This window comes from Micrococcus sp. SL257 (assembly GCF_026625585.1).
Taxonomy (GTDB): Bacteria; Actinomycetota; Actinomycetes; order Actinomycetales; family Micrococcaceae; genus Micrococcus; species Micrococcus luteus.
Genome location: NZ_CP113053.1, coordinates 1124108 through 1354793 on the forward strand (window position 1 = coordinate 1124108; position 230686 = coordinate 1354793).

At 73.6% G+C, this 230686-nt stretch carries 187 protein-coding genes, 2 tRNA genes, 3 rRNA genes, 7 pseudogenes and 1 other annotated feature (2 of these 200 cut by a window edge); of the genes and pseudogenes, 121 read left to right on the plus strand and 78 right to left on the minus strand.

From position 1 onward, the window contains the following. Positions 1-147, minus strand: partial view of an MFS transporter gene (locus OVA32_RS05340; protein ID WP_230277997.1) — the beginning only. It extends 1299 nt beyond the left edge of the window; only the first 147 of its 1446 coding nucleotides appear in the window; it begins with the start codon at positions 145-147; its stop codon lies beyond the left edge, outside the window. Between the two features lie 238 nt (positions 148-385). On the opposite strand from OVA32_RS05340, the gene OVA32_RS05345 reads away from it, so the two are divergent. After that, positions 386-1636 carry a hypothetical protein gene (locus OVA32_RS05345; protein WP_020626295.1) on the plus strand — a complete coding sequence of 417 codons (1251 nt, stop codon included), beginning with the start codon at positions 386-388 and terminating at the stop codon, positions 1634-1636. 14 nt (positions 1637-1650) lie between these two features. Here the strand turns inward: OVA32_RS05345 and OVA32_RS05350 are convergent, their stop codons facing one another. Beyond that, a complete protein-coding gene (locus OVA32_RS05350) occupies positions 1651-3393 on the minus strand; it encodes a bifunctional 3'-5' exonuclease/DNA polymerase (RefSeq protein WP_020626294.1) in 1743 nt (580 codons plus the stop codon). 138 nt (positions 3394-3531) lie between these two features. Here OVA32_RS05350 and OVA32_RS05355 point away from each other — a divergent pair, with 138 nt between their 5' ends. Continuing rightward, positions 3532-5013 carry a sugar porter family MFS transporter gene (locus tag OVA32_RS05355; protein ID WP_163721262.1) on the plus strand — a complete coding sequence of 494 codons (1482 nt, stop codon included), beginning with the start codon at positions 3532-3534 and terminating at the stop codon, positions 5011-5013. Positions 5014-5086: 73 nt separating this feature from the next. Here the strand turns inward: OVA32_RS05355 and OVA32_RS05360 are convergent, their stop codons facing one another. Beyond that, on the minus strand, positions 5087-6388 hold the full coding sequence (locus OVA32_RS05360; RefSeq protein ID WP_163721264.1) for a dicarboxylate/amino acid:cation symporter: 1302 nt from the start codon (positions 6386-6388) through the stop codon (positions 5087-5089). Positions 6389-6616: 228 nt separating this feature from the next. On the opposite strand from OVA32_RS05360, the gene OVA32_RS05365 reads away from it, so the two are divergent. From OVA32_RS05365 to OVA32_RS05380, 4 genes are read left to right on the plus strand one after another with little or no spacing between them, the layout of a single operon-like run. Then, positions 6617-7258 carry an ABC transporter permease gene (locus OVA32_RS05365; RefSeq protein ID WP_049145926.1) on the plus strand — a complete coding sequence of 214 codons (642 nt, stop codon included), beginning with the start codon at positions 6617-6619 and terminating at the stop codon, positions 7256-7258. Next, positions 7255-8262: an ABC transporter ATP-binding protein gene (locus tag OVA32_RS05370; protein ID WP_098092236.1), complete on the plus strand. Its 1008-nt coding sequence runs from the start codon at positions 7255-7257 to the stop codon at positions 8260-8262. The genes OVA32_RS05365 and OVA32_RS05370 overlap by 4 nt, the downstream gene beginning before the upstream one ends. After that, positions 8259-9011, plus strand: a complete 753-nt coding sequence (locus OVA32_RS05375; RefSeq protein WP_044659379.1) for an ABC transporter permease — start codon at positions 8259-8261, stop codon at positions 9009-9011. The genes OVA32_RS05370 and OVA32_RS05375 overlap by 4 nt, the downstream gene beginning before the upstream one ends. Next, the gene (locus OVA32_RS05380) at positions 9008-10015 is read left to right on the plus strand and encodes a glycine betaine ABC transporter substrate-binding protein (protein ID WP_159833329.1); all 1008 of its coding nucleotides are present in this window, start codon (positions 9008-9010) and stop codon (positions 10013-10015) included. The genes OVA32_RS05375 and OVA32_RS05380 overlap by 4 nt, the downstream gene beginning before the upstream one ends. Positions 10016-10044: 29 nt before the next feature. Here the strand turns inward: OVA32_RS05380 and OVA32_RS05385 are convergent, their stop codons facing one another. From OVA32_RS05385 to OVA32_RS05405, 5 genes are all read right to left on the minus strand, one after another. Then, positions 10045-10515, minus strand: coding sequence for an alkaline phosphatase D family protein (locus OVA32_RS05385; protein ID WP_060973549.1), 471 nt, complete (start codon positions 10513-10515; stop codon positions 10045-10047). Between the two features lie 360 nt (positions 10516-10875). Continuing rightward, positions 10876-12048, minus strand: coding sequence for a cysteine desulfurase family protein (locus OVA32_RS05390; protein WP_159833327.1), 1173 nt, complete (start codon positions 12046-12048; stop codon positions 10876-10878). Continuing rightward, entirely contained in the window at positions 12045-12965 is a 921-nt protein-coding gene (gene nadC / locus OVA32_RS05395; protein ID WP_078025870.1) for a carboxylating nicotinate-nucleotide diphosphorylase, read from the minus strand. The genes OVA32_RS05390 and nadC overlap by 4 nt, the downstream gene beginning before the upstream one ends. Beyond that, positions 12962-14290: a quinolinate synthase NadA gene (nadA, locus tag OVA32_RS05400; protein WP_078025869.1), complete on the minus strand. Its 1329-nt coding sequence runs from the start codon at positions 14288-14290 to the stop codon at positions 12962-12964. The genes nadC and nadA overlap by 4 nt, the downstream gene beginning before the upstream one ends. A 27-nt stretch (positions 14291-14317) precedes the next feature. Then, positions 14318-15052, minus strand: coding sequence for an NUDIX hydrolase (locus OVA32_RS05405; RefSeq protein WP_069941600.1), 735 nt, complete (start codon positions 15050-15052; stop codon positions 14318-14320). Between the two features lie 128 nt (positions 15053-15180). Between OVA32_RS05405 and OVA32_RS05410 the strand changes: the two genes are divergently transcribed. Continuing rightward, entirely contained in the window at positions 15181-16017 is an 837-nt protein-coding gene (locus OVA32_RS05410) for an alpha/beta fold hydrolase (protein WP_078025868.1), read from the plus strand. A 126-nt stretch (positions 16018-16143) separates the two neighbouring features. Here the strand turns inward: OVA32_RS05410 and OVA32_RS05415 are convergent, their stop codons facing one another. Both OVA32_RS05415 and OVA32_RS05420 read right to left on the minus strand, forming a co-directional pair. After that, entirely contained in the window at positions 16144-17091 is a 948-nt protein-coding gene (locus OVA32_RS05415) for a DUF808 domain-containing protein (protein WP_041105414.1), read from the minus strand. A gap of 145 nt (positions 17092-17236) precedes the next feature. Continuing rightward, complete coding sequence (locus OVA32_RS05420) at positions 17237-17755, minus strand: ferritin (protein WP_020626453.1); 519 nt, start codon at positions 17753-17755, stop codon at positions 17237-17239. Between the two features lie 129 nt (positions 17756-17884). Here OVA32_RS05420 and OVA32_RS05425 point away from each other — a divergent pair, with 129 nt between their 5' ends. After that, on the plus strand, positions 17885-18424 hold the full coding sequence (locus tag OVA32_RS05425; protein ID WP_098092251.1) for a PACE efflux transporter: 540 nt from the start codon (positions 17885-17887) through the stop codon (positions 18422-18424). Between the two features lie 24 nt (positions 18425-18448). Here the strand turns inward: OVA32_RS05425 and OVA32_RS05430 are convergent, their stop codons facing one another. Then, positions 18449-19351 (minus strand): patatin-like phospholipase family protein, encoded by a 903-nt coding sequence (locus OVA32_RS05430; RefSeq protein WP_078025866.1) that lies wholly within the window; start codon positions 19349-19351, stop codon positions 18449-18451. An 81-nt stretch (positions 19352-19432) separates the two neighbouring features. Between OVA32_RS05430 and tpx the strand changes: the two genes are divergently transcribed. Both tpx and OVA32_RS05440 read left to right on the plus strand, forming a co-directional pair. Continuing rightward, complete coding sequence (gene tpx, locus OVA32_RS05435; RefSeq protein ID WP_044659388.1) at positions 19433-19933, plus strand: thiol peroxidase; 501 nt, start codon at positions 19433-19435, stop codon at positions 19931-19933. Positions 19934-19935: 2 nt separating this feature from the next. Beyond that, the gene (locus OVA32_RS05440; protein WP_044659389.1) at positions 19936-21117 is read left to right on the plus strand and encodes a S1C family serine protease; all 1182 of its coding nucleotides are present in this window, start codon (positions 19936-19938) and stop codon (positions 21115-21117) included. Positions 21118-21132: 15 nt separating this feature from the next. On the opposite strand, the gene zupT is transcribed toward OVA32_RS05440, so the two are convergent. Beyond that, positions 21133-21921 carry a zinc transporter ZupT gene (gene zupT, locus OVA32_RS05445; protein ID WP_044659390.1) on the minus strand — a complete coding sequence of 263 codons (789 nt, stop codon included), beginning with the start codon at positions 21919-21921 and terminating at the stop codon, positions 21133-21135. A gap of 65 nt (positions 21922-21986) precedes the next feature. Between zupT and OVA32_RS05450 the strand changes: the two genes are divergently transcribed. The 10 genes from OVA32_RS05450 to OVA32_RS05495 all read left to right on the plus strand — a co-directional run bounded on the left by OVA32_RS05450 (position 21987) and on the right by OVA32_RS05495 (position 35865). Then, positions 21987-23465 carry a phytoene desaturase family protein gene (locus OVA32_RS05450; RefSeq protein ID WP_095694779.1) on the plus strand — a complete coding sequence of 493 codons (1479 nt, stop codon included), beginning with the start codon at positions 21987-21989 and terminating at the stop codon, positions 23463-23465. A gap of 257 nt (positions 23466-23722) precedes the next feature. Further along, on the plus strand, positions 23723-25582 hold the full coding sequence (locus tag OVA32_RS05455; RefSeq protein ID WP_095353685.1) for an ABC transporter family substrate-binding protein: 1860 nt from the start codon (positions 23723-23725) through the stop codon (positions 25580-25582). Positions 25583-25744: 162 nt separating this feature from the next. Beyond that, positions 25745-27265 carry an ABC transporter permease gene (locus OVA32_RS05460; RefSeq protein ID WP_095353686.1) on the plus strand — a complete coding sequence of 507 codons (1521 nt, stop codon included), beginning with the start codon at positions 25745-25747 and terminating at the stop codon, positions 27263-27265. 5 nt (positions 27266-27270) lie between these two features. Beyond that, positions 27271-28461, plus strand: coding sequence for an ABC transporter permease (locus OVA32_RS05465; RefSeq protein ID WP_049147579.1), 1191 nt, complete (start codon positions 27271-27273; stop codon positions 28459-28461). Then, complete coding sequence (locus tag OVA32_RS05470; RefSeq protein WP_095353687.1) at positions 28458-30338, plus strand: ABC transporter ATP-binding protein; 1881 nt, start codon at positions 28458-28460, stop codon at positions 30336-30338. The genes OVA32_RS05465 and OVA32_RS05470 overlap by 4 nt, the downstream gene beginning before the upstream one ends. A 148-nt stretch (positions 30339-30486) precedes the next feature. Further along, positions 30487-32397, plus strand: a complete 1911-nt coding sequence (gene typA, locus OVA32_RS05475) for a translational GTPase TypA (RefSeq protein WP_036316461.1) — start codon at positions 30487-30489, stop codon at positions 32395-32397. Beyond that, complete coding sequence (locus tag OVA32_RS05480; RefSeq protein WP_060973537.1) at positions 32390-32956, plus strand: hypothetical protein; 567 nt, start codon at positions 32390-32392, stop codon at positions 32954-32956. The genes typA and OVA32_RS05480 overlap by 8 nt, the downstream gene beginning before the upstream one ends. Beyond that, the gene (fdxA, locus tag OVA32_RS05485; protein ID WP_002855160.1) at positions 32953-33279 is read left to right on the plus strand and encodes a ferredoxin; all 327 of its coding nucleotides are present in this window, start codon (positions 32953-32955) and stop codon (positions 33277-33279) included. Before OVA32_RS05480 ends, fdxA begins: the two co-directional genes overlap by 4 nt. 5 nt (positions 33280-33284) lie before the next feature. Next, positions 33285-34430, plus strand: a complete 1146-nt coding sequence (gene dapC, locus OVA32_RS05490; protein ID WP_060973536.1) for a succinyldiaminopimelate transaminase — start codon at positions 33285-33287, stop codon at positions 34428-34430. Between the two features lie 148 nt (positions 34431-34578). After that, on the plus strand, positions 34579-35865 hold the full coding sequence (locus tag OVA32_RS05495) for a citrate synthase (protein WP_073117070.1): 1287 nt from the start codon (positions 34579-34581) through the stop codon (positions 35863-35865). A 96-nt stretch (positions 35866-35961) separates the two neighbouring features. Here the strand turns inward: OVA32_RS05495 and OVA32_RS05500 are convergent, their stop codons facing one another. Together OVA32_RS05500 and dapD are read right to left on the minus strand one after the other, a co-directional pair. After that, on the minus strand, positions 35962-36969 hold the full coding sequence (locus tag OVA32_RS05500) for a hypothetical protein (protein ID WP_036316469.1): 1008 nt from the start codon (positions 36967-36969) through the stop codon (positions 35962-35964). 259 nt (positions 36970-37228) lie between these two features. Continuing rightward, positions 37229-38194 carry a 2,3,4,5-tetrahydropyridine-2,6-dicarboxylate N-succinyltransferase gene (gene dapD / locus OVA32_RS05505; protein ID WP_036382673.1) on the minus strand — a complete coding sequence of 322 codons (966 nt, stop codon included), beginning with the start codon at positions 38192-38194 and terminating at the stop codon, positions 37229-37231. A 69-nt stretch (positions 38195-38263) separates the two neighbouring features. Between dapD and dapE the strand changes: the two genes are divergently transcribed. Then, positions 38264-39400 (plus strand): succinyl-diaminopimelate desuccinylase, encoded by a 1137-nt coding sequence (dapE, locus tag OVA32_RS05510; RefSeq protein WP_267715699.1) that lies wholly within the window; start codon positions 38264-38266, stop codon positions 39398-39400. Between the two features lie 73 nt (positions 39401-39473). On the opposite strand, the gene OVA32_RS05515 is transcribed toward dapE, so the two are convergent. The 4 genes from OVA32_RS05515 to OVA32_RS05530 form a co-directional block, all read right to left on the minus strand. Then, positions 39474-40361: an amino acid ABC transporter permease gene (locus tag OVA32_RS05515; RefSeq protein ID WP_206451149.1), complete on the minus strand. Its 888-nt coding sequence runs from the start codon at positions 40359-40361 to the stop codon at positions 39474-39476. Continuing rightward, positions 40358-41038, minus strand: coding sequence for an amino acid ABC transporter permease (locus tag OVA32_RS05520; protein ID WP_036339190.1), 681 nt, complete (start codon positions 41036-41038; stop codon positions 40358-40360). Before OVA32_RS05520 ends, OVA32_RS05515 begins: the two co-directional genes overlap by 4 nt. A gap of 105 nt (positions 41039-41143) precedes the next feature. After that, positions 41144-42037, minus strand: a complete 894-nt coding sequence (locus OVA32_RS05525; protein WP_095694771.1) for a glutamate ABC transporter substrate-binding protein — start codon at positions 42035-42037, stop codon at positions 41144-41146. A gap of 48 nt (positions 42038-42085) precedes the next feature. Beyond that, on the minus strand, positions 42086-42820 hold the full coding sequence (locus tag OVA32_RS05530; protein WP_267715832.1) for an amino acid ABC transporter ATP-binding protein: 735 nt from the start codon (positions 42818-42820) through the stop codon (positions 42086-42088). Between the two features lie 178 nt (positions 42821-42998). On the opposite strand from OVA32_RS05530, the gene OVA32_RS05535 reads away from it, so the two are divergent. The 3 genes from OVA32_RS05535 (at position 42999) to OVA32_RS05545 (ending at position 44494) form a co-directional block, all read left to right on the plus strand. Then, a complete protein-coding gene (locus tag OVA32_RS05535) occupies positions 42999-43802 on the plus strand; it encodes a TIGR00730 family Rossman fold protein (RefSeq protein WP_095347505.1) in 804 nt (267 codons plus the stop codon). Continuing rightward, positions 43799-44143: a hypothetical protein gene (locus tag OVA32_RS05540; RefSeq protein ID WP_012751007.1), complete on the plus strand. Its 345-nt coding sequence runs from the start codon at positions 43799-43801 to the stop codon at positions 44141-44143. Before OVA32_RS05535 ends, OVA32_RS05540 begins: the two co-directional genes overlap by 4 nt. Before the next feature lie 180 nt (positions 44144-44323). After that, the gene (locus tag OVA32_RS05545) at positions 44324-44494 is read left to right on the plus strand and encodes a DUF3117 domain-containing protein (protein ID WP_002855133.1); all 171 of its coding nucleotides are present in this window, start codon (positions 44324-44326) and stop codon (positions 44492-44494) included. A gap of 78 nt (positions 44495-44572) precedes the next feature. Here OVA32_RS05545 and OVA32_RS05550 read toward each other — a convergent pair whose 3' ends face one another. Then, positions 44573-45223 (minus strand): O-methyltransferase, encoded by a 651-nt coding sequence (locus tag OVA32_RS05550; RefSeq protein ID WP_036339203.1) that lies wholly within the window; start codon positions 45221-45223, stop codon positions 44573-44575. A 196-nt stretch (positions 45224-45419) separates the two neighbouring features. On the opposite strand from OVA32_RS05550, the gene OVA32_RS05555 reads away from it, so the two are divergent. Together OVA32_RS05555 and OVA32_RS05560 are read left to right on the plus strand one after the other, a co-directional pair. Beyond that, positions 45420-46292 (plus strand): zf-HC2 domain-containing protein, encoded by an 873-nt coding sequence (locus OVA32_RS05555; RefSeq protein WP_036316484.1) that lies wholly within the window; start codon positions 45420-45422, stop codon positions 46290-46292. A gap of 60 nt (positions 46293-46352) precedes the next feature. Beyond that, the gene (locus tag OVA32_RS05560) at positions 46353-46961 is read left to right on the plus strand and encodes a Sec-independent protein translocase TatB (protein ID WP_145951353.1); all 609 of its coding nucleotides are present in this window, start codon (positions 46353-46355) and stop codon (positions 46959-46961) included. Between the two features lie 48 nt (positions 46962-47009). Here OVA32_RS05560 and OVA32_RS05565 read toward each other — a convergent pair whose 3' ends face one another. Genes OVA32_RS05565 through OVA32_RS05575 form a run of 3 tightly spaced genes read right to left on the minus strand, consistent with a single transcriptional unit; the run spans position 47010 to position 50242 of the window. Beyond that, entirely contained in the window at positions 47010-48158 is a 1149-nt protein-coding gene (locus OVA32_RS05565) for an Mrp/NBP35 family ATP-binding protein (RefSeq protein WP_063189570.1), read from the minus strand. Further along, complete coding sequence (locus OVA32_RS05570) at positions 48155-48934, minus strand: DUF1003 domain-containing protein (protein ID WP_145951354.1); 780 nt, start codon at positions 48932-48934, stop codon at positions 48155-48157. Before OVA32_RS05570 ends, OVA32_RS05565 begins: the two co-directional genes overlap by 4 nt. A 39-nt stretch (positions 48935-48973) precedes the next feature. Beyond that, positions 48974-50242 carry a magnesium transporter MgtE N-terminal domain-containing protein gene (locus OVA32_RS05575; RefSeq protein WP_036316492.1) on the minus strand — a complete coding sequence of 423 codons (1269 nt, stop codon included), beginning with the start codon at positions 50240-50242 and terminating at the stop codon, positions 48974-48976. A 92-nt stretch (positions 50243-50334) separates the two neighbouring features. Between OVA32_RS05575 and OVA32_RS05580 the strand changes: the two genes are divergently transcribed. Next, positions 50335-51111 (plus strand): general stress protein, encoded by a 777-nt coding sequence (locus tag OVA32_RS05580; protein ID WP_267715704.1) that lies wholly within the window; start codon positions 50335-50337, stop codon positions 51109-51111. A gap of 6 nt (positions 51112-51117) precedes the next feature. On the opposite strand, the gene OVA32_RS05585 is transcribed toward OVA32_RS05580, so the two are convergent. Further along, a complete protein-coding gene (locus tag OVA32_RS05585) occupies positions 51118-52923 on the minus strand; it encodes a pyruvate kinase (protein WP_267715705.1) in 1806 nt (601 codons plus the stop codon). Positions 52924-52956: 33 nt separating this feature from the next. Then, positions 52957-54555 carry an aminopeptidase P family protein gene (locus OVA32_RS05590; RefSeq protein ID WP_267715706.1) on the minus strand — a complete coding sequence of 533 codons (1599 nt, stop codon included), beginning with the start codon at positions 54553-54555 and terminating at the stop codon, positions 52957-52959. A gap of 64 nt (positions 54556-54619) precedes the next feature. On the opposite strand from OVA32_RS05590, the gene OVA32_RS05595 reads away from it, so the two are divergent. Continuing rightward, entirely contained in the window at positions 54620-55480 is an 861-nt protein-coding gene (locus OVA32_RS05595) for a PHP domain-containing protein (RefSeq protein ID WP_135101741.1), read from the plus strand. Between the two features lie 118 nt (positions 55481-55598). Here the strand turns inward: OVA32_RS05595 and OVA32_RS05600 are convergent, their stop codons facing one another. From OVA32_RS05600 to OVA32_RS05620, 5 genes are all read right to left on the minus strand, one after another. Then, on the minus strand, positions 55599-57440 hold the full coding sequence (locus OVA32_RS05600) for a DEAD/DEAH box helicase (RefSeq protein WP_095353688.1): 1842 nt from the start codon (positions 57438-57440) through the stop codon (positions 55599-55601). A gap of 250 nt (positions 57441-57690) precedes the next feature. Beyond that, a complete protein-coding gene (locus OVA32_RS05605) occupies positions 57691-59256 on the minus strand; it encodes an RNB domain-containing ribonuclease (RefSeq protein WP_267715713.1) in 1566 nt (521 codons plus the stop codon). 67 nt (positions 59257-59323) lie between these two features. After that, positions 59324-59548, minus strand: coding sequence for a DUF3107 domain-containing protein (locus OVA32_RS05610; RefSeq protein ID WP_002854967.1), 225 nt, complete (start codon positions 59546-59548; stop codon positions 59324-59326). 120 nt (positions 59549-59668) lie between these two features. Next, positions 59669-60325 carry a TetR/AcrR family transcriptional regulator gene (locus OVA32_RS05615; protein ID WP_036318026.1) on the minus strand — a complete coding sequence of 219 codons (657 nt, stop codon included), beginning with the start codon at positions 60323-60325 and terminating at the stop codon, positions 59669-59671. A gap of 25 nt (positions 60326-60350) precedes the next feature. After that, positions 60351-61703 (minus strand): glutamyl-tRNA reductase, encoded by a 1353-nt coding sequence (locus tag OVA32_RS05620; protein ID WP_267715715.1) that lies wholly within the window; start codon positions 61701-61703, stop codon positions 60351-60353. Between the two features lie 136 nt (positions 61704-61839). Between OVA32_RS05620 and hemE the strand changes: the two genes are divergently transcribed. From hemE to OVA32_RS05650, 6 genes are read left to right on the plus strand one after another with little or no spacing between them, the layout of a single operon-like run. Beyond that, complete coding sequence (hemE, locus tag OVA32_RS05625) at positions 61840-63063, plus strand: uroporphyrinogen decarboxylase (RefSeq protein ID WP_069941430.1); 1224 nt, start codon at positions 61840-61842, stop codon at positions 63061-63063. Then, positions 63060-64568 carry a protoporphyrinogen/coproporphyrinogen oxidase gene (locus OVA32_RS05630; protein ID WP_267715719.1) on the plus strand — a complete coding sequence of 503 codons (1509 nt, stop codon included), beginning with the start codon at positions 63060-63062 and terminating at the stop codon, positions 64566-64568. Before hemE ends, OVA32_RS05630 begins: the two co-directional genes overlap by 4 nt. 50 nt (positions 64569-64618) lie before the next feature. Continuing rightward, positions 64619-65335 carry a hydrogen peroxide-dependent heme synthase gene (gene hemQ / locus OVA32_RS05635; RefSeq protein WP_036314319.1) on the plus strand — a complete coding sequence of 239 codons (717 nt, stop codon included), beginning with the start codon at positions 64619-64621 and terminating at the stop codon, positions 65333-65335. After that, positions 65335-66684, plus strand: coding sequence for a ferrochelatase (locus tag OVA32_RS05640; protein WP_267715722.1), 1350 nt, complete (start codon positions 65335-65337; stop codon positions 66682-66684). The genes hemQ and OVA32_RS05640 overlap by 1 nt, the downstream gene beginning before the upstream one ends. A 4-nt stretch (positions 66685-66688) precedes the next feature. After that, positions 66689-67822: a hydroxymethylbilane synthase gene (gene hemC / locus OVA32_RS05645; protein WP_192593459.1), complete on the plus strand. Its 1134-nt coding sequence runs from the start codon at positions 66689-66691 to the stop codon at positions 67820-67822. A gap of 1 nt (position 67823) precedes the next feature. Continuing rightward, entirely contained in the window at positions 67824-68663 is an 840-nt protein-coding gene (locus OVA32_RS05650; RefSeq protein WP_267715727.1) for a uroporphyrinogen-III synthase, read from the plus strand. A gap of 27 nt (positions 68664-68690) precedes the next feature. Here the strand turns inward: OVA32_RS05650 and OVA32_RS05655 are convergent, their stop codons facing one another. The 4 genes from OVA32_RS05655 to OVA32_RS05670 form a co-directional block, all read right to left on the minus strand. Continuing rightward, positions 68691-68972 carry a hypothetical protein gene (locus OVA32_RS05655; protein WP_049147275.1) on the minus strand — a complete coding sequence of 94 codons (282 nt, stop codon included), beginning with the start codon at positions 68970-68972 and terminating at the stop codon, positions 68691-68693. A gap of 99 nt (positions 68973-69071) precedes the next feature. After that, positions 69072-70154 carry an NYN domain-containing protein gene (locus OVA32_RS05660; protein WP_267715730.1) on the minus strand — a complete coding sequence of 361 codons (1083 nt, stop codon included), beginning with the start codon at positions 70152-70154 and terminating at the stop codon, positions 69072-69074. A 10-nt stretch (positions 70155-70164) separates the two neighbouring features. Then, positions 70165-71559 carry a branched-chain amino acid transport system II carrier protein gene (gene brnQ, locus OVA32_RS05665; protein WP_267715733.1) on the minus strand — a complete coding sequence of 465 codons (1395 nt, stop codon included), beginning with the start codon at positions 71557-71559 and terminating at the stop codon, positions 70165-70167. A 64-nt stretch (positions 71560-71623) separates the two neighbouring features. Further along, on the minus strand, positions 71624-72631 hold the full coding sequence (locus OVA32_RS05670; protein WP_135019486.1) for an IS481 family transposase: 1008 nt from the start codon (positions 72629-72631) through the stop codon (positions 71624-71626). A gap of 156 nt (positions 72632-72787) precedes the next feature. Between OVA32_RS05670 and hemB the strand changes: the two genes are divergently transcribed. Both hemB and hemL read left to right on the plus strand, forming a co-directional pair. Further along, positions 72788-73774: a porphobilinogen synthase gene (gene hemB, locus OVA32_RS05675; RefSeq protein ID WP_144786707.1), complete on the plus strand. Its 987-nt coding sequence runs from the start codon at positions 72788-72790 to the stop codon at positions 73772-73774. Then, on the plus strand, positions 73771-75096 hold the full coding sequence (hemL, locus tag OVA32_RS05680) for a glutamate-1-semialdehyde 2,1-aminomutase (protein WP_036381097.1): 1326 nt from the start codon (positions 73771-73773) through the stop codon (positions 75094-75096). Before hemB ends, hemL begins: the two co-directional genes overlap by 4 nt. A gap of 28 nt (positions 75097-75124) precedes the next feature. Here hemL and OVA32_RS05685 read toward each other — a convergent pair whose 3' ends face one another. Continuing rightward, complete coding sequence (locus tag OVA32_RS05685) at positions 75125-75811, minus strand: 3'-5' exonuclease (RefSeq protein WP_036381094.1); 687 nt, start codon at positions 75809-75811, stop codon at positions 75125-75127. Between the two features lie 44 nt (positions 75812-75855). Here OVA32_RS05685 and OVA32_RS05690 point away from each other — a divergent pair, with 44 nt between their 5' ends. From OVA32_RS05690 to OVA32_RS05700, 3 genes are read left to right on the plus strand one after another with little or no spacing between them, the layout of a single operon-like run. After that, positions 75856-76266, plus strand: coding sequence for an MGMT family protein (locus OVA32_RS05690; RefSeq protein WP_098092311.1), 411 nt, complete (start codon positions 75856-75858; stop codon positions 76264-76266). Further along, a complete protein-coding gene (locus OVA32_RS05695) occupies positions 76263-79703 on the plus strand; it encodes an ATP-dependent helicase (RefSeq protein ID WP_144786705.1) in 3441 nt (1146 codons plus the stop codon). The genes OVA32_RS05690 and OVA32_RS05695 overlap by 4 nt, the downstream gene beginning before the upstream one ends. Continuing rightward, positions 79691-83215: an ATP-dependent helicase gene (locus OVA32_RS05700; protein WP_095353691.1), complete on the plus strand. Its 3525-nt coding sequence runs from the start codon at positions 79691-79693 to the stop codon at positions 83213-83215. The genes OVA32_RS05695 and OVA32_RS05700 overlap by 13 nt, the downstream gene beginning before the upstream one ends. Here the strand turns inward: OVA32_RS05700 and OVA32_RS05705 are convergent. Continuing rightward, on the minus strand, positions 83190-84296 hold the full coding sequence (locus tag OVA32_RS05705; RefSeq protein WP_036314344.1) for a phosphotransferase: 1107 nt from the start codon (positions 84294-84296) through the stop codon (positions 83190-83192). The two genes, OVA32_RS05700 and OVA32_RS05705, sit on opposite strands and share 26 nt — an antisense overlap. Before the next feature lie 9 nt (positions 84297-84305). Then, the gene (locus tag OVA32_RS05710; protein ID WP_267715745.1) at positions 84306-85313 is read right to left on the minus strand and encodes an IS481 family transposase; all 1008 of its coding nucleotides are present in this window, start codon (positions 85311-85313) and stop codon (positions 84306-84308) included. A gap of 176 nt (positions 85314-85489) precedes the next feature. Here OVA32_RS05710 and nudC point away from each other — a divergent pair, with 176 nt between their 5' ends. Next, positions 85490-86479, plus strand: coding sequence for an NAD(+) diphosphatase (nudC, locus tag OVA32_RS05715; protein ID WP_144786564.1), 990 nt, complete (start codon positions 85490-85492; stop codon positions 86477-86479). Positions 86480-86494: 15 nt separating this feature from the next. Further along, the gene (locus tag OVA32_RS05720; RefSeq protein ID WP_041105123.1) at positions 86495-88624 is read left to right on the plus strand and encodes an ATP-dependent DNA helicase UvrD2; all 2130 of its coding nucleotides are present in this window, start codon (positions 86495-86497) and stop codon (positions 88622-88624) included. Between the two features lie 42 nt (positions 88625-88666). Here OVA32_RS05720 and OVA32_RS05725 read toward each other — a convergent pair whose 3' ends face one another. Beyond that, positions 88667-89395, minus strand: a complete 729-nt coding sequence (locus OVA32_RS05725) for a ThiF family adenylyltransferase (RefSeq protein ID WP_041105125.1) — start codon at positions 89393-89395, stop codon at positions 88667-88669. 97 nt (positions 89396-89492) lie between these two features. Between OVA32_RS05725 and OVA32_RS05730 the strand changes: the two genes are divergently transcribed. Further along, a complete protein-coding gene (locus OVA32_RS05730) occupies positions 89493-90164 on the plus strand; it encodes a M48 family metallopeptidase (RefSeq protein WP_041105127.1) in 672 nt (223 codons plus the stop codon). A gap of 64 nt (positions 90165-90228) precedes the next feature. Here OVA32_RS05730 and OVA32_RS05735 read toward each other — a convergent pair whose 3' ends face one another. Continuing rightward, positions 90229-91629 (minus strand): zinc-dependent metalloprotease, encoded by a 1401-nt coding sequence (locus OVA32_RS05735; protein ID WP_041105129.1) that lies wholly within the window; start codon positions 91627-91629, stop codon positions 90229-90231. Between the two features lie 196 nt (positions 91630-91825). Between OVA32_RS05735 and OVA32_RS05740 the strand changes: the two genes are divergently transcribed. From OVA32_RS05740 to OVA32_RS05750, 3 genes are all read left to right on the plus strand, one after another. Then, on the plus strand, positions 91826-92896 hold the full coding sequence (locus tag OVA32_RS05740; RefSeq protein ID WP_230594532.1) for a PDZ domain-containing protein: 1071 nt from the start codon (positions 91826-91828) through the stop codon (positions 92894-92896). A gap of 110 nt (positions 92897-93006) precedes the next feature. Continuing rightward, positions 93007-96150: a UPF0182 family protein gene (locus OVA32_RS05745; RefSeq protein ID WP_061867014.1), complete on the plus strand. Its 3144-nt coding sequence runs from the start codon at positions 93007-93009 to the stop codon at positions 96148-96150. A gap of 175 nt (positions 96151-96325) precedes the next feature. Further along, positions 96326-96399 (plus strand) — tRNA-Met (locus tag OVA32_RS05750). Positions 96400-96532: 133 nt separating this feature from the next. Here the strand turns inward: OVA32_RS05750 and OVA32_RS05755 are convergent. From OVA32_RS05755 to OVA32_RS05765, 3 genes are all read right to left on the minus strand, one after another. After that, positions 96533-97933 carry a sodium/glutamate symporter gene (locus tag OVA32_RS05755; protein ID WP_036341163.1) on the minus strand — a complete coding sequence of 467 codons (1401 nt, stop codon included), beginning with the start codon at positions 97931-97933 and terminating at the stop codon, positions 96533-96535. A gap of 179 nt (positions 97934-98112) precedes the next feature. Next, positions 98113-98931, minus strand: a complete 819-nt coding sequence (locus OVA32_RS05760) for a PspA/IM30 family protein (RefSeq protein ID WP_002854906.1) — start codon at positions 98929-98931, stop codon at positions 98113-98115. Positions 98932-99047: 116 nt separating this feature from the next. Further along, positions 99048-101180: a TPM domain-containing protein gene (locus OVA32_RS05765; RefSeq protein WP_102708466.1), complete on the minus strand. Its 2133-nt coding sequence runs from the start codon at positions 101178-101180 to the stop codon at positions 99048-99050. A gap of 254 nt (positions 101181-101434) precedes the next feature. On the opposite strand from OVA32_RS05765, the gene OVA32_RS05770 reads away from it, so the two are divergent. Next, positions 101435-102715, plus strand: coding sequence for a S1C family serine protease (locus OVA32_RS05770; RefSeq protein WP_051995236.1), 1281 nt, complete (start codon positions 101435-101437; stop codon positions 102713-102715). Continuing rightward, entirely contained in the window at positions 102712-103491 is a 780-nt protein-coding gene (locus tag OVA32_RS05775) for a PIG-L deacetylase family protein (protein ID WP_036314367.1), read from the plus strand. Before OVA32_RS05770 ends, OVA32_RS05775 begins: the two co-directional genes overlap by 4 nt. A gap of 23 nt (positions 103492-103514) precedes the next feature. Here OVA32_RS05775 and OVA32_RS05780 read toward each other — a convergent pair whose 3' ends face one another. From OVA32_RS05780 to folP, 5 genes are read right to left on the minus strand one after another with little or no spacing between them, the layout of a single operon-like run. After that, positions 103515-104945, minus strand: coding sequence for an anti-sigma factor domain-containing protein (locus OVA32_RS05780; protein WP_041105211.1), 1431 nt, complete (start codon positions 104943-104945; stop codon positions 103515-103517). Positions 104946-104952: 7 nt separating this feature from the next. Beyond that, positions 104953-105513: a tRNA (cytidine(34)-2'-O)-methyltransferase gene (locus tag OVA32_RS05785; RefSeq protein WP_044659766.1), complete on the minus strand. Its 561-nt coding sequence runs from the start codon at positions 105511-105513 to the stop codon at positions 104953-104955. A gap of 40 nt (positions 105514-105553) precedes the next feature. Further along, positions 105554-106507, minus strand: coding sequence for a J domain-containing protein (locus tag OVA32_RS05790; RefSeq protein ID WP_061867010.1), 954 nt, complete (start codon positions 106505-106507; stop codon positions 105554-105556). Continuing rightward, positions 106504-107295 carry a dihydrofolate reductase family protein gene (locus tag OVA32_RS05795; RefSeq protein WP_061867009.1) on the minus strand — a complete coding sequence of 264 codons (792 nt, stop codon included), beginning with the start codon at positions 107293-107295 and terminating at the stop codon, positions 106504-106506. The genes OVA32_RS05790 and OVA32_RS05795 overlap by 4 nt, the downstream gene beginning before the upstream one ends. Next, positions 107292-108284: a dihydropteroate synthase gene (folP, locus tag OVA32_RS05800; RefSeq protein ID WP_061867008.1), complete on the minus strand. Its 993-nt coding sequence runs from the start codon at positions 108282-108284 to the stop codon at positions 107292-107294. The genes OVA32_RS05795 and folP overlap by 4 nt, the downstream gene beginning before the upstream one ends. 65 nt (positions 108285-108349) lie before the next feature. On the opposite strand from folP, the gene OVA32_RS05805 reads away from it, so the two are divergent. The 12 genes from OVA32_RS05805 to secA all read left to right on the plus strand — a co-directional run bounded on the left by OVA32_RS05805 (position 108350) and on the right by secA (position 123477). After that, a complete protein-coding gene (locus tag OVA32_RS05805) occupies positions 108350-109708 on the plus strand; it encodes a TrkH family potassium uptake protein (RefSeq protein ID WP_162833775.1) in 1359 nt (452 codons plus the stop codon). After that, positions 109701-110390, plus strand: coding sequence for a potassium channel family protein (locus tag OVA32_RS05810; protein ID WP_061867007.1), 690 nt, complete (start codon positions 109701-109703; stop codon positions 110388-110390). Before OVA32_RS05805 ends, OVA32_RS05810 begins: the two co-directional genes overlap by 8 nt. Positions 110391-110426: 36 nt before the next feature. Next, on the plus strand, positions 110427-111629 hold the full coding sequence (locus tag OVA32_RS05815; protein WP_073117103.1) for a cysteine desulfurase family protein: 1203 nt from the start codon (positions 110427-110429) through the stop codon (positions 111627-111629). A 55-nt stretch (positions 111630-111684) separates the two neighbouring features. Beyond that, positions 111685-112821 (plus strand): tRNA 2-thiouridine(34) synthase MnmA, encoded by a 1137-nt coding sequence (mnmA, locus tag OVA32_RS05820; protein ID WP_036315990.1) that lies wholly within the window; start codon positions 111685-111687, stop codon positions 112819-112821. 9 nt (positions 112822-112830) lie between these two features. Then, positions 112831-113220, plus strand: a complete 390-nt coding sequence (locus tag OVA32_RS05825) for a chorismate mutase (protein ID WP_060974202.1) — start codon at positions 112831-112833, stop codon at positions 113218-113220. Next, the gene (locus tag OVA32_RS05830) at positions 113213-114328 is read left to right on the plus strand and encodes a hypothetical protein (protein WP_101967790.1); all 1116 of its coding nucleotides are present in this window, start codon (positions 113213-113215) and stop codon (positions 114326-114328) included. The genes OVA32_RS05825 and OVA32_RS05830 overlap by 8 nt, the downstream gene beginning before the upstream one ends. A 152-nt stretch (positions 114329-114480) precedes the next feature. Further along, positions 114481-115161, plus strand: coding sequence for an MtrAB system response regulator MtrA (gene mtrA, locus OVA32_RS05835; RefSeq protein WP_060974204.1), 681 nt, complete (start codon positions 114481-114483; stop codon positions 115159-115161). A gap of 4 nt (positions 115162-115165) precedes the next feature. Then, entirely contained in the window at positions 115166-117091 is a 1926-nt protein-coding gene (gene mtrB / locus OVA32_RS05840; RefSeq protein WP_073117105.1) for an MtrAB system histidine kinase MtrB, read from the plus strand. Further along, on the plus strand, positions 117088-118833 hold the full coding sequence (locus tag OVA32_RS05845; RefSeq protein ID WP_073117107.1) for an LpqB family beta-propeller domain-containing protein: 1746 nt from the start codon (positions 117088-117090) through the stop codon (positions 118831-118833). The genes mtrB and OVA32_RS05845 overlap by 4 nt, the downstream gene beginning before the upstream one ends. Before the next feature lie 109 nt (positions 118834-118942). Continuing rightward, the gene (locus tag OVA32_RS05850) at positions 118943-119740 is read left to right on the plus strand and encodes a ComF family protein (protein ID WP_073117108.1); all 798 of its coding nucleotides are present in this window, start codon (positions 118943-118945) and stop codon (positions 119738-119740) included. 149 nt (positions 119741-119889) lie between these two features. Then, entirely contained in the window at positions 119890-120567 is a 678-nt protein-coding gene (hpf, locus tag OVA32_RS05855) for a ribosome hibernation-promoting factor, HPF/YfiA family (protein ID WP_060973936.1), read from the plus strand. Between the two features lie 174 nt (positions 120568-120741). Further along, positions 120742-123477, plus strand: coding sequence for a preprotein translocase subunit SecA (secA, locus tag OVA32_RS05860; RefSeq protein WP_069942064.1), 2736 nt, complete (start codon positions 120742-120744; stop codon positions 123475-123477). Between the two features lie 87 nt (positions 123478-123564). Here secA and OVA32_RS05865 read toward each other — a convergent pair whose 3' ends face one another. Then, entirely contained in the window at positions 123565-124077 is a 513-nt protein-coding gene (locus OVA32_RS05865) for an Rv3235 family protein (RefSeq protein ID WP_063189509.1), read from the minus strand. A gap of 50 nt (positions 124078-124127) precedes the next feature. Then, positions 124128-124880, minus strand: a complete 753-nt coding sequence (locus OVA32_RS05870; protein ID WP_063189507.1) for a LysM peptidoglycan-binding domain-containing protein — start codon at positions 124878-124880, stop codon at positions 124128-124130. Positions 124881-125036: 156 nt separating this feature from the next. On the opposite strand from OVA32_RS05870, the gene OVA32_RS05875 reads away from it, so the two are divergent. After that, positions 125037-125594 (plus strand): hypothetical protein, encoded by a 558-nt coding sequence (locus tag OVA32_RS05875; RefSeq protein ID WP_049147319.1) that lies wholly within the window; start codon positions 125037-125039, stop codon positions 125592-125594. Between the two features lie 15 nt (positions 125595-125609). On the opposite strand, the gene OVA32_RS05880 is transcribed toward OVA32_RS05875, so the two are convergent. Further along, positions 125610-125834, minus strand: a complete 225-nt coding sequence (locus OVA32_RS05880; protein ID WP_049147317.1) for a helix-turn-helix domain-containing protein — start codon at positions 125832-125834, stop codon at positions 125610-125612. Positions 125835-126059: 225 nt separating this feature from the next. Between OVA32_RS05880 and OVA32_RS05885 the strand changes: the two genes are divergently transcribed. The 3 genes from OVA32_RS05885 to OVA32_RS05895 are packed head-to-tail and all read left to right on the plus strand — an operon-like array spanning position 126060 to position 129771. Further along, a complete protein-coding gene (locus OVA32_RS05885) occupies positions 126060-126707 on the plus strand; it encodes an SAF domain-containing protein (protein ID WP_095353702.1) in 648 nt (215 codons plus the stop codon). Positions 126708-126709: 2 nt separating this feature from the next. Beyond that, positions 126710-128293, plus strand: a complete 1584-nt coding sequence (locus OVA32_RS05890) for a tyrosine-protein kinase family protein (protein ID WP_095353703.1) — start codon at positions 126710-126712, stop codon at positions 128291-128293. Beyond that, positions 128263-129771, plus strand: coding sequence for a sensor histidine kinase (locus OVA32_RS05895; protein ID WP_134415753.1), 1509 nt, complete (start codon positions 128263-128265; stop codon positions 129769-129771). Before OVA32_RS05890 ends, OVA32_RS05895 begins: the two co-directional genes overlap by 31 nt. 62 nt (positions 129772-129833) lie before the next feature. Here OVA32_RS05895 and OVA32_RS05900 read toward each other — a convergent pair whose 3' ends face one another. Then, on the minus strand, positions 129834-130082 hold the full coding sequence (locus OVA32_RS05900) for a WhiB family transcriptional regulator (RefSeq protein ID WP_002854852.1): 249 nt from the start codon (positions 130080-130082) through the stop codon (positions 129834-129836). A gap of 365 nt (positions 130083-130447) precedes the next feature. Between OVA32_RS05900 and OVA32_RS05905 the strand changes: the two genes are divergently transcribed. Beyond that, positions 130448-130924: a hypothetical protein gene (locus OVA32_RS05905; RefSeq protein ID WP_012750967.1), complete on the plus strand. Its 477-nt coding sequence runs from the start codon at positions 130448-130450 to the stop codon at positions 130922-130924. Between the two features lie 67 nt (positions 130925-130991). Here the strand turns inward: OVA32_RS05905 and OVA32_RS05910 are convergent, their stop codons facing one another. After that, the gene (locus tag OVA32_RS05910) at positions 130992-131363 is read right to left on the minus strand and encodes a DUF1844 domain-containing protein (protein WP_036313345.1); all 372 of its coding nucleotides are present in this window, start codon (positions 131361-131363) and stop codon (positions 130992-130994) included. A 376-nt stretch (positions 131364-131739) separates the two neighbouring features. Between OVA32_RS05910 and infC the strand changes: the two genes are divergently transcribed. The 4 genes from infC to OVA32_RS05930 all read left to right on the plus strand — a co-directional run bounded on the left by infC (position 131740) and on the right by OVA32_RS05930 (position 134523). After that, entirely contained in the window at positions 131740-132714 is a 975-nt protein-coding gene (infC, locus tag OVA32_RS05915; RefSeq protein WP_240335717.1) for a translation initiation factor IF-3, read from the plus strand. A 104-nt stretch (positions 132715-132818) separates the two neighbouring features. Continuing rightward, positions 132819-133013 (plus strand): 50S ribosomal protein L35, encoded by a 195-nt coding sequence (rpmI, locus tag OVA32_RS05920; protein ID WP_002853699.1) that lies wholly within the window; start codon positions 132819-132821, stop codon positions 133011-133013. Between the two features lie 89 nt (positions 133014-133102). Further along, a complete protein-coding gene (gene rplT / locus OVA32_RS05925; RefSeq protein WP_002853696.1) occupies positions 133103-133489 on the plus strand; it encodes a 50S ribosomal protein L20 in 387 nt (128 codons plus the stop codon). A 137-nt stretch (positions 133490-133626) separates the two neighbouring features. Then, a complete protein-coding gene (locus tag OVA32_RS05930) occupies positions 133627-134523 on the plus strand; it encodes a TrmH family RNA methyltransferase (RefSeq protein WP_134415757.1) in 897 nt (298 codons plus the stop codon). A 112-nt stretch (positions 134524-134635) separates the two neighbouring features. On the opposite strand, the gene OVA32_RS05935 is transcribed toward OVA32_RS05930, so the two are convergent. Together OVA32_RS05935 and OVA32_RS05940 are read right to left on the minus strand one after the other, a co-directional pair. Further along, on the minus strand, positions 134636-134908 hold the full coding sequence (locus OVA32_RS05935) for a GlsB/YeaQ/YmgE family stress response membrane protein (RefSeq protein WP_134415759.1): 273 nt from the start codon (positions 134906-134908) through the stop codon (positions 134636-134638). A gap of 142 nt (positions 134909-135050) precedes the next feature. After that, the gene (locus OVA32_RS05940) at positions 135051-136373 is read right to left on the minus strand and encodes an MFS transporter (RefSeq protein WP_115166093.1); all 1323 of its coding nucleotides are present in this window, start codon (positions 136371-136373) and stop codon (positions 135051-135053) included. A 56-nt stretch (positions 136374-136429) separates the two neighbouring features. Between OVA32_RS05940 and OVA32_RS05945 the strand changes: the two genes are divergently transcribed. Further along, positions 136430-136942 (plus strand): (deoxy)nucleoside triphosphate pyrophosphohydrolase, encoded by a 513-nt coding sequence (locus OVA32_RS05945; protein WP_159833273.1) that lies wholly within the window; start codon positions 136430-136432, stop codon positions 136940-136942. 34 nt (positions 136943-136976) lie between these two features. Here the strand turns inward: OVA32_RS05945 and OVA32_RS05950 are convergent, their stop codons facing one another. Next, complete coding sequence (locus OVA32_RS05950; RefSeq protein ID WP_020624690.1) at positions 136977-138050, minus strand: Rv2578c family radical SAM protein; 1074 nt, start codon at positions 138048-138050, stop codon at positions 136977-136979. 92 nt (positions 138051-138142) lie between these two features. Here OVA32_RS05950 and OVA32_RS05955 point away from each other — a divergent pair, with 92 nt between their 5' ends. Further along, the gene (locus tag OVA32_RS05955) at positions 138143-138805 is read left to right on the plus strand and encodes a pyroglutamyl-peptidase I (RefSeq protein ID WP_254184113.1); all 663 of its coding nucleotides are present in this window, start codon (positions 138143-138145) and stop codon (positions 138803-138805) included. A gap of 45 nt (positions 138806-138850) precedes the next feature. Here OVA32_RS05955 and OVA32_RS05960 read toward each other — a convergent pair whose 3' ends face one another. Next, a complete protein-coding gene (locus OVA32_RS05960) occupies positions 138851-139300 on the minus strand; it encodes a hypothetical protein (protein ID WP_049147952.1) in 450 nt (149 codons plus the stop codon). Continuing rightward, positions 139297-139704, minus strand: a complete 408-nt coding sequence (locus tag OVA32_RS05965) for a CHY zinc finger protein (protein WP_101967792.1) — start codon at positions 139702-139704, stop codon at positions 139297-139299. Before OVA32_RS05965 ends, OVA32_RS05960 begins: the two co-directional genes overlap by 4 nt. Positions 139705-139790: 86 nt before the next feature. Between OVA32_RS05965 and pheS the strand changes: the two genes are divergently transcribed. The 3 genes from pheS to OVA32_RS05980 are packed head-to-tail and all read left to right on the plus strand — an operon-like array spanning position 139791 to position 144079. Beyond that, positions 139791-140873, plus strand: a complete 1083-nt coding sequence (pheS, locus tag OVA32_RS05970; RefSeq protein ID WP_049147954.1) for a phenylalanine--tRNA ligase subunit alpha — start codon at positions 139791-139793, stop codon at positions 140871-140873. 3 nt (positions 140874-140876) lie between these two features. Beyond that, positions 140877-143456 (plus strand): phenylalanine--tRNA ligase subunit beta, encoded by a 2580-nt coding sequence (gene pheT / locus OVA32_RS05975; protein ID WP_267713573.1) that lies wholly within the window; start codon positions 140877-140879, stop codon positions 143454-143456. A 2-nt stretch (positions 143457-143458) separates the two neighbouring features. Further along, positions 143459-144079 (plus strand): 4'-phosphopantetheinyl transferase family protein, encoded by a 621-nt coding sequence (locus OVA32_RS05980; RefSeq protein WP_036337488.1) that lies wholly within the window; start codon positions 143459-143461, stop codon positions 144077-144079. 18 nt (positions 144080-144097) lie between these two features. Here OVA32_RS05980 and OVA32_RS05985 read toward each other — a convergent pair whose 3' ends face one another. From OVA32_RS05985 to OVA32_RS05995, 3 genes are all read right to left on the minus strand, one after another. Beyond that, on the minus strand, positions 144098-145438 hold the full coding sequence (locus tag OVA32_RS05985) for a M1 family metallopeptidase (protein WP_036337490.1): 1341 nt from the start codon (positions 145436-145438) through the stop codon (positions 144098-144100). Further along, positions 145435-149442 carry a Pls/PosA family non-ribosomal peptide synthetase gene (locus tag OVA32_RS05990; protein WP_041104187.1) on the minus strand — a complete coding sequence of 1336 codons (4008 nt, stop codon included), beginning with the start codon at positions 149440-149442 and terminating at the stop codon, positions 145435-145437. Before OVA32_RS05990 ends, OVA32_RS05985 begins: the two co-directional genes overlap by 4 nt. Positions 149443-149563: 121 nt before the next feature. After that, a complete protein-coding gene (locus tag OVA32_RS05995) occupies positions 149564-150565 on the minus strand; it encodes a quinone oxidoreductase family protein (protein ID WP_036315656.1) in 1002 nt (333 codons plus the stop codon). A 102-nt stretch (positions 150566-150667) separates the two neighbouring features. On the opposite strand from OVA32_RS05995, the gene argC reads away from it, so the two are divergent. Genes argC through argR form a run of 6 tightly spaced genes read left to right on the plus strand, consistent with a single transcriptional unit; the run spans position 150668 to position 156590 of the window. Continuing rightward, positions 150668-151708 (plus strand): N-acetyl-gamma-glutamyl-phosphate reductase, encoded by a 1041-nt coding sequence (gene argC, locus OVA32_RS06000; protein WP_267713579.1) that lies wholly within the window; start codon positions 150668-150670, stop codon positions 151706-151708. Next, positions 151705-152865 (plus strand): bifunctional glutamate N-acetyltransferase/amino-acid acetyltransferase ArgJ, encoded by a 1161-nt coding sequence (gene argJ / locus OVA32_RS06005; protein ID WP_041104181.1) that lies wholly within the window; start codon positions 151705-151707, stop codon positions 152863-152865. The genes argC and argJ overlap by 4 nt, the downstream gene beginning before the upstream one ends. Positions 152866-152876: 11 nt before the next feature. Continuing rightward, positions 152877-153863: an acetylglutamate kinase gene (argB, locus tag OVA32_RS06010; RefSeq protein WP_196296765.1), complete on the plus strand. Its 987-nt coding sequence runs from the start codon at positions 152877-152879 to the stop codon at positions 153861-153863. Continuing rightward, positions 153860-155146, plus strand: a complete 1287-nt coding sequence (locus tag OVA32_RS06015; protein WP_041104178.1) for an acetylornithine transaminase — start codon at positions 153860-153862, stop codon at positions 155144-155146. Before argB ends, OVA32_RS06015 begins: the two co-directional genes overlap by 4 nt. Further along, a complete protein-coding gene (gene argF / locus OVA32_RS06020) occupies positions 155143-156102 on the plus strand; it encodes an ornithine carbamoyltransferase (RefSeq protein ID WP_041104176.1) in 960 nt (319 codons plus the stop codon). Before OVA32_RS06015 ends, argF begins: the two co-directional genes overlap by 4 nt. After that, complete coding sequence (gene argR, locus OVA32_RS06025; RefSeq protein WP_036337506.1) at positions 156102-156590, plus strand: arginine repressor; 489 nt, start codon at positions 156102-156104, stop codon at positions 156588-156590. The genes argF and argR overlap by 1 nt, the downstream gene beginning before the upstream one ends. Before the next feature lie 114 nt (positions 156591-156704). Here the strand turns inward: argR and rpf are convergent, their stop codons facing one another. Further along, on the minus strand, positions 156705-157688 hold the full coding sequence (rpf, locus tag OVA32_RS06030) for a resuscitation-promoting factor Rpf (RefSeq protein WP_135019469.1): 984 nt from the start codon (positions 157686-157688) through the stop codon (positions 156705-156707). Between the two features lie 621 nt (positions 157689-158309). Between rpf and OVA32_RS06035 the strand changes: the two genes are divergently transcribed. The 15 genes and pseudogenes from OVA32_RS06035 to OVA32_RS06105 all read left to right on the plus strand — a co-directional run bounded on the left by OVA32_RS06035 (position 158310) and on the right by OVA32_RS06105 (position 180627). Continuing rightward, the gene (locus OVA32_RS06035; protein WP_041104698.1) at positions 158310-159551 is read left to right on the plus strand and encodes an argininosuccinate synthase; all 1242 of its coding nucleotides are present in this window, start codon (positions 158310-158312) and stop codon (positions 159549-159551) included. Between the two features lie 85 nt (positions 159552-159636). Then, positions 159637-161097 carry an argininosuccinate lyase gene (argH, locus tag OVA32_RS06040; protein WP_041104700.1) on the plus strand — a complete coding sequence of 487 codons (1461 nt, stop codon included), beginning with the start codon at positions 159637-159639 and terminating at the stop codon, positions 161095-161097. A gap of 168 nt (positions 161098-161265) precedes the next feature. Continuing rightward, a complete protein-coding gene (locus OVA32_RS06045; RefSeq protein ID WP_041104703.1) occupies positions 161266-163554 on the plus strand; it encodes a HelD family protein in 2289 nt (762 codons plus the stop codon). Between the two features lie 69 nt (positions 163555-163623). Beyond that, positions 163624-164967 carry a tyrosine--tRNA ligase gene (gene tyrS, locus OVA32_RS06050; RefSeq protein ID WP_041105139.1) on the plus strand — a complete coding sequence of 448 codons (1344 nt, stop codon included), beginning with the start codon at positions 163624-163626 and terminating at the stop codon, positions 164965-164967. Positions 164968-165749: 782 nt separating this feature from the next. Further along, positions 165750-167272: ribosomal RNA gene (locus tag OVA32_RS06055) — 16S ribosomal RNA — on the plus strand. A gap of 439 nt (positions 167273-167711) precedes the next feature. Then, positions 167712-170803, plus strand: a 23S ribosomal RNA gene (locus OVA32_RS06060). Positions 170804-170996: 193 nt separating this feature from the next. Next, positions 170997-171113, plus strand: a 5S ribosomal RNA gene (gene rrf / locus OVA32_RS06065). Together the 16S, 23S and 5S rRNA genes form the textbook arrangement of a ribosomal RNA operon. Positions 171114-171632: 519 nt before the next feature. After that, the gene (locus OVA32_RS06070) at positions 171633-172535 is read left to right on the plus strand and encodes a hypothetical protein (RefSeq protein WP_230594554.1); all 903 of its coding nucleotides are present in this window, start codon (positions 171633-171635) and stop codon (positions 172533-172535) included. Beyond that, positions 172532-173362 carry an HAD-IIA family hydrolase gene (locus OVA32_RS06075; protein WP_052520132.1) on the plus strand — a complete coding sequence of 277 codons (831 nt, stop codon included), beginning with the start codon at positions 172532-172534 and terminating at the stop codon, positions 173360-173362. The genes OVA32_RS06070 and OVA32_RS06075 overlap by 4 nt, the downstream gene beginning before the upstream one ends. After that, the gene (locus tag OVA32_RS06080; RefSeq protein WP_041105368.1) at positions 173355-174197 is read left to right on the plus strand and encodes a TlyA family RNA methyltransferase; all 843 of its coding nucleotides are present in this window, start codon (positions 173355-173357) and stop codon (positions 174195-174197) included. The genes OVA32_RS06075 and OVA32_RS06080 overlap by 8 nt, the downstream gene beginning before the upstream one ends. 122 nt (positions 174198-174319) lie before the next feature. Continuing rightward, positions 174320-175407, plus strand: a pseudogene (locus OVA32_RS06085) (NAD kinase). Then, positions 175404-177146: a DNA repair protein RecN gene (gene recN / locus OVA32_RS06090; protein ID WP_036383274.1), complete on the plus strand. Its 1743-nt coding sequence runs from the start codon at positions 175404-175406 to the stop codon at positions 177144-177146. The pseudogene OVA32_RS06085 and the gene recN overlap by 4 nt, the downstream one beginning before the upstream one ends. A gap of 41 nt (positions 177147-177187) precedes the next feature. Next, positions 177188-177895, plus strand: a complete 708-nt coding sequence (locus tag OVA32_RS06095) for an NUDIX domain-containing protein (RefSeq protein ID WP_041102685.1) — start codon at positions 177188-177190, stop codon at positions 177893-177895. Next, positions 177892-178908 carry a site-specific tyrosine recombinase XerD gene (gene xerD, locus OVA32_RS06100; protein ID WP_036315732.1) on the plus strand — a complete coding sequence of 339 codons (1017 nt, stop codon included), beginning with the start codon at positions 177892-177894 and terminating at the stop codon, positions 178906-178908. Before OVA32_RS06095 ends, xerD begins: the two co-directional genes overlap by 4 nt. Before the next feature lie 9 nt (positions 178909-178917). Next, a complete protein-coding gene (locus OVA32_RS06105) occupies positions 178918-180627 on the plus strand; it encodes a CTP synthase (protein ID WP_080695883.1) in 1710 nt (569 codons plus the stop codon). A 245-nt stretch (positions 180628-180872) separates the two neighbouring features. Here the strand turns inward: OVA32_RS06105 and OVA32_RS06110 are convergent, their stop codons facing one another. The 4 genes from OVA32_RS06110 to OVA32_RS06125 are packed head-to-tail and all read right to left on the minus strand — an operon-like array spanning position 180873 to position 185225. After that, complete coding sequence (locus OVA32_RS06110; RefSeq protein WP_036315727.1) at positions 180873-182018, minus strand: bifunctional 2-methylcitrate synthase/citrate synthase; 1146 nt, start codon at positions 182016-182018, stop codon at positions 180873-180875. Between the two features lie 56 nt (positions 182019-182074). Then, the gene (prpB, locus tag OVA32_RS06115; protein ID WP_036315724.1) at positions 182075-183013 is read right to left on the minus strand and encodes a methylisocitrate lyase; all 939 of its coding nucleotides are present in this window, start codon (positions 183011-183013) and stop codon (positions 182075-182077) included. Further along, a complete protein-coding gene (locus tag OVA32_RS06120) occupies positions 183013-184539 on the minus strand; it encodes an MmgE/PrpD family protein (protein WP_036315722.1) in 1527 nt (508 codons plus the stop codon). The genes prpB and OVA32_RS06120 overlap by 1 nt, the downstream gene beginning before the upstream one ends. Further along, positions 184536-185225 (minus strand): GntR family transcriptional regulator, encoded by a 690-nt coding sequence (locus OVA32_RS06125; protein ID WP_020628108.1) that lies wholly within the window; start codon positions 185223-185225, stop codon positions 184536-184538. The genes OVA32_RS06120 and OVA32_RS06125 overlap by 4 nt, the downstream gene beginning before the upstream one ends. A 216-nt stretch (positions 185226-185441) precedes the next feature. Here OVA32_RS06125 and OVA32_RS06130 point away from each other — a divergent pair, with 216 nt between their 5' ends. Continuing rightward, positions 185442-187397, plus strand: coding sequence for an AMP-binding protein (locus OVA32_RS06130; protein ID WP_036315720.1), 1956 nt, complete (start codon positions 185442-185444; stop codon positions 187395-187397). Between the two features lie 7 nt (positions 187398-187404). On the opposite strand, the gene OVA32_RS06135 is transcribed toward OVA32_RS06130, so the two are convergent. The 3 genes and pseudogenes from OVA32_RS06135 to OVA32_RS11645 form a co-directional block, all read right to left on the minus strand. Then, positions 187405-188121 carry a response regulator gene (locus tag OVA32_RS06135; RefSeq protein WP_036338133.1) on the minus strand — a complete coding sequence of 239 codons (717 nt, stop codon included), beginning with the start codon at positions 188119-188121 and terminating at the stop codon, positions 187405-187407. Between the two features lie 79 nt (positions 188122-188200). Next, positions 188201-188338 (minus strand): annotated as a pseudogene (locus OVA32_RS11640) (ATPase); the annotation flags it as partial. Between the two features lie 952 nt (positions 188339-189290). Next, positions 189291-190007: pseudogene (locus OVA32_RS11645) on the minus strand (hypothetical protein); the annotation flags it as partial. On the opposite strand from OVA32_RS11645, the gene OVA32_RS06145 reads away from it, so the two are divergent. The 8 genes from OVA32_RS06145 to OVA32_RS06180 all read left to right on the plus strand — a co-directional run bounded on the left by OVA32_RS06145 (position 189928) and on the right by OVA32_RS06180 (position 198090). Beyond that, entirely contained in the window at positions 189928-191343 is a 1416-nt protein-coding gene (locus tag OVA32_RS06145; RefSeq protein WP_041102684.1) for a cation:dicarboxylate symporter family transporter, read from the plus strand. The pseudogene OVA32_RS11645 and the gene OVA32_RS06145 overlap by 80 nt on opposite strands. 241 nt (positions 191344-191584) lie before the next feature. Next, complete coding sequence (locus OVA32_RS06150) at positions 191585-192445, plus strand: ParA family protein (protein WP_036315755.1); 861 nt, start codon at positions 191585-191587, stop codon at positions 192443-192445. Positions 192446-192667: 222 nt separating this feature from the next. After that, positions 192668-193624, plus strand: coding sequence for a pseudouridine synthase (locus OVA32_RS06155; protein WP_041102683.1), 957 nt, complete (start codon positions 192668-192670; stop codon positions 193622-193624). Beyond that, a complete protein-coding gene (locus OVA32_RS06160; RefSeq protein WP_267713617.1) occupies positions 193621-194781 on the plus strand; it encodes a prephenate dehydrogenase in 1161 nt (386 codons plus the stop codon). The genes OVA32_RS06155 and OVA32_RS06160 overlap by 4 nt, the downstream gene beginning before the upstream one ends. Before the next feature lies 1 nt (position 194782). Then, positions 194783-195514 carry a (d)CMP kinase gene (gene cmk / locus OVA32_RS06165; RefSeq protein ID WP_041102682.1) on the plus strand — a complete coding sequence of 244 codons (732 nt, stop codon included), beginning with the start codon at positions 194783-194785 and terminating at the stop codon, positions 195512-195514. Further along, complete coding sequence (gene der, locus OVA32_RS06170; protein WP_063189215.1) at positions 195511-197049, plus strand: ribosome biogenesis GTPase Der; 1539 nt, start codon at positions 195511-195513, stop codon at positions 197047-197049. Before cmk ends, der begins: the two co-directional genes overlap by 4 nt. A 105-nt stretch (positions 197050-197154) precedes the next feature. Continuing rightward, positions 197155-197634: a hypothetical protein gene (locus OVA32_RS06175; protein ID WP_044659889.1), complete on the plus strand. Its 480-nt coding sequence runs from the start codon at positions 197155-197157 to the stop codon at positions 197632-197634. A gap of 379 nt (positions 197635-198013) precedes the next feature. Continuing rightward, positions 198014-198090 (plus strand) — tRNA-Pro (locus tag OVA32_RS06180). 271 nt (positions 198091-198361) lie between these two features. Here the strand turns inward: OVA32_RS06180 and OVA32_RS06185 are convergent. The 4 genes from OVA32_RS06185 to OVA32_RS06200 all read right to left on the minus strand — a co-directional run bounded on the left by OVA32_RS06185 (position 198362) and on the right by OVA32_RS06200 (position 201606). Beyond that, a protein-coding gene (locus OVA32_RS06185) for an IS3 family transposase (protein WP_267713640.1) occupies positions 198362-199626 on the minus strand; the annotation gives its coding sequence in 2 pieces (ribosomal slippage) (positions 198362-199323 and positions 199323-199626; 1266 coding nt in all). Continuing rightward, positions 199193-199327: a sequence feature (AL1L pseudoknot), on the minus strand. It overlaps the preceding gene by 135 nt. 59 nt (positions 199627-199685) lie before the next feature. Further along, positions 199686-199883 carry a hypothetical protein gene (locus OVA32_RS06190; RefSeq protein ID WP_010078466.1) on the minus strand — a complete coding sequence of 66 codons (198 nt, stop codon included), beginning with the start codon at positions 199881-199883 and terminating at the stop codon, positions 199686-199688. A gap of 44 nt (positions 199884-199927) precedes the next feature. Beyond that, positions 199928-200260 carry a DUF3024 domain-containing protein gene (locus tag OVA32_RS06195; RefSeq protein WP_036315702.1) on the minus strand — a complete coding sequence of 111 codons (333 nt, stop codon included), beginning with the start codon at positions 200258-200260 and terminating at the stop codon, positions 199928-199930. Positions 200261-200322: 62 nt separating this feature from the next. Continuing rightward, positions 200323-201606: an IS256 family transposase gene (locus tag OVA32_RS06200; RefSeq protein WP_036337267.1), complete on the minus strand. Its 1284-nt coding sequence runs from the start codon at positions 201604-201606 to the stop codon at positions 200323-200325. 137 nt (positions 201607-201743) lie between these two features. On the opposite strand from OVA32_RS06200, the pseudogene OVA32_RS06205 reads away from it, so the two are divergent. Continuing rightward, positions 201744-202184: pseudogene (locus tag OVA32_RS06205) on the plus strand (ISL3 family transposase); the annotation flags it as partial. On the opposite strand, the pseudogene OVA32_RS06210 reads toward OVA32_RS06205, so the two are convergent. Beyond that, positions 202153-203525: pseudogene (locus OVA32_RS06210) on the minus strand (IS1380 family transposase). The pseudogenes OVA32_RS06205 and OVA32_RS06210 overlap by 32 nt on opposite strands. Before the next feature lie 172 nt (positions 203526-203697). Here OVA32_RS06210 and OVA32_RS06215 point away from each other — a divergent pair. From OVA32_RS06215 to OVA32_RS06230, 4 genes and pseudogenes are all read left to right on the plus strand, one after another. Beyond that, positions 203698-204840 (plus strand): calcium/sodium antiporter, encoded by a 1143-nt coding sequence (locus OVA32_RS06215; protein ID WP_043282823.1) that lies wholly within the window; start codon positions 203698-203700, stop codon positions 204838-204840. Positions 204841-204981: 141 nt separating this feature from the next. Then, positions 204982-205765: pseudogene (locus tag OVA32_RS06220) on the plus strand (IS30 family transposase); the annotation flags it as partial. Positions 205766-205850: 85 nt separating this feature from the next. Beyond that, positions 205851-207001 (plus strand): IS3 family transposase gene (locus tag OVA32_RS06225; RefSeq protein WP_098471310.1). Its coding sequence is split into 2 segments (ribosomal slippage): positions 205851-206121 and positions 206121-207001, totalling 1152 coding nucleotides; the frame shifts between segments, so codons are not numbered across the junction. Positions 207002-207015: 14 nt separating this feature from the next. Then, a pseudogene (locus OVA32_RS06230) lies at positions 207016-208323 on the plus strand (AAA family ATPase); the annotation flags it as partial. A gap of 174 nt (positions 208324-208497) precedes the next feature. Here OVA32_RS06230 and OVA32_RS06235 read toward each other — a convergent pair. Continuing rightward, positions 208498-209019 (minus strand): adenine phosphoribosyltransferase, encoded by a 522-nt coding sequence (locus OVA32_RS06235; protein ID WP_063189749.1) that lies wholly within the window; start codon positions 209017-209019, stop codon positions 208498-208500. A gap of 100 nt (positions 209020-209119) precedes the next feature. Here OVA32_RS06235 and OVA32_RS06240 point away from each other — a divergent pair, with 100 nt between their 5' ends. From OVA32_RS06240 to OVA32_RS06275, 8 genes are all read left to right on the plus strand, one after another. Continuing rightward, positions 209120-210655, plus strand: coding sequence for a peptide MFS transporter (locus OVA32_RS06240; protein WP_082836651.1), 1536 nt, complete (start codon positions 209120-209122; stop codon positions 210653-210655). A gap of 85 nt (positions 210656-210740) precedes the next feature. Further along, positions 210741-211127 carry a glycine cleavage system protein GcvH gene (gcvH, locus tag OVA32_RS06245; protein ID WP_002854607.1) on the plus strand — a complete coding sequence of 129 codons (387 nt, stop codon included), beginning with the start codon at positions 210741-210743 and terminating at the stop codon, positions 211125-211127. A gap of 101 nt (positions 211128-211228) precedes the next feature. Continuing rightward, positions 211229-211654 (plus strand): FHA domain-containing protein, encoded by a 426-nt coding sequence (locus tag OVA32_RS06250; protein ID WP_002854606.1) that lies wholly within the window; start codon positions 211229-211231, stop codon positions 211652-211654. Positions 211655-211666: 12 nt separating this feature from the next. Next, a complete protein-coding gene (locus OVA32_RS06255) occupies positions 211667-212410 on the plus strand; it encodes a MerR family transcriptional regulator (RefSeq protein ID WP_060974307.1) in 744 nt (247 codons plus the stop codon). Next, a complete protein-coding gene (locus tag OVA32_RS06260) occupies positions 212403-212918 on the plus strand; it encodes a bifunctional nuclease family protein (protein ID WP_073116584.1) in 516 nt (171 codons plus the stop codon). Before OVA32_RS06255 ends, OVA32_RS06260 begins: the two co-directional genes overlap by 8 nt. A 211-nt stretch (positions 212919-213129) precedes the next feature. Continuing rightward, entirely contained in the window at positions 213130-213693 is a 564-nt protein-coding gene (locus tag OVA32_RS06265) for a MerR family transcriptional regulator (RefSeq protein ID WP_036384587.1), read from the plus strand. A 158-nt stretch (positions 213694-213851) separates the two neighbouring features. Beyond that, positions 213852-217370: a pyruvate carboxylase gene (locus OVA32_RS06270; RefSeq protein WP_095353827.1), complete on the plus strand. Its 3519-nt coding sequence runs from the start codon at positions 213852-213854 to the stop codon at positions 217368-217370. 82 nt (positions 217371-217452) lie between these two features. Further along, positions 217453-218916, plus strand: coding sequence for a mycothione reductase (locus OVA32_RS06275; protein ID WP_036384583.1), 1464 nt, complete (start codon positions 217453-217455; stop codon positions 218914-218916). 61 nt (positions 218917-218977) lie between these two features. Here the strand turns inward: OVA32_RS06275 and OVA32_RS06280 are convergent, their stop codons facing one another. Together OVA32_RS06280 and OVA32_RS06285 are read right to left on the minus strand one after the other, a co-directional pair. After that, positions 218978-220816, minus strand: coding sequence for an AMP-dependent synthetase/ligase (locus OVA32_RS06280; protein WP_041104754.1), 1839 nt, complete (start codon positions 220814-220816; stop codon positions 218978-218980). A 114-nt stretch (positions 220817-220930) separates the two neighbouring features. Then, the gene (locus OVA32_RS06285) at positions 220931-221701 is read right to left on the minus strand and encodes an alpha/beta hydrolase (RefSeq protein WP_036316677.1); all 771 of its coding nucleotides are present in this window, start codon (positions 221699-221701) and stop codon (positions 220931-220933) included. Positions 221702-221769: 68 nt separating this feature from the next. Between OVA32_RS06285 and OVA32_RS06290 the strand changes: the two genes are divergently transcribed. Together OVA32_RS06290 and OVA32_RS06295 are read left to right on the plus strand one after the other, a co-directional pair. Continuing rightward, positions 221770-222477 (plus strand): lysophospholipid acyltransferase family protein, encoded by a 708-nt coding sequence (locus tag OVA32_RS06290; protein WP_036384573.1) that lies wholly within the window; start codon positions 221770-221772, stop codon positions 222475-222477. A 71-nt stretch (positions 222478-222548) separates the two neighbouring features. Further along, positions 222549-223961, plus strand: a complete 1413-nt coding sequence (locus tag OVA32_RS06295; RefSeq protein ID WP_036316682.1) for a class II 3-deoxy-7-phosphoheptulonate synthase — start codon at positions 222549-222551, stop codon at positions 223959-223961. 24 nt (positions 223962-223985) lie between these two features. On the opposite strand, the gene pknB is transcribed toward OVA32_RS06295, so the two are convergent. Together pknB and OVA32_RS06305 are read right to left on the minus strand one after the other, a co-directional pair. Continuing rightward, positions 223986-225923 carry a Stk1 family PASTA domain-containing Ser/Thr kinase gene (gene pknB, locus OVA32_RS06300; RefSeq protein ID WP_237069081.1) on the minus strand — a complete coding sequence of 646 codons (1938 nt, stop codon included), beginning with the start codon at positions 225921-225923 and terminating at the stop codon, positions 223986-223988. A gap of 55 nt (positions 225924-225978) precedes the next feature. Further along, positions 225979-227076: a LysM peptidoglycan-binding domain-containing protein gene (locus OVA32_RS06305; protein ID WP_230297513.1), complete on the minus strand. Its 1098-nt coding sequence runs from the start codon at positions 227074-227076 to the stop codon at positions 225979-225981. Positions 227077-227343: 267 nt separating this feature from the next. On the opposite strand from OVA32_RS06305, the gene OVA32_RS06310 reads away from it, so the two are divergent. Further along, entirely contained in the window at positions 227344-227742 is a 399-nt protein-coding gene (locus OVA32_RS06310; RefSeq protein ID WP_044659490.1) for an Rv2175c family DNA-binding protein, read from the plus strand. Positions 227743-227785: 43 nt separating this feature from the next. Here the strand turns inward: OVA32_RS06310 and OVA32_RS06315 are convergent, their stop codons facing one another. After that, positions 227786-228901 (minus strand): polyprenyl synthetase family protein, encoded by a 1116-nt coding sequence (locus OVA32_RS06315; protein WP_036384567.1) that lies wholly within the window; start codon positions 228899-228901, stop codon positions 227786-227788. 56 nt (positions 228902-228957) lie between these two features. Here OVA32_RS06315 and dinB point away from each other — a divergent pair, with 56 nt between their 5' ends. Both dinB and OVA32_RS06325 read left to right on the plus strand, forming a co-directional pair. After that, positions 228958-230253 (plus strand): DNA polymerase IV, encoded by a 1296-nt coding sequence (dinB, locus tag OVA32_RS06320; protein WP_036384565.1) that lies wholly within the window; start codon positions 228958-228960, stop codon positions 230251-230253. Between the two features lie 133 nt (positions 230254-230386). Beyond that, on the plus strand, positions 230387-230686 hold the 5' portion of the coding sequence (locus tag OVA32_RS06325) for a DUF3040 domain-containing protein (RefSeq protein WP_012750919.1). It continues 87 nt past the right edge of the window; only the first 300 of its 387 coding nucleotides appear in the window; the start codon lies at positions 230387-230389; its stop codon lies off the right edge, out of view.

Genomic DNA, 230686 nt, shown 5'->3' on the forward strand with positions numbered 1-230686 from the left:
CTGCAGGGCGGGCAGGGCCACGTTGATGCTGGACACGGCCAGCAGGGACATGAAGATCGGGATGAGGAGCACCGCGAGGATGCGCTGCTGGTGCGGGGTGAAGACCGAGGACGCGGCGTCGTCGGACGGACGCGGGGCGACGGGCATGCGGTCTCCTTCTCGGGGGTGTCTCGGGCGCTCTCCAGGATCGGCCCTCGTCCCGCATCGTGCCAGGTCCCAGGGTCCTCGGCCCGGTGCGGCGCACGGAGGCCATGACCGCGGTCGACGCCCTGCCGCCCCGTCCCGCCGGCGTCGGGTGCGGGACAGAGGCACCTCGGGTCCCCGGTGGTGGAGAAGGCGAACTGAGGGGGCCCGGAACTGCTCCGTCAGGCCGTAGTCTTCACGCATGAGCGAGACGCACGACGAGATGCAGGTGTTCGCGGCAGACCAGGGCCTGCTGGTCTGGGGCTCGTCCCGGGCCCTCGATCTGCTGGACCAGGCCGAGGACGTGTGGGCCAAGGTGGTCACGCCGTCGCTCGTGGCCAAGCTGAGCACGCTGGTGCAGGGGATCTCCCAGGCGCAGCTGGAGGGGGCACGCTATCTCCGGCTGGACGACAAGTCCTACGAGACGGTCAAAGCCCTGGGCGTGAAGAACCTGAGTTCGGGGGTGCTGCGGCGCAAGGACGTCGCCGGCGGTTCCGGAGGCCAGATCGTGAAGCACCTCTCGTTCACGGCGACCCCGCCGGCCAACCCCGCCGCCGTTGCCGCACTGGCGGCGGCCACCACCCAGCTGCAGATCATGGCCGCGCTCGACGACATCCAGGACTATCTGGCCCTCATCGACGAGAAGCTCGATCGCCTCCTGAAGCAGCGCAAGCTCGAGGTCGCGGGTCAGCTGGGCGGCATCGTCTTCGCGATCGAGGAGGCCGAAGCCGTCCACGGATCGACCGGACGGGTCTCCGCGGTCACCTGGTCCAAGGTTCAGCAGAACTCGCTGCTGCTGCAGCAGGTGCAGGCGGAAGCCGTCTCGCAGCTGGCCGCTGTCGCGGACCGCGTCATCGCGTCCAAGGCAGACGTGGACAAGCTGGCCAAGGTCGTCGGCGCGGCCGAGGAGGACGTCCAGTTCTGGCTCGGCATGCTCGCCCGCTCGATGGCCGTCCAGGACCGACAGCAGCTGCTCGAGCTGGCGCGTGTGGAGGAGGACGAACCCGAGCTGCTGGCCGAGCACCGCGAGGGCCTCGTGGCCGCGCGGGTGCACCGCACCGCGCGGATCGCTGAGGCACTCCGGCGGATCAACGAGTCCCTCGTCGAGGCAGGAACCCTGAAGAACCTCGGTTACGTCGCCAACCCGATCAGCTCGCGCCGCGTCACCCGGGGGTCGAATGCCGTGACCGATCAGGTGGTCGAGTTCGTGACGCACACGGACATCGAGCTCGACGCCCTCGGGCGCGTCGCCGGGAAGCGGTGGTTGGAGGCCGCGCAGGGGTTCGCGGGTGAGGTGAAGACGGCTGTCGAGACCAACGCCGTGGACGCCAAGCAGGGCGCCAGCCGATTGGGTCGGACCCTGCAGGCCAAGCGCGAGGAGCGCATGCTCGCCAAGGCCGAGGAGATCCGAGCCCGGCGGGCGGAGATTGAGCCAGCCGACGACGGCGCCTGACCCCCCAACGCCCCTCACTTCGCGTCCGCGTACGACCCCACGCTGGAGACGGTGAGCGGGAAGTCCACGGGGGCGGGACCGAACAGCAGGCGGCCGGCGGCGCTCGCGGACTCCGCCACGACCGTCCGCACGGCCTCGGCCTCCGTGGCCGGGCCGTGCAGGACGACCTCGTCGTGGACGAAGAACACGAGTTCCGTGCGCATGCCGGCCGAGCGCAGTCGACGGCGGATCTCGCCCATCCAGCACAGCGCCCACTCGGCCGCGGTGCCCTGCACCACGAAGTTCCGGGTGAAGCGGCCCTGGGAGCGCCGCCGTCGCCGGGCCGCGGACTCGGCGGCCTGGGTGCCGACGTCGGACACGGACTCCTGCCACTTCCGCCCCGGTGCGGGGGACCAGCGGCCCAGCCACGTGGACACCTGGCCGCCTCCCTCGCCGACGGTGGCCGCCCGCTCGAGCAGGCCGATCGCTCGGGGGTAGAGCCGGCGCAGGTGCGGCATGAGCGCCGCGGAGTCGCCCGTCGTCGAGCCGTACATCGCACCCAGCAGGGCGATCTTCGCGCGCCCGCGGTCGGCCAGCGCGGTGCCGGCCGCCCGGCCCTGCTCCGCGACCTCCCGGTACAGGTCGGGCGTGGTCCCGGCACGGGCCAGCGCCTCGTCGGCGGCCATCGCGGCGAGGATGCGCGGCTCCACCTGGGAGGCGTCGGCCACGGTCAGCGTCCACCCGGGGTCTGCGCGGACGGCGTCGCGTACCCCGGCTGGGATCTGCATGGCCCCACCGCCGTGGGCGGCCCACCGCCCGGTCACCACGCCGCCGACCAGGTAGGCGGCGTGGAACCGGCCGTCGTCGCCGATCCACTGGTCCAGCCAGTGCCAGCCGTTGGCCGTCCACAGCCGGGCCAGGGCCTTGTACTCCAGCAGAGGCGCGAGCAGCGCGGCCCGCGCCTCGCGTTCCGCGCCGCCGGCGTCGATCCAGTGCTTCAGGTCCCACTGCCGCGTGGACTCCACGGCCACGCCTGCCGTCTGCAGCGCCCGCAGCAGGCTGGGCTGCGAGTCGGGGCTCAGCCCGGGGGAGCCCAGGACGTCGGCGATGCGTTCGGCCAGGGCCTGCAGGCGGGCCGGACGCTCGCCCGGTGCAGGCCGGGGGCCGAGCTGCTCGGCGAGGAGCGCCTCGTGCACGCCCCGGTCCCACGGCAGACCCGCCGCCCGGATCTCCGCGGCCACGAGTGCGCCCTGCGACTCCGCCGCCGCGAGCAGCCGCAGCCGGTGGGGGTGGGCTGAGCCCTCGACGGCGGCCCGCTGCGCGGCCAGCTCGGCCGCGAGCACGGTGACGTCCGGAGCAGGGCCGGTCTCGTCCGGCAGGTCGAAGAAGGACTCCTGACCGGCGGGCACCCGCGCGGGGCGCTCGGGTTCCGTGGGGTCGGCGACCTCGAGCTGCGCCACGGGCGTGTAACGCACCCCGCTGCCCGGCGCCGTTGCCGCGTGCCGCAGGATCCGCTGGACGAGGGCCAGGTCCCAGCACCGATCCACCCGCACCCCCGCCACCAGCCAGGCGGCGTACTCCGTCCCGACGTCGGCGAGCACCCAGCGGACCGTGCTCGGGTCCACGCCCAGGCGGGCGGGCAGACCGGCCACGAGCCCGGCCACGGACCCGGCGGCGCAGGATCCCAGGGGAGAGGCGCCGTCGCCTTCCCCGTCCAGGGCCCACCAGGCGCCGGGGCTGCCGACGGAGGCGGGGGCGGGGCCCAGGACGACGAACATGGCCCTCATTCTGCCCCGCCGCCTCCTCTGCGCGGGGAGAGGGGCTGTGCGACTTGCACGCTCGCCGAGCGGAGAACACACTGTGCGGACGCACCGGCGCGCAGCGGGCCGTCGGGCGCCACCCAGAGAGGACCCACCATGACAGCGACCCGGTCCGGCGGCGCCGCGACGTCTCGCCTCAACGCCAAGGTGGTCGGCATCTCGGTCGCCGCCGCGCTCGGCGGTTTCCTGTTCGGCTTCGACACCTCTGTCATCAACGGCGCCGTGGACGCCCTCGCCGGGGAGTTCGGCCTCGGCGCCGGTCTCACGGGTTTCGCCGTCTCCTCGGCGCTGATCGGCTGCGCACTCGGCGCCTGGTTCGCCGGGCCGATCGCCAACCGCCGCGGCCGCGTGCCCGTGATGGTGATCGCCGCGATGCTGTTCCTGGTCTCCGCCATCGGCTCGGGTCTGGCGTTCGGCGTGGTCGACCTGATCGTCTGGCGCATGGTCGGCGGCCTGGGCGTGGGCGCCGCGTCCGTGATCGCTCCGGCGTACATCGCGGAGGTCAGCCCGGCCCATGTGCGCGGTCGCCTCGGCTCGCTCCAGCAGCTGGCGATCGTCCTGGGCATCTTCGCCGCGCTCCTCACGGGCGCGCTCTTCGCGACGATGGCCGGGGGAGCGGCGCAGCCGTTCTGGCTCGGCGTCGACGCCTGGCGCTGGATGTTCCTGGCCGAGGCCGTCCCGGCGGTGCTGTACGGCCTGTTCGCCCTGAAGCTGCCGGAGTCCCCGCGCTACCTGGTCGCCCGCGGCCGCACGGACGAGGCGGCCGAGGTCCTGCACGAGTTCACCGGTGTGGACCGGGTGAACCTGATGATCGAGGACATCCGGCGCTCGCTGGACTCGGAGCGCCGCGAGTCGCTGGCGGACCTGCGTGGACCGGCGGCGGGCCTGCAGCCGATCGTGTGGATCGGCATCCTGCTCTCCGTCTTCCAGCAGGCCGTGGGCATCAACGTGATCTTCTACTACTCCACCACCCTGTGGCGCTCGGTGGGCTTCGGGGAGTCGGACGCCCTCACGGTCACCGTGATCACCTCGGTCACGAACATCGCCGTCACCCTCATCGCGATCGCCCTGGTGGACCGCGTCGGCCGTCGCCCCATGCTGATCGCCGGCTCCGCCGGCATGACGGTCAGCCTCGGCCTGATGGCACTGGCCTTCTCCTTCGCGCAGACCGGCGGCGCCGAGTCCGTGTCCCTGCCGCAGCCGTGGTCCACCGTGGCGCTGGTGGCCGCGAACGCCTTCGTGGTGTTCTTCGGCGCCACCTGGGGGCCGCTGGTCTGGGTGCTGCTGGGCGAGATGTTCCCGAACCGCATCCGCGCCGGCGCGCTCGCCGTGGCCGCCGCCGCGCAGTGGGCGGCGAACTTCACCGTCTCCACCACGTTCCCGTGGCTGGCGGACATCGGCCTGACCCTCGCCTACGGCCTGTACGCGGTCATGGCGGCGCTGTCCCTGGCCTTCGTGGCGGCCTTCGTCCCCGAGACCAAGGGCAAGACGCTCGAGGAGATGAGCGACGTCGTCGTGCGCTCCCCGGGGCAGCGGCGCGCGGTGCGCGCCGAGGCCGAGCGGGGCCTGCGCGGCTGACACCGCCCGTCCCGACGACGGCCCCCTCCCAGAGCTTCTGACAGGGAGGGGGCCGTGGTGTGTGCGGGGCGGGTCAGCCGGCGTCGGCGCCGGTGGCGACCTCCTCGTCGTCGCGGTGATCCAGGCCCTCGTCCTCGGAGTCCTCGATGAGACGGTCCCCGGCGATCTTGTCGACGATCAGCGCGATGGCGGCGTCACCGGTCACGTTGGTGGCGGTGCCGAAGGAGTCGATGGCGATGTACGTGGCGACCATGAGCGCGACCTGCGGCTCGGTGAAGCCGAGCATCGAGGACAGCAGGCCCGAGGCCGCCACGATCGCGCCGCCGGGCACGCCGGGCGCCGCGACCATGGTAACGCCCAGCATGAAGATGAAGCCCACGAACACCGGGATGTCGATCGACTGGCCCGAGAGGAACAGCACTGCGATGGAGAACGAGACGATCTTCACCGTGGAGCCGGCCAGGTGGATCGTCGCGCACAGCGGCACGACGAACGAGGCGATCGGCCGGCGCACGCCGAGCAGTAGGGTCTGGCGCAGGGTCACCGGGATGGTCGCCGCCGAGGACGAGGTGCCCAGGGCCGTCGCGTAGGCCGGCAGCATCGTCTTCAGGGCCGTGAACGGGTTGCGGCCCGCGATCGCGCCCGCGACGACGTACTGGATGAGCAGCAGCACCACGGTGAGGCCGAAGACCAGCAGGATCACACCGAGGAACGTGGTGATGACCTTGAAGACCTCACCGGCGGCGGTCATGTTCAGGAACACGCCGAAGATGTAGACGGGCAGCAGCGGCACGATCAGGCCCATGACGACCCGCTCGATGATGGATCGCAGCTGGTCGAAGCCCTCGTGCAGGGCGCCGCGCGGCAGCGTCGTCAGGCCGATGCCGAGCACGAACGCGAGCAGCAGGGCCGTCATCACGCCGAAGGGCGGGTCCATCTGCACCTCGAACAGCGGGCCGAGCAGCGCGTCCTCGGGGTTGGCCATCGCCTCGAAGGACCCGGGGGTGAGGATCAGCGGGAAGACGAGCAGGCAGACCAGCAGGGCGCCGAAGCCGCCGAACAGGGTGGAGCCGTAGGCGATGCCACCGGTCAGGGCCAGGAGCTTCCCCGCGCCCCGGCCGATGTCGCCGATGGCGGGGGCGACGAGCGCCAGGATCAGCACCGGGACGACGAAGCCCAGGAAGTTCGAGAACAGCCCGTTGAAGGTGGCGAAGGCCTGCACGAGCCAGGTCGGCGCGACCAGGCCGACGAGGACGCCGGCCACGATCGCGAGGAGGATGCGGGGCAGCAGGCCGACGCGGCGGCGGGGCGCGGCGACGGCGCCCCCGGAGTCGGGGCCGGACGCGTCGAGGGCGTCGGAGTGGGAGCGAGACATGGCCGACACGCTAGCGCAGGCCGTCCTGCCCGTCGCCCGGGCGGCAGGCCATCCGTGGCGGTGCCGGTGACCCCTTTCGTGGTGTAGAACACAGGGAGTGCCACCGTCTCGGGTAGCGTGCAAGAGCACGCCCGCCCCACCCGGACCGAAGGAGACGACGATGACGGTCCTGCCCCACCCCGCAGACGCCCGGGCCGCCCAGGGGCGCGCTGTCGGCGTGGAGGCGGCATGAGCGAGTTCCTCGCCTCACGCTGGCCGGACATCCTCTTCCGCGCCTGGCAGCACGGGTGGCTCGTGCTGCAGGCGCTGGCCATCGCCACCGTGCTCGCCATCGCACTGGCCGTGATCGCCACGCGGATCAAGGCCCTGACCCCGATCGCGAACGCCTTCACCGCCGTCGGGCTGACCCTGCCCTCCTTCGCGCTCATCGGCGTCCTGATCCCCCTGGTGGGCATCGGGACCGTCCCCGCCGTCGTGGTGGTGGTCTTCTATGCCCTGCTGCCCATCCTCCGCAACGCGCTCGTGGGTCTGCGCGGCGTGGACCCGGAGGTGCTGGAGGCCGCCCGGGGGATGGGCATGGGGCCGGTGGCGCTGTTCACCCGGGTGCGTCTCCCGCTGGCCTGGCCCGTGATCCTCACCGGCATGCGGGTCGCAGGCCAGCTCGGCATGGGCGTGGCCGCGGTCGCGGCCTACGTCCTGGGGCCCGGACTGGGCTCGTACATCTTCACGGGGCTGGTCTCCCTGGGCGGCGCCAACGCGTTGAACTACGCCCTCGTGGGCACCCTCGGCATCGTCGTCGTCGCCCTCGTCCTGGACGGGCTGCTCGTGCTGCTCGGCCGCCTCACCATCTCGAAGGGACTGCGCGCATGAGCACCGACCGTGACGCCGGGGCCGAGATCCGTCTCGAGTCCCTGACGAAGCTCTATCCGGGGCAGGACCGTCCCGCCGTGGACGCCCTGGACCTCGTCATCCCCGCGGGGGAGACGGTGGTGTTCGTCGGTCCGTCCGGCTGCGGCAAGACCACCTCGCTGAAGATGATCAACCGCCTCATCGAACCCACCTCCGGGCGGATCCTGATCGGCGGGGAGGACATCACACGCCGTGACCCCACCCGGCTGCGCCGTCAGATCGGCTACGTCGTGCAGGGCGGCGGGATGATGCCCCACCTGTCCGTCGCCGAGAACGTCGGCCTGGTGCCGCGCCTGCTCAAGTGGGACCGCCGGCGCATCGCCGACCGTGTGGACGAGCTGCTCGAGCTCGTCGGCCTGGACCCGGCGATCTATCGGGACCGTTTCCCGCGCGAGCTGTCCGGCGGACAGCAGCAGCGCGTCGGCGTGGCCCGGGGCCTCGCGGCGGATCCTCCCGTGCTGCTCATGGACGAGCCCTTCGGCGCCGTGGACCCCCTCACCCGCCAGCGCCTGCAGCAGGAGATGCTCGACATCCAGGCCAGGGTGGGCAAGACCATCGTGATGGTCACCCACGACGTGGATGAGGCCGTGCTCCTGGGCGACCGGATCCTGGTGCTCGAACCCGGCGCGCACGTGGCCCAGTACGCCACCCCCGAAGAGGTCCTGGCTCGGCCGGCCACCGAGTTCGTGGCCGACTTCGTGGGGTCGGGGGCGGGGCTCAAGCGGCTGGGGCTGCGGTCGGTCGACTCGCTGCCGCTGCGCCCGATCGCACCGCACCCGACGGGCCCGCTGCCGGGCGGGCCCGTGCTCGACGCGGCCACCCCGATCAGCGAGGCCCTCGCGGCGCTGGTCACGGCCCCGGCGGAGGAGATCGCCGTGGTCCGTGATGGCACGGTCATCGGTCTGCTCGACTATCCGACACTGCGCGCGCACGCCCGCGCCGGCGACGAGCAGGCTCGGCCATGATCGCCCGGCTGCGTGCGGCCTCCGCCGAGGACCGCCTGCTCCTGATCGGCCTGCCGCTGCTGGTGGCCGCCCTGCTGATCGGGTGGACCGTCTGGGTGCGCGGGGCCGCCCTCGACGACGTCGAGGCCCGGCTGCTGACCTGGCCCACCGTCCTGCGCCTCACCGCCGAGCACCTGGCCCTCGTCGGCGTGTCCACCGTTCTGGTCGTGGCGACGGCCATCCCGCTCGGCGTGCTGCTCAGCCGCCCCGCCGCCCGGCGGTTCACCCCCGTCGCCATGGGGCTGGCCAACGCCGGTCAGGCCGCCCCGGTGATCGGTGTGATCGTCCTGCTCGCCATGGCGTGGGGGTTCGGCTTCCGGGTCGCCGTGCTGGCCCTGTCCCTCTACGCGTTCCTGCCCGTGCTGGCCAACACGCTGGCCGGGCTGCGGGGCGTCGACCCCACCGTCGTCGAGGCGGCCCGCGGCATGGGCATGTCGCCGGTGCAGACCCTGCTCCGGGTGGAGCTGCCCTTGGCCCTGCCCGTGATCATGGCGGGTCTGCGGACCGCCCTGGTGCTGCTGGTGGGCACCGGGGCGTTCGCGACGTTCATCGACGCCGGCGGCCTCGGCCTGCTCATCCAGACCGGGATCGTCCTGTTCCGTTTCCCGCTGCTCGTCTCGGGGGCGATCCTCGTGGCCGCCCTCGCCCTGATGATCGAGTGGATCGGCCGCCTCGTCGAGACGCTGGCCACCCCGAGGGGGCTCGCATGACCACCTCGCGCGCGACCATCCCATCCCGCCGCCGCGGCCGGACCCCCGCTCGTGCCGCGCTCGCCGCGCTCGGCCTGGCGGCCTCCCTGGTCCTGTCCGGGTGCGGGCTGAGCACCGCCGGCGGCTACCTGCCCTCGGGCACGCCCGCCGGCGAGGTCGCCGGGATCGACCTCGAGGGCGCCCACGTGGCGGTGGGCTCCAAGAACTTCAACGAGGGCGTCGTGCTCGGCAAGATCACCGCGATCCTGCTGCGCTCCGCGGGGGCCGACGTCGAGGATCTGACCAACATGCCGGGTTCGCTCAGTGCGCGCCAGGCCCAGGTCGCAGGCGTCGTGGACGTCGAGTGGGACTACACGGGGACGGCCTGGATCACGTACCTGGGCCACACCGATCCGATCCCGGACGCCCAGGCGCAGTGGGCCGCGGTCCGGGACGAGGACGCGCAGCAGGGCCTGGTGTGGCTGCCGCCGGCCGAACTCGACAACACCTACACCTTCTCCGTGCGCCAGGACCGGGCGGAGGAGCTCGGCCTGGAGACCCTGGCGGACATCAAGGACCTCCCCACGGAGGACCAGTCCTTCTGCGTGAGCGCCGAATTCGCCGCCCGCAACGACGGGTTCCTGCCCATGCTCGAGGCCTACGGGATCGAACGGCCCACCGGATCCCGGCTGCGCCAGATGGACATCGGGGCGGTGTTCGCCGCGGTGGCGGACGGGTCGTGCACCTTCGGGGAGGCGTACTCCACGGACGGGCGGATCGCCGCGCTGGACCTGACGACCCTGCAGGACCCGCTGAGCTTCTTCCCGAAGTACAACGCGGCCCCCATCGTGCGCGAGGAGGTCCTGGCCGAGCACCCCGAGATCGCCGACCTGCTGGCGCCCGTGACCGCGCGCCTGGACAACGCGACGGCCGCGCGCCTGAACGCCCGGGTGGACGTCGACGGCGAGGAGCCCACCCAGGTCGCGTGGGACTGGCTCCGCGAGGAGGGCCTGATCACCGACTGACGGTCCGCCGACGCCGCCGGCACGGCGGATCAGGCAGCCGTCAGCGTGCGCGAGTAGACCGTCCGGCCGACGGCGTTGATCAGACGCACCCGGAACTCGCGGCCGTCCTCGGGGATCTCGACGTGGCCGAAGTACTGGTGCTCGCCGGAGCGCGGCGAGCCCATGACCGGCCCGTGCGCCTCGAAGTCCAGGCGCGGGCCGAAGGTGCCGTCCAGCGTGTTCGGGCCGGACGATCCGGCGTTGATGGGGCCGGCCACGAACTCCCAGAACGGCTCGAAGTCGGTGAACGCCGCGCGCAGCCCGCGGATGAGCCACTGCAGCTGTTCCTCGCCCAGGATCGGGGTCTCGTGGGTCTCGAGACGCTGGGTGTTCTCGCCCTTGTGGGTGCGCATGTCCAGGGCGAACACGTCGAGCGTCGCGCCGCGGGGGATCCTGCGGTGGATGCGGGTGGGCGCGAGGCCGGAGCCGCGGTGCAGGGCCGTGGAGTCGGCGATCGGCATGTACTCCTGCCACGCTCGCCGGGCGCCGTCGTGAAGCGGGCCACGGCCGACTCGCCCAGGCGGCCGGCCTCGTCCTCGAACGCGTACGTCACCTCGAAGCGGGCGCCGGAGGGCAGCGTGTCCGCGAGGATCTTCGCGGTGTGGTCGGCGGCCCCGTCGACCCAGCCGGAGCGCAGGGTCAGCCCGCGAGCGAAGCGGCCGCGCAGCACCAGCCCGTCCTCGTCGACCGCGCGCAGCGTGGCGTGCAGGCGCGAACGGCCGGACTCGGCCAGGCCCCCGGGTGTGTGGCCTCGGGCTGACCCTCGGGTGAACTTCCGACGCCGGCCCCGGCGGCAGCGGGGTCGACCGGCCCGGGGCCGCTCAGCGCAGGGCGGCGACCGTCCGGACGGCGTCGACGATCGCGTCCGCCGCGGCCTCGAGCAGCGGGGCGTCGGCGTCCGGGCCGAACGTGCAGCGCAGGGCCGTGCGCGCCTCGTCCTCGCTGAGGCCCAGCGCGAGCAGGGCCGGGGACGGCTCGGCGTCGTGGGCCGAGCACGCGGACCCCGCCGAGGCCAGCACGCCCCGGCGGGCCGCCTCCTCCAGCACCGACTCGCCGTTCACACCGGGCAGCACGAACGAGGCGTGACGCGGCAGCCGCCGCGCGGGATGGCCGGTCAGCCGCGCGTCGGGCACGAGCGCCCGGACGCCGTCGAGCACGCGCGCCGCGAACCGGTCCCGCAGCCCGGACCACGCGTCCGCGGCCGCGGCGCGCTCCGCCTCGGCCTCCTCGAAGGCCGCCGCGAACCCGGCGGCACCGGCCACGTTCTGCGTCCCGGACCGCCGGCCCCGCTCCTGGCCGCCACCGGGCACGAGCGGTTCCAGGGCGTGACCCGGGCGCACCCACAGCGCGCCGACCCCCTTGGGCCCGCCGACCTTGTGCCCGGACAGCGCCACGAGATCCGCCCCGAGGGCGCGCACGTCCACCGGGATCTGCCCCGCGGCCTGCACCGCGTCCACGTGCAGCGGCACGCCCGCCTCCCGGGCGACGGCGGCCAGCTCGGCCACCGGCTGCACCGTGCCCACCTCGTTGTGGGCCAGGTGCACGCTGACCAGCGCGGTGTCCGGGCGCAGGCGGGCGGCGAGGTCGTCCGCCGAGGTCAGGCCGTCACGGTCCAGCGCGAGGTGCTCGACCTCGACGCCGTGCAGCCGGGCCAGCTGGTCACAGGACTGCCGCACCGCGCTGTGCTCGATCCCCGTGGTCAGCACGTGGCCCGCCGGGCGTCCGGCGAGGATCCGGGCGCGCACCGTGCCGAGCACGGCGAGCGCGTCGGCCTCCGTGCCGCCCGAGGTGAACACGACCTGCCCGGCCCGGGCGCCGATCGCGCGGGCCACCCGCGCGCGGGCGTCCTCGAGCAGGGCCGCCGCCGCCCGGCCGGCCTCGTGCGCCGAGGACGGGTTGCCGTAGACGCCGGTGAGGGCGGGCCACATCGCCTCCAGCGCGCTGCGCCGGACGGGCGCGGTGGCCGCGTGGTCCAGGTCGAGGGTGGTGCTCATCGGCGCGGCGAGACCTCCTCGACCACGGCGTCCAGGCCCAGGTCCAGGGACTGGACGGTATGGGTCAGCGCTCCCACCGAGATCACGTCCACGCCCGTGGCCGCGATCGCCCCGATCGTCTCGAGGCTCACCCCGCCGGAGGCCTCGACGACGGCGCGGCCCGCCACGCGCTCGACGCCGGCCCGCAGCTCGGCCGGCGAGAAGTTGTCCAGCATGATCGTGTCGACCCCGGCGGCGAGCACCGCCGGGATCTGCTCGAGCCGGTCGACCTCCACCTCCACGTGGGTGGTGTGCGGCAGGCGGGCCATCCCGGCGCGCAGGGCCGCGGTGAGGGCCTCGCCCGGGTCGCCGGCACTGCCGAACCCCAGCGCGGCCAGGTGGTTGTCCTTGAGCATCACGGCATCCGAGAGGCTGAAGCGGTGGTTGTGCCCGCCTCCGTCCCGCACCGCCTGCCGTTCGAGCACGCGCAGACCCGGGGTGGTCTTGCGGGTGTCCACCACCCGCGCGTGCCCGCCGCCGGCGCGCACGGCGGCCACGTGGGCGGCCGTCGTCGTGGCGATCCCGGACAGGCGCTGGACGAGGTTCAGCGCCACGCGCTCGGCGCGCAGCACCGAGCGGGCGGGGCCCGCGACCTCGGCGACGACGGCGCCGGGGGACAGGTCGGCGCCGTCGGCCAGGTGCAGGGTGACGGACACGGCCGGGTCGACGAGCCGGAAGGCGGCCTCGAGGGCGTTCGTGCCGGAGAGCACCCCGGGCTCGCGGGCCACCACGCGCGCGGTGATCCGGGCCTGCTCCGGGACGAAGGCCTCCGAGGAGACATCACCCCAGGGCGCGTCCTCGGCGAGCGCGGCGGCCACGATCCGCTCCACGTCCGGCTGCGGGGCCGGCGTCGCCGGGGCGCGGTCGGCCGGGGTCACGTCCCGGCCCCGGCGGACTGCGCGGCCGACTGCTTCGGCGCGACGGCCAGCATCCGCTCGAGCGCGGTGCGGGCCGGCTCGGCGACGGACGCAGGCACGGTGATCCGGTTGACCACGCGGCCGGCCACGAGCTCCTCGAGCACCCACGCGAGGTAGCCGGGGTGGATGCGGTACATGGTGGAGCACGGGCAGATCACGGGGTCGAGGCAGAAGATCGTGTGCTCGGGGTGCTGGGCGGCCAGGCGCTGCACGAGGTTGATCTCGGTGCCGATCGCGAAGGTCGAGCCGGCCGGCGCCGCTTGGATCGCCTTGACGATGAAGTCGGTGGACCCGGAGGAGTCCGCGGCCTCCACCACGGGCAGGGGGCACTCGGGGTGCACGATCACCTGGACGTCCGGGTGCTCGGCGCGGGCCTGTTCGATCTGCGCCACGGTGAAGCGGCGGTGCACCGAGCAGAAGCCGTGCCACAGCAGGACCTTCGCGTCCCGCAGGGCGTCCTCGGAGTTCCCGCCCAGCGGCAGGCGGGGGTTCCACGTCGGCATCTGCTCGAGTGGGATCCCCCTGGCGCGGCCCGTGTTCCGGCCCAGGTGCTGGTCCGGGAAGAACAGGACGCGTTGGGCACGCTCGAACGCCCAGTCCAGCACGGCCGAGGCGTTGGAGGACGTGCACACGATGCCGCCGCGCTCGCCGACGAAGCCCTTGAGGGCCGCGGAGGAGTTCATGTAGGTCACGGGCAGCAGGGGCACGCGCCCGTCGTCGTCCGGCTCGGTGCCGTAGACCGCCTCGAGCTGCTCCCACGCGTCCTCGACCGAGTCCAGGTCGGCCATGTCCGCCATGGAGCAGCCGGCGGCGAGGTTGGGCAGGATGACGGCCTGGTCCGGGGTGGAGAGAAGGTCCGCGGTCTCCGCCATGAAGTGCACGCCGCAGAACACGATCGCCTCCGCCTCGGGCCGGCCCTGGGAGGCCCGCGCGAGCTGGAAGGAGTCGCCCACGAAGTCGGCGTGCTGGACGACCTCGTCGCGCTGGTAGAAGTGGCCCAGCACGACGACGCGTTCGCCGAGCGTCTGCCGCGCGGCGCTGATCCGGGCGTGGAGCTCCTCGTCGGAGGCCCGCTGGTACTCCTCGGGGATGCGGCCCTGCACGGGGGCGTCGGCCGGGACGGCGTCGTCCTGCGATGCGCCGGGGCCGTAGGCGGGCAGGCCGGCGTCGAACGCCCAGGGGCCGCGGGTCAGGTCGGGGGAGCACGAGGAGCCGCGCGCGGCGTCCTTGTCGATCAGGGTCAGGGTGCGGGCCACCGAGGCGGTGGTCCCGGTCGGGGTGGTCATGGGTGACTCCTGGGTCGGGGCTGGTGGTCAGCGGCGGGCATCCGGCCCGGCGGGATCGGGGTCGGTCCCGGGCCCGGCGGGCCGGTACCGGTAGAGCTTGGGCGGGCGGTGCGGGGTGCCGCCGCGGACCTCGCCGGTCTCCTCGAGGGTCCCGGCGGCGAGGGTGGCGCGGCGGAAGTTGGCGGCGTCGAGGCCGCGGCCGAGGACGGCCTCGTGCACGGCGCGCAGCTCGGCAAGGGTGAAGGAGGGCCCCAGCAGCGCGTGCCCGACGCCGGCTCGCGGCAGGTCCGCGCGCAGACGCGCCACGGCCGCCGCCAGGATCTGGGCGTGGTCGAACGCCAGCGCGGGCGGCGCGTCGGCCCGGTGCCAGCGCACATGGACCCCGATGGGCAGCCCGGCCACGTCCGGGTCCGGGCGGGACGCCGGGGCGGCGCCGTCGTCGTCCAGGACGGGGCTGAGCGCCCAGTGGGCCACCGTGAGGACGCGTCCGGTGGGGGAACGGTCCACGGCGCCGAACGCCGCCAGCTGCTCGAGGCGACGGACGGGACCGGGCACGCACTCGGCGGCCACGCGTGCGGCGACGTCGGCCAGCTCCTCGTCCGCGCCGAGCCACGCGCCCGGCAGCGCCCACCGGTCCAGGAACGGCTCGCGCATCCGCGGGACGAGGGCGACACAGAGGCGGGGCACGCCGTGCGGGTCCGGGCGCACGCCGAAGACGGCCGTGGACACGGCCACGCTGACGCGGGCCTCAGCGACCGGCATGGGACCTCCCGGGGCGGACTGGCGGGGCTGTTCTGGTCAGTATGACACTGTTCGCGCCCATCTCAGAGGGTCGAGATGACTGTAAGGCGGGGGAGGCGCCGGCGCGGTCCCGCGCTAGCCTGAGTCGGGTGAACACGACCGCCGCCGCCTCCGACCCGTCCGACGCCCCCCTGGCCTCCACCCGCATCGGGGAGGGCCCGCGCGGCGTCGCGTTCCTGCACGGCCTCATGGGCCGGGGCCGGAACTTCACCGGCCCGGCCAAGGAGCTGGGCGACGACTTCACGGTGGAGCTGATCGATCTGCCGGACCACGGCGCCTCGCCCTGGACGGACCGGGTGGACTACCGCGAGATCGCGGACCGGGTGGCCGCCCACCTGCGCGCCGGCCTCGCCGCCGACGGGCCGGTCCACCTGCTGGGCCACTCGATGGGCGGCAAGGTCGCGATGGTGCTCGCCCTGCGGCACCCGGAGCTCGTGGACCGGCTGATCGTGGAGGACATCTCCCCGCGGCTCTCACCGCAGGCCACGGACGAGTTCGTGCACCTGCTGGGCACCATGCTGCGCATGGACCTGGACGCGTACGACTCGCGGGCCGAGGCCGACGCGGCCATGGCCGAGCACGTCCACGACGCGCGGGTGCGCGGCTTCCTGCTGCAGAACCTGCGGCGCACGGCCGGGCACTTCGCGTGGCAGCCCAACGTGGCCATGCTCTTCGAGCACCTGCGGGAGATCGGCTCGTTCCCGGACCCGGTGGTCCCCGAGGATCCGGAGCGCGTGTTCGACCATCCGGTCCTGTGGCTGGCCGGCGCCGAGTCGGACTACGTCCAGGATGAGGACGTGCCGCGGATGAAGGAGCTGTTCCCGCGCGTCGTGCGCGTGACCGTCCGTGACGCCGGCCACTGGCTGCACGCCGACCAGCCCGAGGCCTTCGTCTCCGCGGTGCGCACCTTCCTCACCGCCGACTGACGGGGCCCGTCGGGAGACGGAGACAGCGCCGAGGCCCGCAGACGCGCCGCTACGTTCCGTGCGTAGCGGCGCGTCTGCGGGCCTCGGCGTCGGGCGCGGGTGGGAGTGGACCCGTCGGCCGCCGCATCAGTGGGCGGGCGCGGCCTTCTTCCCGCGCAGGCGTCCGACGAGCAGGACCACCCCGAGCGCGACCGAGCCCCAGAGCAGGCCCCACACAGCCGACGTCGCGGTCTCCGTGAGCCAGCCGAGGAACGCGCCGGCGGCGTGTGTGACGGGCTCGACGATCCCGTGCTGCACGGCGTAGGGCCACGGCACGCCCAGTGCGTCCAGCTCCACGAGGGCGATGTGGCCGCCCACCCAGAGCATCGCCACGGTGCCGATGACGGTCACCACGCGCAGCACGTGCGGCATGGCCTTGACCAGCCCGGCGCCGAACGAGCGGCCGCCGGAGGTCGAGGCGTTCTGGTGCAGGTGCAGGCCGACGTCGTCCATCTTCACGATCAGCCCCACGGCCCCATACACGCCCACGGTGATGAGGACGGCCACCACCGCCAGGACCGCCGCCTGCATCCAGAAGCCCAGGTCGGCCACCTCGTTCATGGAGATGACCATGATCTCCAGGGACAGGATGAAGTCCGTGGTGATGGCCCCGCGCACCACGGTGTCCTCGGCCTCCGGACCCCGCTCGACGGCGGGCTCCTCGTCGTCGGCATGCCCGTGGCCGGTGAGCTTGCCCCACACCTTGTGCGCGCCCTCATAGGACAGGTAGGTGCCGCCGGCCAGCAGCAGCCACGGCAGGATCCAGGGGGCGAGCCAGTCGAGCAGCAGCAGGGCGGGCAGGATGAACACGAGCTTGTTGCGCAGGGAGCCCTTGGTGATCCGCCAGATCATCGGCAGCTCGCGGGCCGCGGCTGCGCCGGCCATGTACTGCGGGGTCACCGCGGCGTCGTCGACCACCACACCCGCCGCCTTGGCCGCGGCGCGTCCCGCCCCTGCGGCCACGTCGTCCACGCTCGCGGCGGCGAGGCGGGCGAGGGCGGCGACGTCGTCGAGCAGGGCTACGAGTCCGACCATGGTTCCTCCTGGGGTGGGGCCGACGGGCGCGCCGGTGCGCGGGCAGGGCGCAGGTCGAGCATAGCGGCGGGGACGGACACGCACCGGCCCGGTCCCGTGGGGGACCGGGCCGGTGCGTGCGCGGCCGACGAGGCCGCCGGTGGGCTCAGGCGTCGTTCTCGGTGGTCTCCACGGGACGGGAGCCCAGGCGGCCGTCGATGCGGAGCAGGCCCGAGCCGTCATCGCCGACGAGCTCGAGCTGGCCCACGATCTCGGAGACGGTGGCCTCCTCCTCGATCTGCTCGTCCAGGAACCAGTTCAGCAGCGGGCGCGAGTTGAGGTCGCCCGCGGACTCGGTGGCCCGGTACAGCTCGCGGATCGCCTCGGAGACCTTCTGCTCGTGCGCGAGCGCGGCCCGGAAGATCTCCAGGGCCGACAGGCCGGCCTGCACGGGCGGGGCCGGGATGGCGCCGATCGTCGGGAAGCTGTCCCGGTCGGCGACGTGGTCGATGAACTTGTTCGCGTGGACGATCTCCTCGTCCGCCTGGTGCCGCAGCCACGCGGCCATCCCGGACAGGTCCAGGTCGTCGGCGGCGATCGCGAGCTGGCGGTAGACCATGGACGCCTCGAACTCGAGGGTGATCTGGTCGTTGAACTTCTGCAGCAGGTCATCGGTGAGCTTCATGCCTCGAACTCTAGGCAGGCGGCCGGGGCGCGGTGAAGGCGCGCCCGCCCCTCATCGAGGAGCGACGACGGCGGGCGGCCGGTTCCGCCGGATTCGGCGCCCTGCGGTGCCAGCCCTAGGCTGGGCGCCGTGTCCGAGACCCGCCGCGCCCGCCCGGGCGTCGACCCCGCGTCGACGCCGCCCTCCGACGTGCCGCGGGGCCCGGGAGGCCGGGACGCGCTCGTGCGCCGCCGCGTGTTCCGGACGCCCCTGCTGCGCCGCGTGGTCTACGCGGTGGTCTTCGAGCTGCTCGCCATCCTCTTCACCACCGTGATCCTGGCGGCGCTCGGCAACGGCGGCGGGCCCTCACTCGCCGTGGCGGTCGTGTCCTCGACCGTGGCCCTGCTGTGGAACATCGTGTTCAACTCGGTGTTCGAGACCCTCGAACGCCGCCTCGGGATCACGGGCCGGCCCTGGTGGGTGCGCGTGGCCCACGCCGTCGGCTTCGAGGGCGGGCTGATCGTGTTCCTCGTGCCCGCGGTGGCGCTGATCCTCGGCATCGGGCTGGGGGAGGCGTTCCTCATCGAGGCCGGCCTGCTCGTGTTCTTCCTCGTCTACGCCGCGGTGTACGCCTACGCGTTCGACTCGGTGTTCGGCCTGCCGGACTCGGCCGCCCGCGCCGAGGCCTGACCCGCCGATCGGATCAGGCGCGGCTCAGCGGGACGCCGGCAGCCCCAGGAACGCGCGGATCGCCGGCATCTCGCGGCGCACCTGGTCCAGGCCGAGCTCGTGGGCGGCGGCCAGCTTGGCCACGGACCGCTCGCCGTTGGCGATGGGCATGGTCTCGGGCGCGAACAGATAGGCCCGTCCCTGCCGCTCCATCTCGAACAGGCGCTCGCGGGTCGCGTTGTACCGGCGCCAGCGCGTGAGCAGGGCGTCCGCGACGGCGGGGTAGCGCCGGAAGGTGCGCTGGTAGAACGAGGGGAACCGTTCGGGCCGTTTCACGTACCCGCGCTCCCGGGTCAGGACCACGAGGACCTTCTCGAACCCCGCGTCCTCCGCCGCGGTCAGCGGGATCCCACCGTCCACGCCGAGGGCGCCGTCCACGAACACGGTGCCCTCGGCGTGCACGGGGGGCATGAGGACCGGCATCGTGGACGACGCGCGGACGCGGACCATCAGGTCGGTCAGGGTGGTCATGTCGGAGCGGTCCCACCAGCGGGTCTCGCCGCTCGCGGCGTCGAACCCGCCCAGCACGAGCCGGGCGGGGTTCGCGCGGAACGTGGCGAAGTCGTAGGGCAGGTCCGCCTCGGGCAGGCCGGCGTGCTCGTAGATGTACTCGGCGTTGAACAGGCCCTTGCCGCGCACGAAGCTCAGCCAGTTGCCGAACCGAGGATCGTCGGCGAAGTCCACGAATGAGCGCCGCGCACGGGCCGGGTCGCGGGACAGGTAGTTCACGGCGTTGGACGAGCCCGCCGAGATGCCGGCCACGAAGTCCACGTGGATCCGCTCGCGCAGCAGCTCCGCCACCACGGCCGAGGTGAGCGCGGCGCGCATGCCCCCGCCCTCGAACAGCAGGGCCGTGTCGGTGACGTTGGACGTCATGGGCTCGGTCATGGTCGGTCCCTCCGTGTTCGCCGTCCGCCGAGCCGGGCGGGGAGTGCTCCCGTCCGGCCGCGCCCATCCTAGGCTGTCCCCATGGCGACGACCCACATGAAGAGCACCCCCGTCCACACCGTCGGTGAGCTGCCCCAGGTGGGTTCCCCCGCCCCCGACTTCACCCTCACCGGGGCGGACCTGTCCCCGGTGACCCTGCGGGAGCTGCGCGGCCGCCGCGTGATCCTGAACATCTTCCCGTCCCTGGACACCGGCGTGTGCGCCGCCTCCGTCCGCGAGTTCGACTCCCGCGTCGCGGACCTCGGGGACACCACCGTCGTGGCCGTGTCCGCGGACCTGCCGTTCGCCGCCGCGCGCTTCTGCTCGGTCGAGGGCATCGACCACGTCCGCAGCGGCTCTGTGTTCCGCTCGTCGTTCGGCGGCGACTACGGCGTGCGCATGACCGACGGTCCGCTCGAGGGCCTGCTGGCCCGCGCCGTCGTCGTGGTCGATGCCGACGGCGTGGTCCGTCATGCCCAGCTCGTCCCCGAGATCTCCGAGGAGCCGGACTACGAGGCCGCCCTGGCGGCCGCCCGGGGCTGAGCGTGACGCCGCCGGGCTGGCCGCCGCGCGCACGACGCTCGCCCCTGGCGTTCGTCATCGCGCTGTTCGGCGTGCTCGGGGCGCTGGTCCTGGCCGGGGGCCTCACCGCGCTCCTCGCCGGCCGGATGGTCGACGTCGCCGCGGACTCCGCCCCGACCGTGCCCGCCGCCGAGGCCCCCGCCCGGGAGGCGGGCGAGCTCGCGGCGGGCCTGACCCACGTCCACGACGGCGTGACGGTGGACTGGTCCGCATCGGCCCACGACGGCTCGTCCCTGGACCCGGGCCAGCCGGTCGCGGACGCCCCGGGCATCCTCCTCGTGGAGACCGCTCTCGGCGCCCGCACCGGCACGGGGACCGGCATGGTGCTCTCCCCGGACGGGCTGGCGGTGACCAACTACCACGTGGTCGAGGACTCCTCGGAGGTGCACGTGGTGGTCGCGGACACCGGCGCGCGGCACACGGCCACGGTGCTCGGGCGCGATGCCGAGCACGACATCGCGGTGCTCGACGTCGAGGGCGTCTCAGACCTGCCGGTGGCCAGCGTCTCGCTGGACCCGGTGCGGCGCGGGGACCAGGTGGCCGCCGTCGGCAACGGCGGAGGCCAGGGTTATCTGACGGCCGTGCGCGGCACCGTGCTCGGCACGGACCGCTCGATCATGGCCGCGGCCGAGGGCACCGATCAGTACGCGCGCCTGTCCGGCCTGATCCAGACGGACGCGGACGTCGTGCCCGGCTACTCCGGCGGCCCGGTGGTGGACGACGCCGGCCAGGTGGTCGGCGTGACCGTGGCAGCCAGCGACGGGACCACCGCAGACGAGGTGGACGGCTTCGCGATCCCGCTGGAGGTGGCCTTCGACGTGGCGGACCAGGTCCTCTCGGGCGAGGAGACGGACACCGTGAGCATCGGTGCGGACGGCGCCCTGGGCATCATGGTCGGCGCGGATCCCGACGTCGGCGTCGTGGTCATGCAGGTGGACGCGGGCTCCGCCGCCGAGCAGATCGGCCTGGTCGAGGGCGATGTCATCCTCGAGATCGAGGGGCGGACCGTCGGCGACGACGCCTCCCGGATGTCCCGCCTGGTCAACGACCACAACGTGGGGGACCGGATCACCGTCCAGTGGCGCACCGCCGACGGCGAGGTGCGCGAGGCCGAGGCGGTCCTGCAGCCGGCCCTCGTGAACTGACCGGCCCCCCGGCGCTCAGGAGAGCAGGTCCAGTGAGAGGGCCATCGCGGCCACGCCCAGCAGCACGCCGCCCAGCGCCGCGGCGCGGCCCCCGGCCGCCCGGGCGGCGGGCAGCAGCGCGTCGAGGCTCACGGTCACCATCACGCCCGCCACGGCCGCGAAGACGGCGGCCAGGAGCGCGGGTGTGAGGAACGGGGCCAGCAGCAGCCAGCCGATCAGCGCGCCCAGCGGCTCCGCGATCCCCGTGAACGCGGCCCACGCGAAGGCCTTGCGCCGCGATCCGGTGGCCTGCCGCACGGGCACGGCCACGGCCACGCCCTCGGGAACGTTGTGCACGGCCATCGCGACGGCCAGCGCGAGGCCCACCGACGGATCCTGCAGGGTGCCGGCGAAGGTGACGAAGCCCTCCGGCAGATTGTGCAGGCCGATCGCCAGGGCCGTCACCGTGCCCAGGCGCAGCATCCGCCGCCGGTCCAGGCCGGCCGGGTCGTCGACGTCGCCCGGCATCTCCGAGACGGGGTCGGGGACGGCGCGCTCGAGCAGCACGTAGGAGCCTGCGCCGAGGATCAGGGCGGCCACCGCGACGGCGGTCGCCGCGGGGCCGACCGCCCCGCCCAGCCCCTCGACGGCGGCCGGCAGCATCTCCAGGAAGGAGACCGCGAGCATGACGCCCGCGGCGAGGCCGAGGGCGGCCCCCAGCCCGCGGCCCGAGGGCGCGCGTCCGACGATCGCCAGGACGCCGCCCAGCACCGTGGCCAGCCCGGCGAACGTCGTGAGAGCGAGCGCGGTCCAGAACGGGTCCACGGGGGAGGGCCTCCTGACGGGCGGCGGGCGGGGTGCGACCATCCTAGGGACTACAGGAGGAGACCATGACCGAAACCGCCACCGGCCCCGGATTCGCCCTGCCCCGGGGCGTCGAGCCGGGCCGCGCCGTCGTCGTGGGCGCCGGACCCAACGGCCTGACCGCCGCCGCCCTGCTGGCCCGCGAGGGCTGGGAGGTGGACGTGTTCGAGCGGGCCCCGGTGCCCGGCGGTGCGTGTGCGTCCGCGCCGGTGCTGGGGGAGGGGACCGTGGTGGACCTCGGGGCGGCGGGCCATCCGTTCGGCGTCGCCAGCCCCGTGTTCCGGGAGCTGGGGCTGACGGACCACGGGCTCGCCTGGCTGCACCCGGCCGTGCCGATGGGACATCCGCTGCCGGACGGGCCGGCCGCCCTCCTGCACCGGGACCTCGAGGCCACCGCCGCGGGTCTCGGCGTCGACGCGCGGGCCTGGCGGGCCGTGCACGGGGCCCTGGTCGCGCACGTCGACGAGATCCTGGCGGGCGCGCTCGGCCCGGTGCTGCGCCCCCCGCCCCATCCGGTGGCGATGGCCCGCTTCGGCCTGCGCGCCCCGTGGCCGGCCGATCTGCTGGGCCGGGCGATGTTCCGCACGGAGGCCGCCCGCGCCCTGTTCACGGGCTCGGCGGCCCACGCGATCCTGCCCTCGAGCCGGCCCCTGACGGCGGCGTTCGGCGCGCTCTTCGGTGCGCTCGGGATGAGCTCGGGCTGGCCGGTGGCGCGCGGCGGGTCGGGGGCGATCGTCGACGCGCTCGTGGCGGTGCTGCGGGCGCTCGGCGGGCGGCTGCACCTGGGTCACGAGGTCACGGACCTGCGTGCGCTGCCCGCCGCGGACGCCGTCGTGCTGGACCTGACCCCGCGCCAGGTGCTGCGCGTCGCCGGCACGGGCCTGCCGCCGCGATACGCCGCGGCCCTGCGCCGGTGGCGCCCCGGGCCGTCCGTGTCCAAGGTCGACTTCCTGCTCGACGGGCCGATCCCGTGGCGCGACGCCCGGCTCGCGGGCGCGGGGACGGTGCACCTGGGCGGGACGGCCGCCGAGATCCGGCGGGCCGAGGACGACGTCGCGGCCGGCCGGATGCCGGCGCGGCCCTTCGTCATGCTCTGTCAGCAGCAGGCGGCGGACCCCTCACGGGCCACCGGGCCCGCCCAGGGGCACACGGTCGTCTGGTCCTACGCCCATGTGCCCCACGGCCACCCCGGCGACGTCCGTCCGCTGATCGAGGCGGAAGTGGAGCGGCACGCACCCGGCTTCCGGGACCGGATCGAGGCCGCGGTCGCGATGCGCCCGGCCGATCTGGAGGCGTGGAACCCGAACCTCGTGGGCGGTGACATCGCGGGGGGATCGCTCGCGGGAGCACGTGCGCTCCTGCGCCCCACCGCGTCGATCCGGCCGCACCGGGCGGGCCGGGCCGGGCTCTATCTGGCCTCCGCCTCCACCCCGCCGGGCGCCGGCGTCCATGGCATGGGCGGGGCGTGGGCCGTGCGGACGCTGCTGGCGGACCGTCGTCGCTGACCGCGCCGGCGCTGGGGCGGAGCGGCCCCGGGCCGGGGCCTGCCGGGGTGCCGGCGACCGCTGTGCGACACGGCGGAGACGGATCCAGATCCGGATCCGGACTTTCGCGAATCGGAATGTGCCCGCTACAGTGTGGTCCATCTCACGGGCCGTCCCGTCTCGACGGAACGGCCCGGGGGTCGCCTCGCACCATCGGATCCCCACAGGGATGCGGATGCGGGACGTCCTTGCACCTCTCATGAACGGAAGCATCTTCCATGAAGTACACGAAGCTCTCCGCTGCCGCGGCCCTGGCCGCCGGCTCGGCCCTCATCCTCTCCGCATGCGCCCCGGGCGGCGGCAATGCAGACGACTCCAGCAGCAACGGCTCCGGCGCCAGCCAGGGCGGCGACTCGGGCGCCGGCAACGTCGTCGAAGGGGACAAGGGCCAGAAGCTCACCGCCGAGGCCTCCGGGCCGGAGATGGCCGACCTGGGCGACGTCGAGACCCAGGACGGCTCCATCGCCTACTCGGTGGGCGCCGATGACTTCCTGTCCTACAACGGCCTGCAGTCGAACACGTACACCACGTACAACTCGGCCGTCGTGGACCGCATGTTCTCGTCCTTCTGGTACTTCGGCACCGACGGCTCGATCATCCCGAACGAGGACTTCGGCACGTACGAGAAGACCTCGGACGACCCGCTGACCGTGAAGTACACCATCAGCGACGACGCCAAGTGGTCCGACGGCACCCCCGTCACCGCGGGCGACTTCATCTTCCACTGGGCCGCGAACAACGACACGGTCAAGGCGGAGGGTTCCGAGACCCCGCTGTTCGACTCGATCTCCTTCGAGCAGGGCAAGTACATCCCGGAGGCGCCCGAGGGCGAGGCCGACGGCAAGGAGTTCACCGTCACCTACCCGGAGCCCTACGCGGACTGGGAGATCCTCATCAGCACCGCACTGCCGGCGCACATCGTCGCCGAGGAGGCGGGCATGAGCTTCGAGGAGCTCGTCACTGCCGCGAAGGAGAAGGACGTCGAGGCGCTCACCCCGGCGGCCGAGTTCTGGAACGACGGCTGGGACTTCAGCCCCGGCGAGCTGCCGGACGCCTCGCTGGTGCCCTCCATGGGCTCCTACAAGTTCAAGGACGGCGGCTGGCAGGCCGGCCAGTCCATCACTCTCGAGGCCAACCCCGAGTACTGGGGCACCCCGCCGGCCACCAAGGAGCTCGTCCTCCGCTTCGCCGACCCGAAGACCCACGTGCAGGCCCTGCAGAACGGCGACCTCGACGTCATCGAGCCGCAGGCCACCGTGGACACCCTCCAGCAGCTCGAGGGCCTCGGCGACGACGTCAACGTCCAGACCGGTGACCAGCTGACCTGGGAGCACGTGGACTACAACCGCGGCGAGGGCTCCGTCTTCGCGGACTCCCCGGAGCTGCGCGAGGCCTTCGCCCTCTGCCTGCCCCGCCAGCAGATCGTGGACAACCTGATCAAGCCGATCTATGCGGACGCCCAGGTCATGAACCTGCGCGAGGTCTTCCCCTTCCAGGACAAGTACCAGGAGGTCGTGGACGAGGCCTACCCGAAGGAGATGGACGAGCCGAACATCGAGAAGGCGAAGGAGCTCGTCGAGAAGTCGGGCGTCTCCACGCCCACGGTCCGCCTCGGCTACCAGGCCGGCAACCAGCGTCGTACCGAGACCGTCGCGCTCATCAAGAGCTCCTGCGACCAGGCCGGCTTCGACGTGCAGGACGCCAACTCGCCGGTGTTCTTCAAGGAGGTCATGCCGGCCGGTGACTACGACGCCGCCCTCTACGCCTGGGCCGGCTCGGGCCAGAAGGCCTCCGGCGCGAACATCTACCAGTCGGACGGCGCTCAGAACCAGCAGAGCTACAACAACCCCGAGGTGGACGCGGCCTGGGACAAGCTCGCCACCTCGCTGGACGAGAACGAGCAGCTGGAGCAGGTCAAGACCATCGAGAAGCTGCTCTGGGAGGACTTCCAGGCCATCCCGCTGTACGCTCACCCGGGTCTGGTCGGCCACAAGGCCGACGTCGCCAACGTGCGCGACACCGCCGCCCAGTCGGGTGCGCTGTGGAACGTGGAGCAGTGGGTCCGCGTCCAGGAGTGACGCCCCGCTGACCTCTGACCCGGCGGTCCGCCTCCCGCGGACCGCCGGCGTCGGGATCGAGGACAGAGCCCGGCCGGGCACCGGCCGGGCTCTGGCCGTGAACCGCGGCAAACCCGCACCCCTCCCTTTCCCTTGCACTCGCACGGAAGGTCACCCCCTGTTGTGCTGAAATTCATCCTCAAGCGCCTCGGCAGCTCCCTCCTGGTGCTGTTCGGCGCGTCGATCCTGCTCTTCTTCCTCGTGGCCCACTCGGGTGACCCCCTCCAGGACCTGCGAGAGTCACAGAACCCCAACCGCGAGACCCTCATCGCCGCCCGCACCGAATTCATGGGGCTGGACCAGCCCTGGTACGCCCGGTACTGGGACTGGCTCCAGGGCATCGGCGGCTGCGTCACCGGTCAGTGCGACCTCGGCCTCAGCCGGAACGGTCAGTCCGTCGGTGACCTGCTGAGCAACGCCGCGGCCTCCACGCTGCGCCTCGTGGTGCTCGCGACCGTCCTGGCGATCATCATCGGCATCGCGATCGGCATCATCACCGCGATCCGCCAGTACTCCGGCCTCGACTACGTGGTCACGTTCCTGATCTTCCTCTTCTTCTCGCTGCCCGTGTTCTGGGCGGCCGTGCTCCTGAAGGAGTACATGGGGATCCGGTTCAACGACTGGATCCGCAGCCCCGAGCTGAACTGGCCCCTCCTCATCGGGGTCGCCGTCCTCGCGGGCCTGGTCCTGCAGGCCGTCATGGCGGGCGACCTCAGGCGGCGCGCCTTCACGTTCGGCGCCACCGCCGCGTTCATCCTGCTCGCCGGCTGGGTGCTGTTCGCCGTCGACTTCTGGCGGCATCCGCAGATGGGCCCGGTCGTGCAGCTGGTCATCGGCCTGGCCGCCGCCGTCGGCGCCACCGCGGTGATCTCCGGTCTGCGCAACCGATCGGTCCTCAAGGCGGCCCTGGTCACGGCCGCGATCGGCCTCGTCGCCTACTACGCCACCTACGGCCTGCTGTGGCGGACGCCGTCCGCACTGCTGCTGGCCGGCCTCGGCGTCATCCTCGTGCTGGTGGCCATCCTGGTGGGCCGCCTGCTCGGCGGCTTCTCCAAGGGCTCGGCCGTGTCCGCCTCGCTGGTGACCGCCCTGATCATGGGCGTGGCGATCGTGGCGGAACACCTGATGAACTACTGGCCGACCTTCCTGAAGGTCAAGCCGCGCCCGATCTCCACGATCGGCTCGGGCACCCCGAACCTGGACGCCCACTTCTGGGTGGTGTTCCTGGACCGCGGTGCGCAGCTTCTGCTGCCCACCATCCTGCTGACCATCATCTCGGTGGCCACGTACTCGCGGTACACGCGCTCCTCCATGCTCGAGGTCTCGCGTCAGGACTACATCCGCACCGCGCGCGCCAAGGGCCTGCCGGAGCGCCAGGTGATCCTGAAGCACGCGTTCCGCAACTCGCTGATCCCCATCACCACGATCATGGCCTTCGACTTCGCCGGCCTGATCGGCGGCGCCGTGATCACGGAGCAGGTGTTCGGCTGGAAGGGGATGGGCGAGCTGTTCGCCACCGGCCTGCGCGACGTGGACCCCATGCCCGTGATGGCGTTCTTCCTCGTGACGGGCACCGCCGCCGTGCTGATGAACCTCGTGGCGGACGTGCTCTACGCCGTCCTCGACCCCCGGATTCGAGTGTGAGCCAGATGACCACCAACAACTCCTCGACGACGGGCGCGCAGCTCGACGAGAAGCAGATCTTCGACCTCGCGGAGGCGGAGGACGCCAAGCTCCGCGCCAAGGCCGGGAAGTCCTACTCCCAGGGCGCCCTGGTCCGCAAGCGGTTCTTCCGCCACAAGGCGGCGATGATCTCCCTGATCGTGCTGGTCTTCATCACGCTGATGGCGTTCTCCTCCATCGGCTTCGCCGGCATCCCCGGCTGGTGGGACAAGTCCTACACGGCCGCGGCCTCCGTGGTGAACGGCGGTCGCCCGACGCTGTCGGTCGTGCCGCAGGCCTTCGGGGGCGAGGGCCTCCGCTGGGGCGAGCACCCCTTCGGCCAGGACACCACGGGCAAGGACTACTTCGCCCTCGTGATGCGCGGGACCCAGCAGTCCATGATCATCGCGGCCATCGTGGGCCTGCTCTCCACCGTGATCGGCGCGATCGTCGGCGCCGTGTCCGGGTACTTCGGCGGCTGGGTCGACTCCGTCCTGATGCGCCTGACCGACCTGATCATCGTCATCCCGCTGCTCGTGCTCGCCGCGGTGCTCGGCCAGATGGCCAGCGGCATGAAGATGGGCATCCTCCCGCTCGCGGTGGTGCTCGGCCTCGTGTCCTGGACGTCCCTGGCCCGCCTCGTGCGCGGCGAGGTCCTGTCCCTGCGCGAGAAGGAGTTCGTGGCGGCCGCCGTCGCCATGGGCGCCAAGCCGGGCCGCCTGATCTTCAAGCACCTGTTGCCCAACACGATCGGCGTGATCGTCGTGAACGCGACGTTCGCGATCGCGGGCGCGGTGCTGCTGGAGACCTCGCTGTCCTTCCTCGGCTTCGGCGTGAAGGCGCCGGACTCGTCCCTGGGCCTGCTCATCTCCGACTACCAGAACGCGTTCACCACCCGTCCGTGGCTGTTCTGGTGGCCCGGCATGATCATCCTCGCGATCGCCCTGTCCGTGAACTTCCTCGGCGACGGCCTGCGCGACGCCTTCGACCCGCGCCAGGGCGCGGGCGCCCACCGCAGGCCCCGCTTCTTCGGCCGCCGCGCGGCCGCCACCGAGGCCGGTGCGACGACGGCGGGCGGTCTGGCCGCGGCCCCGACGGCCGGTCGGATCGAGGCCCCCGTGGAGGAGGCCGGCGGATCCGCACGGATCTCCGACGCGGACGAGGACGGTCAGCGATGAGCGCGAACGACAAGAAAGGCCGATCCATGTTCGGCAAGAAGAACGAGAACGACGTGACCGCCGACGGGCAGGGCTCGCACGCGGCGTCGTCGGCAGACCTCGAGGCGCGCGGCGCCGCCGTGCCCGGCTCCTCCGGCGCCGGCGGCGTGCCTCCGGGCCCCGCGACGAGCGCGATGGGCGTCGTGGCCCGCCACGACGACCTGGGCGGCGAGCCGGTGCTCGCCTTCCGCGACGTGGACGTGAAGTTCGCGACCGAGTTCGGCGAGGTGCACGCGGTCAAGGGCGTGACGTTCGACGTCAAACCCGGCGAGGTCGTCGCCCTCGTGGGCGAGTCCGGCTCCGGCAAGTCCGTCACGAGCGCCACCGCCATGGGCCTGCTCCCGGGCAATGCGGACGTCACCGGCTCCGTGCAGCTGGCCGGCCGCGACGTGCTCACCATGACCCCGGGGCAGCTGCGCGACATCCGCGGCGACGAGGTGGCGATGGTGTTCCAGGAGCCCATGACGGCCCTGAACCCCGTCCTCACCGTGGGAGACCAGCTCACGGAGGCCCTCGAGCTGCACGGCATCGCCTACGGCACCGAGGCGGACAAGCGCGCCGTCGAGCTGCTCACCATGGTGGGCATCCCCGACGCCGCCACCCGGCTCAAGCAGTACCCCCACCAGTTCTCGGGCGGCCAGCGCCAGCGCATCGTCATCGCGATGGCGATCAGCTGCTCGCCGAAGGTGATCATCGCGGACGAGCCCACCACGGCGCTCGACGTGACGGTCCAGGCCGAGATCCTGGAGCTGCTGCGCTCCCTGAAGAACAAGATGAACACCGGCATCCTGCTCATCACGCACAACATGGGCGTGGTGGCGGACATGGCGGACCGGGTGTGCGTGATGCTCCACGGCGAGCTCGTGGAGCAGGGCTCGGTGCACCAGGTGCTCCAGCACGCCCGGCACCCGTACACCCAGAAGCTGCTCTCGGCGGTGCCGCGCCTCGGCGAGCCCCTCGAGGTGGCAGAGCCGGAGCCGGTCACGGCCACGCAGACGCAGGCCCGGTACGCGATCGAGGCGGAGAACCTCCACCTCGAGTACGACCACCGCGGCAAGAAGAACCGCGTGGTCCACGACGTCAGCTTCCAGGTGGCCCCGGGCGAGATCCTGGGCCTGGTGGGCGAGTCCGGCTCGGGCAAGTCCACCATCGCCAAGTCGGTCCTCGGCCTGCTCACCATCGCGGAGGGCTCGCTGCGCATCCAGGGCCACGACCTGGCGACGATGCCCAAGGCCGAGCAGCGCGCCCTGCGCAAGAACATCGGCGTGGTCTTCCAGGACCCGGCGGCCTCGCTGGACCCGCGGTTCCCGATCGGCGACATCATCACCGAGCCGATGGTCGTGCACAAGGTGGGGGACCGGCGCTCGCGCCTCGCCCGCGCCGAGGAGCTGCTGGACGCGGTGCGTCTGCCGCGCTCCGTGGTGAACCGGTACCCGCACGAGCTCTCCGGCGGTCAGCGCCAGCGCATCTCGATCGCCCGCGCCCTGACCCTGGACCCCCAGGTGCTCATCGCGGACGAGCCGACCTCGGCCCTCGACGTGTCCGTCCAGGCCGCCGTGCTGGACATGTTCGCGGAGCTGCAGCAGCGCTACGAGTTCGCGTGCCTGTTCGTGTCCCACGACCTCGCGGTGGTGGACATGCTGGCCCACAAGGTGCTCGTCCTCAAGGACGGCCGCCAGGTGGAGCAGGGCCCCACGGAGGAGGTGCTCCACCGTCCGAAGGAGGAGTACACCCGTCGCCTCCTGGCGGCGGCGCCCGTGCCGGACCCGGACCAGCAGGCGGAGCGTCGCCAGGAGCGCCGCGAGTTCCTCGCCTCCCTCGGCGAGGGCGTCTACTGACCGCGCGGGTCGGCGGCGGGCGCGTCCCGCCGCCGGCCCCGGGCCCACCGGCCCGCCTGTCCACGGCGGCCCCTGCGCGTACAATCGCACGGGGGCCGCCGTCGTCGTGCGCCTCCACCCCTTTGATGTCGAACCGGACAGGACGCCCATGACCTCGACCGAAACCCGCCGCTCCGATCTGCGCAACGTGGCCATCGTGGCCCACGTGGACCATGGCAAGACCACGATGGTGGACGCCATGCTGCGCCAGACCGGTGCCTTCAACACGCACGGCGACGTCGCCGAGCGGGTCATGGACTCCGGGGACCTGGAGAAGGAGAAGGGGATCACGATCCTCGCCAAGAACACCACGGTGTTCTACTCCGGCCCGTCCGCCCCCGAGGGCGAGACCGTCACCATCAACGTGATCGACACCCCCGGCCACGCCGACTTCGGCGGCGAGGTGGAGCGCGGCCTGTCCATGGTGGACGGCGTCGTGCTGCTCGTGGACTCCTCCGAGGGCCCGCTGCCCCAGACCCGCTTCGTGCTCCGCAAGGCCCTCGCGGCCAAGCTGCCCGTGATCCTCGTGGTCAACAAGACGGACCGCCCGGACGCGCGCATCGACGGGGTCGTCTCCGACTCCATGGACCTGCTGCTCGGCCTGGCCTCGGACCTGGCCGAGGAGGACCCGGACCTGGACCTCGACTCGGTGTTGGACGTCCCCGTCGTCTACGCCTCGGGCAAGGCCGGCCGCGCCTCCCTGACCCAGCCCGCCGACGGCGCCCTGCCGGAGGCCGAGGACCTCGAGGCCCTCTTCAACGTGATCATGGAGCACATCCCGGCCCCGTCCTACACCGAGGGCGAGGTCCTCCAGGCGCACGTCACCAACCTGGACGCCTCCCCGTTCCTCGGCCGCCTCGCGCTGCTGCGCATCTTCAACGGCACCCTCCGCAAGGGCCAGCAGGTCGCGTGGGCCCGCCAGGACGGCGCCCTGAAGACCGTGAAGATCACCGAGCTGCTGGCCACCAAGGGCCTCGAGCGCGTGCCCGCGGAGGAGGCCGGCCCGGGCGAGATCGTCGCCGTCGCCGGCATCGAGGACATCATGATCGGCGAGACCCTCACCGACGCGGAGAACCCGAAGCCGCTGCCGCTGATCACGGTGGACGACCCGGCCATCTCCATGACCGTGGGCATCAACACCTCCCCGCTGGCCGGCCGCGTCAAGGGCGCCAAGGTCACGGCCCGCCAGGTGAAGGACCGCCTGGACAAGGAGCTGATCGGCAACGTCTCGCTCAAGGTGCTCCCCACCGAACGCCCGGATGCGTGGGAGGTGCAGGGCCGCGGCGAGCTCGCCCTGGCCATCCTCGTGGAGCAGATGCGCCGCGAGGGCTTCGAGCTCACCGTGGGCAAGCCGCAGGTGGTCACCCGGACCGTGGACGGCAAGGTCCACGAGCCGATGGAGCGCATGACCATCGACATCCCCGAGGAGTTCATGGGCGCGGTCACGCAGCTCATGGCCGCCCGCAAGGGCCGCATGCAGGAGATGTCCAACCACGGCACGGGCTGGATCCGCATGGAGTTCCTGGTCCCGGCCCGCGGCCTGATCGGGTTCCGCACCCGCTTCCTCACCGAGACCCGCGGCGCAGGCATCGCCTCCTCCTACGCGGCCGGCTACGAGCCGTGGACCGGCGAGATCGAGTACCGCACCAACGGCTCCCTCGTGGCCGACCGGGCGGGCACCGCCACGCCGTTCGCCATGATCAACCTGCAGGAGCGCGGCACCTTCTTCGTGCAGCCCGGCGCCGAGGTGTACGAGGGCATGATCGTGGGCGAGAACTCGCGCGCCGACGACATGGACGTGAACATCACCAAGGAGAAGAAGCTCACCAACATGCGTGCGGCCTCCTCCGAGTCGTTCGAGGGCCTGACGCCCCCGCGCCGGCTCACCCTCGAGGAGTCCCTCGAGTTCGCCCGCGAGGACGAGTGCGTGGAGATCACCCCCGAGGACATCCGCATCCGCAAGGTCGTCCTGGACGCCAACGAGCGCCTGAAGGCCGCGCGCGCCCGCGCCCGTGCCTGATCGCCCCCGCCGCCGCGCCCGGCCCGCCGACGTGGTGGGCGGGACGCTGCTCGGCGTCGTCGCCGGCGCGCTCGGCACCGCCGTCCATCTGAACCTGGCCTCCCTGCCGGGCGGCTGGACCCTGCCCTGGGGTGCGGTGCTGGCGCTCGTGCTCGTCGGCTCGACACAGCGCTGGTGGATGGTCCGACGCGCGGGCCGCGGCGGGCGCGCCCTGCCGGCGGGGGCCGCGGTCGTCGCCGGCGCGTTCACCGCCGTCCTGGCCCTGCAGCGCCTGCCGGTGGACGACGCCCTGGGGTTGTCCTGGACGGCCGGCCTGTGGGCGGCGGCGCCGGGCGCCGTCGTCGCCTCCGTGGCCTGGAACGTCGGCCAGCCGGTGCTCGGTATGGTCCTGTTGGCCGCGGGCCGGCGGCTGGACCGCCGACCCGCGGAGGCCGCCGAGGCCGCCACGCGCCCCCGCCGGGCCACTGTGACCGCCCGCGAAACGCGTCCGGGGGAGCGAGTACCCTGGACCGCAGCCCCGCAACCCCGTGCCCAGAGAGAGGTGGACGGTCAGCCATGACCTACGTGATCGCGTTGCCGTGTGTGGACGTCAAGGACAAGGCGTGCATCGACGAATGCCCCGTGGACTGCATCTACGAGGGTGAGCGCATGCTCTACATCCACCCGGACGAGTGCGTCGACTGCGGTGCGTGCGAGCCGGTGTGCCCCGTCGAGGCCATCTACTATGAGGACGACACCCCCGACGAGTGGGCCGAGTACTACAAGGCCAACGTCGAGTTCTTCGACGACCTGGGCTCCCCGGGCGGCGCCGCCAAGCTGGGCATGATCGCCAAGGACCACCCGATCATCTCCGCCCTGCCCCTGCAGAACGCCGACGCCTGAGCCCCATGCTGACGCTGCCGGACTACCCGTGGGACACGCTCACCCCCTACCGTGAGCGTGCCGCCGCCCACCCGGACGGCGTCGCGGACCTGTCCATCGGAACGCCGGTGGATCCGACGCCGGCGCTGATCCGCCGGGCCCTGACCGAGGCCGCCGACGCGCACGGCTACCCGACGACGCACGGCACGGACGCCCTGCGCCGCGCGGTCGTCGACTGGTACGCCCGGCGCCGCGGGGTGTCCGGGCTGGACCCGGCGGCCGTGGTGCCCACGGTCGGGTCCAAGGAGTTCATCGCGTGGCTGCCCACGCTGCTCGGGCTCGGCGCAGGCGACGTCGTCGTCCACCCCGAGGCCGCCTACCCCACCTATGCGGTGGGCGCGCTGCTGGCCGGGGCGGAGGCCGTGGCCGCGGACGACCTCGACGCGCTGGCGCCCGAGGTGCGTGAGCGGGTGCGCCTCGTGTGGACCAACTCGCCGGCCAACCCCACCGGTGCCGTGCTGGACGCCGCGGCGCTGCGCCGCACGGTCGACGCCGCCCGTGGCGTGGGCGCCGTGGTGTGCGGGGACGAGTGCTACGCCGAGCTCGGCTGGGACGCGTGGGACGGGGCCGTCGTGCCCTGCATCCTGTCCGACGAGGTCTCCGGCGGCGACCTGACGGGCCTGCTGAGCGTCTACTCGCTGTCCAAGCAGTCCAATCTCGCCGGCTACCGCGCCGCGTTCGCCGCGGGGGATCCGGAGCTCGTGGCGACCCTGGTCAACACCCGCAAGCACGCGGGCATGATCGTGCCCGCCCCGGTGCAGCACGCGATGGCCGTGGCCCTGGCCGACGACGCGCACGTCGCGGAGCAGAAGGACCGCTACCGCCGCCGTCGGGACGCGCTGCGCACCGCGCTGGAGGCCTCCGGCCACACGGTGGACCACTCCGAGGCGGGGCTGTACCTGTGGACCCGGCGGGCGGACCTGGACCCGGCCGACGCCACGGCGCAGGACTCGTGGGATCTGCTGGGCGACCTGGCGGACCTGGGCATCATCGCCGGGCCCGGCGTGTTCTACGGCGGCGACGGCTACGTCCGCGTGGCGATCACCGCCACGGACGAGGCGGTCGCCCGGGCCGCGGCGAGACTCACCGCCCGCGGGCCGCGGACCGGCTGAGCCGGGGTCGGGGGCCGTCGTCGGGGGAAGCGACCGCGCGTCCCGGGCCGGTCCTTGATAGTTTGGAGCAGAGTCGTCCCCGTGTGGGCGCGCCCACGCCGGCGCGTGAACCCGGGCCATCGAGAAGAGAAGACGAGGGAGCACACCCGTGACCCATCACGAGTCCGTCCGGCTGACCGTCGGCGAGCAGAGCCTGGACCTGGGCGTCGAGCACGCCACAGAGGGCAACAACGGCATCAACATCGCCCCGCTCCTGAAGGAGACCGGCGACGTCACCTACGACCCGGGCTTCATGAACACGGCGAACGCCAAGTCGGCCGTCACGTTCATCGACGGCGACCAGGGCATCCTGCGCTACCGCGGCTACGCCATCGAGGACCTCGCCGAGCACTCCTCCTTCATGGAGGTGGCCTACCTGCTCATCTACGGCGAGCTGCCCGAGTCCAAGGAGACCCTGGAGGCCTGGGAGACCAACATCCTGCGCCACAACATGGTGCACGAGGACCTCAAGCTGTTCTTCAACGGCTTCCCGCGGGACGCGCACCCCATGCCGGTGCTGTCCTCCTCCGTGTCCGGGCTGTCCACGTTCTACCCGGACTCCCTGGACCCCCACGACCCGGAGCAGGTCCACATCTCCACCGTGCGCCTGCTCGGCAAGCTGCCGGTGCTGGCCTCCTACGCGTTCAAGAAGTCGCTGGGTCAGCCGTTCATGTACCCGCACAACTCGCTGAACTACGTGGAGAACTTCCTCCGCCTGTGCTTCGGCGTGCCGGCCGAGGAATACGACATCGACCCGGACGTGGTCAAGGCCCTCGACCTGCTGCTCATGCTGCACGCGGACCACGAGCAGAACGCCTCCACCTCGACGGTGCGCCTGGTCGGCTCCACCCAGGCCAACCTGTTCGCCTCGGTGTCCGCCGGCATCAACGCCCTCTACGGCCCGCTGCACGGTGGCGCCAACGAGGCCGTGCTGAACATGCTCCGGAAGATCAAGTCGGAGGGCATCACGCCCGAGGACTTCATGGAGAAGGTGAAGAACAAGGAGGACGGCGTCCGTCTGATGGGCTTCGGGCACCGCGTGTACAAGAACTACGACCCGCGGGCCAAGATCATCAAGAAGACCGCCGAGGACATCCTGGGCAAGATGGGTGGCAACGACGAGCTGCTGGAGATCGCCCAGCGTCTCGAGGAGAAGGCCCTCGCCGACGACTACTTCGTGGAGCGCAAGCTCTACCCGAACGTCGACTTCTACACCGGCGTGATCTACAAGGCCATGGGCTTCCCGGAGAAGATGTTCACCGTCCTCTTCGCCCTGGGCCGCCTGCCCGGCTGGATCGCCCAGTGGCGCGAGCTCATGGAGGACCCGGCCACCAAGATCGGCCGCCCGCGCCAGATCTACGTGGGCGAGCAGCTGCGCCAGTACCCGCAGCGCTGACCCGGGGGCGCTGACCCTGCGTTGGGGGGCGGTTTCGGGTGGTATTCCGACGGAATACCACCCGAAACCGCCCCCAATGCGTTCGCCGGAGCGTCTTCATGTCGAGGCGGAGTGGCCGAGGCGGCGTCGGACCACCGCGACGACGCCACGGAAGTCCTCGCGCCCATCGGCCCAGGTGACGCGGAGCGTCGTCCAGCCGCGCGCCTGCCCGTAGCGGTCCCGGCGGGCGTCGCGCGCCTGCTGCTCCCGCGTGCGGTGCCCCGCACCGTCGTACTGCAGGGCCAGGCGCACGTGACGGTAGGCCACGTCGGCCACGGGGGAGAAGGGGTCCCCGGGCTCAATCGCGGCCTGCAGCTCCGGCTCCGGCAGCCCGCCGGCCACGAGGGCGAGGCGCAGGCGGGTCTCGGGCGGCGAGTCCGCCCCGACGCGAACGGAATCCAGCGCCTCCCGGGCGGCCGGGCGGCCATGGAAGCGTCCGGACGCGCGCAGCGCGGACCGCAGCGCGGCGATCGTGGTGGCCGGATCCGTCCGGCCCGCGGGCGTCCACGGGTGCCTGACGGCGTGGTCGCCGGCGGCCACGAGGTCCTCGAACGTCCACGGGGGCGTCAGGGAGCACAGGTCCAGCCAGGTGCGATCGACGGTGGTGACGCGCAGGCCGTGCACGTGCGTGACGAACTCGGGCGCCAGCGGCCTGCGGTGGTCCATCAGCCCGGCCCGCCGGACGCGTCGTGTCCCCCGAGCCACGGTGAGGTGCACCGGCGGGTCGGCCTCGAGCTCGCCCGTCGCCGGGTCGCGCCGCCGCCAGGCTCGCGCGGGCATCGGCAGGCCGTGCAGGTGGGCCGCGGTCTCGTGGGAGAGGACGGCATCCGGGCGCCGGCGCAGAAGCGCGGCGAGGTGATCGGGGGAGAAGCCGTGCCCGGGCTCGGTCAGGCCCAGGTCGGCCCAGCCCGTGCCAGGACGTGCCCGCTGCCGGTGGAAGCCCTGCCCGACCCGCTCCAGGTCCGACCGGCGGGCGCGGTCGGGCGGCAGCCCCAGTCGGGCCAGGTCCGTGGCCAACAGCACGGCGGGCTGGTCGGGCGGCAGAGGAGTCACGACGCGCGGCATGCACCCATCGGACGACGCCGGCGGGGCGCCCGGGGCGCGCTGGCCGCGGCACGGGGACGACGCGCGGGGCGGGCGCTGCTGTGCAGGAGCCGACGGCCCGCGCCGCGTGCCGCCGTCGTCGTCTTCCCGCCCCCGGGCCGCCGGGGAGTTCCGGGGGCGATACTGGGCGTTATCCCGGCGGGATACCACCGGAAATCGCCCCCCCAACGCGGCGGGGAGCGGGGAGGGGAGGGAAGAGCCGCGGGGCGAGTGCGCCGGGTCAGTTCGCGTGCAGCGCCGCGTTCAGTTCGACGGTCCGGCCGGCGCGGGGGAGGGCCTCGACCCCGCCCGTGGTGGAGTTGCGGCGGAACAGCAGGTTCGGCACGCCGGAGAGGTCCACGGCCTTCACGGTCCGCGCCGCCTCGCCGTCCTGCAGCACGCTCACGCGCGTGCCTGCGGTGACGTACAGACCGGCCTCGACCACGCAGTCGTCGCCGACGGAGATGCCCACGCCGGAGTTCGCGCCGAGCAGCACGTGCTCGCCGATCACGATCCGCTGGGTGCCGCCGCCGGAGAGCGTGCCCATGATGGACGCGCCGCCTCCGACGTCGGACCCGTCGCCCACCACGACTCCGGCCGAGATCCGGCCCTCCACCATCGAATGCCCCAGGGTGCCCGCGTTGAAGTTCACGAAGCCCTCGTGCATCACGGTCGTCCCCTCGGCCAGGTGGGCGCCCAGGCGCACCCGGTCCGCGTCGCCGATGCGCACCCCGGAGGGCACGACGTAGTCCGTCATGCGCGGGAACTTGTCCACGCCGTACACCTGCACGGCGCCGCGGGCACGCAGCCTCGCCCGCGTCAGCTCGAAGTCCGCGACCGCGCAGGGTCCGTGGTTCGTCCACACCACGTTGGTGAGCAGCCCGAAGACGCCGTCGAGGTTGAGCTCGTTCGGCCGCACCAGGCGGTGCGAGAGCACGTGCAGGCGCAGCCACGCGTCCGCGGTGGAGGCCGGGGCGGCGTCCAGGTCGACCTCCAGCTCGACGACGGCCTGCGTGGTCCCGCGGTCCGCGTCGTCCGCGGCGAGGGCGCGCAGGGTGTCGCGCAGCGAGGCGTCCGCAGCGGAGAGCGGACCGGCCACGGGCGCGGGGAACCACACGTCCAGGACGGCGCCGTCGGCGGCCGTGGTGGCCAGGCCGTGGCCGGAGACGAGACGGGGGGAGGGCTGCTGTGCAGCGGTCTGGGTCATGCGCCTCAGCCTAATGAGCGGCCGGGGCACGCTGCAGGGCGGCGAGAGGCCCGTCCGTAGACTGGACACATGAGTCTCACCCCCGTGCCCCTGCCCGACCTCGCCGATCCGGACCTCGACGTCGCGGCGCTCACCGCCATCCTGCTGGACGTGCGCTCCGTCTCGGGGGAGGAGGGGCCGCTGGCCGACGCCGTCGAGCAGGCCCTGCGCGCCCTCGGCGGCCTCGAGGTGCGGCGGTTCGGCGACGCCGTCGTCGCCCGCACCGCTCTGGGGCGGCCGACCCGCGTGATCCTCGCCGGGCACCTGGACACGGTGCCCCTGCCCACCGTGCCGGGCTCGCGCGGGACCGTGCCCTCGGCGTGGGACGGGGACGTGCTGTACGGCCGCGGGGCCGTGGACATGAAGTCCGGCGTCGCCGTGCAGCTGGCCCTGGCCGGCCGCTTCGGCCGCGCGGACGGCCCGACCCCCGTGCACGACGTCACGTGGGTGTTCTACGACCACGAGGAGGTCTCCTCGGACCTCTCGGGCCTCGCCCGCGTGGCCCGCCAGGCCCCCGAGCTGCTGGAGGGCGACTTCGCGGTGCTGCTCGAGCCGACCGACGGCGTCGTGGAGGGCGGCTGCAACGGCACGTGCCGGTACCGCGTCACCTTCCCCGGCGTCGCGGCGCACTCGGGCCGCGCCTGGCGTGGCGACAACGCGATCCACAAGCTGGCCCCCGTGCTCACCGCCCTGGCGGCGTACGTGCCGGCCACGGTCACGGTGGAGGGCCTGGAGTACCGCGAGGGGCTGCACGCGATCCGCGTGGCCGGCGGCGTCGCGGGCAACGTCATCCCGGACGAGGCGTCCGTGGACCTGAACTACCGGTTCGCTCCGGACAAGACCCTCGAGCAGGCCCACGAGCACGTCCGCGCGGTGCTGGAGGGGGCCGGCGTGGACTGGGACGCCCAGGTGCGGATCGACGACGCCTCGCCCGCCGCCCGCCCCGGTCTGGACCGGCCGGCCGCCGCCGCGTTCGTCGCCGCCGTCGGGGGAGAGCCCCAGCCCAAGTACGGGTGGACGGACGTGGCGCGGTTCTCGCAGCTGGGCGTGCCCGCGGTCAACTTCGGCCCCGGTGACGCCCTCCTGGCCCACACGGACGACGAGCACGTGCCCCGCGAGGCGGTCCACGCGTGCCTCGCGGCGCTCGCGGCCTGGCTGGCCGGCTGACCCGACGACGTCGGCCGCCCCCGTCGGCCGCCGCCACCCGCCGGACCCGCGGGCCCGCCGCGGCTCCGCCGGGTCAGGCCGCCGTGGCCGTGGACGCCCCGACGAGCGGGGTCGTGGGGGTGCTGGCGTCGCCGGCCGTCCGCGACGACAGCCGGCGCGAGAGCCGGGTGGCCGCCCAGGTGAGGAGGAAGTTGATGACGATGAAGATCACCGCGGCCACCACGAGGGACTGCAGGATGTTGCCGTTGCCGGAGCCGAGTTGGCGGGCGTACTGCAGGAGTTCGAAGAAGCCGATGAGGTAGCCCAGCGCCGAGTCCTTGAGGATCACCACGAACTGGCTCAGCAGTGAGGGCAGCATGGCGATGAGGGCCTGGGGCACCTCCACGAGCCGCAGGGACTGCATGCTCGTCATGCCCACCGCCGCGGCCGCCTCGCGCTGGCCGCGCGGCAGCGAGCGCACCCCGGAGCGCACCAGTTCCGCGATCACGGACCCGTTGTACAGGGTCAGCGCCGCGATCACCGCGTAGTACGGGCCGTCCTGGGGCTGGATCGCCCCGGTGCGCGCGACCTGCGCGAACAGCTGGTAGAAGAACACCATCATCACGAGCACCGGCACGGCCCGGAAGAACTCCACCACGACGGCGGCCAGCCAGCGCATCGGGCCGAACGGGGCCAGCCGCAGGAAGCCGAACACCAGGCCGAACACCACGGAGGTGACCACGGCGATGCCCGCGGACTGCAGGGTGAACTGCAGGCCCGGCAGGTAGTAGTTCCGCCACGCGTCGCCGTCGACGGCGGCCAGCCAGCGGCGGCCGGAGAGCTGGCCGGTGGCGTTCATCTGGATCAGGACGAGCACCGCCACGGCCAGGACCGCGGCGAGGGCGACGAGGTTGGCGAGGAGGATGCGCCGGCGGGCGATGGGTCCCGGGGCGTCGAAGAGGACGGAGGCCTGGGCGCTCATCGGGCCACCGCCCATTTCTCCGAGGCCCACGTGGTCAGCAGGCCGATGGGGATGACGATCAGGCAGAAGCCGATCGCGAAGGTCAGGAAGATCGCCACCATCACGTCCGGGCTGAACTCGATCATGCGCTTCATCAGGCCCGAGGCCTCCGCCACCGACGCCGCGGCGGCGACGGTGGTGTTCTTGGTCAGCGCGATCACGGTGTTGCCCAGCGGGGTGATGGCCCCGCGCAGCGCCTGGGGCAGGATCACGTGGCGGGCCGCGGGCAGGAAGCCCAGGCCGATGGAGCGGGCGGCCTCGGCCTGCCCGAGCGGGACGGTGTTGACGCCGGAGCGGATCGCCTCGCACATGAACGCCGCGTGGTACAGCGAGAGCGCGATCACGGCGTAGATGAAGAAGTTCAGCGTGAAGTCGGACGAGAAGCTGATCTTCAGCTGCCCCCAGACGGCGAGCACGCCGAGCAGCATGATGATCGTCAGCGGGGTGTTGCGGACCACGTTGACGTAGCCGGTGCCGAGGGCGCGCAGCGAGGGGACGGGCGAGATGCGGAACAGGGCGAGCACCACGCCGAGGGCGAACGAGCCGAGGGTCGCGAGGAACGCGAGCCTGATGTTCGTCCAGAACGCGAGCGGGATGTCCGCGCCGTAGTCCGCGAGGAGCGAGGAGATCGATTCCATGTCTTCTCCGAGGGTCGGGACAGGGCTGACGGGCAGGGGAGCCGCCGGGCGGGCCGAGGGTGACGGTTCAGGTCACGCCCTCGGCCCACCCGGCGCAGGAGGCCGTCAGGCGCAGGGCTCGAACTCGGCGTCCTCGCCGGAGTTCAGCGCCTCGTCGTAGGCGTAGCCCGTGCCCTCGGTGTTGGACTCGAGGGCCTTCTTCCACTCGCCGGAGTCCTTCATCTCCTTGATCGCCTCGTTGATGTCCTCGCAGCGCTCCGAGTCCTTCGGCAGGCCGACGCCGTAGCGCTCCGTGGTGAAGGTGTTGCCGACGACCTTGAACTTGCCCTTGTTGGCGTCGGCGGCGGCCAGGCCCGCGAGGATGATGTCGTCCGTGGTCACGGCGTCCACCTGGCCGGACTCGAGGTAGGTCACGCATTCGGCGTAGCCGCCCTGCTCCACCAGGTTCACGCCGGAGGCGAACTGGTCCTTGATCTTCTGGGCCGAGGTGGAGCCGGTGACGGAGCAGAGGTTCTTCCCGTCGAGGGCCTCGGGGCCGGTGATCGCGGTGTCGTCCGCGCGGACCAGCAGGTCCTGGCCGGCCACGAAGTACGGGCCCGCGAAGTCGACGCGCTCCTTGCGGGCGTCCGTGATGGAGTACGTCGCGAAGATCATGTCGACCTCGCCGTTCTCCAAGGCGTTCTCCCGGTTCGCGGACGGGGTCTGGACCCACTCGATGTCCTTCTCGGCCACGCCGAGCTTGTCCGCCACGTAGCGGGCCACGTCCGTGTCGAAGCCGGTGGGCTGGGCCGAGCCCTCGCGGTAGCCCAGGCCCGGCTGGTCGAACTTGATGCCGATGCGCAGGCGCTCGCCGGAGCCGGACGACGTCGACTCGCCGGCCGAGGACGAGCCGGCGGCGTCGCCACCGCCGCCCTGCGAGGACGACGGCGCGCAGGCGGTGAGGGACAGCGCGGCCGCGGCGGTGACGGCGGACAGGGTCAGGAGCTTCGTGCGGAGCATGGTGCTCTCCTCTGGTTCGGTGCGGATGGGGTGCGACGGGGGACGGGGTCAGTGCGCGAGGATCTTGCCCAGGAAGTCCTGGGCGCGCTCGTGTCGGGGGTTCGTGAAGAAGGTGTCGGGGTCGGTGTCCTCGAGGATGGCGCCGTCGGCCATGAAGACCACGCGGTCCCCGGCCTTGCGGGCGAAGCCCATCTCATGGGTGACCACGACCATGGTCATGCCGCCCTCGGCGAGCTGGACCATGACGTCGAGGACCTCCTGCACCATCTCGGGGTCGAGGGCGGAGGTCGGCTCGTCGAAGAGCAGGGCCTTCGGCTCCATCGCCAGGGCGCGGGCGATGGCCACGCGCTGCTGCTGCCCGCCGGAGAGCTGGGCCGGCATCTTCCTGGCCTGGGCGGCCACGCCCACGCGCTCGAGCAGCTCCATGGCGTGCCGCTCGGCGTCCGCCCGGCGCTTGCCCTTCACCTTGATGGGCCCGAGGGTCACGTTCGCCAGGATCGACTTGTGCGCGAAGAGGTTGAACGACTGGAAGACCATGCCGATCTCGGCGCGCAGTTGGGCGAGCTGCCGGCCCTCGCTGGGGAGCGGCCGCCCGTCGATCAGGATGCGGCCGCCGTCGTCGTCGATGGTCTCGAGCCGGTTGATCGTGCGGCACAGGGTCGACTTGCCGGAGCCCGACGGGCCGAGGACGATCGCCACCTGGCCGCGCGGGATCCGCAGGTCGATCTGTCGGAGGGCGTGGAAGTCGCCGAAGTGCTTGTTCACGCCCTCGAGGACGATCAGGTCGTCGCCTGCGGCACCGCGACGGCGCCGCGTGCCGGCCTCGTCGAGGAGGTGGGCGCCGTGGGGCTGCTCAGGCGTGATCTGCGTCATGCCAATGGAATATAGCGCACGCCACACCCGGCGGGGTGCGCCGTGCGACGCCGGCCCTGGCGGCCCGCCGGCTCGTTAGGCTGACGCCATGGCCCCACATGAGCACCCCTCGGGCGGCGACGTCGCCGCCGCGCCCCAGCGCGTCCGCCGCGGCGGGCAGGTCCTGCGCGGGGAGGCGGCGCACACCCCCACGTTCGACCAGCTCCTCCTCGACGGCCGGCGGCCCGGCGACGCCGCACGCCCCGCCGCCGACGTCACCTCGACGACGTCCGAGGCCTGGCGTGTCCTGCGCATCCAGGCGGAGTTCGTCGAGGGCTTCGGCACCCTCGCGGGGCTGGGTCCCGCGGTCTCCGTGTTCGGCTCGGCGCGCACGCCCGAGGGCAGCGCCGAGTACGCCCTGGCCCACGAGGTCGGGAGCCGCTTGGCCCAGGCCGGGTACACGGTCATCACCGGCGGGGGGCCCGGCACCATGGAGGCCGCCAACCGGGGTGCCCACGAGGCCGGTGGAGAGTCCGTGGGCCTGGGCATCGATCTGCCGTTCGAGACCGGCCTGAACCCCTGGGTGCACGTGGGCGTGGACTTCCGCTACTTCTTCGTCCGCAAGGTCATGTTCCTCAAGTACGCGCAGGGGTTCATCGTGCTGCCCGGCGGCCTCGGCACCCTGGACGAGCTCTTCGAGGCCCTCACCCTCGTGCAGACCGGCACCGTCACCCGCTTTCCCGTGGTCCTCGTGGACCGCGGCTTCTGGAGCCCGCTCGTGGACTGGATCCGCGGCACGCTCGTGGAGCGCGGCATGATCTCGCCCGAGGACCCGGACCTGTTCCACCTCGTGGACACGGCCGAGGAGGCCGTCGCGTGCGTGCTCCGCTCGGCGGGGAGGGCCGACGCGTGAGCGGGCCGCAGTGGATCGTCCTGGTGGCCGTGCTCGTCGTCGTGCTGGCGGCCCTGGCCGCCGCCCTCGCGGGCCGGCTCACGCTCCGGGCCGACGACCCGGCCGGGCGGACGCCGGGGCACCCCGTGCTGCTGCCGGAGCGGCCGCGCGCGGCGGATGTCGACCTGCTGCGGTTGGCCGTCGCGGTGCCCGGCTACCAGCGGGACCAGGTGGACGCCGTCCTGCTGCGGCTGCGGGACGCCCTGGCGCAGTGCGAGGACGAGGTGACCGCCCTGCGGGCCCGGGTGGCCGAGCTCGAGGCCGCCGACCCGTCCCGGAGCGATCCGGCGGGGCGTGCCTGAGTCGCGGACCGGGCTCGGTGCAGGCCATCGTTTGGCGCGAGCACGCGGAATCCGCGATAATGGTGATGTGACCGGCCTCGCGCACGCTCGCGTGCGGGGGCGCCGGAGGCGTCCGGACAGCGCCCGCTCCCGCGGTCGCCGGACGCCGTGACGGGAACATCATCCAGAAGGGAAGTCGCAATGGCCGCCATGAAGCCCCGCACCGGGGACGGTCCCATGGAAGTGACCAAGGAGGGGCGCAGCCTGATCATGCGCGTGCCGATCGACGGCGGCGGCCGTCTCGTGCTGGAGATCAACGCGGACGAGGCCCGCGAGCTCAAGGAGTGCCTCGAGGGCGTCATCCAGGCCTGAGCCCGGACCCCTTCGACGCGGACGCCCCGCGCACCGTCACGGTGCGCGGGGCGTCCGCGTTCCCGGCGACGCCGCGGATCAGCGGCGCACCGCGATCAGCACGCCCGTGCCGGAGGGGACGACGGCGGACAGCCAGTGCTCGTCCTCCCGGATGAGGCGGTCCACCGCCCGGGCGGACACGGTGGACTCGTCGCGCACGGCGGGCCGGGGAACGCGGTCGCCGTCGAGGGCGTCCACCACGACGAGCACGCCGCCGGGGGCGAGCATGCGCGCGGCCTGCTCGACGTCGAACTGACGTGCGGCCGGGTCCCCGTCCACCAGGACCATCTCATAGGCGCCGCTCGTGAGCCGGGGGAGGACGAGCCGGGAGCGCCCCGTGATCATGCGGGTGCGGCTCGTGGGCAGGCGGGCCTCCGAGAACGCCTCGCGGGCCGCGCGCTGTGCCTCCGCGTCCGGGTCCACGGTGGTGAGGACCGTGCGCTCGGGCAGACCGCGCATCAGGGCGAGACCCGAGACGCCGGCGCCCGTGCCCACCTCCACGACCGCCGCGGGGGCACGCGTGGCCGCCAGCACCGTCAACAGGGCCGCCGTCCCCTCACTCACCGGCGGCACCTCCAGCTCGGCGGCGCGCTCGCGGGCGCGCAGGACGACGTCGTCTTCGGTGGCCCGGCTCTCCGACCAGGCCCAGGACGCGTGCTTGTCGGTGGGCTGGGGCTGCAGGGCGCTCATGGGTGACTCCGGGACGACGACGGCGGGACCTCGCCCGCGGCACGGGCGACGCGGGCCAGTGTACGGGTCGGCACGCGGCCGCGACCCAGAGTTCTCCCAGGAGGCGGGCCGATGATGGGAGATGGCACGAACCGGCTCCCGCCATGTGGGAGGCCGTTCGCCGGGCCGAGGACGCGAGGACCGAGGAGGTGGCCGCATGGGACGTCGACACACCCAGCGCCACATGGACGCCTACCTCGAGGGCGCCCTCCCCGCCGCGTCCCGGGCGCGCATCGCCCGCCACCTGGACCGCTGCCCCGAGTGCCGCGCCACGGTCCAGGCCCGGGCCCGCGTGCTCGACGCCGCCCGCACGGTGCACCAGCGTCCGGCGGGCGCCGTCGTGGCCCCGGTGCTGCGCGCCCGCGGCGTCTCCGGCCGCCTCGTGGTGGGGCTGCTCACCTTCGTCGTCCTGCTCGGCGGGCTGTTCACCGCGGTCTGGGTGGCCGGCGCGCCCCGCGCCACGGCCGTGCGCACGGCCCCGACCCCGACGGACACCGTCGCCCTGCCGGCAGCCGGGACCGCGTCGACGGACCGGCGCGGAACCGTCGCGGAGCTGCGGGGTCAGGGCTGGACGGTGCCCTCCCTCGTGGGGGCCGGCCTGGAGCCGCTCACCGTGGACACCGCCCAGACGGCCGAGGACGTGGAGGTCGTCGTCGGCTGGGGTCGGGACGAGCCGACCGTGACCGTCCGCGAGTGCCGACCCCGGATCGTGGGAGCCGCCCCGGAGGGCTGTGCCTCGACCGCGCCCCTGAGCACGGGGGCGCAGGAGCGTCGACTGGCCGGCGGCGGCGTCTACCGGATCGTCCCGGCGGGGGGCGAGGACGGCTGGACGGCCGAGCTGACCACGCCGCAGGCCGCCTACCGCGTGGAGGCCACCCTGCCGGACGAGCGCGCGGACGCGGTCCTCACCCACCTGCTGGTCTCCGAGCGGGCACGGGTGCTCGAGCTGGGCGGCGGAGACGCCGTCGAGGAGCGCCTGGAGCGAGGCCTCGAACGCATCGCGGACGCCGTGCCGCGCCCCCGCGGCTGAGCCGCCCCGCCCCCGCGGCTCCGGGCTGTGGGGCGGTGCCGCTCTAGTAGAGTTCGGAGGGTGTTAGGTATCAACGGCAGCGAGTTCATCATCTTGGCGGTGCTCGCGATCGTCATCCTCGGGCCGGAGAAGCTCCCCGAGTACACGCGCGCCTTCACCGACTGGCTGCGCGTCATGCGCGACAAGGCCGAGGGTGCCAAGGCGCAGTTCAAGGAGGAGACCGGCACGGACTTCGACGAGGTGGACTGGCGCAAGTACGACCCCCGCCAGTACGACCCGCGCCGCATCATCCGCGACGCGCTCCGCGAGCCCGCCGACGGCTCGTCCACGCCCGCGTCCCGGGCGGCGCAGGCGACGGGCATCAGCGCCGAGGACGTGCACGGCGGCCTCACCCACCAGGACCTGGCGGACATGGATCCGCGGACGCTCTTCCGCCGCCCCGCCGGGGGCGGCAGCACCGCCGCCGCGGAGTCCGTCGCCGCCGCACAGACTCGGTCCACCGCGCCCGCCGCGGGGGCGGCCGCCGTGGGCGGTGCCGCCGCAGCCCTGATGGCCTCCGGCCGCGCCGAGGCCCTCGCAGAGGAGCGTCCTGCCGCCGTCGAGACCGCACCGGACCCCCTCGAGCTGCTCGGGCTGGCGCCCGCCCCCTTCGACGTCGACGCGACCTGACGCCGTCGCGCGCGTCGGGTGCCCCGGCCGGGGCGCCGGCACCCGAGGTCAGCGAGGGGTGAACGGCAGGGGTCGCCCGGCCAGCCCGCGCGGTCGCACGGCCACCCGCTGCGCGATCTGCGTCAGCGCCCGGCCCGCGGGGCTCTCCGGCGCGGACACCACCACGGGTTCGCCGGCGTCGCCGCCCGCGCGCAGCGCCGGGTCCAGGGGGACGGTGCCCAGCAGCGGCACCTGAGTGTCCAGCACCCCGGACAGCCGCTCCGCCACCTCGGCACCGCCGCCGGTCCCGAACACATCCAGCACGGTGCCGTCCGGCAGGGTCATCGGCCCCATGTTCTCCACGACGCCGGCCACGGTCTGCCCCGTCTGCTCCGCCAGCTGACCGGCGCGCGCGGCCACCTGCGCGGCGGCGTGCTGCGGCGTGGTCACCACGAGCAGCTCCGAGGCGGGCAGCAGCTGCGCCGTCGAGATCGCGATGTCCCCGGTGCCCGGGGGCAGGTCCACGAGCAGCACGTCCAGGTCGCCCCAGTGCACGTCCGTGACGAACTGCTCGAGCGCGCGGTGCAGCATCGGCCCGCGCCAGGCCACCGGCCGGTCCGCGTCGAGGAACATGCCGATCGAGATGACCTTCACGTCCCGCACCACGGGGGGCAGGATCATCCGGTCCAGCTTGGTCGGGGTGGCGGTCACGCCCAGGAGCCCGGGGATGGAGTAGCCGTGCACGTCCGCGTCGATCAGGCCGACGGCGAGCCCGCGCGCGGCGAGCGCGACCGCGAGGTTGGCCGTGACCGAGGACTTGCCCACGCCGCCCTTGCCCGAGGCCACCGCGAGGACGCGCGTGAGCGTGTCCTTCCCGAACGGGTTCGTCGGCCGGGCCGCGCGCAGGGCGTCCTGTAGCGCCAGGCGGCGCTCGGGCTCCATGACCCCGACGCGCACGTCCACGGACCCGCAGCCGGGCACGTCGGCGACGGCGGCGGCCACGTCCGTCTGGATCGTCCCGCGCAGGGGGCACGCGGCGATCGTGAGCAGGACCGCGACCTCGACGACGCCCGGGGCGGTCTCCAGGACCGACTCCACCATGCCGAGGTCGGTGATCGGGCGGCGGATCTCGGGGTCCTGGACCGTGGCGAGCCGTTCCAGCACCCGGCGCTCGAGGTCGGTGCGGACCTCGGGCACGGGCAGGCCCAGGGCGCTCATCGGCCGCCCCCGTCCACCGGGCCCGCACCGTCGGCGGGACCGGCCGCCGGACCGGACCCGTCGGCCTCGCGGGCCTCCTGGGCCGCGAGGGTGGCGAGCGTGGTGGTCGTGGGCTCGGCGCCGGCGTCGCCGCGCCGCGCATCCCGGCCGCGGCCCTTGGTCTTCTTGTTCTTGCGGGGCTGGGCCTCGGCGCCCGGGAGGCCGGCGCGCAGCTCCTCCCGGATCTCCTCCCGGATCTCCTCCCGCAGCTCGGCGCGCAGCGCCTCGCGAAGGTCGTCCCTGAGGTCGTCCTGGACGCCGCGCAGCTCGCCGCGCACGAAGTCGCGCGTGGCGACCTCCTGGACGGCCAGCCGCAGACCGGCGATCTCGCGGGTGAGGAACTCGGTGTCGGCGAGGTTGCGCTCGGCGCGGTCACGGTCCTCGCGCAGCGCGACCTTGTCCCGGTCGTCCTGGCGGTTCTGCGCCAGCAGGAGCAGGGGTGCGGCGTAGGACGCCTGGAGGGAGAGCATGAGCGTGAGCGCGGTGAAGCCGAGCTCGGCGGAGTCGAACCGCCACTCCATCGGGCCGAACGTGTTCCAGCCCAGCCAGGCGGCGCAGAACAGCGTCATCCAGACGAGGAACTGCGGGGTGCCCATGAAGCGGGCGATGCCCTCGGTGGCCTCGCCGAAGGCGTCCGGGTTCGGGGCCAGCCGGGGCACGCGGCGCCCGCTGGCGCTCAGCGGGGTGTCCAGGCCGGTGCCGCGGCCCGGGCGCAGGTCTCGCGCGGTCTGGGTCATGCTCACACCTCCGGTGTCGTGCGGCGGCGGGCCGCGGGGTCAGGTTGCGGGGCGGGTCTCGGCGTCGTCGAGGTCCATGGCCCGCCAGTCGTCGGGCAGGATGTGGTCGAGCAGGTCGTCCACGCTCACAGCCCCGACGACGCGGTCCTGCTCGTTCACCACGGGGATGCACGTGAGGTTGTAGGTCGCGAGCTCGCGGGTCACGTGGGCGATGGGGGCGAGGTCCGAGACGGCCTCGAGATCCTTGTCCATGATGTTGCCGATCGCCTCCGGCGGCGGGTACCGCAGCAGGCGCTGGAAGTGGACGACGCCGAGGAACCGGCCCGTCGGCGTCTCCAACGGCGGCCGGGCCACGATCACGAGCGAGGCCAGCGCGGGGGAGATCTCCTGCTGTCGGATGGTCGCCATGGCCTCGGCCACGGTGGCCTCCGGGGGGAGGATGACCGGCACGGGGGTCATGAGCGAGCCCGCCGTGCCCTCCTCGTACTCGAGCAGGCGCCGGACGTCCTCGGCGTCCTCCGGCTCCATGCGTTCGAGCAGCAGCTCCTGCTGGGAGTCGGGCAGCTCGTGGAGCAGGTCCGCCGCGTCGTCCGGGTCCATCTCCTCCAGGACGTCGGCGGCGCGGTCGATGTCCAGCTGGGAGAGGATCTGCACCTGGTCGTCGTCGGGCAGCTCCTGGAGCACGTCCGCGAGGCGTTCGTCCTGCAGCTCGCTGGCGACCTCGACGCGGCGCTTCTCCGACATGTCGTGGAGCATGTCCGCCAGGTCGGCGGGCTTGAGGTCCTCGTGCGCGGCGAGGAAGCTCGTGGCCCCCTGCGGGTCGGCCTGCGCCGTCCAGCGGGCCTCGTCCCAGTTCAGCAGGAGGTGCTCGCCCCGCTGGGCGCGGCCGAAGGGGCCGCGGCCGACGATGCGGCGCACGTACAGGTCCGAGACCAGCCAGTCGCCGTTGCGCTGCTGCTCCAGCCCGATGTCCTCCAGGAAGGCCTCGCCCGACCCGTCGGAGAGGCGCACCTTCCGGTCGAAGAGGTCGGCGGCCACCATCTGCTCGGCGCCACGGCGGGAGAACCGGCGCAGGTTGATCAGCCCGGTCGTGATGATCCGGCCCGAGTCCATGGACGTCACCCGCGTCATCGGGACGAAGACGCGCTTCTTGCCGGGGACCTCGATCACGAGGCCGGTGGCGAACGGGGCTGCGGCGGGGCCGCGGTCCAGCACGACGACGTCGCGCAGCCGTCCCAGGCGGTCGCCGAGGGGGTCGAAGACGTCCAGGCCCAGCAGGCGGGCCACGAAGATCTTGGGGGAGCTCACCGACCCAGCCTACGGCGTGCCGGACCGCGGCTCCGTGTCCGCGGACGGCGGACCGCCGCCCGCCCGGGCGCCGGGCCGGGCACAATGGGTCCATGTCGTTCATGATGCCCAGCCCTCAGCCCGGCGCCGAGCAGGGCCTGCCCCGCGGCGAACTCCTGGCCACCTACGCCAACTACGCGCAGGCGCGCGAGCAGGTGGACCGCCTCGCCGCCACGGACTTCCCCGTGAGCGCCGTGTCGATCGTGGGCAAGGACCTGCGGGTCGTGGAGCGGGTGCGCGGCCGGCTGAACTACGCCCAGGTGGCGTTGTCGGCGGGAGTGCGCGGCGTGTTCTTCGGTGGACTGATCGGCGTGTTCCTCTACCTGCTGGCCCCCGAGGCCGGCCCGGGGCAGATCCTCACCTCCATGCTGCTGGGCCTGGCGGTGTGGCTGATCTTCGGCGTGATCGGCTTCGCGATGCGTCGGGGCCAGCACGGCTTCGCGTCCTCGCAGGCCGTCGTGCCCACGGCCTTCGACCTCGTGGTCGCGTTCGACCACGCCGCCCGCGCCCGCCAGGAGCTGGGCCTGGGCGGTGCCGCGGCCCCGACGCCGCCCGCGGCCCCGCAGCCGGCGCCCGCGCCCGCCGCGGAGGAGGCCGAGGACGGGCCCGTGCAGGCCACCCCGGCCGCCGCGCCGTCGTCGGGCGGGTCCCACGCGGCGCCCGCTCCCGGCGGACCCGAGGCGCCGGCCCGGCCCGTCCCGGAGGCGGACCCCGCGCCCACCGGCCTGGACCGCTCCTACGGCGTGACCCTGCCCCCGGAGGAGGTCGCCAAGCTCATCGAGGCGCGCGGCGGCCACCCGCCCCGGCCCCAGGACGAGCCGCGCGGCTGAGCCCCGTCAGAGGGACCAGGACTCGAGCCGCCGGAGCATGTCGCGCTTCTTGCTCGCATGACCGTGCATCCGGCCCAGGATGTCGCCGAGGACGGTGACGGCGCGGTCGATGTACGGGCCCTTGTTCAGCATCGCGGCCTCGGCCCGCTGCGCCATCGCGGCGTCCGTGATCTCCGCCCGTGAGGGCAGGCCGGTCTTGGCGAGGGACTCGAGGACCTGGGTGGCCCAGATCGCGGGCACGTGCGCGGCCTCGCACAGCCACAGGATCTCCTCCTGCAGCTCGGCCATGCGTTCGAAGCCGGCCTCCACCGCCAGGTCGCCGCGGGCGATCATCACCCCGACGTCCCGCCAGCGCATCGCCTCGAGCAGCATCCGCGGCAGCTGCCGGAAGGCCTCCACCGTCTCGATCTTCAGCGTGATGTCCACGTCCGGCGCGGCCTCGGCCTCGAGCGCGTCGATCAGCTGGGCCACGTCCTCGGCCGAGCGGACGAAGGACATGTTCACCATGTCCGCCTGGCGGGCCGCGAACGGGATGTGGGCGAGGTCCTCGTCCGTGAGGGCCGGGATGTCCAGGTGCGTGTCCGGGAAGTTCACGCCCTTCTCCGCCTTGAGCTTCGCCCCGCGCGGGCCGGCCTGGGTCACCTCGAGGGTGATCTCGTCGTCGGACACCCCCGTGATCCGCGTGCCGATCCGTCCGTCGTCGAGGGAGACCCGGTCGCCGACCGCCGCGTCCGCGAACGCCTGCGCCAGGGTGAGGCCGATCCGGTAGGGCGGCGTGTCGACCGCGGGGACCGGCTCGAGCGAGCGGGCCAGCACGATCTCCTCGCCCTCGTGCACGCGCATGGACTGCTCGAGCGGGGGCAGCGGCCCGACCTCGAGCGGCCCGTGCGGCGTCGTCAGCGCCGTGCCCGTCGCCCAGTAGACCGTCTTGTCCGCCTGCACGAGCACGCCCTCGCCGTCCACCTGCTCGACCTCGAGCCTGCGGTGAGCGCCACGCGCGTCGGTCAGCTCGATCTCGTCGCCGCGCTGCAGGACCGCCAGGGTCTTCCCCTCCGGGTCCGCGAGCGGCACGACGACGGCGCCGTCCGGCCGGTCCGCTGTGGCCACGGCGTCGTGGGGCCCGGCGGCGAGCCACACGCGGGAGGGCTCGGTGACGATCCCGGAGGGGTCCCGGGCGGGCTTCACCTTCACGACGCGCGGTCCCGGCTCGATGGGGCCGGTGCGCACCTTCGGCCCGGCCAGGTCCATCGCGACCAGGGGTGCGGGCCGGCCCGCACCGGCACACCGGCGGACCGCCGCGATCATGGCGGCCCACGCCTGCTCGTCGTCGTGGGCGCAGTTCACGCGCGCCAGGTCCATGCCGGCCTCGGCGATCCGGGCCACGAGCTCTGGGTCCGTGGCGGCCTCGGAGGGCATCGTCACCATGATGCGCGCGTCCCGGTCGCCGCGGGCCGGACCGAGCAGGCTCGCTGCGTTGCGGGCGAGGATGGCGCGGCCCTCGGCGGAGGTCAGGGCGTCATCCTCGGGTGCGGTGGCGAGGTCGCCGTCGAGCGCGCGGGCGGCGGCCAGCACCGCGTCCACGTGGCCGAGCACGCCGGCCTCCATGCGGCCCAGCGAGGACAGGCCGGCGTCGCTCAGTGCCTCCTGCAGCGGCCGCAGGTCGGTGCCGCGCAGGGCGACGTAGTGCACGAGGTTCCGGGCCGAGGCCCGGTGGCGGTCCCGGACGCGGGAGATGAGGTCGGCGTGCTCCGCCTCGGCGGAGAGGAGGCGGTCGCGGAGGGCGGTGAGCTCGGTGGTCAGGTCGATACCCATGGTCCGAACCCTAGGGGCGCCCTCCGCGCCGGATCACGCCTGGAGCCGCGCCATCCAGGCCTCGATCTCGTCCGGGGTGCGGGGGAGGGCCGCGGAGAGGCTCTCGGCCCCGTCCTCGGTCACGAGGATGTCGTCCTCGATGCGCACGCCGATGCCGCGGTACTCCTCCGGCACGGCCAGGTCCTCCTCCTTGAAGTACAGACCCGGCTCGATCGTGAAGACCATGCCCGGCTCGAGCACGCCGTCCAGGTAGAGCTCGCGCTTGGCCTGCGCGCAGTCGTGCACGTCGAGGCCGAGGTGGTGCGAGGTGCCGTGGGGCATCCAGCGCCGGTGGTGCTGGCCCTCGTCCGAGAGCGCGACCTCGGCCGAGACCGGCAGCAGGCCCCAGCCGTCGAGGCGGTCGACGAGCACCCGCATGGCCTCGGCGTGGAGCTCGCGGAACCGGATGCCGGGGCGCACGATCGCGAAGGCGGCGTCCGCGGCGTCGAGGACCGCATGGTAGATGCGGCGCTGCACGTCCGTGAACGTGCCGGACACGGGCAGGGTGCGGGTGATGTCCGCGGTGTAGAGGGAGTCGTCCTCGACGCCGGCGTCGAGCAGGAGCAGCTCACCCGGGCGCACGGCGCCCGTGTTGCGGATCCAGTGCAGGATCGTGGCGTTGTTGCCGGAGGCCGCGATCGTGTCGTAGCCCAGGTCGTTGCCCTCGAGGCGGGCGCGGGCGAAGAAGGCGCCCTCGACCACGCGCTCGCCGCGGTCGTGGCCCACGGCGCGCGGCAGGGCCCGCACGACGTCCTCGAAGCCCGCGATCGTGGCGGCCACCGAGGCGCGCATCCGCTCGATCTCCCACGCGTCCTTGACCAGGCGCAGCTCGGAGAGGAACTCGGCGGTCTGGGCGTCGGCCTCGGCCGCGGCGGCCAGGTCCACGCCGGCCTCGGTCCGGACGGCGGCCAGCAGGGCGTCCACGTCCTGGTCGGTCTCGGCCAGCAGCCGCACCGCGGTGCCGTCCGCGGCCACGTTCTTGGTGACGGCGGACTCGAGCTCCTCGAGCCCCGCCGTGCGCAGACCCGTGCGGGCGGCCAGGCCGGCCAGGGTCGGACGGGGGCCGATCCAGAACTCGCCCGAGCGCGAGTCCGCGTAGAACTGCTCGGTGTCCCGGCCGGCCAGGGGACGGAAGTACAGGGTGGCGGTGTGGTCCGTGCCGTCGTCGCCGGCGCCCGGGTCCGTGGGCTCGAGCACGAGCACGGCGTCCGGCTCGTGGTCCACGCCGAGGCCCGTCAGGTGGGCGAACGCGGAGTGCGGGCGGAAGCGGTAGTCGGTGTCGTTCGAGCGGACCTTGAGGCGGCCGGCCGGCACCACGATCCGCTCGCCCGGGAAGCACGCGGACACGGCGGCCCGCCGCCGGGCGGCGTACGGGGCCGCGGCGTCGGGGTCGGGCAGGGCCTGCGACGAGGGCGCCCAGTCGGAGGCCATGAAGTCGCGGAAGGCGTTCGAGGCGGGGCGCTGCGAGCGGTTGTCGACGCGCTCGGCCAGCGGCTGGGGGTTCACCGCGCCGGTGCCGTCGGCGCCCGCCTCGGGGGTGGCGGCGGGCTGGTCGGGGGCGGTCTGGGCGGGGTGCTGTGCGGCATCGGTCATGCCCCCCATCATGGCACCGGTGGGCGCGGGCGGGTCGGGGCCGCCGCGCGCGGGTCTCGGTACCATGGCCGCCATGGCCCGCTACGACCTGCACACGCACTCGACCGAGTCCGACGGCACCGAGCCGCCGGCCGACGTGGTGCGTGCGGCGGCGCGGGCCGGGCTGGACGGCCTCGCGCTCACCGACCACGACACGACCGCCGGCTGGGCCGAGGCCGCCCAGGCCGCGCGGGAGACCGGGCTGACGCTCGTGCCCGGCATGGAGATGTCCTGCACCTCCGCGGACGGCGTGAGCGTGCACGTGCTCAGCTACCTGCACGACCCCGAGGACCCCGCCCTGCTGCGGGAGGTCGGCCTGGCCCGCGACGCGCGGCTGATCCGGGCGCAGGAGATGGTGCGGCGCCTGGGCGCGGACTTCCCGATCACGTGGGAGCTGGTCCAGGAGCACGCGGCGGAGAACGCGACGATCGGCCGGCCCCACCTGGCCGACGCCCTCGTGACGATCGGGGCCGTCCCGGACCGGTCCGCGGCGTTCCGGGAGATCCTCGCCGGCCGGTCCAAGTACTACGTGCCGCACTTCGCCCCGGACCCGGCCGAGGCGGTCGCGCTCATCCGGGCCGCCGGTGGGGTGCCGGTGTTCGCGCATCCCCGGGCGCGCATGCGGGGCCGCGTGGTGGGCGACGAGGTGTTCGAGCAGATGGCCGAGGCCGGACTGGCGGGGGTCGAGGTCGAGCACCGGGACAACCCGGCGGAGGAGCGCACCTGGCTGCGCGCGTTCGCGGACCGGCACGGGCTGTTCGTCACCGGCTCGTCCGACTACCACGGCACCGGCAAGCCCAATCCGATCGGCGAGCACACCACGGGCGCGGAGGTGCTCGCCGAGATCGAGCGGCAGGGCACCGGCACGTCGATCATCCGCGGCTGAGCCCGGACGGCCCGGGCGACGGCGGAGGATCCGTTGCGCGAATGACCCTTCCGGCCGCCTGCACGGCGGTCAGAAGGGTCATTCGTGCAGAAGACTCCCGGGGGCCCGGAAGGGAGGGTCAGCCGTCCACGACCTCGCCGTTGCGGCGCCGCGTGCGGGAGCGGCCGCCCCGGCGACGACGGGCCTCGGCCCGGGCCTCGGCGCGCTCGGCCCGGCGGGCCTCCGTGAGCTCGACGCCGGCCACCGGCTCCGACGTCCGGGCCGCGGGGGTCTCGGAGCGCGAGGCGGTGCGCTCGCGGCCCTCGCCGCGACCACGGCCCCGGCCCTCGGCGCGCTGCTCGGCGGGTGCCTCACCACGCCCGCGGGCCGAGCGCTCGCCGCGGCCTCCGCCGCGTGCATCGTCACGGCCCTCGCCGGAGCGGCCGCCCCGGTTCCGTTCGCCACGGCCTCCGCCGCGCGCCCGGTCACGGCCCTCGCCGGAGCGCCCGCCCCGGCCTCGGCCGCCGCGCTCGCCGTCGCGGGACCGGCCGCCCTCGCGACCCCGTCCGCGGCCGCCGTCGCGCTGCTTCGCCTCGGGGCCGCCGAGGTCCTCGAGCGTCTCGCCCTCGAGGCCCTCGAGCACGCGCTTGGCCTGCGGCAGACGGCCCTTCGTGCCCTTCGGGATGCCGAGGTCGGAGAACAGGTGCGGGGAGGAGGAGTAGGTCTCCACCGGCTCGGGCTGGCCGAGGCCGAGCGCCTTGTCGATCAGGGACCAGCGCGGCATGTCCTCCCAGTCCACGAGGGTCACCGCCACGCCCTTGTTGCCGGCGCGGCCCGTGCGGCCCACGCGGTGCACGTAGGTCTTCTCGTCCTCCGGCGCCTGGAAGTTGAACACGTGCGTGACGTCGTCGACGTCGATGCCGCGCGCCGCGACGTCGGTGGCCACGAGGATGTCCACCTTGCCGTTGCGGAACGCGCGCAGCGCCTGCTCGCGGGCGCCCTGGCCGAGGTCGCCGTGCAGCGCGCCGGCCGCGAAGCCGCGCGCCGTCAGCTCGTCCGCCACGCGAGCGGCCGTGCGCTTGGTGCGCGTGAAGATGATGGTCCGGCCGCGGCCCTCGGCCTGCAGGGCGCGGGCCACGAGCTCGTCCTTGTCCATGTGGTGGGCGCGGTAGACGAGCTGACGGATGTCCTTCTTCGTCAGGCCCTCGTCCTCCGGGTCCGCCGCGCGGATGTGGGTCGGCTGCGTCATGTAGCGGCGCGCCATCGCGACCACGGGACCCGGCATGGTGGCCGAGAACAGCATGGTCTGACGCACGGCCGGGACGGCGGCGAGCAGGGTCTCGACGTCGGGGAGGAAGCCGAGGTCCAGCATCTCGTCGGCCTCGTCCAGCACCACCGTGTTCACCAGGTCCAGGCGCAGGTGGCGCTGGCGCATCAGGTCGATGAGGCGGCCGGGGGTGCCGACGACGATCTCGACGCCGCGCTGCAGCTCCTCGATCTGCGGCTCGTAGGCGCGGCCGCCGTAGATGGTGGCGATGCGCAGGGGGCGCCGGGCCGCGGCGGCCGTGAGGTCGCCGGCCACCTGGACGGCGAGCTCGCGCGTCGGGGCGACGATCAGGGCCTGCGGGGCGCCCGCGGTGCCCTTGGCCTCGAGGCCGTCCCAGCCGGGCTCGCCCGGGCCGATGGCGCGCTGTAGCGCGGGGATGCCGAAGCCGAGGGTCTTGCCGGTGCCGGTCTTGGCCTGGCCGATGATGTCGTGGCCGCCGAGGGCGACCGGCAGGGTCATGGCCTGGATGGGGAAGGGGTGGACGATGCCCTTGGCCTCCAGGGCCTCGACGATCGCGGGGTGCACCCCGAAGTCGGCGAAGGTCTGCTCGGGGGCCACGGGGGCGGCGTCCTCGGTGACGATGTCCTCCGCGATCGCGGCGACCGTCGGGTCGAGGTCGGCGGAGGCGGGGGTGTGCTCGGAGTTCTGGGTCATGGCGACTCGCGTTCCTGGTCAGGCGTCGTCACGGCGGGCGGAAGGCCCGGCTCCGCCGTGCGCGCGGTTCAAGCGGAAGCCGATCGCGAGGCAAGCACGCGGAGCGGCCGACGGGCGGCGCCCCGTGGAACCGGGCGGGCGCGCCGTACGCGGCGGGCCGTGCCGGATCCGGCAGGTCATGGTGCCGTCCCGGGCGTCAGGGGCGCGGGCGGCGGGTCAGGGTGATCAGAGAGCGACCGGTCATCCTGGGTCAGCGTGAGCTGTGCGGCCAGTCTACCCCCGCGGCCGTGATCGCACCCGAGGCGCGGTCCACGCCCTCGATCCGCACGCGCACCCGGGTGCCCGCCGGGACGCTGCCCGGCACCCGCAGGCTCACGGCCGGGTCGAGCAGCCACACCTCCGTGCCGTCCTTCGCCTCGCGCACCGCGATCCCCTCGAGCTCCGCGCCGACGCGGGACTCGAGTGCCGCCGCCTCCACGAGGTCCGCCGCCGTCCGGCTCGCGGCCGAGGCCCGGCGGGACGAGTCCGCCATGAGGGCGGGCAGCTCGGGCAGGGCGTCGCGGACCCATGCGGGGGCGGGGGCGCCGACGGCGTGGGCGTGGCACAGGGCCAGGACGAAGCGGTCCACGAGCCGGCGCAGGGGAGCGGTGGCGTGGGCGTAGGGGGCGGCGAGCGCGGCCTGGGCCGGTTCGTCCGGCGGGGTGCGCAGGGCCGGGTCCTCGGCCTGCGCGTCGAAGGCCTTGTACCCGGCGCCGCGGAACAGCCCGGTGGCCGCGTGCAGTACCGCCAGGTGCCGCGCGTCGGCGGGGTCGAGGGAACGCAGGTAGGCGCCGTAGTCCTGGCCCTCGTCCCACGGGGCGCCCAGGGCGCGCGTGCGCTCTCGGAAGGCGGCGACGGCGTCGGTGTCCGGCGCCGGCATCGTACGCAGGATCCCGACTCCGGCGGCCAGCATCAGCTCGGCCGCGGCCATGCCGGTCAGCAGGGAGAGCTGGGCGTTGTGCTCCTCCGCCGGCAACGGCGCCCGGTGCACGAGCTCGTGCGCCCCGTCCTCGGTGACACGGACCTCCTGGTCCGGCAGGTTCAGGGAGGCACCGCCGCGGGCGGCCTCCTGTGCGGCCCGCCGTCGGCCCACCTCCGGCAGCAGCGCCAGCGAGTCGCGCACCTCGGCCGGCCACCCCTCGGCGGCGGCCCGGTCCGCGTCGGTGACCCCGGGGCGCGGCGTCGTCGGCGCCTGTGCCCCCGGCTGCGCGTCGAGGAAGGCCTGCACCTGCCCGTACGTCAGCTGCGCCCGGGAGCGGATGCGGGCGCGTTCGAGGCCGGTCTCCACGACGGCGCCCGCGGCGTCCAGCAGGAACGTCCAGACGAACGCCGGGCGTTCGCGGTCCGGCAGCAGGGAGGCGGCGTCCTCGCGCAGCACCTCCGGGTGCAGGGGGACCCGGCCGTCGGGCAGGTAGACGGTCTGGCCGCGGCGGCGGGCCTCGGCGTCCACGGCGCCGTCCGGGGTCACGAAGGCGGGCACGTCCGCGATCGCGTAGCGGACGAGGATGCCGTCGTCGTCGGCGGGGGTCAGGAGCAGGGCCTGGTCCAGGTCCGTGGAGCCGGCGGGATCCACGGTGACGAACGGCAGGGCCGTGCGGTCCGCGTGGTCCGGGCTCCCGGTCAGGCCCGCGTGCACCTCACGCGCGGCCGCCTCCGCCTCGGCCAGGACGGGGGCGGGGAAGGCCGACGGCAACTCGAGCTCCGTCCGCAGGGCGGCGAGACGCTCGAGCAGGGCCGGGTCGGCGGGGCCGCGGAGGCCGAGGGCGTGAGGCGACATGGCGATGCTCCTGGGCAGGGGCCGAGACGACGCACGCCCCGGCGGATCACCGGGGCGTGCGGGCGGGTCAGGAGGCGGCGAACCCGAGCGGGCCCGACTTCTTCGCGCCGATCTCCACGAAGCCGATGCGGTCGCCGGGGACGACCACCTGGCGGCCCTTGGCGTCCGCCAGGACCAGCGGGGTGCCGTCGGCGACGGCGGCGTCCACGAGGGAGCGGACCTCGTCCGCCGACTGCTCGCTGTCGATGACGACCTCGCGGCCGACGTGCTGCACACCGATGCGGATCTCCATGGGGAACCTCTTCTCTTCGTCGCGTCCTGTGCGGTCCGCCGTCAGCCTACGGGACCGCTCGGCGGGGTGGACGGGCGCCCACGAGGTTCACCCGCGGGCGAAACGGGCCGGACGGCCGGGTCAGCGCGGCGCGTCGTCCGCGGAGGGCAGCGAGGCGAGGCCGCGCCAGACGAGCGCGTCCACCGTGCGGGCCATCTCGGCGGCGGCGGGGCGGGCGTCGGCGTCGAGCCGGTCCGCCCAGTGGCGGGCGGCGCCCAGGAGATAGCCGACGAGTCCGCGGGAGAGCACCTCGGCCTCGGCCTCGGCTACGGTGGTGTCCGCGCGGATGGTGCGCGCGACCTCGGAGGAGAGCAGCCGGTGGACGGCCTCGCTGCGCGTGCGCACCTCCGGGTCCGCGTCGATGCCGGAGTCGAAGATGAGGCGGTGGGTCCGCTCGGGGGAGGCCATGTACTCGAACACGGCGGCGACGGTGGCCCGCACCCGTTCGCGGTTGTCCCGGCGGGTGTCCATCGCCGCCTCGAGGAGCGCGCGCAGGCTCGCGACCTCGGCGTCCAACAGCTCGAGGAAGAGCTCGTGCTTGCTGGGGAAGTGCTGGTAGAGGACCGGCTTGGAGACCTCGGCCCGCTCGGCGATCTGCTCCATGGAGGCCCCCGCGTACCGCTCGGCGGCGAAGACCGCGCGGGCGCAGTCCAGCAGCTGGCGGCGACGCTCGTGCCGGGGCAGACGACGGCCTCGCCCGGGCTCGTCGGGCGCGGTGGCGGCGGGGTGGGCGGTCACGGGGTCTTCCTGGCGCGGGGCGGGCTCACGCGATGCGCGCGGCGCCGCCGTCGTCCTCGTGCGCGGGGCAGGCCGCCTCGACCGTGCCCACGGCGGGGGCGGGGCGGCCGGGGGCCTCGATCCCGAAGACCGCCTCGAGGGCGTCCTCATAGCGGTCGAGCCGGCCCTCGGCGGCGAGTCGCTTGGCGCGCACGCTGGGTTCGTGCAGGAGCTGGTTCACCATGCGGCGCAGGGCGAACTCCACCTCCTCGGCGGCCGCCGTGCAGCCGTGGCGGGCGCGCACGCGCTCGAGCTCCCGGTCGAGCACGCCGAGGGTGTGGCGGCGCAGGGCCTTGATGGCCGCGTCGGCGCTGCGGCCGCGCTGCGCGGCGCGGTACTCCTCGACGGCGTCGTCCACGAGCGCGCGGGCCTCGGCGACGGCGACCTGGGCCTGCTCGGGGGCGGCCAGCCGCACCGACTCGAGGGTGATGAGGTCGACGTCCGGCAGGTCCGCGACGGCGGGGTCGAAGTCGCGCGAGAGGGCCAGGTCGACCACCGTGAGCGGGCGCCGTCCGCCCTCGCGCAGCTCCTGCAGGCGCTCGGGGCTGATCTGGCGCTCGCCACCGGAGGAGCCGATGATCACGTCCGCCTCGGCGACGGCGCCGGCCACGGCCTCGCCGCCGAGCGCGAGGGCCCAGCCGCCGCGGTCCGCGACGAACTGCTCCGCGCGGCCTGAGGCCGAGTGCACGCCGACGGTGGTCGCACCCCGGTCCGCCAGCTGCGCCAGCGTGGTGCCGGCGTAGGCGCCCGTGCCGATCAGCAGGATGGTGGCCCCGGCCCAGAAGTCGCGCTGGGCCGCGGCGTCGGTGAGACCGCGCAGCTCCTCCGCGAGGTCCAGGGCGACGGAGACGACCGAGCGGCCGGCCGCGCCGAGCGCCGTGCGGGAGCCGACGTCCTTGGCCGTGCGCGTGGCGGACTCGAAGAGGCGGACGAGCGGGCCCGAGGCGGTGCCGGCCTCCTGGGCCGCCGTCAGGGCGCGTCGGACCTGACCGGCGATCTCGCGCTCGCCCACCACGGCGGAGTCCAGTCCGGCGCCGACCTCGAAGAGGTGACGGGCCGTGGCGTCGGCGTCGAGCGTGCGGAACGCGGTGTGCACGTCCTCGTCCGGCAGGGAGGTGGAGGCGGCGACGGCGGACAGCAGCCCCGTGCGGGCGGCCTCGACGCCGGCCCCGTCGGCCTCGGCGTAGATCTCCACGCGGTTGCACGTGGCCAGCACGACGGCGCCCGCCGCGCCGCTGCCGGGCAGGGCGGGCCCGACCCCGGTCGCGCCGGCGCTGAGGCGGGCGACCGTGTCCAGGTCCAGGTCATGGTGGGAGGCGACGAGAGAGAAGACAGTCACAGCGGGCCAAGTCTAGCCCCGACCGCCCCGCCCGTCCGGGAAGGCGGACCTGACCCGGGTGCCGTCGGCCAGTGTGACGGCGCTCACGGAGGACGCGGATGTGCCACCGCGACACGACCGGTGGGACACTGGGGGCATGTCCGCCCTGTCCCAGACCCCCGAGACCCCCGCGGCCGTCCCGGCACTGCCCGCCGAGCACCCGCTGCGCACCGAGGATCCGTCACGCTCGACCGTGGCCAGCCCGCTCCTTCGCGCGCTGCGCGGCCAGCGCCCCGACCGCCACCCCGTGTGGTTCATGCGGCAGGCCGGCCGTTCGCTGCCCGAGTACCGCCGGGTGCGCGAGGGGATCGGGATGCTCGACTCCTGCCTCATGCCGGACCTGGTCCGGGAGATCACGATGCAGCCGGTGCGCCGCCACGACGTCGACGCGGCGATCTTCTTCTCGGACATCGTGGTCCCCCTGCGCCTGGCGGGCGTGGACGTGGAGATCCAGCCCGGCGTGGGCCCCGTGCTCGGCCAGGCCGTCCGCACCGCCGACGACGTCGCCGCGCTGCCCGTCCTCGAGGACGCCGCCCTGGACGTCATCCGCGAGGCCGTCGCGGCCACCGTCGCCGAGCTGGGCCCGCGCCCCCTGATCGGCTTCGCCGGCGCCCCCTTCACGCTGGCGGCGTACATGGTGGAGGGCCGTCCCTCCCGCGACCACTTCGGCCCGCGACGCATGATGCACGCCGACCCCGAGACCTGGGCCGCCCTGGCCGGCTGGGCGGCCACCGTGTCCGGCCAGTTCCTGCGCGCCCAGCTCGAGTCCGGCGCCTCCGCCGCGCAGCTGTTCGACTCGTGGGCCGGTTCGCTCTCGGCGGACGACTACCTCGAGCACGTGCAGCCGCACTCGACGGCGGCCCTCGCCCATGTCGCCGACCTCGCCGGGCCCGGCGTCCCCGACGGCGCCCCGCTCCTGCACTTCGGCACGGGCACCGGAGAGTTCCTGCACCACATGCGTGACGCGGGCGCGACCGCCGTCGGCGTGGACCACCGCCTCACCCTCGCCGAGGCGCACCGCCGGCTCAGCGCGAACCCCGGCCCCGACGGACGCGGCGCGGTGCCCCTGCAGGGCAACATCGACCCGGCCCTGCTCGCCGCCCCGTGGGAGGTCCTCGAGGCCCACGTGCGCGACGTCGTCGCCTCCGGCGCCGTCGCGCCCGGCCACGTCGTCAACCTCGCCCACGGCGTGCCGCCGGAGACGGACGCGGCCGTGCTGACCCGCGTGGTCGAGCTGATCCACTCCCTGCCCGTGCCGGAGCGGGAGGGCCAGGACCCGGCACCGGGGGTCGAGACCGCCGAGCGGGAGGAGCGCGCATGAGCGGCACGGCGCTCGTGGTCGGCGGCGGCATCGCCGGCCTCGTCGCGGCCCACCGACTGTCCACGGCGGGCTGGGACGTGACCCTCGCCGAGGCCACCTCCGTGCTCGGGGGCGCAGTCTCCCCGCGGTTCCTCGACGTCCCCTCGCACGGCGAGACCGGGGCCCCCGAGACCCAGACCCTCGAACTCGACGGCGGCGCCGAGTCGTTCGCCGTCCGCGGCGCCGCCGTGCGCGCGCTCGTGGAGGAGCTCGGGCTGGGCGAGAAGATCGTCGCGCCCGAGCCCCTCGGCTCGTGGCTGCACGGTCCCGCCGGCCCCGTGCGTGCCCCGCGTCTCGGCATCGTCGGCATCCCCGGCGACCTCGACGCCGAGGACCTCGCCGCCGCCCTCACGCCGGCCGGCCTGGAGCGCGCCCGGCAGGACGCCGAGGCCCCCATGGATCGCTGGGCCGCCGCGCTCGCGGCCGGCGAACCGGTCACCGTCGCGCAGGTCGTGGCCGACCGCCTCGGCGACGAGGTGCTCGACCGCCTCGTGGCCCCCGTCGTCGCCGGAGTCCACTCGGCCGACCCCGCGGTCGTCGAGCTGGAGCGCGTGGCCCCCGGCCTGCTCGCCGCCGCCGTGGAGCACGGCGGGCTGGCCGCGGGCGTCGCCGCGCTGCGGTCCACCGGGACCCCCGGCTCGCTCGTGGCCGGTCTGGACGGCGGCATGGTCCGCCTCACCGGCCGGCTCGTCGAGGCGCTGCGCGAGGACGGGGCCACCGTCCTGCGCGGTGTCCGGGTGGCCGCCCTGTCCCGCGTGCCCGCCACCGGCGGCTGGTGGGCCCAGATCTCGGACCGGGACGACGAGGTCGTCCGCGGGCTCGACGTGGACCGCGTCGTGCTGGCCGTGGACGGCGTCACCGCCTGGGACCTGCTGGCCCCGCTCTCGGCCGAGGCCCTGGACCCCGACGCCGGCCCCGCCCTCGGCGAGGGCATCGCGCTGGCCACGCTCGTCGTCGAGGCCGCGGGCCTGGACGACGCGCCGCGCGGCACCGGAGTGCTGGTCGGCGCCGGGACGGACGTGGCCGCCAAGGCCCTGACCCACGCCACCGCCAAGTGGGCGTGGCTGCGCGAGGTCGTCGCGCGGCCGCAGGAGGACGGCGTCGCCCGTCATCCCCACCGCCACGTGCTGCGCCTGTCCTACGGCCGCCAGGGCGGCGGGCCCGAGGCCCTGGGCCACCGCAGCGCGGACGAGGAGCTGCTCGCGCAGGCGCTCGTGGACACGGCGACTCTCACCGGGGTGCCGCTGGCGGAGGAGGACGTCGTCGCCCGCACCGTCACCCGCTGGCGCCGCTCCATCCCGCCGCAGGCCGGCCCCGACCGCGCGAAGGCGGACACGCTGATCGACTGGGCACGGGACGTGCCCGGCCTCGACCTCGTGGGCAGCTGGGTGCACGGCACCGGGCTGGCCGCCGTCGTCGCCGGCGTGGACCGCACCCTCGGCGCCGCCGCACCGCCCGCCGGCTGACCTCGCCCCCAGACCACCCCTGACGCAATCGGATCCCAAGGAAGAGGACCATGACCAAGGACAGCACCACCACCCCTGCCGAGGCCGGCAAGGACTGGTTCACCACCTACACCGTGTTCGCCCGCCCGCAGGGCGAGCCAGGCTGGCTGGGACTGGAGGGCCGCGACGCGAAGAAGGCCGCCAAGGAGTTCGACGAGGCCGTCGCGCGGGTGGCCCAGACCGGCGTGACCGTGCGCGGCGTCTACGACGTCTCGGGCATGCGCGAGGCCGGCGACGTCATGGTGTGGATGTACGGCCAGGTGCCCGAGGACCTGCAGGCCGCCATCCGCGAGCTGCGCCGCACCCGTCTGCTCGAGGGCACCACGATGGTGCTCTCGGCCATGGGCGCCGATCGCATGGCCGAGTTCAACAAGGACCACGTCCCCGCCTTCGCCATGGGCCGCAAGGCCCTGAAGTGGCTGTGCTTCTACCCGTTCGTGCGCTCGTACGACTGGTACCTGCTGGACCCGAAGGAGCGGGCCCGCATGCTCCGCGAGCACGGCCAGCTCGGCCAGGACTTCCCGCAGGTGTGGGCGAACACCACCAGCGCGTTCGGCCTGAACGACTGGGAGTGGCTGCTGGGCCTCGAGGCGGACGAGCTGACGGACCTGGTGGACATGATGCGCCACCTGCGCAACAACGAGACCCGCCTGCACGTGCGCAGCGAGGTGCCGTTCTACACCGGACGCCGTCTGGAGACCGCCGAGATCGCGGAGGTGCTGGCCTGATGACCGCCGCCCCCGAGCCCCGCGCCGACGCGCCCGTCCACACCGGCCCGGACGCCGGCGTCGCCCCGGCCCTCCGGACGCCCGAGAAGGCCGCCGCCGGCGTCGACTACGACGTGTGCGGCGTGATGGCCCCCAAGGACTACGACGCCCTGCTGCTCGCCTCCTTCGGCGGGCCCGAGGGCCAGGACGACGTGATCCCGTTCCTGCGCAACGTCACGCGCGGGCGCGGCATCCCGGACGAGCGCCTCGAGGAGGTCGCCACCCACTACCGCGCCAACGGCGGTGTCAGCCCCATCAACGCGCAGAACCGCGCGCTGAAGGCGGCCATCGAGGCCGAGCTGGCCGCCCGCGGCCTGGAGCTGCCCGTGTACTGGGGCAACCGCAACTGGGAGCCCTACTTCCCGGACACCCTCGCGCGGATGCACGCCGACGGGCACCGCCGCATCCTGACGGTCACCACCTCCGCGTACTCCTGCTACTCCTCGTGCCGCCAGTACCGCGAGGACATGGGCATGGCCATGGAGCAGACCGGCCTGACCGGGAAGGTGGACCTGGACAAGACGCGCCAGTACTTCAACCACCCCGGCTTCATCGAGCCGTTCCGGGACGGCCTGCGCGCGGACCTGGCGTCGCTGCGCGCGGAGCTGGGGGACGACGCGCGGATCCACGTGCTCTTCGCGACCCACTCGATCCCCACCTCCGACGCCGCCGCCGCCGGCCCGCGCGGCCTCGCCGCCGACCTGCGCGCGCAGGCGGGGGCGGAGCCGGGCGATGAGGGTGCGGACGTGTACTCGGCGCAGCACCTCGATGTGGCCCGCGAGATCCTCGCCGGCGTGCCCGAGGCCGCGGACGTGCCGTGGTCGCTCGTGTACCAGTCGCGCTCCGGCCCGCCCTCGGTGCCGTGGCTCGAGCCGGACATCAACGACGCGATGGAGCACCTCGCGGGCGAGGGCGCCGAGACGGACGCGCAGGGGCGCGCCGTGGCGGGCTTCGTCGTCGTGCCGCTGGGCTTCGTCTCGGACCACATGGAGGTGGTCTGGGACCTCGACACCGAGGCCAAGGAGACCGCCGAGGGGCTGGGTGTGGGGTTCCGTCGCAGCCCCACCCCGGGCACCGACCCGCGGTTCGTGGCCGGGCTCGTGGACATCGTGGAGGAGCGGTTGGGCCGCCGCGAGGGCCGCGCCGCGGCCGGCTGCTTCCCGGCGTGGTACGACGTGTGCCGGCCGGACTGCTGCGCCAAGGTGATGCGGGACGGCTCGACGCGGCCGACGACGTCCGCGGTCGACGCCGCCGTGCGCGGGCTGGCCGAGCACGAGGCGGGCGCCGCGGCCCCCGCCGAGGAGGCCTGAGACCGTGACCCCCCTGCGCATCGGCACCCGGGGCTCCGCCCTGGCGACCACGCAGACCACCCACGTGGCCGAGGCGCTCACGGAGCGCTCCGGCCTGGCCCACGAGCTGGTGGTGATCCGCACCGAGGGTGACGTCACCACCGGCTCGCTGGCCTCGCTGGGCGGCACCGGCGTGTTCGCCTCGGCGCTGCGGGCCGCCGTGCTCGACGGCGTCGTGGACGCGGCCGTGCACTCGCTCAAGGACCTGCCGGCCGCCCAGCCGGAGACCCTCGAGATCGCCGCGGTGCCGGCCCGGGCCGACCTGCGGGACGCCCTGTGCGCCCGCGACGGCCTCACCCTGGCGACCCTGCCCGAGGGCGCCCGGGTGGGCACGGGCTCGCCGCGCCGCGTGGCCCAGCTCAAGGCGCTGCGCCCGGATCTGGAGCTCGTGGACATCCGCGGCAACGTGCAGACCCGCCTGGCCCGCGTGCCCGGGCTGGAGCAGCACGACGACCACGCCCCGGCCGCCGCGGGGTCGCCCCGCGGTGACCTCGACGCCGTGATCCTGGCCTGTGCCGGGCTCGACCGCCTCGGCCTGGACCACGTGATCACCGAGCGGATCGACCCGGAGGTCATGGTGCCCGCCCCCGGGCAGGGCGCCCTGGCCGTGGAGATCCGGGCCGAGGACGAGTCCTTCCTCGGCCGGGCGCTCCTGGACCCCCAGGCGCCGGTCGGGAGGATGCACGCCGCCCTCGAGCTGGTCGACGATCGGGACACCCACGTGGCGGTCACCGCCGAGCGGGCCCTGCTGCGTCGCCTCGAGGCCGGCTGCGCCGCGCCGATCGGGGCCGTGGCCCGCGTGAGCGACGGCGAGGCCGGCGCGCCGCGCATCGAGATGACCGCGATGGTGGCCGCCCTCGACGGCTCTCGCGTGCTGCGCCGGACCTCGTCCGTGCAGCTCGACCCGGTGCCGGCCGACGTGGCCGGTGACCCGGCGGCCGCCGACGAGTGGCTCGAGGACACCCTGTTCGTGGCCGCGGAGGCACTCGGCGTGCACGTGGCCGAGCAGTTCGTGGCCGAGGGCGCCGACCTGCTGCCCGGCACGGTGCGCGGGGTGGACCGGGGCGACGGCGCCCCGCGGCCCGACGACCCGGCCTGAGATGCGCGTCCTGCTCACCCGCCAGCAGGCCCAGGCCGGCGACCTGGAGGCCGGTCTCGCCGGCGCCGAGGTGGCGGGGCGGCGGCTGCGGGTCGGCTTCCTGCCGCTGACCGACTTCGCGCTGCCCGACGACGACGGCCCGCTGCGCGCGCTGCTCGCGGACTGGGCGGGTGCTGACGGCGATGCGGTCGGGCCGGTGCGCTCGGACGGGCCCCGCTGGCTCGTGGTGACGAGCCCCAACACCGTACGGGCGCTCAGGGCCGTCGGCTGGGACGGCCATGTCCCGGCGGGCGCGCGGATCGCGGTCACCGGACCGGGCACGGCACGGGTGCTGACCGAGGCGGGCTGCGACGAGGCGCCGTGGCTGCCGCCCGAGGACCGCTCCGCCGAGGGCCTGATCGCCGGACTCGCCGCCCTGCATCCCCGCGGCGCCCGCGCGTGGCTGCCCCAGTCCGATCGGGCCCGGCCCCGCCTCGCCGACGGCCTGCGCGCGGCGGGCTGGGACGTGCGGACCGGGCTCGCCTACCGGACGGTGCCGTATCCGGCGCAGGCCGGCAGGCGACTGCTCGACGGGGCGGCGGACGAGGGTCGGGGGGACGTCGTGACGCCCGCGCGGCTGGCCGAGGTCGCGGCGGGGACCGCCGTGGTGCTCACCAGCTCGTCCGCGGCGGAGGAGTTCGTGGCCGCGGGTCTGACGCCGCTGGTGGGGGAGCGGGTGCGGCTCGTGGCGATCGGCGCGCCGACCCGGGACACGTGCGCGCGGCGGGGTCTGCCCCTGCTCGGGACGGCCCCCACGCCGGACGCGGCCGGAGTGCTGGCCGTGCTGCGCGCTGCGGCCTGAGCCGCCCGTCCGCACTCGGGGCGAGGCTCAGTCGGGGCGGTCGCCGTCCGGGTCGGGCGCGTCGTCCTCCGACGGCGCCGGGCCGGCGTCGTGCTTCTCGTCCTGCGGCACGCCGGTGGCGGCGGCCATGATGTCCACCCGCGGGCCGCGCAGGATGGCGACCGAGACGTTGGTGAAGCCCGTGTTGGCGAGCAGCTCCGAGGCCTCCTCGTCCGTCAGGTCGTACGCGTGCGCGAGCATGCGCACGTTCTCCGTGTAGAAGGCGTGCAGGCGGTCGACGCCGCGCAGGAAGCCCAGAGTGTTCCCCATGGCGGGGAGCCTACCGGGCGGGCGTGGTGGGCGGGTGGCCGGCGGGTGAACGGCCGGTGGACCGGCCCGCCGGCCGCGGGGGACGACGGGCCGTGCCGCTCAGCCCTCGGCGCGGCGGCTGCGGCGGCGGACCAGCGAGACCTCCATGGTGCGGCCCTCGGTGCGGGTGCGCAGGTACGGCTGGTCCTCCACGAGGGTGGAGAGCTTGGAGTGCCCGAAGTCGCGCGGGTCGAAGTCCACGTGGGTGCGGCTCAGGTGCTGGCCGATCAGGGACAGCGTGGCCCAGCCGTCGTCGGTGCTCGTGGCGTTGACGGCCTTGGTGAGCGCGGCCTGCAGGTCGATGCGCGGGGCGGCGTCGGCCTCGTCGTGCTCGGGCTCGGCCTCGACCGGCACCTCGGGCGGGGTCGGGTCCTCGGTGACGTCCGACGACGACGCACGGTGGCCCCGACGGCCGGCCCCGGACTTCGCCTCCGCGGCCTTCCCGTCCTTGCCGGCGGCGGCGTCCCCGGCGGGCGCCTCGTCGGCGGCGGGGGCCTCGGCATCCGCGTCCGTGGCCTCGGGGGTGTCGGTGGCCTCGGGGGTGTCGGTGGCGTCGGTGGTCTTTGCCCCGCGACCGCGGCCTCGACCGCCGCGGCGGGACCCCGAGCGGCCGGAGCTCTCGGACGCCTTGGCGTTCTCCTCCTTGGCGGGGGCGTCCTCGCCGGTCTCGTCGTCGTCGACGTCGTGGTCCGTGGCGGTGCCGAGCAGCTCGAGGTAGATGAACTGGTCCACGGCGTTGCGCAGGGAGGCGGGGGTCTTGCGGGCGCCCAGGCCGATCACGCGCTTGCCGCCCTCGCGCAGGCGGGTGGCCAGGCGCGTGAAGTCGGAGTCGGAGGAGACGAGGGCGAACGCGTCCACGTTGCCCATCCAGAGCAGGTCCATCGCGTCGATGATGAGCGCGGAGTCCGAGGAGTTCTTGCCCACGGTGTAGGCGAACTGCTGGACCGGCTGGATCGCGTGGTGGTTCAGCGCCTTCTTCCAGCCGTTGAGGTTGGTCGTGGTCCAGTCGCCGTACGCGCGCTTGATCGTGGGGGTGCCGTAGGTGGCGAGCTCCTCGAGGATCAGGGGGGCGAACTTGGGGGAGACGTTGTCGCTGTCCATCAGTACGGCGATGCGCAGGGATGCGGGGGTGGGTTCGGGCATGTGTCCCACCCTAGTCGGCGGCGGTGCGCCCGTGGCCGGCGGTGACTGGGATCGCCTCCCGCTCGCCCCGGCGCGGGCGGGGCCGCGAGGCGGCGGCCACTGTGCCGACGACCAGCCCGACGAGCGCCGGGACCACCCAGCCGAAGCCGACCGCGTAGCCGGGCAGCACCCGGCCGGCCAGGCCCGTCAGGGCGGTGACGGGCGGCGTCGTCGCGAGTGCCTCCGGCAGGGCCCCCAGCAGGTCGAAGAAGGCGGCGAGCCCCGTGCAGGCGACCACCCAGCGGGCCACCGCCGGGCGGTCCCGCACCCAGGCCCAGGCGAGGCCGAGCAGGATGACGACGACGGCGATCGGGTAGAGGAACATCAGCACCGGGACGGACCAGGCGATGATCGCCTCCAGGCCCAGGTTGGCGAGCGCGAAGGACACCACGAGGAAGAGGCCCGCCCACAGCCGGTAGGACCCGGGGAACATCTCCGCGAACATCTCGGCGCACGCCACGATCAGTCCGATGCAGGTCTTCAGGCACGCGACGAAGACGATGGCCGCGATGAGGTACACGCCCGCCGTGCCGAAGAAGTGGCTCGCGCTGCGGGCGAGGACGTCGCCGCCGTTCGTGGCCTGCGCGAACGCGCCGTGGCTCGTGGCGCCGACGTACGCCAGCGAGGCGTAGACCACCGTCATCGCCGCGCCGCCGAGCAGCCCCGCCTTGCCCAGCTCCACCGCCATGCGGCGCGGGCCCGTCACGCCCAGGCGCCGGGCGGCGTCGACGATCACGACCGCGAAGGCGAGCGAGGCGAGCGCGTCCATCGTGGCGTAGCCGTCCAGCAGGCCCCGCACGAGCGCCCCGTCGGCGTAGGCGGGGGTCGGCGAGGGCAGGGCGCCCGTGCTCATCGGGGCCACGACGGCGGCCGCCACCAGGGCGCCGAGCAGGACCAGGAACGCCGGGGTCAGGTACCGCCCCACCCACTCCATGAGCCGGCCCGGACGGAACGCCGCGATCGCGGCGACCGCGAAGAACGCCGCCGTGAAGCCGAGCAGCCGCAGGCCGCCGTCGCCCGCCAGGGGCGCGACACCGATCTCATAGGACACCGTGGCGGTGCGGGGGATGGCGAAGAGGGGGCCGATCGTCAGGTACAGCAGGCACGTGAACGCCACGGCGAAGCGCCAGGAGACGGGCGCCGTCATCTCACGGACCGAGCGCGCCCCCGTCACCGCCGAGGCGACGATGCCCAGGACCGGCAGCCCCACCGCCGTGACGAGGAAGCCGAGCGTGGCCGGCGTGACCGCGGCGCCCGCATCCCGGCCCAGGCCGGCGGGGAAGATCAGGTTGCCCGCGCCGAAGAACAGGCCGAAGACGAGCGAGGCCAGCAGCAGGGTCTGACCGGGGCGCAGGCGCGGGGGCATCACGGGCCTCTCGACGGCGGACGGGGCGCCATGACTGTACCCGGCGCGCGGTCAGCCTCCGCGCCTAGATGTAGGAGGGCATGACGTTGTTGACTCGGGCCGGTGCCAACGAGGTTGGCGGGGCGTTCCCGCAGGAGGTGTGAGGCCGATGGTAGTTGTAGTGGTTCACCCACACGGCCAGGGCCTCACGCCGAGCTTGCTCTGAGGTGTAGGGGCGGGCGTAGATGACCTCATCGACCATCAGCCGGTTGTACCTCTCCACCTTCCCGTTATGGCGCGGGGTGTAGGGCCGGATCCGGTGATGCCGGCCCCCGAGCGAGACCACCTTGGCGGTGAAGTCCGCAGCCCGGTAGTTGTTTCCGTTGTCCGTGATCACCCGGTCCACGGTGATGCCGTGGGCGGCGAAGAACGCCCGCGCCCGGCAGTAGAAGCTCACGGTCGTGGCCGCCCGCTCGTCCTCCAACGCCTCGGTGTAGGCCAGGCGGGTGTACCCGTCGATCGCCGAGTGCAGATAGGTGTACCCGACCCGCCGGCCTGCACCACGCTTGGAAGCACGGCCTGCTTCACTTTCACGTCCGTGGGTGCGCCAGCCGCCCCCGTCAGGGATCTTCCCGATCTTCTTCACGTCCAGGTGCACCATGTGCCCCGGCCCTCTCGCGGTGATCTTCTGGGGTCGTTGGCGCAGGTCTTCCCCGGCCGGGGTCAGGTCCCGTAACCGGGAGAGCCCGGCCCGGTGCAGCCACCGTCCCACGGTACGAAGACACACCCGGTGGCCCTCGGAGACGAGGTGGTGATGGATCCGGCGGGCCGACCACTTCTCCCTGCGACGCAGGGTCTGGATCTGAGCCACCACCTCGGGATCGAGCTGGGCAGGTGAACGGTGCGGCCGGCTGGGCAGGTCCTGAAGGCCGGCTTCTCCCTGGGCGCGGTAGCGGGCCACCCAGGTGGCCACCGTGGGCCGGCTCACCCGGAACTCGGCGGCGACATGGGCTTGCGGGATGCCGTCGTGCAGGTGGCGGTGGACCATCCTGAGTCGGCCAGTGGGGGTCAGGGGTGCGTTAGCGTGAGTCATGAGTGGGTCTTTTCGGGCAGGTGGGTGGTGTAGGAACTTCCATCCTGCGGGAGAGGCCCACTCGTCTCATCTCAGCCCGGTACCCATGTCAAGAACCTCATGACCCACAACACCTAGACTGGACGGGTCCCCGAACCAGGAGCGTGTGACCCCGTCATGTCCTTCCCGCTGCACCGTCCCCGGCGTCTGCGCCGGTCCGCCGCGATGCGCCGCCTCGTCGCCGAGACGCGCCTGCACCCCGCCGAGCTGATCCTGCCGGCCTTCATCAAGGAGGGCGCCGCCGAGCCCGTGCCGATCGCCTCGATGCCGGGCGTCGTGCAGCACACCGCGGACTCGCTCAAGGCCGCCGGGGCCGAGGCCGCCGAGCTGGGCCTGGGCGGCATCATGCTGTTCGGCGTGCCGACCACGCGCGACGCCGTCGGCAGCGCCGCCCTGGACCCGGACGGCGTCCTGAACCGGGCCATCCGGGACGTGAAGACGGAGGTGGGGGACGGGCTCGTCGTGATGTCCGACCTGTGCCTGGACGAGTTCACCGACCACGGCCACTGCGGCGTGCTCACCGCCGAGGGCGCCGTGGACAACGACGCGACGCTGGAGATCTACGCCCGGATGGGCATCGCGCAGGCCGAGGCCGGTGCGGACGTGCTCGGCCCCTCCGGGATGATGGACGGCCAGGTCCGCGTGATCCGGGAGGCCCTCGAGGGCGCCGGCCACCACGAGACCGCGATCCTCGCCTACGCCGCGAAGTACTCCTCGGCGTTCTACGGGCCGTTCCGCGACGCCGTCGACTCCCAGCTCACGGGCGACCGCAAGACCTACCAGATGGACGCCGCCAACCGGAGCGAGGCCCTGCTCGAGGTCGCCCTCGACCTCGAGGAGGGCGCGGACATGGTGATGGTCAAGCCCGCGATGAGCTACCTGGACATCGTGCGCGACGTGGCGGACATGGCGGACGTGCCCGTCTCCGCGTACCAGATCTCGGGGGAGTACGCGATGATCGAGGCCGCCGCCGCGCACGGCTGGATCGACCGGAAGGCCTCGATCGTCGAGTCCGTGCTCTCCATCCGGCGCGCCGGCGCCGACTCCGTGCTCACCTACTGGGCGGCCGAGCTCGGCCGCTGGATGAAGGAGGGGTCCCTGTGACCGCGTCCCAGCCGACCACCAACGCCGCCGCCTTCGCCGCGGCCCAGGCCGTCATCCCCGGCGGCGTCGACTCACCCGTGCGCGCCTTCGGCTCGGTGGGCGGCACGCCCCGGTTCATGGCCGGCGCACGCGGCCCGTACCTGACCGACGTCGAGGGCAACGAGTACGTGGACCTGGTCTGCTCGTGGGGCCCCATGCTGCTGGGCCACCAGCACCCCGAGGTCGTCGAGGCCGTGCACGCCGCCGTGGACCGCGGCCTCGGCTTCGGCACCTCCACGCTGGAGGAGACCGCGCTGGCCGAGCTGATCGCCTCCAAGGTCCCGGTCGAGCGCGTGCGCTTCGTGTCCACCGGCACCGAGGCCACCATGACGGCCCTGCGCCTGGCCCGCGGCGTGACCGGCCGCAACCTGATCGTGAAGTTCGCCGGCTGCTACCACGGCCACTCGGACGGCCTGCTGGCCGCGGCCGGCTCGGGCGTGGCGACCGCCGCCCTGCCCGGCTCCGCGGGCGTCACCGAGGCCGCCGCCTCCGAGACCCTCGTGGTGGACTACAACGACCGCGCCGCCGTCGAGGCCGTGTTCGCCGAGCACGGTGAGCGCATCGCCGCGCTCATCACGGAGGCCGTGCCCTGCAACATGGGCGTCGTGGAGCCCGCCGAGGGCTTCAACGCGTTCCTGCGCGAGATCACCCGCCGCCACGGCGCGCTGCTGATCTGGGACGAGGTGCTCACCGGCTTCCGCGCCACCGCCACGGGCGGCTGGGGCCTGTCCGGACAGCCCGAGGGCTGGACCCCGGACATCTGGTGCTTCGGCAAGGTGATCGGCGGCGGCATGCCCGCGGCCGCCCTGGGCGGCTCCGCCGAGATCATGGACCACCTGGCCCCGCTCGGCCCCGTGTACCAGGCCGGCACCCTCTCCGGGAATCCGGTGGCCATGGCCGCCGGCCACGCCACGCTCTCCCGCGCCGACGAGGCCGTCTACGCGGCCGTGACGCGCGCCTCGGACGCCGTGCGCGAGGGCCTCGTGGCCGCGCTCGACGCCGAGGGCGTGGACCACTCGATCCAGCGGGCCGGCACCCTGTTCTCCCTGGCGTTCGGCACCTCCGGCACCGGCGTGCGGGACTACCGGGACGCCCAGGGCCAGGAGGTCTTCCGCTACGCCCCGTTCTTCCAGTCGATGCTGGCCTCCGGCGTGTACCTGCCGCCGTCCGTGTTCGAGGCCTGGTTCGTCTCCGCCGCCCACGACGACGCGGCGGTCACCCGGGTGCTCGACGCGCTGCCGGCCGCGGCGAAAGCGGCCGCGGCGGCGACGCCCCAGGGCTGAGACCCGGGTGCGGGTCGGGGCCGGGCGCTCAGCGCTCGGCCTCGACCGGCCAGTGGCGCGAGACGGTGGCCTGCGGGTCCTTGCGTCGCAGGTACTGCTCGAAGCTCTCCGCCTGCTCGGCCTTCCAGCGGACCTGCCGCTCGTGCAGGTCCGTCGGCGCCACGCGCAGCTGCTCGTACCGGGCGGCCAGGGCGTCGGCCACCTGGACGGCGGCGAGGGCGTCCGCCGCGGAGGTGTGCGCGTTCTCCAGGGTCACCCCGTAGTGCTCGGACACCGCGGAGAGCGTGCGCTTGCCCTTGCGGAACCGGTCCACCTGCTTGTCCAGCACGAACGGGTCGATCACGGGGCGGGCCTCGAGCGGCGTCAGCCCGTGGCGGCGCGCCTCCCGGTCCATCACCGTGAAGTCGTACACGCCGTTGAAGGCCACCACGGGGATGCCCGCGGCGAACAGGTCCCGCAGGGTCTCGGTGATCTCCGCGACGCCCTGCGCGGCGGGCATGCCCTCCGCCTGCGCCCGCTCCGTGGTGACGCCGTGGACCTCGGCCGCCTCGGCGGGGATGGGCACGCCCGGGTCCACGAGCCACTCGGCCGACGACGCGGCGCGGCCGTGCTCGTCCACCATCACCAGGGTGGCGGTCACGATCAGCGCGGTGCGCGGATCACGTCCGGTGGTCTCGAGGTCGAAGCCGGCGCGGATGCTCTCATGCCAAGTCACGCGCCTCACGCTACCCGGACCGGCGGACACGACAGGATGGGGTCGTGACCGATCACCCTGTGCTCCCCGGCGCTCGCCACCGCGACGACGGACCGCTCACCCTCGGCGAGGGGCTCGAGGCGCTCGCCCGTCTGGTCCCGCCCGGACGCGCCGTCAGCTACGGGGGGCTGGCCGGCCTGCTGGGGGTCGGCGGTCCGCGGCACGCCGGCCGGGCGATGGCCGAATCGAGCCCCGGCACGCCGTGGTGGCGCGTGGTCCGGGCCGACGGCTCGCTGCCTCCGGAGCTGGCCGCGCGGGCCGCCGTCGAGCACGAACGGGAGGCCACGCCCCGCACCCCGGCCGGGCGCGTGGACCTGCGCCGGGCCCGCTGGGAGCCCGACGACGGCGCCGCGCGGGCGATCCGTGCGATCGCCGACCGTATCGTGTCCGGGCCCGGTGCGAGGATGAGGCCATGACCAGGGAACACGGGGAGGACCCCTTCGACGACGACGCGGCGGCGCCGGAACGGGCCGCCCGGCTGGTGCGCACGGCCGCCGCGCCCGAGGACCGGATCACGCTCACGGACGAGCAGGAGGCGATCGCCTCGCTCGCCCCCGGGCACGGCGCCGTGCTCGTGCTGGGCGCCCCCGGCACGGGGCGCACCACCGTGGCGGTCGAGTACGCGGCCCGCCGGATCGAGGAGGGGCTGGACCCCGAGTCCCTCCTGCTGCTGGCCCCGAGCCGGGACGCGGCGGCGCGGCTGCGCGACGCCCTGACCCGCCGGCTCGCCGCCGCCGGTCGAGGCACCCGCGCCGTCACTCCCGTGCGGACCTGGTCCTCCTACGCGTTCGACCTGCTGCGCCGCGCCCGCGTCACGGGACCGCTGAGGCATCTGGAGGTCGCCCCCCGGCTGCTCACCGGTGCCGAGCAGGACACGGTCATCGCCGAGCTGCTCGAGGGCTACGCCGCCGGCCTCGCCGCCGCGCCGGACTGGCCGGCCGACGTCGCCCCCGCCGTGGAGGCGCGGGGATTCCGCCGCGAGGTCCGCGAGCTCGTGGACCGCATGAGCGAGCTGGGCCTCGAGCCGGGCCGCCTGCAGGAGCTCGGCACCGCCCACGGGCGCCCCGAGTGGGAGGCCGCGGCCGTGCTGCTGCAGGACTACCGGGACCGGATCGACCTGGGCATGGCCGAGGCGTTCGACGCCGCCGGGCTGCTGTCCGCCGCCGTCCGCGTGCTCACCGAGCGGCATCCCGAGGACCCGGAGCGCGACGCCGCGGCGCAGGCGTTCGTGGCGGCGGAGCGGGACCGCCTGGCCGTGCTCGTGGTCGAGGACCTCCACGAGGCCACCCCCGCCGTGCACGACCTGCTCACCGTGCTCGGACGCGGGCGGGACGTGCTGCTCACCGCGTCGCCGGACACCACCGTGGAGGGCTTCCGCGGCGCCCGGCCCGACCTCCTCGCCCGGTACCCCGGGGTCCTCGACCCCGATCCCGTGCCGGGGGCCGCCCCGCCCGCGTCCCCGGACGGGCGCGTCCGGGTGCTGACGCGCGGGCACCGCATGCGCGCCGAGGTCCAGGACGCCTACCTGCGCGTGGCCCGCCGGGTCCGCCAGCGCACCGCCGGCGTCGAACGGACCCGGACCGAGACCGTCCCGGCGGACGGTGACGGCGCCGTCCGCGCGCACGTCGTGCCCACCCGCGCCCACGAGGACCAGCTCGTCCTCGAACGGGTGCTGCGGGTCCACCACGAGGACGGGGTGCCCCTGGACCGGATCCTCGTGGTCGCCCGCTCCGGCTCCCGTGTGGCCGCGCTCGCCCGCCACCTGGAGGCCGAGGGCGTCCCCGTGCTGCGCGACGCCGCCGGGCTCGTGCTGAAGGAGGAGCCCGCCGTCGCGCCCCTGCTCACCCTGCTGGACGCGGCGGGGGCGCTCGCGGAGGATCCGGAGGCCCGGGTCGAGGACGTGCTCGACCCGGACGAGGTCGTGGGACTGCTCACCGGCCGGTACGGGATGGCCAGCGCGCTGCACGTGCGGCGGCTGCGCCAGGACCTGCTGGCCGCCGAGCGGGGCCGGGGCGGCCGGCGCACCTCGGACGCGCTGCTCGCCGCGGCCCTCCTGGACCCGAGCCTGGCCGGCCCCGAGCACGAGCGGCACCGCGCCCTGCGCCGCGTCCACTGGATGCTCCGGGACGGCCTGGAGGCCGCCCGCGCCCCCTCGGCCTCGCCCGAGACCGTGCTGTGGGCGCTGTGGTCCGCCTCCGGTCGGGCCGAGCGGTGGCGTTCGCTCGCGCTGCGGCCCGCCGAGCACGCGAACGACCGCCGCGAGTCCCGCCGTGCGGACGCGGATCTCGACGCCGTCGTCGCCCTGTTCAAGGTGGCCGAGCGCTTCGTGGACCAGTTCCCGGGCGCCTCGCCCGAGTCGTTCGCCGTCTACATGGAGTCCCAGGACCTGCCCGTGGACACCCTGGCCCGCCGGGCCGAGTCCGGCGACGCCGTGCACGTGCGCACCCCCGCCGCGGCGGCCGGCCAGGAGTGGGACACGGTGATCGTCGTGGGCCTGCAGGAGGGCGTGTGGCCGAACACCCGGTTGCGCGGCCAGCTGCTCGGCGCCACCGACCTCGTGGACCTCGTGACCCTGCCCGCGGACGCCCCGTGGCCCACGGACCACCGCACCCGGCTGCGCGAGGTCCGCCAGGACGAGCTGCGCATGCTCGCGGCCGCCGTCTCCCGGGCACGGCGCCAGGTGGTCGCCACGGCCGTGCGCTCGCCGGATGAGGGCCCCTCCGACTTCCTCGACCTGGTGGACCCGCCCGAACGGCTGCCCGCCGAGGCGCGCGACGCCGCCGGCGTCCGGCGGCTCACCGCGGTCCCCGACCCGATCACGGCGCCCGCGCTCGTCGGCCGGCTGCGCCGCGTCCTGGAGGCCGGGGACGAGGCGGACGCGGCCGACGGGGCGACACCCCGGGCGGCGGCGGCCGCCGGCCTGGCGGCCCTCGCCGAGGACGGCGTGACCGTCGCGGACCCCCGACGCTGGTGGGGCCTGCTGCCGCTGTCCACCGAGGCTGCGCTCGTCGACCCGAAGCACGAGGTCGTCGCGCTCTCGCCCTCCCGCGTGGAGACGGCCCTGCGCAATCCGCTGGACTGGGTGCTGTACCACGTCGGCGCGAACGCGGGCGGAACCCTCGCCCAGTCCGTGGGCACGCTCGTGCACTCGGTGGCCGAGCACCATCCCGAGGGCATGCCCGAGGACGTGCGTGCCGAACTGGAGCGCCGCCTGCCCGAACTCGGCCTGCCGGAGGGCTGGATCACGGAGATCGAGCACGACCGGGCCCGCGGCCTGGTGGACGCCTACATCGGCTACTGGAGCATCGCCCGGGCGGCCGGGCGTCGGCCCGTGGCCCAGGAGGTGCGGCTCCTCGCGGACCTGACCTGGGGCGGGACCACCGTCCGGATCACCGGCGTCGTGGACCGGCTCGAGGCGGACGCGCAGGGCCGACCCTTCATCGCCGACCTCAAGACCGGCCGCAGCGCGCCCACCGGTGCGGAGATGGCGCGCCAGCCCCAGCTGGCCGCCTACCAGGTGGCTGTCCGCGCCGGTGGTCTGGAGCAGGTCCGGGACGACCCCGCCACCGACCCCGCCCTGCGCGCCGCGCTCGCCGGGCTGGAGCGGCCCACGACGCCGGCCGGCGCGGCCCTCGTCCAGCTCGGCGCCGGCACCCAGAAGACCAAGGTGCAGGACCAGCCGGCCCTCGAGGACGAGGACACCTGGGCGCTCGAGCAGGTGTTCACGGCGGCCCGCCGCACCACGGGGCCGCGCTTCCTCGCCCTCCACGAGGCCGGCGCCCGCCGGTGCGCGCTGCCCTCCGTCTGTCCGCTCTGCTCCGAAGGAAGGCAGGTCACCGAATGGCCCCGCTGACCGGCGATCCCGCCGCCCAGACCGATCGTCCGCGCGTCGAGGACGCGGTCCACTCGCCGGAGGACATCGCGGCGCGGCTGCGGCTGCCCCCGCCCACGGAGGAGCAGGCCGAGGTGGTCACCGCCCCGCTCACTCCGCGCCTGGTGCTGGCCGGCGCCGGCTCCGGCAAGACCGCCACCATGGCCGACCGCGTGGTCTGGCTCGTGGCCAACGGTCTCGTGCGCCCGGACGAGGTCCTCGGCGTCACGTTCACCCGGAAGGCGTCCGGTGAGCTCGCCGAGCGGATCAACGGGCGCGTGGACGCCCTGCTGCGCTCCGGCCTCGAGATCCCCGGCTTCGACGGGGAGCCCGAGGACCTGGGCCGCGCCTCGGTGTCCACGTACCACTCCTACGCCGGCGCGCTCGTCAGGGACCACGGCCTGCGGATCGGCGTGGAACCGGAGGCGCGGCTGCTCGGAGGCGCGGACGCCCACCGGCTCATGGGCGCCGTCGTGCGTTCGCATCCGGTGGTCGCGGACACCCTCGGCGTGGCCCCGTCCCGGCTCATCACGCAGGCGTTGCGGCTGGCCGGGGACATGGCCGAGCACCTGGTGAGTGCGGACGAGGTGCGCGAGTTCCTCGCCCGGCTGGCCGAGCAGGGGAGCGCCCTGCCGCTGCCCCCGCGCGCCAAGACCCCCTCGAAGGAGATCCAGGAGTTCCTGACCAGCCTGGCGGACCGCGCCCTCATGGCGGACCTCGTGGCCCGCTACGACGAGGTCAAGCGCGAGCAGGACGTGATGGACTTCGGCGACCTGCTGCGCCACGCGGCGCGCATCGCCGTCGAGGTGCCGGCGGCCGGCGAGCAGGAGCGCGCGCGGTTCCCCGTGGTGCTGCTGGACGAATTCCAGGACACCTCCCACGCCCAGATGCGGATCTTCGCCGGGCTGTTCGGCCCGCGCGGCCCCGAGGACGACGCGCCCGGGTTGGGGCACTGCGTCACCGCGGTGGGTGACCCCCACCAGTCGATCTACGGCTTCCGCGGCGCCTCCGCCGGGCAGCTCTTCGCCTTCCCGCACGCCTTCCCCCGACTGGAGACCGGCCCCGGCGGCGCCCCGCGGCGCGTGAACGCGGACGTCTCGCACCTGACGATCGCGTGGCGCAACGAGGAGTCGATCCTGGCGGTCGCCAACGCCGTCGCCGCACCGCTGAACGCCCACGCCGCCGCGACGGGCGGCGCGCCGGTGGAGGTGCGCACCCTGCGGCCCCGGCCGGGCGCGGGGGAGGGCGTCGTCCGGGTGGACCGGTTCGTCACCGCGGAGGAGGAGGCCGCCGACGTCGTCGCCCGCCTCGGCGCCCTCACCGGGTCCGGGCCCGGGGGGGCCACCCCGAGCCGCGCCGTCCTGTGCCGCACCCGCGCCCAGTTCGGCCCCGTGCTGGACGCGCTCGACGCCGCCGGCCTGCCCTACGAGGTGCTCGGGCTCTCCGGGCTGCTGGCGCTGCCGGAGGTCGCCGAGGTGCTCGCCGTCCTCCACGTGCTGGCCGACCCCACGCGCAGCGACCAGCTCGTCCGCCTGCTCACCGGCCCGCGCTGGCGCATCGGCGTGGCCGACCTCGAGGTGCTGCAGGAGCGCGCCCGGTTCGTCTCGCGGCTGCGGGCCCGGCGGGCCGGCGGTGGGCGGGAGGACCCCGCCGGGGACGCCCCGGACCCGGCCCGGGACGTGAGCCCCGAGGAGGACGCCGACGCCGCCGCCCTGCTGGAGGCCCTCGACTCCCTGCCCGGGGAGGGGACGGACTGGGTCGGCTCGCGCGGCCGCGGCTTCTCACCCGAGGGCCTGGCCCGACTGAGGGCCGTCAACGCCGAGCTGCGCCGGCTCTCCACGCGCACCGGGGAGGACCCGGCCGACCTCATCGCGGAGGTGATCCGTGAGACGGGGCTGGACGTCGAGGTGGCCCTGCGGCCCGGCGTCTCCGCGGCCGCGGCCCGGCGGCACCTGAACGCGTTCCAGGACGCGGCCCGCGACTTCGGCGCCGGCACCACGGCGACGGACCTGACGGCGTTCCTGGCCTGGACGGAGTCCGTCCTCGAGCACGAGGACGGCCTCGGCGTCGAGAACGCCGAGCCCACCCCCGGCCTGGTCCAGGTGCTCACCGCGCACGCCTCGAAGGGGCTCGAGTGGGACGTCGTCGCGGTCCCCGGCCTGCAGGAGGGCACGTTCCCCTCCACGCGGGCGGACCGCTGGACCAGCCCCCGGGCCGGCGCGCTGCCGTGGCCCCTGCGCGGGGACCGCGCGTCGCTGCCGCAGTGGGACGGCTCGTGGGCGCAGGACCAGCGGGACTGGGTCCAGTCGGCCGGCACCGGATACAGCTCGAAGGCGGCCCAGGAGGGCAACCCGGACCCCTATGCCGTGGCCGTGGCCGCCCACGCCGAGCGCGAGGAGCGGCGCCTGGCCTACGTCGCGTACACGCGCGCGCGATCCGCCCTGTGGCTGAGCACCTCCCTGTTCAAGGGAGTCAACAAGGAGCCCCTGCCGGCCTCGGCCTTCCTCGAGGAGGTGGCCGGTCTGGCGGGGGAGGTGCCCGGCGTCGCGCTCGGCCCCGCCCCGGCCGAGGACGACCTGCCCGAGGCCAACCCCGCCGCGGGCCGGACGCTGGTCGCCCGCTGGCCCTTCGACCCGCTCGACGGCCCGGAGGCCTTCGTCGCCGACCCGGAGGACCCCGAGGACGAGGAACGCTGGCAGCCGCTGCCGCGCCGCTCCCGGGCCCGCCGGCACGGGGTGGAGGCGGCCGCCGCGGCCGTGCACGCCGCGGACCCGGCGGCGCTCGGGGACGACCCGGAGCTGGCCCGCCAGGTGGACTGGGTGCTGCTGCGCCGCCGGGACGTCGCCGGGACGGGCGGGGAGACCGCCCTGCCCGAGCACGTCTCCGTGTCCCTCTACGGCGAGCTCGCCGCCGACCCGCAGGCCGTGGCCGAGCAGCTGCGCCGGCCCCTGCCCCGGCCGCCCGCGCACGCGGCGCGGCGCGGCACGGCGTTCCACGCGTGGCTCGAGGAGCGCTTCGGGGCCACCGGCATGCTGGACATCGACTCGGCCGAGGACGCCGCGGACCTGTGGGTCGACGAGGCCCTCGACCTCGGCCCGATGCAGGAGTGGTTCCGCTCCTCGCGCTGGGCGGAGCGCACCCCGGCCTTCGTCGAGGCCCCGGTCGAGACGACGGTCGGCGGGATCACACTGCGGGGCCGGGTCGACGCGATCTACCGCTCCGGCGGCGACCCCCGCCTGCCCTTCGACCCCGAGGCCGACTGGGAGCTCGTCGACTGGAAGACCGGCGCCGTGCCGCGGGGCCGCGACCTCGAGCTCAAGTCGCTGCAGCTGGCCGTCTACCGGCTCGCCTGGTCACGGCTGCACGGGATCCCGCTGGAACGGATCGGGGCCAGCTTCGTGTACGTGGCCCACGGGCAGGAGCGCTCCTTCCCGGACCTGCCGGGGGAGGAGGAGCTCGAGCGTCACATCACGGACGCCCTGGCCCGCCGTTGATCGGCCGCACCACCTCGACGGCGGGCAGCGGGCCCGTCTCCGGGTCCGCGGTCCTCGCGGCCGCGGCCTCCCGGGCGTCCTCCGCCGCATCCCGGGCGTCCTCGGCGGCGTCGGCGGCCGCGTCGGCCTCCGCCTGGCGCGCGGCCGCCTCCTGCGCGGCGCGCACGTCGCCCTCGAGCTCGGCCAGCATGGCCTCCGCCTCGGCGACCATCCCCGCGTCGTGCCGGTCCAGGCCCCGCGTGAGCCACTGGGCGAGGGCGAACTCGGCGAGCAGCGCCGCACGGCGCATCAGGTGGGCGTCGCCGTCGTCGGCGGCCCCCGCGTCGGCCCGCCGGGCCGCGTAGGCGTCGAGGACGCGGTCGGCCAGGTCCGGGTCCGTGGCGGCGGCCAGCCAGGCGACGTCGCCGGCCGGGTCGCCCACGTGCAGGTCCGTCCAGCCCGTCACGCCCACCACGCGGCCGCGCTCGAGGAGCAGGTTGTCCTCGTGCAGGTCACCGTGCACAGGCACCGGGGTGAACCGCCACAGGGCCTCCTCCTCCATGGCCTCCTCCCAGCGGCGCAGCAGCAGGGGCGGCACGCGGCCGGAGGTGGCCGCCTGGTCGAGGGCGTGGAGGTGACGCTGCCGGATCTGCTCCGCCGTGTAGGAGGGCAGGTCCGCGTGGTCCACGACATCCGAGGGCAGCGTGTGGATCGCGGCCAGCACACGGCCCACGTCCTGCACCGCGGGCTCGCCGAGCCGGGCCAGCTCATCCAGGGTGACGGGACGCCCGGGCATGTCCTGATAGACGAAGGTGCGCAGCCCCTCGAGCCGCACCGCGCCCGCCACGGAGGGCGTGCGGAACGGCAGGCCGGCGCGCACCGCCGGGGTCAGGCCCGCCAGCACCTGCAGCTCCGTCTCGAGACGGATGCCCGCCTCCGGGGTGCGGGGCGAGCGGACCCGCCACCGCTGGCCCTCACCGTCCACGACGACGGCGGTCGAGAAGTCCGCGGGGTCGTCCGGGCTCGCCTCCGCGGAGACGGGGGCGAGGCCGGGGACGGCCGCGGCGGCCAGGGCTGCGAGACGAAGGGGCTGACGATCCACCCCTCCAGCCTAGGTGTAGGAGGGCATGACGTTGTTGACTCGGGTCGGTGCCAGTGAGGCCGGAGGAGCGTCTCCGCAGGAGGTATGAGGCCGATGGTAGTTGTAGTGGTTCACCCACACCTGCAGGGCCTCACGCCGAGCTTGCTCTGAGGTGTAGGGGCGGGCGTAGAGGACCTCATCGACCATCAGCCGGTTGTACCGCTCGACCTTCCCGTTATGGCGCGGGGTGTAGGGGCGGATCCGGTGGTGCCGGCCCCCGAGCGAGACCACCTTCGCGGTGAAGTCCGCAGCCCGATAGTTGTTCCCGTTGTCCGTGATCACCCGGTCCACGGTGATGCCGTGGGCGGCGAAGAACGCCCTCGCCCGGCAGAAGAACCCGATCGTGGTCACCGTCCGCTCGTCCTCCAACGCCTCGGTGTAGGCCAGGCGGGTGTACCCGTCGATCGCCGAGTGCAGATAGGTGTAGCCGACCCGCCGGCCAGGCCCGCGCTTGGAAGCACGGCCTGCTTCACTGTCACGTCCGTGGGTGCGCCAGCCGCCCCCGTCAGGGATCTTCCCGATCTTCTTCACATCCAGGTGCACCATGTGCCCCGGCCCTCTCGCGGTGATCTTCTGGGGTCGTTGGCGCAGGTCTTCTCCGGCCGGGGTCAGGTCCCGTAGGCGGGAGATCCCGAGTCGGTGCAGCCACCGTCCCACGGTACGAAGACACACCCGGTGGCCCTCGGAGACGAGGTGGTGATGGATGCGCCGTGCGGACCACTTGCGCTCCCGCCGCAGGGCGTGGATCTGGGCGACCAAGACCGGATCGAGCTGGGCAGGTGAACGGTGCGGCCGGCTGGGCAGGTCCTGAAGGCCGGCTTCTCCCTGGGCGCGGTAGCGGGCGACCCAGGTGGCCACCGTGGGCCGGCTCACCCGGAACTCGGCTGCCACGTGTGCCTGCGGGATCCCGTCGTGCAGGTGGCGGTGGACCATCCTGAGTCGGCCAGTGGGGGTCAGGGGTGCGTTAGCGTGAGTCATGAGTGGGTCTTCTCGGGCAGGTCGGTGGTGTAGGAACTTCCATCCTGCGGGAGAGGCCCACTCGTCTCATCTCAGCCCGGTACCCATGTCAAGAACCTCATGACCCACAACACCTAGGCGCGGAACGCCCTCCCCCGTCGTCGGGCGCACCGGAGACGGGTCGCTAGCCTGGACGCATGGCCTCCTGCCCCCCGTCGTCGTCCGACCCCACCGCCGCACCACCCCTGGCCCTGCCGCTGGCCCGCGAGGAGCTGGACCGCGGTGCCGTGGCCCGCCTCGACCCGGGCCACCTGGCGGCGTCCTGGGCGCGCGAGGGGACGGAGGTCCTGTGGCTGCAGGGCGGCCGCGCACCGGTCGCGGACGGCCGGCTCGTCTTCACCGCGCCCTCCGGTCCCGTGCCGGCCGAGGCCGCGTATCTGGGCCGCGGCACCGCGGCGGACCGGGGCCCGCACGGGCGGGAGCGCGAGGTGGTCTCCGTCGCCGTCGAGCCGCCGGCGGCCCTGCCCGAGGACGCGGCCGCCGCGCTCGCCGACGCCGTGTGGGTCGGCCTCCGCGATGCGGCCGCCGCCCTCAGCGACGCGGACACCGGGCTGTTCGTGGCCGCCGTCGCGAACGCCAACTGGCACGCCACCCACCGCTTCTGCGCGTTCTGCGGCGGCGTCACGGACGTCGAGGCGGCCGGCTGGGTGCGTCGCTGCCGCGACTGCTCCCGGGAGCAGTTCCCGCGCACGGACCCGGCGGTGATCGTGGCCGTCACCGACCCGGCCGGGCGGATCCTGTTGGGCCGCAACGCGGCGTGGCCCGAGGGGCTGTACTCCTGCCTGGCCGGGTTCGTGGAGCCGGGGGAGTCCCTGGAGCACGCGGTGGTCCGGGAGATCGCGGAGGAGTCCGGGATCACGGTGACGCACCCGCGCTACCGCGGCTCCCAGCCGTGGCCGTTCCCGCGCTCGCTCATGCTCGGGTTCACCGCCCTGGCCCCGGCCGGCGTCGAGCCGGTTCCGGACGGCGAGGAGATCCTCTCCGTGCGCTGGTTCGAGCGGAAGGAGCTCGCGCATCTGGCCCGCGAGGGCGACGTCACCCTGCCCGGGGCCGTGTCCATCGCGCGGGCGCTCATCGAGGATTGGTACGGTGGGATGCTGCCCGATGCGCAGACCCTGATCACCTAGGAGGACTCGTCCCGCATGAGCACTCCCGACGAGATCCTCCGCGGCCTCGACCCGGAGCAGCGCCGGGCCGCCACGGCCCTGCACGGGCCCGTCTGCATCCTGGCCGGCGCCGGCACCGGCAAGACCCGCGCCATCACGCACCGCATCGCCTACGGCGTGGCCTCCGGCGTCTTCGACCCGCACCGCACCCTCGCCCTGACCTTCACGGCGCGCGCCGCCGCGGAGATGCGCACCCGCCTGCGCGACCTCGGCGTGGCCGGCGTCCAGGCCCGCACGTTCCACTCGGCGGCCCTGCGCCAGCTGCAGTACTTCTGGCCCCAGGCCGTGGGCGGGCCCATGCCCTCGCTGATCGAGAACAAGGTGCGCCTGCTCACGGAGGTCGCCCAGCGCATGCGCATGACCGTGGACCGGGCCGGCCTGCGCGACCTCGCCGGCGAGATCGAATGGGCCAAGGTCTCCCTGCACGCCCCCGAGGGCTACGCCGAGGCCGCGAAGGAGCGGGAGATGCCCGCCGGCTGGACCGCCACCACCGTCGCCCGTCTCTACACCGGCTACGAGGAGGCCAAGACAGCCCGGAACATGATCGACTTCGAGGACGTGCTGCTGATCCTCGTGGGGATCCTGTCCACCGAGCCGCAGATCGCGGCCACGATCCGGGACCAGTACCGCGTGTTCGTGGTGGACGAGTACCAGGACGTCTCGCCGCTGCAGCACCGCCTGCTCGACCTCTGGCTCGGCGACCGCGGCGACCTGTGCGTCGTCGGCGACGCCTCTCAGACGATCTACTCGTTCACGGGCGCGACCTCCCGCTTCCTCACCGACTTCCGTGAGCGGTATCCCGCGGCCACGGTGGTCCGTCTCGTGCGTGACTACCGGTCCAGCCCGCAGATCGTGGAGGCGGCCAACCGCCTGCTGGCGGACCGCACCAAGGCGGGGGAGCGGGACCGCACGATGCCGCGCTGGCCCGACCCCCTCGAGCTCGTCTCCCAGCGGCCGGCCGGCCCCGACCTCGTGTTCGCGGAGTGCACCGACGACGAGGCCGAGGCCGGCTGGGTCGCAGACCGGATCGCGGCGCTGATCGACGACGGCGTGCCGGCCTCCGAGATCGCCGTCCTGTTCCGCACCAACGGCCAGTCCCAGGCCTTCGAGACGGCGCTGTCCTCGGCGGGCATCGGCTACCAGCTGCGCGGCGGCGAGCGGTTCTTCTCCCGGCGCGAGGTGCGCGACGGCATCCTGCAGCTGCGGGCCGCCGCCCGCGCCGCCCAGGACCTGACGGGCGACGACGTCACGGACCGGGTGCGGGACGTGCTCTCCTCGCTCGGCTACTCCGCCGAACCGCCGGCGGCCTCCGGCGCGGCCCGTGAACGGTGGGAGTCCCTGCACGCCCTCGTCAACCTCGCCGACCAGCTCGCCACGACGCGCGGGGCCGAGTTCACGTTGACCGAGCTCGTGGCCGAGCTCGACGAGCGTGCCCAGCACCAGCACGCGCCGACGGTGCAGGGCATCACCCTGGCCTCGCTGCACTCGGCCAAGGGCCTCGAGTGGGACGCGGTGTTCCTCGTGGGCCTGTCCGAGGGGCTCATGCCGATCTCCTTCGCGGAGACCCAGGCCGAGGTGGACGAGGAACGGCGCCTGCTCTACGTGGGCATCACGCGTGCCCGCCAGCACCTGTCGCTGACGTGGACGCTCTCGCGGGGCACGGGCGGGCGCTCCACCCGGCGGCCCTCCCGGTTCCTGTGGGCCATCGACCCGACCCTCGGCGGCACCCGCGAGCACGCCCCGGCCCGTGGTTCCGCGGCGGGCCCGACGGCGCCGCGGCGCCGGGGCGCGAAGGTCGCCGTGTGCCGCACGTGCGGCAAGCCCCTCGAGACGGGAGCCGAGCGCAAGGTCGGCCGCTGCCTGGACTGCCCCGCCACCTACGACGAGGCGGTGCTCGAGGAGCTGCGCGACTGGCGCACCCGCACGGCCGCCGAGATGCGGATGCCCGCGTTCGTGGTGTTCACGGACGCCACCCTCGTGGCCATCGCCGAGGCCATGCCGAAGACCCCGGCAGAGCTGCTGAAGGTGCCCGGCCTCGGCAAGTCCAAGCTGGAGAAGCACGGACCGGAGCTGCTCGAGCTGCTGCACGGCACCCCGGCGGCCTGAGCCGCGGACCCGCGCTCCGTTCCGCCGGCGGCGCCGACCCCCTCAGAACGCCCAGCCGAGCGCGTCCGGGTCGCAGGCACAGCCGGGCCGGGGGCGGACCCGCACCCGGCGCGTGCGTCCCGTCACCCGATCGGCCCGCAGCACGCCGGGGGCCGGTCCGGCCCGCAGCGCGTCCACGGTCAGCACGGCGGCCCGCAGCGCCGCGAGCCCGTCCACCTGTCCCCGGTGCGCCGACGGGCCGGGCGCCGTCGGGGCATCGGGGACGCCCGTCGGATCCGCGGGCCATCGGCACAGCGGGCACCCGCGCACCCCGGGGGCGCACCACGGTCCGACCGTGACCGCCTTCGGTCCCACCGTGACCGGCAGCAGCGGGTGGTCGGCGGCCAGGGCCTGCGCGGCCAGGTCCGCGTCGAGCACGGACCCCACCGCCACCGTCGCCTGCCCCACGAGCACCGGCACCGGGCCGTGGTGCGCGTAGAGGCGCAGCCCGGGGGCCACGTCGCCCAGCCGGCGCTCGAGCGCACCCGCCCGGGGCCGACCGAGGTCCCCGGGCAGCAGGCCGGTCCCCAGGTCCGCGGCGTCGACGGGCCGCGGATCCCACAGGGCCAGGCGCAGCGCCCCGGCCCCCGCCAGGGCGTGGGCGATCGCCGCGCCCACCGCGTCGAGGCCCGCCACATGGACGTCGGTCGGCGGGGCCCACACCCCCGGCTCCGGCGCTGACGCGGCGGTGTCATGAGGGACGGTGGTGACGGTCTCGGCGACGGTGCGCACGGCTCTCCTCTCGGCTCGGTGCCTCCCACCCTGCCAGGGCGCCCCCGGACCGCGCCGGATTGTCCACAGCCTGCGGCCCATGCCGGAGAATGGCCCGATGCGCCCTGTCCCGCCCGCCCCCGGCCGCCCTCCGCGTGCCGTCCCGGCCGCCCACCGCGGTCCCGCCCGCGAGAGCACCGACCTGGACTGGGAGGGCACGCCCGTGCGGCTCGTGCGCTCCACGGCCCGCACCCGCACCGTCTCGGCGGCGTGGCGCGACGGCCGCCTGCAGGTCAACGTCCCGGCCCGTCTCTCGGCCGCGCAGGAGCGCGAGTGGATCGGCCGGATGGTCGCGAAGGTGGGCGCACGCGGTGGGACGGGGCAGCCCGCGGCCGACCCGGACGGCCGCCCCGCCGACGCCCGCTCCGACGACGCGCTCCTGGCCTGGGCGGGACGGCTCTCGGCGGCACACCTGGGCGGGCGGGCCCGTCCGGTCTCGGTCACGTGGTCGGCCCGGCAGCGCCGCCGCTGGGGCTCGTGCACGCCGGGGCGCGGCACCATCCGGCTCTCGACGCAGCTGCGCGGCATGCCGGACTGGGTGGTGGCGGCGGTGCTCGTCCACGAGCTGGCCCACCTGCTGGAGTCCGGACACGGCCCGGCCTTCCGACGCCTCGTGGACCGGTACCCGCGCTACGCCGAGGCGATGGCCTTCCTCGACGGGGTCACCTTCGCCGAGGGCCGCGGTCGCACGGCGCCGGACCGGTGGGCGGAGGACGAGGACGCGGGTTGACACGACGGCGGGCGGCCCGCACCCGAGGTGCCGGGCCGCCCGCGGCCGTCGTGCCGAAAGGGGCTCAGCCCTCGCGCGGCGCGTCGCCGAAGCCGCCCTCGAGGAGCTTGCGCAGCTCGTCGTCGAGGGACTCGGTGCTGGCGTCCGCGGCGGAGCGGCGCCCGGTGTACCCGGCGGGGTCCTCGAGGTCCTCCGCCGTGGGCTGACGCTCGGGATGGCGCCAGATCTCCTCGCGATACTCCGTGCCGTGCTCGGCCGTGACGTGCTCCCAGAACGCGGCGGCCTCGCGCAGGCGGCGCGGGCGCAGCTCGAGGCCCACGAGGGCGGCGAAGGCCTGTTCGGCCGGGCCACCCGAGGCGCGGCGGCGGTTCATGGTCTCGCGCAGGGCGGCCGCCGACTCGAGCGGGCGCGCGGCCTCGGCGACCACCACGTCCACCCAGCCCTCCACGAGGGCGACGAGCAGCTCCAGCTGGTCCAGCGCGGCCTGCTGGGTGGCGTCCGGGGCGGCGATGAAGGACGCCCCGTCGAACACGGCCTGCAGGGAACCGGGGTCCATCGGGTCCACCGACTGCGCGGCCCGCTCGATGCCCTCGGTGTCCAGGCGGATGCCCGCGGCGTACTGCTCGACGGCGGCGTACAGGTCCCGCTCGAGCCACGGCGAGTGCAGGAACAGGCGCATGCGTGCGGCCTCACGCAGGGCCAGGTAGATGCGGATCTGGTCGTCCGGCACCGAGAGCCCGTCGCCGAACTCCTCGATGTTCACGGGGACGAGGGCGAGACGGTGGCCGGCGACGGGCAGGCCGATGTCCGTGCCCGAGAGCACCTCCTTGCCCAGGGCGCCCACGGCGCCCCCGAGCTGCAGGCCGAACATCGTGCCGCCCATGTTCTTCAGCATGGGCTGCAGCCCGCCGAGCAGGGAGGCGTCCATGCCCTCGGGGAGCTGACCCGGCAGCTGCTGCTCGATGGCCGCGGACATCGCACGGGACATCGAGATGGCCACGGGCTCGGTGAGCCGGCGCCACTGGTCCATGGTCGCCTCCACCCACTCGGCACGGGACCAGGCCACGCCGACGCTGCCGACGGGCTCGGTCTGCGTGACGCCGTCGAGCCACAGCTCGGCCAGCCGCAGCGCCTCGTCCACCTCGCGTCGCGCGAACGAGCCGACGGCCGGGTCCTCGCCGGCCACGGCCTGGCGGGCGGCCTGCTTCGCCAGAGACCAGTTCACGGGGCCGTCCGAGCCGGAGCCGGAGCTCATCATCGCCTGGAACTGGGCCATGGCCTGCTGCATCATGGCCGGATTCAGCTGGGACGGGTCGAAGGGCACCCCGCCGGGGCCGCCCAGGCCCTCCATGGCGCGTCGGACTTCGTCCGGGTCGGGGCCCTGGCCGCCGAAGAGCTGCCGCAGCATCTCCTCCAGGGGGTCGCGGCCGTCGTCGGATCCGGGCGTGCGCGCGTCGTTGCTCATGTCTCCAGCGTATCCGCGTCGGCGCGACGCGCCCGCCCTCCCGACGTCGCGGCGGCGCGGTTCGCCCATGGCGCACGGCGTCGCGCGGGGCAGGCGGGGGTCGCGGCCCCGCGTAGACTGGTGTGACCGTCGCCGCGCGGCCCGTGCCCGGCGGCGAGGACGGCCCGATCAGGACCCCCAGGAAAGACGGTGTCGCGTGCGCGCAGTGCCCTCGAGGACCACCCGCGCCGCCCGCGTGCCCTTCTCCGGATGGCTCGCCCTGGGCAGCGCCGGGCTGGCACTGCTGGCCCCCACCCCCTACATCCTCGAGGGCCCCGGCCCCGCCGTGGACCTGCTGGGCGAACGCGAGGGTCGACCCGTGCTGCGCGTCGAGGGCGGCGAGGCGGACCCGGGTGAGGGGACCCTGCACATGACCACCGTGATGGTCGGGGGTCCTCCCATCGGCACCACCTCCCTGCTCGATCTCGGCCGCGGCCTGACGGACCCCGCCGTGGACGTGGCCCCGCGCGAGCTGATGTATCCCACCGGCGTCACCTCCGACGAGGTCGGCGAGGCCAATTCGGCGGCCATGTCGGACTCCCAGCAGACCGCGACCGCCGCGGCCCTGCACGAGCTCGGCCGGGAGGTGCCCCAGCGGCTCGTCGTGCAGCAGCTCGTGTCCGGCGGGCCCGCCGAGGGTGTCCTGCGGGCCGGGGACGAGGTGATCGCCGCCGAGGGACGGCCCGTGGCCGACCTGGAGGCCGTGCGCGCCGCCGTCGGGGCCGCGGGGCCCGACCCGGTCACGCTGACGGTCCGCCGCGACGGCGTGGAGCAGGACCTCGAGGTGCCGGTGGCGGCCGCCCCCGAGGGCGCGCCCCAGCCGTGGCAGATGGGGGCCCTGATCGAGACCGCCTACGACGTCCCGGTGGACGTCGAGCTGACCGTGCCGGACATCGGCGGGCCCTCGGCGGGTCTGATGTTCGCGCTCACCGTGATCGAGCGGCTGACCCCGGGCGCGATGACGGGGGGCGCCCCGATCGCGGGAACGGGCACGATCTCGGGGGACGGCGTCGTGGGTCCCATCGGCGGGATCCCGCAGAAGGTGCGCGGCGCCGCCGAGGCGGGGGCCACGACGTTCCTCGCCCCCACGGCGAACTGCGAGGAGCTGGCCGGCCGTGTGCCCGAGGGTCTGACGGTGTACCCCGTGGACACGCTGGGCCAGGCCCGCGACATCGTCGAGGCGGTGGCCCGGGGGGAGAGCCCGGCCGCCGCCCGGACGTGCGGCTGAGCCGACGCACACCAGGACCACCAGACCACCAGACCGGACGACATGTCCGGGGCGCAGCGCCCCGGACCGGAGCAGAGCCCCGCGGACGCGGGAGGGAAGAGGACAGAGCAGTGAGCTTCGGACAGGGAGGCGGCGGACCGTTCGGCGGCCCGCCCCGTGACGGCGGCGGGACCGCCGGGGGCCAGTCCGGCCCGTTCGGGGCGTTCGGCCCCTTCGGCGGCGCCCCGCGCGGCCCGGGCGACGACGGCGACCGCGGTCCTGGTGGCCCGTTCGGCGGGGGCGGGTCCTCCGCCGCGCGCGGCAGGGGCCGGCCGGGCCGGCCGAGCGCGCTCGTGCTGACCATCATCGCGGTGGCCGTGCTCGTGGGGCTGTTCGTGGTGTTCACGAACGTCTACACGGACGTGCTGTGGTTCTCGCAGCTGGGCTTCACCGAGGTCTTCTGGACCGAGGTCGTCGCCAAGGCCGCGCTGTTCCTGATCGCCGGGCTCGGGATGGCCCTCGCCGTGTGGCTGGCGATCCGCACGGCCTGGCGCCACCGCCCCGCGGACGCGTCCGCGGCCGCGCGGGACTCGCTCAGCCAGGCCCAGCGCCAGCTGGAGCCCATCCGGCGCCTGGTGTTCCTGGGTGTCCCGCTCGTGCTCGGCGTGTTCGCCGGCTCCACCGCGATGAACGGGTGGAACACGGTCCTGCTGTTCCTGAACCAGGTGCCCTACGGCCAGGCGGACCCGGAGTTCGGCCTGGACCTCATGTTCTTCATGGCCACCCTGCCGTTCCTGACGCTCGTGGTCGGGTACCTGATCTCGGTGGTCCTGGTCTCCGGCATCACCGGTCTTCTGGTGCACTACCTGTACGGCGCGGTGCGCGTGGAGGAGGGCGGCGGCGTGCGGATCACCCCGGCGGCGCGCGCCCACATCGGCATCACCCTGGCCGTGTTCCTGCTGCTGCAGGGCGTCAACTTCTGGCTCAACCGCTACCGCACCACGCAGTCGCAGACCGGCAACTGGGCCGGCGCGCTCTACACGGACGTGAACGCGGTCATCCCGACGTCGGCGATCCTGGCGGTCACGGCCGTGATCGTGGCCGGCCTGTTCGTGTGGACGGTGGTCTCGGGCCGGTGGCGGCTGTCGCTGATCGGCACCGCGGTCCTGGTCATCACGGCGCTCGTGGTGGGCACGGCGTACCCCTTCATCGTGCAGGAGTACCAGGTGAAGCCGTCCGAGCGCACGCTCGAATCCCAGTACATCGAGCGGAACATCGCCATGACGCGCGAGGCGTACGGCCTGGACGACGTCGAGGTGACGAACTATGAGGGCGCCACGGACACCGAGGCCGGGGCCCTGGCGGGCGAGGAGGCCAACACGGCCAACGTCCGTCTCATGGACCCGAACCTGATCTCCCAGACCTTCGGGCAGCTCCAGCAGTTCCGTCCGTACTACGCGTTCCCCACCACCCTGCACGTGGACCGCTACGAGGTGGACGGCCAGACGCGGGACACCATTCTGGCGGCCCGTGACGTCAACGTGGACGACTCCCAGTCGTGGGTGAACCGCCACACCATCTACACGCACGGCTACGGCATGGTCGTGGCCGACGCCTCCGAGGTCGCGGCCGGCGGCCGGCCCCAGTGGCTGCTCTCCGAGATCCCCACGCGCGGGCCGCTGGCCTCCGACCAGGACTACGAGCCGCGCATCTACTTCGGGCACAACTCGCCCTCGTACTCGGTGGTGGGTGCGCCCGAGGGCGCGCCGGCCGTCGAACGCGACCGGCCGCAGACGGCCGACTCCCAGGAGGACACGGCGTACACCTTCTCCGGCGACGGCGGCCCCTCGGTGGGCAACCTCTTCAACCGGCTCGCGTACGCGGTGAAGTTCGGCTCGCCCGAGCTCGTGCTGTCCTCGGACGTGAACGAGGCCTCGCAGATCCTCTACGATCGCGACCCGGCCGAGCGCGTCCGCAAGGTCGCGCCCTACCTGACGGTGGACACCGCCCCCTACCCGGCGATCGTCGACGGCCGCGTGCAGTGGATCGTGGACGCCTACACGACCTCGGACCAGTTCCCGTACTCCACCGCCCAGCAGCTGGGCGAGGTCACGGTGGACTCCCTGAGCCAGGGCCAGAACCCGGCGCTCCAGGGCCGGGTGAACTACATCCGCAACTCGGTGAAGGCGACGGTGGACGCGTACGACGGCTCGGTGTCTCTCTACGCGTGGGACGACCAGGATCCGCTGCTGCAGGCCTGGCAGAACGTCTACCCGTCCTCGCTGCGCCCGTACTCGGAGATGAGCGCCGGACTCCTGGACCACGTCCGCTACCCGGAGGACATGTTCAAGGTCCAGCGCGAGCTGCTCGGCCGCTACCACGTGACCGACGCGGACGACTTCTACGAGAACAACGACGCGTGGTCCGTGCCGTCGGACCCCACGCGCGAGGAGGACGTCAAGCAGCCGCCGTACTACATGACGCTGCAGATGCCCGGCCAGGACGAGCCGGCGTTCTCCCTCACCAGCAGCTACATACCGCAGATCACGGACGGTGCCCAGCAGCGCAACGTGCTCTACGGGTTCCTCTCCGCCGCCGGCGACGCCGGCACGGGGGAGGACGGCGTGAAGGCCGAGGGCTACGGGCAGCTCCGACTGCTCGAGCTGCCGCGGTCCACCACGGTGCCCGGCCCTGGCCAGGCGCAGGCGAACTTCGACTCGAACGCGGACGTCTCGCGGGAGCTGAACCTGTTGCGCCAGGGCGCGTCCGAGGTGCTCAACGGCAACATGATCACCCTGCCGGTGGCCGGCGGCATCCTCTACGTCCAGCCGGTGTACGTCCGCTCCTCGGGCGGCACCACCTACCCGACGCTGCGCAAGGTGCTCGTCTCGTTCGGCGACAAGGTCGGCTTCGCGGACACCCTCCAGGAGGCCCTGGACCAGGTGTTCGACGGCGACTCGGGCGCGGTCACCCCGGAGGAGAACCAGGCGGAGGCGCCCGCCCCGGGCGAGGAGCCGTCGGCTCCGGGCACGGTCGAGGAGGAGCTCTCGGCGGCCCTCGAGGAGGCGCAGGACGCCCTGACCCAGGGCCAGGAGCGTCTGGCCGAGGGCGACTGGGCCGGCTACGGCGAGCAGCAGAAGCGTCTCAACGAGGCCCTGAAGCGTGCCACCGCCGCCGACGACGCCCTGGGCGGCGACGCGCCTGCCCAGGACCAGGCCCCGGCCGAGGCGAGCCCCGCGCCGTCGTCGAGCCCCAGCCCGACGCCGAGCGGCTGACGGGCGTCGGCGGGCCGGGCCCGCCGGACCGTCGACGACGGCCCCGGCCACGCACCGCGCGTGGTCGGGGCCGCTGTCGTCTCGGGGCAGATGGCCGCCGCATGGCCGCCGGATGGCGGGGTGCTGACGCTGATTTGAACTCGACGGGACAGGTGTGTATAGTTCTAGAAGTCGCCGCGGGGTGGAGCAGTTCGGTAGCTCGCCGGGCTCATAACCCGGAGGTCGCAGGTTCAAATCCTGCCCCCGCAACGAGAAGGAGAAGGCCCCCAGCATCTGCTGGGGGCCTTCTCGCATGTCCGGACCCGGTCGCCCCGGCCCGCCGGCACGGTGCTGGCGGGCGAGCCGACCGCCCTCGGGCGATCAACGCGGGGGAGCGGGAGCGTCAGCGGCTCGAGGCCCGGACCGCCTGCTGGGCCGGGGTGCGGCGGCCCGGGTCGGTGCGGCGCAGCCAGACGGCAGCGATGATCGCGATGACCGCGATGGCGCCCCAGATGCCGACGACGGCCCAGGACAGGCCCGCGAGGAGCAGCAGCGGCACGAAGGACACGGCCGCGATCTCCACGGGCACCACCGGGATGTAGGCCACGCCGAACTGCTCCATGGTCCCGGACTTCAGCTTCGGGTCCACGATGCGCAGCATGGCCACGCCCGTGGCGACGGCGCCGGTGGCCCAGCCCCACGTGAACAGCTGCTTCTCGAACCACGCGTCGGTCATGACGCGCGGCGCCACGACGATCCCCAGGAACAGGGCCAGCGCGAGGCCGATCACGAACAGGAGCAGCAGCGGCTGCCAGTAGTCCACGACCACGGTCGGGGCGATCGCGGCGATGCCGCAGACGATGAGGATGTCCGTGGCGGTGCCGGACACCGAGTTCAGCGAGCCCGGGTCGAGGAACTTCGCCGTCTTCGTGGCCTGGAACAGGACGCGGGCGATCAGGCCGAGGAGGAACGCGATCGCGAACGCGGGGATGATCAGCTGGGGACCGTCCTCACCCACGACGCTCGGCCACACGGCCGTGATCCAGGAGACCACGCCGTGCGCGGCCGCCGCGATCATCGCGACCACGCCGACCTGGAAGGCCAGCGACTCCACCGAGGCCGCCGAGAAGGTGTGCCGGCCGATGACCGGGCGTTCCTCCACCTGGTTCAGCACCCCGGTGCGCAGCTCCTCCGGGATGGAGGTCAGGCCCGCGAACTCCCGCGCGTGGCCGCGCTGCGCGCCGATCTTGGCCTGGATGATGCCACCCACCACGCCGACGATCATGCCGACGGTGGCCGAGGTGTAGGCCAGCGAGGTGACGGTCGCATCACCGTTGGCCGCGTACGCCTGGCCCACGGCGGCCGCGGAGCCGAAGCCTCCCGCCCAGCCGGCGAACAGCAGGGCGGCGAACGAGTCGGGCGCGTCGAACAGCGGCTGCAGGAGGACCAGCGTGACGAGGGCGCCGATGGCCACCTGGGAGGAGTAGATCAGCACGCCGTAGGACGCGAACGCGCCCACGGGGCGGCCGATCTTGCGGACGTCGAAGTCGTCGGTGAGCGCGATGCACACGAACACGATGACGATCAGGATCGAGCCGTACGTGCCCAGCTGGGAGCTGAACGGCAGCCAGCCCAGGCCGTTCGGGCCGAGGGCCAGGCCCAGGATGCCCGCGATGACGGAGGCCGGGATCATCAGGGTCTGGAGGGGCGTGATGACGGCACGGGCCAGCGTGCCCACGGCCAGGAGCGCGCCGATGAGGCCGGCGTCGACCAGCACGGACCAGGCCGTGAACTGCTCTTGCATGGGGTTCTTCCTCTGTGCGGGGACGGGGGTGTCCCACGGAGCGTGCCGAGGGACCCCGGGACAGTACCAAAGGAGCGCGGGGGCCGGGGCGCGTCCGGGAGGAGCACCGGGCCGGGGCGCACGAGGACGGCCCGCCGCGCCGGCGTGGGCCGGGCGACGGGCCGTGGGGAGGGGCGGGGTCAGCCGCGCGCGGTGCCGGTCTCCTCGGCGGTCCCCTCGGCCGCGTAGTCGAGGGTCAGGGTCTCATCGGCGTCGACGTCGCCCGAGGTGAGGGCGGCCTGGCCGGCGCCGCCGGCCTTGAGGGCGGCGAGGCGGGCCTCCACCTCGGTCTTCTCGCCGAGGTCCTCGAGGGACTCGAACTGGGCGTCGAGGGAGGAGGCGGCGATCTCCTGCTGGCCGCGCACGCGGGCCTCCTCGCGACGGACCTTCTCTTCGAAGCGGGAGACCTCGGAGGTCGGGTCCAGCAGGTCGATCGACTTCACGGCGTCGGCCACCGCGGACTGGGCGTGGGCGGACTTGGCGCGGGCGGTCAGCTCGTCGCGCTTGGCGACCAGCTGCTGACGCTTGACCTTCATCTGGTCCAGACCGGTCTTCAGGCGCTCCACGATCTCGCGCTGCGAGGCGATGGTCGGCTCCGCGGACTTCGCCTGGCGCTCGAAGTCCATCTGGCGCTCGATGGCCACCTTGGCGAGGTTGTCGAACTTGTCCGCCGAGGCGGTGTCGCCCTTGGTGCGGAAGTCGTCGGCCTTCTGGGAGGCGGCCAGCGCCTTCTGGCCCCAGCTGCGGGACGCGTCCTGGTCCTCGCGGTAGTCGTCCTCGATCATCCGCAGGTTGCCGATCGTCTGGGCGACGGCGGCCTCGGCCTCCGCGATGTTGTTCGTGTAGTCGCGGACCATCTGGTCCAGCATCTTCTGGGGGTCCTCGGCCTTGTCCAGCATCGCGTTGATGTTGGCCTTCGCCAGCGTGCTGATGCGGCCGAAGATGGACTGCTTGACCATGGTGTCTGCCTTTCGTCGGTCTTTCACGTCAGCGCAGACCGTCGGCCTGCGTCCACCCCGTCCCGCGCGTGCGGGCCGGGCCGGCGCCCGGGGCGCCGGAGTTCATGGGGCGGCGGTCAGAAGCCGCCGCCGGAGATGTCGCCGAACCCGCCGAAGTCGCCGCCGCCGAGGCCGCCGCCGTCGAACCCGCCGAAGCCACCGCCGCCCCAGCTGCCGCTGTTCAGGATCGAGTTCATCAGGATGCCGCCGAGCAGTGCGCCGCCGAGGCCGCCGCCGAAGCTGCCGCCCACTCCGGCGCGCGGGCGTGCACCGTACATGCCGCCCACCATGCCGGGGCCGTAGCCGAAGCCCTCGACGTCCGCGCGGGCCAGCTCGCTCGCGCGCTCGGCCAGCTGGGAGGCGCGCTGCGCCTGCTGGAGGGCGGCCACGGGGTCGGTGCGGCCGAGGCTGATCGCCGAACGCAGCGTGTGGTCGGCCTCCGCGAGCCGGGTCCGGGCCTCCGAGCCCACCGCACCGCGCCGGGCGCCGATGAAGTCGGCCGTGCCGTCGATCTGCGCCTGGGCCTGGGCGATCGTGGAGGTGAGCACCTGGGAGGCCTGGCGGGCCTGCTCCCGAGCGTCGCGGACGCCGGCCAGCGGGGTGTTGAGCTGGCGGTGCGCGGCCTCGAGCTGGTGCAGCAGCTCCAGGGGGTCCGGGCGGCCGGCCGCGAGGGCTCGGCGCACCGCGTTCACGGCGTTCTTCATCCCCGCCACCGGGCCGGCCAGCTCGGGGTTCGACCCGTTGGCCACGAGCGCCTCGGCCTCGGCGACGTCCTGCTCGGACTGGGCGAGGCCCGTCTGCAGGTTGCCCAGCATGGCCCGCAGGGACCCCTCGGCCTTGCCCACCGCCTCCGTGAGCGTGTCCACCTGGCTGAGCGCCTCCTCGGCGGCACGCACGGCCAGCGCCGCCGTGGAGCGGTCCTGGGCGTCCCACGCGCTCCGCGCCTTCGCGACGGCGGTCTCCACGAACTCGAGCCGCTCCCGGGCCTGCGTCGCGTTGTCCGCGACCTCGGCGAGGGCGGACTCCGCGTACTGGCCGTGCAGCGCGGCGATCGCCGACTCGGACTCCTGCACCCGGGACCGCGCCTCGGGCAGGCGGGCGTCGACGCGCTCCAGGGCCTCGGGCACCTGGTTCTCGAGGTCGCGCAGGGAGTCGAACTCCTTCTTGTGCGCCGCGAGGGCCGCACCCACGGCCTCGCTGCGCTGGATGATCTCCTTGAGCCAGGCGCGCTGCTCGGCCTCGGTGTCCGGGATCTCGTCGTCGAGCTGGTGCTGGAGCTGGAACGAGGCCCGCATGTGCTCCTTGGCCCGATCGATGTCCTCGCGGAACGTCGCCACGGACTTCTCCCCGTAGGACGCCTCGGCGAAGCCCAGCTCCTGCTCCGAGGAGCGGATGGCGTCGTCCGCGGCCACGAGCTTCGAGCCGGCCTGGGTGCGCAGCTGCTCCACGCTGAGCTCGTCGAGGGGGTCGCGGCGGACCTCCTCGGTGCGGCCCCCTTCGACCGCGCCGCCCTGCGTGCGCTTCCGGCTGCGGGCCACGAGCACGCCGCCGCCCACGGCCGCGGCCACCGCGCCCGCGCCGAGCACCGCCGTCAGGGCCCCGCCGCCGGAGGCGCCCTGGGCCGTGCTCCCGTCGCCCGCGGTGCCGGCCGGCAGGGCACCGGCCGGATCGTACTCGGCCCCGCTGGCCCCCGTGCCGTCGAGCGTGCCGTCGGCGGCGTCGTCGAGCCCCTGCACCGCGGCGGTGCCCGCCGCGAGCCATTCCGCCGAGCCGGGGTCCGTGCCGATCTTGGACAGCTCCGGGCCCACGTAGGTGCGCGTCACCTGGTTCTGCAGGTCCGCGTCCCCGCCGCTGTCCAGCCCATAGGCGCGGTCCTCGACCGCGATCGCCAGGACCGAGTCGTTCGTCCCGAGCCCGCGCTGGCGCGCCACGTCCTGGGCCAGCGTCTGGGCGTCCGTGCTGAACTCATCCACGTAGACGACGTACAGCCCCTGCCCGGTGTCCCGGCGCAGGTCCTGGATCTCCTGGGTCAGCCGCTGCTCATCGGAGGTCGAGAGCACCCCGGCCTCGTCCACCACGTACACGCCCGGCGGCACCGTCACGGCGTGCGAGGCGGGTGCCGCCACCAGGAGGCCCAGGCCTCCCAGACCCGCGGCGGTCACGGCGCGCGCCAGACGGCCGACATCGGCGGGGCGGGTGGGCACGGTCATGCGGGGTCTCCTTCGACGGCGGAGGCGAGCCGCCGCACCGGGCGGACCCGCCGGATCCTGGGGTTGAGTGTAGGGCGGCGTGGGAATCGGGCACCAGGGATCCGGCGCGGCCGGGACCGTGGGAGGAGCGGACGTTCGGCCTCTAGGCGGCGTTCAGTCATGCACGCTAGCGTGGACGTGCCCCGGGGCGCGCGTCCGCAAGACGACGGGCGTCTGTGTCGACCGCCCGGGGCCCGACCCGAAGCGAGGACCCCGTGGACCAGACCGCCGCCCCCACCCAGCCCCCCGTGCCGACGGCCCGCACCGTCGCGCGTCCCCGGCCCCAGTCCCGCGCCCGTGCCGGGGCGGGCCTGCTCGCCGCAGCCGTGCTCATGGTGGGGCTCTCCGGTTGCGCGGTCGCGGAGGACGGCGGCGAGGCCGCGTCCGAGGCCGCGAGCTCCTCCTCCTCGCAGGCGACGGACACCTCGGCCGAGGCCGGGGGACAGCCCGTGGCGGACACCGCCGTCGGGAACGCCGCGAGGACCGCGCTGCCCTCCGTGGTGACCATCTCCGCGACGTCGAGCTCCGCCTCCGGTTCCGGTTCCGGGTCGATCCTGGACACGGAGGGGCACATCCTCACGAACACCCACGTGGTCACCCTCGGCGGCCAGGCCAACGACGCCGAGCTGACGGTGCGCACCTCGGACGGGGAGGTCTACGCTGCCACCGTCGTGGGCACCGACCCGCTGTCCGACCTGGCCGTCATCAAGATCGACGCCCCGGACCTCACCCCCATCCAGATCGGCCGGTCCGGGGATTTGAAGGTCGGGGACGAGGCCGTCGCCATCGGCGCCCCCCTGGGCCTGCCGAACACCGTGACCGACGGGATCATCTCCACCCTGGACCGGACCATCGCGGTGGCGTCCTCCGAGGCGCCCGAGCCGCAGGGCGAGAGCTCCGGCTCGTCCTCCGGCACCGATCAGTACCGTTTCCAGCTGCCGGGCACCCCGCAGGGCACCCGGGGCGAGGTGTACATCAACGTGCTGCAGACCGACGCGGCCATCAACCCCGGCAACTCCGGAGGCGCGCTCGTCGACGCCGAGGGTCGCCTGGTGGGCGTGAACGTCGCGATCGCCTCGGCCGGCCAGGACCCGAGCGAGGCGGGCAACATCGGGGTCGGCTTCGCCATCCCCGTGGACTACGCCCAGCGGGTCGCACAGGACCTGATCGACCACGGCAAGGCCACGCATGCCATGCTCGGCGTGAGCGTCACCCCGGAGCCCGCCGAGGTGCAGGGCGGCAGCGAGAACGCCCGGACCGTGTTCAGCGACGGCGCCCGCGTCCAGCAGGTCGTGGGAGAGTCGGCGGCCGACGCGGCCGGGCTGAAGGAGGGCGACGTGATCACCGCCGTCGGCGACCGCGCGGTGATCGACTCCGAGTCCCTCACCGCCGTCGTCCGCGAGCACCGCGTGGGAGACTCGGTGGACGTCACCTACCTCCGCGACGGCGCGGAGCAGACGACCGAGGTGACGTTCACGGAGGACACCCGCTCGTGACCACCACGCTCACCACCCCCGCCGCGCTCGCGGCCCACCACGGCTGGCGCCGGGTCCTGGCCGTCGGCGCCCACCCGGACGACCTCGACTTCGGGGCCGCCGCCACCCTGGCCGGCTTCCGCGCGGCCGGGCTGCACATCGAGCTGTGCATCGTGACGGACGGGGACGCCGGCGGCTTCGACTCGGAGGGCCCGGAGGCGATGACCGCCCGCCGGCACGCCGAACAGCGCGCGGCCGCCGCCGTCGTCGGTGCCGCCGAGGTCCACTTCCTCGGCGAGCGCGACGGACACCTCGAGCCGGACCACGGCGTGCGCCGCAAGCTCGTGGCGCTGATGCGCCGCGTCCGCCCGGACGTGGTGCTCAGCACCCACCCGGAGCGGGACTGGGAGCGGATGCAGGCCGCCCACCCGGACCACCTCGCCTGCGGCGAGGCCGTGGTGCGCGCCGCGTACCCGGCGGCCGAGAACCCGTACGCGTACCCGGAGCTCGCGGCGGAGGGGCTCGAGGCGTTCAAGGTCCGGAACCTGCTGCTGTACGCCGCCCCCGCCGCGCGCCGGAACACGGTCGTGGACGTCACGGGCCTGGCGGAGCAGAAGCTGCGCGCCCTCGACGCCCACCTCTCCCAGCACCCGGACGTCGACGCGATGCGGCGGCACGTGCTCGCCCAGATGGCCGAACATCACCGGCGCGCCGCCGGCCCGGCCGCCGCGCCGGGTCACGCCGAGGCGTTCCACCTGGTCACGGTCAACGGTCCGAGCACCATCGCCGGGTTCTGAACCGCCCCCCCCTGCGGGGGATCTCAGTTGGTGCTCGGCCGACCGCCGTAGCGCGGGCCGGTCTGCGCGGTGGGGTCGAGGTCCACGCCGACGACGGGCTCCGACGTCGGCACCTCCGAGCCCGAGCTGGGCTCCACGGAGATGCCCATCGCCGCGAAGCGGTCCAGCCCCCGGAAGGTGACGGGCTCGCCGAAGCCGTTGGCGTCGAACGTGCCGAGCGAGGCCGGGGCCGTGCCGTCCGAGGGGTAGAGCCACAGCTGGTAGGACTGACCCTCCGGCAGCTGGGGCATCCCGCTGATCGTCAGGTAGCCGCTGTTCTGCTCCCGGGACAGGAACGCCTGGACCGTGCCGCCGTCCTGGGCCGGGTACTCCGAGGTCGTGAACAGGTCCTTCGACTGGTCGATGCGGTGCACGATGCCCGGCCGCGTGAACTGACTCCACACCGTCCACCCGCCGACGCCGAGCACGAGGGCCGCGAGCAGCAGGAGGGCGGTCACCTTGAGCCAGCGCAGGCGGTCCCGCGGCGGGCCGGCGGGGGCGGACTCGTCGCCGATCAGGTCCATGCCCACGTCCTGGGCGGGCAGGCGACGCAGGACCTCGTCGAGCAGGGCCGACGGCGGCTCGGCCGTCACGGACCGGAACGCCCAGGCCACCGCCTGGCGCGCACCGTCCACCCGGGAGCGCCACAGGGCCAGCTCGCCGCCCCGCCGCTGCACGGCGGAGAAGGCCGCGGTGTGCCCGGCCGTGTCGAGGGCGTGCACGGCCGAGAGGTCGGCCAGCTCGAGTGCGCGGCCGGCGTCCACGTCCTCGCGCACGTCCGCGCCGAGTGCCGGGCCGGTCGCCGGGGCCGGCGCGGACGGCCGGGCGGCGTCCTGCGTGAGGTCGCGGCGGGCCGCCACGACCTGCCGCACGCCGTCACGCAGGAGGGTGCGGGCCTGGTCGGCCGGCAGACCCAGCCGATCGGCGACCTCCCGGTCGGTGCAGCCGCCCAGCCACGCCAGTCGCACGGCCTCGTAGGCGTCCGGGGCCACGCGGTCGACGAGGTCCTCGGGCAACGGCGCGGGCCCGGCCGGGCCGGGACGACGCCCACGTTCCGCCGCGGAGCCGCCGGCGCGGCGCAGCGAGGTCATCACGCGGTGGGCGAGGACCTCGAGCCACGTGAACACCTGGCGCTCGCGGTGGGTCGCGTCGTCACGCTCGCTCAGGTCGAGCCCGGCCTCGGAGGCCTCCTCCCATGCCGTCAGGTAGGTGCGGACCGTGGCCGCGGCGGCGTCGTCGCCGGGGCCGAACATCGCTTCGGCCAGGCCGTGCACCCACGGGACCGTGGCGTCGTAGAACGCGGAGAACGCGGCCCGGTCACCCTCGGCGCTGCGGCGCAGGAGGGTGTCCAGGGCGGGCTGGCCGGCGTCATCGGGGCGGTCGGCGTGGGGCTCGGACGCGTCAGGAGTCTGCATGGTGGCCTCAGTCTAGGGAATCGGGGCGGGCAGCGGACCCGGCGAAGTCGTGCTGGCGCCAGGCCTCGTACACGGCGATGGAGACGGCGTTCGCCAGGTTCAGGGACCGACGGGCCGGCTGCATGGGCAGGCAGACGGTCTCGGTGACCCGCGGATCGGTCAGCACCTCCTCGGGCAGGCCGGTGGACTCGCGGCCGAAGAGCAGCACGTCGCCGGGCCGGTAGGCGACCCGGTCGTGCCGCACGGACCCGCGCGCGGTGAAGGCCAGCACACGGGCGGGGGCGAGGGCCGCGAGCGCAGCGTCGAGGTCCGGGTGCACCGTCACCACCGCGAGGTCGTGGTAGTCCAGACCGGCGCGGCGCAGGTGGGCGTCCTCGAACCCGAAGCCCAGCGGCTCCACGAGGTGCAGCTCGGCCCCCGTGAGGGCGGCGAGCCGGATCGCGTTGCCGGTGTTGCCGGGGATCTCCGGGGTGAGCAGCAGGATCCGGAAGCCGGGGGTGCCGGGCGCCGGGGCGCGGTCGGCGCCCTCGTGCGGGTTCGGGCGGGGTGGGGTGGGGGAGTCGGGCACGCGCCCAGCCTAGTGGGGCGCCGCCGGGCGGGGACGTGCCTCAGTGGAGCCGGCCGACCAGCGCGCCGAGCGCGCGCCGGTCCACGAGATCCGGGTCCGTGCCGGTGCCCAGGAAGAGCGCGACCTCGCGCGCGAACGCGATCCCGGGCGCGGGCGGGGCGGTGAGCAGGTCGGCCTGCGCCTCCGGTGCGTCGGCGCCGCGCGTGTGGCGGATCACGGGTGCGTGCCGCGCGTCGCGGTCCGTCATCACGTGCACGAATCCGCCGACGGTGACTTGGGGCAGGGCCTGCTGCCACGCCATCATCGCGGGGCCGAGCAGCGGCGGGGCCACGGGACGGCCCCGGGAGCGCAGGTCCGCCCCGTCCCAGGTGTAGGTCCCTTCCGGGACCATGACGGAGCCGATCAGCGCCAGGCGATGGCCGCACAGCACCGCGTGGTCCACGTCGAGGTGCCGTCCCCAGCGCCCGCCCAGCCGCAGCCCGGTCAGGACCCGGGCGGCCGGCAGCGCGTCCGCCACGTGGCGCAGCAGCACGTCGAGGGTGCGGGCCTGCCGCAGCACCCGGTGCTCGTCCGGCAGGATCCCGCGCGGCCGCGGCGCCCCGTGGACGCGTTGGCTCGATCGCGGCAGGTCCAGCACGGTCGGGTCCGTCTCCGCCTCGCCGGGCGGGGGCTCGTAGCGCACGGGGCGGGCGGCACGTCCGCCGGGTCCGGACCGTCCCGACGGTCTCGCCCGCCCTGATCCGGCCGTCGCGTGGGGGCCGCGGGCACCGACGTCCGGGTCGGGCAGCGAGAGGTCGTACCGGCGCCGGGCCTCGGCGTCGCCGAGCAGGTCCCACGCCCGCGTCACGGCCCGGAAGGCGGCGGGGTCGCCACCGACGTCGGGGTGCGCGGCCCGGGCCGCGCGGCGGTAGGCCCGCCGGACCTCCTCGGCGGTCGCGTCGCGGGGCACGCCCAGGACCTCGTAGGCGGTGCGGTGCTCCTCGGCCGCGCTCACGGCGTGGCGTCCGGGCCGGGGGAGGCGCGCCGCTCGTGGTGCAGGCGCAGGAACAGCATGCCGTCGTCGTGGAGCACCTGGACCAGCTGCAGCCGGGCGGGGAAGCCGGGGCCGTCCTCGCCTGTCAGGACGCGGCCGGCGGCGGGTCCGGCCAGCAGCGGCGCCACGGTGAGGTGCACCTCGTCCACGAGGCCGGCCGCCGCGAGGCTGCCGAACAGGCGCGGTCCGCCCTCGCAGTGGACGACGCGGGCGCCGCGCGCGTGCAGGGTCGCCACCACGGTCTGGGGGTCCACGTGCTCCTCGCCGACCGCCAGCACGTCCGCGCGCGCGGCCAGCGCCGCCGCCCGCTCCGGCTCGGCCGCGAGGGCAGCCCGGGACGTGAGGATCCAGGGGCGGACCGGGGCGGCCGTGAAGAACGCGGACTCCGGGTCCAGGTCCAGGCTGCCGCTGACCACGGCCACGGGCGGGTCGGCAGGCCGGTCGGCCGCCGCGCGTCGACGCCGGTCCTCCTCGGAGAGGAGCGGTCCCTCGTAGCCTTCGGCGCGGATGGTCCCGGCCCCCACGAGGACGACGTCGGCGTCGTGCCGGGACAGGGACAGCAGCCGCTGATCGGCGGGGGAGCCGAGCCCGCCGGCACGGCCGTCCAGGGTGGCCGCGCCGTCGGCGGAGGCGATGAACACGACGCGGACCCAGGGTCCGGGGCCGGTGTCCTCGGCCGGGGGCGCGGCGAGGGCGGCGCGGAGGGCGTCGTCGTCCAGCTCGGGGCCGGTCTCGGTCAGCCGTCTCATGCCCGCCCCCCGCGGTGGGCGCGGTGTCCGGCCAGGGTGCTGCGGTCCGGCGGCGGGTTCTCCGCGCCCATGTTGTGGACCAGGCGCGCCGGCTGACGCCACCCGAACACGCACTCGAGCATGCGGGCCGCCGAGACGGAGGCGTCGGCGTCGTGCATGCGCAGGATCCGGGCGCCGCCGTACACGCAGGCCGCAGCCGCGGCCAGCGAGCCGGGCAGGCGCTCGTGCCGGTGCCGGTCCAGGCTCTCGCCGATGAAGTCCTTGTTCGAGACCGCGGCCAGCACGGGCAGCCCCAGGGCGGCGATCTCGTCCAGCCGCCGCGTGATCTCGAGGGTGTGCCGGGTGTTCTTGTTCAGATCGTGGCCGGGGTCCACGACGATCCTCTCCTCGGGGACGCCGAGCGCCACGGCCCGGTCGACGGTGCGCCGCAGGTGGTCGCGGACCTCCGTGACGACGTCGCCATAGGTCGGCCGGGGGACCACGGCCCGGGGTCCGCGCACGTGGGCGAGGGAGTGGGTGACCACGAGGTGCGCGCCCGCGGCGGCCACCACCCGGCCCAGGTCCGCGTGGAACAGCCCCGTGGTGTCGTTGACGACGTCCGCCCCCGCGGCCAGGGCCGCCTCGGCCACGGCCGGCTGGAACGTGTCCGCCGAGAGGATCAGCCGGCGTGACGCCTCGGACGACCCGGCCCCGTCCCCGCTCCGCAGGGCCGCGATCAGGGGGACCACCCGCGCCGCCTCCTCGGCCGGGTCGAGCTCCGCCCCGGGCGCGAACGGCACGCCGCCGACGTCGACCCACTCGGCTCCGGCGTCCGCCGCGGCGTGGGCCTGGGCGAGGGCGTCCTCGAGGACGGCGCCGGCGCCGTCGTCATAGAAGGAGTCCGGGGTGCGGTTGACCACGGCCATCGTGACGATCCGGCGGCGGAAGTCGATCTCGTGGTGGGCGAACCGGTGCACCGGGTGGACGAGCGGGACGGAGGGGGTCGGCACCCGGCCATTCAACCACCGGCGCCGCACGGTGACAGTGCGCCCCGGAAGGACTATGTTTCCCTCCCGTGACATTTACCTCGTCGCCGCGGGTCGGCCCGCGCCGGCCCCGCATCCGTCCGACCCAGCTCGTGGTCGGGTCCTTCCTCGTCGCCATCGTGACGGGCACCGGCGCACTGCTGCTGCCCGCCTCGTATCAGGGCCGCGCGCCCACCCCGCTGGAGGCCGCGTTCACGGCGACCAGCGCCACCACGGTGACGGGCCTCGGCGTCGTGGACACCCAGACGTTCTGGACACCCCTGGGTCAGCTCGTGATCCTCACGCTCATCAAGCTCGGTGGCCTGGGCGTCATGACGTTCACGTCGCTGCTGGGGCTGGTGATCCTCCGGCGGCTCGGCCTCACCCAGCGCCTCGACGCCGCGGCCTCCACCCGGGCCGAGGGGATCGGGGACCTGCCCCGGGTGCTGCGGGCCCTGATCCTGTACTCCACGGCCGTCGAGGCCTCGGTGGCGCTGCTGCTGAGCCTGCGCTTCTGGCTGGGCGCGGGAATGTCCCCGGGCCAGGCACTGTGGCAGGGGGTCTTCCACGCGGTCTCCGCATTCAACAACGCCGGGTTCGCGCTGTTCAGCGACAACCTCATGGGCTTCGTCTCGGACCCGTTCATCTGCCTGCCGATCGCGGCGGCGATCATCTTGGGCGGCCTGGGCCTGCCGGTCGTGCTGACCCTGCGGCGAGACCTGCGCCGACCCGAGCGGTGGAACCTCACGGTCCGGCTCGTGCTCGTGGGCACCGCGGTGCTGCTGGTGGGCGGCACGCTCATGTACCTCGTCCTCGAGTGGTCCAACCCGCGGACCCTGGGCGGTCTGGACCCGGCCTCGCGCGTGCTCGCGGCGTTCTTCCAGTCCGTCACGACCCGCACCGCCGGCTTCAACACCCTGGACTACGGGCAGATGCACCCCGTGACGCTCTTCGCCACCGACGTGCTCATGTTCATCGGCGGCGGCCCCGCCGGCACCGCCTCGGGCGTGAAGATCACGACGGCGAGCGTCCTGCTGTTCATCGTGCTCGCGGAGATCCGGGGGGAGGGCGCCGTCCATGCGTTCGGCCGCCGGCTCTCCCGGACCACGCACCGCGAGGCGATCACCGTGATCATGCTCTCCGCGACCGCGATCGCCGTCGCCACGATGGCGCTCATGGGCCTGTCCTCGTTCACGACCGACCAGATCCTGTTCGAGTGCGTGTCCGCGTTCAGCACGGTGGGCCTGTCCACCGGCATCACCGCCCAGCTGCCGCCGGCCGCGCAGGGCATCCTGATGCTCCTCATGTTCGTCGGCCGCATCGGCCCCGCCACCGTCGCCGGCAGCCTGGCCCTGACCGACCGCACCCGCCACTTCGAGTACCCGAAGGAGAGGCCCCTCATTGGCTGACCTCACCCGTTCCCTGTTCGCCCCCCGCCGGGGCGACCGCCCCACCGTGGCCGTCCTCGGGCTCGGCCGGTTCGGCTCAGGGGTCGCCCGCGAGCTCATGGAGTCCGACTGCCACGTGCTGGGGGTCGACGCCGATGCCGAGGCCGTCCAGGCGCTCAACGGCCGGCTGACCCACGTCGTCCGCGCGGACAGCACGGACGAGGAGGCGATGCGCCAGCTCTCGGTCCACGAGATGGACCACGTCGTCGTCGCCATCGGCGGCGACCTCGCCGACTCGATCCTCACCGTCTCGCTGATGCGGCGGTTCGGGACGCACCAGCTCTGGGCCAAGGCCAATGACGACCGCCACGGCGAGATCCTGCGTCAGCTCGGCGTGGAGCACGTGGTCCACCCGGAGCGGGACATGGGCCGCCGCGTGGCGCACCTGGTCAGCACGTCCTTCCAGGACTTCGTCGAGGTCGAGCCGGGCCTGGCCATGGTCCGGGCCGCGCCGCCGTCGCGCCTGCTGGGCAGGGACCTGCGAGCCACCGGGCTCGCGGGGGAGCGGGGCATGCGCGTGGTCGCGGTCCGCAGCCGCGGCACGTGGCTCTACCCGCCGAGTCACTACGTCCTCGAGCCCGAGGACACGATCCTCCTGGTGGGCCCGACCCGCGACGTCGAGCGGTTCCTCGCCCGGGACTGATCCGGGCACATCCGGCGCGGCTCCTAGACTGGCCGGGTGACCACCCCGGACCGCGTGCACCTGGACCACGCCGCCACCACGACGGTGCGCCCCACCGCGCTCGCGGCCCTGGCCGAGGCGGCCGCGCTGCCGGGCAACCCGGCCTCCCTCCACGCCTCCGGCCGCCGGGCCAAGCTGCACCTCGAGGAGGCGCGGGAGCGCATCGCCGCGGCGCTCGGGGCGCACCCCTCCGAGGTGATCCTCACGTCCGGGGGCACCGAGGCGGACAACCTCGCCGTCCAGGGGCTGTACCGGGCCCGCCGCGCGGCCGCGCCGGAGCGCACCCGGATCGTGCTGACCGGCATCGAGCACCACGCGGTCCTCGACGTGGTGGACTGGCTCGCCGCGCACGAGGGCGCCGAGCCGGTGCTCGTCCCGGTCGACGACGACGGGCGGGTCGACCTCGCCGCATGGGGGGCCGCGCTGGCGGCCGCGCCCGAGCGGACCGCCCTGGCCACGCTGATGTGGGCCAACAACGAGATCGGCACGGTCCAGCCCGTCGCGGAGGCCGCCCGGCTCGCGGCCGACCACGGGGTCCCGTTGCACACCGACGCCGTCCAGGCCCTCGGGGCGGTGCCCGTGGACTTCGCCGCGTCCGGGGCCGCGACCCTGGCCGTCTCGGGGCACAAGGTCGGCGCCCCCGTGGGGGTCGGCGCCCTGCTCGTGCGCCGGGACGTCACGCTGGAGGCCGTCGTGCACGGCGGCGGCCAGGAACGCCGCCTGCGCTCGGGCACGGTGTCGGTGGCCCTGGCCGCCGCGCTGGCGGCCACCGTGGCGGAGGCCGTCGCGGAGCAGCCCGCCGAGGCCGCCCGCCTGGGCGGGCTGCGGGACGAGGTGATCGCCGCCGTCGACGCCCTGGACGGGGTGCGCCTGACCGGGCCGCGGGACCTCGACCCGGCGACGGGGGAGCCGCTGCCGCCGGGGACGCGCCGACTGCCCGGCAACGTCCACATCACCGTGCCGGGCCGGACGGCGGACGCGCTGCTGTTCTCCTTCGACATGGCCGGACTGGACACCTCGTCCGGGTCGGCGTGCACCGCCGGGGTGGCCGAGCCGTCGCACGTGGTCGCGGCCCTGCCGGGGCGGACGGAGGCCGACGCACGGGCCACCCAGCGGTTCACCCTCGGCCGGACGACGACGCCGGCCGAGGCGGCCGCGCTCATCGACGCGCTGCGGACGCTGCTGGGGCCGGGCGTCTAGACTGGACCGCCCGCCCGCCCGCCCGCCCGTCCGTCGTCGAGAGAGGAGTCCGCCCGTGAAGGTCCTGGCCGCCATGTCCGGGGGAGTCGACTCCGCCGTCGCCGCGGCGCGTGCCGTGGACGCCGGGCACGACGTCGTCGGCGTCCACCTGGCCCTGTCCCGCATGCCCGGCACCCTGCGCACCGGCTCGCGTGGCTGCTGCACCATCGAGGACGCCTCGGACGCGTGGCGCGCGTGCGAGCGGCTCGGCATCCCCTTCTACACGTGGGACTTCTCCGAGCGGTTCGCGGAGGACGTCGTGGACGACTTCGTGGCCGAGTACGAGGCCGGCCGCACGCCCAACCCGTGCATGCGCTGCAACGAGCGCATCAAGTTCGCGGCGCTGCTCGAGCGCGCCCTCGAGCTGGGCTTCGACGCCGTCTGCACCGGCCACTACGCCGCCGTGCGGCCCGGTCCGGACGGCTCGCTGGAGCTGCACCGCGCCGCGGACGACGCGAAGGACCAGTCCTACGTGCTCGGCGTGCTCACCGCGGATCAGCTCGCCCACTGCCTCTTCCCGCTCGCGGACACGCCGTCCAAGGAGCTCGTGCGCGCCGAGGCGGCCGAGCGCGGCCTGTCCGTGGCGGCGAAGCCGGACTCCCACGACATCTGCTTCATCCCGGACGGCGACACCCGCGGCTGGCTCGCCGAGCGCATCGACCTCGCCCCCGGCCCCATCGTCGACCCGGAGGGGCAGGAGCTCGGCACCCACGCGGGCGCCCAGGCGTTCACGGTCGGCCAGCGCAAGGGCCTGGCCATCGGCCGTCCCGCGCCCGACGGCAAGCCCCGGTTCGTGCTCGAGGTGCGGCCGAAGGAGAACACCGTGGTCGTCGGCGGGCGCGAGCTGCTCGACGTCGACCGCATCACCGGCATCCGCCCGTCCTGGGCCGGCGCCCCGGTGCCCGAAGCCCGCACGGGCGCCTGGTTCGACTGCGCGCTGCAGTTCCGGGCCCACGGCGAGATCGTCGAGGCCCGCGCCCGCCAGCGCGCGGACGCGGCGGGGCACCCGGGGTGGGAGATCGAGCCGGCGCGCCCCCTGCGCGGGGTGGCTCCCGGTCAGACGGCCGTCCTGTACCGAGGCACCCGCGTGCTCGGCCAGGCCACCATCGACACCGCCCGCAATGCCCGGCTGTCCGCCCCCGCGGATGCGTAGGCTTCGGCCATGAGCCCGGACTACGACCCCCACGCCAGCTCGCTGCCCGGCACCGCGGACCCGGCGGTCCTCGACGAGCTCTTCGCGATCCGCGGCAGCATCGACAACATCGACGCCTCGCTCGTCTACCTGCTGGCCGAGCGGTTCAAGTTCACGCAGCGGGTCGGCGCGCTCAAGGCCCGGCACGACCTGCCGCCCTCGGACCCCGGGCGTGAGGCCGCCCAGATCGCGCGGCTGCACCGGCTCGCGCTCGAGGCGGACCTCGAGCCCGCGTTCGCCGAGAAGTTCCTGAACTTCATCATCGCCGAGGTCATCCGCCACCACCGCGCGCTGGCGGCCGAGGGCCGGCCGGACGCCGAGGCGGAGCCGGGGGAGAGCCCCGGGGACGCGGATGACTGAGGCCGCCCACGACGACGGCGCCACCGGCCCCGTCGCCCTCGGCGGCACGCCGTGGCGCGGCACCGACGTCGCCGAGGCGCAGCTCGTCACGCTCGGCGAACTCGGCGCGGACCACTGGCCGGTGCTCCCCGAGCTGCCCGATCGCGGACCCGGCGCCGACGCCACCGGCCGCTCGGCCGCCCTCCTGCAGGAGCTGGCCGTCGACCTGCAGCCGCACGGCTGGCGGGTCAGCCCGCCCGGGGCCGCCGGCTCCGGCCGTGACCGACGCCGCGCCGTCTCCCTCTGGCACGAGGACGCGCACCGCTGGGCGGACACCGCGGGGGCCGAGGGCGCCGTCGTCGAACGTCTGGCCGTGCGGGTGCGCGGCCCGCTCAGCCTGCTCGCCGGCCTCTGGCTGCCCGGGGGAGAGCGCGTCCTCGGCGACCACGGCGCGCGCCGCGACGTCGCCGAGTCCTATCTCGAGGGACTGCAGGACGCCCTGCCCCGCCTCCGGAGGGCCACCGGCGCGGGACGCCTCGGCGTCGTCGTCGACGAGCCGTGGGCGGCGGCCGTCCTCGCCGGGACCCTGCCCACCGCGAGCGGGTACCGCACCGTCCGGTCGCTGCCGCGCGAGGAGGCCCGCGGGCTGTGGCGCGCCGCCCTCGACGGGCTCACCGCCCTGCCCGACGTCGCCCGGGTGTGGCTCGCACCGGGCCGCCGCGCCGCCTCCCCGGGGGCCGAGCTGCCCGGGCCCGCCGCGCTGGCGACGCTGACGGGAGAGTCCCTGCCCAGGCCCGACGCAGCCGCGGACGCGCCCGTCCCGGCCCCGGTCTCCCTCGTGGTGGGCGTGGGCGCCCTCGACGACGGCGCGGACGGCACGCCCGGCACCCGCGAGGCGTGGGAGGCGGCGGCCGGCTGGGCCGACATCGGGCGCGGGCTGACGCTGGCCCCCGAGCCGGGCGTGCGTCCGGTCGACGTCGTCCGCACGTGGGAACGGCTGGGGGTGGACCCCGGACGCGTGGGCGACGTCGGCCTCACGGCGGCGGGGTCGCACGACCCCGCCGTGCTCCGCACTCTGCGGCGGGACGCGGAGGAGCTGACCGCACGGCTCGCCGAGCTGCGCGGCTGAGCCGGCGCCCCGACAGACCGGGGCGACCTCCGGCGTCGTCCGCCGGGGACGGGCCCGCCCGGCGGGTATCATCGGGCTGATCCTGAAAATTTCCTGTGCCCGGGGCCGGTCCCGCCCGCGGCGCCGGGGGGAGCGCTGACGAGGAGGTCAGGATGGGCAAGGCCAAGATCCTGGTGGTGGACGACGACGAGGCGCTGGCCGAGATGATCGGCATCGTCCTGCGCAACGACGGCTTCGAGCCGACGTTCGCCGCAGACGGCACCTCCGCACTGCCCGCGTTCCACCGCGAGCGCCCCGATCTGGTGCTGCTGGACCTCATGCTCCCCGGCATCGACGGCATCGAGGTCTGCAAGCTCATCCGAGCCGAGTCGGACGTGCCGATCGTGATGCTCACGGCCAAGTCGGACACGGCGGATGTGGTGCGCGGCCTCGAGTCGGGTGCGGACGACTACGTGCCCAAGCCGTTCAAGCCCGCCGAGCTCGTGGCTCGCGTCCGGGCGCGCCTGCGTGAGGGGGAGGCCAAGCCGGCGGAGGTCCTGCACATCGGGGACCTCGAGATCGACGTGGCGGGCCACCAGGTCACCCGCGCCGGCGTCGGCATCGCCCTCACCCCGCTGGAGTTCGACCTCCTCGTGGCCCTCGCCCGGCGGCCGCGCCACGTCTTCACTCGCGAGATGCTCCTGGAGGAGGTCTGGGGCTACCGGCACCAGGCCGACACCCGGCTCGTGAACGTCCACGTCCAGCGCCTGCGCTCCAAGGTCGAGCCGGATCCCGAGAACCCGTGCGTCGTGCTGACCGTCCGCGGCGTCGGGTACAAGGCCGGCCAGGGCTGAGCGCATGACCGTGTCCGGCCCGGATGTGAGCGCGGCCCCGGCGGCCGAGTCCGGTGCCGAGCCGGTCGAGCCCGCCGCCGCCCGCCCACGGTCGTGGGGCCCCGGCCCCGCGTGGCGTGCGCTGCGCCGCCGGTGGCGTCGGTCCCTGCGGCTGCGCACGGCGGTGCTCGCGGCCCTGCTCTCGATCCTCGCGGGCCTCGTGGTCGCCGCGTTCCTCACGCAGCAGATCACCCAGGCCCTCTTCGAGGCCCGCTACGAGCAGGTCCAGTCCGAGGCACGCCGTGGCCTGAGCCAGGTGCGCGAGACGTTCGCGCAGACCACCGCCACGGACGCGCAGAGCACGGACGTGCTGGTGACCCAGACCCTGCGCGCCCTCGAAGGCGACTCCGGCACGACGATCCGCCGCCGCTACCACCTCGCCCCGCTGCCGGACTCCGAGTCCGCGTACGTGGGGACGATCTCCTCCGCCGGGCTCGATCCCGCGGTGATCCCCCAGGAGCTGCAGGACGCGGTCGCCTCCGGGCCGGGCGTGTACGACGCGAGCGTGGCGCTGCCGAACCCCGGCGGCGGCACCCGGCCCGGCCTCGTGTTCGGCGCCCAGGTGGTGCTGCCCCCGGGTGCCACCTACGGGCTCTACCTCGTCTACGACCTCGCGGACGTCCAGAGCTCGCTCGACTCGGTGCTCGGGGTGCTGCTGGTGTTCGGCGTCGGCTTCCTGGTGATCAACGTGCTGGTCTCGTGGTGGGTCTCGCGGCATGTGACCCTGCCCGTGCAGCAGGCGGCCCGGGCGGCCGAGTCCCTCTCGAGCGGCAACCTGGCGGTGCGGATGCCGGTCGACGGTGAGGACGAGATGGCCCGCCTGGGCATGTCCTTCAACCGGATGGCGGACAGCATCCAGGACCAGATCGGCCAACTCGCCCAGCTGTCCCAGATGCAGCAGCGGTTCGTCTCGGACGTCTCCCATGAGCTGCGCACGCCGCTGACGACCGTGCGGATGGCGGCCGACGTGCTGTACGGCTCACGCGAGGACTTCGACCCGGTCAGCCGACGCTCGACCGAGCTGCTCTACCACCAGGTCGACCGCTTCCAGGCCATGCTCGCGGACCTGCTGGAGATCACCCGGTTCGACGCCGGCGCCGCCACCCCGGCCCTCGAGGCCACGGACATGCTCGAGCTGGCCCGCGACGTCGTGCTCACCTCTCAGCCGCTGGCCGATCAGATCGGCGTGCCCGTGTACATGGTGCCCATGGACCGGGACCGCGCCGACGGCCACGTCGCCCACGTCGACCCGCGGCGGATCGAACGGATCCTGCGCAACCTGGTGAACAACGCGATCGAGCACGCCGAGGGCCGGCCGGTGGACGTGCTCGTGGCGGCCGACGAGGAGGCCGTCACGTTCGCGGTCGTGGACCACGGCATCGGCATGAGCCCCGAGCAGGTGCAGCGCGTGTTCGACCGGTTCTGGCGCGCCGACCCCTCACGCAAGCGCACCACCGGCGGGTCCGGACTGGGTCTGGCGATCGCCACCGAGGACACCCGGCTGCACGGCGGTCGGCTCGAGGCGTGGGGCGAGCTGGGGGAGGGGTCCACCTTCATGGTGACCCTGCCGCGGGCGCCGCGCCCGGCCGTGCAGGGCGCCGAGGCCCCTGAGCCGATCGGCCGCTCCGTGCTGCCCATTCCGCCCCGCTACAGCACGGCGGACCGCCGGTACGCCGATGACCTGTCCCGGCCCGTCCCGCAGGAGGCGGACGCCGACGCCGTCGGCACGGTCGCGGACGTCGCCACGGCGGCCCCGCCGTCCGCGCGCCAGGCCGAGCAGGCCCTGACCGCACCGACCAGGCCGGTGCGCGTGGTCCCTGCGGAGGATCCCGCCCACGGGTCGGCCCCCGGGGACCCGACCGGCGATGACCCGGCCGAGGAGGCCCGATGACCACCGTGGATCCGCAGTCGCCCCGCCCGCCGCGGCTCGCCGTCGTCGGCGTGATCGTCGCCCTGATGCTCGCCCTCAGCGGCTGCACTCAGATCCCCCAGAGCTCCGAGGTGCGCAGCGCGGACCCGGTCGACGGGGCCACCGCAGACGCCGACGCGCCGCAGTTCCATCCGCCGGGACCGGCCGAGTCGGACACGGCGGAGGAGGCCATCCGGGGCTTCCTGCTCGCGGGCACGAGCCCGCAGGACGACTACGCGGTGGCGCGCGAGTTCCTCGACGGGCCCGCGGCCACCCAGTGGACGCCCGGGCAGCGCACCCTCGTGTACTCGGCGGAGCCGCGCATCACCCGGGGCGACGGCGCCGGGGACTACCAGATCCAGGTCGAGGTCGACTCGGAGATCGACGAGTACGGCCTGCGGACCATCGTGCCGCCGGGGACCACGCGGGCCTGGGCGGTCACGGTGCAGGAACGGCCGCAGGGCATGCGGATCACGTCCACGGAGAACGGCACGCTGCTCTCCCAGGCGCAGTTCGGACAGCTGTTCGCCCCGCACGAGCTCGCCTTCTACGACACCGCGAAGCGCTACGTCGTGCCGGACGTGCGGTGGTTCGTCAATCGGGGCACCACCGTGACCGCGGTGACGCGAGCGCTCCTGCGCGGGCCGGCACCGTATCTGGCCGGGGCGGTGGACACGGCCTTCCCGCTGCGCACCGGCACCGACCTGGCCGCGCCCACGGTGCCCGTCGACGACGACGGCGTGGCCCACGTCGACCTCACCCAGGCGGCCGCCGAGGGGGCCGACGCCGACCGGCGGCACCGCATGCGGGAGCAGCTGGAGCTGACCCTGACGGGCCTCCAATCGGTCAAGGAGGTCGAGGTGACCGTCGCCGGCGCCCAGCTGTCCACGTCGGGAGACGACGGCCCCGCCCCGGTCCAGACCGACCCCGCCGTCGGCTCAGTCCAGGTGGGCATCGACACGGCGACGGGCGGACTCGTGTACGTGCAGGGGACCAGCGTCACGCCGGTGGGCGGCGCCCCGGACGTCACCGCGCTCGATCCGGTCCGCCCGACCATGTCCGGCGACCGCAGCCGCTTCGTGTTCGTCACCCGTGACCGGACGGCGGTCCACGTCGCCGGCACGGACGGCACCCTGCGGGAGATGCTGCGCGGCACCGGGCTCACCGTCCCGTCACTGGACCTCCTGGGCTGGGTGTGGGCGGCCGACAGGGAGACGACCTCGCGGATCCGCGCCGTCCCGGCCCAGCCCGGCGGGCAGGAGCGCATCGTGACGGCCACCTGGCTGCGGCCCGGCGAGCGGATCGTCGACCTGCGGTTGTCGCGGAGCGGGGCCCAGGCCGCGATGCTCGTCGACGACGGCCAGCGGACCACCCTGCGCGTGTCCGGCGTCGTGCGCGGCTCGGACGGGGTGCCGAACGCCCTGACCGAGCCGATCCTGCTGCCCTCCTCCGGCTCCGAGGACTCGGTGGAGTGGGCCGGAGACACGAACCTGCTCGTCTCGGCGTACGCCGAGAAGCCCGACGAGCGCGTGGTGCCGCGGATCGTCTCGATCGACGGCACCGTCCGGGAGCTCAACCCGCTGGGCGGTCTGCGGGGGATCTCCGCCGGTGACGACGGCGCCTACTACGCGGAGACGGAGGAGCTCGTGTTCCTGCTGGTGGGCTCCTCGTGGCGGGCGCAGGAGCTCGACCGCGGGGTGCGCGACCTCTCGTTCCCGGACTGAGCCGAGCTCGCGCCCGCCGCCCCGTCGTCCACTCCTGCACAGCCGCCCCGGCCCGCACAGCGGCTCGCCCCGGCGCCCGGACGGCGGCGGCGTGCGGTGGACTCGTTGCATGCGTTCCCCGCCGTCCTCCCCGTCCCCGCCGTCGGTGTTCGGCACCCTCGGTCGGGCCCTGGCCGACCTGGTCCTGCCCGCCGAGTGCGCGGTGTGCGCCGCGCCGGGTCACCGGCTCTGCCCGGCCTGCGCGGAGGGACTGACCGCCGTCCTGTCCCGGCCCTTCCGGGCGGAGCAGGACGCCCCGGCCTTACCCTTGGGCCCCGGCGGCGCTCCCCTGCCGGTGATGGCGGCCGGGCGCTACGCAGACCCGCTGGCGGCCGCCGTGCTCGCGTTCAAGGACCATCACGCGCTGCACCTGCGCGGCGTGCTGGGCGAGGCCCTGTGCCGGGCCGTCGCCGCGGCGCGCCTCGAGCCGGACCTGCCCGGGGCGCCGCACGCCCTGCTCGTCCCGGTCCCGGGCGGCGCGGCCGGATTCCGACGGCGTGGCTACGACCCGCTCGCCGAGCTCACCCGGGCGCTGCCGGCGCCGTGGCTGGTCTCCGACGCCGTCCGTGCGCGCCTGCTGCCCCGCGCGAGCACGCTCCGGGGCGGCGGCCCGTCCCACGCGGGCGCCGGGGCGGGCCAGCGCCGCCGGCGGGCCCGGGACTGGCGCGTCGTCGCCGGGCGGCTGCCGGCCGGCGCGCCCGTCCTGCTCGTGGACGACGTCCTCACCACCGGCGCCACCCTCGCCGCGCTAGCGGAGGCGGTGCGCCGCGCCGGCGGGCACCCCGTCGGGGCCGTCGTGCTCGCGGCCGTGGCCCCGCCGCGGGACCCCGCCGAGCCTGGCCCCCGGCCAGGCCCCCGGGTAGGGTGAACGGCACGGAATCGCCCCTACGGTTCCCGTCCTGCCGACGGTTGGAAGGAGGTCGCACCCTCGGACCCGCCGCCGCCCTGCGGACGCGACACCGAGGCGCACCTCCCCTCCCGAGGCCGGACCCGTGAGAGTCGGACCAGGAGGACGCCATGACCATGGATGTCAGCTACATCGCCCGCAACCTCAGGCTCCCGGAGAGCTTCCGCGACCACGTCGTCGAGCGCACCGAGCGCCTCCAGCCGCTCGCCGAGGGCGCCGACACGCTCGAGGTCCGCGTGACGAAGTCCTCCCACCACAAGCACTCGGACGAGACGGTCCGCGTGGAACTGACGGTCCGTGGCCCGCGGGACGTCGTGCGGGCCGAGGCCGACGCGGACGACAAGCTGGTCGCCTTCGACCAGGCCGCCACCCGACTGGCCGAGCGCCTGCGGCGCATGCGCGACCGCCGCAAGGACCGCCGTCACGGCAAGCTCGGCGCCTCCCGCGGCGCGGGCGAGGTCGGATTCGTGCCGCCGCTGCCGCCGTCGGGTGCCGCGCTGGCCGCGGAGGAGGCCGCCGAGCAGGACGCCCCCGAGGTGGGCACCCCGGTGCGCATCCGTCAGAAGGCGTTCCCCGCGACCCCCATGAGCGTGGACGAGGCCGTGGACGCGATGGAGCTGGTGGGCCATGACTTCTTCCTCTTCCAGAACGCCGAGACCGGCGTGCCCTCCGTGGTCTACCGCCGCCGGGGCTGGAGCTACGGCGTGATCCGCCTGGACGAGTCCCTCCCGCAGGATCACGTCTCCGCCTCCGAGGGGGAGCGGGCCTACCAGGCGCGCGAGGACTGACCGCCCCGCCGACGTCGACCACGACCTGCTGACGCCGCGGCGCCCGTCCCCTCCGGGACGGGCGCCGCGGCCCGTCCGGACTCGGCCCGTACACTGTCCCGGAGACCGCGCCACGGCCGAGCGCGAGGGGCATCCCGTCCCGCCCCGGCCACACCGCAAGGGAGCAGAGAACCAGTGCCTTCGATCATCGACCGCGTCCTGAAGATCTCGGACAACCGCGTCCTCAAGCGCATGCAGGCCACGGTGGACGCCGTGAACCTCCTCGAGGACGACTTCCGGGCACTCAGCGATGCGGAGCTGCGTGCCGAGACGGATGCGCTCCGGGCCCGGCATGCGGACGGCGAGTCGTTGGACCTGCTCCTGCCGGAGGCGTTCGCCGCGGTCCGGGAGGCCGCGGGACGCACGCTCGGCCAGCGGCACTACGACGTCCAGCTGCTCGGCGGCATCGCGCTGCACCAGGGCAACATCGCGGAGATGAAGACCGGCGAGGGCAAGACCCTCGTGGCCACCGCCCCGGCCTACCTCAACGCGCTGTCCGGCAGGGGCGTGCACGTGGTGACGGTCAACGACTTCCTCGCCTCCTACCAGGCCGACCTCATGGGCCGCGTGTTCCGCTTCCTCGGCATGCAGACGGGCGTCATCGTGGCGGGCCAGACCCCGGCCGTACGCCGCGAGCAGTACGCCGCGGACATCACCTACGGCACGAACAACGAGTTCGGCTTCGACTTCCTCCGGGACAACATGGCCTGGTCCCTCGACGAGCTCGTGCAGCGTGAGCACCACTACGCGATCGTCGACGAGGTGGACTCGATCCTCATCGACGAGGCCCGCACCCCGCTGATCATCTCCGGCCCCGCCCAGGGAGAGGCCAACCGGTGGTACGGCGAGTTCGCCCGGTTGGTGCGCCGCCTCGAGGCGGACACGGACTACGAGGTGGACCACAAGAAGCGCACCGTCGGCATCCTCGGCCCCGGCATCGAGAAGGTCGAGGACCACCTCGGCATCACGAACCTGTACGAGACGCAGAACACCACGCTCATCCAGTTCCTGAACAACGCGGTCAAGGCCAAGGAGCTGTTCAAGCGGGACAAGGACTACGTGGTCCTCGACGGCGAGGTGCAGATCGTCGACGAGCACACGGGCCGCGTGCTCAAGGGACGCCGCTACAACGAGGGGCTCCACCAGGCCATCGAGGCCAAGGAGGGCGTCGAGGTCAAGCCCGAGAACCAGACGCTGGCCACGGTGACCCTGCAGAACTACTTCCGTGGCTACGAGAAGCTCGCCGGCATGACGGGCACCGCCGAGACGGAGGCCGCCGAGTTCACGTCGACCTACGGCCTCGGCGTCGTCGTGATCCCGCCGAACCGGGAGCGACAGCGCGTGGACCGCAACGACGTGGTGTACAAGAACGAGAAGGTCAAGTTCGACGCCGTCGTCGACGACATCGCCGAGCGGCACGCGAAGGGCCAGCCGGTCCTGGTGGGCACCACCTCGGTGGAGAAGTCCGAGTACCTCTCCACGCTGCTGGCCAAGCGCGGCGTCCGCCACGAGGTCCTGAACGCGAAGAACCACGCTCGCGAGGCCGCCATCGTGGCGCAGGCGGGCCGCCCGGGCGCCGTCACCGTGGCCACCAACATGGCCGGCCGCGGCACCGACATCATGCTCGGCGGCAACGCCGAGTTCACGGCGGTGGCCCGCATGCAGGAACTGGGCCTCGACGCCGCCGAGGACCCGGAGGCGTACGAGGCCCGCTGGCCCGAGGTGCTGGCGCAGGCCGAGGCCGCCGTGGAGGACGCGCACCGTGCGGTCATCGAGGCCGGTGGCCTGTACGTGGTGGGCACCGAGCGGCACGACTCGCGCCGCATCGACAACCAGCTGCGCGGTCGTTCCGGCCGTCAGGGCGACCCGGGCGAGTCCCGGTTCTACCTCTCCCTCACGGACGAGCTCATGCGCAACTTCAACCCGGGCGTGGCCCAGCGGATCATGAACAGCCCGTCGATCCCGGACGACATGGCGCTCGAGTTCGGCTTCGTCTCGAAGGCGATCCAGAACGCGCAGGCGCAGGTCGAGGGGCGCAACGCCGAGCAGCGCAAGAACGTGCTCAAGTACGACGACGTGATGAACCGCCAGCGCGAGGCCATCTACACGGACCGCCGTTCCATCCTCGAGGGGGAGGACCTGCAGGACCGGGTGCGCCGCTTCGTGGAGGACGCCGTCGGGAACATCGTGGACGCGGCCACCGAGGAGGGCCACGCCACCGACTGGGACCTCGACCAGCTGTGGCGGGACCTGGCAGAGCTCTACCCCGTGGGCATCTCGCAGGAGGACGTCCTCGACGAGGTCGGCGGCCGGGGCCGGCTCAAAGCCGAGGTCCTCAAGCGCGAACTCGTCTCCGATGCGCTCCTGGCGTACGAGGACCGGGAGGCGCAGGTGGGATCCGAGGCACTGCGCGAGGCGGAGCGTCGCGTGGTGCTCGCCACCATCGGGCGCCGCTGGCAGGAGCATCTCTACGAGATGGACTACCTCAAGGAGGGCATCGGGCTGCGCGCGATGGCCCAGCGCGAGCCCCTCGTGGAGTACCAGCGCGAGGGCTACACGATGTTCCAGAACATGCTCGCCGCCATCCGCGAGGACGCCGTGCGCACGCTGTTCCAGGCGCAGATCAGTGCGGCCCCCGCGCCGACGTCTCTGCCCGGCGTCAAGGACGCCCGCGCCGTGACGATGGCACCGCAGATCTCCGTGGAGGGCATCGACGCCCCGCAGCAGCCGGCGCAGCTGCGTTTCACCGGTCCGTCCGAGGACGGGCAGAGCGCGGTCACCCGCAGTGGCACGGACTCCGGCGCCACGGTCGCGGCGGGCACGAACCGCCGCTCCCGCCGTCAGGCGGAGCGCCGCGGCCGCCGCGGCTGACCGGCATCCCGCCACGACGCAGCACGAGGGCCCGCAGACCTCCAGGTCTCCGGGCCCTCGATCGTCAGTCCGACGGGGCGATCCGGCTCAGCCGATCTCGACCGACGTCACCTTCCACCGGCTGAGCCGCCGCTCGAGTCGGAGCGCGAAGGCCCGGGCCCGGCCCTCCCACAGCACCGTCGCGCTGGCCTCCACCCGGCCGGGCGCGACCTCGCACACGCGGGCACCCACCGGGCGGGGTGCGGACGCGGGCGTCCGGGGCGGGACGGCCGCGGAGGGCCGTCGACCGGGCCCGGTCGGCGCGACGGCGCCCAGCAGCTCCATGCGACGGGTCAACTTGTCCAGGACCTCGGGCGAGAGCCAGGCGGAGAGGTCCCGCAGGGCACGGCGGCCCGTCTCTACCTCGACGCAGGCGACGGCGATCACGGCGGCGAGCGAGCGGACGCGGCGCAGCTCCTCGCGCCCCTGTTCGGTGCGGGCCCGCCGGGCGATCTCCTCACCGCGGGGCAGGACCGCGGGGCTGTGGGCGGGCCCGTGGAGGAGGGTGTCGGCGGTGCGCCGGGCGGACGCGGTGCGGGGGCGGGTGGCGAGGGCGGTCATGGCGGTCTCCTGAGGACGAGGCGAAGCGGGGGAGTGCAGGGTCGTGGATGTCATGGCCGTGGTCCGTCCACGCCGGCGTGCGGGGCGAACACGGGGGAGGTCAGCACGGTGCCGGGCAGCAGCAGGTGTGGATCGTCGCCGATCACCCGCCGGTTGGCCTCGTACCAGCGGCGCCACCGGGCGTCGATCTCTCGGGGGGTCGCGTCCGGGCCGAGCTCGGCGGCGGCGAGGTGCCACAGGCAGTCGCCGCGCCGGACGGTGACGGTGGGGTGATCCGGATCCGCACGGCCGGTGCCGGCGCCCGGCGGGGCCGGCGCCGGGGGCCGGGGCGTCCACGCGGCGTCCGGCGCCGGGGCCTCGACGCCGATGGCGTGCGCGGGGGACGCGGCCACGGTCCAGGAGGCGTCCGGCACGGGATGAGCCGCGTCCGCCCACGCGGCCGGCGCCGCGAGCAGCTGGGCACCGACGATGGCGCCGGCCACGCGTCCGAGCAGGGCGGGAGTGAGGCTCCGGCCCAGGCGGGCCCAGGCCGGCCGACCCGCACGGCGCCCCAGCGCGACGAGCGCCAGCCCGATCAGGCCCACCGCCCACCACGCGAGCAGTCCGAGCCCCGCGAGACCGGCACCGAGGCCCAGCACGCGGGTCAGTTCCGCCGCCGGCGCGCTGGGGCCCGTCTGCAGCAGCGCCGCGGCACAGGCGAGCAGGCCGGGTCCGGCCAGAAGCAGGACGGTGAGGCCGACGGCGTCCGCCGCGTCGACCGGACGGTTCGGGGCCGGGCCGGCCGGTGATGTCGAGCGCTCCATGGATTCCCCTCCTGTGCGTCCGTCCGGCCGGGATCCCGCGATCAGGCCGGTGATGATGACCACAGTGAACTGCACGGCCTGATGGTTGTCAAGAGTGATGTTTGATGATGTTTGATGATGACCGATGTCCGGCGCTGAGCCTCCTATGCTGAGCGCATGCGGTGGAACGGACTCTTCGACGACCTGGAGGCGCACTGGGCCGACCTCGGCTGGCAGGAGACGGTGGCCGAGGCCGCGGAGCTGACCCGAGCGGAGTGGATGGCGCTGTCCCTGGCGGACCGCCTGCGCGGAGCTCGAGGGCGGCAGGTCCGGCTCCACCTGGCCTGGGGCGAGGTCGTGGACGGTGTGGTGCACACGGTGGGGCAGGGCTGGGTCGGCGTGCACGTCGACGGTTCGGGGTCGGCGATCGTCGCGGTGGACTGCGTGGCGGCCGTGGAGGCCGACCTGACCCGGGCCGCGGTCGCGCCCGAGCTCGCCGCGGCCGGCTGGGGGACGGTGCTGCGCGGCATCGCGCGGACGCGCCAGCCGGTGGCGGTGACGGGGCGCCTCGGCGCGGCACTGGCAGAGGGCACCGTGGACCGGGTCGGCGGCGACCACCTCGACATCGCCCGCCACCCGCGGGACGAGGCCCGGCGGGCCGCGGCCGTCCGCGGGCGGCTCGTCATCCCGTTCGGGGCGCTGGGGACGGTCCGGACCGCGCTGCGCCCCGCCTGAGCAGACCGTGTGGGCTCAGCGGGCCTGCGCGTCCGCCTCGGTCCACTCCCGGACGCGGGCGCGCGTCACTTCCTTCTGACGCTCCACGTAGTCCTCGAGCCAGGACACCTCGATGCGCCACTGACCGCGGCCCCCGACCTGGATGGCCTGCAGCTCACCCGAGCGGACCAGGGCACGGGCGGCCTGACCGGAGATGTTCAGGGTCTCCGCGACGTCGGTCAGGGTGAGAAAGCGCTGCACGGTGCTCCTTCGGTCGAGGCGTCCAGGACGGTCGCGGGCGGCCCACGACGTCGACCCATTCAACCCCGGGAACACCCGGAGGCGACACTTTTCCACAGCGTACGCGGCGGATCCGGCGATCCACGGCCCCAGTGGTTACTCTGGGCGCAGCGCGGAGGGGCCGACACCGACGGGGTGCCGGGGCCGCGGCGGCCCGAGGGGCCGGTCCGAAGGGGGGAACATCCGGTGTCCACGACCATGTCCGCGTCCGCCGAGGGCGGCCGTCTGCGCCGGCCCCGCTGGCGGGATCCCCGGCTCCTCGTCGGTCTCGTGCTCGTCCTCGCCTCGATCGCCGGCGTCGTGGCGCTGGTCGCCTCCGCCCAGCGGACCGCCGCGTACTGGACGGCTGCGGAGGACCTGCCCCCGGGCACACCCATCGCGTCCAGGGACCTGCGCCCCGTGGAGGTGAACCTCAGCGAGGCCGGCGAGCGGTACCTCAGCGCCGATGCTCCGGCTCCCGAGGGGCGGATGGTCTCCGGGACGGTCCGGGCCGGTGAGCTGCTGCCGGCGGCGGCACTGGTGGACGCGGACCCGGACGGCCGTCGTCCCGTCGGGGTGGCCCTGGACGAGCCGCTGCCGTCCGGCGTGGGCGTGGGAGACCGCGTGGACGTCTGGGTGGCCATGCCGGCGGAGGGAGGCCGCGGCCATGCGGACCCGGCCCGGCTGGCCGAGGCGCTCGAGATCTCCGAGGTCGCGGCAGAGCAGAACGGCTTCGGCGGCTCGGGCATCACCCGGGTGCAGCTGCTGGCGCCGGAGGAGACCCTGCCGCGCATCGTGGATGCGAAGGTCAAGGACGCGCGGGTCACCCTCGTGCCGGCCCACGGGGTGCGCTGACCGTGCGCATCGCCCTGGCCACCACCGTCCAGCCGGGCCTGGACCACATCGGCCCGCTCGAGCGGCACCAGACGGACATCACGGTCCTCCGTCGGGCCGAGGACCTCGCCGAGCTGCTCGCGATCGCCCGCTCCGGTCTCGTGGACGCGGTCCTCGTGGCCGGGGACACCGAGTCCCTCACCGCCGCCTTCCTGGAGGAGACGGCCCGGCTGCCCCGACCCGTGGGCGTGGCGGCGCTCAGCGAGGTCCGTGCCGAGCGCCGTCGCCTCCGTGGCATGGGGGTGCCCTGCGTGCGCGCCGACGCCGACCCCGAGCAGATCGCGGCCGTCGTCGTGGAGTCCGCGAGCGCCGCCGCGGAGGGCCGCCGGCCGGAGACCTCGCACGGGGAGGACGCCGACCACGCCCGGGATCACGCCGAGGACCTCGACGACCTGCCGATCACCCTGGAGACGCTCGGCGCGGACGAGGTGCCCGGCCTCACGGACCCCTGGCGCGACGCCGACGAGCCCGACGACGCCGGGCCGGACGCCGCCCCCGCCGCGGCCACGCCTGACGACGGCCCCGCCACCGCGGACGAGGGAGCCAACCCCGCACCCTCTCCGGAGGAGGGCGAACCGACCGGACCCGCGCGGGAGTCCCTGGTGACCGTGGTGTGGGGTCCCACCGGCGCTCCGGGACGCACCACCGTCGCCGTGAACCTCGCCGCCGAGCACGCCGTGGCCGGCCGGAACACGCTGCTGGTCGATCTGGACACGTACGGCCCCGCCGTCGGTGTGCACCTGGGGCTGACGGAGGAGTCGGCCGGCGTGGCGCGGGCCGTGCGGCGGGCCGACCACGGCCGACTGGGCGCCGCCGACCTGGCGGCCGCGGGCGTCCGCGTCCGCGTCGCCGGCGCGGACCTGACGGTTCTGACGGGACTCACCCGCGTGGACCGGTGGCCCGAGCTGCGCCCCGCCGCCGTCTCCGCGCTGATCGCGGCCGCCAGGGAACACTGGGACCGCGTGGTCGTCGACGTCGGGTTCGGTCTCGAGCAGGACGAGGAGCTGTCCTTCGACGTGCCCGCCCCACAGCGCAACGGTGCGACCCTGGCGGCGCTCGCCGCGGCCGACGAGGTCATCGCGGTCGGCGGGCCGGACGCCGTCGCCCTGCCCCGCCTGGTCCGCGGGGTCGAGGAGCTGGCGGAGGCGGCCCCGGCGGCACGGCTGCGCGTCGTGGTCAACCGGCTCCGGCCCGCCGCCGCCGGCGTCGCCCCGCGCGGGCAGGTCGAGGCCGTCTGGAACCGCTACGCCTCGCCGGCCACGCCCCTGGAGGCGTTCCTGCCGTGGGACCCGGCCGCCGCGGACCCCGCGCTGCTCGCCGGCCAGGTGCTCGCCGAGGCCGCTCCGAACAGCCCGCTGCGTCGCGCCCTCGCCACGCTGGCCGGTGTCCCTGCCCGCCCCGCCCGCCGCGGACGGCACCGCGCACGGCCCTCGCAGACCATCGCCGCCGTGTCGTCCGACGCCGCCCGCGACGCCACGGACACGGGCCGCCCGGCACGTCGCCGTACCCTGATCCCATGGTCAGTTCGCTCGCGCAGGACCCCCTGACGTCGCACCCGGACATCGGAGACGAGGACCGCGCCTGGCTGCAGCGGCTCGTGGGGGACTGGCAGCTCGTGGCAGACCTGGCGCTCGCGGACCTCGTGCTCTGGTGCCCCGTGCCCCGCCGCGACGAGGCCGGAGGGTTCGTCGCGCTCGCCCAGGTCCGGCCCTTCACCGCTCCCACCCTCTTCCACCGCGACATCGTGGGCTCGCGCGCCCGCGCGGACCTGCGGGCCGTCGTCGGGCAGACGTGGCATGGCGGGGAGCGGGCCGAGGGGGCCGGCCCCGTCGAGGCCCCGGGAGGCACGCTGCAGGTGCGTCTGTGGCCGGTGGTCCGCGCCGGGAGGGTCATCGCGGTCGTCTCCGCGCACGCGGACCCGAACGGCCGGCCGGCGCGCTCGGTGATCGAGGAGAACTACAGCCGGACGGCCAGCACCCTGCTGGACATGATGCAGCACGGCCGCTGGCCGGCGCCCGAGGAGCCTCCCGGCCTCTGGGCAGGCGGCACGCCGCGGGTGGGGGACGGCCTCGTCGTGCTCGGGCCGGACTCGGTCGCCGAGTTCACCAGTCCCAACGCGGTCTCCGCCCTGCGCCGGCTGGGCATCGCCTCAACGCTCGAGGGGCACCGGCTCACCGACGTCCTGGCCAGCACCGACGCCGCCCGTGTGCCCACCGACGAGGGGACGTGGGCCGTGCTCACCGGGCTGCGTGCCGGACGGCGGGAGGTGCAGTCCGGCGGGGCGTCCCTCACGGTGCGCTCCGTCCCCCTGCTCGGTCCGGACGGCTGGCAGGGGGCGCTGCTGCTGCTGCGCGACGTGACCGAGCTGCGCCGCCAGGAGCAGCGTCTGCTCACCAAGGACGCGACCATCCGCGAGATCCACCACCGCGTCAAGAACAACCTGCAGACCGTGGGATCGCTGCTGCGCATGCAGGCGCGGCGCACGTCCTCGCCCGAGGCGGAGCGTGCGCTGCGTCAGGCGATGCAGCGGGTGGACACGATCGCCCTCGTCCACCAGACGCTGAGCGAGGAGATCGAGGACCAGGTCCCCGTGGACGGTCTGCTGCAGCGGCAGTTCCGCCTGGCCGTCGAGGTGGCCGGGGACGGGCGGCCGCTGCAGGTCGCGGTCACGGGCGAGTTCGGTGAACTGCCCTCCCACGTGACCACGCCGCTGGCGCTGGTGCTCAATGAGCTGGCGGCCAACGCCGTCGAGCACGGCACGGCGCCGGGCGGTGGCTGCGTGGGCCTGCACGCCGACCGCGAGTCGACCCCCGCGGGAACGGTGCTGGTCGTGTCCGTGACGGACGGCGGCCCCGCCGCCCCCGACGGATGGGTGCCGGGGGAGTCTCCCCGCGCGGGCGAGGGATCGGGGCTCGGCCTGCGCATCGTGCACTCGCTCGTGGAGGGGGACCTGCGCGGCACCCTGCGCTGGGAGCGGTCCGACGACGGCGGCACGCGCGTCGTGCTGCGACTGCCCCTGACGTGAACCCGGCCGGGCTTGAGGACGGCCCCGTCGACGTCGTCGACGGGGCCGGTGGTCCGGGTGGGTCAGGAGGCGCGGCGGGCACGCGCGGCGCGGCGCTTCATGGCGCGCCGCTCGTCCTCGCTCATGCCGCCCCAGACGCCCGAGTCCTGGCCGGACTCCATGGCCCACTTCAGGCACGTGTCCACGACCTCACACGAGCGGCACACCGCCTTGGCCTCCTCGATCTGCAGGAGGGCGGGGCCGGTGTTGCCCACCGGGAAGAACAGCTCCGGGTCCTTGTCCAGGCACGCTGCTTTACTGCGCCAATCCATCGGTCCGCTCACTTTCTGTCGGAAGAACCGGAGCCCGCGGGCGCCGGTGGTCACGGCCTCCGCCGGCGGCGGGCGCGGGGGCCGGCGCGGACGACGCGCGGCACGACCGATACGGAGGGCGACCCTGGTCATTGCAACGGGGACCGCCTTCGTACGAACGCGGCCCCCGGAAATCTCTCGCATGCCATCCTCGCACGGCCCTCACGAGTGAACAAGAGGTGAATGAGGTGCATCACCGCGCTGCACTGCGAGTCCTTCGTCACACCATGCCCTGACCGAGGCGCCGCCGCGGACGTGGTCCGCGCGCCGCCCGGCGTACCGTGGGGGACACGTCCGTCCCCGCAGCCGTCCGCAGGAGAGGCCCCATGGCACAGTCCCGCCGCCCCGACCCCGTCGCCCCGTCCGAGTCGTCGGGCGCCGACGCGACGACGGTCCCGCCCCGCCCCGGACGGGGCCTGCCGGTGGCCGTCCTCGTGGTCGCCGCGGCGCTCGTGCTCGAGGGGGGTGCGCTCCTCTGGTTCGCCGTGGACGCGGTGGTGCATGCGGCGGACGGGGTGCTCCCGGCCGGCGCCCGCGTGATGCTGATCGTCATCTACGCGCTGCTCGCCCTGTGGATCCTCGCGACCGCCGTCGCCCTGCTGCGCGGTCGGGCGTGGAGCCGCGGCGCCGCCGTCGCGATCCAGCTCTTCAGTGTGCTCCTGTCCTCGTGGCTCTTCAGCGTGGACGCCGCTGCTCTGGGTGGGCCGCTGCTCGCGGTCTCCGGCGTCGCGCTGCTCACCCTCTTCACGACGCCGGTCACCCGGCATCTCGCCCCCGCCCCGGAGGCCTCGACGGACGCCTGAGCCCCGCCCCGACGACGACGGCGCGCCCCCGGCCAGGGGCGCGCCGTCGTCGTCATCGGGGCCGTGGTCAGTTCACCGGGCCGGTGAACTTCTCGCCGGGGCCCTTGCCCGGGGCGTCCGGGAACGGGGAGGCCTCACGGAACGCCAGCTGCAGCGAGCGCAGCCCGTCGCGCAGCGGTCCGGCGTGCTGGCTGCCGATCTCGGGGGCCGCGGCCGTGACCAGCCCGGCGAGGGCCGTGATGAGCTTGCGGGCCTCGTCGAGATCGATGAGCTCGCGGGCGTCGGGGGAGTCGGCCAGGCCGCACTTGACGGCGGCGGCGGTCATCAGGTGCACGGCGGTGGTCGTGATGACCTCGACGGCGGGGACCTCGTGGATGTCGCGGATCTCGGCGGGGGCGTCCATGGGGGTGGCGTCCTGGGCCTGACGTTCGTCTGTCATGGTGGTAAGCTTCCCATAGACCACTCGTGGTCCGCGCAAGACCTCGTCATCCGGTGACCCCGGGGCGGGCATGCACGGGCCAGGAGCAGCAAAGTGGAGGCCTCTCTCCCACCCGCGCCAGCAGGATGTCCGGTTCGCCCCGGGCCGAGTTGCCGGGTCGCCGGTCGGGACCGCCGCGTCGTGGCGCGCAGCCCGCACCGAGGGTCCCGTCCGACGGGATCGTGTCGAGGCCTCCGTCTGCGTCCGCGCAGGGGAGGCCTTCCTCGTTTCCGAGGGCCCCTCCGGTGGGCGCGGGGTCACCCGTCGTCTCACACAGAGGAGCAGCACCATCAGCGATCCCCGCATCAACGAGCGTATCCGCGTTCCGGAAGTCCGCCTGGTCGGCCCGAACGGCGAACAGGTCGGTATCGTCCGCGTCGAGGACGCCCTCCGGCTCGCCGCCGAGGCGGACCTGGATCTCGTGGAGGTGGCCCCCACGGCCAAGCCTCCGGTGTGCAAGCTGATGGATTTCGGCAAGTACAAGTACGAGGCCGCGGTGAAGGCCCGTGAGTCGCGCAAGAACCAGGTGAACACGGTCCTCAAGGAGGTCCGCTTCCGCCTGAAGATCGACAAGCACGACTACGAGACCAAGACCGGCCACGCCAAGAAGTTCCTGAGCCAGGGCGACAAGGTCAAGGCCATCATCCAGTTCCGCGGCCGTGAGCAGCAGCGTCCCGAACTCGGCATCAAGCTGCTGCAGCAGTTCGCCGAGGACGTCGCCGAGCTGGGCACCGTCGAATCGCAGCCGCGCCAGGACGGCCGCAACATGGTGATGGTGGTCGCCCCGCTGCGCACCAAGGCCGATGCGCGGGCGGACCAGCGCAAGAACTCGGCCGAGAGCCACCGCGAGCGTCAGGGCGGCGGTTCGCGTCGCGACCAGGCCGCCCGCGAGGCCAAGGAGCGCGCCGCGCAGAAGGCGGCGTCCGACTCCGCCCCGGTGCGGAATTCGGTCGGGGATGCGTTCCCCGAGCAGCTGAAGGCCATGGCCGCCCGGACGCAGGAGAACGCCTCCGCGGCCCCGGCCGAGACGACGCAGGCGCCGAAGACCCCGGCCCCGGCGGCTCCCCGCCCGGCCGCGGCCGCCCCGGCTGCGAAGCCGGCCTCCAGCGCCACGCCCGCATCGGCCCCGAAGCCGGCCGCGACGCCGAAGCCGCAGTCCTCGGCTGCGCCGGCTGCCACGCCGAAGCCGCGGTCCGCCGCCAAGCCGGCCGCGCCGTCGTCGGCTCCGAAGCCGGCGGCCAAGCCGATGCCGGCCCCGCCCAAGCCCGCCGCCCCCCGCGGCGGTGCCCCCAAGCCCGGTCCTCGGGCCTGACCCCCCGGGGTCGCCACAGACCAGCCCGGTCCGGACGGACCGGGGTGACCAGCACTGCCGTGCGCGCCGCGCACGGCAGCGATGAGTGAAGGAGAACGGCAGCCATGCCGAAGATGAAGACCCACAGCGGTGCCAAGAAGCGCTTCCGCGTGACCGGCTCCGGCAAGATCATGCGCCAGCAGGCGAACCGCCGCCACTACCTGGAGCACAAGTCCTCGCGCCTGACCCGCCGTCTCAAGGGCGACCAGCTCGTCTCCAAGGGCAGCATCAAGCAGATCAAGCGGATGCTCGGCATCTGACACCCCCTCCGGCCTCGCCGGAACCCCTTCCTCCTCGGCCGTGACGCGCCAGTGCGCGCCCCGGGGACCACACAGATTGGAGTACGCACGTGGCACGTGTGAAGCGGGCAGTGAACGCCCACAAGAAGCGTCGGACCATGCTGGAGCGCGCCTCCGGCTACCGCGGCCAGCGGTCTCGCCTGTACCGCAAGGCGAAGGAGCAGATGCTCCACTCGTTCACCTACAACTACCAGCATCGCCACAAGCGCAAGGGTGACTTCCGTCGCCTGTGGATCACCCGCATCAACGCGGCCGCCCGCGCCAACGGCATGACCTACAACCGATTCATGCAGGGCCTCAAGCTGGCCGGCGTCGAGGTGGACCGCCGCATGCTGGCCGAGATCGCCGTCTCCGACGCCGCGACCTTCGCCGTGCTGGTGAAGACCGCCCGCGAGGCGCTGCCCGCAGACGTGAACGCCCCCGCCGCCTCCCGCTGAGCCGGCTCCGGGGCCTTGAGGGCCCCCACCACCACGTCCCAGGCGTGAACACCACCGCCGACGGGGCGGGTCCTCCACCGAGGCCCGCCCCGTCGGCGTCTGCGCATCCGCAGCTGAGCCCCGACCAGAAAGACCCCATGACCCCGCACGCCGAGCCGATGACCCATCCCCGCGCCGAGCGCGTGCGCGCGGTGGCAGCCCTGGCGGGCCGCTCCGCCCGACGCCGGACGGGCACGTTCCTCGTCGAGGGGCCGCAGGCCTGCCGCGAGGCCCTGCGCGCCCACCTGGGGGAGGGGCCGGAGGCCGCCGCGGGGCAGTGGCGCGCGGGGCGGGTGCTGACCCAGGTGTACATGTCCGTCGGACTCGTGGACCGGGACCCCGCGCTGGCCGAGCTCGTGGCGCGCGTCCGGGACCGCCCGACGCCGGGTGGTGAGTGCGTCCTGGTGCGCCAGGCCAGCGACGAGGTGCTCACCGCCATGGCCGACGCCGTGACGGGGCAGGACATCGTCGCCGTGGCGCGGATGCCGGAGCCGCAGGCCGTCGAAGCGGTCCTCGGGGAGGCGCGCCTGGCCGCCGTGCTGTGCCGCGTGCAGGACCCGGGGAACGCCGGCACGGTCATCCGAGCCGCGGACGCGGCCGGGGCGGACGCGGTGGTCCTCACGCCGGGCTCCGTCGACCCGTTCAACCCCAAGGTGGTCCGGTCCACCGCCGGGTCGCTGTTCCACCTGCCCGTGGTCACCGCCGTCCCCGCAGAGGCGGCCGCGGCCGCCGCCCGGGCCGCAGGCCTGCAGGTGTGGGCCGCCGACGGCTACGGCTCGGATCGGCTCGACGCCCTCGCCCCCGGCGTGGTCGCCGCGCCGACCGCGTGGCTGTTCGGCAACGAGGCCCAGGGCCTGGACGGCGGCGAGCTCGCGCTGGCGGACCGCCGGGTGGCGGTGCCGCTGTATGGGGCCGCGGAGTCCCTGAACGTGGGGACCGCCGCCACGGTGTGCCTGTACTCGTCCGCGATGGCGGGGGCACGGCGCGCCGGCTGACGGGGCGCACGAGGCGGCGGCAGCCGTCCGGAGACGCAGATGGGGCGGGGATCCACGTGGATCCCCGCCCCATCTGCGTGTTCCCGGGTGGAACCCGGGCCGCTCAGCTCACTCAGGCGCGGGTGCCGGTGCGGCGGGTGATGGCCTGCCACACTGCGGCGACGATAACGCCGCCGATGATCGCGAAGATCCAGGTGCCCAGATCGAAGAACTTCTCGTTCACGTCGAAGTCGAACAGCAGGGAGGCGATCCAGCCGCCGAGGAGAGCGCCGACGATGCCGGTGAGGAGGGCGCCGAGCCACCCGCCGCCCTGACGTCCGGGGAGGATGGCGCGAGCGATGGCGCCGGCGATGAGACCAAGCACGATCCAGCCAAAGATGCCCATGATGATGGTTCCTTTCGGGTTGCGAATCTGACGTACGAGAAGGAACGTAGCAAGGGATTTTCACGGGGGGCCACCTCTGGCGCCCCGACTTTTTCGAGATTCTCCGACGTGACGAGGTTCGCCCCGGCCTCGTGTGGGAGATTCAGCGGGGCGAGCCGCCGTCGTCAGCCCGGACGCCGGGCCGCGCCGCGACGTCGCGGCGCACGAGCAGGAACGCCAGCACCAGGCCCGCCAGGGCGATGCCCGCGCCGACCAGCGGCGGGGTCCGCAGCGACGCACCGGCCCCGATCGCGGCGGCCCCGACCCACGCGCCCATCGCGTTGGCCATGTTCAGCGCGGAGTGGTTGAGCGAACCGGCCAGCTGGGGTGCGGTGGGCGCGGAGTCCACGAGCAGCACCTGCAGGGACGGGGCGATCCCGGAGCCGCTGACGGCCACGCAGAAGAGGAACACGATCATCACCGGAGCCCACGAGGCCGTCAGCGCGACGGCGGCCAGCGAGACCGCGCTGAGCCCGAAGCTCAGGCGCAGGGTGCCCACCGGGTCGCGGTCCGTGAGGGCGCCGCTGACGAGCGTGCCGATCACCATGCCGACGCCGTAGAGGGCCAGCACGGCGGGGACCCACCGTTCCTCGAGGCCCGCGACCTCCGTGAGCAGCGGCGCGATGTAGGTGTAGAGCGCGAACATGCCGGCGAAGCCGATCACGCCCACGGCCACCGTCGCCCACAGGCGGCCGGAGGCCAGACCGCGCAGCTCGCGGCCGACCGAGGCGCCCGCGGGGGCCGGCACGGACGGGACGAGCCACGCGGTCGCCCCGACGCACAGGGCCGCGCAGACCGCCACGATGACGAACATCCAGCGCCAGCCGACGGCCTGCCCGAGCGCCGTCGCGCCCGGCACGCCCAGCACGTTGGCCACGGACAGCCCGGCCATCACCCAGGCCACGGCCTGGCCGCGGCGGGCGGGCCCGGCGAGGTCCGCCGCGGCCAGGGCGGCCGCGGAGAAGTAGGCGCCGTGGGGCAGGCCCGACACGAACCGGGCCGCCATCATGCTCCCCATGTCCGGGGCGAGGAACGCGGCCACGTGCCCCACGACGAACAGCAGCATCAGCACGATGCTCGTGACCCGCCGGTCGACGCGGGCGAAGGACGCGGCCAGCAGGGGAGCGCCGATCACGACGCCCAGCGCGTACATGGAGATGAGCACGCCGCCGGCCTCGAGACCGATGCCGAGGTCGGCCACCGCCTGCGGCAGCAGGCCCATCATCGCGAACTCCGTGGTGCCGATCGCGAAGCTGCCCAGGGCCAGCGCGAGGATGGCCGGCAGCAGACGCACGCGGCGGCCGCCCAGCAGCGCGCCGGGGCCCGTCGGCGCGGTCGGTGGGATGGACGGGTCCGGGCGCGTCGGACGCGGGGCGCGGGGGGAACGGTCGTGGGCGCCGTCGGCGGCGGGAGTGGGGGTGGGCACCGACCCAGCCTACGGACTCCGGTCTGCGGGGGCGGGGGCCTCGCTAGCCTGGGCTCATGACCTCCGCCACACCCGCTCGCCCCGCGCCCGCTGCCAGCCCGACGACGTCGCCCCGGGACGGTGCGCGACCGCGGCTGGTCGTGGGGCTCGCGCTGCTCGACGATGTGGCCGCGCCGACCCGCCTGCTGGCGGCCCGTCGCAGCGCGCCTGCCCCGCTGCGGGGGCTCTGGGAGTTCCCCGGGGGCAAGGTCGAGCCGGGGGAGGGCGTCCAGGAGGCGCTGCTGCGGGAGTGCCGGGAGGAGCTCGGGGTCGCCGTGCGGCTCGGCCCCGAGGTGGCGGCGCCGGAGCCGGACGGGTGGGAGCTGGCCAACGGCGCCCGGATGCGGGTGTTCTGGGGCGTCCTGGCGGAGGAGGGGACGACACCCCGAGCCCTCCAGGACCACGACCTGCTGGCGTGGCTGCCGCTCACCGGGCCGGGCGTGCGGCACCTGGACTGGATCCCGGCGGACCGGCCGATCGTGGCCGAGGTGCTCCGTGGCGCCGCCACGGCGTTCTCCGCGGGGCGCTGAGTCGACACGCGGCCGGCCGCGCCCCGCGGACCGGTCAGAACAGCGCGGGCTGCGCCGCCGGAGCGGAGGGCCGGGACGCCGGCCGGCGCCGGGCCGGGGGACCGTCCTCGCGCCGGATGCCGTGGGCGCCGCCGCGGGCCAGGCCGTGCCGTGCGGCGGCCTCCCCGGCCATCCGGGTGAGCATGCGGCGGTACGACTCGGGCGCGTAGGCGGACCGGGCGTACATCTGCTCGTAGCCGGCCAGCAGATCCGGGTGCTCGCGGCGGATCCAGTCCAGGTACCACTCCTTCGCGCCCGGCCGCAGGTGCAGGGCGCCCGGCATGACGCGCGCGGCTCCGGCGTCCGCCAGCGCGCGCATGAGGGCGTCGATCTCGCGGTCCCCGTCCGTGAGCCACGGCAGCAGGGGCATGGCCATGACGGTGACGTCCGCACCCGCGGCGGCGAGCCGCTCGATCAGGCGCAGGCGTGCGGTCGGCGACGGCGTGCCCGGCTCGACCGCGGCGGCGATGGCGGGGTCGAGCATCGCCAGGGACAGCGAGACCTGCACCGGCACCTGGCGCGAGGCCGCCTGCAGCAGGGGCACATCCCGCGCGAGCAGGGTCCCCTTGGTCAGCACGGAGAACGGGGTGCCGGAATCGGCCAGGGCCCGGATGATCCCGGGCATCAGCGCGTAGCGGCCCTCGGCCCGCTGATACGGGTCCGTGTTCGTCCCCAACGCCACCGCCTCGCGGCCCCACGTGGGGCGGGCGAGTTCGGCGCGCAGCACCTCGGCGACGTTGACCTTCACGACGATCTGCCGGTCGAAGTCGGCCCCGGCGTCGAGCTCGAGGAAGGTGTGGGTGCTGCGGGCGTAGCAGTACCGGCAGGCGTGGGTGCAGCCGCGGTACGGGTTCACGGTCCAGCGGAACGGCATGGCCGAGGCAGACGGCACCGAGTTCAGTGCGGTCTTGGCGAGCACCTCATGGAAGGTGACCCCCGCGAACTCCGGGGTGGTGACACTCCGCTGCAGGTCCGAGAGCGGCAGCAGGGCGGCGGAGCCGGCCGGTGTGCCGGCCGTCGCCCGCTGGGCTCCGCCCTCGGACCGCAGGGTCTGCGCTTCCCATCGCATGGCCAGAAGTAGAACACATGTTCGAATCGACCCGCAAGCGTGTTCGAGTCCGGGCGTGGCGCGGGCGCCGAGACGCGCCTACCGTGGTCGCCATGACCTCCCGTGCACCCGCCCCGGCCGCCCGCGTCCTGCTCACGGGCTTCGAGCCCTTCGGCGGCGATGTCCACAACCCGTCGATCGCCGCCGCGCGGGACGCCGTGGGCATCCTGGCGGACCGGGGTGTGACGGCCGAGGCGGTCGAGCTGCCGTGCGCGTTCGGCGCGGCCGGGCCGGCCCTGACCGCGGCCCTCGACCGGGTCCGGCCGGAGGTGGCGATCGCCGTCGGGCTGGCCGGCGGCACGGCGACGGTCCGGGTCGAACGGGTGGCCGTGAACCTGCAGGACGCCCGGATCCCGGACAACGCGGGGGAGCAGCCCGTGGACCGGCCCGTGCGCGCCGACGGTCCCGCGGCCCTGTTCGCCACCCTGCCCGCCAAGCGTGCCGTCGCCGCGATCCGGGAGGCCGGCGTCGCCGCGGAGCCGTCCCTGTCCGCGGGCGCGTTCGTGTGCAACCACGTCATGTACGCCCTCCTCGACGCCCCCGGCACCGCCCGGGCCGCCGGCTTCATCCACGTGCCGTGGGACACCGAGCACCGCCCGACGCCGGACACCCCGGCCCTGCCCGCGGCCGACCTGGCGCGCGCGGTGGCCGAGGCCGCCCTGACGGCGATGGCCGGCGGCCCCGACCTCGACGTCCCCGGCGGCACCCTGCACTGACCTCCCCGGACCCCGGGTCCGTGTCGGCGCGATCGCCCGTGCCCGTCAGCGGCGGCGCCGCAGGCCGCGGACCACGGGCCGCTCGATGTAGCCGCCCAGGGCCAGGCTCGCGCGTCGTTCGAAGACGTTGCGCGAGGCCGGATCCCCGGTCCGCCACATCGACCACGCCGCCGCCAGCGCGTACGCCGGCAGGAAGGGCAGACCCAGCAGGAGGGCGTACTGGTCCGCATGGCCGGCCTCGTGCCGCCACAGCGCGGGCGTCATGCGCAGGCCGGGGCGGGTGAACACGACGTCGCCGACCGTGAACGCGGCCCCGCCCGGGAACCGGTGCGTCCAGCCGTGGGCCTCGATCAGCCCGTGCGGTCCGGGCCGCAGCGCGCAGCCGGCGACGACGGCGCCCACCAGCCCCAGCGGCGTCGCCAGGTTCAGCAGGTTCCACAGCCCGCGCGCCCGCACGTGCGCCGGAGGCGACGGCCGGGAGGGGGCCGCGGTCATGGCTGTGCCGCAGGATCGGCGTCCCCGGCGGGGGACCCGGACGCGGGGACGTCGAAGTAGAGCGGGGCATGGGCGGCGCAGCCCGGGTTGAACGGCGCCCCGCAGGCCGGGCACGCAGGATCAGCGGTGGCCTCGAGGGCGAGGTAGGCGGTCACGCTCAGCTCGGTGCGGCACACCCCGCACAGCACATGCGGCCGGTCGAACTCGCCGGCAGGCACCGGCACGGCCGGGTGGTCGGCGAGCTCCGCGTGGCAGCGGTGGCAGGACCAGTACGCGGGGCAGCAGGCGAAGCGCAGGGCGACGACGTCCCGCGCCGTGGCGTAATGGGCGCAGCGGGTCTGCGCGTCCAGGCCCACGCCCCGCAGCAGCGGGTCGGTGCCGTCGAGGGAGTTCGGGGCGGTCATGCGCCTCAGCCTAGGCCGAGCGGGCCCGGGGCGGACACTAGACTGACGGGCGTCCCACCGTCCCCCATGCGAAGGTCGTTGCCCTGATGACACCCAGCCCCGAGACCGGCGCGGAGCCCACCGCGCCCGTGGCGGAGATCTCCCCCGTGGACGCGGAGGCGGTGGAGGCCGCTGTGCAGGCCGCGCTCGCCGCATATGAGGCCGCGGCCGACCTCGACGAACTCAAGGCCGCCCGCCTGGCCCACACCGGCGACCGGGCCCCCTTGACTCTCGCGAACAAGGCGATCGGCGCTCTGCCCAAGGAGCGCAAGGCGGAGGCCGGCAAGCTCATGGGCGCCGCACGCGGCCGCCTGGGCAAGGCCCTGGCCGCCCGCACCGAGGTGCTCGAGGCGGAGCAGGCCGCGCGGATCCTGCGCGAGGAGACGGTGGACGTGACCACCGCGGTCCGTCGCCGCCGCGTCGGCGCCCGTCACCCGCTCTCGCTGACGATGGACCGTGTCTCGGAGATCTTCGTCGGCATGGGCTGGGAGATCGCGGAGGGCCCCGAGCTCGAGTCCGAGTGGTTCAACTTCGACTCCCTCAACTTCGCGCCGGATCATCCGGCCCGCGAGATGCAGGACACCTTCTTCGTGGACCCGGCCGAGGCCCACCTGCTGCTGCGCACCCACACCTCTCCGGTGCAGATGCGCTCCCTGCTCGAGCGGGGCGCCCCCACCTACGTGCTGTGCCCGGGCCGCACGTTCCGCACGGACGAGCTGGACGCCACGCACACCCCGGTGTTCCACCAGTTCGAGGGCCTGGCCGTTGACAAGGGCCTGACCATGGCCCACCTGCGCGGCACCCTCGAGTACTTCGCCCGCCAGATGTTCGGGGCGGAGGCGGCCATCCGCCTGCGCCCGAACTTCTTCCCGTTCACCGAGCCCAGCGCCGAGCTGGACATCTGGCACCCCGGCGCCAAGGGCGGGCCCCGCTGGATCGAGTGGGGCGGCTGCGGCATGGTGCACCCGAACGTGCTGCGCGCCGCGGGCCTGGACCCGGAGGAGTACTCCGGGTTCGCGTTCGGCATGGGCGTGGAGCGCACGCTCATGTTCCGCAACGAGGTCCCGGACATGCACGACATGATCGAGGGCGACGTCCGCTTCTCCCAGCACTTCGGAATGGAGGTCTGATCCATGCGCATCCCCCTGGACTGGCTGCGGGAGTTCGTCCCCGTGCCCGCGGAGCACCGTGCCGAGGACGTGATGGCCGACCTCGTCCGCGTCGGCCTCGAGGAGGAGGACGTCCACCGTCCGGCTGCCGAGCTGCAGGGCCCGATCGTCGTCGGGCAGGTGCTCTCCAAGGAGCCCGAGCCGCAGAAGAACGGCAAGACCATCAACTGGTGCTCCGTGCGCGTGGTGCCCGAGGGCGCCGCCCAGCCGCTCACCGGCGAGGGGATCGAGCCCTCCGGCGTGCAGGGCATCGTGTGCGGCGCCCACAACTTCGAGGTCGGGGACAAGGTCGTCGTGGCCCTGCCCGGCGCGGTGCTGCCCGGCGACTTCCGCATCAGCCCCCGCAAGACCTACGGCCACGTCTCGGCCGGCATGATCGCCTCCAGCACGGAGCTGGGCATGGGCGACGACGGCACGGACGGGATCATCGTGCTCGGCGACCTCGGGCTCGACCCCGAGCCGGGCACCGACGCCCGGGACGTCCTGGACCTGCACGGCGAGGCCGCCGAGATCAACGTGACGCCCGACCGCGGCTACGCGTTCTCGATGCGCGGCGTCGCGCGCGAGTACGCGCACGCCACCGGCGTGCCCTTCACGGACCCGGCCGCCGCCGTCCACCCGCCCGCGGCCGACGACGCCGGCCCGGCCGTCCGCATCGACGACGACGCGCCGATCCACGGCGAGCCCGGGGCCACCCGGTTCGTGGTCCGCACGGTCTCCGGCGTGGACGCGACCCGCCCGACCCCGCCGTGGCTGGCCGCGCGCCTGCGCCTGGCCGGCATCCGCACCATCTCCCTGCCGGTGGACATCTCCAACTACGTCATGTGGGAGCTGGGCCAGCCCCTGCACTTCTACGACGCGGACACGCTCTCCGGCGAGATCGTGGTGCGCCGCGCGCGGGCCGGAGAGACCCTGACCACCCTCGACGGCAAGGAGCGCGAGCTCGACGCGGAGGACCTGCTCATCACGGACGACTCCGGCCCCATCGGCCTGGCGGGCGTCATGGGCGGGGCCGCCACCGAGGTCACGGACGCCACCACCACGATCGTGGTCGAGTCCGCGAACTTCGACCCCGTGTCGATCGCCCGTACGCGGCGCCGGCACCGCCTGCCCTCGGAGGCGTCGAAGCGCAACGAGCGCGGCGTCGACTGGGAGATCGCCGACGAGGCGGCCGAGCGGGCCGTCCAGATGCTCGTCGAGCTCGCCGGCGGCACCGCCGAGCCCGGGGTCACCGACGTCGGGACGCGGCCGCAGCCGGCCGTCGTCGAGATGGCCGCCGACTTCCCCTCCGCCCTGGTGGGCGTGGCGTACACGACCGACGAGGTCGTGGTGACGCTGCGGGCCCTGGGGGCCGAGGTGACCGTCGCCGAGGCCGCCGCCGACGTCGCCCCGCGGCTGACCGTGACCGCGCCGTCGTGGCGCACGGACCTGCGCATCCCCGAGGACCTCGCCGAGGAGGTCGCGCGCCTGCGCGGCTACGACGCGATCCCCTCCGTGGTGCCCGTGGCCCCGCCGGGCCGCGGCTTCACCCGCCGCCAGGCCCAGCGTCGCCGCGTGTCGGCCGCGCTCGCGGCCGCGGGACTCACCGAGGTGCTGGCCTACCCGTTCGTCTCCGAGGAGCAGAACCGGCGTTTCGGGGCGGACTCGGACGCGCAGGGCCAGGCCCTGGCGATGGTGGCCCTGGCCAATCCGATCGCCTCCCAGTACCGGTACCTGCGCCTGTCGCTGCTGCCGGGCCTCGTCGAGACCGCGCGCCGCAACCTCGGACGCGGCTTCCGCGATCTGGCGCTGTACGAGATGGGGCTGGTCTTCCTGCCCGGCGCGCAGCTGGGCTCGGCGACGATCCCCCCGCGCGCGGTCCACCCCTCCGCCGAGGTCCTCGCCGACCTCGAGGCCGGCATCCCCGCTCAGCCGTGGCACGTGGCCGGTCTGTACGCCGGGCACGACTCGGCGCCCGGGCCGGACCACGACCCCCGCCCGGTGGACTGGCAGGACGCGATCGCCGGGGCCCTCGACGTGGCCGACGTCCTCGGCGTCGAGCTGACCGTCCGGCAGGGCCGGCACCACGCGTTCCACCCGGGCCGGGTGGCCGAGCTCGTCGTCGTGACCGAGCACGGGGACCGGGTGGTGGGCGTCGCCGGCGAGCTGCACCCGCAGTGGCTCGAGGCCGAGGACCTGCCCGCCCGCACGAGCGTGTGGGAGCTGGACCTGGACGCGCTGTGCGCCGCGGCCCCCGAGATCGTGGTCGCCGCACCGCTGTCCACGTTCCCCGTGAGCACGCAGGACGTGGCGCTCGTGGTGGACGAGGCCGTCGTGGCCGGGGACGTGCGCGCGACCCTCGCCGAGGGTGCCGGGGAGCTGCTCGAGGCCGTCGAGCTGTTCGACGTCTACCGGGGCGCGGGCGTGCCGGAGGGGCGGAAGTCCCTCGCGTTCTCCCTGCGCTTCCGCGCCCCTGACCGCACGCTCACCGCGGAGGAGGTCTCCGAGGCCCGCGCCGCGGCCACCGCGCTCGCGGCGCAGCGGCACGGGGCGGTCCAGCGCTGACCGTGTCCGTCGCGACCGGCCCGTGGGGCCTGACCTCGGCCGTCCCCGCCTCGGCGGGGGCGGCCGACGCCGTCTCCGCGCTGCTCGGTCAGGTGCGCACCGCCCTGACGGCGGCCTGGGGCGTGCCGGTGGGGCCGCTCGGGCTCCGGCACGCCTGCCCGCGCTGCGGCTCGGCCGCGCACGGCGTCCCCGCGCTGACCGGCCTGCCCCCCGGCCGGGTCGCCCTCGTCTCGTTCACGCGCGTCCGGATGCCCGGCACTGAGGACCGGGCTCGGATCGGGGCGTGGTGGGCGCCGGCACGGCCCGCCGACGGGCTCGGCCTCGGGGTGGACGTCGAGCGGGCGGACGCCGCGGCCTTCGCGGACGAGGACGGCCTGGGCGGGGTGGGCTTCTCGACGGCGGAGCGCGCCCGGGTGCGGGAGCTTCCCGCCCCCGAGAGGCCCGCCGCGCGGGCCCGGCTGTGGACGCGGAAGGAGGCGCTCGTGAAGGCCGCCGGCACCGGCTTCACGGGCGACCCCGCCGCCGTCGACGCACTGACCGTGCCGGCCGACGTCGTGCTGGTGGACCTCACCGACCGGCTGCCGGGCGGTCTCCTCGGGGCGCTGGCGCTGCGGGGCCGCTGAGTCGACCGCGCGGGCGCCTCAGCCCGGGAACGGCGGCAGCTCGGGCCGCAGCGTCCACGCGTCGAAGAGCTCGTCCACCTGCGCTCGGCTCACCCCGGCGTGCGGGGCCCACGCGTGCACGTGCGTGCGCAGCCCCAGGGAGTCGACGGTGCCGAACCGGTGCTCCCGCACCCAGGCGCGCAGCATGGAGCCGAAGAGGTCCGTGCCCAGCAGGTGCCGCAGCGCCTCCACGGTGAGCGCGCCGCGCTTGTACACCCAGTCCTCGAACATCTCCTCCGGCCCGGGCTCGGCCAGCGCCTGCTCCACCGGGTGCGCGGCCAGCTTCTGCCAGGCCCGCCGCGCCATCGAGGTGATGCTGGACCGCCCCGAGGCCTCGGCCCACAGCCACTCGGACCAGCAGGCGAAGCCCTCGTGCAGCCACAGGTCGGACCAGCGGCCCAGGGTCACGGCGTTGCCGAACCACTGGTGGGACATCTCGTGGGCGATCAGCCGCTCGGACTCCCACGAGCCGTCCAGGTGGTTGGTGCCGAACAGCGACATGCTCGCGGCCTCGAGCGGGATCTCGAGCTCCTCGTCGGCCACGACCGCGGTGTAGTCCTCGAATGGGTATGGCCCGTAGGCGTCGATGAACGTGGCCATCATGGCCGGCTGGGGGGCAAGGGCCCGGAGGGCCCGCTGCTCGGTCCGCGGGGAGACCACGAGGCGCAGCGGCGGCAGGCCCTCGGCGGGAGGGGCGGCGTCCACGAGCCGGTAGCGGCCGATCTGCACGCTGAGCAGGTAGGCGGGCACGGGCTGGTCGAGCCGCCACCGCCACGTGACCCGCGAGCCGCGCGTGCGCACGGGCGCGCCCACGCCGTTGGCGACGGGCAGGTAGCCCGCGTCGCAGGTGAGGGTGATCTCCGCCGTCGAGCGGGAGGTGGGGGAGTCCACGCACGGCAGCCACGTGGAGGCGCCGTGGGGCTGCCCGGCCACGAGCACGCCGTCCGTGAGCTCCTCCCAGCCGATCGTGCCCCACGGGCTGCGCCGCAGCGTGGGCGTGCCCGCGTAGACCACGGTCAGCTCCACGAGCGTGCCCTCCGGCCGGCTCTCGTCCAGGTCGACGACGAGGCGGCTCGGGGCGCGGCCCGGCTGGGTGAACGAGGAGGCGACGGCGCGGCCGTCGACGACGGCGTCCACCCGGGACACGCGCAGCCGGTACAGGTCCAGCTCGATGCGGCGGCTCTGCTTCGTCAGGCGCACGCGCAGGACGGCGGTGCCGGAGACCCGGTTCGCGGCCAGGCGCACGTCGAGGTCCAGTGCGATGTGCTCGACGGTGGCGGCGTCGGTGCCGACGCCCGGGACGTAGGGATCGGTGCTCATGCTTCCTCTCGGGAGGGGGTGGCCGCGGCGGCGGGGTCGCCGTCGGGACGACGCCACGGGGAGACCGGGTTGCCGAGCCACCACGTGCCGGCGGGCAGCTCCTCGCCGCGCATCACGAGGGACCCGGCACCGACGGTGGTGCCGCGGCCCAGGCGGGCGGCGGGCAGCACCACGGAGTGGGGGCCGAGGGTGGCGCCGTCCTCCAGGACGACGGCGTCCAGGGACATCACGCGGTCGTGGAACAGGTGGGTCTGGACGACGCAGCCGCGGTTCACGGTGGCGCCGTCGCCGAGCTCCACGAGGTCGGCCTCGGGCAGCCAGTAGGACTCGACCCAGGCGCCGTGGCCGATGCGGGCGCCCATCGCGCGCAGGAACCAGACCAGGGCGGGGGTGCCGGCCGCGGCCCGGCTGAACCACGGGGCGGCGAGGAACTCGGTGAAGGTGTCCGCGACCTCGTTGCGCCAGATGAACGAGGACCACAGCGGGTGCTCGCCCGCGCGGATCCGGCCGACGAAGACCCGCTTGGCGAGCACGGTCAGGCTCGCCGCGACCGCGCCGGCCGCGAGCAGGACGACGCCGCCCAGGACGAAGGCCAGCGCCCACGTGCCGACCGCGATGAGGGCGGCCAGCGTCGCGCCGACGGCGAGGGACAGGGCCACGTGCAGCCACACCGGGATCGCGCGCAGCAGCTCCCAGGCGGTGCGGGCGGCCTTGAGTCGGGCCGGCGGGTCGTAGGTGAGGGCGGCGTCTGCGGTGACCTCGTTGCGGCGCAGGCGCACGGGCGGGGAGCCCATCCAGGACGTGCCCGCCTTGGTCTTGGCCGGGGTGGTGGACAGCACCGCCACGAGCGAGTCGCGGCGCAGGGTGCGGCCGCCGGGCACCATGCCGGAGTTGCCCACGAACGAGCGCTTGCCGACCTTCGCGGGGGCCACGTGCATCCACCCGCCGTCGAGGGAGTAGGAGGAGACCATCGTGTCGTCGGCGAGGAACGCGCCGTCGCCCACGCGGGTCATGCAGGGCAGGAGCACCACGGTGGAGGCCTCGACGCCGCGGCCCACCTCGGCGCCCAGCAGGCGCAGCCACGTCGGCGTGAAGCGGGAGGCGTAGATCGGGAACAGCTGGTCGCGGGCGGCGTCGAGGACGCGCTCGGTGGCCCACACCTGCCAGCCGACCCGGGAGCGCACGGGGTGGTGCCCCTCCGTGATGCCGAGCGCGAGCAGGCGCACGGTGACGAGCACGAGCAGCATCTGGGTCAGGAACCAGACGCCGGCCACCAGGGGGCTTGCGGCCAGCAGGCGCGCCGCGGTGGTCCCGACGGCGGCCAGCGGCCCCGCCTCCGGGGCCGGCGGCCACCAGGTCAGCGACCACGCGGCCACCGCGGCCGCCGCGGCGGCGGAGACGAGCGGAAGGAGGGAGATGAGGGTCGAGAGGACGGTCGCCATCAGGCGCCAGCCCGGGGTCTCCCGCGGCGCCTCGGCGGGGCCGCGGGACTTCACCTTGCCCACCTTGACGGCGGGGGAGCCGGCGTGGCGCTGGCCGCCGCGCACCCGCCCGGCGACGGTGGACCCGGCCTCGACGTGCGCCCCGGCGCCGACCTGGGCGCCCGGCAGGAGCGTGGAGCGGGCGCCCACGACGGCGTCCGCGCCGATGCGCACCTCGCCGAGCCGGACGACGTCGCCGTCGACCCAGTAGCCGGACAGGTCCACCTCAGGCTCGATCGCGGCGCCCTCCTCGACCGTGAGCATGCCGGTGACCGGTGGCACGGTGTGCATGTCCACGTCCTTGCCGATCCGGTTGCCCAGCAGTCGCGCGTAGGCGGGCACCCACGTGGCGCCGGCCAGCGAGTAGGGGTCCACGAGGTCGCTGATCTGCTGGGCGAGCCACAGGCGCAGGTGGACGCGGCCACCGCGCGGGTAGGACCCGGGGCTCACGCCGCGCAGCAGCAGCCGGGCCGTCGCGGCGGTGAGCAGCATGCGGCCGGGCACGGTCACCACCAGCAGACCGGCCACGATCAGCACCCACCACGGCACGGTGGGCAGCCCGGGCGCGAGCCCGGAGAGCGTCAGCAGGTTCAGGGCCAGGCCGGTCCACACGCCCAGGCGCAGGGCGGGCAGGACGAACACGGGCAGTCCCACGAGGGTCTGGACCCACTGGGTGCGGTGGCGGGTGCGGTCGACGTGCCGGTCGTGCACCTCGATGCCGCGGGGGCCGTCGTCGCCCACGACGGCGGCCACGAGGGCCCCGGCGGTGGGGTTGCGGTAGACGTCCTGGACGGTCACGGCCGGGTGGCGCAGGCGCAGGCGGGCCACGAGCTGGGCAGCGGCGAGCGAGCCGCCGCCGGCCTCGAAGAAGTCGGTGTCGGCGTCCTTGGGGGGCGCGCCGAGCACGTCCGCCCACTGGCGCAGCACCCAGCCGTCGGCGGTGTCCTCGTTCGGCTGGGGCGCGTCCTCGTCCACCTCGGCGCCGGGCAGGGGCCACGGCAGCGCGTGGCGGTCCACCTTGCCGGAGGTCTTCGTGGGCAGGGAGTCCACGACGGCCAGCCGGGGCACGAGTGCGGCCGGCAGCTCCGCCGCGAGGTGCTCGCGGGCCATGTGCAGGTCGAGCTCGGCCTCGGGGTCCGCGGGGACGAGGTAGCCGACGAGGATCTGGTGGCCCGCCGGGGTGGTCTGCACGGCCGCGGCGCCGCCGTGGACGCCGGGCAGGGCCTGGAGGGCCGCGTCCACCTCGCCGAGCTCGATGCGGCGGCCGCCGAGCTTCACCTGGTCGTCGGCGCGGCCGACGAACAGCAGGCCCTCCGGCTCGAAGACCACGAGGTCACCGGAGCGGTAGGCACGCTCCCAGCCGAGGGAGGGCATGGGGGCGTACTTCTCGGCGTCCTTGGCCGGGTCGAGGTAGCGGGCCAGGCCGACGCCGCCGATGATCAGCTCGCCCGTCTCGCCCTCGGCCACGGGCAGCGTGGTCTGCGGGTCGACGACGGCCAGGTCCCAGCCGTCCAGGGGCAGGCCGATGCGGACCGGGCCGAGACCCGTGAGCGGGGCCGCGCACGCGACGACGGTGGCCTCCGTGGGGCCGTAGGTGTTCCAGACCTCGCGGCCGTCCTCCGCCAGGCGCGCGGCGAGCTCGGGCGGGCAGGCCTCGCCGCCGAAGATCAGCAGCCGGACGTTGTCCATGGCCTCGGTGGGCCACATCGCGGCGAGGGTCGGCACGGTGGACACGGCGGTGATGCGCCGCTCGGCGAGCCACGGGCCGAGGTCCATGCCGGAGCGCACGAGCGAGCGGGGGGCCGGGACCAGGCACGCACCGTGACGCCAGGCGAGCCACATCTCCTCGCACGAGGCGTCGAACGCGACGGACAGTCCCGCCAGCACGCGGTCGCCCGGGGCGAGCGGATCGTCCGCCAGGAAGATCCGCGCCTCGGCGTCCACGAAGGCCGCGGCCGAGCGGTGGCTCACCGCCACGCCCTTGGGGGTGCCCGTCGAGCCAGAGGTGAAGATGATCCACGCGTCGTCCTCGAGCCCGGGGGCGCGGGCCTCCGCGGCCGGGTCCGCGGTGTGCTCGGGGTGCGGGGCGTAGACCCGCTCGTCGGTGAGGACGCCGGCCACCTTCGCCTCGCCGAACACGAGGCGGGCGCGCTCCTCCGGATCGTCCGCGTCCACGGGGACGTAGGCCGCGCCGGCGGCGAGCACGCCGAGGATCGAGACGTACAGCGCGGCCGTGCCCGAGGCGATCCGCACGCCGACCCGGTCTCCCGCCCGCACGCCGGCGGCCCACAGGTGGCGGGCGGTCTCGTCGACGCGCTCCCGCAGCTCCGCGTACGTCAGCGGCTCGACGCCGTCGTCCAGGGCGGTCGCGTCCGGGTGCTCGCGCGCCGTGGCGTCGAAGAGCTCCACGAGCGTCCGGGCGGGCGGGGTGCGCTCGGAGCCGGGCAGCTGCGGCCGATGCGGCGCGCCCGCGGGGTCGAGGGGGACGGAGGGCGGGGTGGGCGCGGCGGACGAAAGGGACACAGGGGCCTCCGGGGGTGTGAGCGGCAAACCGAGGGTCGGACGCGGACCAAGCCGCAGCGGGACATTCTATGCCCCGCCCGCGGCCGCGCGGGGCGCCTGGAAGGCACCGGGCGGGTCCGGCTCAGGACAGGGTGAGCAGCACCTTGCCCGTCGTCGACCGGGACTCGAGTGCGGCGTGCGCGGCGGCCGCGTCCGCCAGCGGGAAGCGCTCGCCGATCCGTACGTCGAGCTCGCCGGAGGCCCACGCCCCGAACACCTCTCCACCACGCCAGCGGGTCTCCTCGCCCGTGCGCGTGTAGTGCACCAGCGAGGGCCGGGTGACGTACAGCGAGCCGGCCGCGTTGAGCCGCTGCAGGTCGAAGGGGGGCACCTGCCCGGAGGCCCCGCCGAAGAGCACGAGTGTGCCGCGCACGCGCAGCACCTCGAGCGAGGTGTCGAAGGTGTCCTTCCCCACGCCGTCGTACACGACGTGCGCGCCCTCGCCGTCGGTCAGCTCGGCCACCGTGGCGGCGAGGTCCGGGTAGTCCACCGCGGCGACGGCGCCCGCGCCCCGGGACAGCTCCCGCTTCTCCTCCGTGGACGCCGTGGTGACCACGCGGGCGCCGCGGGCCGTCGCGAGCTGGGTGAGCAGGAGCCCCACGCCGCCGGCACCGGCCGTCACGACCACCGTGTGGCCCTCCTCCACCGGGAAGGTGGACCGGCAGAGGTAGTGGGCCGTCATGCCCTGCAGCGGAAGGGCGGCGGCCTCGGCCAGGTCGATGCCCTCCGGGACGGCGAGGAGACGATCCGCGGGGGCGGTGAAGTGCTCGGCGTACGCACCGGTGGCCGTCGCGGTGGCGACACGGGCCCCCAGGAGCGCGGCGTCCACGCCCTCGCCGAGCGCGACGACCTCGCCGGAGCCCTCCGTGCCGGGGGTGAAGGGCAGGTCCATCGCGTAGGTCCCGGAGCGCTGGTACGTCTCGATGAAGTTCAGGCCCGCCGCGGCGGTCCGCACCAGCACGTGCCCCGGTGCGGGAGAGGGCACCTCCGTCTCGGTCCACTGCAGGACCTCGGGGCCGCCCGTGGCGGACACGACGACGGCGTGGTGGGTGCGGGGGACGGCGGGGGTGTTCGCAGTGGTCATGGCCCCACTCTAGGAGCGGGCCCGGACATCCGGCCCGTCCCGGGGGACCCGAGGCACCGCATAGATATTCCGTGCAAGGCATATCTACGCTAGGATGGGGCCATGACCCACACCGTCGCCGTCTCCGGAGCCAGCGGCTACGCCGGGGGAGAGGCCCTGCGCCTGCTCGCCGGCCACCCGTCCGTTACCGTCGGAGCCATCACGGCCCACTCGAACGCGGGGGAGCGCCTCGGCGCCCTCCAGCCGCACCTGCACGCCCTGGCGGACCGCGTCCTCGCCGAGACCACCGCGGACGTCCTCGCCGGTCACGACGTCGTGATCCTCGCGCTGCCCCACGGGGCCTCCGGGGCGCTCGCGGCCGAGATCGCCGAGCGCTCCCCGGACACCCTGGTGATCGACGCGGGCGCCGACCACCGCCTCGAGTCCGCCGCGGACTGGGAGGCCTTCTACGGCACCGCGCACGCCGGGACCTGGCCCTACGGCCTGCCCGAGCTGCCCGGTCAGCGCGAGCGACTCGCCGGCACCCGCCGCATCGCCGTCCCCGGGTGCTACCCGACCACCTCGATCCTCGCCCTCGCGCCCGGCTTCGCCGCGGGGCTGCTCGAGCCGCAGGACGTGGTGATCGTCGCCGCCTCGGGCACCTCCGGGGCGGGCAAGGCGCTGAAGCCGCACCTGCTCGGCGCCGAGGTCATGGGCGGGATGAGCCCGTACGGCGTCGGCGGCGGGCACCGGCACACCCCGGAGATCGAGCAGGGCCTGGCCCAGGCGGCCGGCGAGCCGGTCCGCGTCTCCTTCACGCCCACGCTCGCGCCGATGTCGCGCGGCATCCTCGCGACAGCCACGGCGCGCCTGCGTCCCGGCGTCGCCGCCGCGGACGTGCGCGACGCATGGGCCGAGGCCTACGGCGGCGAACGCTTCGTGCACCTGCTGCCCGAGGGCCAGTGGCCCACCACGAAGGCGGTCCTCGGCTCCAACCACGTGCAGCTGCAGCTCGCCGTGGACGAGCGGGCCGGCCGCGTGATCGTCTGCGCGGCGCTCGACAACCTCACCAAGGGCACGGCCGGCGGCGCCGTGCAGTCCATGAACATCGCCCTGGGCCTGCCGGAGCAGGCGGGGCTCGAACAGCAGGGGGTCGCACCGTGAGCGTCACCGCGGCACAGGGGTTCCGGGCGGCCGGCGTCACCGCGGGGCTGAAGGCCTCGGGCACGCCCGACGTCGCCGTCGTCGTCAACGAGGGCCCGCGCCGCGCGGCGGCCGCCGTCCTCACCGAGAACCGGGTGGCGGCCGCCCCCGTGGTCTGGACCCGCCGCGCCGTGCGGGACGGCCGCGCGACCGCGGTCGTCCTGAACTCCGGCGGGGCGAACGCGGCCACCGGCGCCGAGGGCCTCGCGGACGCCCGTCGCACCGCCGAGCACGCGGCCGCGGCCCTCGCGACCGCCGCCGACGACGTGCTCGTCTGCTCGACCGGCCTCATCGGCGAACGCCTGCCGATGGACACCCTCACCGCGGGCGTGTCCGAGGCGGTCGCCGCCCTCAGTCCGGACGGCGGCGAGGACGCCGCCGTCGCGATCAAGACCACGGACACCGTGGCCAAGACCGCCGTGGCCCGCGGCGCGGGCTTCACCGTGGGCGGCATGGCCAAGGGGGCGGGCATGCTGGCACCCGGCATGGCCACCATGCTCAGCGTCATCACCACGGACGCCGACGTCCCCGCCCCCGCCCTCGACGCGGCCCTGCGCGAGGCCGTGCGCGCCACCTTCAACCGGGTCGACTCGGACGGGTGCATGTCCACCAACGACACCGTGATCCTGCTGGCCTCGGGCGCGTCCGGGACCGCGCCCGAGCCCGAGGCGTTCGCCGCGGCCCTCCACGAGGTCTGCGCGGACCTGTCCCGCCAGCTCGTCGCCGACGCCGAGGGCGCCCGGCACGACATCGCCGTGCGCGTGGTCCACGCCGAGACCGAGGAGGCGGCCGAGGCCGTCGCCCGCGCCGTCGGCCGCTCCAACCTGTTCAAGACCGCGATCTTCGGCCAGGACCCGAACTGGGGACGCGTGATCGCCGCCGTCGGCACGGTCCCGGAGTCGGTCGCCGCCTTCGACCCGTACGCCCTCGACGTGCGCTTCAACGGCGTCCAGGTGTGCCGCGCCTCCGGTGTGGGGGAGGACCGCTCCCGCGTGGACCTGACGGCCCGCGAGGTGCTCGTCGAGGTCGACCTGCACGCCGGCGACGCCGAGGCCACGGTCTGGACCAACGACCTGACGCACGACTACGTCCACGAGAACTCCGCCTACTCCACGTGAGGACCCCCAGCATGAGCCCGCACACCGACCCGGCCACGGCGGCCGCACCCGTCCTGTCCACCGCGGACCGGCTCGACCGCGCCGAGTCCAAGGCGGAGGTCCTCGTCGAGGCCCTGCCCTGGATCCGGCGGTTCGCCGGCACCGTCATGGTCGTCAAGTACGGCGGCAACGCCATGGTGTCGGAGGAGCTGCGCCGGGCGTTCGCCGAGGACATCGTGTTCCTGCACCACGTGGGGGTCCACCCCGTGGTGGTGCACGGCGGCGGCCCGCAGATCAACGCGATGCTCGACCGCCTCGGCATCGCGTCCGAGTTCCGCGGCGGCCTGCGCGTGACCACCGAGGAGGCCATGGACGTGGTCCGCATGGTGCTCACGGGACAGGTGGGCCGCGAGCTGGTCGGCCTCGTGAACTCCCACGGCCCGTACGCCGTCGGCTTCTCCGGCGAGGACGCGGGGCTGCTGCGCGCCCGCCGCACGGGCGCCGTCGTGGACGGGCAGGAGGTGGACCTCGGCCTCGTGGGCGAGGTCACCGGCGTCGACCCGACCGCGATCCTCGACGTGATCGAGTCCGGGCGGATCCCCGTGGTCTCGTCGGTCGCCCCCGAGATCGACGACGACGGCCAGCCCACCGGGCAGGTCCTCAACGTCAATGCGGACACCGCCGCCGCGGCCCTGGCCGCCGCCCTCGGCGCCGCGAAGCTCGTGCTGCTCACCGACGTCGAGGGCCTCTACGCGGACTGGCCGGACCGGGACTCCCTCATCAGCTCGCTCACCGCCGCCCAGCTGCGTGCGCTGCTGCCCTCCCTGGCCTCCGGGATGATCCCGAAGATGGCCGCGTGCCTGGCGGCCGTCGACGCCGGCGTGCAGCGCGCCCACGTCGTGGACGGCCGCCGCCCCCACTCGATGCTGCTGGAGGTCTTCACCTCCGCGGGCGTCGGCACCCAGGTGGTGCCCGACGCCGAACCCACCGCCCCGACCACCCCCGAGGAGGACGCATGAGCACCGACCAGTCCGCGCTGCTGGAGCGCTACCACGCCGCCCTGACCGGCGTCTTCGGCCGCCCCACCCGCGTGCTCGTGCGCGGCGAGGGGGTCCACGTGTGGGACGCCGACGGCCGGCGCTACACGGACCTGCTGGCCGGCATCGCCGTGAATGCGCTCGGCCACGGCCACCCGGCGCTGGTGCGGGCCGTGTCCGAGCAGATCGCCACGCTCGGCCACGTGTCCAACCTCTTCACGTCCGAGCCGCAGATCCGCCTGGCCGAGCGCCTGCTGGAACTGGCCGGCGTGCCCGCGGGCTCCACCGTGTTCTTCGCGAACTCCGGCACGGAGGCCAACGAGGCCGCGTTCAAGCTCGCCCGCCGCCACGGTGCGGACGACCCGTCCGGCCGCCGGACGCGGGTGATCGCGCTCGAGCGGGCCTTCCACGGCCGCACGATGGGCGCCCTCGCGCTCACGCACAAGGAGGCCTACCGGGCGCCCTTCGAGCCGCTGCCCGGCGGCGTGGAGCACGTGCCGGGCGGGGACGCCGCAGCCCTGCGGGCGGCCCTGGCCCCGGACGACGACGGCGCCACCGTCGCCGCCGTCATCCTCGAGCCGGTCCAGGGCGAGGCCGGCGTGCACGGCTGGCCGGCCGGCTACCTGGCCGAGGTGCGGGCCGCGACCCGCGAGGCCGGCGCCCTGATGATCCTCGACGAGGTGCAGTCCGGCGTGGGCCGCACCGGCACGTGGTTCGGCTTCCAGAACCCGGCCGTCACCGGTGCGGCAGAGCCGGTGGTGCCCGACGCCTTCACCCTGGCGAAGGGACTGGGCGGCGGCGTGCCGATCGGGGCGCTCGTGTGCGTCGGCCCCGCCGTCTCCAGGCTGCTCACCGCCGGCCAGCACGGCACCACGTTCGGCGGCAACCCCCTGGCCACCGCCGCGGGCCTGGCCGTGCTCCAGACCGTCGAGGACGAGGGCCTGCTCGGCCACGTCCGCGCCGCGGGCGAGGCCGTGGCCGCCCTGCTGGAGGACCTGCCCGAGGTGGCCGCGGTGCGCGGTCACGGCCTGTGGATCGGCGTCGACCTGGCCGACCCCGCGGGACCGGTCCCGGCCGGCGGGCTGGCCCCCGCCGTCGTCGCCGCCGGCCTCGAGGCGGGCTGGATCCTCAACGCCACCGGCCCGTCCACCCTGCGCCTGGCCCCGCCGCTCACCGTGCCCGTGGCCGAGCTCGAGCGCTTCGCCGCCGCCCTGCCCGGGCTCGTGGCCGCCGCCCTGACCCCCGCCGAAGGAGACCGCCCATGACCCCCGCCACCGCCGTCCGCCACTTCCTGGTGGACACGGACCTCACCCCGGCCGAGCAGGCCGAGGTGCTCGACCTCGCCGCGCAGATGAAGGCCGACCGGTTCCGGCACCGCCCGCTGGCCGGGCCCCGGACCGGCATCGTGTTCTTCGACAAGACCTCCACGCGCACCCGCGTCTCGTTCGCGGCCGGCATCGCCGAGCTCGGCGGGACGCCCTTGATCGTGAACCCGGGGGAGTCGCAGCTGGGCCACAAGGAGTCCGTGGCGGACACGGCCCGCGTGCTGGAGCGGATGGTCGGCGTCATCGTCTGGCGCACGTTCGCGCAGGCCGGTCTCGAGGAGATGGCCGCCCATTCCTCGGTGCCCGTGGTCAATGCGCTCAGCGACGACTACCACCCCTGTCAGATCCTCGCCGACCTGCTGACGGTGCGCGAGCACCTCGGCGGCACGGCGGGCCGCACTCTGACGTATCTGGGGGACGCGGCGAACAACATGGCCCACTCGTATCTGCTCGGCTGCGCGACGGCCGGCATGCACGTGCGGGTCGCCGGCCCCGAGGGGCACCTGCCTGCCGAGGACGTCGTGGCCGCCGCCCGACGGCGGGCGGCGGAGACGGGCGGTTCCGTCCTCGTCACGACGGACGCGGCCGAGGCCCTGGCGGGCGCGGACGTCGTCGTGACCGACACGTGGGTGTCCATGGGCCAGGAGGAGGAGAAGGAGGCCCGCCTGGCGCTGTTCCGGGACTACCAGGTGGACGCCGCCGCGATGGCGCGGGCGGCCGACGACGCGATCTTCCTGCACTGCCTGCCCGCGTACCGGGGCTACGAGGTCACGGCCGAGGTGATCGACGGGCCGCGGTCCGTGGTGTTCGACGAGGCCGAGAACCGGCTGCACGCGCAGAAGGCGCTCATCGCCTGGCTGCTGTACCGCTCCGGCCTGGCCGAGGAGCCGCGCTGATGGCCGCCCCCACGACGAAGATCGCCCGTCAGGCCGCGATCCGGGAGATCCTGGCCACCCGGGGCATCCGCTCCCAGGCCGAACTCTCGGACGCCCTGGGCGATCGCGGGCTGTCCGTCACCCAGGGCACGCTCTCGCGGGACCTGGTGGACCTCGGCGCGGTGCGGACGCGCGGGCCGGCCGGCATGGTCTACGCCCTTCCGGCGGAGGGCGACGACGCCGCCGTGCCGGGCCGCGGCTCGGACGCGCAGCTGAATCGCCTGGCGAGCATGGCCCGCGAGCTGCTCGTCTCCGCCGAGCCCACCGCGAACCTCGTGGTCCTGCGCACGCCCCCGGGCGCGGCGCAGTTCCTGGCCAGCGTGATCGACCAGGCGCGCGTGGAGCACGTGATGGGCACGATCGCCGGCGACGACACCATCCTCCTCATCACCACGGGGACCACGTCCGCCCCGGCCGTCGCGGCCCACCTGCTGGGTCTGGCGGGCTAACCGACCCGTCCGGCCCCGCCCGCGCGGGTGACGGGCACCAGGCACGAGGAAGGCCCCCGCCGACGGCGGGGGCCTTCCTCGTGTGGTACCGGTCCGGGGGACCGGTCAGGCGTCTCAGGCCTGCGGCAGGACGAGCTCCTGGCCGACGTAGATCACGGCGGCGTCGGAGACGGCGCCCTTGTTGGCCTCGTAGAGGGCGGTCCAGCCACCCTCCACCTCGTACTCGTTGGCGAGCTTCCAGAGGGAGTCACCGGACTTGACGACGATGGTCTCGGCCTCGGCGACGACGGCCTGCTCCGCGGCAGCGGCCTGCTCAGCGGCGGCAGCCTTCTGAGCGGCGGCCTTCTCCGCGGCGGCAGCCTTCTGAGCGGCAGCCTTCTCCGCGGCGGCAGCCTTCTGAGCGGCAGCCTTCTCCGCGGCGGCGGCACGCTGGGCAGCGGCCTTGTCGGCGGCGGCCTGCTCGGCAGCAGCCTGCTCGGCGGCCCAGCGCTCGGCGGCGGCCTGGTCGGCAGCAGCCTGCTCGGCGGCCCAGCGCTCGGCGGCGGCCTGGTCGGCAGCAGCCTGCTCGGCGGCCCAGCGCTCGGCGGCGGCCTGGTCGGCAGCAGCCTGCTCAGCAGCGGCCTGCTCAGCAGCAGCCTCGTCGGCGGCGGACTGGCGCTGCACGGTGGCGGTGCGCTCCACGGCGACCGGGGCGGCCTCGGTGGCGTCCACGTCACCGGCGTCCGCGTCAGCCTGGGTCAGGCCCAGCTTCTGCGAGCACAGCGGCCAGGCGCCCCAGCCCTGCAGGTCCTGGAGGATCTCGGCGCGCTTGATCTGCTCGGCCTTGGAGGCCTGGTGCGGGTAGCCCTCGCCGCCGACGGCCTGCCAGGAGGACAGGGTGAACTGCACGCCGCCGTAGAAGCCGTTGCCGGTGTTGATGTCCCAGGTGCCGTTGGACTCGCACTCGGCGAGGCGGTCCCAGGTGTCCACGGTGGCGGCCTGGGCCAGGGCGGAGAAGCCCACGGCGGCGGCGCCGGCGAGGGTCATGCCCGCAACGATCGAGGCGGTGGCACGGCGGGAGCGGGTGGCGGAAGTGGTGAAGAGAGTCATGGTGTCCATGGCGAGTCCTCGCTGATCGGTGGCCGAGGCACACCGGGGTCGTCCTTCTCCTTGGTCGGGTCATGCCCTCCGTCGGTTCGAGACGACCCAGCAGCGGGCGACCGTCGGAGGGGGTTCGATGTCGTGGCCTCCCCGTCCCCGACCTCTCGGTCAGATCACGGTTCGATCACGAATCGGCTACGGAAGAGTCAACGACGGGAGCCCCCCTCGCGTCAAATCATGGGTCGACGAATTCTTGCCCGTCCGTCTCACATTTGAGATCAGGTGACGAATCGCTCCCTGAGGCGGGAGTACGTGGACGAAATGCACGCCACTGCCCGCATTGGATCTTAGGGCGTCTGATTGGACAGTGTGGACAACCTCCGTCACAGGGGCGTGGGCGAAGGTCACGATCGACGGTCGAAGCCGTGACCGGCGTCGCGTTCGACCCGAACTTCGAGCGCGGGGCCATGGTTGCGGGTGGCCGCCGCGGTGGGCGCAGAGGGGCTGCGCAGGATCCATCAGGAGCTGATATTCCGTCAGTTGCATATTTATTCAAGACCCGGGTAGGATCGTCGCCGAGCACGCCTCCGACGGCCACGTGCCGCGCTCGGAGACCCCCCTATATAAAGAGGAGAAAACGTGAAGGAACGCATCATCCTTGCCTACTCGGGCGGCCTGGACACCTCCGTGGCCATCGGCTGGATCGCCGAGGCCACGGGCGCCGAGGTCGTCGCCGTCGCGGTCGACGTGGGCCAGGGGGGCGAGTCCCTCGAGACGATCCGCCAGCGCGCCCTGGACTGCGGCGCCGTCGAGGCCTACGTCGCCGACGCGCGTGACGAGTTCGCCGAGCAGTACTGCATGCCCACGCTCAAGGCCAACGCCCTCTACATGGACGCCTACCCGCTGGTCTCCGCGATCTCGCGCCCGGTGATCTCCCGCCACCTGGTCGCGGCGGCCCGCCAGTTCGGCGCCTCGACGGTGGCGCACGGCTGCACCGGCAAGGGCAACGACCAGGTCCGCTTCGAGGTCTCCATCCAGACCCTCGGCCCCGACCTGAAGTGCATCGCGCCGGTGCGCGACCTCGCCCTGACCCGTGAGAAGGCCATCGAGTACGCCGAGCGCAACGACCTGCCGATCGTCACCACCAAGAAGAACCCGTTCTCGATCGACCAGAACGTGTGGGGCCGCGCCGTCGAGACCGGCTTCCTCGAGGACATCTGGAACGGCCCCACGAAGGACGTCTACGACTACACGGACGACCCCGCCTTCCCGCCGGCGCCGGACGTGGTCACGATCGCCTTCGAGCGCGGCGTCCCCACGGCCCTCGACGGTCGCGCGCTGAGCCCGCTGGAGATCATCGAGGAGCTCAACCGCCGGGCCGGTGCCCAGGGCGTGGGCCGGATCGACATCGTCGAGGACCGCCTCGTGGGCATCAAGTCCCGTGAGATCTACGAGGCACCGGGCGCCATGGCGCTGATCGCGGCCCACCGTGAGCTCGAGAACGTCACCCTGGAGCGGGAACAGGCGCGCTTCAAGAAGCATGTGGACCAGCGTTGGACCGAGCTGGTCTACGACGGCCAGTGGTACTCCCCGCTGAAGCGGAACCTGGACACGTTCATCGACGCGACCCAGGAGCACGTCAACGGTGAGATCCGCCTGGAGCTCCACGGCGGCCGTGCCACGGTGCAGGGTCGCCGGTCCGAGACCGGCCTGTACGACTTCAACCTCGCCACGTACGACGAGGGCGACTCGTTCGACCAGTCCTCGGCCCGCGGGTTCATCGACATCTTCGGCCTGTCCGCGAAGACGGCCTCGGAGCGCGAGCAGCGCCTGCGCGGCGGCGACGACCTCCAGGACGTCGCCCGCCTGTCCAACGACTGACCCCGCACGCCCCGCGCACGACGGCGGCCCGCCCGCGCCCGGGCCGGCCGCCGTCGGCCTGTCACCGACCTCGAGGAGACCTTCGATGACCGAGAACACCGACGCCCGCCACGGGACCAACGAGGGCGCCCTGTGGGGCGGCCGCTTCGCCGGCGGCCCTTCCGAGGCGCTCGCCGCGCTCAGCAAGTCCACGCACTTCGACTGGCGCCTGGCGCCCTATGACATCGTCGGCTCCCGTGCCCACGCCCGGGTGCTGCACACCGCCGGTCTGCTCAGTGCGGACGACCTGGACGGGATGATCGCGGCCCTCGACCGGCTCGAGGCGGACGTGCGTTCCGGTGCCTACACCCCGGCGGCGTCCGATGAGGACGTGCACGGCTCGCTCGAGCGCGGCCTCATCGAGCGGGCCGGTCCCGAGCTCGGCGGCCGCCTGCGGGCCGGCCGATCCCGCAACGACCAGGTCGCCACCCTCGGCCGGATGTTCCTGCGCGACCACGCCCGCATCATCGCGCGGGGCGTGATCGCCACGGTGGACGCGCTGCTCGATCAGGCGCGGGCGCACCCGTACGCGCCGATGCCGGGCCGCACCCACCTGCAGCACGCGCAGCCCGTCCTGCTCTCGCACCACCTGCTCGCGCACGCCTGGGCGTTCGCGCGGGACCTGCAGCGGCTCGTGGACTGGGACGCGCGCGCGGCCGTCTCGCCGTACGGCTCCGGGGCCCTGGCAGGCTCCTCCCTGGGTCTGGACCCGAACGCCGTGGCCACCGAGCTCGGCTTCGAGTCGGCCGTGTGGAACTCGATCGACGGCACCGCCGCCCGCGACGTGTACGCGGAGTTCGCGTGGGTCGCCGCGATGGTCGGCGTCGACCTGTCCCGCATCTCGGAGGAGGTCATCTTCTGGGCCACCAAGGAGGCGGGCTTCGTGACGCTGCACGACGCGTACTCCACAGGGTCCTCGATCATGCCGCAGAAGAAGAACCCGGACGTCGCCGAGCTGGCCCGCGGCAAGTCCGGCCGCCTCATCGGCGACCTCACGGGGCTGCTGGCCACGCTCAAGGGCATGCCGCTGGCCTACAACCGCGACCTGCAGGAGGACAAGGAGCCCGTCTTCGACGCCGCGGACACCCTCGAGCTGCTGCTGCCCGCCGTCTCCGGGATGATCGCCACCCTCGAGTTCCAGACGGAGCGCATGGCGGAGCTGGCCCCGCAGGGCTTCGCGCTGGCCACCGACGTCGCCGAGTGGCTCGTCCGCCAGGGGGTCCCGTTCCGCGAGGCCCACGAGCTGTCCGGCGAGGCCGTGAAGGCGGCCGAGGCCCGGGGCGTGGAGCTGTGGGACCTCACGGACGAGGAGTACGCGGCCATCTCGCCGGCGCTGACCCCGCAGGTCCGCGAGGTGCTCAGCACGGAGGGCTCGCTCGCCTCTCGCGACGCCCAGGGCGGGACCGCGCCGACGGCCGTCGCGGCGCAGATCGGGGCGCTCGAGGACGCCCTGGAACCGCTGCGCCGCTGGGCCGACACGCCGGGCTCCGTCGTCGACGCCCGCTGACGCGGTCGCCCGGTCGAGTCGGCGTCGGCCGGGCCGGACGCGGCGGTGCCCGGCAGGGCACCGCCGCGTCACCCGCCGTTCACCGCGGTCGGCGTAGCATGGGTGGTCACTTTTCCGCCGGGCGGGCCGCAGCGTGGTCCGCCTCTCACCGCACCGCGAGGGCCCCCGATGACCGATACCGTGTCCGTCCGCCAGTCCGAGCTCGACCTCGAGCGGGGTCGGGTCGCCGAGCGGTACGCCCGCCTCGACGCCCTGCGTGAGGAGAAGGAGCGCCAGCTCGCGGCCGTGCGCCGGACCGGTCCGCAGGGGTCGCTGCAGAACCACTCCGAGCGCGACGCCTTCGCCAGCCTCTACGAGGACCGACTCGCCCAGCTCTACGCCGTGGACGACCGCCTCGTCTTCGGCCGGCTCGACCTCGACGCCGAGCGGGAGGGTGGGGCCGACGAGCAGCGGTACATCGGGCGCATCGGCCTCACCACCGAGGACCACGAGCGCCTCCTCGTCGACTGGCGCGCGGCCGAGGCCGGCGCCTTCTACCAGGCGACGGCGGCCCACCGGGGCCGCGTGCGCCGTCGTCGTCACCTGATGCTGCGGGGGCGCGAGGTGCGCGACCTCGAGGACGACATCCTGGACCCGACGCTGCTGGGCGAGGACGGCGTGCGCGCCGATGCCCAGGGTGCGCTGCTGGCCGCCGTCACCGCCCGACGCACGGGACGGATGGGGGACATCGTCGCCACGATCCAGGCGGAGCAGGACGAGGTGATCCGCGCGCCCCTGCCCGGGGCGGTCGTGGTGCAGGGCGGGCCCGGCACGGGGAAGACCGCCGTCGCCCTGCACCGCGCCGCCTACCTGCTGTACACCCACCGGGAGCGCCTCGCGCGCTCGGGCGTGCTGATCGTCGGCCCGTCGACCGCGTTCATGCGGTACATCGAGCGGGTGCTGCCCTCGCTGGGCGAGACCGGTGTCGTGATGTCCTCGCTGGGGACGCTGATGCCGGGTGTGCGGGCCGTCCCGGAGCGGGACCTCGACGCGGCGGCGGTGAAGGGCCGGCTGGACATGGTGGACGCCGTCGCCCACGCGGTCGCGCAGCGCCAGCGCCTGCTCGTCGAGCCGCGGCGCCTGATGATCGACGGCACGGCCGTCAAGCTCAAGCCGGCCATGGTCCGGCGCGCCCGGGACAAGGCGCGGGCCACCCGCAAGCCCCACAACGAGGCCCGGGTGACGTTCGTGAAGATCCTCGTCCGCGAGCTCGCGGAGAAGCTGCGCAAGAAGCTGGAGAAGTCCTCGGGCACCCCGGTGCAGCGTGACCTCCTGCTGGAGGACGTGCGCACCTCGCGCGACGTGCGCATCGCGCTCAACCTCTGCTGGATGCCGCTGACGCCGGAGAAGCTGATCGGCGACCTCCTCACCCGGGAGGACCTGCTCCGGGCGGCCGCCCCGTGGCTCTCCGACGCCGAGGTCGGCACGCTCCTGCGGCCGGCCGACGCCCCCTGGACCGAGGCCGACGTGCCCCTGCTGGACGAGGCGGCCGAGCTGCTCGGACGCCTCGAGACCCCGGGCCGGGGTGGTGAGTTCGCGGCCCAGCACGAGCGCAACCTCGAGAACGCCAGGGCGTCCCTGGAGAACATGCACCAGACGCTCGCGGACCTGGGCGTCGACGGCGTCGTGGACGCCGAGCAGCTGGCCGCGGCCAATGAGGCACGCGGGGTGCGACGGACCACCGCTGAGACCGCGGCCCACGACCGCACCTGGACGTACGGGCACGTGGTGGTGGACGAGGCTCAGGAGCTCTCTCCGATGCAGTGGCGCCTGCTGGCGCGCCGCTGCCCGATGAAGTCGTTCACCATCGTGGGGGACATCGCGCAGTCCTCCCGTCGTGACGCGGCCGGCTCGTGGGCGTCCGTCCTCGCCCCGGAGTTCGGGGACCGCTGGCGCCTGGAAGAGCTGACCGTGAACTACCGCTCGCCCGCGCGCGTGATGCGCTGGGCCGCGCAGGTCGCACGGGCGGCCGGGCTCGAGGTCTCCCATCCGCGCGCCGTGCGCGAGGGCGACCACCGCCCGCGCCTGGTGACGGAGCCGGGCGGGGACGTCGCGGCCCTGGCCCTCGACGCGGTCGAGGTCGAGCGGGACCGCGTGCCCGAGGCCCTGACCGCCGTGATCGCCCCCGCCGGGCGGACGGGGGAGCTGCTCACGGTCCTCCGGGAGCGGTGGGGGGAGGCGGCCGTGGACACCGCGCCGCTGCCCGGCGTCGAGATCGTCGTCGCCACCCCGTGGGAGACCAAGGGACTGGAGTTCGACACCGTCGTCCTCGTCTCGCCCGAGCGGATCGTGGCCGACGCGCGCGGCGTGGTGGGCGATCTGTACGTGGCGATGACCCGCGCCACCCAGTCGTTGTCCGTCGTCGCCGGGACGGACGCGGCCGCGCTGCCGGCCGGGCTGGCGGACGTCCCGGAGTGAGCCCCGCGGGCGACGTCGCACGTGCGCGGCGTCGCGGAGGCGCGCGGGCGCGTCGCTAGGCTGGGGGCTATGGCACCCCAGAACGAGGAGCGCGCGGCCCGACTGCGCGCACAGGCGAACGACCCGAGCTTCGAGAACGTCTGGCAGGAGCTGCGCTGGCGCGGGCTCGTGCACGTCTCGACGGACGAGGCCGCGCTGGAACAGGCGCTGGCCGGGGAGCCCGTCTCGTATTACTGCGGCTTCGACCCGACCGCTCCGTCTCTCCACCTGGGACACCTGGTCCAGCTGCTCACCCTGCGCCGCCTGCAGCTCGCCGGCCACCGCCCGTATGCCCTCGTGGGCGGCGCCACCGGCCTCATCGGCGACCCGCGGCAGACCTCGGAGCGCGTCCTGAACTCGCAGGAGACCGTGGCGGCGTGGGTGGAGTCGCTGCGCGCGCAGATCGAGCCGTACCTCTCCTTCGAGGGGGAGAACGCGGCGACCATGGTCAACAACCTGGACTGGACCGCGGGCATGAGCGCGCTGGACTTCCTGCGGGACGTCGGCAAGAACTTCCGCGTCGGCACGATGGTGAAGAAGGAGATCGTGGCCAAGCGCCTGAACTCTGATGAGGGCATCTCCTACACGGAGTTCTCCTACCAGGTGCTGCAGGGCAACGACTTCCTCGAGCTGCACCGCCGGCACGGCGTGACCCTCCAGACCGGCGGCTCCGACCAGTGGGGCAACCTCACCGCCGGCACCGAGCTGATCCGCAAGGTGGAGGGGACCCACGCCCATGCGCTGGGCACGCCGCTGATCACGAACGCGGACGGCACCAAGTTCGGCAAGTCCGAGGGCAACGCCGTCTGGCTCGACGCGGAGATGTGCTCCCCGTACGCCTTCTACCAGTTCTGGCTCAACACGGCGGACGCGGACGTCGTCGACCGGCTCAAGGTCTTCACGTTCCTGACCCGCGCGGAGATCGAGGAGTACGCGCAGAAGGTGGCCGACGAGCCGTTCCGCCGGGAGGCCCAGAAGCGCCTGGCGTGGGAGGTCACAGCGCTGGCCCATGGAGAGGAGACGACGACGAAGGTCATCGAGGCCTCCCAGGCCGTGTTCGGAGGCGGCGACCTCACCACCGTGGATCCGGACACGCTGACCGCCGTGCTGGCCGAGCTGCCGCAGGCCGACCGGACCCAGTGGGAGGGGGAGCCGGGCACCGTGACCGCGGTCGAGCTGCTGGTCTCCACCGGGCTGGTCGCCTCGCGCTCCGAGGCGCGTCGGACGGTGCGCGACGGCGGCGCGTCGGTGAACAACGTGCGGGTGACGGATGCCGACCAGGTGTTCACCCGAGACGACGCCTTCGCCGGCCGGCACCTGCTGGTGCGCCGGGGCAAGAAGAACATGGCGGGTGCGGACCTGGGGGAGGCCTGACCACGGCCGCAGACCACCGGTGTCCACCGGGTCGCCAGAAGTGACCGAGGACACGACGGGCGGCGACGGCGGAGGAACCGCCCACGGGAGGAGCACAGGGCCCCGTTCTCCGCAGGATTCTGCGGAGAACGGGGCCCTTTTTCATGCGTGGCCGCCGGGTGTCACCCCTGATTTTGTGTTCGGTGGGATTCGTGTGTAGAGTTCCATCTCGTGCTCAAGACGCCGACCGGGTGACCGGGAGGCGGGGTGAAGAACACAGAATCCGCGGATTCATGCCGAGAATGGCAGGTCCAGGGCGGGTGGTGCTCACCGGGTGCGCGGCCGGCAGTGATGCGGGTCGGGATTCCTGAAGAAGATGATCTGGTTTGACAGCCGGGGATCATGTGGTAAGCTTTTCGAGGCCTTCCACGTGGATGGTCCGGTGAGTGTCTGACACCGCGTTGAGCGGAGTTGACATGGTCGGATCATGTGGTAAGGTTTTCTAGCCCGGCCATGTGAACGGACGGTGAATGCTTCGGACACGGAGTTGACACGGTCGAAACGGATGGTCTAGGATGGAGAAGTTGCTCCAGAGCGAAACGGCCCGCGGAGCGGGTCGCTGAAGCTGGAAGCGCCTGTTGTTTGAGAACTCAATAGTGTGCCAAGTTTGTTGATGCCAATTGTTTTAACACATATTGGTTGATCATCGCCTGCCACCCCCGTGGTGTGGTGATGGTTTGCTAGGTATTGAATGGATGTCGTGGTGGTTATTTCCGGCTGCCACGGTGTTGTTCTGTAATTTTTTTACGGAGAGTTTGATCCTGGCTCAGGATGAACGCTGGCGGCGTGCTTAACACATGCAAGTCGAACGATGAAGCCCAGCTTGCTGGGTGGATTAGTGGCGAACGGGTGAGTAACACGTGAGTAACCTGCCCTTAACTCTGGGATAAGCCTGGGAAACTGGGTCTAATACCGGATAGGAGCGTCCACCGCATGGTGGGTGTTGGAAAGATTTATCGGTTTTGGATGGACTCGCGGCCTATCAGCTTGTTGGTGAGGTAATGGCTCACCAAGGCGACGACGGGTAGCCGGCCTGAGAGGGTGACCGGCCACACTGGGACTGAGACACGGCCCAGACTCCTACGGGAGGCAGCAGTGGGGAATATTGCACAATGGGCGCAAGCCTGATGCAGCGACGCCGCGTGAGGGATGACGGCCTTCGGGTTGTAAACCTCTTTCAGTAGGGAAGAAGCGAAAGTGACGGTACCTGCAGAAGAAGCACCGGCTAACTACGTGCCAGCAGCCGCGGTAATACGTAGGGTGCGAGCGTTATCCGGAATTATTGGGCGTAAAGAGCTCGTAGGCGGTTTGTCGCGTCTGTCGTGAAAGTCCGGGGCTTAACCCCGGATCTGCGGTGGGTACGGGCAGACTAGAGTGCAGTAGGGGAGACTGGAATTCCTGGTGTAGCGGTGGAATGCGCAGATATCAGGAGGAACACCGATGGCGAAGGCAGGTCTCTGGGCTGTAACTGACGCTGAGGAGCGAAAGCATGGGGAGCGAACAGGATTAGATACCCTGGTAGTCCATGCCGTAAACGTTGGGCACTAGGTGTGGGGACCATTCCACGGTTTCCGCGCCGCAGCTAACGCATTAAGTGCCCCGCCTGGGGAGTACGGCCGCAAGGCTAAAACTCAAAGGAATTGACGGGGGCCCGCACAAGCGGCGGAGCATGCGGATTAATTCGATGCAACGCGAAGAACCTTACCAAGGCTTGACATGTTCTCGATCGCCGTAGAGATACGGTTTCCCCTTTGGGGCGGGTTCACAGGTGGTGCATGGTTGTCGTCAGCTCGTGTCGTGAGATGTTGGGTTAAGTCCCGCAACGAGCGCAACCCTCGTTCCATGTTGCCAGCACGTAATGGTGGGGACTCATGGGAGACTGCCGGGGTCAACTCGGAGGAAGGTGAGGACGACGTCAAATCATCATGCCCCTTATGTCTTGGGCTTCACGCATGCTACAATGGCCGGTACAATGGGTTGCGATACTGTGAGGTGGAGCTAATCCCAAAAAGCCGGTCTCAGTTCGGATTGGGGTCTGCAACTCGACCCCATGAAGTCGGAGTCGCTAGTAATCGCAGATCAGCAACGCTGCGGTGAATACGTTCCCGGGCCTTGTACACACCGCCCGTCAAGTCACGAAAGTTGGTAACACCCGAAGCCGGTGGCCTAACCCTTGTGGGGGGAGCCGTCGAAGGTGGGACCAGCGATTGGGACTAAGTCGTAACAAGGTAGCCGTACCGGAAGGTGCGGCTGGATCACCTCCTTTCTAAGGAGCATTAGTGCCCGTTGCATCACCGCGTGTGTGATGGCGGGTTGCTCATGGGTGGAACATCAATGAATGGTGCCAGTGGTGGTGCCGGCAGTGCTCGAGTACGTCATGCCTTTGCGGGTGTGGTTGGAATGGGTGGTGTTGGTGGCTGCGAGCTGGTGTTGGCACACTGTTGGGTCCTGGAACAGCAGGCACCCTGATCTGTGAGGGTTGGGGTTGTTGTTTCTGGTCTCCGTATCTTGTGAAGCTGGCCTTGTGGGTTGGTGGATGGGGTGTGGGTTGTTGTTTGAGAACTGCATAGTGGACGCGAGCATCTTATTTTTTTTGTTGCTGCATCGTTGATCGCACTGTCCCCCCTGGGGTGGTGTGTGAGGTGTGGTGATGCCGAGAATGACATCTTAGTTAGATATTGCTCATTTGAGGACTTTCATTGTGTGTGAAAGTTTCCAAGGGCGCATGGTGGATGCCTTGGCAACAGGAGCCGAAGAAGGACGTGGGAATCTGCGATAAGCCTGGTGGAGTCGATAACCGGACGTTGAGACCAGGATTTCCGAATGGGGAAACCCCGCACGACGTGTCGTGTGACCCCCGGTTGAACACATAGACCGGGTGGAGGGAACGTGGGGAAGTGAAACATCTCAGTACCCACAGGAAGAGAAAACAAAAGTGATTCCGTTAGTAGTGGCGAGCGAACGCGGATGGGGCTAAACCGTATGTGTGTGATACCCGGCAGGGGTTGCATGTGCGGTGTTGTGGGCCCCTCCTTGTCATGTCTGCCGGCATGGCGCAGTGAGGTGCGGGCATATAGACGAACCAGTGTGGATGCTGGACCGTAGAGGGTGAGAGTCCCGTAGTCGAAATGTGTTCCGCCGCTGTTGGGGGGTTGCCCGAGTAGCACGGGGCCCGAGGAATCCCGTGTGAATCTGCCAGGACCACCTGGTAAGCCTGAATACTACCTGTTGACCGATAGCGGATCAGTACCGTGAGGGAATGGTGAAAAGTACCCCGGGAGGGGAGTGAAATAGTACCTGAAACCATGTGCCTACAAACCGTTGGAGCCTCCTTGTGGGGTGACAGCGTGCCTTTTGAAGAATGAGCCTGCGAGTTAGTGATACGTGGCGAGGTTAACCCGTGTGGGGAAGCCGTAGCGAAAGCGAGTCTGAATAGGGCGATTGAGTCGCGTGTCCTAGACCCGAAGCGGAGTGATCTACCCATGGCCAGGTTGAAGCGCGTGTAAGAGCGCGTGGAGGACCGAACCCACTTCAGTTGAAAATGGAGGGGATGAGCTGTGGGTAGGGGTGAAAGGCCAATCAAACTCCGTGATAGCTGGTTCTCCCCGAAATGCATTTAGGTGCAGCGTCACGTGTTTCTTCCCGGAGGTAGAGCTACTGGATGGACGATGGGCCCTACAAGGTTACTGACTTCAGCCAAACTCCGAATGCCGGGAAGTGAGAGCGTGGCAGTGAGACTGTGGGGGATAAGCTTCATAGTCGAGAGGGAAACAGCCCAGACCACCGGTTAAGGCCCCTAAGCGTGTGCTAAGTGGGAAAGGATGTGGAGTTGCTGAGACAACCAGGAGGTTGGCTTAGAAGCAGCCACCCTTGAAAGAGTGCGTAATAGCTCACTGGTCAAGTGATTCCGCGCCGACAATGTAGCGGGGCTCAAGTACACCGCCGAAACCGTGGCATTCAGTTTTGCTGGATGGGTAGGGGAGCGTCGTTCACGAGGTGAAGCCAGCGGGTAACTTCTGGTGGATTGTGGACGAGTGAGAATGCAGGCATGAGTAGCGAAAGACGGGTGAGAAACCCGTCCGCCGGATGACTAAGGGTTCCAGGGTCAAGCTAATCTGCCCTGGGTAAGTCGGGACCTAAGGCGAGGCCGACAGGCGTAGTCGATGGACAACGGGTTGATATTCCCGTACCAGTGAAGAACCGTCCATGTTGAGCCGGTGATACTAACCGCCCGAACCATCCCGAACCCCGTTTTTGACGGGGTCGGTGATGGGGAGCGCGGGACCTGAACCGGGGAGGCAAGCGCATTAACGGGTGTGACGCAGGAAGGTAGCCGGGCCGGGCAATGGAAATGACCTGGTCTAAGGGTGTAGGGCTGCCGGTAGGTAAATCCGCCGGCTGTATGCCTGAGACCTGATGGGCGCCCACATGGTGGGTGATCCGGTGATCCTATGCTGCCTAGAAAAGCATCGGCGCGAGGTTCAAACTGCCCGTACCCTAAACCGACACAGGTGGTCAGGTAGAGAATACCAAGGCGATCGAGAGAATCATGGTTAAGGAACTCGGCAAAATGCCCCCGTAACTTCGGGAGAAGGGGGGCCCCAACCTTGAGCACCACGTGCTGGTGTGAGGGGATCGGGGCCGCAGAGACCAGGGGGAAGCGACTGTTTATCAAAAACACAGGTCCATGCGAAGTCGTAAGACGATGTATATGGACTGACTCCTGCCCGGTGCTGGAAGGTTAAGGGGACCCGTTAGCTTCGGCGAAGCGGAGAACTTAAGCCCCAGTAAACGGCGGTGGTAACTATAACCATCCTAAGGTAGCGAAATTCCTTGTCGGGTAAGTTCCGACCTGCACGAATGGAGTAACGACTTCCCCGCTGTCTCAACCATGAACTCGGCGAAATTGCATTACGAGTAAAGATGCTCGTTACGCGCAGAAGGACGGAAAGACCCCGTGACCTTTACTATAGTTTGGTATTGGTATTCGGTGTGACTTGTGTAGGATAGGTGGGAGACTGTGAAGCGGGCACGCCAGTGTTCGTGGAGTCGCCGTTGAAATACCACTCTGGTCACTCTGGATATCTAACTTCGGCCCGTGATCCGGGTCAGGGACAGTGCCTGATGGGTAGTTTAACTGGGGCGGTTGCCTCCCAAAATGTAACGGAGGCGCCCAAAGGTTCCCTCAGCCTGGTTGGCAATCAGGTGTCGAGTGCAAGTGCACAAGGGAGCTTGACTGTGAGAGTGGCAGCTCGAGCAGGGACGAAAGTCGGGACTAGTGATCCGGCGGCTCGTTGTGGAACGGCCGTCGCTCAACGGATAAAAGGTACCTCGGGGATAACAGGCTGATCTTGCCCAAGAGTCCATATCGACGGCATGGTTTGGCACCTCGATGTCGGCTCGTCGCATCCTGGGGCTGGAGTAGGTCCCAAGGGTTGGGCTGTTCGCCCATTAAAGCGGTACGCGAGCTGGGTTCAGAACGTCGTGAGACAGTTCGGTCCCTATCCTCTGCGCGCGTTGGAAATTTGAGAAGGTCTGTCCTTAGTACGAGAGGACCGGGACGGACGAACCTCTGGTATGTCAGTTGTACCGCCAGGTGCATGGCTGATTAGCTACGTTCGGGATGGATAACCGCTGAAAGCATCTAAGCGGGAAGCCGGCTTCGAGATGAGATTTCCTTGCCCCTTTGAGGGTGTGAGGCCCCCAGCTAGAACACTGGGTTGATAGGCTGGATGTGGAAGCGAGGACTGAAGACTCGTGAAGCTGACCAGTACTAATAGGCCGATGACTTACACACACTCTTATCCTATTGCTTGCTTCAAGGTGATGGGTGGGTGTTCGCGTCCACTGTGCGGTTGTCTGATTGCAACCGGCTGTCTGCTTGTTGGTGGGTGGTTGAGGTGTTTTGAGTTGAATAGTGTCACTGTTGTGTGACCCGTTAGGTTTCCCTGCTGTTGCCCGTGTTGAGGGTGGTGGTGTGGGGTTAGGGTTACGGCGGTCATAGCGTGGGGGAAACGCCCGGTTCCATTCCGAACCCGGAAGCTAAGGCCCACAGCGCCGATGGTACTGCAGCCGGGAGGTTGTGGGAGAGTAGGTCGCCGCCGGACATTCTTTGAGGGAGGGCCTCGCACCGTTGGGTGCGAGGCCCTTCCCGCATTTCTGGACTGCTTTCCCCGCAAGGACGGTCTGCCACAGGCTCCGGGCACTAGCCTGGTCCCCTGAGGACCCGGCCGCGAGGCCGGCACATGAGGAACAGAGACCGCGTTCCCGCGGACCGTCGCGGCGTGACGCCCAGGAAGGACACCATGGCTGAGGACACCCCCCGAGAGCGCCGCGAGGACCGCGGATCCGAGGGCCGCGGGCCCCGTGGTGGCGGTGATGGCCGGCGTCGTGGCGGTGACCGCGACGGACGTCCTCGCAGCGGTGCCGGTGACCGGCGCCGCTCCGGCGGGCCTCACGAGGACCGGCGGCGCGGCCCGGGCCAGGGGGGCGGACGCCCCGAGCGCCGCGGTGCGCCGACGGGCTCTCGTCGCGAGGACCGCGCCGAACGACCCGCGCACAATCCCGGTGACCTCCGAGCGGCGAACCGTGCGGACCAGGAGCGCTCTCCCGACATCGACCCGGACGTGACGGGCCAGGAGCTCGACCGCGGCACGCTCAAGGAGATCAACGGGCTTGACGAGCGTCCTGCCAGCTGGGTCGCCAAGCACCTCGTGATGGCTGGCCGCTACCTGGACGTCGACCCGGCGCTGGCGTTCCAGCACGCCCTCGCCGCGTCCCGCAAGGGCGGCCGCCTCTCACGCGTGCGCGAGGCCGTCGCGCTCACCGCCTACGCGGCGGGGGAGTACGCCGACGCGCTGCGCGAGTTCCGCACCTACCGGCGCATGACGGGCGACGACACCCACATCGCCGCGCAGGTGGACAGCGAGCGTGCCCTCGGCCGCACGGAGAAGGCCCTGCAGCTGGCCGCCGAGGTGGATGCCTCGCGTCTGGACCGGGCGGCGCGGGCCGAGCTGGCCATGGTCGTCTCCGGCATCCGCGAGGACGCCGGCGACCTCCAGGGCGCCCATGAGGCCCTGCAGATCCCGGAACTGGACCGTCGGCGCGGTTACCCCTTCTCTCCCCGGCTGTTTCAGCGTCAGGCCGACGTGCTGCTCGCCCTGGGGCGCCGCGAGGAGGCTCGGCTCTGGGCGCGCGCCGTGCGCGTCGCGGAGAAGGCCCTCGGCGTGGGCGGGTTCGCGGACCCGGAGATCATCGACGTGGACACCGAGCCGGTCGAGGACCCCCGGGACCGCCGCCCGTCCCCCCGCGAACGGCGCCATGAGCGGTATGCGGCCGAGGCCGGTGCGGAGGCGACGGCGGACGGATCCCCGGCCGAGGAGCCGGAGTCCGTCACGGAGCCGACCGAGGCGCCCCGGCAGGAGGCCAGCGCGGAGCCGCCGGCCGCCGTCGACGCCCCGGACGAGGTCGACCCGAACCAGCTGTCGCTGTTCGACGACCTCGAGGCCCCGGAGGCAGACGAGCGGTGAGCACCACGTTCTTCGACGGTCACGACGGGCTGCTGTGCGACCTGGACGGCGTCGTGTACGCCGGAGACGGTGCGATCGCCGGGGCGGTCGAGACGCTGTCGACGCTGCAGGAACGCGGCGTGCCGGTCGGGTTCGTGACGAACAACGCCTCTCGCGCGCCGGAGTCCGTGGCCGAGCATCTCCGCACGCTCGGGGTGCCCGCGGAGGCGGGGCAGGTCTTCGGCTCCGCACCGGCGGGCGTCGACCTGCTCGAGGAGACGCTCGGCCGCCGGACCGGCCGGGTGCTCGTGGTCGGCTCGGCGTACCTGCGCGCCGTGGTCGAGGAGCGGGGCTACGAGGTGGTCGCGTCCGCGGCGCAGTGTCCCGACGCGGTGATCCAGGGCTTCGACCCCGGTCTCGGCTGGGCCGATCTGGCGGAGGCCGCGTACGCCGTGCGCGCCGGGGCCACCTGGGTCGCCACCAACCTGGACACCTCGATCCCGCGCGCGGAGGGGATCGCCCCCGGCAACGGGGCCCTCGTCGAGGCGGTGGGCCGGGCCACCGGCACCGCGCCCGTCGCGGCGGGCAAGCCCGAGCCGCGACTGTTCCGGACGGCGGCCGAGGCCCTCGGCCTGGCCCGTCCCCTCGTGGTCGGCGACCGTCTGGACACGGACATCCGCGGCGGCAACGCGGCGGGCTTCGACACGGTGCTCGTCCTGACCGGCATCGACACGCGCGAGACCGCGGCCGCCGCCCCCGGGCCGGACCGGCCCACGTGGGTCCGCGCGCACCTGCCCGCTCTGCTCGGCGGCGGTGCCGAGACCTCCGCCGACCCGCGGCGTGGCTGAGACCGCACGCGCCGACGTCGCCCTGGCCGCCCGTGGCCTGGCCCGCTCCCGCACGGAGGGCGCGGCGCTCATCCGCGCGGGGCAGGTCCTCCTCGACGGCCGCCCGGTGCGCCGGCCCTCCGACCGCGTGGCCGCCGACGCCACGCTGCGCCTGCGCGACCCGGGCCCGCGGTACGTCTCCCGCGCGGCCCACAAGCTCGTCAGCGCGCTCGAGGCGTTCCCGGACGTCGCCGTGGCCGGCCGCCAGGCGCTCGACGCCGGGGCCTCCACCGGCGGATTCACCCAGGTCCTCCTCGAGCGGGGCGCCGAACGGGTGGCCGCCGTGGACGTGGGCCACGACCAGCTGGCCCCGACCGTCCGGGCCGACCCCCGCGTCCTCGTGCGCGAGGGGCTCAACGTCCGCGACCTCAGGGCCGAGGACATCGACGGTCCGGTGGACCTGGTGGTCTCCGACCTGTCCTTCATCTCGCTGCGCCTCGTCCTCGCCCCGCTCGCGGGCGTGTGCCGACCCGGCGCGGAGCTGCTGCTCATGGTCAAGCCCCAGTTCGAGGTCGGGCGGCGCGCCCTGCCGCGCTCCGGCGTCGTCACCGATCCGGACGCCCGCCGCGACGCCGTCGCCGGGGTGGCCGCGGCCGCGCTGGGCGCCGGCCTCGCCCCCCGCGGCCTCACCCGATCCGGCCTGGCCGGCCAGGACGGGAACGCCGAGTTCTTCCTGCGGCTCCACCGCCCCGACGCCACCGCGGCCGACGACCCGGCCGGCAGGACGAGCCCGGCCACGCCCGCCGACGAGCGCGCCGCCGGGTGGGTCCGGGGCGCCCACATCGACTGGTCCTGACCCGCGTCCGGGGGGGGGGGGGGGCGCCGCCCGTCCACGGGCGCGGGGCCACCGGTTCGCGTGTCCGATCTCGTGGCTATCCTGGAGCGCAGTGCCCGGCACCCCGGCTCGCGGAAGGAACCATGCCCTACACCCCCGGACGTCGTGTCCTCGTCCTGACCCACACGGGCCGCGAGGACGCCATCAGCGCGGCGCTGCAGGCCACCCGCATGTTCGCGGAGGAGGGCCTGGTCAGCGTCATGCTCGAACAGGACGTGGCCGCCATCCGCGCGGCCGCGGGGGACCCCCGGAGTTCGCGCCGGAGGCCCTCGGGGTCGACTGCGAGCTCGAGGACATCACCCTCGGCCTCGTCCTCGGCGGCGACGGCTCGGTGCTGCGGGCGGCCGACTTCGTCCGCGGCCACAACGTGCCACTGCTGGCGGTGAACCTGGGCCACGTCGGCTTCCTCGCCGAGTCCGAGCGCACCGACCTGCACCGCACCGTCCAGGCGATCGCCTCGGAGTCCTACGTGGTGATCGAGCGCATGGCCCTGGACGTCGTCGTGCTCGTGGAGGGCCGCGAGGTGGCCCGCACGTGGGCCCTCAACGAGGCCTCCGTGGAGAAGTCCCACCGGGAGCGGATGCTCGAGGTGGTCGTCTCCGTGGACAACTCGCCGCTGACGGCCTTCGGCTGCGACGGCGTCGTCCTGGCCACCCCCACCGGCTCCACCGCCTACGCCTTCTCCGGCGGGGGCCCCGTCGTGTGGCCCTCCGTGGAGGCCCTGCTGTGCGTGCCCATCAGCGCCCACGCCCTGTTCACCCGCCCCCTCGTGGTGGGTCCGCGCTCCACGATCGGCGTGGACGTGCTCACCCGCACCCGCGAGACCGGTGTGCTGTGGTGTGACGGCCGGCGCACCGTCGAACTGCCGCCGCAGGCCCGGATCGAGGTGTCCCGGTCGGCGGAGCCGGTGCGCCTGGCCCGTCTCAACCCGACGCCCTTCGCGGAACGGCTCGTGCGCAAGTTCCGGCTGCCCACGGACGGCTGGCGCGGCCCCGTCACCGCCCAGGAGCGGGCGGGCGTGCTCCACGCGGTGGAGACCGTCGAGCCGCGGCACGCGGGGCCGCGTCCCGACGTCGTCGAACCGGCCACCATGCCGCTGTCGGTGCTCTCGCCCGCGGACATCCAGCGCCACCGCGACCGCGGGGCGCGTCACCCCGGGGAGGACGCATGATCGACCATCTGAGGATCTCGGGGCTCGGCGTGATCGGCGAGGCCACCGTGGACCTGGACCCCGGCTTCACCGTCGTCACCGGCGAGACCGGCGCCGGCAAGACCATGGTGGTCACCGCCCTGGGCCTGCTGCTCGGCGCTCGCGCCGACGCGGGCGCGGTCCGCCGGGGCTCGTCCCGTGCCGTCGTGGACGCCGGCGTCCGCCTGCCCGAGGCGCACGCCGCGCTCGCCCTCGCCGAGGACGCCGGGGCCGTGCTGGACGAGGCCGACGAGGGCGTCCGGGAGCTCGTCCTGAGCCGCAGCGTCACGGCGTCTGGGGAGGGGACCCGCTCGCGCGCCGCCGCCGGCGGGCGGACCGTGCCCGTCGGCCTGCTCGCCGAGATCGGGGCGACCCTCGTGGCCGTGCACGGCCAGAACGACCAGGTCCGCCTCCAGGGCGCCGACGCCCAGCGGCACGCCCTCGATGCGTTCGGCGGCGCCGAGCTCGCCGCGGCCCTGCGCGCCTACCGCGCGGACCACGCCGCCTGGACCGCCGCGCGTCGGGAGCGCGAGGAGCTCACCGCCCACCGCCAAGAGCGGGCCCGCGAAGCCGAGGCGCTCCAGCGCTCGCTCGAGGAGATCGACCTCGCCGAGCCGCAGGAGGGCGAGGACGAGGAGCTGCGGGCTCTCATCCGCCGGCTCGAGGACGTCGAGGAGCTGCGCGCCGCCTCCGGGGAGGCACACGCCCGACTGGCCGGCCCCGACGTGGACACGATGGACGAGACCCCCGGCGCCGTCAGCCTCGTGGAGGCGGCGCAGCAGGCCGTGCTCGCCGCCCCCGGCGACGACCCCGAGCTCGCCGCCGCGGCCGCGCGCCTGGCCGAGGCCGCCGTCGTGCTCACGGACATCGCCGGCGACCTGGCCCGCTACACCGCTGACCTGGACGCCGACGCGGCCTCCGACCTCGACGCGGCCCAGTCGCGGCTGGCCGAGCTCACACGACTGCAGCGGCTCTACGGGCCGGAGCTCGCCGACGTGATCGACTGGGCCCGGACCCAGCGTCCGCGCCTGGACGAGCTGCAGGGCGACTCCGGCCGCCTCGAGGAGCTCGAGGCGGAGGTCGACCGGCTCGACGCCGCGCTGCGCGAACGGGCCGCGACCCTCACCGCCCTGCGCACCGCGGCCGCCGAGCGGCTCGAGACCGCGGTGACCGAGGAGCTGCACGCCCTGTTCATGCCGGACGCCTCCTTCCACGTGGGACTGACGCCGGTCGCCGGGGACGGTCTCGGCCCGTACGGCGCTGAGGACGTCACGCTCGCCCTGCGCCCCCACGCGGGCGTCGAGCCCCGGCCCCTGGGCCGCGGCGCCTCCGGCGGCGAGCTCTCCCGCGTGATGCTCGCCCTCGAGGTGGTCCTGGCCGCCACGGACCCGGTGCCCACCTTCGTGTTCGACGAGGTCGACGCCGGCGTGGGCGGTGAGGCCGCCGTGCGGATCGGGGCCCGCCTGGCCCGGCTCGCCCGCCACGTGCAGGTCATCGCCGTGACGCACCTGCCCCAGGTCGCCGCCTACGCGGACCGGCACGTGCGGGTGGAGAAGAACTCGGACCCGGCCGCGGGTGTGACCACCTCCGACGTCGTGACGCTGACGGCCGACGAACGGGTCGAGGAGCTCGCCCGCATGCTCGCCGGGCACGGGGACTCCGCGGCGGCCCGCGAGCACGCCCGGGAGCTGCTCGAGTCCTCCGCCCGCGAACGCGGCTGACCCGGTCCGCGGACGCCGCCCCGACATGAAAGGATCGCCCCATGCCTGAGATCCCCGCGTCCGCGGGACGCTCGCCCCTGCGCGACCTGCACGTCCCCCGCCCGGTGAAGAAGTCGAAGACCGTCTACGAGGGCCGAGTGTGGGACATCGCCCGGGAGTCGTTCCGCCTGGACCCGGCGGACAAGTCCCGGGATCCGCTGACCCGGGAGCTGATGGTGCACCCGGGCGCCGTGGCGATCCTCGCGGTCCGCACCAAGCTCACCACCACCGGCCCCCGCGAGCAGGTGGCCCTCGTCCGCCAGTACCGCCACCCCGTGGGCATGGAGCTGTGGGAGATCCCGGCGGGCCTGCGGGACGTGGACGGGGAGGACCTCCACCAGGTCGCCGTCCGTGAGCTGGCCGAGGAGGCCGACCTGCGCGCCCGCGAGTGGCACACCCTCGTCGACTACTACACGACCCCGGGCGGCTCCAGCGAGGCGATCCGCGTGTTCCTGGCCCGTCAGATCGAGGAGATCCCCGACGGCGAGCGGCACACCCGGCAGGACGAGGAGGCGGCCATGCCGCTCGTGTGGGTCGGCCTCGACGAGGTGACCGACGCCGTCCTGGACGGCCGGGTGCACAACCCGTCCACCGTCGTCGCCGTGCTGGCCCTGGGCGCCCACCGGGCCCAGGGCTGGCGACGCCTGCGTCCCGTGGACGCGCCGTTCGTCCCCGACCGCCACGGCCCCGGGGCGGACTGGCCCGCGTGAGCACCGACCCGGCCGCCCGGGGGAGCGGCGAGGCCGAGGCCCGTGGGAGCCGTGGGGGCCGGGGCGCGGAGTCCGCGCTCGCGGCCCCGTTCCGCCGCCACCTGGAGCACCTGGCCGTCGAGCGGGGCCTCGCCGCGAACACGCTGGCCGCCTACCGCCGCGACCTCGAGCGCTACCGCCGCTGGCTCGAAGCCCACGGGGTGCGCGCCCCCGCCGACGTCGACCCCGGCCACGTCTCCGGCTTCCTGCGGGCGCTGGGCACCGGCGAGGACGGCGGGCGGCCCCTCGCGGTCCGCTCGGCGGCCCGCGTGCTCGCGGCCGTGCGCGGCCTGCACCGGTTCTGGGCCCTCGAGGGACTCACGCCCGCCGACCCCGCCCGCGACGTCCACCCGCCGAAGCCGGGCGACCGCCTGCCGAAGGCGCTCCCCGTGGAGCAGGTGACGGCGCTGCTGGAGGCCGTGCCCGTCGACACCCCCGCCGGACTGCGGGACCGCGCGCTGCTCGAGTTCCTCTACGGCACCGGCGCCCGCATCTCCGAGGTGGTCGGCCTCGACGTCGACGACGTGGTGGGGCTCGCGCAGACCGGGGACGACGGCGGCCAGCCCGTGGTCCGCCTGTTCGGCAAGGGGTCCAAGGAGCGCGTGGTGCCGATCGGCTCCTACGCGGCCGCCGCGCTCGACGCATGGCTGGTGCGGGGACGGCCCACGATCATGACGGGAGTCACACGCTCCACGCCCGCCCTGTTCGTCAACGCCCGCGGGGGCCGGCTCTCCCGGCAGTCCGCGTGGGCCGTGCTGAAGCGGGCGGCCGAGCGCGCCGGCCTCGAGGCGGACGTCTCGCCCCACACCCTGCGCCACTGCTTCGCCACGCACCTGCTGGCCGGCGGCGCGGACGTCCGCGTGGTCCAGGAGCTGCTCGGGCACGCGTCCGTGACCACCACGCAGGTGTACACCCTCGTCACCGTGGACTCCCTGCGCGAGGTCTACTCCGCCGCGCATCCGCGCGCGCGCTGAGCCCCGCACCTGATACGCTCAAAATCCGTGGTGAAACGAACTTCTCGTACTCAGACGTCCACGCGCGTCACCCGTCACGTGTTCGTGACCGGCGGTGTCGCCTCCTCCCTCGGCAAGGGGCTCACGGCCTCCTCGCTCGGCCACCTGCTCAAGGCGCGCGGGCTCAGGGTGGTGATGCAGAAGCTCGACCCCTACCTCAACGTGGACCCGGGCACCATGAACCCGTTCCAGCACGGCGAGGTGTTCGTCACCGAGGACGGCGCCGAGACGGACCTGGACATCGGCCACTACGAGCGCTTCCTCGACGAGGACCTCGACGGCCTGGACAACGTGACCACCGGCCAGGTGTACTCCACCGTGATCGCCCGCGAGCGCCGCGGCGAGTACCTCGGGGACACCGTCCAGGTCATCCCGCACATCACCGACGAGATCTGCCGCCGGATGCGCCTGCCCGCGGAGCCCCGCGGCGACCGCCCCGCCCCGGACGTGATCATCACGGAGATCGGCGGCACCGTCGGCGACATCGAGTCGCAGCCCTTCCTCGAGGCCGCCCGCCAGGTCCGCCAGGACGTCGGCCGCGACGACGTCTTCTTCCTGCACGTCTCCCTCGTGCCGTACATCGGCCCCTCGCAGGAGCTCAAGACCAAGCCCACCCAGCACTCCGTGGCCGCCCTGCGCTCGATCGGCATCCAGCCGGACGCGATCGTGCTGCGCTCGGACCGGGCCGTCCCCGACGATGTCCGCGGCAAGATCGCCCGCATGTGCGACGTCCCGCAGGACGCCGTCGTCAACTGCGCCGACGCCCCCTCCATCTACGACATCCCCCGCGTCATCCATGACCAGGGCCTCGACGCCCACGTGGTGCAGTCCCTGGACCTGAAGTTCAAGGACGTGGACTGGACCGCGTGGGATGCCCTCATGGACGCCGTGCACCACCCGGAGCACGAGCTCACGGTGGCGCTCGTGGGCAAGTACGTGGACCTGCCGGACGCCTACCTGTCCGTCACCGAGGCGCTGCGCGCCGGTGGCTTCGCCCACCGGGCCAAGGTGGGCATCCGCTGGGTGGCCGCGGACGAGTGCGCCACCCCCGAGGGCGCGGCGGTGGCGCTCGCGGACGTCGACGCCGTGTGTGTGCCCGGCGGCTTCGGCGTGCGCGGGCTCGAGGGCAAGCTCGGCGCGCTGCGGCACGCCCGCGAGCAGCGGATCCCGACGCTGGGTCTGTGCCTGGGCCTGCAGTCCATGGTCATCGAGTACGCCCGCAACGTCCTCGGCCTGGAGGACGCGGACTCCACCGAGTTCGACCCGGAGACCGCCTCGCCCGTGATCGCCACCATGGCCGAGCAGGAGCAGATCGTGGCCGGCGAGGGGGACCTCGGCGGCACCATGCGCCTGGGCGCCTTCCCCGCGACCCTGCGCCCGGGCTCCGTGGTGGCCGAGGCCTACGGCACCACCGAGGTGACCGAGCGCCACCGCCACCGCTACGAGGTGAACAACGCCTACCGCGACCGCCTCGAGGAGGCCGGTCTCGCGATCTGCGGCACCTCCCCGGACGGCGCCCTCGTGGAGTTCGTGGAGCTGCCCCGGGACGTGCACCCGTACTACGTGTCCACGCAGGCCCACCCGGAGTTCTCCTCCCGGCCGACCCGCCCGCACCCGCTGTTCGCCGGCCTCGTCGCCGCCGGCCTGGCCCGCCGCGCCGACGCGGCGGCCCGGCGCTGAGGGGCCGACGACCGGCCCGACACAGTGGTCACGACACGCCGTCGCCGCGCCCGGCACGCGGCGTGTCGTGACCACTCTGCGAGGGCGTCGCACCGATGACGACACGACGACGGCGGGCCGCCCCACCCGGGGCGACCCGCCGTCGTCGTGCACGCGGCACCGCGCCGCGAGCGAATGGGGCGACGTGTCGGAGGTGATCTGCGTCTACACCTCCGACAAGTCGCCCCGACCGCCCCTCACGAGGCTCAGCCCGCCGGCAGCTCCCGCTGCTCGGGGCCGTCGTAGGCCGAGAGCGGGCGGATCAGCGCGTTCGCGGCGCGCTGCTCCATGATGTGGGCGGTCCAGCCGGTGATGCGTGAGGCGATGAAGATCGGCGTGAACAGCTCGGTGTCGAAGCCCATGAGGTGATACGTCGGGCCGGCGGGGTAGTCGAGGTTCGGCTTGATCTGCTTGGCCTCGTCCATGGCCTGCTCCAGACCGTCGTACAGGCCGAGCATCTCCTCGCGGCCGTAGTGCTCGATCATCCGGTCCAGTGCGGCCTTCATGGTGGGCACGCGGGAGTCGCCGTTCTTGTAGACGCGGTGGCCGAAGCCCATGACCTTCTTCTTCTGGGCCAGGGCGTCCTCCATCCATGCCTTCGCTCGGGCGGCGGCGTCCTCACGGGACTCCTCCTTCCGGATGCCGATCTCGTCGAAGGTGTGCATCACGGCCTCGTTGGCGCCGCCGTGCAGCGGGCCCTTGAGCGCGCCGATCGCACCGGTCACGGCCGAGTGCAGGTCGGAGAGCGTCGAGGTGATCACGCGCGCGGTGAAGGTCGAGGCGTTGAACGAGTGCTCGGCGTACAGCACCATCGAGACGCGGAACGCGTCCACGACCTCCGGGGCGGCCTCCTCGCCGAACGTCATCCACAGGAAGTTCTGCGAGTAGTCCAGGTCCTCACGCGGCTCCACCACCTCCTGGCCGCGGCGACGGCGCTGGTCGTAGGCGACGACGGCTGGGAACGCCGCGAACAGCGCCTGGGCCTTCTCCAGCTCGGCCTCGGGGGAGGAGTCCTCCGCCTTCGGGTGGTTCGCGCCGAGCACGGACACGGCGGTGCGGCCGACGTCCATGGGGTGGCAGTCGGTGGGCAGCAGGTCGATGGCCTGCTTCACCTTCGGGTCGAGGGCACGGTGGGTGCGCTCGAAGCGCTCGAACGCGGTCAGCTCCTCGTCCGTGGGCAGCTCACCCGTCCAGAGCAGCAGCGCGACGGCCTCGAACGGCAGCTGCGCGGCCAGGTCCTGCACGGGATAGCCGCGATACAGCAGGGAGTTCGTCTCCGGGTTGACCTTGGAGATCGCCGTGGTGTCCACGACGACGCCGGCCAGGCCCTTCTTGATCTCGGTCTCGGTCATGGTGTCCCTCCTCGGGGAGTGGGGCCCGCCCGCGCACGGGCGGGCCCGGTGACGGGTCAGAGGTCGGCGTGGTTGGCGCCGATGTCGAGCGTGGGCACGTCGAAGTTGAAGATGCCCGTGTCGAAGGCGTTGTAGCCCTCGTAGTCCACCAGCTCGTACAGGCGGGCGCGGGTGAGCATCTGCTCCACCTGCGACTGCTGGGTGCCCTCCTCCTTGATGGCGTGGAGCACGCGCTCGGCGGCGCCCATCGCGGAGCGCAGCAGGGTGACCGGGTAGATCACCATCGCGACGCCGGCGTCGGCCAGCTGCCGGCGGGTGAACAGCTCGGACTTGCCGAACTCGGTCATGTTCGCCAGGACCGGGACCCCGAGGGGCTCCAGCTCGCGACACACGGTCTCGAACTCGCCGATGTCCTTCAGGGCCTCCGGGAAGATCGCGTCCGCACCGGCCTCCACGAGCGCCTTCATGCGGGCGATCGCGGCGTCCAGGCCCTCCACGGCACGCAGGTCGGTGCGCGCCATGATGAGGAAGTTCGGGTCCCGGCGGGCATGGACGGCGGCGGCGATGCGCTTGACCGCGGTGTCGAGCTCCACCATGTTCTTGCCGTCGAGGTGGCCGCACCGCTTGGGGTTGAACTGGTCCTCGATGTGGCAGCCGGCCAGGCCGGCGTTCTCGAACTCCTGCACCGTGCGGGCCACGTTCATCGGCTCGCCGAAGCCCGTGTCCGCGTCGATGAGGCACGGCAGGTCCGTGAGGCGGGCGATCTGCCCGCCGCGCACGGCCACCTCGGTGAGCGTGGTCAGCCCGACGTCGGGCAGGCCCAGCTCGTTCGCGAGCACGCCGCCGGAGATGTACACCCCGGGGAAGCCCTTCTCCTGGATCAGCTTGGCGGTCAGCGGGGTGAACGCGCCCGGGAACTGCTGGGCGCCGCCCTGCTTCAGGGTCTGCCGCAGGTCGATCCGCTTCTGTTCGGCCGTCTTCGTCGAGTACAGCATCAGAACAGGCCCTTCGGGGCGGCGGCGAGGTCGGCCTCGGACAGGAACGCCGGGTCCGCCAGGATGTTCAGCTGGTCCAGCTCGCCGGGCTGCAGCTCGGCCACGCGCTCGGCGGCGGCCAGGAAGCGGTCCTGCTCCTCCTTCGAGACGATGCCCTCGGCCAGGGTGCGGAACTTCTGGATGTACTGCTCGCGGGCGAACGGCCGGGCGCCGAGCGGGTGGGCGTCGGCCACGGCGATCTCGTCGGTGATGACGGTGCCGTCCTTGAGGGTGATCTCCACCGCTCCGCCGAACGCCTTCTCCGCGAGGTCCAGCGAGTGGTAGCGGCGGGTCCACTCCGGGTCCTCCACGGTGGTCACCCGGTGCCACAGGGCCACGGTGTCCTCGCGCTGGGCGCGCTCGGGGGCGTAGGAGTCCACGTGGTGCCAGGAGCCGTCCTGCAGGGCCACGGTGAAGATGTAGGGGATCGAGTGGTCGAGGGTCTCGCGCGAGGCCGTCGGATCGTACTTCTGCGGGTCGTTGGCGCCCGAGCCGATCACGTAGTGGGTGTGGTGCGAGGTCTTGATCAGCACCGACTCGACGTTCGCCGGGTCGGTGGCCTCCGGGTGCTCCCTGTGGAGCTTGCGGGCCAGGTCGATCCAGGCCTGGGCCTGGTACTCGGCCGAGTGCTCCTTGGTGTAGGTGTCCAGGATGCCGCGCTTGGGCTCGCCCTGCTCGGGCAGCGGCACCTCGTAGGAGGCGTCCGGGCCGTCCAGCAGCCAGGCGATCACGCCGTCCTCGCCCTCGTAGATCGGGACGGGGGAGGTCTGGCCGCGCATGGCGCGGTCCACGGCCTCGACGGCCATCTTGCCGGCGAACGCCGGGGCGTGGGCCTTCCACGTGGAGATCTCGCCCTTGCGGGACTGGCGGGTGGCGGTGGTGGTGTGCAAGCCCTGGCCGATGGCCTGGAAGATGGTCTCGGTGTCCAGGCCGAGCAGGGTGCCGATGCCGGCGGAGGCGGAGGGGCCGATGTGGGCCACGTGGTCGATCTTGTGGCCGTACAGGTTGATGGACTTCACGAGGTCCACCTGGATCTCGTAGCCGGTGGCGATGCCGCGGATCAGGTCCTTGCCGGAGCGGCCGGTGTGCTGGGCGACGGCGAGGATCGGCGGGATGTTGTCGCCCGGGTGGGAGTACTCGGCGGCCAGGAACGTGTCGTGGTAGTCCAGCTCGCGGACGGCCACGCCGTTGGCCCATGCGGCCCACTCGGGGGAGACCTTCTGCTCCACACCGAACACGGAGGCGCCCGCACCGCCGGTGGAGACCGGGTGGGACAGGGCCTGGGCGCGGGCGGCGACGATCGGGCCGCGCTTCAGCGAGGCGACCGCGACGGAGGCGTTGTCGATGATCCGGTTGATGATCATCTCCTCGACCTCGGGCAGCACCTCGACGTCGTCGACGGCCACCTCGGCCAGCTTCCAGGCCAGCTGGTCCTTGCGCTCGAGGTTCTCCTCGGAGCGGTGCACGCGCACGTGATGGTTCTTCATGGTCGGTCTCCTTCGGTGGGGGTCAGCAGGGTCGGGGTCTCCTCGGCGCGGCCGCGCCGGGTCAGATGGTGGAAGGCGTGGTGCAGGTGGACCCGCGTGGTCGCCTCCGCGAGGTCTGCGGCGCCCGAGCCGACGGCGTCGGCGATGTCCGCGTGCTCCGCGGCGGAGGCCGCGAGGCGGGCCGGGTCGTCCGCGGCCAGTCGGCGCAGGCGCGCCAGGTGCAGGCGCAGGGTGCGCAGGGTGGAGACGAGGTAGGGGTTCGCGGCGGCCTCGTCCAGCCGGCTGTCCAGCTCGGCCGTCATCGCGTAGTAGTCCGCCGGGTCGGTCCCGCCGCGCAGGGCCGCCTCGGCCTCCTGGAAACGGCCCGCGAGGACCGTGAACCGCTCGGCCGCCTCCGGGGTGGCCCGCTGCGCGGCCCGGCGCGCCAGGAGGGACTCGAGGGCGATGCGCAGGTCGAACAGCTGGTCCGCCTGTTCGAGGGACAGGTCGGCGACGACGATGCCCCGGCCCGGGGCCTGCTCGGCCAGGCCGTCGGCCACCAGGCGGGAGAGCGCCTCGCGCAGAGGGGTGCGCGAGATGCCCAGGCGCTCGGCCTGCTCCACCTCGCCCAGGCCCGCGCCCGGAGGGAGGGACCAGTCGAGGATCTCCGCCCTCAGGGCCTGGTACGCCCGCTCACTCGCTCGCATGCCGCCAGTGTATACACAACAGTCCCGCCGAGGGCAGGGGGTGTGTCCGATGCGCGTGCCGGGCGACGCCGTCCACGGGGAGCGTCGTCCGGCGTGCGGGGGCTGGGTGGTGCGTCCCCGGCGCGGGTCTCGCGCGTGCCGCCACGCCTCACTGACGGGGCACGAAATGTATACAGATCCCTTGCCCCCTGTGATCCACGGCACTACCCTGGGCGCATGGCGACCCACGATGCCCCCGCCGAAGACCGCCCCTCCGGCGCGTACGCCGACGCCCACGCCCGCTCCCTCCGCGACCCCGAGGGGTTCTGGCTCGACGCGGCGCGCGCCATCGACTGGACCGTCGCGCCCACGCGCGCCCTCGACGACTCCGCCGCGCCTCTGTACCGCTGGTTCCCGGACGGCGAGCTGAACACCGCCTTCAACTGCCTGGACCGGCACGTCGAGGCGGGCCGCGGGGACGCCGTCGCGCTGATCCACGACTCCGCGATGACCGGTGAGGTCACCCGCTACACGTACGCCGAGCTCACGGACGCGGTGGCCCGCCTGGCCGGCGCCCTGGCCGCGCGCGGCGTCGGCAAGGGCGACCGCGTCCTCGTGTACCTGCCGATGATCCCGCAGGCCCACATCGCGATGCTGGCGTGCGCGCGGCTCGGCGCGGTGCACTCCGTGGTCTTCGGCGGCTTCGCCCCGCGCGAGCTCGCCTCCCGCATCGACGACGCCGCCCCCGACGTCGTGCTCACCTGCTCCGGCGGCATCGAGCCCAAGCGCCGGGTCGAATACCTGCCCGCCGTGGCCGAGGCGCTCGAGACCGCCGCGCACCCCGTGCGCACGGTGCTGGTCCACCACCGCGAGGGCTTCGAGACCGCGCTCGCGGACGCCGACGGGCGCGGGGGCGCGAGCTGGGAGGACTGGGGCGAGGCCGTCGCGGCCGCCGAGCCGGCCGACTGCGTCCCGGTGCAGGCCACCGACCCGCTGTACGTGCTCTACACCTCGGGCACCACGGGCAAGCCGAAGGGCGTCGTCCGGGACAACGGGGGCCACGCCGTCGCCCTGCGCTGGACCATGGAGCACATCTACGACGTCGGTCCGGGGCAGGCGATGTGCACGGCCTCGGACGTGGGCTGGGTCGTGGGGCACTCCTACATCGTCTACGGCCCGCTGCTGGCCGGGGCCACCACGGTCATGTACGAGGGCAAGCCCGTGGGCACGCCCGACGCCGGCGCGTTCTGGCGGCTGATCGAGGACCACGGCGTGCGCTCCTTCTTCACGGCCCCCACGGCGCTGCGCGCGATCCGCCGCGCCGACCCCGAGGGCGAGCTGCTCAAGGACCACGACCTGTCCTCCCTGCGGCACTTCTTCGCCGCGGGCGAGCGCCTGGACCCGGAGACGCAGCGGTGGATCGAGGGCCTGCTGGGCATGCCGGTGATCGACCACTGGTGGCAGACCGAGACCGGGTGGGCTATCGCGGCGAACCCGGTGGGCCTGGAGCAGCTGCCGGTGAAGATCGGCTCGTCCTCGGTGCCCTCGCCGGGCGTCGATCTCGTGGTCCTGGACGGCCTGGGCGAGCCCGTGCCCGCCGGGACCGAGGGCAACATCGCCCTGCGGCTGCCGCTGCCCCCGGGCACCCTGCCCACCCTGTGGGGCGACGACCAGCGCTACATCGACTCCTACCTCAGCGCGTTCCCCGGCCATTACGCGACCGGTGACTCCGGCGTCGTGGACGAGGACGGCTACGTGTTCGTGCTCGGCCGCACCGACGACGTCATCAACGTCTCCGGGCACCGGCTGTCCACGGGCGTCCTCGAGGCCGCCCTGGCCGCCCACCCGGCGGTGGCCGAATGTGCCGTGATCGGCATCGCGGACCCGCTCAAGGGCCAGCGGCCCTCGGGCTACGTGGTCCTCAAGTCCGGCGTCGAGACGCCCGAGGCCGGCTCCGAGGCCGAGGCCGCGCTCCTGGACGAGCTGCGTCAGGCGGTGCGCCGCGAGGTGGGCCCGGTGGCGGACTTCCGCGACGTCGTCGTGGTGGACGCGCTGCCCAAGACCCGCTCGGGCAAGATCCTGCGCAAGACCATGCGGCAGATGGCCGACGGCGAGGAGTACGCGGTGCCCTCGACCATTGAGGACCCCGCCGTGCTCGAGGCCCTGGCCGGGGTGCTGCGCCCGGCCCGCTGAGCCCCGCTCACGTGCGGCCGGCCCAGCGGTACTCCTGCTCGGGCCGGCCACGGCCGCCGTGCCGGGCCGAGCGCCGCACCCGGCGGATCCGCTCGAGGTGCTCGAGGTAGCGCCGGGCCGTCACGCGGGAGATGCCCAGGCGCTCGCCCACCTCGGCCGCGCTCAGGGCGGTCTCCGGGTCCGCCCCCAGCAGCTCCACCACCTCGCGCAGGGTGCTCTCGGTCAGCCCCTTGGGCAGGGCCTCGGCGCGCCGCTCGCGGGAGACGCGGAAGACGGCGTCCACCTGCTCCTGGCCGTCGAGGGCGCCGTCGCCGGCCAGCATCGCCGAGGCGGCGCGGAACCCGCCCAGCCGATCCGCGAACTCGTCGAACCCGAACGGCTTCACGAGGTACTGCGTCACGCCGTACGCGACGGCCCGGCGCACCACCGGCAGGTCGGTGGCCGCGGTGAGCGCCAGCACCCCGCCGTGGAAGCCCGCCGCGCGCAGTTGGTGCAGGAAGTCCAGGCCGTGCCCGTCCGGCAGGTTCATGTCCAGCAGCACGACGTCGAACGGGAAGCGCCCGTCCGCGTGCAGGCCCGCCGCGGCGACCTGCCGCGCGGCCAACAGGGAGCCGGCCACCGCGGCCACCTCGAAGCCCGGCAGCCGGTCCAGGTGCGCCACGTAGGTCTCGGCCGTCAGCTGCTCGTCCTCGACGACGAGCACCCGGTATGGGCGGGCGGTCATATCTCCTCCTGGGGTCGGGGGTGCGGGGCACCTCGACGGTGAACACGGTGCCCGAGTCGGTCGCGACGTCCGCGACCCCGCCGGCCTCCTCCGCGATCCGCCGCGTCAGCCACAGCCCCATGCCGCGTCCGGCGGCGCCGACGGGCTTCGTCGACCAGCCCCGGTCGAAGAGTCGGCCGCGGTCCGCGTCGGAGGGTCCGGGGCCGCCGTCGGCCAGCTTGCACGAGCAGGCCCGCGGCGTCCGAGACCACCTCGACGTCGACCCACCGGTCTGCCGCGGACAGGTCGGGTGCGGCGGCCGCGTCGAGGGCGTTGTCCACGAGGTTGCCCAGCACGGTCAGCAGGTCGAGCGGGCGCAGCGGGGCGGGCGCGGTCAGCTCGGCGGACCAGGTCAGCGCCACGCCCCGCTCACGCGCCTGGGCGGCCTTCGCGTCGAGCAGGGCGGCGAGGACGTCGTCGGAGGCCTCCTCGTCCGCGGCGCGGCGGGACAGCACGGCCCGGGCGGCCTCCAGCCGGCCCGACTCCACGAGGGCGAGGGCGGTGTGCAGCTGGTTGGCGTGCTCATGCGTCTGCGCGCGCAGCGCCGTGGTCAGTGTGTGGGCCACGGTGAGCTCGTCGCCGAGCCGCTGCAGGTCGGTGCGGTCGTGCAGGACGAGCACGCGCGATCCCGCCGGGGCGGTGGTCACGCCCTCGCGGGCGGCCGCGGCGAGGGCCGTCGGCGGGACCGACCCGCCGGGGTCGGAACGGCCGGGCGACCGCACGACACGCTGCTGCACCACGAGGACCCGCCCGCCGGCGGCGAGGCTCGCCTCGCCGCCGACCGCGCCCGGCAGGGCCGCGGAGAGCTCGGTGGGCAGTCGAGGCTCGCCCGCGCCCTCCCAGCCGAGCAGGCGCGCGGCGGCGTCGTTGTGCAGGCGTGCCCGCCCGTCCGGGGCGAGGACCACGACGCCGGCCTCGAGCGAGTCCATGGCCGTCTCCGCCAGCAGGAACTGCTCGGCGATCTGCTCGGGGCCGCGTCCGAGCGTCACCCGGTTCAGATACCGGCCCACGAGCCAGGCGACGAGCAGGCCGACGGCGGCCACGGCGGCCGAGCCGAGCAGGATGCCGGGGATCTGGGCCTGGGCCATGATGGCGACATCGGAGATCTGCACGCCCGTCGTGACCACGCCCAGGACGGTGCCGTCCTCCGGGTCCACGACCGGTGCGAGCGCGCGCACCGAACGGCCCGCCGCACCGGTGCTCGAGAGCTCCACGACGGTGTCCCCGGCGACGACGGCGTCCACCGGCTTCGGGTAGCGGACACCGACCTGCTCGGGGCGCCAGCTCGCCAACCGCATCCCGTCCGGGTCCATCACGGTCAGCCACGAGACCTGTGCCTCGGCGATCCAGCCGTCGATCCCGGCCTGCAAGGCGGGGGCGTCGCCGGCCCGCAGGGCCGAGACGAGCGCGGGGTCGCGCGCCACGAGGGTGGTGACGCCCTGGACGTGGCGCTCCTCGACGCGCTGGGCCACCTCGCGGGCCTGGAGGTAGGCGCTCCACACGCTGAACAGGGCGATGGCCGCCACGAGCGCCACGTGGACCACGGCGATCCGCCGGGCGATCGACCACGGGTGGCGCATGCCTCTCCTCCCTCGGGCCGGCGACGCGCCGGTCCACCCCCACGATCCTGCAGTCCGTCGGCCGCCGTGACCACTATGACCGCAATCGTGACCGACACCACCCGGGGCCGCGAGAGTGGTCACATCCCTCCCGCGCCGCTGCGGACCGCTCGGCGGCGCCCCACCACCGCACAGAACGGAACGCCCGATGGCGCACACCCCACCGGCCGAGACCTCGGCCCCGCCGGCCCCGGCGACGAAGAAGGACCGCACCCACTGGCTGTACATCGCCGTGATCGCCTCGGTGGTGCTGGGCGCCGCCGTCGGCCTGTTCTTCCCCGAGTTCGGCAAGTCCCTCAAGCCGCTGGGCGACGGCTTCGTCTCCCTCATCAAGATGATGATCGGCCCGGTCATCTTCTGCACGATCGTCCTCGGCGTCGGCTCGATCGCCAAGGCCGCGACCGTCGGCCGCGTGGGCGGCATCGCCCTGGTCTACTTCATGGCGATGTCCACGTTCGCGCTGGCCATCGGCCTCGTCGTCGGCAACCTCATCCACCCCGGCGAGGGCCTCAAGCTGACGCCCTACGACCCGAACAAGCCCCAGGCCGCGGCGGACGGCACCGTCCAGTTCCTGCTGGACATCATCCCCGGCTCCCTGCCGGTGTTGCCCACCCTGTTCATCGCCCTGCTCGTGGGCTTCGCCCTGCAGCAGATGGGCCCGGCCGGCGCCCCGCTGCTGCGCGGTCTCACCCTGATCCAGGGCGTCGTGTTCCGCATCCTCATGATGGTGATGTGGGTCGCCCCGATCGGCGCCTTCGGTGCGATCGCCGCCGTCGTCGGCTCCACGGGCTGGTCCGCGATCGGCGCCATGGCGCTGCTCATGGGCGCCTTCTACCTGACCTGCATCGCCTTCATCGTGGTGGTGCTCGGCACCATCCTGAAGGTCGTGACCGGCCTGAGCATCCTGTCCCTCATGAAGTACCTGGGCCGGGAGTACCTGCTCATCTTCGCCACCAGCTCCTCCGAGGCCGCCCTGCCCCGTCTGATCGCCAAGATGGAGCATGCCGGCGTGGACAAGTCCGTCGTGGGCGTGACCGTGCCCACCGGCTACTCCTTCAACCTGGACGGCACCGCCATCTACCTGACCATGGCCGCGCTCTTCGTCTCCAACGCGATGGGCGCGGAGATGAACCTCGGCGAGCAGGTCGGCCTGCTGGTCTTCATGATCATCGCCTCGAAGGGCGCGGCCGGCGTCACCGGCGCGGGCATGGCCACGCTCGCCGCCGGCCTGCAGGCGCACCGACCCGAGCTGCTCGGAGGCATGGGAGTGATCGTGGGCATCGACAAGTTCATGTCCGAGGCCCGCGCCCTGACGAACTTCACCGGCAACGCCGTGGCCACGCTCCTCATCGGCCGCTGGGTGGGCGAGCTCGACGGCGAGCGCGCCCGGCGCGTCCTCAGCGGCGAGCTGAAGTTCGACGAGGCGACCGTGGCCGGCCACGACGGCGCCGCGCACGACCCGCAGCAGTCCCCGACGATCGCCGAGCAGGCCTACGAGGGTCACCCCGACTCCAGCCTGAACTTCGCCATGGCCGCCGACGGCGACCGGAACCCCGCCCGCTGACGGAGGCGGCGGGCCCGCGCGGCACGCCGCACCGTCGACCACCGGCGACGCCGGGGACGAGCCTGGACACCGGCCCGTCCCCGGCGCCGCCGTCGTCCCGGGAACGCCAGGCACTAGGGTGGGGGAAGATCCGGACACGCCGACGACGGCGGCCGCGGCGCGCCGCGGCCCGCGGCCGGGCGTGCAGACCACCGTGGAAGGAGCCGGCGCCGCCGTGACCTCGAGAGAACCGATCCCCGTGATGACCATCCACGGCGAGCCCGTGCTCGGGCCCACCGGCCGGCCCAAGCACGACTTCCCCGAGCCCGCACCCCTGACCTCGCACGGCCCGGCGCGGATCATCTCGATGGTGAACCAGAAGGGCGGCGTCGGGAAGACGACCTCCACCATCAACCTGGGCGCCGCGCTCGCGGGCTACGGCCGCAGGGTGCTCATGGTGGACTTCGACCCGCAGGGCGCCCTCTCGGCCGGCCTGGGCGCGAACCCGCACGAGCTCGACACCACGGTGTACAACGTGCTCATGGAACGGTCCGTGACCGCGAAGGACGCGATCCTGTCCACGGACTTCGAGAACATGGACCTGCTGCCGGCCAACATCGACCTGTCCGCGGCCGAGGTGCAGCTCGTCAACGAGGTGGCCCGCGAGCAGGTCCTCGAGCGCGCGCTGCGCCAGGTCCGCGACGACTACGACGTGGTCCTCATCGACTGCCAGCCCTCGCTGGGCCTGCTGACCGTCAACGCGCTGACCGCCTCGCACGGCGTGATCATCCCGCTGACCGCCGAGTTCTTCGCGCTGCGCGCGGTCGCCCTGCTCGTCGAGACGATCGAGAAGGTGCAGGACCGGCTCAACCCGGACCTGGAGATCGACGGCGTGCTGGCCACGATGTTCGACCAGCGAACCCTGCACTCCAAGGAGGTCGTGGGCTCGCTGGTGGCCGGCTTCGGGGACCGCGTGTTCGAGACCGTCATCAAGCGGTCCATCAAGTTCGCCGACGCCACGGTGGCGGCCACGCCCATCACCCTGTTCGCCGAGAACCACGACGGCGCCAAGGCCTACCGGCAGCTCGCCCGCGAGCTGATCTGCCGCGGCGGCGCGCCGTGACCGTCCGCTGAGCGCCGACGACGCCGGCCCGGTCCCGTCGCGGGACCGGGCCGGTTCTCTGCGCGCTCGCGGCCGGGGGAGCGGTGGCCGGGAGACGCGACGCCGTCGATCTGCGAGAATGGAGCCGGGCGTGTCCGTCTCCGGGCCGTCCCTCACCCCCTGACCCGTCCGCCGCCGGCCCGACCGGCGCCGTTGACGCGCACCCGAAAGGACGCCCTCCCCATGAACTCCCGCAAGCCGCGAGGCTCCGGACGCACCCCCGCCGTCGGTCGACGGGGCGGCCCGTTCCAGGAGCGCGATTTCCAGCGACAGATCGGTGCCCGCCGCGGCGCCGCCGCCCCCCGTGAGGAGGCCCCCTTCGACGAGGACGCCGTGCCGCGCACCCGCGGCCGCCGCGGCCGCGGCGCCGGCGCCGCCCGGGCCAAGGCCGCCCACCTCGACCGCATCCACGACGAGTCGGGCGAGCGCCTGCAGAAGGTGCTGGCCGCGGCGGGTGTGGCGTCCCGGCGCGTGAGCGAGGACCTCATCGCGGAGGGCCGTGTGGAGGTGGACGGCGTCGTCGTCACCGAGCCCGGCGTGCGCGTGGACCCGGCCCGGGCCGTGATCCGGGTGGACGGCATCTCCGTGCAGACGGACGTGACCAAGCAGTACTTCGTCTTCAACAAGCCCCGCGGCGTGATCTCCACGATGGTGGACCCGGAGGGCCGGCCCTCGATCGCCACCTACCTCAAGCCCGGGCAGGAGCACCTGTTCCACGTGGGCCGTCTGGACAACGAGACCGAGGGCCTGCTCATCCTCACCAACGACGGTGAGCTGGCCAACCGCCTCACCCACCCCAGCTACGAGGTCCCCAAGACCTACGTCGTGCAGACCCGCGGCCCGCTGGCCAAGGGCGTCTCCAACCGGCTGCGCGAGGGCGTGGAACTGGAGGACGGCGTGGCGCAGGTCGACTCGTTCAAGCTCGTCGACTCGACGCCGGGCCACGTGCTCGTCGAGGTCGTGCTGCACTCGGGCAAGAACCGCATCGTGCGTCGCATGTTCCAGGAGATCGGCCACCCGGTCGAGCGGCTCGTCCGCGTCAAGGTGGGCCCCATCCTGCTGGGCGACCAGAAGCAGGGCACCGTCCGCGCACTCAACGCGCAGGAGCTGGGCCACCTCAAGGCCCTGGTCGGCCTGTGAGCGCGCCCGCCGAGTCCGCCGCCAAGCTCGGTGACGGCCCGGCCGGGATCCCGCAGCCCGTGCTCGTCCGGGGGACCGGTCTGCTGGGCGCCTCGATCGGCATCGGGCTGAGCGCGGCCGGTGTGGACGTGCGCCTGCACGACCCCTCGCCCGCCGCCCTGGCCGTGGCCGCGGACATCCGCGCCGGACGCCCCGCCCGCCTGGACGCCGAGGGCGACGACCTCGACGTCGCCCCGGGCCTCGTCGTCGTGGCCGCGCCGCCGGACGTGACCGCCGACGTCGTGGTCGACTCGCTGCGCCGCTGGCCCGCGGCCGTGGTGGTGGACATCGCCTCGGTGAAGGAGGCGGTCGCCGCGGGCGTGCGCGCTGCCGTCGACGACGGCCGCCTGGCCCCGCAGGACGCCGACCGGTACCTCGGGACGCACCCGATGGCCGGCTCCGAGCGGTCCGGTCCCGTGGCGGCCCGCGGCACCCTGTTCACGCAGGCGCCGTGGGTGCTGTGCCCGACGGACACGACGCACCCGGGCGCCCTCGCGGCCGGTCGGGCGCTCGCGCTGACGCTGCAGGCCACCCCGTACCGGATGGCGGCCCGCGCCCACGACGAATCGGTCGCGCTGATCTCGCACCTGCCGCAGATCGCCGCCTCGCTCGTGGCCTCCCGCCTGCAGGACACCCCGGACCAGGCGCTCGCCCTGGCCGGCAACGGGCTGCGGGACACCACCCGGATCGCAGCGTCGGACCCGCAGCTGTGGGTGCAGATCCTCTCCGGCAACGCCGGGCGGATCGTGCCGGCGCTGCACGGGCTGCGGGCGGACCTGGACCGGCTGATCCGCACCCTGGAGGACCCCTCCGCCCCCGGGGCGCGGCTGGACATGGCGCAGCTGATCGCCGAGGGCAACGCCGGTCGGGCACGGGTGCCCGGCAAGCACGGGGCGCCGCCGCAGGCGTTCGCGGTGGTCACGGTGATCGTGGACGACGCCCCCGGGCAGATCGCGGCCCTCCTCGACGAGGTCGGCCGCACGGACGTGAACGTGGAGGACCTGCGGCTCGAGCACGCCTCGGGCCACCGGGTCGGCATGGTGGAGATCTCCGTGCTGCCCGGCCACAGGGACGAACTCGTGGCGGCGCTGACCGCCGCCGGATGGAAGGTGGTCTGAGATGACCGAGCACACCCGCGACGACGTCGCACCCGCGCCGCTCGTGGTGGCGGTGGACGGCCCCTCGGGCTCGGGCAAGTCGTCCGTGTCCAAGGCCGTGGCCCGGCGTCTCGGCGCCGCGTACCTGGACACCGGCGCCATGTACCGCGCCGTGGCGTGGCACTGCCTGAACGAGGGCGTCGACCTGGCCGATGCGGAGGCCGTGGCGGCGGCCGCCGTCGCCATGGACCTGGACCAGTCCACCGACCCGGACGTCGAGGCCGTGCGGGTCGGCGGCACGGACGTCACCGAGGCGATCCGCGGCCCCGAGGTCACGGACACGGTCTCCACCGTCGCCGTGGTGATCCCGGTGCGCGAGGAGCTGCACCGTCGCCAGCGGGCGGCGATCGCCGCCGCGGGCCGGATGGTCGCCGAGGGCCGCGACATCACCACGGTGGTGGCCCCGGACGCCCACGCGCGCGTGCTGCTCACGGCGTCCGAGGCCGTGCGCACCGCCCGCCGCTCGGGCCAGCTGGCCGCGGCGGGGGAGACCGGCGTCGACGCCGGCACGCTGCACCGTCAGGTGGCCGGGCGCGACGCCCGCGACGCCACCGTGTCCACGTTCGACCGCCCCGCCGACGGGGTGGCGCTCGTGGACTCCACCGAGCTCGACTTCGAGCAGACCGTGGCGGCCGTCCTGGCCGCCGTCGAGGACCAGGCCGGCATCCCGGCCGTGAAGGGAGGCCGACGATGACCGAGAACCCCCAGCACCGCTCCGGTGAGGACGAGTTCGTCCCCGCCGGCGACGATCAGGTGGCCGAGCGGCTCGCCGCCATGACCGAGGAGGAGGCCGAGGCGCGTGCCGCGTCGTTGCGCGCCGGCCTGGCCGACTATGAGCTCGAGGAGGACGACGCCGCCCTCCTCGACGCGTGGCAGCTCGGGCCGGACGAGGACGTCGACGCGCCCGTGCCGCCCGTGCTGGCCGTCGTGGGCCGGCCGAACGTCGGCAAGTCCACGCTCGTCAACCGCATCATCGGCCGTCGTGAGGCCGTCGTGGAGGACGTGCCCGGCGTGACGCGCGACCGCGTCTCCTACGACGCCGAGTGGAACGGCCGCGAGTTCACCGTGGTGGACACCGGCGGCTGGGAGCACGACGCCAAGGGCATCCACCGTCGCGTGGCCGAGCAGGCCGAGCTGGCCGTGGACGTGGCGGACGCCGTCGTGTTCGTGGTGGACGCCACCGTCGGCATGACGGCCACGGACGAGGCCGTGGTCTCGATGCTGCGCCGCAAGGACCGCCCCGTGATCGTGGCCGCCAACAAGGTGGACGACATGGTCCAGGAGGCCGACGCCGCCACCCTGTGGTCGCTCGGCTTCGGCTACCCGTACCCGGTGTCCGCGGTGCACGGCCGCGGCGTCGCGGACCTGTTGGACGCCGCGCTCGAGGCACTGCCGGAGGAGTCCGCCCACGGCGGTCTCGTGCCGCGCGGCGGCCCGCGCCGGATCGCCCTCGTGGGCCGGCCGAACGTGGGCAAGTCCTCGCTGCTGAACAAGCTGGCCGGCTCGGACCGCGTGGTGGTGGACGACCTGGCCGGCACCACGCGCGACCCCGTGGACGAGCTCGTGGAGCTCGGCGGACGGCTGTGGCGCTTCGTGGACACCGCCGGCATCCGTCGACGGCAGCACATGGCCCACGGCGCCGACTACTACGCCTCGCTGCGCACGGCCTCCGCCCTGGACCGCGCCGAGGTGGCCGTGGTGCTGCTCGAGGCGCCGCAGGTGATCTCGGAGCAGGACGTGCGCATCCTCCAGATGGTGCTGGACTCCGGTCGCGCCCTCGTGATCGCGTTCAACAAGTGGGACCAGGTGGATGAGGATCGGCGGCTCCAGCTGGCCAAGGAGATCGAGCGGGACCTGGCGCACGTCGCGTGGGCGCCGCGCGTGAACATCTCCGCGAAGACCGGCTGGCACAAGGACCGTCTCGTCCCCGCGCTGGACCTCGCCCTGGACTCATGGGACACCCGCATCCCCACGGGCAAGCTCAACGCGTTCCTCGGCGAGCTCGTGGCGGCCCACCCGCACCCGCTGCGCGGCGGCAAGCAGCCCCGCATCCTGTTCGCGACCCAGGTCTCGAGCCGGCCGCCCAAGTTCGTGCTGTTCACCACCGGGTTCCTGGACCCCGGCTACCGCCGGTTCATCGTGCGCCGCCTGCGCGAGACGTTCGGGTTCGAGGGCACGCCCCTCGAGATCGGCATGCGCGTGCGCGAGAAGCGCGGCCGCCGCCGCTGATCCGGCACCGCCCGCGACGACGTCCCTCGGCCACCCGCGCCGGGGGACGTCGTCGTCCCGGCAAGCTCCCACCGTTCGTCCACCTTCGCCTCGTAGCCTGAGGGCATGAGCCTCATCCGACGTCGCCCCGCCGCCCTGTCCCTGGCCACCCTGGCCGCGCTCGCGCTGGCCGCATCCGGCTGTGCGGTCGACGACGGCGAGACCCGGGCCGCGCTGCAGAGCGCGGAGGACCGGCTCGCCCAGGCCGAGGACCGGATCAGCGAGCTGGAGGCGGACGCCTCGGACCGCGTGGACCTGGGGCAGCTGCGCCAGGAGGCCGAGGGCGCCCTCGCAGAGGCGGACCAGCGCGCCGCCGAGGTCGTCGAGGACCTGACGCGATCCCTGCCCTCCGGTTCGGACATCGTCGACGTCGAGGCGCTCCGGGAGGACGGAAAGGTGGTCATCGAGTACGGCCAGTCTTTGCTCGATGCCGATCCCCAGGTCCTCGAGGACACGATGCGGGAGGCGGCGGAGCGGGCGCGCAACGCCATCCCGGACCTGAAGGATGTCGAATTCCGCGTGGGGGACCGGACCTTCACGTACTGATCCTGCGACGGGGATCCGTGAGCCCCCCCGACACGCCTCTTCGACCCGCCCGGAACGGCGGATCGGAGCGGCTCGACGTGTTACGCTTCACCCGTGCACGACTGCACCCTCAGTCATGAGAGGGTTCGTGCAGACCGCCAGGCCCACCGGTACGCCGGGGCCGCGGTCGCTGGGGGACTCTCGGTCGGGTGGCCCTCGGTCAAGGGATGAGGGGTTCACGTCTGTGAAGAGGACGTGGGCCCCTTGTTCACGTTTCGGGGGTGTCGCGCGGTTTGCCCCTGACAACGACGACCTGGCAGGCCCGCTTCCGATTCGCGCCCGGCGGTGCCGGTGGGGTATGCTCATCGGGTGCCGAAGCGCGGATGACCGCGATTCGCCACGGGCTATGGCGCAGCTTGGTAGCGCGCTTGACTGGGGGTCAAGAGGTCGTGGGTTCAAATCCCGCTAGCCCGACCACGTTCCCACGGGTCAGAGTCCGCATCTGACGAGGGAAAATGGAATGAGGCCCAGGTACTCCCTCGAGGGGAGCGCCTGGGCCTCTTTCCGTGCCTGACATATTCCTTAGCACAAACTGATCGAGACAGACCCTACGGTTCGGCGTTCGGCTCGACTTATATCCCCGGGAATTCAGAACTTCCTCAGTGGCCGAGCGGCTCGATCCAAAATCGATCTCGTCGGTGACCAGAGCGTTGGCCCTGAAGCCCCCTGGGTCTGATGGAGACTCGCGCTATTTGATTCCGACCAGCTGTTCGCGGCCGGCTTCGACAGCATAGAACGTGTCCTCGAACTCGGCGGGTGGGACGTCGCCGAGGTAGCCGTGGAGGCGTTGCGTGTTGTGCCAGGACACCCACCCGAGGGTCGCGAGCTCGAGGTCCTCGACCGTCCGCCAGGGACCTGGCCGTGCGGGTCCGCGGACGTGCTCGGCCTTGTAATAGCCGTTCACGGTCTCGGCCAGGGTGTTGTCATAGCTGTCCCCGACGGTCCCGATCGACGGTGTCGCTCCGATCTCGGCGAGGCGTTCGCCGTAGCGAATGGAGGTGAATTGAGACCCCGCGTCGCTGTGGCAGCGCAGGTCCTCGTGGCGAGCGCCGCGGGACCAGCGGGCCATCTCGATCGCGTCGAGGACCATCTCGGTGCGCATGTGTGACGCGCACCGCCACCCGACGATCATCCGGGAGAACGCGTCGACGATGAAGCAGACGTACGCGACGCCGGCCCACGTCGGCACGAACGCCAGGTCGGTGACCCAGAGCCGGTTCGGGGCAGGCGCGGTGAACTCCCGCTTCACGAGGTCCGGGTGCCGCGCCGCGGTCGGATCTGGCCGGGTCGTCTTCACCCGCTTCGACCGCCGCGCACCCTCGATGCCTGCAGCGCGCATCAGCCGGGCGGCCTGGTCTCGGCCGATCATGATCCCCGCCCGGCCGGCGGCTTTCCAGAGCTTGCGGATTCCATAGACGCGGTAGTTCGTCTCCCAGAGCTCGACCAGCTGCGGGATCAGCTCCTCGTCCCGCACCGCGCGAGCCGAGGGGGCGCGGGTCTTGGCGGCGTAGTAGCTGCTCGGAGCCACCTGCAGCAGCCTGCAGATGAGCTCGACTCCGAGCCGGCGACCGTCGACCAGGTCATCCTTGTTCGCGTCGATGAACGCGACTACTTCCGGTAGTGGCGGTCGAGCTCCGCCCCGAAGAAAGACGCAGCACGCTTGAGGACCTCGTTGGCCCGCCGCAACTCCCGGACCTCCTGCTCCAGCTCACGCACCCGCTGCGCCTCAGCGCTGCTCACGTCAGAGGTGACGCCGTCGTCAATGTCGGCTTGCTTGACCCACATCCGCACGGACTCGACCCCGTACCCGAGCTGCGTCGCGACCCGATTGACGGTCCCATGCTCGGTCCCCAGCTCGGCACGCAGCGTCCTCACCATCCGGACCGCCGCGGCCTTCTCCTCCGGCGAATACCGACGCGTCGTCGGCTTCCCCGCTGTCTGCTCTTTCGGCATAACTCCATCCTCGTTTCCAAGGTCAGGAGTCTCCAACAAACCCAGGGCGCTTCAATCGGTCAGGAAGGCAGCAGGAGCACCTTGATGTCGTAGTCGAGCTTGCAGAGATAGAAGATCAACTCGACGACGGGACGGTGACTATCCCAGCGGGGCTGTGAGGGGCCGATCTCGCAGAACCTTGCGGCAAACTCAACCTTCTCGCGCGCGGCCGGGATCGATGCGCGGAAGGCCGCTTCATCCCATTGCTCTTCGCTCATACTCCCGACCGTAGCGGTGAGTACCGACACGGCCATGGGAGCTCTCAGCCCCAGAAGATCGGATCCTGGTGGCTGCCGATGTAGTCGAGCAGACTCTGGACGTTCTTCGTCGGGCGCCTCTTCGTGTACTCGTGGAACTTCATGTGCCGGTCACGCCAGTAGATGCTCCACTGGCCGGTCTTGACGGTGTATCGCAGGCGCGCGACCGGGAACCGCGTCCAGTCGCCCTGCCCGTCCCACGGCGGCCGCGTCTCGATGATCGTGACGTGCCGGTCGGCGATCTCGGCTTCTACTCTCACCTGATCCCACAGGTGCTCGGGCACGCGTTCACGGCACCAGCGGCCGATGCGCAGCAGGTCGGTCTCGGGCATAGCCATGGTCAAGTCCTTTTGAGTGGTGTATCGAGGCTTTGTCGGGTTCCTCGTGGTCGGGTGGGTTGTCAGGCGGCGAGTGCCGCGTGGCCGGGGTCGTCGGTCATGGTGTCGCTGACCTGTAGGGCGGCTTGTTCAGCCGCGGCTTTCGCGGCTGCTTCGGCGAGCATCGTGTCGGTCGCGGTCAGCAATTCCAGGCTCATGTAGCGCCGTGATTCGGTCCATTCGTCGTGCTGCTCGGCCAGCACCGCGCCGAGGAGTCTAATCACCGCGACTCGGCTGGGGAAGATGCCGACGACGTCGGTGCGTCTCCGGATCTCCTTGTTGAGCCGTTCGTTCGGGTTGTTCGACCAGATCTTCTTCCACACCTCCTTCGGGAACTTCGTGAACGTGAGCACCTCATCGCGGGCGCCCTCGAGGTGCTCGGCAGCGGCCGGCAGATGGGTGGCCAGGCTGTCGATCATGTGCTCGTACTGGGCGATCACCGCCTCGACGTCGGGCTGGGTGTAGACGCTGTGCAGCAGCGCTTTCACCGCGGGCCACTGCGACTTCGGGCACACCGCCATCAGGTTGGCCGCGTAGTGGGTGCGGCAGCGCTGCCACTGCGCCGTCCCGAACACCGCCCCGGCCGCTTCGACCAGCCCGGCATGGGCATCGGAGGTGATCAGCTCCACCCCCGACAGGCCGCGGGCAGCCAGATCACGGAAGAACCCGAGCCACCCCTCCCTGGTCTCCGCGGTGCCCAGTTGCAGGCCGAGGATCTCGCGGTAGCCGTCGTTGTTGATGCCGGTGGCGACCATGGCGGCGACCTTGACGACCCGGCCGTGTTCACGCACTTTGAGCACGAGCGCGTCGGCGGCGACAAACCGATACGGCCCAGCATCGAGCGGCCGGGTGCGGAACGCTTCGACCTGCGCATCCAGGTCTTTACTCATCTCTGAGACCTGCGATTTCGACAGGCCCGTGATGCCGAGAGTCTGCACCAGTTTGTCCATCCGGCGGGTGGAGACGCCGAGCAGGTAGCAGGTGGCGACCACCGTGGTCAGCGCTGCCTCGGCGCGGCGGCGCCGCTCCAGGAGCCAGTCGGGAAAGTAGGTGCCTTCGCGCAGTTTCGGGATCGCGACGTCGATGGTGCCGGCGCGGGTGTCCAGGTCCCGGTGCCGGTAGCCGTTACGCCGGTTGGTGCGCTCATCCGAGCGGGCGCCGTAGGCGGCGCCGCACACGCTGTCAGCCTCGGCCGACAGCAGGGCATTGATGAAGGTGGTGAGCATCTGACGCATCAAGTCCGGCGAGGCCTGGGTGAGCAGATCGGACAGAAACGCCTGGGGGTCGATATCGTGGGGAGCGGTCATCGCGGGTGTCCCTTTCGAGTGGGATGTGAGAGTTTCCTCGAAAGCCTCCCGCGGTGACCGCTTCTACTTCGCGGTCGACACGCCAACCGGAGTCAACGTGCTGCGGGATTCGTACACCACTCTGCCGGACGCAACTGCGCCGCACCCTCCACACCGGGATGAGCCTGCTGACCGACCGCCAAAAAGAACACCTCAGCGTCCTCTTCGCCCACGAGAAGCACGCCGCGGTCGAAGCGGCCTGGGAGATCTACCAGGCCATGGTCGCCGCGTATCGAGAATTCGACCGCGCAAAGGCTAAGGCCAAGATGGAGAAGGTGATCGCGGCGCTGAGCAAGAAGGTCCCCGACACCCTCGAGGAACTGGGCAAGCTCGGCCGGACACTGACCAAACGCGCCGCCGACGTGCTGGCGTTCTTCGAGCGACTGGGCACCAGCAACGGTCCGACGGAGGCGATCAACGGCCGGCTCGAACACCTGCGCGGCTCCGCCCTCGGCTTCCGCAACCTCACCAACTACATCGCCCGCAGCCTCCTCGAATCAGGCGGCTTCAGACCCTTGCTACACCCTCAAATGCGATGAGCCTCGAATGCAGGATCTTGTGCCGACAGCGGCGCACGATGGTCGCGGGGATCTCGAACAACCGTGCGCGAAACCGTTTGGGCTCCCAGCGACGTGCATCATGGCCGGCCAGCGCGATGGCCTGCATCCAGGCGACGATGACGCCGGCGAGCTGGACGATCTGGCACCAGACCTGGTTCTGCGCGAATCCCTGCAGCGGGAACTTCATCAGGCCCATGTCCTTGGCGTTACGGATCCGGTCCTCGCAGCGCGCGCGGCGGCGGTGACGCAGCTCCAGCACTGGAAGCTGGCCGCGTGGGGCGTTGGTCGCGAACGCAGTGATCCGCATCCCTTTGTGATCGGTGATCCGTAGCTGCACTCCGGGGTGGGGGCGTTCCTTCCTTACGGTTACCCGCATTCCGGGGGCCACCCGGGCAGGTCCAGTAGTCCGGTCAGTTCCGCGACCCATGCCCCATCGCGGATCCCTTCGGTGTCGGTGTCGTAGGCAGGAGTCCACGCCTTCGCCTCATCAATACGTTCCAACAGGTCAGGAGTGTTCGCGGGGAGGGTGAACCCGACTGAGTAGGCCAGACGCTGCCGCTCCAGCCAGCCCGCGAAGTCCTTGGGGCCGCCGGCCCCGTCGGTGCGAATCAGGACCTTTTTCGATCCCCGCCCGCCCCGGCCCAGCAGGGCCGGTGGGAGCTGCGCAAGGGCCAGACGGGTGACGGCGATGTGATCGCTGGCGGTGTTCGAGCCCGCGTTGCCGGGGCGAAGGTGGATCGCGAGCGGTTCCCCGGTTCCTTCGCTGCCGTGGTCCAGGAACGCGTACAGAGGGTGGTAGCCGAAGCCGCGTTTGAACGTCGGGGCGGCTTGCTCCTTCTCACTGTGGACGTTGATCAGGGTGGCGTCGAGGTCGATGACCAGCGGGGTCTTCGCGCTCGTCCCCTCGGCCGGGGAATGCTCGCCGGCCAGGGCCCAGGCCTGCTCGCGCGCGGTCCTGCGAGCCCTGGCGATCGCGGTCATCACGGCGGGCGCGTCCTCAGCGAGGGTGGTGAGCGTGCGGGAGATCGTTGGGGCCGAGGCGACGTCACCGAACAGGCCCGGCTCGCACCGCAGCAGGTCGGTGTCACGGGCGACCTCCCCGCCCACCGCGAGAGTCATCGCGAGGTCCAGCAGGACCTTGGAGGCGTGATGCTCGGCCAGCGGTTTCGTCCATGAACCCAACGCTTCACGCAGCGAAGAGGCGAGGCCGGTGGCGTGGATCGTGTCGGTCAGCAGCACCGCGCCCGCATGCGAGGCCGCCGGGACCTCAGCGACGTCCACACGCGGGCGGGGGTAGAAGAACACGGTAGGGTGGGACACCTGAAAGGTGCTCCTTCCGGCCAGGGATTACGAGACTCGACACCCCGTATCATCCCAGGCCAGGAGCACCTTTCTCTATGACGCCCACCCGTCGAGACCACACCCCAGTGAAATCTCGAGGTCAGCGGGTGCTCGTGGCAGGGCCTGAACTGTGGTCCGTACACTCCTACTCATGGATGCGCTTGATATTGGACGGATCGTGGCCGGACTGGTGCTGCTGGTCTTGGGTGGGGAATTTTTGGTGCGTGGGGCGTCAGCACTGGCCGGACGTTTCGGGATTTCGTCATTGGTGATCGGTCTCACCGTAGTGTCAGCGGCGACGTCGGCACCCGAGTTCGCAGTGAGCGTCGGTGCTGTACTGCGTGATGAACCGGGGCTTGCCGTGGGCAATGCGGTTGGCAGCAACATCATTAATGTCCTGCTCATCCTGGGACTGTCCGCGCTGGTCGTTCCCCTCGCTGTAAAGCGGAGGCTGATCCGCTTTGACCTGCCCCTGATGGTCGTCTTGTCAGTTCTACTGCTCCTTGTGTCCCTGGATGGGAGGATCAGTGCGGTGGACGGGCTGATACTATTTTTCGGTGTGGTGGTCCACACCATAATGTCCGTGGTGATTAGTCGGCGGGACGCCAAGACCGCGGTGAATGCCCGGGAAGGGACAGGAGATTCGGCAACCGTCGATCCAGCCGACGAGGAAGGGGCTGCGCTAGGCGCCTCGGTCAGCAGGTCGCTCTTCTTTGTGCTGCTGGGGGTCGCGTTGCTGGTCGCCGGTGCCACGCTGCTCGTGGAAGGAGCAGTGAACATAGCCACCACGTTGGGCGTAAGCAGCCTCGTGGTCGGACTGACCGTTGTGGCTGTCGGGACATCGCTGCCCGAGCTGGCGACGTCCATCATTGCCGTGCGTCGCGGTGAACGCGACCTAGCGGTGGGCAACGTGGTCGGCAGCAATATCTTCAACATAGGGGTAGTGCTAGGACTAACCGCGCTCATCTCTCTTGAGGGCATTCCCGTATCCGGCGCCGCAGTGGCCTTCGATATCCCAGTAATGCTGGCGGCCGCAGTGGCACTACTGCCGATCGCGTTCACGGGCTTCGCGGTGGCGCGTTGGGAGGGCGGCTTGTTCGTGGTTTTGTACGCCGCCTACACCGGATACCTTGTGCTGGCTGCCACAGCGCACGATGCACTGGAGGGATTCACCGTAGCCATGGCGTGGTTCGTGCTGCCGTTAATCGCACTGACGCTCATTTCCTTTACAGCCTACGAAATCGGGCTCCGCAAGGGACGCCGAGACCTGGACCAGACCACGACTTCGACGTAGACCGTCGAGTGCATTCGGCTGCTGGCTTCATTCAGGTCGTCGGCTGAATGTAAATCGGCAAGAGATGACTGTCGGTTGGTGGTGTCATAGCGTCGTAGCAACACTCCCGGTCGGTGGGGGCTCGAGGCGAGGAGGCCTGGGATGGTGCGGCGGCGACTCACGTTCACGGAGCGGATGGAGATCTCGACGGGATCGAAGGCCGGGTGGGGAGTCCGGAAGATCGCGTCTCACCTGGGTAGATGCCCTTCGGTGGTCTCCAGAGAGCTTCGACCGAACTCGACGAAGACGCGCGGCTATCAAGCCGTGACCGCGGACGTGAAAGCGCAACGCCAGCGCTCTCGCCCACAGGTCCGGAAAGTGGCAAAGGACCCGGTACTCGAGGCCCGCGTCAACGCCGACCTCGCAGCGTCATGGATGCCGAACGAGATCGCGGGTCGCTTGCGTCTGGAGGCCGCAGACCCGACCGTTGAACGCATGGCGAACTCTCCCGACGCTCAGGGCCGCACCGTCAGCGGAGAAGCGATCTACCAGTACATCTACGCGATCCCCCGCGGAGAACTCGCCAAGCGTGGGATCTTCTTGCAGTCCAAACGGACCAAGCGCCGGCCCCGCACGCACGGCCGCTCCCGAGGCGGGCCGATCGTGGGGATGGTCCCGATCGCGGAGCGTGGCGAGGACGCGGCGAAGCGGCGGGTACCCGGGCACTGGGAGGGCGACCTGATCATCGGGAAGAACGGGTCCTCGTGCGCGGCGACGCTGGTGGAGCGGATGAGCGGGTTCACCGGCCCGCTCGCCCTGCCCTCGAAACACGCCGAGGGCCCCCGCGGACGCGGTGATCGAGTACTTCACCGAGCTGCCCCGGATGATGCAGACCTCGCTGGTAAGGGACCAGGGCAGCGAGATGGCGCACCACGCAAAGGTCTCCCCTGGGCTGACCCCGTTTCGTAGGTCCAGTCGTTATGAGAGTCGTCCTGTTGCCCGCGGTCGCGGGCAGGGAGACTGGTCAGATCATGACGAACAGCAGGAAGCGTCACACCCCCGAGCAGGTCGTCCGTAAGCTCGGGCAGGCCGACAGGATGCTCGCCGATGGTCAGGACGTCGCGGCGGTGTGCCGGGAGCTCGGGGTGTCCGAGCAGACGTACTACCGGTGGCGGAACCAGTACGGCGGCCTCAAGGCCGACGACGCAAAGCGCCTGAAGGAGCTGGAGAAGCAGAACGCGACCCTGAAGCGTCTGCTCGCGGAAGCGGAGCTGGAGAAGGCCGCGCTCAAGGAGCTGGCTGAGGGAAACTTCTAAGCCCGGACAGGCGCCGCGCCGCCGTCGATCACCTCAAGCGCAAGTTGCGGGTGAGCGAACGGATGGCGTGCCGTCTGGTCGGGCTGAGCCGCTCCGCGTACCGGCGACCGCTCAAGGGCGACACGGTCGCGGACCCGGATCGGGCGCTCAGGGAGTGGCTGCGCGCCTGGGCGAAGGACCATCCCCGCTACGGGTATCGGCGGGCGTATCACGACGCCCGCGCCGAGGGGTGGGTGGTGAACCACAAGAAGATCCAACGCCTGTGGCGTGACGAAGGGCTCCGGGTCCCGCAGCGGCGTCGACGCAAGCGCGTCGGGTCCTCGACCGTCGACGCGCCGACGGCGGACGCGCCGAACGTGGTGTGGGCGGTGGACTTCCAGTTCGACGCCGACGAGCACGGACGACCGATCAAGATCTGCTCGATCGTCGACGAACACACCCGGGAGTGCATCGGCGGGCTCGTGGAGCGCTCGATTACCGCCGACCGACTCACCGCCCACCTCGAGGACCTCGTCGCCGCCCGGGGCGCCCCGGCGGTGCTCAGGTCGGACAACGGGCCGGAGTTCATCAGCGAGGCGATGGCCGACTGGGCCGGCACCCGCACCGGCCTGTCCTACATCCCTCCGGGCTCGCCGTGGCGCAACGGGTACGTCGAGTCGTTCAACAGCCGGATCCGCGACGAGTGCCTCAACATCAACAGCTTTTACTCGCTGCTGCACGCACAGGTCATCATCGGCGACTGGAAGGACGAGTACAACCACCACCGCCGGCACTCCTCGCTCGGCTACCTAACCCCAGCCGAGTACGCTCGGCAGTGCACCCATCAAATGGAAACCGACGACTCACAGAACGTCCGGACCGAATGAAGGGGGCGGCTCAGAACCTGATGGCCGAGGCCGCCCGGCAGACCACCGGCTACAGGTTCGCCTCCACCGAAGACCGGGAAGCGATCGTCGGCCTCGTGGTCGACGCCGCCGAGTCCGTGTCGCTGCGGCTGACCCCGCCCGAGCTCGCTTCGAGCCCCGCGGCGTTCCGCCGCCCGGATGGCACATCAGTGTTCCGGCCGAAGCACTCGGCCGTGTTCTCCTCCGAGGTTCTGCTGGCGGCCGAAGACCGCCTCCTCGAGCGCGCCCGCACCACTACCGGCCCGACCGTGCCGTTGGCGACGGTAGAGCGGATCACGGCCCGGCCCGACCGGGAGGGCCGCACCCTCGGCCCGGACCAGGCGGACGCGTTGGCGAGGATCGCGCTGTCAGGCCGGATGATCGACGTGCTCGTAGGGCCGGCCGGGGCTGGGAAGACGACGGCGATGAACGCGCTGCGCCGAGCGTGGGAGCACGAGCACGGCCGAGGCTCTGTCGTCGGCCTCGCTCCGTCCGCGGTCGCGGCGCACGTCCTCGCCGACGACCTCGGGACTGCCGCCGAGAACACGGCGAAGTGGCTGGACACCCACGACCGCACCGGGGCCACGTTCCGCCGGGGGCAGCTCGTCGTCGTCGATGAGGCGTCGATGGCTGGCACCCTCGCCCTCGACCGCATCACCGCCCTCGCCACCGCGGCCGGGGCGAAGACGTTGGTCGTCGGGGACTACGCTCAGCTCCAGTTGCCGACCGCGGCCGGCGCCTACGCGATGCTCGTCCACGACCGGGATGACGCCCCCGAGCTCACCGCCGTGCACCGCCTCGCCCACGCCTGGGAGAAGACTGCCTCCCTCGGCCTGCGCCACGGCGACACCAGCGTCATCAACGCCTACGCGGACCACGGCCGCATCGCCGAAGGCGACAGCGAGGCGATGGTCGAAGTCGCCTACCGGGCGTGGCGCGCCGACACGCTGGCCGGGCGGGCGGCGGTGCTCGTGGCCGACTCCAACGAAGCCGTGCTCGCCCTCAACCGGCGAGCCCGCGCCGAGCTGATCCTTGACGGCATCGTGAACGCCCTCCGCGAAGTCGAACTGCACGACGGCACCCGCGCCGCCGCCGGGGACACCGTCATCACCCGACACAACGACCGGCGCCTGCGCTCCGGGCGTGGCTGGGTCAGCAACAGCAACAGGTGGACGGTCACCGACGTCCGCGACGACGACTCCCTCGCCCTCCGCCGTGCTGGCCGGAAGCGAGGTGGCTCCGTCGTGATCCCGGCCGACTACGCGGCCGAGCATCTGGAGCTCGGCTACGCCGTCACGTCGCATTTTCGGAGAAGTATGAACGGTCTGGACGCCTGGGGGTCAAGAGGTCGTGGGTTCAAATCCCGCTAGCCCGACCACGTCGACGAAGCCGGAGTTCAGCAGTTCGGGGCTCCGGCTTCGTCGTACCCGGCGCGGAGCAGCCTGGTCCGCCACTCTCCGTCGGTCGGGCGGGGCGGTTCAGGCCGCGAACAGCACGTGCGTGTCCGGCACGACGGCCCGGCCGCCGAGGGCCGTGAGCTCCAGCAGGCAGGCCGCGCCCACCACCTCCGCACTCCGCGCCTCGATGAGCCGCCGGCCGGCGGCGAGGGTGCCGCCCGTGGCGAGGACGTCGTCGAGCAGGAGCACCCGTGACCCGGCCCGCAGGTCCTCGGAGACCTCGATGCTCGCGGTCCCGTACTCCAGCGTGTAGTCCGCACGGGCCGCGGGAGCCGGGAGGCGCCCGGCCTTGCGCAGCGGCACGAGGCCGGTGCCGGTCAGGACGGCGGCCGCCCCGGCGAGCAGGAACCCGCGGGCCTCGAGGCCGGCCACGAGGTCGAAGCGTCCCTCGAACGGCGCCACCAGGGCCTCAACACACGCCCTCAGGGCGCGGGCGTCGGCGAGCAGGGGCGTGATGTCCTGGAAGGCCACGCCCGGGCTGGGATGGTCGGGGACCACACGGATGAGCGAGCGGGCACGGGCGATCTCGGAGGTGACGGACACGGCCTCCACTCTAGGACGGACGCCGCCCGGGCCGCGGATGTGATCGGCGTCATCGGGCGGGGAGTTTGCTCTGGCTCCCTCAGGGGAGGACAGTAGATCGGTGGAAAATCCCCAGAATCCTCTCGCGGGCCGCGTGCCCGACGTCGAGCCGTCCGCCCGCGTGGCGGCGTCGACGGCCACCCGTCCCGACGACGCCACCCCCGACTGGCGCGGCCGCCCGTTCCTCGGCCAGCCCGGCCCGCTGGCGAACCTGTTCTCCGTGGAGCTGTGGGAGCGCTTCTCCTTCTACGGCATGCAGGCGATGCTCGTGTACTACATGTCCTGGACCGCCGCGGAGGGCGGCCTCGGGATCGACCCGGCCGTGGCCACGGGCATCGTCGGCGCCTACGGCGGCATGGTGTACGTGTTCTGCATCCTCGGCGGCTGGGTCGCCGACCGCCTGCTCGGTTCCGAGCGCACCATGTTCGTCAGCGCCGTCGGGATCATGTTGGGCCACATCGCGCTGGCCCTCGTCCCGGGCGTCCCGGGCCTGACCCTGGGCCTCGTGCTCGTCGCCGTCGGTTCGGGCGGCCTCAAGGCCAACGCCACGAACCTCGTCGGCTCCCTGTACTCCCGCGAGGACCCCAAGCGCGATGCCGGCTTCTCCATCTTCTACATGGGCGTGAACATCGGCGCCCTCTTCGGCCCGCTGCTCACCGGCCTGGCACGCGACACGATGGGCTTCCACGTGGGCTTCGGCCTCGCCGCCGCCGGCATGGCCATCGGCCTGGCGCAGTACGCCCTGACCCGCAAGAACCTGCCCACGGACGTGCACCGGGTCCCGGATCCGCTGCCGCGGTCGCAGTACGGCCGCTGGGGCCTGATCGGCCTGGGGATGGTCGCCGTCGTCGTGGCCCTGTTCCTCACGGACGTCATCACCCTGGGCAACCTCTCCGACGCCGTCGTCGTGCTCGCCGCCGTCGCGGCCATCGCGATCTTCGCGGTCCTGCTGACCTCGACGAAGGTCTCGGAGGAGGAGCGCTCGCGCGTGAAGGCGTTCATCCCGCTGTTCATCGGCACGTCCGTGTTCTTCGCCCTCTTCCAGCAGCAGTTCACCGTGATCGCGCTGTACTCCGAGCACCGCCTCGACCGGAACCTGTTCGGCTGGCTCATGCCCATGGAGTGGGTCAACTCCATCAACCCGATCTTCATCATCGTGTTCGCCCCGGTGTTCGCCGCGCTGTGGACCAAGCTGGGCACCCGCCAGCCCGCCACCCCGGTGAAGTTCGGCATCGGCATCGTCCTGATCGGCATCGCCTTCCTGCTGTTCATCCCGGTGGCCGACGTCGCCGCCGTGCCGCTGCTGTGGCTGACGCTGATCCTCTTCGTCTGCACCATGGGCGAGCTGCTCGTCTCCCCGGTGGGCCTCTCCCTGGCCACCAAGGTCGCCCCGCGCAGCTTCCCGGTGATGATGGTGTCGCTGTACAACCTGTCCGTCGCCCTGGGCACGGCCCTGGCCGGCTCCCTGGCCGGCTCCTACTCGGAGCAGAACGAGGTGGGCTACTTCGGCACGATCGGTGCGGTCACCCTCGGCGTGGGCCTGATCGTGCTGGCCATCGCCAAGCCGGTGCGTCGCGGCATGCGCGGCGTGCTCTGAGCACGCCAGTGGCGCGAATCACGCGCCGCTCGGTAGTCTGCGAGACGACGTCATCCCTCCCGACCACACAAAGGACGCGCACTCCATGAGCTCCATCCCCGAAGGCCTGAAGTACTCCGCCGAGCACGAGTGGATCGCCGAGGCCGGTGCCGCCGGCACGGTCCGCGTGGGCATCACCGACTTCGCCCAGGATGCGCTGGGTGACGTCGTGTACGTGGACCTGCCGGAGGTCGGCACCGAGGTCACCGCGGGCACCGCGGTGGGCGAGGTCGAGTCCACGAAGTCCGTCTCGGACATCTACGCCCCGGTCTCCGGCACCGTGGCCGCCGTCAACGACGAGCTCGACGGCGAGCCCGGCCTGGTCAACTCCGCCCCCTACGAGGGCGGCTGGCTGTTCGAGATCACCCTCGCGGACGAGGCCCAGCTCGAGGGCCTCATGGACGCCGAGGGCTACGCCTCGCACACCAGCTGAGCCCCGTCCGCCGTCGCCCCGCCGCCGGCCGGCGGGGCGACGGCGTCCCCTTCGTCTCTCCCTCCGGCGCCGCGGCGCCGGCCCCCGCACAGGAGCACCCCATGAACCAGCCCGGACGTGAACCGGACCTGTCCACCTCCGCCATCAACCTCACCGAGCTGGCGCCGCTGGTCTCGGCGGACCTCACCCGTGAGGAGTCGGACGCGATCCGCGCCCTCCCGGCCGGTTCCGCGCTGCTGCTCGCCCACGAGGGCCCGGACCAGTCGGCCCGCTTCCTGCTGGACGAGGACGTGGTCTCCGTGGGGCGCCACCCGGACGCGGACATCTTCCTCGACGACGTCACCGTCTCCCGTCGTCACGCGGAGTTCCGGGCCGAGGACGGCGGCCACCGGCTCGTGGACCTGAACTCCCTCAACGGCACCTTCGTGAACCACGACCGCGTGGACGAGATCCTGCTGCGCTCCGGGATGCACGTGCAGATCGGCAAGTACCGGCTCACGTACTACGCCGGGCCGGCGCGGGGCTGAGCCGTCATCCCCGTGACCGATCCGCGCCCGCGACCCGACGCCGTCCCCGCCGCCCGCCCTGCGGGCCGGCTGGGCATCGGCGAGGTCGTGGCCGCCCTCGAAGCCGAATTCCCCGGCGTCACCGCGTCCAAGGTGCGCTTCCTGGAGGACCGCGGCCTCGTCCTGCCCGAGCGGACTCCCGCCGGCTACCGGCGCTTCCGGCCCGGGGACGTGGACCGGCTCCGGTTCGTCCTCGCCCTGCAGCGCGACCACTTCCTGCCGCTCAAGGTCATCGCCGACCACCTGGCCGCGCTGGACCGCGGCGAACGCCCCACCGGCCTGCCCGGAACCGCGGCGGTCCCGGCGTCCTCGGACGCGGAGCGGCTCGGCCGCGAGGTCGCCGGGGGTCGCCGGTCGTGGACCCGCGCCGAGCTCGCCGCCGAATCCGGTGCGGGCGAGGAGCTGCTGGCCGAGCTGGATCAGTACTCGCTCCTGCCCGTCGATCCCGACGGCGGCTACCCGAGCCACGCGATGGACGTGGCCCGGGCCGCCGTCGTGCTCGCGGGCCACGGCCTGGAGCCCCGGCACCTCCGCCCGCTGCGGGCCGCGGCCGACCGCGAACTGGGCCTGGTGGAGCGCGCCGTCGCCCCGCTGCAGGCCCGCCGCGACGCCGGCACCCGCCCCCGCGTGGCCCGCTCGGCACGCGAGATCGCGCAGGCCAGCCTGCGGCTGCATGCGGCCCTCGTGGCCGTGGGACTGGAGCAGTGGGATGACTGAGCCGCGCCCCGTGCCCGCCGACGACGCCGGCGACGTGCCGCTCTCCGTGCTCGGCGTGCGTGTCGAGCTGCCCGAACAGCACCACGTGATCCTGCTGGTGGATCCGCCCGGCCGCACGATGGTCCCGCTGTGGGTGGGCGCGCCCGAGGCCGCCGCCGCCGCGCTCGCGCTCGAGGGCGTCCGCGCGCCCCGGCCCCTCACCCATGAGCTGCTCCTGGCCGCCGTCGACGCCCTGGGCGCCGAGGTCGTGCGGGTGCGCCTCACCGAGGTCCGGGACGAGGTCGTGCACGCCGAGCTCGTGCTCTCCACGGGCGCCCGGGTCGACGCCCGCGCGTCGGACGCCGTCGTGGTCGCCCTGCGCGCCGACGCCCCCGTGCTCGGCAGCCCTGCCGTGCTCGCGGACGCCGGCATGCCGGCGCGGACGGGGGAGGAGGACGCCGGCCAGGAGCGCGCCGTCGAGGACTTCCGCGACTTCCTGGACACGGTGCGCCCCGAGGACTTCGCCTGAGCGGAGCCGGCGCGACACGGCGCGGCCTCGCCGCCGGCTTCGTTGACCGCCCCCGGACCCGCGCGTACCTTCAAGGGGAAGAGGGCCCCGCCACCCGGGTCGCCTCCGTCGTCCTCCCCACGGTCACCGGGGAGCGCCGCCACGGTCACCGGCGGCACATGACGGTCGCGTCCCCTTCCCGCACCGGGGGCCCCGCACCAGGAGGTTCCCCGTGACACCCACTGCAGGTCCTGGCCGGCCCCCCGCGCTCGGCACCCAGGGCACGCTCTTCGACGAGGGCGCGACCCGGGGCGACGACGTCGGCTTCCGCGGTCCCACCGCGTGCAAGGCCGCCGGCATCACCTATCGCCAGCTCGACTACTGGGCCCGCACGGATCTCGTGGTCCCCACGGTCCGCAGCGCCTCCGGCTCCGGCTCCCAGCGGCTCTACTCGTTCCGCGACATCCTCGTCCTCAAGGTGGTCAAGCGCCTCCTGGACACCGGCGTCTCGCTCCAGCAGATCCGCACCGCCGTGGGCCACCTGCGCGAGCGGGGTGTCGAGGACCTGGCGCAGATCACCCTGATGAGCGACGGCGCCTCGGTGTACGAGTGCACCTCGGCGGACGAGGTCGTGGACCTCGTCCAGGGCGGCCAGGGCGTCTTCGGGATCGCCGTCGGCCGCGTGTGGCGCGAGGTCGAGGGCAGCCTCGCCGAGCTGCCCCGCGAGAGCGTGGTCGGCGCCCCCGAGCCGGGGGACGAGCTGGCCGGGCGGCGTCGGGCCCGCCGCTCCGCCTGACCCTCCTCCGCGGGGCGCCCGCGGCCGACGCCGGCCCCGGCACGAGGCCGGGCCGGCGTCGGCGCCCCACAGCGCCGAACCAGTCATCTTTCGTCTCGCAGCGGTGACTGTGCGCGACATGAGGCGGAACTCCGGCGCGGTGTGACACACTCCCAACCATGACCGCACCTGTCGAGAACTTCACCCCTCCAGAGGACGCGGCCGGGTCGACCGGAGCCGGCGCCGTCTTCTCCAAGGTCTTGGTGGCCAACCGCGGCGAGATCGCCGTCCGCGCCTTCCGCGCCTGCTACGAGCTGGGCGCCCGCACCGTCGCCGTCTTCCCCTACGAGGACCGCAATTCGATCCACCGCCAGAAGGCGGACGAGGCCTACCGCATCGGCGAGGAGGGCCACCCCGTGCGCGCCTACCTCGACGTGGACGAGATCATCCGCGTGGCGAAAGACGCGGGGGCCGACGCGATCTACCCGGGCTACGGTTTCCTGTCGGAGAACGCCGGCCTGGCCCGCGCCGCGGCCGAGAACGGGATCACCTTCGTCGGCCCGCCCGCCGACGTCCTCGAGCTGACCGGCAACAAGGTCGAGGCCCTGCGCGCGGCCAAGCGCGCGGGCATCCCCACCCTGGCCTCCTCGGACCCGAGCGCCGACGTCGAGTGGCTCCTGGAGCAGGCCGAGGAGATCGGCTTCCCCATCTTCGTCAAGGCCGTCGCCGGCGGCGGCGGCCGCGGCATGCGCCGCGTCGAGCGCCGCGAGGACCTGCGCGGCTCCCTCGAGGCCGCGATGCGCGAGGCGGACACCGCCTTCGGCGACCCCACCGTGTTCCTCGAGCAGGCCGTCCTGCGGCCGCGGCACATCGAGGTGCAGATCCTCGCCGACGGCGAGGGCAACGTCGTGCACCTCTTCGAGCGGGACTGCTCGCTCCAGCGCCGCCACCAGAAGGTCATCGAGATGGCCCCGGCCCCGAACCTGGACGAGGAGATCCGGCAGGCCCTGCACCGGGACGCCGTCGCCTTCGCCAAGGAGATGGGGTACGTCAACGCGGGCACCGTCGAGTTCCTCGTGGACACGGCGGGCGAGCGTGCGGGCCAGCACGTGTTCATCGAGATGAACCCCCGCATCCAGGTGGAGCACACCGTGACCGAGGAGGTCACGGACGTCGACCTGGTGGGCGCGCAGCTGCGCATCGCCGCCGGCGCCACCCTGCCCGAGCTGGGCATCACCCAGGACGCCCTCCAGGTCCGCGGCTTCGCCATCCAGTGCCGCATCACCACCGAGGACCCGGCCAACGGCTTCCGCCCGGACACCGGCACCATCACCGCCTACCGCTCGGCCGGCGGCTCCGGTGTGCGCCTCGACGGCGGCACCATCTACGCCGGTGCGGAGATCAGCCCCCACTTCGACTCCATGCTGGTCAAGCTCACCTGCCGCGGACGCGACTACGCCACGGCCGTGCGCCGCGTGCGCCGCGCCCTGGCCGAGTTCCGCGTGCGCGGCGTGGCCACCAACATCCCGTTCCTGATGAACGTGATGGACGACCCGCAGTTCGTCAGCGGCGACGTCGCCACGGACTTCATCGACAAGCACCCCGAGCTGGCCACGGTGAACCGCTCCCAGGACCGCGGCTCCAAGGCCCTGCAGTACCTCGTGGACGTCACGGTCAACCAGCCGCACGGCCCGCGCATCGAGGGCATCGACCCCCGCGACCGCCTCCCGGAGCACCCGGGCGACAAGCACCAGGAGCCGGACCGCTCGCCCTTCGACGGCCCGAGCCGGAACGAGGACGCGGCGCCCCCGCACGGCTGGCGTCAGGTGCTGCTGGAGCAGGGCCCCGAGGGCTTCGCCCGCACCCTGCGCGAGCAGACCGCGCTGGCCGTCACGGACACCACGTTCCGCGACGCCCACCAGTCCCTGCTGGCCACCCGCGTCCGCACGCGCGACCTGCTGGCCGCCGCGCCCGCCGTCGCGCACACCCTGCCGGGGCTGCTCTCGGTGGAGGCCTGGGGCGGGGCGACGTACGACGTCGCGCTGCGCTTCCTCCACGAGGACCCGTGGCAGCGCCTCGAGCTGCTGCGCGCGGAGCTGCCGAACATCCCGATCCAGATGCTGCTGCGCGGCCGCAACACGGTGGGCTACACGCCGTACCCCACCAAGGTGACGGACGCGTTCGTGGCCGAGGCCGCGGCGTCCGGCGTCGACGTGTTCCGCATCTTCGACGCCCTCAACGACGTCGAGCAGATCACCCCGGCCATCGAGGCGGTGCGTGCCACGGGCACCGCCGTGGCCGAGGCGGCCCTGTGCTACACGGGCAACATGACGGATCCCCAGGAGACGCTCTACACGCTCGACTACTACCTGGGCCTCGCCCGCCGGATGGTCGACGCCGGCGCCCACGTCCTGGCGATCAAGGACATGGCGGGCCTGCTGCGGCCCGCCGCCGCGCGCGAGCTCGTCACCGCCCTGCGCGCCGAGTTCGACCTGCCCGTGCACCTGCACACGCACGACACCGCCGGCGGCCAGCTGGCCACCCTGCTCGCGGCGGCGGAGGCCGGCGTGGACGCCGTCGACGCGGCCACCGCGTCCATGGCGGGCACCACGAGCCAGGTGCCGCTGTCCGCCCTGGTCGCGGCGCTCGAGCACACCGAGCGGGACACCGGTCTCGGCCTCGAGGCCGCCACCGCGATGGAGCCCTACTGGGAGTCCGTCCGCTCGGCGTACGCGCCCTTCGAGGCGGGGCTGCCCGCCCCGACCGGCCGCGTGTACCACCACGAGATCCCGGGGGGCCAGCTGTCCAACCTGCGCACGCAGGCGATCGCGCTCGGCCTGGGGGAGCGGTTCGAGGCCATCGAGTCGATGTACGCCGCGGCCGACGACCTGCTCGGCCACCTCGTCAAGGTCACCCCGTCCTCCAAGGTGGTGGGCGACCTGGCGCTCCAGCTGGTCGGTTCCGGCGTGGACCCGAAGGAGTTCGCGGAGCGTCCGCAGGAGTTCGACATCCCGGACTCCGTGATCGGCTTCCTGCGCGGCGAGCTCGGCGACCCGCCCGGCGGCTGGCCGGAGCCCTTCCGGACCAAGGCCCTCCAGGGTCGCCGCGAGGGCGCGGGCATGGTGGAGATCTCCGCGGAGGACTCGACCGCCCTCGCCGAGGCCGGACAGACCCGCCGCGCGGTGCTGAACCGCCTGCTCTTCCCCGGCCCCACGAAGGAGTTCGAGGCGCACCGCGAGGAGTTCGGGGACACCGTCACCCTGCACACCCGCGACTTCCTCTACGGCCTCGTCCCCGGGCGTGAGCACGTCATCTCGCTCGGACGCGGTGTCCGGCTGCTCGCCACCCTCATGTCCGTCTCCGAGCCGGACGAGAAGGGCATGCGCACGGTGATGGTCACCCTGAACGGCCAGCTGCGCCAGATGACCGTCCGGGACCGCTCGATCGAGTCCACCGTGCGGACCGCGGAGAAGGCGGACCCCGGCACCCCCGGCCACGTCGCCGCCCCGTTCGCGGGCTCGGTCACCGTCCAGGTGGCCGAGGGCGACGCCGTCGAGGTCGGCCAGGCGGTGGCCACGATCGAGGCGATGAAGATGGAGGCCACGATCACGGCCCAGGCCGCGGGCACCGTGCGCCGCGTGGTCACGGAGGGCGTCACGCCCGTCAACGGCGGAGACCTGCTGCTCGTGATCGAGTGAGCCCCGCGTGAGCCCGCCGCCGGCGGGCCGCCCCACGGGCCCGGACGCCACCGCGTCCGGGCCCGTGCCTATCCTGGGAGGCATGGCCACCTCTGCGGAACACCACGACCTGCTCATCATCGGCTCCGGATCGGGGAACTCCCTGATCAGCGAACACTGGAAGGGCCGGAGCGTCGTGATCGCCGACTCCGGCACGTTCGGCGGCACCTGCCTGAACGTCGGCTGCATCCCCACCAAGATGTACGCCTACCCGGCCGGCCTGGCCGCGCTGCCCCCCGAGGCCCGGAGCCTCGGGGTGGGGCTGGAGTTCACGGGCGCCGACTTCCCGGCCATCCGGGACCGCATCTTCACGCGCATCGACGGCATCAGCCGGGACGGGCTGCGCTACCGCCGGGACGATCTGGACTACACGAGCGTGATCCAGGAGGAGGTGCGCTTCGTCGGTCCCCGCCGCGTGCGCACCGCCTCGGGCCGGGAGATCACGGCGGACCAGGTGGTGGTCGCCGCGGGGTCGCGGCCCACCCTCCCGGAGATCCCGGGCCTGGACCTGCCGTCGGTGCACACCTCGGACACCGTGATGCGACTGGATCGGCTGCCGCGGCGGCTGCTCGTGGTGGGCGGCGGGTTCATCGCCTGCGAGTTCGCCTCCGTCTTCGCCGGGCTGGGGACCGAGGTCGTCCAGGTCAACCGCGGCCACCGGCTGCTCAAGCAGCACGACATGTCCGTGTCCACGACGTTCACGAAGATCGCTGCCCGACGGTGGGACCTGCGCACGGGGTGGACCCCGGCCGGGATCGAACCGGTCGAGGACGCCGAGCGGGCCGCGGACGGCTGGGTCCGGGTGCGCCTGGATCGCGCAGGGGGCCAGGAGCAGACCGGCATCGTGGAGGAGGCCATCGAGGCGGACACGGTGCTGATCGCGGTCGGCCGGACGCCGAACACGGACCGCCTCGACCCCGCCGCCGCGGGACTGGACGTCACCGACGACGGCGTCCTGGCCAGCGACGAGCATCAGCGCGCACTCTCCGACGGTGCTCCGGTGGAGGGGGTCTACGTGCTCGGGGACGTCGCCAACACGTGGCAGCTCAAGCACGTAGCCAATCACGAGGCCCGCGTCGTCGCGCACAACCTGGAGCATCCGGACGATCTCCGCGCCAACACGCTCGGCCCCGTGCCGGCGGCCGTGTTCACCCATCCGCAGGTGGCCTCCGTCGGTCTCACGGTGGAGCAGGCGCTCGCCGACTACGGCGCGGACGCGATCACGGTGAAGACCCAGTCCTTCGGGGACGTCGCCTACGGCTGGGCCATGGAGGACACCGAGGGCGTGTGCACCGTCGTCGCGGAGAAGGCCACGGGACGGATCCTGGGCGGGCACATCCTGGGGCACGAGGCCGCGAACCTCATCCAGCCGCTCGTGACCGGCATGGCGTTCGGCATCGACGCCCACCGGCTCGCGCGGGGCCAGTACTGGCCCCACCCGGCCCTCACCGAGGTCGTCGAGAACGCGCTGCTGGGCCTGGACGTGCCGGACTCCGGTCTGCTCTGACCGGAACCGCGGGGACGACGACGCCCGGCCGCGGGGCCGGGCGCCGTCGTCGAGGGGGCGTTCAGTTGTGCGGGGCGGGCTCCCCGTAGATGTCCGCGATCTGCGCGGCGAAGTCCTTCATGATCGCCGACCGGCGCATCTTCAGGGACGGGGTCACATGGCCCTCCTCCAGGGAGAAGTCGCGGTCGAGGATGCGGAACTCCCGGATCCCCTCGGCGCGCGAGACCAGGCTGTTGGCCTTGTCCACGGCCTCCTGGATGTGGCGGCGCACCGCGTCCTCGCGTGCGGCCGCAGCGACGTCGAGGTCCTTCGGCAGCCCGTTCGCGGCGAGCCACGCGGGCAGGGTGTCGGTGTCGAGGGTGACGATCGCCGCGATGAAGGGCTTGCCGTCGCCGACCACCATCACCTGGGAGACGAGCGCGTCGCTGCGGATCGCGTCCTCGAGCATCGCCGGTGCCACGTTCTTGCCGCCGGCCGTCACCAGCAGCTCCTTCTTGCGGCCGGTGATCGTGAGGAAGCCGTCGTCGTCCAGGGCCCCGAGGTCGCCGGTGCGGAACCAGCCGTCCTCGAAGGCCTCCTCGTTCGCCTCCGGCCGGTTGTGGTAGCCGCGCATCAGCGAGGTGCCGCGCGTGAGGATCTCGCCGTCCTCGGCGATCCGCACCTGGTTGCCGCCGAGGGGGTGTCCGACCGTGCCGATCTTCAGCCGGTCCGGCCGGCCCACGGTGATGGGGGCCGTCGTCTCGGTGAGGCCGTAGCCCTCGAGGATGGTCACGCCCACGCCGCGGAAGAAGTGCGCCAGGTCGGTGGAGAGGGGGCCGCCGCCGGAGACCGCGTACGCGAGCCGGCCGCCCATGGCCGTCCGGATCCGGCGGTAGATCAGCGCGGAGTAGAACGCGCGCTGCAGCCGCAGGGGCGCCGTCATCTGGCCCGAGTCCAGCGCCCGGGACCAGCGGATCGCCACGTCCGCGCCACGGCGGAAGATCTTCTCCTTGCCGCCGCTCTGCGCGTTGAGCAGCGCCGCGTTGTAGATCTTCTCGAACACGCGCGGCACGGCCAGCACGAAGCTCGGCTGGAAGGTCTGCAGCGAGACCGAGAGCCGCTTGATGTCCGAGACGTGCCCGCAGCGTGCGCCCGCGGCGACGGTGAGCACCGAGACGAAGCGCGCGAACACGTGCGCCAGGGGGATGAACAGCACGGTGGAGGTGTCCTGGCGGACGACGTCGCCGAGCGAGGAGGACAGGGTCTGGTTGACGAGCTCCGCGAAGTTCTCGTGCGTGAGCTCGCAGCCCTTGGGCCGGCCCGTGGTGCCGGAGGTGTAGATGATGGTCGCCAGGTCGGCCAGGCCGGCGGAGGACCGGCGCGTCTCGAGCTCCTCATCGGTGACGTCCGTGCCCAGGGCGACGAGCGCCTCGAGACCGGAGCCGGGGGCGCCGTCGGCCGGGTCCATCGTCCACAGGCCGATCAGCTCCGGCAGGCCCTCGCGCTGCACCGCGTCCCGCACCGTCTTGGCGAGGTTCTCGTTCCCGGTCACGACGGCGCGCACGTGCGAGTCCTCGATGATCCAGGACACCTGGCTGACGGAGGAGGTCTCGTACACGGGCACGGTGACCGCGCCGGCATACCAGATGGCGAAGTCGACCAGTGTCCACTCCAGGCGGGTGGAGGCCAGGAGACCGACCGTCTCCCCGGGCTGGATCCCGGCGGCGATGAGCCCCTTGGCCAGGGCCCGCACGCGTTCGCGGGCGTCCCGGGCGGAGACGTCCGTCCACTGGTCCTGCGCGTCGGGCACCGCGAAGAGGCCGTGGTCGGGACGCTCCGTGGCCTGGCGTTCCAGGAAGTCCGTGATGTTCGCCTCCGGGGACAGGCGGGGGTGGTGGTACGGCTCGCTGATCTCGTGCATGGGACTCCTCGGGCGTCGGGTCGGTCCCGCCGACCGATGGTCGGCGGAACGGAAGTATGTGTGAGTCGTGTCACGCACACTCTACAACCGGCAGCGGCAGGGTCCGGGCGCGACTCAGTGCGTCGTCATGGCGGCGACCGCGCTCCGGCCGTGGTCGATCAGCAGCGGCAGGTCGTAGTCGAGCGTGGCGACGTGGCGGCTGCGGGGCAGTCCCACCACCTCCACGGGGGCCTGGCGCAGGCCCCGCACCAGGGTCCGGTGGCTCGAGGCGGGCACGACGGCGTCGCGGGCGGACCGGTAGACCGTCACGGGAGCGGTGATCCGCGGCAGGGCGCGGCGGGCGGCCCGCTGGATGCGGCCGAGGGCGGCGACGCCGGCCACCGGCGTGCGGGGGTAGGCGCGCTCGCGCGCCGTCGGGTCCGCGATGTCGTCCGCGATCGGGGCGACCGTGGGGACGAACGGGGCCAGCAGCGGGGCGAAGGGGGCGAGCGGGCTGGCGAAGCGCAGCGCGGGGTTCACCACGAGCACCCCGGCCACGGGTCGGTGGGCGGCGGCGTCGAGCGCGAGGGCGCCGCCCATCGAGATGCCCGCCATGACCACGCGGCCGTGTCGGGCGAGCTCGAGGTCCACGACGGCCCGGACGGCGGCGCGGATCTCGTCCGCACCGGTGGCGGCGAGGTCCTCCCACCGGGTGCCGTGCCCCGGCAGCAGGGGCACGCTCACGGGGGAGCCGCCTGCCGCGAGCCCCTCGGCCCAGGCGCGGACGGAGGCCGGAGTCGAGGTGAACCCGTGCAGGAGCACGACGCAGTGGTCGCGCCGGGCGGGAGCGGCGGGCATGAGGCGCAGGGGGAGGTCTTCGGGGGCGACGGCGACGGGGCGGGGCATGGTGCCAGGGTAAGGCAGGCGGACCATACGATGGGCAGGCACCCGACCGCCCCGACCGGAAGGCCCTCGTGTCCACGTTCTACTGGTCCGCCAAGACGTTCGCCGTGGCTCCGGCCACCCGCCTGCTGTTCCGCCCCTGGGTGAAGGGCCTCGGGAACGTGCCGGCCGAGGGCCCGGCGATCCTGGCCAGCAACCACCTGTCCGTCTCGGACTCGGTGTTCATGCCGGCCATGCTCGACCGCCAGGTGCACTTCCTGGCCAAGCGTGAGTACTTCACCGGCCCGGGCGTGAAGGGCTGGGTCACCCGCCGGTTCTTCGAGGCGGCGAACCAGCTGCCCATGGACCGCTCCGGCGGAGAGGCGTCCCTGCGCTCGCTGGACGCGGGCCTCGAGGCGCTGCGGGAGGGCCGGCTGCTCGGGATCTACCCGGAGGGCACCCGCAGCCCGGACGGGCGGCTGCACCGCGGCAAGATCGGCGTGGCCAAGCTCGCGCTGGCCTCGGGCGCGCCCGTGGTGCCCATCGCGATGATCGGCACGGACCAGGTCCAGCCGATCGGCCATGTGCTGCCGCGGATCCGGCGCCTGGGCATGATCTTCGGTGAGCCGCTGGACTTCTCCGACCGTGCCGAGGCCGTCGGCGACCCCCGGGTGCTGCGGGAGGTGACGGACGAGATCATGGAGGCCATCCGGCGCCTGTCGGGCCAGGAGTACGTGGACACCTACGCGGCGGACGTGAAGGCGGGCCGTACGGCCGCTCCGCCACGCGCCCGCGACTGAGCGGGGCCCGCGCGTCGTCATCCGGGGACGCTCAGACCGGGGCGCGGCACGCGGCCCCTAGCCTGGTGCACATGACTGAAGACCCCCGCGAGAAGATCCTGGCCTTCGGCACCGCCATCTCGGAGGGCGCCGCCGACATCCCCGGCCTGGACCACTGGCGCTCGCTGCCGATCGCGCAGGCGCCGTCCTGGGCGGACGAGGCCGATCACCGCGCCGCCGTCGCCGAGCTGAGCGCCCTGCCCCCGCTCGTCTTCGCGGGCGAGGTCGACCTGCTGCGCGCCCGTCTGGCCGACGTCGCCCAGGGCCGCGCGTTCCTCCTGCAGGGCGGCGACTGCGCCGAGACGTTCGCCGGGTCCACCGCCAACCGGATCAGCGCCCGGGTGAAGACCATCCTGCAGATGGCCGCGGTGCTGACCTACGGCGCCTCCATGCCGGTCGTGAAGATGGGCCGGATCGCCGGCCAGTTCGCGAAGCCGCGGTCCTCGGACACGGAGACCCGCGACGGCGTCACGCTGCCCAGCTTCCGCGGCGAGATCGTGAACGGCTACGAGTTCACCGAGCAGGCCCGCCGGCACGACGCCCGACGGATGGTGCAGGCCTACCACACCTCCGCCTCCACCCTGAACCTGGTCCGCGCCTTCACCCAGGGCGGCTTCGCCGATCTGCGCAGCGTGCACCAGTGGAACCAGGGCTTCATGGCCAACCCGGCCTACGCCCAGTACGAGGAGATGGCCGCCGAGATCGACCGCGCGGTCCGCTTCATGAACGCCGCGGGCGTGGACTTCGAGGCCATGCGCCGCACCGAGTTCTACTCGGCCCACGAGGCGCTCCTGCTCGACTACGAACGCGCCCTGACCCGCGTGGACTCGCGCAGCGGCGACCCCTACGCCACGAGCGCCCACTTCCTGTGGATCGGCGAGCGCACCCGCCAGGTGGACGGCGCCCACGTCGACTTCCTCTCCCGGGTCCGCAACCCGATCGGCGTGAAGCTCGGCCCGACCACCACGGTCGCGGACGCGCTCGAGCTCGCCGAGCGGCTGGACCCGGAGCGCGAGCCGGGCCGCCTGACCTTCATCACCCGCATGGGCGCGGAGCGGATCCGGGACGTGCTCCCCGGCATCGTCGAGGGCGTCCGGGACGCGGGGCTGGAGCCGGTGTGGGTCACCGACCCCATGCACGGCAACACCGTGACCGCGGCCAACGGCTACAAGACCCGCCGGTTCGAGGACGTGATGGACGAGGTCAGCGGCTTCTTCGAGGTGCACCGCGAGCTCGGCACGCACCCGGGCGGCATGCACGTCGAGCTGACCGGCGACGACGTCGCCGAGTGCCTGGGCGGCTCCGACCCGATCAACGAGGCCGACTTCGACGCCCGCTACGAGACGCTGTGCGACCCGCGGCTGAACCACCAGCAGTCCCTGGAGATGGCGTTCAAGGTCACCGAGGCCCTCTCCCACCCCGAGCGCCGCGCGCCGCGGGCCTGACCGCGCGGCCGGGCACGCCCCGGCTCAGCCGACCCAGACGTGGACCGCGGTGCCCTCGGGCAGGGCGGTCCCGGCGGCGGGGGACTGGTGCAGGACCCGGGACTCGCCCCGGCCGGAGAGCGGCAGCGGCAGGCGATGCACGCGGGCGTCCCAGCCGTCGTCCGCCAGCGTCGTGCCCGCCATCTCCGGATCCTGCCCGGTCACGTCCGGCACCGGGCGCACGGCGCGGCCTTCGGAGAGCACCACGCGGACCGCGGTGCCCGGCGTCGCCTGCTCGCCGGGGGCCGGGTGCTGCTCGATCACGGCCCCGGCCGGCACTGCGGGATCGGTGCGGCGCTCCGCGACCTCCACGGTGAATCGGGCGTCCCGGGCCACGCCGTGGGCCCGCCGGATCACGACGCCGGTCAGGTCCGGCACCGGCACCGGCGCGGGGCCGGCGGAGACGGTGAGCTCGACGGGGGTGCCGCGCCCTGCCGGCTCCCCGGCCGCGGGCGAGCTGGCGACGACCGTGCCCTCCGTGCGGAGTTCGTCGTGCCGGGCCGTGACCGCCGCGGTGAAGCCCGCGGCGGTCAGCCGTTCCTCCGCCGCCTCCCGGGCCAGCCCGTCGAGGTCGGGGACCACCGCCACACCTCCGACTCCGAGGCCGCCGGAGCCCAGCGTCCAGCCCAGCAGCAGGGCGACGCCGGTGAGCAGCAGGGTCACGGCCGCGCCGATCGCGGCGGTCCGGCCGGTGCCCTGGCCGAGGTCGAGGGCGGGGCGGCGGGCCGCCCGACGCAGCCGCCGCGGGGACTCGCGCCCCGGATGCCGGTCCGCCGGAGCGGGGTCGAGCCCGAGCGGGCCGATCGGCTCCGCCGGATGCGCGGCGGGCCGCCGGTCGGCCCCGCGCGTCGCCGCACGGGTGTCGATGACGTCGGTCATGTCCGCGTCGAGGTCGGACTCGGCCAGGGCGGGGAGCAGGCGCGTCGCGTGGTGGTCGCCGGCGTCGAGGGCCCGGGTCTCCAGGTTCCCGTCCGGGGCTGCGTCCTCGGGGCCATCGGCGGCGGGGGCGCCCACCGCCGGCTCCGCATCCGGGCCCTCGGCGGGGTGGCGGTCCGGTTCGTCGGGGTCCAGGCCCGCCGCCACGGCGTCGATGCGGTGCAGGAGCTCGCCGGCACCGGCGGGCCGGTCGGCCGGGTCCGGCTCGGTGCACCACAGCACGAGGTCGTCGAGATCCTCGGGGAGCCCGGGGTGCAGCGTGGACGGCACGGGGACCCGCTCGTGGACATGCCGGTAGGCGACCTGCAACGCGGTCGCCGCGGTGTACGGCTGGCGGCCCGTGAGCAGCTCGAACAGGATGATGCCCACGGCGTACACGTCGGAGCGGGCGTCGGCGGGCGCCCCGGCGATGTGCTCGGGGGCGAGGTAGGCGGGCGTGCCCACGACGGCCTGCCCGGCCAGGGTGTGGGCCGTGGCGGCACGGGACAGGCCGAAGTCCGCGACCGTCACCCGCCCGTCGTCGCGGACGAGCACGTTCTCGGGCTTCACGTCCCGGTGCACCAGCCCGGCGCGGTGCGCGGCGGCCAGGCCGTCGACGAGCGGACGCAGGAACCGCAGCGCCTCCCGGGGTGAGAGCGGTGCACGGTCCCGGATGACGGTGCGCAGCGTGCGGCCGGGCACGTGCTCCATCACGAGGTAGGCCAGCACGTCGCCGTCCTCGGCCTCGGTGTGGCCCTGGTCCAGGACCGCGACGACGTGCGGATGGGACAGCCGCGCCGCCGTCTTGGCCTCCTGCTCGAACCGGCCGACGAGGACGGGGTCCTCCGCCAGGTGCGGGTGCATGACCTTGAGCGCCACCTCGCGGTCGAGACGCTCGTCCACGGCCAGGTAGACGGTGGACATGCCGCCCCGGGCCAGCCGCTCGACGACTCGGTAGCGGCCGTCGACGATGTCCCCCACGAGGGGGTCCCGGCGTGCGCTGCTCATCGTCCCAGGGTAGGACAGGCGGCGGACCCCCTCGGGGCGGTCCGCCGCCGGCGGATCAGAACATCGCCATGGCGGCGCGCACCTTGGCCACGTAGTCCCGTGCCTCCGGGTTCAGGCCGCTGTCCAGCACCCCGCCGAGGCCCTGGTAGTAGGCCCCGATGCCCTCATCGAGTGTGGGGGTGCGGTCCTGCACGTACTTGATGAACGCGACGCCGGCCACCGCGTTGTCGTAGGGGTCCAGCAGGTTCAGCTCGCGGCCCACCAGCTCCGAGGCGAACTCGCCCGTGATCGGGATGACCTGCATCGCCCCCACGGCGTTGCCGGGGGAGACCGAGGCCATGCGGAAGCGGGACTCGGTGTACGCGTGGCCCAGGGCCAGGCGGGGGTCCACGCCCATCCGCTCGGCGGTCTCGCGGACGATCTGCTGCATCTGCTCGGGGGTGGGCTGCGGGACGGAGCGCAGCAGGCGCAGGTTCTCGTTCGCCGAGGCCGTGACGTGCGGCGCGTCGGTGCGGCCGAGGAAGGTGTCGCCGACCGCCTGGACGGCGGAGACCGGCTCCACCTCGAGGGTGCCGTCGGAGATCACGAGCACGTCGCCGGGGTGTAGCGTCGAGGCCCGCGTCAGGCCGTTGAGCTCGCGCAGACGGGGGATGGAGACCTCGAACCGCTGGGAGATCCCCCAGAGGGAGTCGCCGGAGACCACGGTGTACCGGACCGTCTCGCCGGCGGCCGCCGGGGCCTTCGAGGCCGGCGCGGGGGCGGTCGACGCGGGGGTCTTCGGTGCGGCGGCCGTGCGCTGCGTGGTCAGGACCATGCCCGGGTGGAGCATGCTCGACGCGCTCATGCCGTTGAGCCGCTGCAGCTGCGCGGCGGAGACGCCGGTGCGGCGGGCGATGATCCACCACCCGTCGTTCGGCTGCACCGTGTAGGTCCCGACGGCCGGGGCCGGGGCCGCCGCGCCGGTCAGGCGGAGCTCGTCACCCGGGTAGAGCACGGTCTCCAGGCCCAGGCCGTTGAACCGCAGCAGGTCGGCGACGGAGACGCCGCGGGCGGCCGAGATCCGGGTGAGGGTGTCGCCCGGGCGCACGGTGTGCACCGCAGCCTCCTGGGCGTGGGCCTGGGCGGGCAGACCGGTGAGCAGCAGCAGGGGCACCGCGCCGCCGGTCAGGACGGAGCGCAGGCGGCGGGAGCGGACGGGGTGTGGGACACGGCAGACCTCGGCATCGGATCGGACGGATGGAACACGACGGGGAAGTGACGGGCGGGACCCGTGGCCCCCCGCGGTCGACCGACGACGTCGGCGCCCGGCCGTGGAGCCTCGGCGATGTTATCGGAATGTGATCTTCGTGACCATACCGAGATCCATGCCGTCCGGGGCGCGGTGGGCCGGGCCCGTCGGCGGCCACGTAGGCTGGCGCCCGTGAGCACCACTTCCTCCGACACCCCGGTCCCCGCTGACGCGATCCCCGCCGAGCTCGACGCCCTCGTGGGCGAGTGGCTCTCCGTGCCCGACGTGGCGGAACACCTCGACCAGCGCGTGACCCGCGTCCACAACCTCGTGCATGATCGCCGCCTGCTGGCCGTGCGTCGTCCCGAGCCCGCGGTGCGGTCCGTGCCGGCCCTGTTCCTCACCGAGACCGGCGTGCTCGACTCCCTGCAGGGCACGCTCGTGCTGCTGGCCGACGCCGGCTTCTCCGACGAGGAGGCCCTCCGTTGGCTGTTCACCGAGGACGAGTCGTTGCCCGGCCGGCCCATCGACGCACTCCGGGACGGCCGGAAGACCGAGATCCGGCGCCGCGCCCAGGCCCTGGCCTGGTGAGCCGGCCCCGCGGGCGGTCATCCGCCCGCGGGGTCCGTGCCGCTCAGTGGCGGCGCGACGTGTAGGCGTCGATCAGCCGCGTGAGCTCGGCGCTCACGTCCTCGGGGACGCCGTGCGCGAGCAGGCCCGCCACGGCCCCGGCCGCCTCGTGCGAGAGCGCCGCGACCCGCTCTTCGACGGCCCGGCGTGCGCCGCACGCCTCGAGGACGGCCTGCCAGTGGGCCACCCGGTCCGCGCCGAGGTCCGGGTCGCCGAGGTCCGCGTCGAGCGCGGCGGCCTCGTCCGGGGCGAGCAGCTCGACGGCGCGGGCGATGAGCACCGTCTGCTTCCCCTCCCGCAGGTCGTCGCCCGCGGGCTTGCCCGTGGTCGCCGGATCGCCGAACACGCCGAGCAGGTCGTCGCGGTACTGGAAGGCCATGCCGAACGGCAGCGACACCCGGGCGAACGCGGTCACCAGCCCGTCGTCCGCCCCCGCCAGCAGCCCCCCGAGGGCGAGCGGGTGCACCGCCGAATAGCGCGCCGACTTGTGCTCCACGACCGCCTCGGCGGCCGCCTCGGCCTCGCGGGCACCGCGCGCCGCCGGGGCCATCTCGGCCACCACGTCGAGGTACTGACCCGCCATCACCCCGAAGCGCATCCGCTCGAGCTCGGCCCGCGCCCGGTCCTCCCGGGGGGTGCCGGCGAGGACACGCGCGAAGGCCGTCTCGCTCATCCCCAGGGCGACGTCGCCGGCGAGGATCGCGGCGGAGACGCCGAAGTGCTCCGCGGCGTGGCGCCAGCCCGCCTCCCGGTGGAGGGACTCGAAGCGGCGGTGCACGCTGGGCATCCCGCGGCGGGTGTCCGAGCGGTCCAGGATGTCGTCGTGGATCAGCGCCGCGGCCTGGAACAGCTCGAACGCCGCGCCCGCCTCGGCGATGCGGGGGTCCTCCGCCTCGCCACCGGCCGCCCGCCAGCCGAGCCAGGCCAGGACGGCGCGCAGGCGCTTGCCGCCCGCGGTCAGGTCCGCGATCGCGTCCACGAGGGGCGCCGTCAGCGGGTGGACGTCCCGGGCGAGGTCCCGGTGCTCCGCCAGCAGGCGGTCGAGGGCGTCGGCGACGGCGGCGCGGAAGCGGTCCTGGTCGGCGGGACGGGGGCGGGGGACGGCGACGTCGGCGGGCATGGCCCCACCCTAGCCGCGCCGCGCGACGGATCGCCGGTCCCGGATAGGCTCGGTCCATGTCCGAGACCGCGCCCGCTGCACCCCGCGAGGAGGCGACGATCCTGCACGTGGACATGGACGCGTTCTTCCTGTCCGTCGAGCTGCGCGAACGGCCCGACCTCGAGGGGCGTCCCGCCGCCGTCGCCGCCCCGAGCGGCCGGTCCGTGGTGCTCTCCGCCTCGTACGCGGCGCGGGCCTACGGGGTCCGCTCGGCGATGCCCCTGGCGCACGCCCGCGCCCTGTGCCCGCCCCTCGTGGTCATCCCGCCGCGCCAGCAGCTCTACCGGGCCGTCTCCGCCGAGGTGATGGCCGTGTTCGCGGACGTGACCCCCGTGATGGAGCAGCTCAGCGTGGACGAGGCGTTCCTCGACGTCGCCGGCGCCCGCCGCCGGCTCGGCCCGCCCGAGCACATCGGCCACCTGATCCGGGAGCGCGTCCGCTCCGAGCTGGGGCTGCCGTGCACCGTGGGCGGCTCGGCCGTGAAGTTCGTGGCCAAGACGGCGTCCACCGCGGCCAAGCCCGACGGCCTGCTGATCGTGCCGCCGCAGCGCACCCTGGACTTCCTCCATCCGCTGCCCGTGGGCCGGCTGTGGGGCGTGGGCCCCAAGGCGGCCGAGCGGCTCGCCCGGCGGGGGGTGGCGACCATCGGCGACCTCGCCCGGGTGGACCCCGCGCGGCTGGAGGCGTCGTTCGGGGCCGCCGGCCGGGAGTGGGCGTCGCTCGCCCGGGGCATCGACCCGCGCCCCGTCGCCCCGCGCCCGGCGGCCCGCAGCATCGGCGCGGACCACACCTTCGACGTCGACCCCGTCGACGTCGCGGGCGCCGACCCGGAGGTCCTGCGCCTGTGCCACCGGGTCGCGGCCCGGCTGCGCGCGGAGGGGGTCACCGCCGGCGCGGTCACAGTCCGCCTCAAGGCGCCGGACGGGTCGGTCCGCAGCCGCACCGCCCGCCTCGCCCGGCCGACCGCCACGGGCCACGACCTCCTCGGCCCGGCGCGGCGACTCGTCCACGAGCTGCACGCCGAACGGCCGCATCCGATCCGGCTCGTGGGCGTGCGCGCCGAGCGCCTCGGGGACGAGGCCGATCAGCCCCCGGCCCAGGAGGCGCTCTTCGGCGGTCCCGCCTGGGGGACGGAGGACGAGGCGTCGGAGGCGGGCGACTGGGCCGGTGCCGAGGCCGCCCTGGACGCCGTCGCCCGGCGCTTCCCGACGGCGGCCGTGCGGCCGGCGTCGCTGCTGGGACGACGCGAGGCCCGCGCCGACGCCCGCCGGGACGCGCCGCGGCCGGGCCCCGGAGGCCCGGACCGGGAGTGAGGGGTTCCGGGGCCGGCGACGTCGCCACCTGGCTAGGGTGGGGCGGCAGGTCCTATCCTGGAGGGCAAGTCGGACGCGCGGGCGTCCCCTCCCGGTCCCGGAGGTGTCGGAGGCCGCGTTCGAAGGAGTCGCCATGCCCCTCTCAGAGCATGAGCAGCGGATGCTGGACCAGCTGGAGCAGCAGCTGCGCACCGAGGACCCCCGGCTGGCCACCCAGATGGCGGACACGGGGCGGCATCGGCTGCCCGTGGGTCGCGTCGTGGCCGGGGCCGTCCTCGCCGTGGTCGGGCTGCTCGTCGTGGTCCTCGGGGTCGCCAACCACGCGATCCTCCTGGGCGTGCTCGGCGTCGTCGTCATCGGGGCCGGCATCTTCCTGCTGACCACGCGGCCCCGCGCCGTCGCCTCCGGGGCCTCGGGCCCGGAGGCCCGCCGG

Coding starts and splice junctions, on each gene's coding strand:
- OVA32_RS05345 (WP_020626295.1), top strand. CDS start 386: ATGAGCGAGACGCACGACGAGATGCAGGTGTTCGCGGCAGACCAGGGC.
- OVA32_RS05350 (WP_020626294.1), bottom strand. CDS start 3,393: ATGTTCGTCGTCCTGGGCCCCGCCCCCGCCTCCGTCGGCAGCCCCGGC.
- OVA32_RS05355 (WP_163721262.1), top strand. CDS start 3,532: ATGACAGCGACCCGGTCCGGCGGCGCCGCGACGTCTCGCCTCAACGCC.
- OVA32_RS05360 (WP_163721264.1), bottom strand. CDS start 6,388: ATGTCTCGCTCCCACTCCGACGCCCTCGACGCGTCCGGCCCCGACTCC.
- OVA32_RS05365 (WP_049145926.1), top strand. CDS start 6,617: ATGAGCGAGTTCCTCGCCTCACGCTGGCCGGACATCCTCTTCCGCGCC.
- OVA32_RS05370 (WP_098092236.1), top strand. CDS start 7,255: ATGAGCACCGACCGTGACGCCGGGGCCGAGATCCGTCTCGAGTCCCTG.
- OVA32_RS05375 (WP_044659379.1), top strand. CDS start 8,259: ATGATCGCCCGGCTGCGTGCGGCCTCCGCCGAGGACCGCCTGCTCCTG.
- OVA32_RS05380 (WP_159833329.1), top strand. CDS start 9,008: ATGACCACCTCGCGCGCGACCATCCCATCCCGCCGCCGCGGCCGGACC.
- OVA32_RS05385 (WP_060973549.1), bottom strand. CDS start 10,515: ATGCCGATCGCCGACTCCACGGCCCTGCACCGCGGCTCCGGCCTCGCG.
- OVA32_RS05390 (WP_159833327.1), bottom strand. CDS start 12,048: ATGAGCACCACCCTCGACCTGGACCACGCGGCCACCGCGCCCGTCCGG.
- nadA (WP_078025869.1), bottom strand. CDS start 14,290: ATGACCACCCCGACCGGGACCACCGCCTCGGTGGCCCGCACCCTGACC.
- OVA32_RS05405 (WP_069941600.1), bottom strand. CDS start 15,052: ATGCCGGTCGCTGAGGCCCGCGTCAGCGTGGCCGTGTCCACGGCCGTC.
- OVA32_RS05415 (WP_041105414.1), bottom strand. CDS start 17,091: ATGGTCGGACTCGTAGCCCTGCTCGACGACGTCGCCGCCCTCGCCCGC.
- OVA32_RS05420 (WP_020626453.1), bottom strand. CDS start 17,755: ATGAAGCTCACCGATGACCTGCTGCAGAAGTTCAACGACCAGATCACC.
- OVA32_RS05430 (WP_078025866.1), bottom strand. CDS start 19,351: ATGACCGAGCCCATGACGTCCAACGTCACCGACACGGCCCTGCTGTTC.
- tpx (WP_044659388.1), top strand. CDS start 19,433: ATGGCGACGACCCACATGAAGAGCACCCCCGTCCACACCGTCGGTGAG.
- OVA32_RS05450 (WP_095694779.1), top strand. CDS start 21,987: ATGACCGAAACCGCCACCGGCCCCGGATTCGCCCTGCCCCGGGGCGTC.
- OVA32_RS05455 (WP_095353685.1), top strand. CDS start 23,723: ATGAAGTACACGAAGCTCTCCGCTGCCGCGGCCCTGGCCGCCGGCTCG.
- OVA32_RS05465 (WP_049147579.1), top strand. CDS start 27,271: ATGACCACCAACAACTCCTCGACGACGGGCGCGCAGCTCGACGAGAAG.
- OVA32_RS05470 (WP_095353687.1), top strand. CDS start 28,458: ATGAGCGCGAACGACAAGAAAGGCCGATCCATGTTCGGCAAGAAGAAC.
- typA (WP_036316461.1), top strand. CDS start 30,487: ATGACCTCGACCGAAACCCGCCGCTCCGATCTGCGCAACGTGGCCATC.
- fdxA (WP_002855160.1), top strand. CDS start 32,953: ATGACCTACGTGATCGCGTTGCCGTGTGTGGACGTCAAGGACAAGGCG.
- dapC (WP_060973536.1), top strand. CDS start 33,285: ATGCTGACGCTGCCGGACTACCCGTGGGACACGCTCACCCCCTACCGT.
- OVA32_RS05500 (WP_036316469.1), bottom strand. CDS start 36,969: ATGCCGCGCGTCGTGACTCCTCTGCCGCCCGACCAGCCCGCCGTGCTG.
- dapD (WP_036382673.1), bottom strand. CDS start 38,194: ATGACCCAGACCGCTGCACAGCAGCCCTCCCCCCGTCTCGTCTCCGGC.
- dapE (WP_267715699.1), top strand. CDS start 38,264: ATGAGTCTCACCCCCGTGCCCCTGCCCGACCTCGCCGATCCGGACCTC.
- OVA32_RS05515 (WP_206451149.1), bottom strand. CDS start 40,361: ATGAGCGCCCAGGCCTCCGTCCTCTTCGACGCCCCGGGACCCATCGCC.
- OVA32_RS05520 (WP_036339190.1), bottom strand. CDS start 41,038: ATGGAATCGATCTCCTCGCTCCTCGCGGACTACGGCGCGGACATCCCG.
- OVA32_RS05525 (WP_095694771.1), bottom strand. CDS start 42,037: ATGCTCCGCACGAAGCTCCTGACCCTGTCCGCCGTCACCGCCGCGGCC.
- OVA32_RS05535 (WP_095347505.1), top strand. CDS start 42,999: ATGGCCCCACATGAGCACCCCTCGGGCGGCGACGTCGCCGCCGCGCCC.
- OVA32_RS05545 (WP_002855133.1), top strand. CDS start 44,324: ATGGCCGCCATGAAGCCCCGCACCGGGGACGGTCCCATGGAAGTGACC.
- OVA32_RS05550 (WP_036339203.1), bottom strand. CDS start 45,223: ATGAGCGCCCTGCAGCCCCAGCCCACCGACAAGCACGCGTCCTGGGCC.
- OVA32_RS05555 (WP_036316484.1), top strand. CDS start 45,420: ATGGGACGTCGACACACCCAGCGCCACATGGACGCCTACCTCGAGGGC.
- OVA32_RS05565 (WP_063189570.1), bottom strand. CDS start 48,158: ATGAGCGCCCTGGGCCTGCCCGTGCCCGAGGTCCGCACCGACCTCGAG.
- OVA32_RS05570 (WP_145951354.1), bottom strand. CDS start 48,934: ATGACCCAGACCGCGCGAGACCTGCGCCCGGGCCGCGGCACCGGCCTG.
- OVA32_RS05580 (WP_267715704.1), top strand. CDS start 50,335: ATGTCGTTCATGATGCCCAGCCCTCAGCCCGGCGCCGAGCAGGGCCTG.
- OVA32_RS05585 (WP_267715705.1), bottom strand. CDS start 52,923: ATGGGTATCGACCTGACCACCGAGCTCACCGCCCTCCGCGACCGCCTC.
- OVA32_RS05590 (WP_267715706.1), bottom strand. CDS start 54,555: ATGACCGATGCCGCACAGCACCCCGCCCAGACCGCCCCCGACCAGCCC.
- OVA32_RS05595 (WP_135101741.1), top strand. CDS start 54,620: ATGGCCGCCATGGCCCGCTACGACCTGCACACGCACTCGACCGAGTCC.
- OVA32_RS05600 (WP_095353688.1), bottom strand. CDS start 57,440: ATGACCCAGAACTCCGAGCACACCCCCGCCTCCGCCGACCTCGACCCG.
- OVA32_RS05605 (WP_267715713.1), bottom strand. CDS start 59,256: ATGTCGCCTCACGCCCTCGGCCTCCGCGGCCCCGCCGACCCGGCCCTG.
- OVA32_RS05610 (WP_002854967.1), bottom strand. CDS start 59,548: ATGGAGATCCGCATCGGTGTGCAGCACGTCGGCCGCGAGGTCGTCATC.
- hemE (WP_069941430.1), top strand. CDS start 61,840: ATGTCCGCCCTGTCCCAGACCCCCGAGACCCCCGCGGCCGTCCCGGCA.
- OVA32_RS05630 (WP_267715719.1), top strand. CDS start 63,060: ATGAGCGGCACGGCGCTCGTGGTCGGCGGCGGCATCGCCGGCCTCGTC.
- hemQ (WP_036314319.1), top strand. CDS start 64,619: ATGACCAAGGACAGCACCACCACCCCTGCCGAGGCCGGCAAGGACTGG.
- OVA32_RS05640 (WP_267715722.1), top strand. CDS start 65,335: ATGACCGCCGCCCCCGAGCCCCGCGCCGACGCGCCCGTCCACACCGGC.
- OVA32_RS05650 (WP_267715727.1), top strand. CDS start 67,824: ATGCGCGTCCTGCTCACCCGCCAGCAGGCCCAGGCCGGCGACCTGGAG.
- OVA32_RS05655 (WP_049147275.1), bottom strand. CDS start 68,972: ATGGGGAACACTCTGGGCTTCCTGCGCGGCGTCGACCGCCTGCACGCC.
- OVA32_RS05660 (WP_267715730.1), bottom strand. CDS start 70,154: ATGCCCGAACCCACCCCCGCATCCCTGCGCATCGCCGTACTGATGGAC.
- brnQ (WP_267715733.1), bottom strand. CDS start 71,559: ATGCCCCCGCGCCTGCGCCCCGGTCAGACCCTGCTGCTGGCCTCGCTC.
- OVA32_RS05670 (WP_135019486.1), bottom strand. CDS start 72,631: ATGACTCACGCTAACGCACCCCTGACCCCCACTGGCCGACTCAGGATG.
- hemB (WP_144786707.1), top strand. CDS start 72,788: ATGTCCTTCCCGCTGCACCGTCCCCGGCGTCTGCGCCGGTCCGCCGCG.
- OVA32_RS05695 (WP_144786705.1), top strand. CDS start 76,263: ATGACCAGGGAACACGGGGAGGACCCCTTCGACGACGACGCGGCGGCG.
- OVA32_RS05700 (WP_095353691.1), top strand. CDS start 79,691: ATGGCCCCGCTGACCGGCGATCCCGCCGCCCAGACCGATCGTCCGCGC.
- OVA32_RS05710 (WP_267715745.1), bottom strand. CDS start 85,313: ATGACTCACGCTAACGCACCCCTGACCCCCACTGGCCGACTCAGGATG.
- nudC (WP_144786564.1), top strand. CDS start 85,490: ATGGCCTCCTGCCCCCCGTCGTCGTCCGACCCCACCGCCGCACCACCC.
- OVA32_RS05720 (WP_041105123.1), top strand. CDS start 86,495: ATGAGCACTCCCGACGAGATCCTCCGCGGCCTCGACCCGGAGCAGCGC.
- OVA32_RS05730 (WP_041105127.1), top strand. CDS start 89,493: ATGCGCCCTGTCCCGCCCGCCCCCGGCCGCCCTCCGCGTGCCGTCCCG.
- OVA32_RS05735 (WP_041105129.1), bottom strand. CDS start 91,629: ATGAGCAACGACGCGCGCACGCCCGGATCCGACGACGGCCGCGACCCC.
- OVA32_RS05755 (WP_036341163.1), bottom strand. CDS start 97,933: ATGCAAGAGCAGTTCACGGCCTGGTCCGTGCTGGTCGACGCCGGCCTC.
- OVA32_RS05760 (WP_002854906.1), bottom strand. CDS start 98,931: ATGGTCAAGCAGTCCATCTTCGGCCGCATCAGCACGCTGGCGAAGGCC.
- OVA32_RS05765 (WP_102708466.1), bottom strand. CDS start 101,180: ATGACCGTGCCCACCCGCCCCGCCGATGTCGGCCGTCTGGCGCGCGCC.
- OVA32_RS05780 (WP_041105211.1), bottom strand. CDS start 104,945: ATGCAGACTCCTGACGCGTCCGAGCCCCACGCCGACCGCCCCGATGAC.
- OVA32_RS05795 (WP_061867009.1), bottom strand. CDS start 107,295: ATGAGACGGCTGACCGAGACCGGCCCCGAGCTGGACGACGACGCCCTC.
- OVA32_RS05825 (WP_060974202.1), top strand. CDS start 112,831: ATGAGCCCGGACTACGACCCCCACGCCAGCTCGCTGCCCGGCACCGCG.
- OVA32_RS05830 (WP_101967790.1), top strand. CDS start 113,213: ATGACTGAGGCCGCCCACGACGACGGCGCCACCGGCCCCGTCGCCCTC.
- mtrA (WP_060974204.1), top strand. CDS start 114,481: ATGGGCAAGGCCAAGATCCTGGTGGTGGACGACGACGAGGCGCTGGCC.
- mtrB (WP_073117105.1), top strand. CDS start 115,166: ATGACCGTGTCCGGCCCGGATGTGAGCGCGGCCCCGGCGGCCGAGTCC.
- OVA32_RS05845 (WP_073117107.1), top strand. CDS start 117,088: ATGACCACCGTGGATCCGCAGTCGCCCCGCCCGCCGCGGCTCGCCGTC.
- OVA32_RS05850 (WP_073117108.1), top strand. CDS start 118,943: ATGCGTTCCCCGCCGTCCTCCCCGTCCCCGCCGTCGGTGTTCGGCACC.
- hpf (WP_060973936.1), top strand. CDS start 119,890: ATGACCATGGATGTCAGCTACATCGCCCGCAACCTCAGGCTCCCGGAG.
- OVA32_RS05865 (WP_063189509.1), bottom strand. CDS start 124,077: ATGACCGCCCTCGCCACCCGCCCCCGCACCGCGTCCGCCCGGCGCACC.
- OVA32_RS05870 (WP_063189507.1), bottom strand. CDS start 124,880: ATGGAGCGCTCGACATCACCGGCCGGCCCGGCCCCGAACCGTCCGGTC.
- OVA32_RS05875 (WP_049147319.1), top strand. CDS start 125,037: ATGCGGTGGAACGGACTCTTCGACGACCTGGAGGCGCACTGGGCCGAC.
- OVA32_RS05895 (WP_134415753.1), top strand. CDS start 128,263: ATGGTCAGTTCGCTCGCGCAGGACCCCCTGACGTCGCACCCGGACATC.
- OVA32_RS05900 (WP_002854852.1), bottom strand. CDS start 130,082: ATGGATTGGCGCAGTAAAGCAGCGTGCCTGGACAAGGACCCGGAGCTG.
- OVA32_RS05905 (WP_012750967.1), top strand. CDS start 130,448: ATGGCACAGTCCCGCCGCCCCGACCCCGTCGCCCCGTCCGAGTCGTCG.
- OVA32_RS05910 (WP_036313345.1), bottom strand. CDS start 131,363: ATGACAGACGAACGTCAGGCCCAGGACGCCACCCCCATGGACGCCCCC.
- rpmI (WP_002853699.1), top strand. CDS start 132,819: ATGCCGAAGATGAAGACCCACAGCGGTGCCAAGAAGCGCTTCCGCGTG.
- OVA32_RS05930 (WP_134415757.1), top strand. CDS start 133,627: ATGACCCCGCACGCCGAGCCGATGACCCATCCCCGCGCCGAGCGCGTG.
- OVA32_RS05935 (WP_134415759.1), bottom strand. CDS start 134,908: ATGGGCATCTTTGGCTGGATCGTGCTTGGTCTCATCGCCGGCGCCATC.
- OVA32_RS05945 (WP_159833273.1), top strand. CDS start 136,430: ATGACCTCCGCCACACCCGCTCGCCCCGCGCCCGCTGCCAGCCCGACG.
- OVA32_RS05950 (WP_020624690.1), bottom strand. CDS start 138,050: ATGCGATGGGAAGCGCAGACCCTGCGGTCCGAGGGCGGAGCCCAGCGG.
- OVA32_RS05955 (WP_254184113.1), top strand. CDS start 138,143: ATGACCTCCCGTGCACCCGCCCCGGCCGCCCGCGTCCTGCTCACGGGC.
- OVA32_RS05960 (WP_049147952.1), bottom strand. CDS start 139,300: ATGACCGCGGCCCCCTCCCGGCCGTCGCCTCCGGCGCACGTGCGGGCG.
- OVA32_RS05965 (WP_101967792.1), bottom strand. CDS start 139,704: ATGACCGCCCCGAACTCCCTCGACGGCACCGACCCGCTGCTGCGGGGC.
- pheS (WP_049147954.1), top strand. CDS start 139,791: ATGACACCCAGCCCCGAGACCGGCGCGGAGCCCACCGCGCCCGTGGCG.
- pheT (WP_267713573.1), top strand. CDS start 140,877: ATGCGCATCCCCCTGGACTGGCTGCGGGAGTTCGTCCCCGTGCCCGCG.
- OVA32_RS05985 (WP_036337490.1), bottom strand. CDS start 145,438: ATGAGCACCGATCCCTACGTCCCGGGCGTCGGCACCGACGCCGCCACC.
- OVA32_RS05995 (WP_036315656.1), bottom strand. CDS start 150,565: ATGACCACTGCGAACACCCCCGCCGTCCCCCGCACCCACCACGCCGTC.
- argC (WP_267713579.1), top strand. CDS start 150,668: ATGACCCACACCGTCGCCGTCTCCGGAGCCAGCGGCTACGCCGGGGGA.
- argB (WP_196296765.1), top strand. CDS start 152,877: ATGAGCCCGCACACCGACCCGGCCACGGCGGCCGCACCCGTCCTGTCC.
- OVA32_RS06015 (WP_041104178.1), top strand. CDS start 153,860: ATGAGCACCGACCAGTCCGCGCTGCTGGAGCGCTACCACGCCGCCCTG.
- argF (WP_041104176.1), top strand. CDS start 155,143: ATGACCCCCGCCACCGCCGTCCGCCACTTCCTGGTGGACACGGACCTC.
- argR (WP_036337506.1), top strand. CDS start 156,102: ATGGCCGCCCCCACGACGAAGATCGCCCGTCAGGCCGCGATCCGGGAG.
- rpf (WP_135019469.1), bottom strand. CDS start 157,688: ATGGACACCATGACTCTCTTCACCACTTCCGCCACCCGCTCCCGCCGT.
- argH (WP_041104700.1), top strand. CDS start 159,637: ATGACCGAGAACACCGACGCCCGCCACGGGACCAACGAGGGCGCCCTG.
- OVA32_RS06045 (WP_041104703.1), top strand. CDS start 161,266: ATGACCGATACCGTGTCCGTCCGCCAGTCCGAGCTCGACCTCGAGCGG.
- tyrS (WP_041105139.1), top strand. CDS start 163,624: ATGGCACCCCAGAACGAGGAGCGCGCGGCCCGACTGCGCGCACAGGCG.
- recN (WP_036383274.1), top strand. CDS start 175,404: ATGATCGACCATCTGAGGATCTCGGGGCTCGGCGTGATCGGCGAGGCC.
- OVA32_RS06095 (WP_041102685.1), top strand. CDS start 177,188: ATGCCTGAGATCCCCGCGTCCGCGGGACGCTCGCCCCTGCGCGACCTG.
- OVA32_RS06110 (WP_036315727.1), bottom strand. CDS start 182,018: ATGACCGAGACCGAGATCAAGAAGGGCCTGGCCGGCGTCGTCGTGGAC.
- prpB (WP_036315724.1), bottom strand. CDS start 183,013: ATGCTGTACTCGACGAAGACGGCCGAACAGAAGCGGATCGACCTGCGG.
- OVA32_RS06120 (WP_036315722.1), bottom strand. CDS start 184,539: ATGAAGAACCATCACGTGCGCGTGCACCGCTCCGAGGAGAACCTCGAG.
- OVA32_RS06125 (WP_020628108.1), bottom strand. CDS start 185,225: ATGCGAGCGAGTGAGCGGGCGTACCAGGCCCTGAGGGCGGAGATCCTC.
- OVA32_RS06130 (WP_036315720.1), top strand. CDS start 185,442: ATGGCGACCCACGATGCCCCCGCCGAAGACCGCCCCTCCGGCGCGTAC.
- OVA32_RS06135 (WP_036338133.1), bottom strand. CDS start 188,121: ATGACCGCCCGCCCATACCGGGTGCTCGTCGTCGAGGACGAGCAGCTG.
- OVA32_RS06145 (WP_041102684.1), top strand. CDS start 189,928: ATGGCGCACACCCCACCGGCCGAGACCTCGGCCCCGCCGGCCCCGGCG.
- OVA32_RS06150 (WP_036315755.1), top strand. CDS start 191,585: ATGACCATCCACGGCGAGCCCGTGCTCGGGCCCACCGGCCGGCCCAAG.
- OVA32_RS06155 (WP_041102683.1), top strand. CDS start 192,668: ATGAACTCCCGCAAGCCGCGAGGCTCCGGACGCACCCCCGCCGTCGGT.
- cmk (WP_041102682.1), top strand. CDS start 194,783: ATGACCGAGCACACCCGCGACGACGTCGCACCCGCGCCGCTCGTGGTG.
- der (WP_063189215.1), top strand. CDS start 195,511: ATGACCGAGAACCCCCAGCACCGCTCCGGTGAGGACGAGTTCGTCCCC.
- OVA32_RS06175 (WP_044659889.1), top strand. CDS start 197,155: ATGAGCCTCATCCGACGTCGCCCCGCCGCCCTGTCCCTGGCCACCCTG.
- OVA32_RS06190 (WP_010078466.1), bottom strand. CDS start 199,883: ATGAGCGAAGAGCAATGGGATGAAGCGGCCTTCCGCGCATCGATCCCG.
- OVA32_RS06195 (WP_036315702.1), bottom strand. CDS start 200,260: ATGGCTATGCCCGAGACCGACCTGCTGCGCATCGGCCGCTGGTGCCGT.
- OVA32_RS06200 (WP_036337267.1), bottom strand. CDS start 201,606: ATGACCGCTCCCCACGATATCGACCCCCAGGCGTTTCTGTCCGATCTG.
- OVA32_RS06215 (WP_043282823.1), top strand. CDS start 203,698: ATGGATGCGCTTGATATTGGACGGATCGTGGCCGGACTGGTGCTGCTG.
- gcvH (WP_002854607.1), top strand. CDS start 210,741: ATGAGCTCCATCCCCGAAGGCCTGAAGTACTCCGCCGAGCACGAGTGG.
- OVA32_RS06250 (WP_002854606.1), top strand. CDS start 211,229: ATGAACCAGCCCGGACGTGAACCGGACCTGTCCACCTCCGCCATCAAC.
- OVA32_RS06260 (WP_073116584.1), top strand. CDS start 212,403: ATGACTGAGCCGCGCCCCGTGCCCGCCGACGACGCCGGCGACGTGCCG.
- OVA32_RS06270 (WP_095353827.1), top strand. CDS start 213,852: ATGACCGCACCTGTCGAGAACTTCACCCCTCCAGAGGACGCGGCCGGG.
- OVA32_RS06275 (WP_036384583.1), top strand. CDS start 217,453: ATGGCCACCTCTGCGGAACACCACGACCTGCTCATCATCGGCTCCGGA.
- OVA32_RS06280 (WP_041104754.1), bottom strand. CDS start 220,816: ATGCACGAGATCAGCGAGCCGTACCACCACCCCCGCCTGTCCCCGGAG.
- OVA32_RS06285 (WP_036316677.1), bottom strand. CDS start 221,701: ATGCCCCGCCCCGTCGCCGTCGCCCCCGAAGACCTCCCCCTGCGCCTC.
- OVA32_RS06295 (WP_036316682.1), top strand. CDS start 222,549: ATGACTGAAGACCCCCGCGAGAAGATCCTGGCCTTCGGCACCGCCATC.
- pknB (WP_237069081.1), bottom strand. CDS start 225,923: ATGAGCAGCGCACGCCGGGACCCCCTCGTGGGGGACATCGTCGACGGC.
- OVA32_RS06315 (WP_036384567.1), bottom strand. CDS start 228,901: ATGCCCGCCGACGTCGCCGTCCCCCGCCCCCGTCCCGCCGACCAGGAC.
- dinB (WP_036384565.1), top strand. CDS start 228,958: ATGTCCGAGACCGCGCCCGCTGCACCCCGCGAGGAGGCGACGATCCTG.